The sequence below is a fragment of the Salinivibrio sp. KP-1 genome (assembly GCF_000968645.1).
Taxonomy (GTDB): domain Bacteria; phylum Pseudomonadota; class Gammaproteobacteria; order Enterobacterales; family Vibrionaceae; genus Salinivibrio; species Salinivibrio siamensis.
This window is the reverse complement of record NZ_LAQR01000041.1, coordinates 1-187947: the sequence shown is the minus strand read 5'-3', so window position 1 is coordinate 187947 and position 187947 is coordinate 1. Positions and strand designations below refer to the sequence as shown.

The following is a 187947-nucleotide window of genomic DNA, read 5'->3' as shown; positions in this document are numbered from 1 at the left end:
ATCTCTACGCATTTCACCGCTACACCTGAAATTCTACCCCCCTCTACAAGACTCTAGCCTGCCAGTTTCAAATGCGGTTCCGAGGTTGAGCCCCGGGCTTTCACATCTGACTTAACAAACCGCCTGCATGCGCTTTACGCCCAGTAATTCCGATTAACGCTCGCACCCTCCGTATTACCGCGGCTGCTGGCACGGAGTTAGCCGGTGCTTCTTCTGCAGCTAACGTCAAGCCATGCACCTATTAAGTACACCACCTTCCTCACTGCTGAAAGTGCTTTACAACCCGAAGGCCTTCTTCACACACGCGGCATGGCTGCATCAGGGTCTCCCCCATTGTGCAATATTCCCCACTGCTGCCTCCCGTAGGAGTCTGGGCCGTGTCTCAGTCCCAGTGTGGCTGATCATCCTCTCAAACCAGCTAAGGATCGTCGCCTTGGTAAGCCATTACCTTACCAACTAGCTAATCCTAACTGGGCCCATCCCAACGCGATAGCTTACATGTAGAGGCCACCTTTGGTCCGTAGACATTATGCGGTATTAGCCGTCGTTTCCAACGGTTATCCCCCTCATCAGGGCAGGTTCCCAGCCGTTACTCACCCGTCCGCCGCTCGACGTCCAGTAAATCCACCGAAGCTTCAATACTGCCGTTTCCGCTCGACTTGCATGTGTTAGGCCTGCCGCCAGCGTTCAATCTGAGCCATGATCAAACTCTTCAATTTAAGTTTTTTCGAAACCGAAGTTTCAGCTCAATGAATACTGATTACTGTTTCTCTCCGAAGAGAAAAACGAATTGACTGTGCCGAACAACTGTAAAAGTTGTCGTTTGGTCACTCAGTTCATCGAATAAATCTTTTTGTCTATTCTCAACGAGTGCCCACACAGATTGCATAGGTCAAATTGTTAAAGAGCGCCGCTCAATCTTGAGCGGGAGTGGCATCTTACGCCACTTAGGCAACAAGTCAAGCATTTTGTTTTGCTTGTTTATTTTGCCGTTGTTAGCGCGGCTTGCCGTGCCAACGAGAGCGCATTATAGAGAGGTATTTTTGTGACGCAAGGGGTTTTTCTTAAAAACGTTTCAAGCGAGCAAAAAGCCACCACTTCACGTTTGCCGTTCGTGGAGGGGGACTTTAATTGAAATCGTTTTGTCGCCGCGCCCCTGTGAAATAGAAAACCAGAGATTGTTGCTGTTGACGGCGGTTTTGCCACCGCACTGCCAGCGTTAGTGTTTTGGCAGATACCTTATCATCGACTATCAGTGTGTTTTGCACATTAGTCACCACCAGCTCATAGATCGAGTCTTCGGTCGTAATCAAACACTCCGAAAGGTTATCTAACCTGATGGGATCACGGTTACTTGTTGAACATGGCGCATCAGTATTGATCAATCGCCAGTGAGAGAGTTGGTTGTTAGCCAAATACATAGCCTCTTTAGCTAAACGCGCATCACGCTGCTGAGTCTGAATATCCGTTGTCAGGCGATACACGCCAGCGCTAGTCATAGAAACCAACACAAGAGCCAGTAAGATCTCGATAAATGAGAAACCTCGCGCTCGTAACATGCTACCCCTCTCCATGAGGCGGTTTGATGTCATGATAACTGTTACCGACAGGCCGCCACTGCCTAAGCCCAGCAAAACTCTTCTGCAATATCTCACCACTATAGGTCGGTTTGAATGAACCATACACCACGGAGTGGCCATCCGGCACGTCGGTAATAAATGCGCCCTTGGTGATGAAACTACCGTGAAACCAAAAAGGGACATGCCGTGCTTGATCAGGATCGGTGACGGTCGATGTGATCATTGGGCAAAGTTCTTGGATATTGCTATTAGAGCTCGAGCAAGACATCTGTCCAGACTCGGAAATACTCATCCCCCATTGATCGGCAAAATCATTATCGCTAGGCGTCGAGGTAAACTGATAAATCACACCGTTAAATGCATCCATACCACCTCGTAAAGCCAGAATACCGTTTTGAACAACGAGGAGAATAGGTACATCGCTTGCTAACACCGCATGTTCTCCCCGACTCAAATCGCAAGGCCCATCAACCCACACTTTAATATTCGCGTTCTCTGATGATGTACTGTTTGAAACCGCACTCAGTAATGGATCATAACACTCAGAGGGATCACCATGGGTACTAAAAACGGTGCCGCCTTGTCGCTCAAATTGCTCTCTGACTGTTTTCCACTGCGCGCGAGGAACACCAAAGTAATCTTTGAACAAGTCCATATTCTCAACATTGGTTTGCACATCTTTTTTTAGTCGCGCGCCGGTTTCATCGCGACTATCTGCGACTGTGTAGTCGCTAACCTCCGTTCTATATTCGGGAGCGCATTCATCGCTACCATCTAAGCTAACGGTAAATCCGTTTGAGCTATTCTTCCCTTCACTCTCTGACTGACTCTCATCCGGCATTCGGGGACGAATCATGACATCGCCCCCGGCTACAATTGAATGGCATTCATATAAACCATCTTCTCGCTTTCTTCCCTTTGCTGGTCGCCATGTATTGCCACCGTAAAACGCTGCTGATCCTGAAGTGACAAATGAACTTCTTCGTGCACCGGTGGCTTTTGCTAGGGTCACTCCGACTTGTTGCTGTGCATGAGTCGCGTAAAGATGCCAAATTCCGCGATCACTATTTTGCCAAGGATCCAACCATAATTGGCTCCCTGCGATATGTTGACAAGGTGAGAGTTGCGCTATCCCAGCTGCCACATCGTCTTTCGATAGGTGAATACCATCATGTTTAATCTTGGCTATCGCGCAGTCTAGAGCCGCCCAAGCTCTGGAAAGGGATTGTTCAGTCGTGATTTTTGCCTGTGTTTGTTGGATATCATTGACTGCGCGTCGACTGACGCCTAATACAATCAGAAGCGTAATCAGAGCGATACTGGCGACCACCGCGAGAGTGGCCATACCTTCTTGGTCACGCTTACATTCCGCGATGTACTTCATGGTAAGAACACTGTGTTAGCTAAAACCAACGTTCGCGACACATCTTTCCGCTGGCTAGGTTGGCGTATTAACGAAGCGGAAACCTTGATAGTCAGTGAGGTAATACGTCGCCCATCTTCCGTGCGCACCGCATTACGGGAAAAAGATAAATGCGAGATCTTCAATGCGCGAGAAGAAATATCTCGCCAATAGCCTGATTCACACGACCAGTTTGCTGTGTCTCGGTGGTTTTCATAGACCTCTATGGCATGGGCTTCAGTGTCTAGTCGAAAGCCTTTGGCGTCATCTTTACCCACGGTATTCGTAGGATGGGTGCTGTCTTGTTGATAAGCAAAGCGAAGGCATTGCCCTTGATGCTGCGAGGGGGTTTCATCAATCAATAAAAGCTGAGGTTCATGACCATTGTCAAAGAAGTAGGGCGATGCGCCACCACACTGGTAGCACAGCCCGGCTCGGCGTATCTCAGTTTCCATCATCGTTAATAAGCGACTGATTTCGAGCGATAAGCGCGTCTTGGTATCGACTCTGGCTTGCATTGTGGTCGCCGAAGTCAAGACAGAAAGTGCGGTGATTGAAACTAAAATACTCACTGACAAACCGACTAAAAGCTCAACTAATGAGTACCCTTTGGACTTAGCTGCATGCACTGTCGATACCACCCCACTGACAGGATTCAAAACCGAGGTATTGACGGACAGTGACCACATAGTCAGGCGCTTGCCCGTCGCCCAAACCGACAGTCAGATTCAAGGTTGGTCGCTGGGTGCGAAAATCAATCGAGAATATTTCACCTTCCGGTAACGGCGCCCAGCTTTTTTTCGCTTTAAGCAACAGCGAGATATCAGTCGGGATCGTCACCATAGGCAATCTTGTCTGTTGGCAAGACATGGCGGAGAGCTGATCAGGTGCACTGCTAAGTAGACCGCTTCCACGACTCGGTTGCGCAACGATACACTGGGTGTTTTTTGCTTTAAGCAGGCGAAGATGATAGACCCGGCTTTCTTCCATCGCACGAGCTTGAGCAAGATGAAACAAACTTGTGAGCGATTCACTGCGGTTCGCGATCATCGTTGCTTGCTGGGCAGACGAAAAGCGAGGAATCGCGATGGTGCAAACAGCCGCCAACACGCTCAGTACCAGCAGGGACTCAATAAGGGTGATGCCACTCATTTTTTTAAGACAGCGCCGAGAGCACTGACTTAAGCGCAGAGTTTGAAAACGCATACTGTCTCCCAAGGTTTGGGGGTCGCCATTGCCTGCAGGCTAACACCCGCATAGGCTCAGTAGGGTTTTCATTATCAACTCTTCGAGAGGTTAAAAAGAATGCGTCAGCGTCAAAGCCGCCGTTTTCAACATGGAGTGACGTTGATCGAGATCCTGATAGTGCTCGCCATTATTGCCACCTTAGCGGCCGTGGTCGTGCCTCACTTTCACCAGTATCAGCAAACACAAGCACGCAAAGCGGCGATTGGGCGGTTAGTGCAGCTACAGGCCTGGGTAGAAACACAAGTCATCACCAAGGCATATTACCCAAGCGTTTCTCACTCTGAACTTCTAGAACAGGGGCTTGTTTGCGCAGATTGCCAAGTATCATCCGACTATCAGTTCTCGATAAAAGGCAGCAAAACAAGCTATAGGATTATCGCTCACCCTCTAGCAGATAGTCGTCAGCATGACGACCCATGCAATAGGCTGGTATTGCACCCTAATGGGGTAATTACCAGCATGTCAGCAGAGACATCCTGCTCGCTTCCCTCCGAGTAGGACACGGCAGACTTCCCTTTGAAATAGGTTCTTGTGGCAAAAAAATAGCCAGCACAAGGCTGGCTATTCACTATTCGCAATTGTTATTCACAGATGACGCTTTACTGTCTGTCAGGCTAAGCGTTTATCCGGTCAAATCGTCAAAAAACTTCTTCACACCGTCAAAAAAGCCTTCTGATTTTGGCTTGTGCTTTTTCGCTTCAGTGCCACTAAACGACTCTTCCAGTTCTTGAAGCAGCTCTTTTTGTCGGCTACTCAAGTTAACGGGGGTCTCGACTACCATTTTGCAGATGAGATCGCCAACACCGCCACCACGAACAGACTGCACCCCTTTACCGCGCATACGGAACATGCGGCCCGTTTGTGTCTCTGCTGGGACTTTTAGGCTAACACGGCCATCTAACGTAGGGACTTCAACCTCGCCACCGAGCGCAGCCATGGTGAAGCTCACCGGTACTTCGCAGTAGAGGTTGTTACCATCACGGGTGAAAATATGGTGTTCGCGGACGTGCACTTGAACATACAAGTCACCCGCCGGAGCACCGTTTTCACCGGCCTCTCCCTCACCAGATAAGCGAATGCGATCGCCCGTATCGACACCTGCAGGAATTTTCACATTTAGGTGCTTGGTTTCTTTTACGCGACCTTGGCCGTGGCAGCTATTACAAGGGTCTTTAATAATGGTCCCGCTACCATGACACGTTGGACACGCTTGTTGGACCGCGAAGAAACCTTGGCGCATTTGCACTTGGCCAATCCCGTTACAAGTCCCACAAGTTTGTTTTTTCGAGCCCGGTTTCGCCCCACTGCCATCACAGGTTTTACACCCGACATAAGTAGGCACTTCGATCTCTTTGCTGACGCCACGGACCGCCTCTTCCAAGGTCAACTCCATGTTGTAGCGTAAATCGGCACCACGTTGCGCGCGTTGCTGACCACCACGACGACCTCCGCCGAATATATCGCCGAATACGTCACCAAAAATATCGCTAAAGTCAGCACCTCCGCCGAAGCCTCCGCCGCCGAAGCCGCCGCCTCCCATACCACCTTGCTCAAAGGCGGCATGACCATATTGGTCATAGGCTGCACGTTTTTGCGGGTCGGTCAGCACTTCGTAGGCCAACTTGATTTCTTTAAATTGGTCGGCGGCATCATCGCCTTTGTTGCGGTCTGGGTGATATTTCATCGCCAGCCGCTTATAGGCTTTTTTAATATCGCGCTCGCTTGCATCGCGGCTTAAGCCGAGCACTTCATACAAATCTCTTTTAGACATGGTCTGACTGCACCTGTTTACGTCAACAAAACAAAGACGTTCAATTCACTGTTTGATAAAACGACGGGCGAAGGAGATTGCTCCCCTACGCCCGTGCTTATTAACGACAGTGCTTTCGCTTATTTCTTGTCGTCGTCTTTAACTTCTTCGAACTCAGCATCGACAACATCGTCGTCTTGTTTTGCTGAATCAGCACCGGCGTCTTGCTGCGCCTGCTCATCTTGAGCTTGCTGCTGCGCGATTTCCATCAATTTTGATGAAGCGGCAACCAGTGCTTGAACCTTCGCGTCGATGTCTTCTTTATCTTCACCGTTACGCGCGGTTTCTAGCTCAGAAATGGCGGTTTCGATCTTCTCTTTGTCTTCCGCAGGCAGTTTGTCACCCGCTTCGTCCATTTGCTTACGTGTACCGTGAACCAGCTGGTCAGCTTGGTTACGCGCAGTCACTAGCTCTTCGAACTTCTTGTCCGCTTCTTTATTCGCTTCTGCTTCTTGAACCATCTTTTCAACGTCTTCGTCGCTCAGACCGCCAGACGCTTGAATAGTGATCTTCTGCTCTTGACCCGTTTGCTTATCAGCAGCAGACACGTTCAAGATACCGTCGGCGTTCAAATCGAAGGTTACTTCAATTTGTGGCACACCACGAGGCGCAGGCTGGATGCCCTCAAGGTTGAACTGACCCAGTGATTTGTTATGCATGGCTTGCTTACGCTCACCCTGAATCACGTGGATCGTTACCGCACTTTGGTTGTCTTCTGCCGTCGAGAACACCTGATTCGCCTTGGTTGGGATCGTGGTGTTTTTCTCAATCAGCTTGGTCATCACTCCGCCCATGGTTTCGATACCCAGTGAAAGCGGGGTCACGTCAAGCAGCAGTACGTCTTTTACATCGCCAGACAGTACGCCACCTTGTGCCGCGGCACCCATGGCAACGGCTTCATCAGGGTTCACGTCTTTACGTGCATCCTTACCGAAGTACTCTGCCACTTTGGCCTGTACCATTGGCATACGAGTTTGACCGCCGACCAAGATAACGTCAGTGATTTCGTCAACTGATAGCTCCGCATCAGCCAGTGCCACTTTCATTGGCTCAAGTGAACGCTGAACCAGCTCTTCAACCAGTGATTCTAGCTTGGCACGCGTAACTTTGATGTTCATGTGCTTAGGACCGGTTGCGTCCGCCGTCACATAAGGCAAGTTCACGTCTGTTTGCTGTGCTGAAGACAGTTCAATCTTCGCTTTCTCAGCCGCTTCTTTGACACGCTGCATCGCTAGCGGGTCTTGACGTAGGTCGATACCTTGCTCTTTTTTGAACTCGTCAACCAAGTAGGTGATCAAACGATTATCGAAGTCTTCACCACCAAGGTGCGTGTCACCATTTGTTGCCAATACTTCGAACGTTTGCTCGCCATCTACCTCATCGATTTCGATGATAGAGATATCGAAGGTACCACCACCTAGGTCATACACAGCGATTGTGCGATCGCCGCCTTTTTTGTCTAGACCATAAGCCAGTGCCGCAGCTGTTGGCTCGTTGATGATACGTTTAACTTCTAGACCTGCGATACGACCAGCATCTTTGGTTGCTTGACGCTGTGAGTCATTAAAGTAAGCAGGGACAGTAATTACCGCGCCAGTCACTTCCTCACCGAGGAAATCTTCAGCGGTTTTCTTCATTTTCTTCAGGACTTCAGCAGACACCTGTGGCGCAGCCATTTTTTGGCCTTTCGCCTCAACCCAAGCGTCACCGTTATCTGCCTTCACAATTTTGTAAGGCATGATGCTGATATCACGCTGCACTTCTTCATCTTCGAAGCGGCGGCCGATCAGACGCTTGATAGCAAACAGGGTGTTTTCTGGGTTTGTCACTGCCTGGCGCTTCGCAGGCTGACCGACAAGTGTTTCACCATCTTGTGTGTAAGCGATAACCGATGGTGTTGTACGATCACCCTCTGCGTTCTCAATGACGCGCGTTTTTTCACCGTCAAGTACGGCGACACATGAGTTGGTTGTACCCAAGTCAATACCAATGATTTTACCCATCTGGTGCTCTCCGAAATTCGTTCTGTGGCTTTAATGCGTTACCCCTTATGTGGGGGTAACTGTGAGAGGTTCAACCCCCTCACCGCAATTTTTATTTAGTGCTGCCGTTTAAATAAGGGCAGCCAAATGCTTTTCAAGGGGAGAAGGCAAAAAAACACCGAATCGAGTTCGGCAAGATGCCTTCTTCAGCGCCCTCGTTAGGCTTTTTCGTCTACGTTACCTTGCGGCGCTTTAGACACCATCACCATGGCTGGGCGCACAACACGGCCGTTTAACTCATAACCTTTTTGCATCACCATCATCACGGTGTTTGGCTCATGCTCCGCGCTTTCTTGGATGGTCATGGCCTGATGCAATTCAGGGTCAAACGGCTGACCTTGCGGGTCGATCGCTTTCAACCCAAACTTATCGATGGTATCCATCATGGTTTTCAGCGTCAGCTCAACCCCTTCCACCATTGGCTTGATTGATTCGTCTTCTTTGTCGGCCATCTCCACGGCACGCTCAAGGTTATCAATCACAGGTAAAAGCTCACCGGCGAATTTTTCTAAGGCAAACTTGCGCGCCTTATCCACTTCTTGCTCGGTACGACGACGCATGTTGTCCACGTCTGCACGGGCACGCAGCACACTGTCTTGCTGCTCTTGCACCTTGGCTTCGCTCGCCTCGAGCGCCGCTTCAAGTTCGGTGATACGTGCAATCATGGATGCGGTTTCCTCATGCTCAATGTCTGCACCACTACTTGCTTGTTGCTCAGCGGCCTGCTCTGTACCTTTGGCTTCAGCAGCTTGCGCGTTTTTCATCGCTTCCTGCTCTTGCTTCACTTTCTGTTCTTCGCTCATGATCACTCCGACACAAATGGCATTGCCCAGCACGCCACTGGGACTATTCAACTTGATTGACGAAAGTATTATGGGGATGAATCTTTGTGATTCAACCGCCCACATAACGCAAATCACGACAATCGCTTTTTTCCCGCGTTATACTGAGCTCAAATAACGATGAGATCCTAATTATGTCGACACCATTCCAGCGCATTGCCTTAATTGGCAAACCTCGTAACCCGGAAGCGGTTAACACACACATAGGCCTCTACCATTGGCTTATCGAGCGCGGTTATGACGTGTGTATCGATACACGTTTAAGCACTAACCTGGGTTTGCCGGATGCACATTATTTGGATCTGGTCAGCATTGGCCAACACGCTGACTTGGCCATTGTGATCGGCGGGGACGGTAACATGTTAGGTGCTGCCCGCGTATTGTCTCGCTGCGATATCAAGGTGATCGGGGTAAACCGCGGTAACCTCGGCTTTCTCACCGACTTAGATCCCGAAGCCTTCGAACATGCGCTAGAAGCGGTATTAAACGGCGATTACGTGGACGAAGACCGTTTTTTGCTTGAAACCGAAATCCATCGCCATGATCAGGTAAAAAGTCATAACGCCTCATTGAATGAAGCAGTGCTTCACCCCGGGCAAGTCGCGCACATGATTGAATTTGAGGTGTACATTAACGAGCAGTTTGCCTTCTCTCAGCGCTCAGACGGGATTATTATCTCGACCCCCACAGGCTCAACAGCCTATAGCTTGTCCGGCGGTGGCCCCATTTTATCTCCCAGCCTCAACGCGATTTCGCTCGTGCCTATGTTTCCGCATACACTGTCAAGCCGCCCGCTGGTCGTCGATGGCAACCGCCGTATAAAATTACTGGTTTCCCCAGATAACCGAGGCACGTTGGAAGTGAGCTGTGATGGTCAGGTCTCTTTGCCAGTCAACCCAGGTGATGAGGTACATATTTACAAAAGCCCGGCCACTCTCAAGCTCATTCATCCTCAAGACTATAATTATTACAATACCTTACGTAAAAAACTGGGTTGGTCTTCTAAGCTATTTTAAGCGAGCCACTTCCTTATTCTTATTCTCCGCATCCGATAAAGAGCAGGTCTTCCTGCTTTTTTCATGCACAATTTTTGTGCTGTTCATCGCATTCACAACAATTCTTGCTAAACAGTATTCACTGGATGAAAAAACAGTATATACTGTATCTATACACAGTTGTTGATAGATACAGGTGTTTCCTATGTTAGCCGATATAACCATTCAAAACTTTGCCATCGTTAAATCCTTGGAGCTGGAGTTTAGTAAAGGCATGACGGCGATCACCGGTGAGACCGGGGCGGGTAAATCCATTTCTATCGATGCGCTGGGTTTATGCCTTGGCGATCGTGCCGATGCCAATATGGTTCGCCCGGGTGAAAAGCGCGCAGAGATTTCTGCCAGTTTCACCTTAGAGCAAAACAGTGCCGCGCGTCGCTGGCTACAAGATAACGAACTCGAAGACGGCGACGATTGCATTCTAAGGCGTGTGATCACCAAAGAAGGTCGTTCACGCGCATACATTAACGGAAACCCGGTTCCCGCCTCACAACAAAAAGCGCTTGGGCAGTTATTGATTAATATCCACGGTCAGCATGCGCATCAACAGCTGTTACGTCCCGAACACCAGATTACCTTGTTGGATCAATACGCCGGTCACCAGTCTTTGCTGGATAAAATGGCGACACGCTATCAGCGTTGGCGCCGCACTAAAAATGAGCTAAAAGCATTGATCAAGAAAAAAGATGACATTGATGCTCAGCAACAGCTATTGGAATATCAAGTGGGTGAACTCAATGAACTCGCATTGGGTGAAGAGGAATACCAACACATTGAAGAAGAACACAAGCGCTTATCGAACAGTGGTGATATCGCCATGACCAGTCAGGCGGTAGTGGATCTACTCAGTGAAGGCGAAGAAACTAACACCCTAAGTTTATTGACCGCCGCTCAACAGCGTTTAAGTGAATTAGCCGCGATGGACAATCACTTTTCACCGCTCGCTGAGATGCTTGAAGAGGCGCGGATCCAAACGCAAGAGACGAGTCAAGAAGTGAGCAGTTATCTTGATCAACTCGACATGGATCCTCAACGCCTTCAGTATCTAGATCAGCGCATGAGCACTATCATGAGTTTGGCGCGTAAACATCAGGTTCAACCCGATGCATTATATGAAACGCATCAACAATTGATTCAAGAGTTGGAGAAACTGGGACATAACGATGAGGCGATTGAGCAATTGCAAGCCGATGTGGACAAGCAGTTTGCTGACTGTCTCGACACCGCTGAGAAGTTGAGCAAAAGCCGCCGCCGCTATGCCAAAGAATTGAACAAACTGATCACGCAAAGCATGCACCAGCTGAGCATGGAACATGGTAGCTTCGAGATCCAAGTCGAGAATAAAGCGGAAACCCACCTCAGCCCACTGGGTGGCGATGCTGTGGCGTTTCTTGTGTCGACGAATCCAGGTCAGCCTTTACAACCACTGGCTAAAGTAGCATCCGGCGGCGAGCTCTCTCGGATCTCACTGGCCATTCAAGTCATCACCGCGCAAAAGGTTGAAACACCAAGCCTTATCTTTGATGAGGTTGATGTGGGGATCAGTGGACCTACAGCAGCGATTGTGGGCAAACTCTTGCGTCAACTTGGCGACTCCACCCAAGTGATGTGCGTCACCCACTTGCCGCAAGTCGCAGGCTGTGGCCATCAGCAAATGTTTGTTGCCAAAGACACAGAGAAAGGCAGCACCACGACCCGTATGTACCCGCTCGACTATCAGGCACGAATTAGTGAACTTGCACGGTTACTGGGCGGCAGTGAAATCACTGACCGCACCCTCGCAAACGCGGAAGATCTTCTAGTGGCCGCTTGATTCTGCCAAGTCAAAACAGCGTTGAATGTGGCATTCAAACCGAGAAAAGTGCACTAGCTCTGCTTTTCTCGGTTATTTCCTTACACACGTCGAACTTTTTCACATTATCACCGTCCAAACGCTGGTCGTTAGCAGGTTTTTTACATATATTCTCTGCTTGATTATACTCGGGGCGCGAAAGCCAGCAGGCACGAACTGCTAAGCGTCTTCGAAAGACGTGATTTGCCATCAAAAGACAGTGAAGATATTAACTATGGGTTGGACTAAAGCCGCCGTTGCCTCTCTGATGGCGATTGCCATGATGGGCTGCTCTTATGCCGAAAAACTGGTTTATCGAGTGGATATAAACCAAGGAAATTACATTGAAGAAAAGGCCGTGGACGCCTTGAAATTTGGCATGACCAAAGAGCAGGTTAAGTTCCTTCTCGGCCCTCCTATGCTCGTTGAGTCAGGCTACCCCAACACTTGGTACTTTGTGCAGTGGCAACAACCTGGCCATGAAGCGCCGACACAAAAAGATCTGGTCCTCTCCTTTGACGATAATAACCAATTAGTCAACATGGACGGTGATTTCGAGCCGGGCGAGCAATTTTTCGAAGCCGTTCAGTAACGGTGATGCATCCGGCACTCTGATGCCGCTATATATTCATCCTTTAGTAAAGGCGCCGCTCGGCGCCTTTCTTTTTGCCCCGTTACGAGCGTTTGCGCTGGGAATCAACACGGCCCCCGGTGACAGGATCGGCTTTCCCCTCTTGTTTCGCGCGCTCAGCGCGGCGACGGCGGATCTCTTTCGGGTCGGCTTGCAGCGGCCGATAAATCTCAATGCGATCCCCGTCGCGCACTTGCGCGTCTAGTTTCACCGGTCGGCTAAATACCCCAACCTTGTTGGTCGCAAGATCAATCTCCGGATAGGCGCTTAAGACACCTGATTGACGAATAATATCTTCCACCGTCGAGTCGGGCTTCACCACGCAGTTGAAGATGCGCTGCTCATTAGGCAACGGGTAAACCACTTCAACATGCAGCAATGTCTCTTCACTCATAAATCTCTTTCGCTCGCTCTGTAAACGCCTTCACCATACTGCTGGTTAACTCGCTGAAGATACGGCCAAAGGCAGCTTCAACCAAGCGGTTAGTAAACTCAAACTCGAGATCTAATTCGATTTTACACGCATCGCTTGATAGTGGCGTGAATTTCCAGCCACCACTCAAGCGTTTAAATGGTCCATCCACCAGCGTCATATCGATTCGGCTGTTATCCACCAGATAATTCTTAGTGGTAAATGTTTTCTTTATGCCCGCTTTCGCCACATCTAACGACGCAACCATGGTGGTGTCTGTGTGCTCAATAAGACGGGTACTCACACACCCGGGCAAGAAAGCAGGATAGGACTCAACATCGTTCACCAAGGCAAACATTTGCTCAGCACTGTACGGCACTAAAGCCGAGCGGATGATTTGCGGCATAGGGACTCCTTGCAAGTTAACCGCGAGATAATACCATCGAGACCCACTTTGACCAATGTTAGCAAACAACATCGCGAATAAAGTCTTACTCTTTCTGCCCCTGAGTACGATAATCCTTTCATTCTTCGATATATCGCCTTTATAATGCGCACACTATGGCTAAGAAAAACGCAAAGAACAAAGCAAACAGCAACACCATTGCACTGAATAAAAAAGCGCGCTTTGAATACTTCATTGAAGATGACTTCGAGGCAGGGCTTGAGCTACAAGGTTGGGAGGTGAAAGCACTCCGAGCAGGTAAAGCCAATATCAGTGAAAGCTATGTGTTGTTAAAAGACGGGGAAGCCTTCTTGTTCGGGGCTACCATTACCCCGCTTAATGTGGCTTCCACGCATGTGGTGGCCGATCCACAGCGCACCCGTAAGTTATTGCTTAAGCGGCGTGAGCTTGATACCTTGCTAGGCAAAGTCAATCGAGACGGTTTCACGGTGGTGGCACTGTCTTTATACTGGAAACAATCTTTTGCTAAACTGAAGATAGGGTTGGCAAAAGGTAAGAAGTTACACGATAAGCGCGATACAGCGAAAGACAGAGACTGGCAACGTCAAAAGTCCAGGATCATGAAAAACGCAGCGCGTTAATCGTTGACGCGGCAGATCAATCTGTTAGACTCTGCCGCTCACACTCTGGGGCTGATTCAGGATTCGACAGGATTGAGAAGGCCCGTGGAGCATGCCGAGGGGCGGTTGGCCTCGTAAAAAGCCGCAAAAAAATAGTCGCAAACGACGAAAACTACGCACTAGCAGCTTAATAACCTGTTGAGTGCCTATCCTCCCTAGCCTCCGCCTGTAGGACGGGGATTCAGGATAGTCAAAACCAAACAGGATCGCGTGGATGCTTTGACCCAAGAGCTGAAGCGTTAAAACTAAGTTGGGTATGTCTTTGTGTGGCGTGTTTGTCCGCAGCACACTGACGAGATTAAAGACAAACTAAGCATGTAGCGCCATTGACTAGACTGATTCTGGACGCGGGTTCAACTCCCGCCAGCTCCACCAATTTTACATTCAAAGACGTCCACGGACGTCTTTTTTATTGCCTTAAATAACGTAAAATCAACAACTTAGTATTCATTAAGGTCCATAGAGGTCCACCAACCACTTTGATTTTTAGGTACACCGAGGTGTACACTGATGAAAATGGAGGCTGAGAGGTGTACCCATTATGGCTAAAATCATAGCTAAGCTTACGGATAAGAAGATAAAAGCAGCAACGCCAGAAGATAAAGAGTACCTGCTCTATGATGGCGACGGACTCAGACTAAGAGTTAAACCAACCGGCTCTAAGCTTTGGCTTTTTAATTACCTGCGTCCATTCACCAAAAAGCGCACCAACCTCAGCCTCGGTGCCTATCCCACTGTTACCCTCTCTCAAGCGCGTAAAGCGACCATGGATGCAAGAGCCCTCCTCGCTCAAAACATCGATCCTAAGGAACACCGTGAAGAGCAACAAAGACAAGAGATTGCGCTCACCGAACATACGGTAGAGAAAGTCGCCTACCAGTGGTTCGAGCTGAAAAAAGAGCAAGTGACTGAGGGATACGCGACCGACATATGGCGCTCTCTGGAGCGTCACATTTTTCCAAAGCTTGGCGCTACTCCCCTTTCAAAGATCACTGCCCCTATGGTGATAGATGCCTTAAAGCCCATTGAAGCATCGGGCAGCCTAGAGACATTAAAGCGCTTGGTCCAACGACTAAACGAAATGATGAACTACGCGGTTAACTGTGGCCTTATCCACGCTAATCCGCTATCGGGCATTGGCGCTGCATTTAAAAAGCCCAAAAAGAATCATATGGCCGCGTTAACGCCCGATGAACTACCAGAGTTAATGCAAAAGCTTGCTTACGCGAATATCAAGAGGGTTACCCGGTGCCTCATCGAATGGCAGCTACACACCATGACGCGGCCAGCAGAAGCGGCAGCTGCACGATGGGATGAAATAGACTGGGATAACGAATTATGGATTATCCCGGCGGAGAGGACAAAAAAAAGAAGAGAACACCGGATCCCACTCACAGAGCAGATGCTGGCGATATTAGAAGTGATCAAGCCGATAAGTGGCCATCGTGATTTTATATTTCCTTCAGATCGTGACCCGCAAAAACCTTGTAATAGCCAAACGGCCAATATGGCACTAAAACGAATGGGGTTTGCCGACCGGCTAGTGAGTCATGGGTTACGCTCCCTGGCAAGTACAACACTCAACGAGCAGGGTTTTGATGCAGACCTCATCGAGTCCGCACTTGCCCACGTTGATGACAACCAGGTACGGAGTGCGTATAACCGGACAGATTACATTGAACGCCGACGCCCAATGATGTGCTGGTGGAGTGGACATATCGAGCAAGCGGCTAAAGGCAGCCTCTCTGTGACTGGGACTAAGCAGCTTAAAGTGATCTAACCGTAGACCCCGATAAAAACACGCTACCTGAATACTCTGACCTCTGCGTGGGGGCCCAAGCAATCTACCCACTATAACCAAGCGGGAATGTGGTTAGAGCACATCAAATAAAGGTTTCACGGTAATTTAAATAAACTAAAAATCGCCCGGGTATGGCGTGGGGTACGGGGACCATTAAAACTCTTAATCTCATTGCCACCCTGGCTCTTTGCTTAGTCTGTATTAACGTACAAGTATTGGGTTCATTGCTGGCTTTTAGCTGATCAATAACAGGAAAGGTGACAATATCGATGGGTCAGCTTTACGTCGGCGATAACGTCGATAAGTGGGTCAATTTTAAACTGGCATTGACAGTGGGGAGAAATGGCCGCTTGCGTTGATAGAGGAGATAATATGTAGCTAAGCCAAACAGAGTGTTGGTCTATTTTCTTTAAAAAAGAAAATACTAGTGTTCCTACTCATGGCACTATGTTAGCAGCAAAAACGAGGATAACTATCTGTACTTTTCAAACTGACAGCGTCTCAGTTTGAGTTTGAGTCTAAGCCAAATAACTTTTTGATAGGGGGAAACCACGTATCAGCATTTGAGTGCCACGCAAAAGTCCCTATAAACAGAGCAACTAACCAGCCCACTATCGTCTCTGAGCTATAACAAAAAAAAGAGACCGCAGCGATTAGAGCGAATCTACCAAGCAAGCCAAAGAAAGCTAACGCCAGAGCTGCCGCCGGCAACATTGCCTCAACAAAACTGAAAAGTGTCATACTTTAACCATAAAGCCGTTTATTATCATCAATATACATAGAGACCGAGTGATCGTCTTCAGCCTCACCCACTCTATCCACCTGGCGCCAATACATAAGCATAGACACTAAATCTCACCATCGTCGACACTCTGACTCATGCCCTTAGCAACCAGTTCACCATTCATTGGGTTTAACCGATAATTCATCAACGTGTCATTTATAATCGCTTCTGCAACTCTTTTAATTGTTAAAAATGGTACATTAAACCACTCTCTTGGGTGATAGGTTCGCCCATTTACATCAACCAAAGTAAAATCTGAGCGCCGAGGTGCTAAGAATGCGTGTAAAAGCCTCTCAACGCGTTGCAAATTAGCGCCATAAATTTCCCACTCTGCAACGACCTCAACAGGCCCTTCAAGGTAGGTTTTTTGACCTTCTGCTCCTTGTAAACGATCTTCAAGAGAGCGCGCCGTCAACCCCACTTTATAGAGATCACGTTGTTCTCGTATTAACTTATCTGTACGTTTCGATCGTAGAACATAGATAATGCCCTGTGACTGGTCTCTATGTGTCAGCCCATTAAAACGATCTGCAACAATGTCAGGATCGACAATACGCTGGCCTGGTTCATATCCTCTCGATTTATAACCGGTCAGAGCTCGACCTAAAGAGTGCTTGTAGGGCGTCATTTCGGTGCCATTGTCAAATATAACTCTAACCCGATAGGCAGTAGGGCCAGATTCTCGCTCTTCTTCCGCTGTGATGGAGTCGACCAAACACATCTGACCACGAAGGAAAAAATAATCTCCAACCTCAATCTGACCTCTTTGTTGAAACGGCTCAATACTGGCAATGCCTTCTGCGATACGGCCTCTCATCCGGTGAAATAAAGGAGCAAAAAAATCAAAGTCATGACAAAGCTCGCGATCTGCTATCTCGTCGGGGTTCTTACGCGATTGCTGATATCCACCGATATGTTTCATCTCAAACACATCATCAGCCTCAGAGGGCATATTCAGAAAACCCAATAGATCATCATCAGCGAGTACCTCATCCAAAGAAGAAAACTCGTCTATTTGTCCACCTTTGTCATCAATACCGTCTATTTCGCACTTTAACTCAGCACCGATTGAAAGACTTGATTCGAGTACATCAGGCCGATGAGATGTATTATTGTCAGGTTTTGTATTACCTGTCTCATCAACTGGTAGAAGGTTGTGACGATCTGCATCATGCAGTTGAGAGACTAAATCCGGGTCACGCCGCACTCCCTTTAGATTAAGGCCTAATATCCGCTCTTCCGTTCCTGGAGCAGCACTAGGCTCAGGTTCACGTCCATGTGTGTCGACAAACTCATTAATTCGGTCAAAAAATTCGTTTCCACTAGCTCGTTTGGACCTAGGGCTCTTTTGAATGTTTTCCTCCTCAAAGAGCCCTTCGGGTAGGTCTTGAAGTAACTCATCCAAAGTAAGTCGTTCGCTACTCATCCTTTTCTTCTCCTTATGAAACCGCTTGCTTCTTCTTCAGATAGTTCTCGACAAATTGCGCTACCTGAGCAAGCCGTTGTTCATATGGATCATTTGCGTCGTGTCGTGGTCGGCGTTTCTTATCTTTGAAGAATTCTTTGAGTCGAGGAAGCAAAATAACAGCCTCATCCTCGGTCACATCATTACGCGGCAGTGTTAACGCGTCCTTTACACGCGCTAAGCGATCTGGAGTGAGGTGTTTAGACAGGATTTCCTCTCCACGAGCGAAAGGATTAATATGAGATATCATGTCGAGGTTCACGTTGTTGATGTTAATGAACCGGCTTCCCACCTTCAGGAACTTTTCGCCTGCTCGCCCGGAAGGGTATGTTTCACTTCCTGTCTCTCCACTATCAAGTTCGTATCTAGAAATGAGTTTGGGCTCAGGCACAGAATTCGCATCGGTATAACTTTCGGTCTCCTCTTGCCCATCAACCGTATAGTCACATGGCGGTTTTTCTCCAACAACATCCGCATCTGGCGGCAATTCATCACCGTCTATCAAACCACCTGTAGCCTGCGCAGCAAGACTTAAGTGTATCTCTTGAGCTAGAAGGTCAATCTCATCATCTGACAAGTCTGCTTCCCGCATACGCAGAACGGACTTGATGTCTTCTTCACGAAGCAACCTACCCTGATTCTCGTCTCCTGCCATCAATTTCATTGCGCCTGGCGTAGCCGTAATGTCAGCAATGTACTCTGCAACGCCACCTTCGAGGATATCAGCACACCGATTAGAAACAGGCTTATTTTCGTCCTCGATAATACGCGTTCCTTTGGGCACCTTTTCTCCGAGTTTAATTCTTGAACGAGGCTTGAACTTAATCGAGGGTGCTAAGACTTGCTCCATCAGCAGTGAAGCAGTAATCGCCTTGAGTAATGTGTTCACTGCCTTTTTGCGGTCTTCATCAGCGCCATCAGGCATAGCAATTAGATTTGTGAACTGCGCATGTCTTTTACCTTCAACATCACGAGTTGCGCGGCCGACTATCTGTACCACCTCTGTCAAAGATGAACGATAACCAATGGTTAAAACATGCTCACACCACGGCCAATCGAAGCCTTCTTTAGCCATTCCCAAGGCGATGATGATATCCATCTCATCCCTCGATGTGATATTTTGAAGGTAATCTACCGTCGCATCCCGCGATTCCTTGTTATCGTCTACGAGATTAGCGACAAGAAGATCTCTGCCATCATTGGTCGTGACCCGATTAATATTGGCATTCCCAATTCGCTCTCCTACCACCCCAATCTTATCAAGGATACGATCGACTTCCTCATGCTTACCAATTGATTCAGACGAGTTCACATTGGGAATATGAATGATCGTCTTCTTCGTGGTATCCAGTGCGTTATCAAGCGCATCAAAATAAACGCCCTCATAAAAGTGGTAGCCTATGCCTATAGACTTGAGATGGCGGTATCCGTTTAGCTGGTCGTAATAGGTATAAGTGACAGTCTCAAACTGAGCTTCATCTTCCGATTCAAGAATGTTTATCCCATCGCCTCGGAAGTAAGAGCCAGTCATTGCTACTATGTGGGCATTGGAGCCTTGCATGATCTCGTCAATCACTCGCCCTAAAACATTGGCTTCATCAGCTGAGACATGATGAAATTCATCAATACCAACAACTGTATTGTTGAACCGTGAAGGGTCTGCTATCTCATCGACAGCAAATCTTAATGTCGCGTGGGTGCAGACCAGCGTTTCATCATCAGAATCTAGAAAGCGCTTAAAAGCCTGGATCTTACCTTTTCCCAAATCATCACCTGCCCCACAAAGGTTATTACGACCCTCAAGATGCCAGTCCCATGCAAAGCCCCCCTCACTCAAATTTGTGGGCTTAAATGACGAACCAATTGACCTTTCAGGCACAGCAATGATGGCTTTCTTGAGACCTTGTTTGCGGAGCTTATCTAACGCTAAGTACATTAACGCCCGACTTTTTCCCGAGGCAGGAGGCGACTTCAATAGGAGGTATGGCGCGGAGCGGTGCTCGTATGCCATGGCCTGCATCTCTCGCATCCCCATATGGTTAGCCTGAGTACTCGCACCGGTTTGCTTATATTGGATAGTTATGTCGGATGATGGCTTACTCATGCCTTATTCTCCTTGGCAATCAGGGTTTCGTAGCGCTTAAATAAGTATTCTAGCCGCTCATTATCATTGCGAAATAAAGTCGCCCTATAGGTATTCTCTACAGCCTCATCCAGAGATCGATGTGCTTCTCGAAGGTCGTCAGGCATCTTTTCGGGATCATACAAATCTGCCATTGTCTTCGTCGGGTACAAGGCTCGGGTATCTAAGACTTCCTGAGCCTTACTCTCAATATCTTTGCGCTGGCTCACGGTTGGTGCTGGCCAGGGGAAGGTGTTGTAGACAAGCGTATTGGAATAGCGATATCGAGTCTCTAATCGACCTGCAACTGTCTTCAACCAAAGCATATGCATACGGGTCTGAAGTATTGCAAAGTCATATAGCCCAGCATTAGGAATAATCTGAACCGAATCTGTTGCCACAACATCAGCGCCAAAGAAGCCTATCGGCGCATAACTTCTGCGTTCCGAAGTGACACGAGGAACCAATATATAATCATTGTTCGGGTGTTTAATCTCATCGAATAGTGCTGGGGTACTTCCTAGCTCCCTAGTCGATTTTTTCTTACTAGCGAGTCTCATCTCACGAACACGATCGACACGGGCTTTCAACAAAGGCATTTGTTCTATTTCGTCATCAGACACATCGACAAGCCAAAGACACCAACGTTTTTTATCATTTAAGAATTCATCAGCACCCAGCAAACGCTTGATCCAGCGTTCAACTTGGGGCTCCTGCTCAATCAAAGCCTCTCGATCGGCTGTGGACAAAATCAAGTTACCGCCATCGGTGGGCTTGCTCCCACTGATCATGGGTAACGCTTGAGCAAGCGGCTTTCTGCGATCGGTGACCACAACATCATTACCAGACAACAGGTAAGGGCTGATATTTATTGGCTGCGTCTTCTCCCATCCTCCATCACTTCGCCTTGTAAATAAAAACCGAACTGGCTCGGGCTTCATAGTAAGCCCAATAACAGAAACATGGACACCAGCCTGATCGCGTGCATTATTACGCCACTTAAACCCTTGGTAAGCAAAACGAATCTTGATTCCTAGCTCTAAGATTGGTGGCCAAAGCGTAGCAACTTGTACCCCTTGATTGATTGAATTTGTTGAGACAAAAGCGAGTTCCGCGATCGCCTCTCGGCCCTTAGCTAAAGAGAGATAATTTGCACCGAGCCAATACCAACATGACACAAAATCGAGATACTTATGCTTTTTAAAGCCTCGGAATACTCGTTCCATATCTTCAGCCTGCTCATCTGAGCGCTTACCTTGACCGTGGAAAGGAGGATTGCCAATAAGATAAACTTCATCTCCCCTATCAACAGGGCAAATACTCGACCAGGGCTCACTCAAGGCATTACCACAAGTGATATTACCACCTTCTTTTAATGGTAATGGGGGGGATACGTCGCCAAACTTTTCGCGAAACGCCTGATTGGCTTGGTGCTCTGCAATCCACAGCGATAACATGGCAACTTCATGAGCAAAATCATGAATTTCAATGCCATAAAACTGAGACAAGCGAATGCCGGATGTGCCAACCATAATCGAGTCTATACTCCCGGCGGCGCTCTCACCCCTCGCTTCCTGAAGCGCCATAAGAACATCCATTTCGATACGACGAAGCTCTTTGTAGGCGATAATAAGAAAGTTACCGGATCCGCAAGCTGGATCAAATACTTTGATTTTATGCAAGCGCTTCAGCAAGGCCTCGAGTTTCTTTTCATTCCCTCTGGCGACATCCAAATCATCACGCAAAGGATCCAGAAAAAGAGGAGCTATCGTCTTCATAATGGTGGGCACACTGGTGTAATGCTGGCCCAAGTTAGAGCGCTTTTCTTCTTCCACCACCGACTGAAACATTGATCCAAAAATATCCGGATTTATCTCATTCCACTTCATCGAGCCGCAATCGAGCAACACTCGTCTCGCTTTAGCGGTGAAAACTTTTGGAGCAGGCTCGTTGCTTTTAAAAAGTCCACCATTGACGTACGGCAGTGTAGCTAGGCTATTTGGCAAACGCTCTCGTTCCTGAGCATCATCAGGCACATTCATTACATTGAACGCCGCCTGAATTACGTCGCTTACATTTGACCCATCTTTTTCTGTGTGCTCAGCAACAAGTTTAGTGAACTGGTTCTGCTTTAAGATGCCAGTATCTTCGGCAAAGAAACAAAACAGAAGGCGTGTGAGGAAAACATTCAATCCATGAATTTCTTCAGATGTCTCAAACTCATTTGCCTCTCGAATCTCATCGAACAGATGGCCAAGCATGCGCGCTGCTTTAACATCTGCTTCCAACTCACGGAAATCTTCAACCTGTTCATACCCTCGACCGTAAATAGGCAAAAAAAACGCATAATGGCGATCCAACTCAATGAACGGCGCTTCCATGCGCTCCTTCTTAAGCACGTTCCAAGCGGTGATGGTGTTAAAATCGGTGATAATTACGACGCGAGGGTCATCCTTTTTGCCAGCGATAACACCAGGATCGTTAATTCGTTGAGTTAAAACTTCGTGAACGTCGCGACCATCCTCAACGGGCTCAAAGAAAAAGCTTTGACGTACTGCGATGGCACCCGGAACTTTAGCAACGTTGGTAGTCGGGTCTCCATTTCGTAGTTTAGTTATAGTCGTTTTGGGTCGCTCTAATGCGTGCAGAAAATCATATATGAACTCGTCACGCTCAGAATGAATGGCAGCCTTCTCTGCTGCACGCTGAAATTGCTCCATCAACTGGCCATGATTCAAAGCCATGATGCCTCCAAAAAATAGTGTCTAGGTCTCTACCAATGCTTGGGTAGCAACTTTTGAGTCGATAATAGTTTTAACTTCGCTATACAAATCCACATCAATCTCTGGAACGGAGAGTGACACTACTAACGCGTAGCGAGCTTTTGAATGGTACTTTTCATGAGCCTGTCGGGTCTTCCACCAGCCATTCACTGGATAAACGGCAATCTTTCCTCGTGCAGCGAGATCCGCAGCACTACCTCGCCAAATGTCTTTGTGAATTGATCCTTTATGACGTTGCTGTTTACCTAACAGCCAATTTCCATCTGTTAAGGACTCCGGTTTTTCACCCTCGGCCTTAGCATTAATCCTTAGCATGAACTGATGGTCAGATTCACCCTGGTGCTTAACGTCGAATTTTAACTGATGGCTGGCATAGCTGTATTTGTCCAATGCATTGCGACTAGATGGGTTTGGCTCAATAAAGTATGACAAAGTAATCGTGAGCTCTACATCAGCTTCACCAATTTTTTGTAGTTCATCAACGGGCCAAGGCAGGTCATGTAGATGCATATCTTTAGTCTTGGCTTTTCCCGATTTTGGTCTTATGTATGGCTGCAGTTCATCCTGAACCACCATATATAACGAATTGCTTGCACTGCTTAATGCTTTGTCTAAATTGGGTACACCAAAGCCGACTTTGCGTACCAATTTGGCCATATCAGTTTTTCTAATGTTGCCATTACCTCGCTCCGCAGAAATCAGTGAGTACATTTCATCCGTCCAATCGGCGGAGTGTACCGTTAGCGCCCTTACTGTTTCAGGCCAAAGCTTTGGATACTTCGATAGGATCTGAGCAGCAAATCTTGCAGCTAATGCAGTAGCGGCACTGGTTGCATTTGCACATCGAAAATGTCTTCTAGAGAAGTCATGATTGGTTGAGAGTAGTTCTAAATCTGGCATACCAGCACAACCGATATCGTCTCGACCAATATTACCTCCCTCAAACACAACCTCTGGCTTAATCGGCGAATTTTTCCTTTCCCATTCAAGAGATGTAGTTGAATAGGGAGAAAGCCCCCCTCTAGGTGCCAATGGTTGATAGTCGCCTGGTTCTGTTATGACGTCTTTCTCGGTATATGCGCCAACAGTTAACACATTCCAAGCTTGAGCAGGGTCATGTACATCGCTGAGATAATTACGCTGGGGATACTCAAAGCTTCCGACAGGGGCAGTATTCCCTGCACACACAGTGAACAGCCTAGGACGTGTCCCTTCGCCCAGAAAATCGACCGCAAGCATATCCATTGCACTCGACCACGATGACGCCCGCCCTCTATCCGTTCCTTTTCCTGATGACAGTGACATGGAATAAATGCGTGAACGTTCGGGTTCATAGATCTCTATTTCTGATACCGCATCTTCGGTTACTCTCCCCAGAGACTTCCCAGCATTATCACCATTAAACCTAATGGTTTTCACTGACTCTAGCCGATGGGTAACCGTTTCAGTATTTGTCGAACTTAACCTATCAGTGAGATCTCCCCACATCGCTAGACCAGCCATACTGGTGCCATGACCTATCGCATCAGTAGGATCACCGTCATCGGTTATTGTTCTCTGATCTGGCAAATCGGCAAAGCAAGACAGCAATGGGTGCTCTACGTTCACGCCGGAGTCGATTATGCAAATATAAGGAGAGTCGGCTGTATAGGTATGGTTTAGACGGTGGAGAAGCTCATCAGACCACACTCGCTGCTCTGTAGGCTCCATCGAATCAAAAAATTCCGCCGTGACCTTCGGGTAACGTATCTCTGATACCCTAAAGAGCAATGTCGCATTTTCTTCAAGCTTTCTTTGACTAGCTTTGACTTGAACAACAGTGTGTTCAGGAAAACGAAGCTGAACCTCAGAGACCTCAATCTCAGCGAGTCTCGCTAATCGAGAAAAATCAGAGACTATTTCAAGGTAGTGGTTATGAGTTTGGCGACTCTTCCTCGGTGTTGCTAACCATACTTCCCACCAAACATCCGCTTCTTTGTCTTCAGGCAGAAGGCTGATATCGTCCGCCCAGATAGCAGAGAACGCAGCACGCTTGATAGACTGTATTGAATCAATCAGTTTTTGATGGTCAGCCGCGACACCATTCGAATTTTTTTTGTATTTTTCGTAATCATTCAGCTTTTTTTGATAGAAGCTTAACTTACCCTCTGGCACATACGCCGTCGCAAGAGTCGTATTCTGTCCATCTTTCTCCACTGTTTTGACATTGTGTAGCACGATACCTTGGGTATCATTAGCAAGACTCTGAACGGCCATGCCAACGTCTGGAAAGCTTTCAAACTCAACCTGAATACCAACGCCCATTGAGAGCTCCGATGCAGGAATGCTCCGTTTAAGGTCCGTTAAGTCAGTAGCAACATTTTGGATATCTTGGCGTAGCTTTTCGCTGTGAGAAGCCCTGTCCTGAGCAGGAATCACTACCTTGTTTGAGCCTCCTGGGGAGCGAGAGGTAAACTCATGAGGACTGCCGGAGGAGCTGAAAAAGAAGTGGGGTTTATCAAATTCGTTTTTTTTGGCCATTCAAAATCCTTTTACTCCATAAAGTGCTGGCTAATACTTTTCCTATCCTCAATGGCCTGCATCAGCATTTTAGTGCTAATTGAGCTGTAACCATGAATCAACATTTCTTTGATTGCATCATTTGCAGCTAAAGTTATCTCTGCATTGCTCAACCCTTGCGCAATCGTGGGAAGCCGCTTCCAAGAAAAATTCTTCGCTACGTATGGCTCTAAACGAGAACGAAACAGCTTTGTTATTTCGTCTTCCGACGGCAATTCATATCGAACCACATCATCAAAACGACGAAATAACGCATGATCTAGCGCTTCAATATGGTTTGTTGCGCAGACTATGACGCTATTGGAGTCATCTTGCTCAATCATCTGCAAAAAGCTATTCAGAATACGTCTGGCTTCACCAACATCATTGTTCGAACCACGATGCGATCCTAGGGCATCAAACTCATCAAAAAAGTAAACACCACGAACTTCTTTTATCGTATCAAATATTTGCCGAAGCTTAGCAGAGGACTCACCGAGATATTTTGTAATCACGGCATCTAAACGAACCTCAAAAAGAGGGAAGTCTAGTTCCCCAGCTAAAACTGACGCAGTAAACGTTTTCCCTGTACCAGGCTTCCCTGCCAGCAGGAGCTTTCTCCTGGGAGAGAGGCCGTGGTTCTTGAGCGTTGTTAGATGCTTTTGTTCCTTAACCAACCGCTCTAAACGCCCTTTAACGGCGCTAGATACAATTAAGTCTGAGAAGCGCAATTGAGGATGAGTTGTAACCAGTAAGCCAGAAGCATCTTTAACACCAGATGCAATGGAAACCGGTAAATTGCTCGCGCTTCTCTTCTTCGCTTTTTCAACTAGTCCTTTCAGCTCTTGCGCAAGCTTGCCATGACCATTCCTAGCTTCATGAGCAGCTACCTGGAGCGCAACAGAAACGAACCGGTCGTCATCTCTGTCAATATGTGATTGCAGCAAAGCTTTGATATGGTTGGAGCTAGCCATAGGTTATTCGCAATAGTGAAAAGTGATTACAGTATAATGATACATTGAAACCCCTTTTTCTTCTATAGACTAGGTGTCACAAGGGGCGTCAAAGCTGGTAATATTTAGCGTACGGTGAGGTACCCAGTTTACTCTTTGACTGTAAAATGCCCTAGTCAGAAGTCCACCGCGCTATCCCTCTCCGCTATCCTTGCCATCACCCACTCTTCGACTTCACTTTCTACCCACGCAACGGCTCTGCCTCCCAGGGGAACGCTTTTCGGGAAGGAGCCGTCTTTCATTAGGTTGTAGATAGTTGAACGACCAAGGCCTGTCATGTGTTTTACTTCGCTCAGTTTAATTAATCTCATGATGTTACTCCGTTATTGGACTCATGAGATTTCCGCGCACGTAAAGATTTACCGGTTTCATCCTCCCTTCTTACACCCACTCCACTAACCAACCTGATTTCAGATATATGTCATCGATACGCATAGCCACATCAATTACTTAAAGGAGACTCCCTATGCGTACGTCACACGCTCCCCTGTTCACCCCTGCAGACAACTACCCTGTCCATCAGCCATCTGAGCTGAACCAGCTCTTAGAGCACGCGGCCGAAGCGCTGGCCCAAAAGTACAAACGCGAAGGCACCTTCACGAGCCCCAACAACGTGATGGAGTATTTAAAGCTCAAACTCGGCGCGTACGATCGTGAAGTATTTGCGTTGATGCTGCTGGATAACCAGCACCGTCTTATCCAGTTCGATATCTTGTTCTTTGGCACCATTGATGCCGCGTCTATCTATCCACGCGAAGTGGCAAAAGCGGCTCTGAGTCACAATGCAGCCGCCGTTATCTTTGCGCACAACCACCCATCCGGGATTGCCGAGCCGTCACAAGCAGACCGTCATATCACTGACAAATTGATCAAAGCGTTGGGCCTTATCGATGTTCGCGTTTTAGATCATGTGGTTGTCGGTGAAGACTGTGTGTCTTTCGCCGAGCGAGGCTGGATCCCAGTCGTTTAGCGGCTTCACAGGCCATTTTTACACGCCACACATGCACACAGGCAGCGATACCTTTCCCTGCTTCTCATTATGTTAAAACGGGAAGCAGCCAACCCAGGCGCAACAAGGGTCCGGCTGTCGCTGCCGTGCTGTGCTTCTCAAAACCTCCATCTGTGAAGAAAAAAGGAAGTAAGCCATGTCAGAAGTTCAAGCCATCAAAGATGCTGAGACTGTTCAGCTTATCGGCCACCTATTGAGTATTCGTTATCATCGCCAAATGGCCGACGTCTGGTATATCGGGTTAAACCTGGCGTTACGTATCTCCGATCTGCTTGCTGTTAGGTTCGACGATATCCACGGTGACCGATTGCGAATCAAAGAGCGTAAAACAGGTAAGATTGCTGATATCCAGCTCAACCCCAAAACACTGGCGCGCATTGAAAAGATACGGGCAGACCATCCTGATCACGTCTACCTGTTTCAATCTCACCGCTGTCAGCAGATTAAGCAGTTGCCGCCTAAACCGCTCTCTCGGCGCGCTGTTACTCTCGCTTTCCAACAGGTCGGGCAAGAGCTCAACCTCTCGTTAGGAACGCACTCAATGCGAAAAACACGCGGTTATATGCTGTATCAAGCCACAAAAGATATTGGTCGGGTGATGAAAATGCTGCGTCATACCTCAGAAGGCATCACGCTTCGTTATATTGGTATTACACAGGAGGATGTCGACAATGATTTTATTGCCTTAGAGATATGAGGTAAGGCCGCACCATGACAGTACGGCCGACGGGATTTTAAATATATATCATCAATAAAAAACGATTGTGCACGATTTACTTGGTGCTAGAACCAAAGCAACGAAACCCCTCGTTGCGACGCTTGGTTCTTTTTTTGGCTAAATAGCTTAGTCGATAGAATATATCTTTATATTCCTGCTCAGCGCGCTCAGAGCTCTCAGGACGACCGTGAAGGTAATAAATGCTATTGTCAGGGATATGCACTAGCCCCATCGCTTGATTGTTACACAGGCCGATTGACTTCGCCCAGGCACGGACAATGATATTATATAAACCATCACCGCATTCGACGTTCTCAAACTTCCCCCAGCAATAAAACCTATCCTTGTTTAATACCAACGCGAAATGATAATGATCGTTGTGTGAATGATTACGCTCCCTTGCCCAGGCATATCGCACTTTACAACGATGCACCCGCTTACCCTTCGCTCGCTTTTCACACTCTTGCTTTGCCATTTCTAATTCAATAGCTCGAACAAATCGTTTAATCGTGCCTTTTTTCCATCGCTCGAAGGAGGGGGCCTCATCACGCTTCAGAAAGTCATCGGACTCATCAGTAACTGGAAACCTTAAGTCAAGACGAGCAACAGTGAGGTTATTATAGTCCTGATAACCATCAGCTAACATATTGCGTATTTTCTCTAAGTAACGAGCCTTACATTCATTGATAGGTAGAAGGATAGGAAAGTCTTTGTAGGTATGTGTATCCATCTCATGCTCCTCTGTGAGTACTACAAAGGAACACTAGTTAGATTATTTTTTACCTTATCTTCTTTACTGGTAATGGGTATATGAAGAGAAGAGCTAATACGTATATTACTATACCGACAACTCCCCTTACTCCTGTGACCATGTCACCCACCAGCCAACCTAGCCTCTCCCTCTTTCACCGACGATCTGAGCATGTGGAAGTTATGAGCCTATAACCACCTAAATCTATGTATCCCAGAGGATACTCTAGTCATTTTAGTCACCTTATAATCACTCCAGTCACCTTATAATCATTTCAGTCACCTTATAATCACTAAAATCAGATCCCCACTGAATTAACGTGACACCAATCACACTTATTAATCCACTTTTAAAAAGCCACTTTAGGTAGAAAAAAGTAGGTGTTATAAGAAAAAATATAAAAAAGGAGAAGCACTGAAATGCTAAATAGAAAATTATCTGCACATCTCGCAAGGTCGATAAGAACGGAAAGGGATCTCCTTTTCTTTTTGCGGAAGTTCAGAAACAAAGGCCTCTTAGAATCAAGTGACGAGGAAGAAGAAATAATAGCCGAAGAATTTGAGATAAGCCCCAAAAAAACAATAAATGAAAGACTCCTCCTCCAGCTAGTAAAAACAGACGAAAACAAGATCAAAAAAACAATAGAAAAAACAAAAATAGAACTACATAAAAGTAAAGTGAGAAACTATGACTTCAAGAGTATATTAAGCGAAGAAAGAAAGATTAATTGGCTATGGTGCTACATAATAAAAAACATAAACAAAGAGATAGGATACATTTTATATAAAGAGACAGACACAGGGGTTGTCACGGATATAGAAATAACAAAACCTCTAAAAATAGAAGGCTTTTATTTGCAGGAAAAACGCCAAAGCACAACAGAAGAAAAAAGAAAACAAATAGAGAACTGTCTCATTCATTCAAATTTTTTAGAGCATGAAGAAAAACTTCTGTCAAATCATTTAAAAAATGAATGGAGAAAAAACGCCAGAAGGACTGAAATGATAAAGTGGTTAGATGGCTGTCACAGCAATCAGCTCATGTGGGCTTATGATTACATAAAAAAAAGATACGAAATAAGATACACTTGGACACCTTCAAGCAATGAAGACATGAAGTCAGTCATTGTTGCTGTCTATGACCTCATCCCTGAAAATAAAAAAAAGAAATTTTTCGAAAATTTCAGACATGCTTGGAATGTAAAGAAAAGTAAAGAAAGAAAGAAAAAAAACGTAGTCCTATTGGAAAACGCTGTGCTTCATAAAGTTGAAAAACTGGCAGAGCAAACTGAAAAAACTCCCGAAGACGTCATAAAAAAGCTCATTAACACTATGGATTGGGACGAGATTTTGGATATATTGGAGAGTGAGTAAATGATGGGGCGCTAGTTCAACGATGAGGAAGGTGTTCATAGTTCTGTGTCCCCCTCATAAGACTTCGTTGAGAAGCTACTTTGCGTTTTTTAGTTCGCCATTCCGCACCATCTCTATAGCTAGGTTATAAATAATATTACCTTTGGTTATAAAAGAATTCTTGGTATTCCCTACAGGAATAACGAGTCCTATACTATCGTCATAACATCGATGCGCGACTGTTTTTGAAGATTCTGGACGGAGCGTTTATAGGGTTTTCGCTGAAGGTAGCGTATAAGCATTGAACATTATTTATGGCTATCACTAGTCGTTAATAAAATGTAGATCTGCTATCTGCTTACCTCCTGCACATCAACTTGACAAGAGACAGCCGTGTCTTTGAGTACACAAAGCTGGTATCACTACCTGGCACTATGTCTTACAAGCATTACCTTAAATGTTGTGAGTATATGACTCTTCCACTGTAAATTTATCATTAAATTCAATGTCTTATTTTTGAGCGCTTTTAGTCTAAGTCAATTTTGTACAATACAGGCTCGAGGGGAACGTATAGGATTAGCTTATAATGCTCTACACATGGAGGCCTAGGCGGCGAAATGAAAAAGCTTGGTGCTTGTAAAGAATCAGCAAACTATCTTTACCATCAGGAACTTGGCGGTATAGGTATTCTTGACGCGAGTTACCATAGGCAATGTTTTTCTCGACACAGCCATGAGGGTTACACCTTTGGCGTTATCGAACGAGGTACCCAAAAGTTCCTTAGAAGCGGCAGTAATAATCTTGCACCTGCTGGGAGTATCATTTTAATCAACGCGGATGATATTCATAACGGCCAAGCCAACACCGACAATGGTTGGGCCTACAAGGCACTATATCCTTTACCAGAGCACTTTGAACGGTTAAGCCATGAGCTCGTCGGAACCGACACCTATACGCCCTACTTTCCTGATGCAGTAGTGCATGATGAAGCACTGGCTAAACAGTTCCGGTACGTCTTCTCCGTCTTAGAGAGATCGGAAAACAAGTTGTTAAGAGAGTCGCTCCTCTACGCGCTACTCACTCGCTTGATGAGAAGTCATGGTAAAAGGAGAGTCGAACTCCCTGTTGAGAAAAAGGCAACTAAGAAAGTAAGCATGGTAAAGCACTTTCTAGACGACTCTCCTAGTACCAACATCTCTCTGAGTGACCTTGCCCAAATGGCTTCCCTTAATCCTTATTATCTAGTGCGTGCGTTCAATAAGGAATTTGGTCTTCCACCACATGCATATCAACTACAAGCACGTATCCGGTATGCCGAGAAGTTGATACGACAAGGATACCAACTGGCGGACGTCTCAAACCTCTGCGGGTTTCACGACCAAAGCCATTTTACTAAGCACTTTAAACGAGCCATTGGTGTAACCCCGAGTCAATACGCAAGGCACTTTCTCAGATAGTCAAAAACGTACTATCTCTTACCACCTGGCGCTTGTAGTTTTGATCATCATAGATACAACGTGAGGACCTCAAATGAAAACGATAGGATTGCTTGGCGGGATGAGCTGGGAGTCGACTGTAAGCTACTATACAGCGATAAATCATGGCATCAAAGAACGCTTGGGTGGCTTAAACTCGGCCAAGATTTGTATGTATAGCGTTAATTTCGCTGAAATAGAGGAGCTCCAACACAAGGGGCTGTGGGATAAAACCGCTCAGATACTATCAGATGCGGCAGTATCGATTGAAGCCGGCGGTGCTGACTTTCTCCTGATATGCACCAACACCATGCATAAAGTGGCACCTCAGATTGAGTCGCACATCAGTATTCCCATTCTGCACATTGCTGATGCAACAGCTGAAACGCTCATCCTGCATGGCATCAGAAAAGTTGGTCTCCTCGGGACACGATTCACGATGGACCAAGATTTTTATAAAAAACGAATTACAGATAAGTATGGGATAAGCGTTGTCGTTCCAAGTAGCGAAGATAAAAACACGATCCACAACATTATCTACGAAGAACTGTGTCAGGGTATCATTACTGAGCAATCTCGTGATGCTTACCTGAAGGTAATTGATAAGCTGAAGCATGAAGGGGCGGAGGCTGTGATCCTAGGTTGCACGGAAATTGCTCTACTTGTTCAGCAAAAGCATACTAATGTGCCACTGTTTGATACCACAGCGATCCATGCGAACGCTGCAATACTAAGATCCCTTGGAGAGGGTTAACGACAAGAAGTTGTACCCACTAAACAGCGCAGACAAGTAGAGGTCACTCCTCGACAGTAACCTGTTATCAGACTAGACATAGTGTCTCATTGTGGACTCTTGATACAATCAGTACTTTAGATACACCCAATGGTACACCGCACCAAAGTCAAACCAGAAAAAACTAATAAATACATGATGTTATTGACCTAATTCAAGTTACGCCAGCCCACCAAATTCGTATACGAAGACGTTCTAGAACGTTTGAAAGCCCCGCTAAGCTCCTAGCCCAGCGGGGCTTTTTGTATCTATATTGTTTGAGATTGTTTTAGTGTGAACGGAAAACTCTAATTGTTATGTGTATCACCGAGAGCGGCTGTTGCTCACTTTTTACACTGCTTCCCATGCTGATAACTAGGCATTATTCCTCATATGCTCAGCAAAACACTTTGCATGAGCTAAGACAGCTTCAACACCTTCCCTTGTATAGAGCATGGTTGATGGGTCTTCGGCCAGCTCTGGTAAACCGTCAATAACCGGCTTGGGAGAGCACAGCCAGCGCCACGCTTTGGGTACTGAACCACATACATCGCAAGCACTTAGAATGCTCAAGAGTTCTGCGACTTGCTCTCTGTGCTCAAACCAGGATACCGGCTGAAAAGCTGGCTTTTTACCACCTGTGACCCTACATGGTAATTGAGACAACTTCAGCTCTTTATCAGTTATGAAATTTATCGTCCAATCTGCCAACTGACTCAACGCCTTGTTGGTGCGCCGCGGCCCATGTCTCTCTTTTGCCGGAGTAACAAGCCCAATCTTAATTGGTGGCCTAATCCCAAGCGCGTTCAGCTCCTGTAACTTTTTCAACGCGGGAAAAATATCAGTATCGTTGGTTGCAAATACTACCTGCTCAATACTGTGATCAGTAAAAGCATCAAAAACGGCATCTATGGCAACATTGACGTCACTTTGCTTCTCTTCCAGCTTCCACACTTTGACCGTCGAACAATATTTCGGCTCTTTTTCTTTACCGTCCTCGCAGCACTCAACTTTCCTTGCATCAATCTTATCGATTGCATAGCTGCCTTTAACAATCTTCATCTTGACCGCATTGGGGTGATGTCCGGTAAGTGCTGCATGATAACTCCGCTGATCCTGCACTGAATGCTCATCCAGTGCAGCCCTTGGGCTTATCTCGGCAGTATAAAACTTAATCCCATGTGCTGGGTGTAACTCAGATGAGGTAGCGCCTGAACGCGGCAAAAGGTGATTTTCGAAGAGGTGAACCAGATCCAACCATTTATATGGCGTATGTTTGATACAGCCGTAGTAGAAGTTGTAACCGTCGATGTATACTCGTGTTCTCACATTACTTTCTTTTCTAGGCTCCAGATATGAAAAAACCGACCTAGCAGGTCGGCAATTTCGCCCAACCCCAGTGGTCGTAATGCCAACGTGGGAGGAGGGAAAGTAGTGGGCTAAATATAAGCCTTACATCTCGATTTGACAAGTGACGAATGTCAGAAAAGCATCCAGTTTTTCTCTGTTTCTCTTAAAAGTATAATGCATCCCCAATTGACTGGCTAAGTATAAAGACGTTTCAATACAGGGCTTACTGAATGACGACACCACAGTCATCATTCGATAGTTGATAGATAGCCACTATTTAACGCCACTCAACATATCAAAAATCACCCGCGCAAATTGTTTGGTTTTGTTCGGATCAGACAACAACTGCATCATCTGCTCTTGGTGGGCTTCATTACTATTCAAGATCGCATCATCAATCGCACGTGGGAAGTCACCCAGCATGGCTTGCTCACGCGTGTTGTTGGCGATTTGGCTCATCACCGTTTCGTTTTCTGTGAGCTTGTCACGCACCGTGAAGGCATAGTTGATCATGTCTTTGTCGGTCAGGTTGTCAGTGAGAAATACTTCGTTCAATCGCTCAATGATGTGAGACAAAAACTCTTCTTTCTTGTCTTTTGGCTTAGCTGTACCTACATCGTTACTTGGGTGCAACTTATACTCAGGCGTATTCTCTTGAAGCTGAATGTCCTGCTGACGGATTTTTGATAAGCGATAGTGGCTCATTACCACGTCACCAAGATCTAGTTCATCCTCTTCAATCACCTTCTCGCGCAGCATTGGACGCAAGTGACGTGCATACAGGCTCAGCTTCTCTAGCTCTTTATCGTCGTAATCGACAATCTGGGACATAAACTCATAGAAGCGGACGAAGCTGCCTAAGTCTTTCTTAAAGATCTCAAGACGGTCTTTCTCCTGCTTGCTCTCTTTGAAGGCATTTTCCGCATTAGCGATTAATACCGCATCGCCGGTTTTCTTGGTGCGTTCAAACACATTTTTGGCGTGAATGTATTCATCTACTGCAGAAGTGTAGCGCTTGCGCCAACGGTCTATCGCAGGCTTACAGATATTACTGATCGCCGCATTAGACTTGTTTTTGGTAAAGAAGGCATCAATGAACTGCTCGACCTCCGACCAAAGGAAGATACCGCTAGCGCGTAGCTTCTCTGATAGGTCGAATATTTTGTCAGGATCAGTGACATCCTCAAGCTCTGCCACTTGATAATAAGGCTGGAAAGCATCCAAAATATCTTGCGGTTCGTTGTAGAAATCAAGCACAAACGTACCGCACTCTGCTTTGCCCGGATAGATTCGGTTGAGGCGAGAAAGCGTCTGCACACACTCAACGCCAGCCAGCTTTTTATCGACATACATGGCGCAGAGCTTCGGTTGGTCAAAGCCCGTTTGAAATTTATTGGCAACCAGCATCACTTGATAATCATCAGTGTTAAAGGCTTTGCGCATCTCACGCCCTTTAAGGTCAGGGTTCATGCTATGCTCAGTAAATTTCTGGTCCATAAATGCGGTGCTGTCTGGATCGGAAGCGTTAAACTCGACTTCGCCAGAAAAGGCGACCATGGCACGAATGCCCGCGTAACCATGCTCATACACATACTTATCAAACGCCAGTTTGTAGCGCACCGCTTCTTTACGTGAACTGGTGACCACCATGGCCTTAGCTTGACCACCTAACAAGCCCATCACGTTCTTTTTGAAGTGCTCTATGATCACTTTCACTTTCTGTGAAATATTGTGGTCATGCAGGCGTACCCAGTTGTTGAGCTTCACCTTGGCTTTGCCGGCATCCACTTCTTTGTCTTCCGCTTCCAGCTTTTGCTTGAGCTGATAGATCACCTTGTAGTTGGTGTAGTTCTTCAGCACATCAAGGATAAAGCCTTCTTCAATCGCCTGACGCATCGAATAGATGTGGTAAGCCACCGGCAAGTTGCGTTTAGATGCTGGCTGCTCTGGATCAGGCCTGCGACCAAACAACGCCAGCGTCTTTTGCTTTGGTGTGGCGGTAAAGGCGTAATAACTCAGGTTAGCACTGCCCCGACGCGCCGCAACAGTGGCATCGAGAATATCTTCAGATGATAATTCGGTGTCATCATCGACTTCATCCGTCATCAACACTTCTTTAAGTTGACGAGCAGTTGCGCCTGTTTGTGACGAATGCGCTTCATCGGCAATGACGGCATAACGACGCGCTTTGAGTGACGTTGAATTTTCAATCGCCTTTAACACATGCGGGAAGGTTTGAATGGTCACGATGATGATTGGTTGAGAAGTTTCCAATGCCGAAGCCAACTTCTCTGATTTCGAGCCATCGCCCTCTTTACGATTGATGCGCCCGACCACGCCATCAGCATGTTCAAACTGATAGATGGTATCTTGTAGCTGATCATCCAATACGGTTCGATCAGTCACCACAATCACCGAATCAAACTGCTTGTTACCCTTGGTATCATGCAAGGTCGAGAGTTGGTGCGCTGTCCATGCAATCGAGTTGGACTTGCCCGACCCTGCACTGTGCTGGATCAGGTATTTGTTACCTGTGCCTTCTTCAATCGCAGCATTGACCAGCTTGGTGACCACATCCCACTGGTGGTAACGCGGGAAGATCAGGGTTTCTTTCTTGGTTTTACGCCCCTCCCAATCTTCCTTTTCTTCAATTTGAAGGTGGATAAAGCGTCCGATGATATTGAGCAGGTTATCTGGGGTTAATACGTCATTCCACAGGTAGTCGGTGGCATAGCGGTTTTCATCTTCAGGAATATCATTGCCCTTACCGCCGTCATGCGTCCCTTTGTTAAACGGCAAGAAGAAGGTATCGGTACCCGCGAGTTTGGTTGCCATGTAGACTTCATACTGGCTTACCGCAAAATGCACTAACGCACCGCGTTTAAAGCTTAAAAGCGGCTCTGGCTTTTTGGTGGCTGGGTCTTTCGGTAACCGGGTCAGTTTGTACTGCGCAATAGCGTTTTCGACCGCTTGTTTGAACTCAGATTTCAGCTCAAGGGTAGAAACGGGCAAACCATTAACGAACAACACCAAGTCAATCCGCCACTTCTTGGCTTGCTTACCTGTCGCTTCAAATTCCGCCTGCGTAGCATACGGGCTGTAAACCAGCTCTGGCACAATACGGCAGATGTTTTGCTGATAACGTGCCAAAGTTTCAGGGTTGAGGTTATGCTCGGGCTTAAACTGACACAATTCAAAACGGGCATTGCGGATTTTCAAACCATGACGTAACACGCCCAAAGTGCCAAAGGTACGTGACGCACGATCAGTCGCGTTCTCATCGGCTTTTTTAAGCTGAGTGACCAAGGCATCAAGGAAGTGGCGCTCTGAGTCGGTCGGGAAGACTTTGCAGAACTTCTCCCACTCTTTCGGCTGTGTCTTTTTGATAAAGCTCAGCACATCCGCTTCATAGAGTGCTGATTCGCGGTTGTAGCCCTCGCCCGTGCCCTGCACCCAGCCATTTGCCACCATCTGGCGAATGATGTCGTCCTGAAATATCCGTTCTTGTGTGGTGTCTTTCATAACCATTCTCTTATTCTACTTAGGCGGTTTGTTCCAACGCTTGCTGTTGAGATGTTGGCGCTTGCCAGTTGCGCACATCAATCTTACCAGTGACAGCGGCGGAGATTAGTGCAGTACGGCGTTCATTCATTAAAGCTATGCCTTGGTTTGCCTTTTGAATAAGCAGATCAAGTTTGCCAAGCTCCACACTTAGGAAGCTAACGATCTCTTTTTGCTCCGACATTGGAGGCACGAACGTCTTGATGCCTCTTACTCTGCCAACACTAACTTGTTTCAATGCAGCCCCCCTTGTTTCTGCACCCAACTGAGAATCAAATAGACTTGACCGACATTGTTGATACAAAAACTCATAAGCAATTCTGCTGCCAGCATTAATTACGCAAACAGAATCAAGTAAGGCAAATCGAACATCCTTTGGCAAAATTCGAACTTCACCTATTGTCCCTTTCCTAGAAAAGGCAATAGAGCCTTCACGAAAACGGCAACGTTGCTCCTGCTCTATTACAGTCTCTTCTGCAACTCTTCTTGGCGTATTTGTCTCTACATCATCAATTCCTATAAACTCAACAGTAGATATAAATGGATAGCCATCTTCCGTGTATTTAGGATTTCGATGACTTGGGTTCGGATCAATAACATCTGCAACGCCAGCTAAATTCAATACATCCCAATGCTCTGGCACTTTCCCTAACCACTTCACACCAGAATCTTTCATGGGTGCTTCAGGGTTCAAGCCTTTAGTCACCGCATGGCTGATCACCGCTTGACGCTTTTCTTTCAGCAACTTAATCAGTTGCTGCTGTTTTTCGATCAAGGTGTCAATCTTAGCGGTTTCGTGATCGAGGAAGTTTACTATGTTAATTAGCTCAGCCCGCTTTGGAAGAGCGTACACTGTCTTAAGTATGTCGTTATTTGAAAGATGCTTTACCGTAGTGAAATACGTTAAGTCATTGACAACTTTCATATTGAACGGCAATACATAAAATAAAAACTTCTGTAAGCTTTTGTCATCCGTTCTTAAACATGCAACCCTTTGATTTAGAGCAGCTAAACCTGATTTCCACATTGCAACGTTAAAGTCGCCATCCATTCCGACAAGAACATCTCCGCTATCAACTAAAGCCTCTTTGGGAACCTCACCATTGAAGAAAACTTCTGTTTTTTGGGCTTTGATATCTCGAATTCGTATGAGGGGTGTTCCAACTAGTGGATCAAACTTCTTTGACTCAAAAGGATAACCACTAATTACCAACGCAGTTTCTTGAATTCTCTTAACACTCCAATCGGCAGGAATACTTCCTAACCATTCAACTCCAGAGTCTTTGTACTCCGGATATGCCTGATATTTGCTCATTACGAATGCACCTCTTGCAGTAGCTTCATAATATCGGCACTCACCGCATCCAAATCGGCATCAATCGCTTCTAGCGCACGCGGTGGTTGGTAGACATAGAAATGGCGGTTGAATGGGATTTCATAACCCACCACACCAATCTCGTTATCTTTGTCGTCTCGCTTGTCAGCATTAATCCACGCATCGGCAACGTGTGGTAGCACCTCGCGTTCAAAGTATCTCTCAATCAAGCGAATGGTGGTGACATTTGGGTCAAGCGGTACATTCTCGTTATCACGCAGTTCGCCATCTTGTTGGAACTCAACCACTTTGCCTTTGTAATCAAATGCACCGTATAGCGGCTGTGCCTCTTCTTTCAGCACTTTTTTGATCACAGGTTCGGCATTTTGGTTTTTCCACGTTACCGCATCAATAAATTGCTTCTTCTGCTTGGCATCGAACTTGATGCCTGTCGCCTTGAATGCGCCTTTCAGCGTCAGTTCAAACTGATTGAAATCGTCGGATTGCTGCGATTTTCCACCAAGACTATCTCCAACAGCAATTTGCAGTGCTTTTGCCGCATCCATCAGGGCTTTTTGATTGAGCCACAACTTGCCATCCAGCACGTCTTTGATTTGCTTTTCTTTCAGCTCTGGGAAGTCGGCTTTGATCAAGACGCGAACTTCCTTTTCCACGTCAGTGAGTGAGCCGTAGGTGTCTTCCGTCCACTCTGTGCCAAATTGCTCAAAGACCGCCTGCATGACGGCATTAAACGGCTTAGGTGCAAAGCGCAATGATTCTACTGCTTCATCGGTGATTTGTGCGGAGAGACGCAATGGACGCTCGATGGTGAGGCGACGATAGCCAAACTCATGCGTATTAAAGATTTTGCTGGCGAAGTGTTTTTGATTGTCCGTCACACCATCTTGGGTCAAGGTATCGATTTCTTCAAAGTCACCAAAGTTTTTGGTGATGGTGCGAATTTCGTCATCCGTTAAATAGTGACGCTTAGAGCCTAATGATTTGCGCATTTTCGTGCTGAGGTTAGCCGCGTTGATAAGCTGCACCTTGCCTTTACGCTCTGGAGCTTTCTTGTTCGTCAGTACCCAAACATAGGTCGCAATGCCTGTGTTGTAGAACATGTCGGTTGGCAGCGCGACAATCGCTTCAAGTAGATCCGCTTCAAGGATATAGCGGCGTATTTCACTCTCACCGCTACCCGCGCCACCGGTAAAGAGTGGTGAACCATTGAGGATAATGCCGATACGACCACCATCGGTAACTTGGTTGTCCGTAGTCTTCTTGTCACGCATTTTGCTGATAAGGTGCATCAAGAACAGCAGCGAACCATCAGACACACGCGGCGAGCCTGCGCCAAAGCGCCCATCAAAGCCTTTTTGCTGGTGCTCATCTTTGATGTCACTTTCAATTTTTTTCCAATCCACACCAAACGGCGGGTTGGATAACATATAATCAAATTTGTCGGCAGGCAGTTGATCATTGGATAAGGTATTACCTAGCTTGATACGATCAACGTCTTGTCCTTTGAGCAGCATATCGGCTTTACAAATCGCGTAGGATTCTGGGTTTAGCTCTTGACCAAACGCGCGCATCACCGCGTTAGGGTTCATCTCCGCCACATACTCCATGCCTGAAGACAAGAAACCGCCCGTACCGGCGGTTGGATCGTAAATGGTACGAATAATCCCATCTTGGCTGAGCGCCTGATCATCGGCCATAAAGACCAACGAGGTGGTCAGGCGCACGATATCACGCGGCGTAAAGTGCTCACCCGCCGTTTCATTCGAGCTCTCCGCAAAACGGCGGATCAACTCTTCAAACACCAAGCCCATCTCATAGTTTGAGATTTTCCTTGGGCTAAGGTCGGTGGTGGCGAATGTCTTCACCACTTTGTAAAGCAGGTTGGCATCTTCCAGCAGCCCGACAAATTCATCAAACTTGAAGTGCTCGAAGATCTCCCGCGCATCTTTTGAGAATGACTGCACGTATTTATCAAGGTTCGCCTTGATGTTGCTTTGTCCCATCTTGCCAAGGTTCATTGGCGAGGTGTTAAAGAATGACAAACCATCAGGCTGAGCTGGCGATTTTGTTGCACGCAGCAACATTTTTTCACGCTGGTTTTCATCCAACGGATCTTTACCTGCGTCAACCATAGTTTCGCTTAGTGTATCTACTTTTGAGATTTCAGCGAGTACCGCATCTTTGCTTGGCTCAAGCACACACTCAAGGCGACGAAGCAGGATAAACGGTAGGATCACACGGCCGTATTGAGATTGTTTGAAGTCACCGCGAAGCAAGTCAGCAACTGACCAGATAAAGGCAGCGGTTTGGGAGAAGTTGTTGTTGGTCATAAGTTCTTATAGTCACACTGACGAAAATTGGGGAGATTGTACCTTACGGCTCTTATGGTGACAGCGACATCTAACAAAAAGCGCCCTTTCGGACGCTTTAATCAAATAACCAAATATGCATCGATACTGAATCCAACCAGCTTTTATACGGAGGGGTTGCATCTAATATCTGTTTAACCCCCACAATAACAGCACACAATGAAGCAAAGAGCAGGTCAAAAAGCGTTCGCAATCTCGCCCTGGGTCGCCACATTGTATGCCAGTGAGCTACATACCTGTGATACAAGCTGGGAAAGTAGCACATCGTTACTCTCAAGCGAGCAAGCCATGACTAAAACGCATACAGGCAATGCTTAAGTTTCATTTAGTTCATAGATGTGTCAGCGTTAGACTGAGAGCCATTCCACCATTGCTATCGTCTAGGAGACTGATATGTTTAATGCGCTCGTTCTTAAGCAAGAAAACAAGCAAACCCTTCCATCTCTCGAGCAACTTGATGAGTCTCAACTCCCTGATGGTGACGTACTCGTTGCTGTCGATTATTCATCCCTTAACTATAAAGATGGCTTGGCTATCACTGGCAAAGGGAAAATTGTTCGCGAATTTCCTATGATACCAGGCATTGATCTTGCTGGTCAGGTAATCCACTCTGAAGACAGCCGCTACCAAGAAGGCGACCATGTCGTTCTGACAGGATGGGGGGTCGGTGAAACCCATTGGGGCGGAATGGCTCAAAAAGCGCGTTTAAAAGCCGATTGGCTTGTTCCTTTGCCCGATGCACTGACACCTAAGCAAGCCATGATGGTAGGTACCGCTGGCTTAACCGCCATGCTCTGTGTTCAGGCCTTACTCGATGCCAATATCAAACCAGAAGATGGACCGATATTGGTTACAGGAGCCAGTGGTGGTGTGGGATCGGTCGCGATCACCTTATTAGCTCAACTCGGCTACCAAGTCGGCGCAGTCACAGGCCGAGCTGACGAGAACCAACCGTTCCTCACAGCATTAGGCGCCTCAGAGATTATTGAACGCAGTACGATGGAAACACCGGCAAAACCATTAGAAAAGCAATGCTGGGCAGGCGCTATTGATACCGTAGGCAGCAAAGTCTTGGCTAAAACACTCAGCCAAGTCAAATATGGCGGTACTGTGGCTGCCTGTGGCTTAGCCGGTGGGTTTGACCTTCCTACCAGCGTCATGCCGTTCATTCTTCGTAATGTACGCCTACAAGGCATTGACTCCGTCAGCTGCCCAAGAAAAAAGCGCATCGCCGCGTGGCAAGCATTGGCAAACCACTTGCCTGGGAGCTACTTTGAGCAAGCGTGCCATGAGATCAATTTAAGAGAGGCTCCTGAATTTGCAGAAAAAATTATCAGAGGACAAATCTCTGGTCGCACTGTGATAAAGCTTTAATAGTCTGAGTACTCGCAAGTAAGGCTCATTAGAGCCTTACTTGGTCTAACTGTATGTCTTCGACTCGCTTCGCTATCAACTTCCCGCACTCCTCTTTCACCACACTTCGTAGCCACTCATGTTCAGGTGAATACTCACAGCGTGGATGCCAAATCATCGAGTAGTCAAAGGGGGTAAAATGAAATGGTAGCGACTTTACCACCAGTTGATGACGCTCCGCGACGAGATAAGCCAGATCAGCTGGCACAGTAATAATTAAAGGCATCGTGTCGATAATCGCGAGTGCTGCCTCTAAGTGGTAAGCTCGGAGCACCATTCTTCGTTTCGGTTTATCAGCTAGCGCGCTTTCAATCAGTGCTTTCACCCCATCACTGATGGCAATCATCGCATGGGGGAATCGCAAATAGTCATCCAGCGTCATGGACTTTCCTGCCAGTGGATGCTGCTGTGAGACCAAGCATTGTACCCCAACCCGCCCAAGCGTCTCATGATGAAGGGTATCAAGCGGGTTACTCGGCCGACAAATAGCCAAATCCGCTCGGCCGTATGTCAATTGCTCTTTTAACTGTTCGTTCTGCAACGGTTGAAAATCAAATGCCACTTGAGGGGCTTCCTGATAGATACGCGGCAGCGCAAATGGCAAGATTGTTTGCATCGCATAGTCAGTTGTCGCGATGGTAAAGGTATGATCACACGTGCCGGGGTTAAAATCACTCGGTGCTAACATTTGCTGTAACGATGCGAGCGGTTCATCCAGAGCACGATTGACTGACAACGCTTTTTCTGTCGGGATAAGCGACTGCCCCTGACGACTAAACAATGGGTCAGCTAACAAATCACGCAACCGTCCTAACACGCGACTCATTGCCGATTGGCTCAAGTTTAAGCGCATTGCCGCACGACTCACACTACGCTCCTCGACTAAAATGCGCAGTGCAACCAGCAGGTTTAAGTCTCGCCGATAGATCTCTTCTACTTCCATAGCCACACTTACATGACAATCCAATATGAATAGTCGCTCCAATACACCACAAAACACACCCTCTTGGTATGCGTTGGGTTAACAAACGCTCGGAGAGTACACAAAATTATCATCTTACTCTTCAGCCTGCTTCCACTATGGCCTGATTAATCCCTGGATAATTATGCTTTCCATTTTTATATAACTCCTAACCATAAAGAGACCCGTCTACTCTCTTTACTGCTATAAATGAATAAAAATTCACAAACGATGCTTATCACTACTAAAAAGAGCACTTATCGAGTAATCGATTACTAAAAATTCAATCACATAGAGGGTAGTACTTTTTTTATCCCTTATATTGGTCATTTATTCGAGCTGAACAAAACCTGAATGGTGATTGGTGCGACTTCCAGCAGAAAAAATAGAGTAAAAATACTAATTGACACTTAACTCATTATTAACACCGTTGTCATGTTACTGACGCATTGCTAGCATAAATCCACATTCACTCGACACAAGTGGATGACGCTTACATCGCTAATACATAAGCGAACGTCAAGGAATAGACTGTCGCTAAGTGTTATTTATCGGATAAAAAGCCGATACGTGTATCGTTGCGTTCAATGGCGTAATGCGTGCACGAGGAATAATTAAAACGCGACAGTACTCAGATGTTTTTTTAAAGAAGGGATACTTTAAAGTGAGTAATACTATCCAAAAAACAGCGGTTGCCGCTGCAATCACGCTTACCAGTGCCACCAGTTTTGCTGGAGAGCTCGGTTCACTGACTAGTGAAGTCAAGATTAATGATTATGAAAAAGGCCTCACTAAAACCGAAGTCACTATTGGTAAAGGGTCTTATAAACTCAGCGACGATTACAGCTTTCTTTTTGATGTCGACAAAGACTTCATTAAAAATGAAGGTGAAGCAAGAAAAGAAGGTTGGGATACCCAATTTGGCTTAGCACAAGGTGCAGGAAGTGTCGGCAGTTTTGATGCAACCATGTATTATTTATTCCGCTACGACGCATCATGGAAAGCCAGTGATGAGTCCGACTCTTCAGATACTAAACAATATATTATTGCACCTTACTTTAGTAAAGATGTCACTCTGGGTGGAAAAGATTTTTCATTCGGTATCGAATTATGGGCACAGCTTGGTAACGCTAATGATGATAGCTTGAAAAACAAAAGTGGCGTCGAAACTAACTTTTACCTATCCGGCGCTCTGTCTGAACACTGGAACCTCGAACTCGCTTGGTATAACTTCGATTACTACGACACAGAGGAGGAAGAGTACGACTATCAGATTGGTACCGAAAACTATCTAACTTACTCGCTACCACTTCCTGCTGGCTTCATGTTTAATATCGAGAACTATGTTGAGGCCTATCATACGCCAGACTCAGATACAACATTGGCCTATGCGCATATCCAGCCTGAATTAGAATTTAAAAAAGCGGTAAATGAACATTTCTCTTGGCATGCAGGTGTTTCCTATGAAGCATTTAACTGGGAATTCAAAGATGCCCAAGGAAATGAAAAAGACAAAGATATCTTCGATAATAATGAGTTCCAAGCTTATTTAGGCTTCACCATCAAGTAAACGCTATACACTGCAGGCAAATTCACTGCCTTTTGCCTGCAGTGCTTCTTTTCTCCTCTACCAACACCACATTTGATAAGTCAGTCAAACTATCGATTTTTTCTCCCCTACCGAATGTGATTTTTCTTCTAGACTCAGTTTTTATCTCGCGCCTAAAAACAAAATAGTCAATACATTATAAGCACATCCAATAACTAAGGTGCTTATAATGAAAATAATACACTATGCGTTAATTCCTCTTTTTTTCTTTGTATCCTTAAACACCAACGCGAAAGCCATTTTACATGCTTTTAATTGGCCGTATCAGCTTGTAGAAGCAAGAGCGGAACACATTGCTGAGGCTGGCTACAAAAAGGTGTTAGTTGCACCAGCTATGAAGTCGTCCGGCACAGCGTGGTGGGCACGCTATCAACCTCAAGATCTGCGTGTTATCGACTCTCCTCTCGGAAATAAACAAGACTTTCAAGCCATGATCACTGCCCTCGACCAGCATGGTGTGGCTGTTTATGCTGATGTGGTTCTCAACCACATGGCGAATGAAAGCGGATTACGTGACGATCTTAATTACCCCAGCGCACAGGTCCTAGAACACTATGCGCAGAACCAAGAAGCGTTCGAGCAGCAAACACTTTTTGGGCAGCTCTCGCAGCATTTGTTTTCCAGCACGGACTTTCATCCAGAAGGCTGTATCACTCAGTGGCATGACCCAGGCCATGTGCAATATTGGCGTTTGTGTGGTGGAGAGGGAGATGCAGGCTTACCCGATTTAGACCCGAATCAGTGGGTGGTTGAACAACAGCGTACGTATCTATCGGCACTAAAAGCCATGGGCGTGAAAGGTTTTCGGGTCGATGCAGTCAAACATATGAGCATGTATCACATCAATCAGGTCTTTACTGATGCGATTCGTGAAGGCATGCATATTTTTGGCGAGGTGATCACCAGCGGTGGGGCCGGCGATCAAAGCTATGAGGCGTTTCTTTTACCTTATTTACAACAAACCACCCATAGCGCTTATGACTTTCCTTTATTCTCGCAAATCCGTCGCGCGTTTTCGTTCCAAGGTAGCCTCACTCAGTTGCATCATCCTGAAAATGTTGGTCAAGCGCTGGATAAACACCGCGCGATCACCTTTACCATTACCCACGACATACCGACTAACGATGGCTTTCGCTACCAAATCATGGACCCCACTGATGAAGCGCTCGCCTATGCCTATATTCTTGGCAAAGACGGAGGGAGTCCTCTGATCTATAGTGATGAGCTTTCTGCAGGCGAAGACAAAGATAACGGCCGGTGGCAAGGCGTGTGGAAGCAGCCTGCCATGAAGGCCATGCTCCGCTTTCATAATGCAATGCACGGTGAGCCAATGACGGTAATTGGCAGCACCCAATGTCTGCTGTTATTTAAGCGCGACCAAGCCGGTATTGTGGCGATCAATAAGTGTGGAGAGCCTCAATCTTACACCATCAATACACGCGAATACCCACTTAACTGGTATCGCCCTTATTATGATGTGTTAAGTGATGCGACCACCACCGTCTCATCGGATTATCACACCATCACCATTCCTGCTCGCTCGGCGCAGATGTATATGCATTAATCTATGTCGCCGCCGTCTTGCTATGCCAAGCGGCGGATTGACAGTCAGTGAAATCCGCCGCACTCTATCTTAAAAAGTGGACAAGCTGAGTGTCATGATGACTGTGAATTTTGAGCAAAAAATCCGTCCAGATCGGCCTTTTAGAACGCAAACAAACGGCGATTTGATGAAGCAGTTTGAAAGCGATCGTGGACGGATCATTAACTCTGCTGCCGTGCGCCGTTTGCAACAAAAAACCCAAGTTTTCCCTCTTGAACGCAATGCCGCCGTGCGCAGCCGTCTCACCCACTCTTTAGAGGTCCAGCAAGTCGGGCGCTATATCAGTCAACTGATTGCCGACAAACTGTCTGCCTCGCAACTCGCTCCCCCGCTCGACCGCTGCTTGGAGACCTTGGTCGAGATGGCTTGCCTCATGCACGACATAGGTAACCCACCGTTTGGACACTTTGGCGAACAAGCGCTCAGTGATTGGCTCAGTGAGCAGGTCCCGTCTATCTACCGTCAACATTTTAATGACGAACTGCCTGAAGAGGTACAGCGCGATCTCTGTCATTTTGAAGGCAACGCACAAGGCATACGGCTGATCCATACCTTACAACAGCTGAACCTCACCTATTCGCAAGTCTCCGGCATTCTTAAATACACTCGGTGTGGTAGCGAGCCGAAACCTGCGAATGACGACGCGCGCGCTTACCTGAAAAAGAAGGTCGGCTATTTTCTCAGTGAACAAGCGTACATCGGCGATTTACAAGAAACGCTCGCCATCTCGCCCGGCTGTCGAGCTCCAGTCAGTTACATCATGGAAGCGGCCGACGATATTTCTTATGGTATTGCCGATTTAGAAGACGCCGTTGAAAAAGGTGTACTGACTCTCGCGGATTTGAAAGCGGCCCTAAAGGCAACCTTTGTTAAGCTTACCCAAGCCAGTGAAGGGCATGACGCCAACACCATGGCAACCATGTTAGAGAATGCGGAAAAGCGCAGCCACGGTAGTGACAGTCAGTTTTTTGTCTTCTTGCGTGTGGAGGTCAATAAACGCTTGCCTCGCCATGCCGCCCAACGCTTTATCGACCATTTACCCGCTGTTATTGATGGCACCTTTAATCACGCTCTAATTGAAGATAACAGCGTCAATCATTTACTTGTACAGACGTTTAAAAACGTCGCCAAAGCGCATGCCTTTTGTCACCCTGAAGTGGAACGCCGCGAGCTACAAGGCTACCGCGTCATCCATGGCTTGATGAGCATCTATCGTCCACTCCTCACCTTGCCCAGTGAGATGTTTACAGCCTTAGTCAATGGCGAGCCGGTCAAGCCACAGGCGTCGATATACACCCAGCGGCTATTTAAAAAACTGCCTGAAAAACATAAAAAAGCCTATCGCGACGCAGTACAAAAACAGGCACTGGCGGAGCAGATCCCTTCTTCTACCGCACGCGAGTTCTATTTTCGTACTCGCCTGTTGATTGACTATATCAGCGGTATGACGGACCAATACGCGTTCGACGAATACCGCGCCTTTCATGTGATTGAAGAGGGATAAAAAAACCGCTCCGTGGTTGGGAGCGGTTTTTTGCGATGAGGCTATTAGCCAAAGCGCTTTTGCCACTTATCAATCACCGTGGCACCAATCAAATCGCCTTGCACATTAACCGCAGTACGGAAGGTGTCGAGTGGGCGCTCAATGATCAGCAAAATAGCAATGGCTTCCAGTGGAATACCCGCTGCCAGCAACACCAACTGCATACCCGACATCGAGCCTGACGGCATGCCCGGCGCGCCTACCGACGAAACCATCGCCATAATGAAGATCATCACAATGCCGGTCGTTGACAGATCAATCCCGAACAGTTGTGCCAAGAACACTGCAGCAATGCCTTCAAACAACGCAGTGCCATCCATGTTCATCACCGCGCCCAACGGCAAGACCATGCTCGCGGTCGACGGGGTAACCTTAAGCTCTTCTTTGGCAGCCTGCATCGAAACGGGCAGTGTCGCAGCACTGGATGAAGTGGCAAACGCCATCGCCAGCGGTGCAGAAATGGCGCGAAACAGACTCACAAAGCCAATACCACCGGCAAAACGTGCAATAGTCGGCAACACGATCACCGCATGGATCATCGTGAGTCCAAACACCAGGGCGGCGAAACTGAATAACTGGCCAAATAGATCGTTATCCCCTTGATGGGAGAATTGGAAAACAATTGCAAACACCGCAAACGGCGCCAGCTTGATAATCCCTGCCACCATAGTGTTAATGCCTTTATTCAGCCCACGAATGGTCTCGAATAATGGGTGCGACTCTGGCAGTGCGACAATCAGCGAAATGCCGAACAAAATGGTGAACACTACAATTGCCAAAAGGTTACCCTGAGTCACCGCGGCAAACGGGTTCACCAACGCCATATTGATAAGTTTGGTGGCAATGGCTCCGGCACCCGCGGCCTCTTGGTTGATAAAGCTAATGCTCTCATCCACAGGCGGTGCATTGGTGAGCGGTTGCCATTCGGGCATCATCAGCGCTGCGCCAAGACCAATGGTGATCGCAATGGTGGTGGTAAAACCGTAAAACAAAAGTGTTGCACCACCTAAGCGCTTAAGGCGAACCACATTGCCAATATTACTGATCCCTTCCAGTAACGAGAGCAATACCATCACGCCGACCACGGCTTTGAGTAGACCGATATAACTGACCTTGGCAAGCATAAGCAACGGATACCAAGTGGTCTGTTCCGCGTTCTCAATGGGGCCGAATACCGTGCCCACCAGCCAAGCTAGTGCGGCCGCCACCGCAATTTGCAATGGCAAAGAATGTCTAAGGGTTTTCCACATTGTCTTTTCCCTACTGGCAGCATTGCAGCTGCATAATGATGATTTGTCTATTTTTTTGGCGCCAAGAAGCGATAAAGCATACCAAGCTGTCAGACTGGGCTCATGTAAAAATTATGAACAATCTGGAATATCTAGTAACAAAATGGTTGGTTGGAAAGTTTGGCCACACTTTTCGCTACAAAATGGGGACAGACAATGATAAAAAGCCCGCCTAAAAAGACGGGCTTGTTGATAAGCACTATTTTTGCTTATTGGGGACGCTGATTTTGCGGATTGAGCTCAAGGTTAACAGGGGTCTCTAACTCTTGGTTCAACGCTTTTTCTAACTCAGCAACATTGGTGCCTGGGGTCGCTTCCAGCAACGCCACGCCATCAAGGTAACTGACAAAGTCGAGGCCGTATTTTTGTGCGAGCTGGCTGGCGCTTGCCTCACTGACTTTGACCAAAATCGAGCCAGTGACCGTTAATGGTGTGCTTTGTGCCGATACAGCGACTTTATCGCCGACCATGACACCCATTTGCTCGCCACTCATATTACGCGCGTTGCTGTCGGTTTCGACGACCACATAATCTTTGCCATTTAGCTGTACCGTGCCTGCGCTTACACCAAGGCTGATACCCATGACGGCGAGGGCTATCATTAATTTTTTCATACTTCGTCTCCTATTAACCACGGTGACCAATGACACGCAGTGACCATTGCGTCAATTTACCATTCACGCTGTTATTCGCCATCGACTTCACCTCACCCCCTAGGCTGTATTGACGCGTCTTGCCGTCTGTATCTGTGACGTAGAGTGTCCATTGCCCTTGCGATACTTCACCATTGAACTTATGGCTGAGCATCAAGTGGTCAGTAAAGCCTTCTGGGTAGGTGCTATCTAGCGTATTCGATAGCATGCTATTGCGTGGAGACATCAATACACTCCGAGTCCCTGCGGGTGACTCTAACTCGATGAGCAGATCAGACATACGGCTGTGTTCGATCGAAGTCCGCACTTGTACCGCCTCGATAGTGAGGTTATCAGCGACTTGCACACTGTCTGCTGTCGCCACCGACCCGGCATCCGCAATCGCTAACCCGGTATCACCCTCTTGGTTGTGATATGACCACGCCCAATCGGTGAACACTTGTGCAGGAAGTGGCTGATATGTCTTCGCGGCTTCGAGTGCCGCATTAACATCAATCAAACCAAATCCATAGGTTGGGCTATACCAGCGCCCCGCGGCATTTTGCTTCCAACCTTCTAGGCCAGTCACCGTGCGCTCGCCACCAAGTGCCGTTTGATAGGTTAAAAGAACATCGGCATCGTCTGCATCCACGCGTGTCGCGGTTGTCGCCAATAAGTGGCGAATATCGCGCTGCGACAGATTTGGATAGGCTGACATCATCAACGCAAATGCCCCTGAGGTATTTGGCGCTGCAGAAGACGTACCATTCATCACACTGTTGAAATCACAGGTGTTGTCTATCTCTGTCCCACCGTGTAGATCGTGTGACTCATAAGGAATACGATCGTCGCGGTTATAGCCCATGGTACAACCGGTCAAATCTGTGGTGATATGCGCCGGTTTATCGGTCCCATACTCGCCACCCGGCGCGGTCAAGAAGACGCTGCTGCCTACTGAGGAATAGGATGAACGCTCACCATCGGCATTCAACGCACTCACCGTCACGTTCCAGTAATTCGCATTGCTGGATGATTGGTTGCTGTTTTGCCACGGTAACCCATGGTTATCGTCCGCTGGACGGAAGCGCTCACGATTAAATGAGGTACGCTTATAACCATTTCCCGCTGATTTGATGAAAACTGCGCCAAGTCCGCCAAAGGCTTCCGTGCTCATTTTTTTGTACTGGGCGTTTTGACGGCCATCATAGCTCATCGGATCATCACTGTAAGGATAACTGCGGATACCAGAGCCGCCATAGCTTTGGTTGAATACGCGGACATCATCCGAATAGCCTTCGCGACCATGGCTGATTTCCCACGCATTCTGGCTTTGGTATTCGAGATAGTTATAGCCTTGCAGGTTGGCAAGCGGTGCAACCCCCATCCCACCAATACCATTATCACGAACCGCCGCGATAATCCCCGCGACCGACGTACCATGGGCAGTATTGCGACTGCTCCACCCCTCCGGTGTAGGATCATCATCACGCTCTACAAAGTCATAGGACTTTCCAGCGCGGACGTTAGCGGCCAGATCGGGATGCGCAATTTCTAACCCATCATCGACGACGGCGACGTTAACGTTTTGTCCAAGCACTTCTTGACGATGGGCTAACCATACGTTGAGGTCATTGCCAGGTTGGCCTCCTTCGCGAGCAAAGGCATTTTGACCACGGTTAAGCAAATGCCATTGTTCGGCCGTAAAGGGATCGTCACCGGGCAAGCAACGCTCTTCACTGGTGCGGCTGCCATCGATGCTATTATTGCCAACCAGTGAGACACAAGCTTGTGGGTCTGGATCGGTAGGAGGATCGACAGGATCTGGCACTTGGGCCATCGCCCATACCCCTGAGGTATGAAATAGTGCGCCGATAATCAGCGCAAGAGAGCTGTGTTTGTGCATTTATCATTCCTTTTTACACTAACTAGACGTGTCTCAATTCTGAGAGACCCATCATTAGTAAAAAGAAACAACCTCAATAGAAACAGGCTATTACAAGAAACGTGATCTTATGCCTAATTATTAGAGCATAAGATCTAATTAGTTGAACAAAACCTGCAAAAATTAACCTCTTTGTTACATAGGCATGCAAGGAATGTGAAGTGGAAAACACTTATTATGTAATAAGTTATACCTTTTTGTTTTATAAGACAGCATCAATCACTGGGTCCCCCCTCTGTCTTACACAATTCACTGACCACATAATTTGCAATCGCGGTATCCTGTACCCCTGTCCCTGTTAAATCACACACGGTGATCGCCGCATCACTGCGCGCAATGGGACGCGCCGATGCCACTGTGTTTCCTAATTCTTCCACACATCGTGACAGTGCCAGCCCTTTAAGCTCACCCAGCACCTCCGACTGAGCACGTCTATCCACCAGCACCCAATCCGCATTGTGTAAAATATGAGGATCAAGCTCGCGCTTCTCTGCGCTATCCGAGCCCATTGCCGTGACATGGGCACCCTGAGGAATATCTTGCCAATGCAAAATCGGCTGTTTAGCCGGCGTCGTGGTAACAATAATATCGGCCTGTTGACAAGCCTGCGCCACATCTTGGTGGGGGATCACTCGCACCCCCAGCAGAGTTTCAACCTCCGCTTGATACCGCTTTGCTTGTGCACTGTCTCGCGCCCAAACATGAACCGTGTCTATTTCTCTAACCAGTTTCAGCGCGGCCACTTGCAACCTTGCTTGCGTGCCCGCGCCCAATACAGTGACCGTTTTGGCATTATCACGCGCGCAATACTTGGCACTTAACGCCCCCGCGAGTGCCGTGCGTACATCCGTGAGATACCCTTCATCAAACAGCACGGCGTCCACTACACCGGTGGACGCCGAGAAAACCACCATTAAACCATTGAGGCTCGGCAAACCTATCGACGGATTGTCGAAAAAGCCGGGACTGACTTTAATCGCAAACCGCTCAGCACCTTGAATGTGAGCGGTTTTCACATCAACTTCGCCGTTGTGCTCGTGAATGGCCATGCTTAACACTGGTGGCATAGTTACCTCGCCACGCCCTAAAGCACTGAACGCATTTTCAATCACGCTGAGACTGTGCCGATTAAACGTGGCGACAGATTCGATTTGCTGACGGTGATATAACTGCATACGGGCTCCTTTGACACCCATCAAGATTCAACGACGAGCTAAGGACAAACCTGCTCACTTAATGCTGTGACCGCTGCTAGGGTGTCGGTTGACACATTGTTTCCACTGACCACGATCACCACTTTCTTGTCCTGCCAATCTAACTGGTGTTGACGCGCAGCGGCCAATCCCACTACCGCGGCACCTTCTACCCACCTATTTTCGCACTGCCACATATCGATCATCGCACGGGCGATATACGCTTCATCCACTTGATAATGTTGCGTCATCACTTGGGGCACCAGGGCAAAGGTATATTGGTTATTAAGGCCAATGCCTCCCCCGAGGCTATCTGCCAACGATTCAGATTCAGGCACAGCTACTGGCTTCCCCGCTATGATGCTTTCATGCATTGCGGCCCCGTCTCGAATGGAAATGCCAATCAGGTCGATATGTGGGGCGATGGTACGCGCCGCTAAGCCAATTCCTCCCACCATGCCGCCCCCCGACAAGCCCGCAGCAATCACATCAACATCTGGCGCATCTTCGAGGATCTCAAGCCCAATGGTCCCTTGGCCGGCAATAATATCGGGATGGTCAAAGGGAGGGATATAGCACAAACCATCACGCGAAACGGCCTCAAGCGCGGCTTGTTCGGCTTCATCCTGCGAGCGACCCACTACCCACACTCGCGCGCCCATTGCTTTAACAGCGTCCACTTTATTGTCAGGCACCAACGAAGAGAGACATACGGTCGCCGGGATCCCAAGCTGCTTGGCCGCATAGGCAAGTGCACGGCCATGGTTGCCTGTCGAGCAGGTGATCACACCACGCTCACGCAGCGCCTTGGGCAACCGACTCAATGCATAGGTCGCGCCTCGTAACTTAAACGCGCCCGTCGGCTGGCTTGTTTCGAGCTTAAGCCAGATTTGGGCATGATAACGCTGAGACAGCATCGGGGAATAAACAAGCGGTGTGCGCGCCGCCACGGCTTGTATCGCTTGGCGGGCAAGGTATATATCATGCAAGCTCGGTGACACACTCCCTCCTCGTTCGCGTTGCTTGGTCAGTTAGCGCGGAGAAATACAGCACGGTTAGTAAACAGATTAGTTGCCCAATCGCTGAGGATCCAACCCACTATTTTCGCCGTTAAATGAAACGTTACACGTACTTATCGCGTAAACTACAAGCGGATAAGGAGTATTTATGAATTGGATTGAAGCGCACGAAGCCGGTTTTAGACTCAGCCTTTTCGTTGCCGTCCTTGCGGTGATGCTTGTCGCCGAGTGGCGCTGGCCAAAACGCAAACTGACTCGGACGCGGCGAGAACGCTGGTCCGGTAATATCTTACTGACTGTATTTAATACTCTCACGCTACGTGTACTCGCCCCGGTTTCTGCGGTGGGCGCGGCCAGTCTTGCCGCCGCCTCTGGTTTTGGTATTTTTAATCAGTTTTCGCTCCCTGAATGGGTCGCGGTTTTCGTCACATTAGTCGTGATGGATATGGCGATTTGGTACCAACACAAACTCTTCCACCAGATACCATGGTTGTGGCGGCTGCACCTAGTCCATCATGCCGATATGGACATTGATGTCACGACAGGCGCGCGATTCCACACGGTGGAAATTTGGCTGTCGATGGCCATTAAGTGTGTGTTAGTCGCGCTACTGGGTGCACCTGTTGTCGCCGTGATCGTGTTTGAAACGCTACTCAGCGGGATGGCAATGTTCAATCACAGTAATGTGCGCCTCCCCAAGCGTCTAGACGCTTGGCTGCGTCGCGTTATCGTCACGCCAGATATGCACCGCGTGCATCACTCCACCCGGTTTCATGAGTGTAACGCTAACTACGGCTTTAATTTATCGTGCTGGGATCGCTGGTTTAATAGCTATGTGCCACAGCCACGTAAAGGGCATCAAGGCATGCGAATTGGTCTAAACGAAGTCGGCCAAGCGACGGACGCTAGTCGTGTTTGGGGAATGCTGCGTTTACCTCTCCGTTGGCGTATACTGCAGCGCGCCTATCAGAATAAAAAGGAGCACTGGGCGCATGAACCAGGTGATCGTCACATCCAAAAATCCCGCGAAACTATCCGCCGTTGAAGCCGCCTTTCGTGACGCTTTTCCCGATACCCTTTTCACCTTCACGGGCGTTTCCGTTGCCAGTGGTGTCGCAGAGCAACCAATGACCGCGCAAGAGACCTATGCCGGTGCCTGTAACCGCGTTCGTCACGCCAAAGCGGAGTATGACGGAGACTTTTACGTCGGAGTAGAAGCCGGCTTAGACGGCCAACATACCTTTGCTTGGATGGTGATAGATGATGGGACAACGCAAGGCGAGGCGTGCTCAGCCTCACTGCCTCTGCCGCAAGAGGCGTTAGACGCTCTCCATCAAGGCGAAGAGCTTGGCGATGTGATGGACAGAATGTTTGCCACTGAAAATGTAAAACAAAAAGGGGGCGCCATTGGCATGCTCACCGGGCATCGGCTTACACGTTCAAGCGTTTACCATCAAGCGCTAATCATGGCGCTGATTCCGTTTATGCACCCACACTTGTATCGCTAACACCAATAACAACGGCGCCCTGTGGCGCCGTTTCAGAACATTAGTCTAGCTCGTCGACCCAAGGCGTATCTGCCATTTTAGGATAACCTTCCAAATAGGTTATCTTTGCACCTGTCTCTTCTTTAATTTGCTTAGCAATATCGAGAATTGTTTTTTCTGTCCACTCTTCGGGCGTACCGACCATGGCACTTGCCATATCACGGCTAATTTGCATCAAACCACCTTCTTTCTTATTGAACGTGGCGTATGTGTCCAAATGATATCCATCCTGATATTGCCACAAACAAGCTGTAAGATTCAGATTCGACTGTCCTGAAATATCTCTAACAGCTTTAGCGGTCCAAACGGCACCATCGCAAGTGGCAACTTTCATACCCACAGAGCCTGTAGCTCCCGCCAAAGCAGCAAGTTGAGACCCCTGAAAAGGATTGGTTAGAGTGAAACGCCCAGGCTTCTCTGGCGGCTCTGAAAAATTAGGAATAGGGGTTGCTTCTGTTGCGCTATTAACATTTTTACCCAGCCCATCGCTTGCGGCTTCAGCGACAGTATAACGATCAGAATCTGTTTTGATATCGAAGATTCGGTAATACTCAACTGACTTGTTTTTCTCAAGTAAAGCGTTATTTACGCCACCACAACCAGCAAGTGCTGCGCACATACCAGCAACAACGAGTGTTTTTTTCATCTGACTCTCCATGTGTTAGTTGGATGCCCAATTATTCAAACTCACTCATGAATTACAAGTACATGCGTCTCACTATCAAACAACGGCGCCCTGTGGCGCCGTTGTTTGTCTATTTAAGGCTTTGTTGATTAGGTCGATGAGGTGGACTGTTCAGCTTCACGTTTCAATAAATCAGCCAGCCAGTTTTTGGTTTCGTCATCCATCCGCTTTAACTCATTAGAGCCGCGTGTCACGGTCGCGATCCCCACGCCTAGCAATTGACTCAATTGGCGCTGACTCATTCTCCCTTCTAACAACTCATGCAAGATATTAATCCGGGCCACCAAGGTATCTCGCTCATCGGGGGTCAGTAACGCTGTCAACAAGGCATCATCATTATCATCTTGTCCAGCACGGCGCACTAGCGCGATAACATCTTGCCAACCAGAAAATGCAGGCGATTGCGACATGGGTTCCTCTCGCTCTTTACGTGATGGTCGCGATTGTAACATTAATAACGCTGTGCCAACTCGTGGGCTCGCAAAAATTGCACGGGCTCACCTAAAAGTTGGCGATAGTAAATATCGAACATCAACACGTTCTGCACATAATGGCGCGTTTCATAAAACGGGATCGACTCGATAAAGGCAATGGCATCCATGTGCCCTTTCGAACGTGCCAGCCAACGACTCACTCGATGTGGTCCGGCATTGTATGCCGCAAAAGCGAGAACGCGATTGCTATCGAAGCGATCAAGCATCATTTTCAAGTAGCCACTGCCCAAGCGAATATTCACGCCAGGATCGCTAAGACTGGCCGGCCCTTGATAATCAAACCCTAATCGACGAGAGGTTTCACGTGCCGTACGCGGCATCAATTGCATTAATCCTCTTGCACCCACGTGAGAGACCGCACGAGTGAAAAAAGCGCTTTCTTGGCGTGATAGCGCCATCAATGTGGTTTTATCCACCCCGCGCTCGCGACTGAAAAATTCAAACCACCACTGATGGGCAAGCGGAAAACGCAACGACAAGTGATCCCACATTTTTCCAGCGATGGTGGCTTGTACCGCGAGATGATACCAATGCTGTTTATTGGCATAGGCGGCCAGTAGCGCAATTTGCTCATCACTGGCGCGCTGCAACACATAATACCACTCGCGCTTAGCCGCGTAGATTTTATCAAGCGCAATCAGCTCATCGACTCGCGCCAGCACATCATTGACAGGCATCAGTCCCGCCTCTTTCAACACGGCGGTACGCGAAGGGATATGAATCGGCTTTTCCAGGTGCTGAGCGGCAGCCACACTGTAAAAATTACGCTCACCCAACATGGTTTCAAACGCCTGGTTCGCCGCGTGACTGTCGCCAAGCTCTAATTGAATTCGCGCCTGCCAATATCGCCATTTTAATGACTGTTTCGCCTCATCACTGAGCAGTGAAAGCCATTGATTCAATACGTGCCAATCACCCTCCACCAGCGCCAAGCGAAACCGTCGCTCGAGCAGACCATCATCGTCGCTTTGTCTCAGCATACGATCGCGCCACGCAGCTAATGCAGGCTCATCGTCATTCATCAATTGGCCAATAAGATAATCGGCAATGGCTTGTCGTTCATCCTTATCGTAATGTTGCCCTTCTACGGTACGGCGGAAATGACGAATGGCTTGTGCTTCGTCTTTGCGTGCCAATCGCTCAAACGCGAGACGAGTAAGCGTTTGGTTAAAGGGGGTCACTTTGCTTCGCTTGGAAAAGTCAGCAACTTGATCAGGCTTGTCGTAAAGATCAATGATTTGCTTTCCCGTCGCTTGATGGGTGTCGGGAAGTTGTCCTTGTAGGTAACGCATTAAACTGCGATTGCGCCCTTCAAAGGTCAGCAACATCCGCTGCAAGATTAAGTCACCAGTGAGTTGCTTTTGCTCGGAGAGGTAATCAAACAAGGGGTCACATGCACTGTCGACCGATTGGCCGGATAAGTACAGAGACTTGGCACCACTGCGCGCCAACGCTCGGTTACCAGCTTGGCTGTGAGCATAGTAATACTGACATTGATAACGCTCTCCCCTTGGCACATCGGGTTGGAAAGCGACCAAGGTTGCCCAATCTTTTCGATCTGCTAATAGTGAGAGGTAATCGGCGCGCAAACTATTAGCAAACGGCATGGTGGTGTAACGCTGAATAAAGTTGGTCACCGAGTCATGCGACTTTTCTGCAAGGTTGCGAGTAAAATCACGATAATCTAAATATGGATAAAGTGGATAATCGCGCAACTTGGCTTTGAGGCGGCGAAATTGACGTAATTCACCACGCTCAATCGCATCAATGGCCGCCTCATATTGACGTTGTGCAGGCGTCATTTGCCCACTGTCTGGACTGGCCGACGCCAGCGTGAGAGAAGGAGAAAAAGCGGCCCCTAGAATAAGTCCTGGTAGCAGTGAACGGGAGAAGGCACGGACACCACGACGCGCTGCGTAAGATGCATTGCGCAAAGGCCCGGACAAAGCGATGAATCGTTCCATGTTAAAGGTCGCTCCTAATCAATTAACACCGTGACGAATGTGTCACATCCAAACTGTGTGACAACGAATAGACAACAATCCCATCAGCAAATTCCCTCGCGCTGTGGCAAATGGTTTGCCGCCCATGGGCTATATTACCCAGCGAATATGACAATCACTGTTAAACTTGGCAAAGTTAACGTTAGAATAGCGTCTTTTACACCACAACAATTAGCGTGAGCAGAAATGGCTGAGTACGTATATACCATGTCGCGGGTGAGCAAGATCGTGCCACCTAAGCGCCAAATTCTTAAAGATATTTCTTTGTGTTTCTTCCCAGGCGCCAAAATTGGGGTGCTAGGCCTCAACGGGGCCGGTAAATCGAGTCTATTGCGCATCATGGCCGGTATCGATACCGAGATTGAGGGTGAAGCCCGTGTGCAACCAGGCATTAAAATTGGCTACCTCCCGCAAGAGCCTGCGCTAGACGAAGACAAAACCGTGCGTGAAACCGTTGAAGAAGCGGTCTCGGATGTGAAGGATGCATTGACGCGTCTCGACGCAGTCTATGCGTCCTATGCCGATCCTGACGCCGACTTCGACGCCTTGGCGCAAGAGCAAGGTGAGCTTGAAGCACTGATACAAGCCAAAGATGGCCATAACCTTGATAATGCGTTAGAGCGTGCGGCCGATGCCCTGCGTCTGCCCGAGTGGGATGCACAAATCAAAAACCTGTCTGGGGGCGAGCGCCGCCGTGTGGCGATTTGTCGTTTGCTACTCGAGAAGCCCGATATGCTGCTACTCGACGAGCCAACCAACCACTTGGATGCCGAATCAGTGGCATGGCTAGAGCGTTTCTTGGTCGACTATACCGGCACGGTTGTGGCGATTACGCACGATCGCTACTTCCTCGATAACGCTGCTGGTTGGATCCTTGAGCTAGACCGTGGTGAAGGCATCCCTTGGGAAGGCAACTACTCATCGTGGCTTGAGCAAAAAGATGTCCGCTTGAAGCAAGAAGCCTCACAAGAAAAAGCCCGCCAGAAAACCATTGAGAAAGAGCTTGAGTGGGTACGTCAAAACCCGAAAGGCCGTCAAGCCAAATCAAAAGCGCGTATGGCACGCTTTGAAGAGCTTAACACCTCCGATTACCAACGCCGTAACGAGACCAATGAACTATTTATCCCACCCGGCCCACGCCTTGGTGATAAAGTCATTGAAGTTAACAACCTAACCAAGTCGTTTGGTGATCGCGTCTTGATTGACGATCTGTCTTTTAGCGTTCCGAAAGGCGCTATCGTCGGTATCGTTGGCCCCAATGGTGCGGGTAAATCAACACTGTTCAAAATGCTCAGTGGTACCGAAACACCGGATGCGGGTACAGTAGAGGTCGGTGACACCGTGCAATTGGCCTCGGTGGATCAGTTCCGTGACAGTATGGACGACAACAAAACCGTTTACGATGAGATCTCGGAAGGTGCCGATATTATTCGCATCAATAACTTTGAGTTGCCTGCGCGTGCTTATGTCTCTCGCTTTAACTTCAAAGGAAGCGATCAACAAAAACGTATCGGCGATTTGTCCGGCGGTGAACGCAACCGCGTCCACCTGGCCAAGCTATTGAAAGCAGGCGGAAACGTACTGCTGCTCGATGAGCCAACCAACGATCTGGACGTTGAAACCCTACGCGCCTTGGAAGAAGCTCTGCTCGAGTTCCCAGGCTGCGCGATGGTTATCTCGCACGACCGCTGGTTCCTTGACCGTATCGCCACCCACATTCTGGACTATCGTGATGAAGGCCAAGTGAATTTCTTCGAAGGTAACTTTGCCGAATACACCGATTGGTTGAAGAAAACGCTGGGCGCACAAGCGGCTGAGCCACACCGCATCAAATACAAGCGCGTTGCCAAGTAACGCCGCACTCATGAGGGCAGCCAACGCTGCCCTTTTTCTTTCGGGGCGATGTAATAGGCGCCTCACGCCCTCGCAGTCATATGGCCAACTTTCCCACCCACAAACCGCATTCCATCCGTTTAATAACGCCAAGACATCAAAAAATGTTTCAGAATCGATACGCCCACACAGATTATTAGGTCGCCCGCCATGCATCGCCTACACTTTAAGCAAAGGAATGAGGAGATGCGATCATGCCAGAGCGTAGAAAATTTTCCCGCGTGATGTATCGTGCCCCCGCGATACTCAAGCAAAATGAACAGTCGTGGCACGCACATGTACTCGACCTTTCTTTGAAAGGGGTGCTTTTGTCTCGCCCAGATAATTGGCAAGCCAACCCACAACAGACAACGTTTTCGCTGATCTTTTATCTGCATGACTCTGACGTAGAATTAGACATGGACTGCATTCTCGTCAATAACTGCGAGAATTACCTCCATCTTTATATTGATCACATTGACATTGATAGTGCCAGTCATTTAAAAAGGCTTGTTGAACTTAACGTTGGCAACGATGAGCTCCTTCATCGCGAGCTAGCGCAGTTGACCGACCCTATGACGGAGCCCGAGTCTTAGTTCCGTGTCGTCATGGGCGGTACCAAACGCAGGCCAGCAGTAACCAGTCATGACAGATCACATCCACATCGCCATCTCACACCCAAACGGTGTGAAGCATTATACGCTTTGCCCTACCCGCAAAAAGGTAGTGCAGACGTTGGCGTTGGTATTGTTGGCCGTTCTCACCGTGACCTTCGCCAGCCTCTATTTACTCTCCGAGCGTTCTACTGAAGCTGAAGCCGCCGTTAACCGTTTACGTGAAGAGCGTGCTGCATTGAATAACGAAGTGGCCATGCTGCAACAAAAACGCGATGAGCTGTCACAAACCATCGAAAACAAAGATGTCGAGCTAACCGCTCTCACCCAACGCGTCGTGACGGTAGAAGATATGTTAGGGCTACAATCGGTCGCCAAAGATGCCTCGCTGACCCATCGGCTTGATGTGGCGGCGATCAATTCTGCCGTGCGCTATACCATGCTACAGCTCATCCCCAACGGTAAACCCATCCAGAGTTATCGGCGCTCCTCCGGTTATGGCTCACGGACGCATCCGGTCACTGGCAAAGAAAAATTCCATATGGGATTAGACTTAACCGCAGACATCGGCACCCCGGTGTATGCCCCGGCCGATGGCGTGGTGGAATACGTCAGACCCAGCCGTCGCAAAGGCTATGGCAACTTTGTAAAAATAGACCATGCCTTTGGCTTTATGACCCTCTACGCCCACCTTGATAAGTTCAACGTACGCAGTGGGCAATTCGTGAAAAAAGGGGACTTGATTGCTTGGTCAGGCAACACAGGTTTATCCACTGGCCCTCATTTGCATTACGAAGTGCGTTTTTTAGGACGGGCGCTTAACCCGCGCCGGTTTATTAAGTGGAGTGCTGAACAGTTTGATACCTTGCTCGAAAACGAGAAGCGCGTCAGTTGGGGACATTTAGTCGCGGTGGTGGAAAACTTGGTCGAAACACAGGTACAAGTCGCCAATATGCCAGACGCTGAGCCGCCACTGAGCACCGCGCAGCAGCGTGAGGCCGATGTACAAACCACTCCGACGAAAGCCTCCATGTAATGGAGGCCGTAGCGCGATGATAAAACCGAGCGTCTTTGTTCGGTTAACTGGCCGTATCATCGCCCACCACTTCGCTATTGGTACTTGCGCTCGACTACAAGTCTTCTAACACATCCAGGGCGTCGGAGAGTTTGCTAACGCCATAAACCGTCATCCCTTCAATACGCTGTTTCGGCAAGTTTGCTTTGGGCACGACTGCTTTTTTAAAGCCATGTTTTGCCGCTTCCATCAGACGTTCTTGCCCACTTGGAACAGGGCGGATCTCCCCGGCTAAACCGACTTCACCAAAGACCACCAGCTCTCTCGGCAGCGGGCGATCCCTAAAGCTCGATATCAGCGCTAACAGCAGGGCAAGATCGGCACTGGTTTCGGTGACTTTAACCCCACCAACCACATTCACAAACACATCTTGGTCAGACATTTGCAGCCCGCCGTGTTTGTGTAAGACGGCCAGAAGTAAGGCAAGACGGTTTTGCTCTAGCCCCACCGCCACCCGGCGTGGATTGGCCAATTGTGAATAGTCGACCAAGGCTTGTAACTCTACCAATAGAGGGCGAGTGCCTTCCCACACCACCATTACCGAGCTACCGGAGGTTTGCTCCTCACCACGTGAAAGGAAAATAGCGGAGGGGTTACTGACCTCTTTTAAACCCTGCCCAGTCATCGCGAACACGCCAAGTTCGTTGACCGCACCAAAGCGGTTTTTATGGCTGCGCAGCGTACGAAAACGGCTATCACTGGAGCCATCGAGCAAAATCGAACAATCAATACAGTGCTCCAGCACCTTGGGGCCAGCCAGTGTGCCATCTTTCGTCACATGCCCCACCATGAAAATCGCCACATTGTGTTGCTTGGCATAACGGGTCAAGGCTGCGGCAGACTCCCGCACCTGCGACACGCTACCGGGCGCGGATTGCACATCCGCGACATGCATCACCTGTATCGAGTCAATCACCATGATTTTCGGTTGTTCTTTTTTGGCCACCTGGCAGATGGTTTCTACGCCCGTTTCTGACAACAGCTTCAAGCGGTCTTTGGCAAGCCCCAACCGATCAGCGCGCATCGCCACTTGCTGTAATGACTCTTCCCCTGTGATGTACAAGGTCGGCAAATGGTGTGCGAGCCCGACCATAGTTTGCAACAGCAAGGTACTTTTCCCCGCGCCTGGGTTACCACCAATCAAAATAGCGGCACCAGGGACGATCCCCCCGCCGAGCACACGATCCAGCTCTTTAAAACCACTGCTCAGGCGTGGCACTTCTTGTAAATCGATATCCTGCAGGGTTTGTACTTGTCCTTCTGCGCTACCTGCATACCCGGCATACTTTTCATTGCGCGCGACCTGGGGCGATGCTGCCAGTCTTACTTCTGTAATGGTATTCCACGCGCCACAGGCTGAGCACTGCCCTTGCCAACGGGGAAAATCCGCGCCACAGTCGTTACATACGTAGGCTCGTTTTGTTTTTGCCATTCGCTCTCCAAGACGTATGATGTCAGCTAATTCACAAAATGATTGCTATCTTATTAATTATTCCGACACTTTTTCCGACGCGTGCCGTTAATATACAAGGACAATACTTTACCAGACTTTGCCATGAAGCAGGATGATTACCAGGGACTGATTGAGCAACTGCTTCCGATGTCCCAAACCCCAAAATTTGAGGTGCTGCTCGATAAGCTAACCGCCAACGAGCCAAGCTCTGCCAAACTTCTGATCAAAATGGAGATCAGACGTTTGATGACGCCATGCAACCGTACCATCGACCTGCGTGGCAAAGTGGATGGTGAGTGTCATCAATACGAGCTCAACGGCAAAAAGCATTGGCTGGATGATGTCGCGATTAACCGCTATTACGAGCGTTTGCCTTTATACAACGGGCAAATGACTCAAGGGTTGTGGGAAGATTTGCACAATACCCCTAATAACTTTCGCGTCAAACATGAACAAGAAAAGCAGACGCAGCAACAAGGAAAAGGCCCAGTCAGTGATAGCGCCCAGGCGGCATTATTACCCGAGAAACTCACCTTTGGACGTTATTTAGCGCGTAGTGAAAGCCGCATCCATTTTGCTACCCAAGTATTAATAACACTGAATACCGGCTATGAGGTACATGGGGTCACCAGCGACTTGTCTAACTCAGGCTGCCGAGTACGTGTCCCCGCGGCATTCGATTACCCGCCTAGCGCTGAAGTCATCGTTCGGTTCACAGCACTGGCGCAAAAGTATCAAGACCCCGATCTGGAACAAGGGCTGAGTTATCGCATTATTGGCGTCGATCAAAACAAAGAGTCCACCAGCAGTGCTTGGCTACGCTTACGGCTTGACACCAGCAGTGACGCGATTAAGCAGGCCCTCGATGCAGAAATGGCCTCGCCCGACTTTCGTGGCAAACAAGATGGGGAGGACAAGCTACTCACTCTCAAGCTGCAAAGCTATGAACAATCCTTCTTGCATCACACCAGCGTGCTACCGCTTTACTTTGCGCAAGACAAGTTAGAGTACGTATTACAAACGCGGCAAAATCGAGAGCTATGGGATTACTGGCACGACAGCCGCAATCAACCTGTCATTAATCATATTTTCGATGCACAGCGCTTGTCACTGCTGCAAGTGGAAGGGGCGTCAACCAGCCAGCTATTGTTATATTGCTTTTATGTAGAGAAAAACAAACAGCGTTTTTTCTATTCCGCTTCGCCCAGCGAAATGAGCGAAGATGAGCGCCACCTGTTCTGGCAACTGGGTGCCAAGCGCCATTCATGGCGGGTGTTTAAGGTGACCATGTCAGCCATAAACGCGGGTGACATTGAACGGCTACAAGATGTGTCGCCTGATTGGCTGAATACGCTCAAAACCCTGACTCATGTCGCGTTGGTGCAAGATGTGACTCATACCGAAAGCAAGGAGAGTTATTTAACCCACCCCAAACCGTCGTTATCCAGTCAAGCCTTGCGACGCTTTTTGCACCAACGTAATCCAGTTTGTCTTGCCCAGCTCATCTCTTCGGACCGTCAACCACAACGTCGTGAACCACGTTATGCCTATCGCTCTGAGGTATCACTGGTGCATTCAGAACAGGGAGCGCTGAAGGGAAAGCTGGTCGATTTTTCCTCGGGTGGGTTGAACCTGAAACTGGCGCAGCCTTTTCAAGGTGCGAAAGATGACTTGGTGTCTGTATCACTCGATGCGTTTGTCAATATTGACCCTCGTGCGCCTCTCGTCGATATGCCGTATCAAGTCATTCGAGTGAGTCCCAAACGAGACAATATCCAACTCAAGCTTACCACTGAAGCGCCCAACACCCGTCGTCGCCAGTACCTTCGCCGCTTGATTGAACACAACCTCGACAAACTGACCGTGCTGGATGAGCGTTTACCCGACCCTCCCTTGGTTTGGGCCATGCACCAATTATTGCTTACGCGCTTAACCGTACAACCCTACTTTATTCGACGCGACAACGGTGTACTCTCGGTGCCCGCAGTGGGTATCAACCTGCCACCCAGCCGTTTGCACCGCTTTCTCGAGCGCGCAGGCGGCGGTCGCCAACTGTCTTTTTATCCGGTGTTCGGGGATAAGATTCTCACCCGCACTCATGAAGTCACTCGCCCCTCGCAGCCTCTTAAAGAGCTGGTGCGCGAATACTTTGTCTGGATAGACATGCAAGATGATAAGGTGCGCGCCGTCCATACCTTTGCCGATAGTGAATTTGAATCAGACGACGCAAGGCGTAAGTTCATCCAGTTGGCGCAAAAAGGCGGCGCATTCGCGGTGCTACGCAATCGGATGACACCGCTAGCCCATGCTGAACAAGATATTGATGCCACGCAGTTATCCACGTTACTCAAACGCGATACCCACAAAGCACGCCAGCTAGAAGACGAATTTGTTGCCTTGTGTGCCTACGGTGAGTTGGTCGATGTGACCGATGAAGTGCTAATGCGCCTGGGACGATAACCGCAGGCGACATACGAATGAATCGGCACGATATCGACCGGGGCAACAGCAAAGAGAGGATGGCACCCAGTGGGTACCACTCCGAGTGAGTGCCACACCAAGTGGGTGCCACACCCTTTACCCTATTAGCGTGGCTGCCAACTAATGCGATTTCGAATACTGGCAGAGAGCACGCACAACACACCCCCCAACCACGCATGTTTGACCGCAGCTTGCGCTTTCGCATTCACTTTGGGTTTCGCATGATACGCAATGCCGAGACCCGCAGCGTCCATCATCGCCAAGTCATTGGCGCCATCGCCTACAGCTAACGTGTTCTCTGGGGCGATATCGTACTTTTGTGCCAACATGGTTAACACATCCGCTTTGCGTTGCGCATCCACCACTGCCCCGTCTACCTCGCCGGTGAGTTGACCATCACGGCATCCAAGCTGGTTCGACACGGCATAATCCAAGCCTAATCGCTGTTGAAGATGATCAGAAAAATGGGTGAAACCGCCAGAAGCAATCGCCACATACCAGCCGTGGGCTTTTAAACTGGCCACTAAGCTCGCCATTTCTGGCATCAACGGCAACTGCGCTTTCACTGTCTCAAGTATCGCCGCGTCAGCGCCTTTCAACGCCGCCACGCGTTGACGTAAGCTTGCCTCAAAATCAAGTTCGCCCAACATGGCGCGCTCGGTGACCGCAGACACCGCGTCTCCAACCCCAGCGAGTGCCGCAATCTCATCAATACATTCTATTTCTATCGCGGTGGAGTCCATGTCAAACACCGCCAAACCAGGTTTGCTTAAATCCGGTAGGGCCTGTAAGTCCGCGCAGTCGAGCTCGAGCGCCTCAATCACGGTGCGATGTTCAGCCGTCAATTCACCGCGGATCAATAACACCTCATACGGCCCAACACGCCATCCATCGACGACCTCTAGCGCCTCCCCAGTAAAAAAACGGATATCGTCAAGCTGACGGGGGTCGATGGCTTTAGCAAACACAATCCACCCGCCATGCCGGTGGCGAGAGAAAAACGGCGTGGTGATGGAAGGAAAGCGACGGTAGAGTTGCGGTGAACGGTGAATTGCCAACGGTTTGGCCTTATCCATGGTCAATATTTTCCTTTCGGTTTCCAAGCAAGCTTGGTGAATGAATCAATCACAATGAGGCTGTGATACCATAAAAACCGTAGTAAGCTCCAGTGCTAATTGACTCTGTTTATCTGGCTTTGAGGAAGGTATGTTTTCAATTTCGCGCAAAACACTACGGCGGGTGACTTGGTGGAGTCTTTTGCTCATAACCATCGGGACTATTGCCGCTTTGATGCTTTACAGCACCACACTCAGCCAGCGTCAGTACCAAGCGCTATACCAGCAAACGGACCAATTAGCCCAGCTAATGACCCGCCAAGTGGGTGTGCAAGCCTATGATGCCTTAGTGGATAAGAATTACCAGCCTTTACAAGCCATGGCTGATGAGCTGGCAACCGAGCCGTTAATTCGCGATGCCAGTTTCTATCAGCTCAACGGCAGCCCTGTCGTGCGCTCAACCAACGCCTTACCGTTGGAAACAGCCGTTGGGTTGACCACTCCGCTGGGGTTGGAAAGCCAAGGACGACAGCAACTGATGACACCAATCAGCCGTGATGGCGACATTGTCGGTTTTCTCCGCCTCACCGTTGAGCATCACTCCGTTATCAATGAAGCCAAAAAGCAGCTGCAATCGAACATGACCGAATTTCGCTTCCTCATCGGCCTCGCACTCCTATCGGGGGCGCTATTGATGGCAATACTCACTCGTCGTTCTGCGCGTTTATCTTGGTAAAACGGCAAAGACATGGCGATCAGGGCAATAAACCGAGATAAAAAAAGAGATGGCCGTTCGCCATCTCTTTTTATCTAGGGAAGTGGTCAACGCGTTACAGGAACGACTTCCCGTAATCCATTGGTGATACATCAAAGTATTCCGCCAAGGACTGACCTATATCCGCGAACGTTTCGCGGCGACCGAGTGAGCCCGCTGGCACTTTTTTGCCGTAGACCAGTGCAGGGATATGCTCACGGGTGTGATCAGTACCAGGCCAAGTTGGATCGCAACCATGGTCAGCCGTTAGCAACAGCACATCGTCTTCTTCAAGCATTTCCATGATTTCGGGTAAGCGACGGTCAAAGTACTCCAGTGCCGCGGCATAACCGGCAACGTTGCGGCGGTGGCCGTACGCCGAATCAAAGTCAACAAAGTTGGTGAAAACCAAGCTATTGTTGCCTGCTTCTTTGATCGCGTCTTTGGTTGCATCAAACAACGCTTCTAGGCCTGTGGCTTTGATTTTCTTGGTGATACCGCAATGCGCGTAAATGTCTGCAATCTTACCAATCGAGATCACATCACCGCCTTTTTCTTCCACCAGCTTTTGTAGCACGGTAGGAGAAGGTGGCTCGACAGACAAGTCACGGCGGTTGCCGGTACGCTCAAACTGACCTTTCGCTGGCCCGATGAAAGGACGGGCGATCACGCGACCGATGTTATAGTCTTCCAATTCTTCGCGCACGATCTGGCACAACTCATACAGGTTATCTAGCCCGTAGGTTTCCTCATGGCACGCGATTTGGAACACCGAGTCCGCCGAGGTATAGAAAATCGGCTTACCCGTTTTCATGTGCTCTTCGCCCAGATCGTCCAGCACTTGCGTGCCCGATGCATGGCAGTTACCGAGATAGCCAGGTACGCCCGCTCGTTCAACAATGCGATCAAGCAGCGCTTGCGGGAAGCTGTTCGTCAAGTCTGAGAAGTAGCCCCACTCAAACAAGACAGGCACACCGGCAATTTCCCAGTGACCAGACGGTGTGTCTTTACCCGAAGACAGCTCTTTAGCATGTGCGTAAGCACCGATAATCTCTGCATGTGAATCCAAGCCTTCTGGGAAGTAACCTGACGACTCTTCACACGCTTTACCCAAGCCCAATTTGGTCATGTTAGGCAAAGATAATGGACCTTGACGATCCGCATTATCCGCTTCGCCTTTCGCACACGCTTGTGCAATGTGGCCCAAGGTGTTTGCACCTTGGTCACCGAATTTGACGGCGTCTTCAGTGGCGCCAATACCAAATGAGTCTAAAACTAATACAATTGCGCGTTTCATGATCGCCTCCATTAGACGTCTTGTAAGCTGATGCGACGATAAACGTCTGGCGTTGCACTCGGCGCCTCATCAGCGACTTTCACTGCGGCTCGCACCGCATTCGCCGCTTGTTGCCATTGCTCTTCAGTCTGAGCATGGAGCATGGCGAGCGGGGTGTGCTCATCCACTTGTTGCCCCAGACGAATCATTTCGTTCAACCCAACGGCATAATCAATTTTATCGCTGGCAACCCGACGGCCGCCACCTATTTCTATAATAGCCATGCCCAATGCCCGTGTATCCATGGCACTGGCAATGCCTGATTGCTCAGCATAGACAGGCTTAATCACGGATGCAGTCGCGAGGTATTGATCTGGCGACTCAACAAAATCTGCCGGGCCACCTAGTCCTGCGATCATCTTGGCAAAACACTCGGCAGCACGACCGCTATCCAGTGCCTGATCCAGTTTTTGTTTTGCTTGATTCACATCGGTTGCCAATCCACTGACCACCAACATGTCGGCGCATAGCGCCATAGTCACATTGTACAAACGTGGGTTACGGTAACGACCGGTCAAAAAGTCGACGGCTTCTTTGACTTCTAATGCGTTGCCGGCCGACGATGCTAATACTTGGTTCATGTCCGTCAACAACGCACTGGTTTTAGTGCCGGCACCGTTTGCCACACCTACAATCGATTTGGCCAATGCCTCTGAGTCTTCATACGTCGGCATGAACGCACCCGATCCAACCTTGACGTCCATCACCAAAGCATCCAGGCCTGCGGCCAGCTTTTTCGACAGAATCGACGCGGTGATCAGAGATATGTTGTCGACCGTGGCCGTTACATCGCGGGTGGCATACACACGTTTATCCGCAGGCGCTAATGAGCCGGTTTGCCCAATGATCGCCACACCGGCATCGCGGGTCACATCACCAAACACTTGGTTGCTTGGCATGATGTTATAACCGGGAATGGATTCCAGTTTGTCCAGCGTGCCGCCAGTGTGGCCCAAACCGCGACCTGAGATCATCGGCACATATCCCCCACAGGCAGCAACCATGGGCCCCAGCATCAGTGAGGTGACATCGCCCACCCCACCGGTTGAATGCTTATCAACCACAGGGCCATCAAATTGCATGTGAGACCAATCTAAGGTCATGCCAGAGTCACGCATCGCACAGGTTAATGCCACTCGCTCATCCATGGTCATGTCATTAAAGTAAATCGCCATCGCAAACGCGGCAATTTGCCCTTCTGAGACCGACTCATCGGCGACACCTTGAATAAACGCGTAGATTTCTTGTTTGCTCAACGCCAGGTTGTCACGTTTTTTACGAATAATCTCTTGAGGTAAGATCATGCTTCCTCCTTACCGGCAAATGGGCAAGGCCTACCTTGCCCTGGGTATCGATTGACAATCGACAGTTAATAACCGCCTTCAGCTGCTTTTTCACCTTCGCCCAAGGTGTGCAGCAGGTTTGCCAGTAAGCTAGAAGCACCAAAACGGTAGTGACGGCTATCAGCCCATTGTTCACCAAGAATACGGTCAGCCATTGCCAAGTATTGCTGTGCGTCTTCAGCGGTACGTACACCGCCCGCAGGTTTAAAGCCAACAGTCTCAGCCACGCCTTTATCGTTAATCACGTTGAGCATGATCTCCGCCGCTTCTGGGGTGGCATTCACCGCCACTTTCCCCGTGGAGGTTTTGATAAAGTCAGCGCCTGCATCAATGGCAATCTCAGAGGCGCGTTTGATCAGTGCTTCACTTTTCAGTTCACCGGTTTCAATGATCACTTTAAGCAATACATCACTGCCACACGCGGCTTTACATTGTTTGACCAGCTCAGCACCTACTTGTTCATCACCTGCAATCAGCGCGCGATACGGGAACACCACATCAACCTCATCGGCGCCGTAAGCGACGGCTGCCTTCGTTTCTGCCACCGCAATATCAATATCATCATTACCGTGAGGGAAGTTCGTCACGGTGGCGATACGCACCTCTGGCGTGCCTTGTTCGCGCAGTGTTTTCTTGGCGATAGGGATAAAGCGCGGATAGATGCAAATCGCTGCAGTATTACCAACGGCAGTTTTCGCGTTCTGACACAGGCTGATCACCTTTTCATCGGTATCATCATCGTTCAGTGTCGTCAGATCCATCAGTTTTAGTGCGCGTAGGGCCGCGGTTTGTAATTCGTTCATGGGTTATCTCCAGTCCTCATTCTTTTGCCAAACAGGTATAGGGTTGGCCACTGTATTAACAACCGGTTCTGTTTTCCGGTCATTGCTCAGCGGACTTGGCTCCATGAAGTTTGAGGCTGGACATCGCGCCGCCTTCAACCAACCATCCTTGTTGCCGCGTGCAAACACCTATGTGCTTGCGGTTCCGCCGTTGGACGTTTCCGATTGGGGCTAGCCACACCTTGTTGCTAACCATGAGAGGAAAATAAGGATTGTGGCGCCAGCAAACTTTGACGGCGTTCACTTATTTTACCAACGCCGTTTCAGCAAAACTAGATTTTACCGTTTATGTTGAAAAATACACTGTTGCGCGGTGGAACCAATCTTTCTAACTGAAAAAACGCGCCACAATCCACTGATAGCCGACGCCGCCCAAATACACCCCGACGATGCCCATCACACCGGATAAAACAGGCGGTGCGGGTATGGGGAGTTTTATCGCGCTAAACAGTACGCCAACCAAAAAACCAGCCACCAAGGCGAGAAGGACTTCCTGCATATCGTTACCTTTTTTGTTCGCTCGTATCTACCTCTGAGTATACACCCCTAGAGGATGTGGGCTGAGCGTATCACGCCAATGGCTGCAATAAAAAAACGCCACACAGGCAGCCTGTGTGGCGTTTTGCTTAACATGATGTGCTATCGCGATAAGACGATTAGCCCGCCAAGGTTAAGGTAACAAATAGACCCGCAATGGTCGCTGCCATCAAGTTAGACAAGGTACCGGCGATCACCGCTTTCACACCGAAGCGTGCAATTTCTGGACGACGGTTTGGCGCGAGACCACCCAAGCCACCTAGCAAGATAGCCACAGACGACAAGTTAGCGAAACCACACAGAGCAAAGGAGATAATCGCTTTGGTTTTCTCTGTCATTTCCATACCTGTTGCTGCAACAACTTGCGCACCTTCACCAAGGTATTGCGTGAAGTTCAGGTAAGCCACGAATTCGTTAACCACGATCTTCTGACCGATGAAAGAGCCTGCGACCACCGCTTCTTCCCATGGCACACCGATAAGGAATGCAAACGGGGCGAACAGGTAACCCAAGATCAGCTCCAGCGTGATGTCTGGATAACCGAACCAGCCACCGATACCGCCTAGCATGCCGTTAATCAGGGCAATCAAACCAATGAAGGCAAGTAGCATAGCACCAACGTTAAGCGCCAGTTGCATACCTGATGAAGCGCCGCCTGCGGCTGCATCAATCACGTTCGCTGGCTTCTCTGCGCCTTCAGCGGTCGCGTCAGCCATCTGCTCGACCGGCTCGTCGGTTTCAGGTTTGATGATTTTCGCAAACAGTAGACCACCAGGTGCGGCCATGAATGATGCCGCAATCAAGTACTCAAGCGGAACACCCATAGAGGCATAACCGGCCAGTACGCCACCAGCAACCGAGGCCAGACCACCACACATGACTGCGAACAGCTCTGACTGTGTCATGCGAGGTACGAATGGACGAATCACCAATGGCGCTTCGGTTTGTCCGACAAAGATGTTAGCGGTTGCTGACATAGACTCGGCACGTGAGGTACCCAGTGCTTTTTGTAGACCACCACCGAGCACGTTGATCACAACCTGCATAATACCCAGGTAGTAAAGCACGCTGATCAGTGATGAGAAGAAGACAATAACTGGCAGAACTTTCAGTGCGAAGACGAAACCGCCACCGCCGAACAATTCAAACATTTTGTCAGAAACCAGCCCACCAAAGATGAAGCTGATCCCTTCGTCACCGTATGCGATGACGTTAGCAACGTATTGTGATGCGCCGTACAGAATGTCGCGTCCGACATCGACATACAGTACGAAAGCACCGAAAAAGAGTTGGATAGCAAATGCGCCACCCACGGTACGGAGGTTAATGGCTTTGCGGTTATCGGAAAGAAGAACAGCTATCCCTAGCAGTACAACCATCCCGATCACGCTCATCAGCAGGCTCATAGTATTGGCATCCTCAAAGTAAAAAGTTGGCGTCTCGACAAAGTGGAATTTGGTTTCCGGGAGAGATTATACGCATCGCAGTCACATTAAAGTAATATTCCAATCACAGTTCGCTGTAAAACTATTTTGTAATGCATCAATAAGTATGACTTTGATCTAGTTTTGTGAGCTTATGCAACCGCAAACGTTTGTCTTTTGCCCGTTCCCGCTCAATCAAAGCCAAACAATCTTTCAGCGTTGTCTGATGTTTCAGCCACCAGATGATCTCTGTCACAGCTTTTTAACGCTGCCACCACATCAGCAACCCGTGATACCTGAGAGGGTGTGTTCGGTTTTCCTTGAAATCCTGCCAAAGGCATGTCGGGGGCATCGGTTTCAAGGACGAGGTGCTCCAAAGGTAGCTGTGCAATGGCGCGGCGAGTTTTTTGCGCGCGAGAATAGGTGACGGTCCCGCCAACCCCGAGCATCAAACCCGCATCAATAAACTGTTTACCCTGCTGTTCACTGCCACTGAACGCATGTAACACCCCGCGTACGCCTGGGTAGGCTTTAACGGTGCGTAATAATTGGTTATGCGCTTTGCGGCTATGCAGAATAATGGGGAGATCATAGTGGCGTGCGAGCCAAAGCTGCCCCTCCAATAGCGCTTGCTGGCGCTGCTGAGCGGCATCCTGGTTCGCGACAAAAAAGTCGAGCCCGGCTTCTCCGACAGCGACACAGCGCGCAGGACGCGCGGCCAGTGCCTGATCAAGTTTATCTAGGCTGGTGTCAGTGTGAACATCGAGAAAACATGGGTGCAGCCCTAGCCCCGCGTAAACGCCTTGTAAGCGTTCAGTCAACGACAGCACTGCTGACCAGTTACTCTCGCTAACACCGGGGACCACCATCCGCATCACACCGCTTTCGCGTGCCGCCTGCCAGTATCGCTCCGGGGCGTCTCGAAACGGAGAAAAGTCAAAATGGCAATGGGTATCAATCATGCTGAGACGTTTGTGTGGGGGGTGTATTTTCTGAACGCTTGATAGGCACACAGCTTCGGCGGTTATCCTCGCCAAGCCCCATTCGCTGACACCAGGCATCGTAACGTGCCACCCAACGTTTAATACGCGCAATCATCATTATTGGCATCCTTGCTTTGTAAACCTTATGCCATTAAAAAGCCGTCTGGTTACAGACGGCAGTATAGCATGGGGGCGAACTTGGAGAGCGTTATCTTTCCCTGGTGCGTGTTTTTCGCCACACGGGGGGACTCAGTCTTCGCCCTCTACCGATTAGTGTTCGCGGGTCGCTCTGAGATCAATATCCGGGAAGCGCTCTTGCGTAAGGTTCAGGTTAACCATGGTCGGCGCAATGTACGTCAAGTTGTCGCCACCATCCAAAGCCAAGTTCGCTTGGTTTTTACGCTGGAATTCGTCCAGCTTCTTCTCATCCTTGCACTCCACCCAACGCGCGGTGGCCACATTAATCGGCTCATACAAGGCATCCACGTTGTATTCAGCTTTCAAGCGAGCTACCACCATATCGAACTGGAGGACACCAACCGCTCCGACAATTAAGTCGTTCGATTGCAACGGACGGAACACCTGTACCGCACCTTCCTCAGACAGCTGAATCAAACCTTTAAGCAGCTGCTTTTGACGCAATGGATCTTTGAGGCGGATCCGACGGAAAAGCTCTGGGGCAAAATTCGGGATCCCCGCAAATTTCAGATCTTCTCCTTGCGTAAAGGTATCACCAATTTGAATGGTGCCATGGTTGTGCAAGCCAATAATGTCGCCAGCAAACGCATCTTCAGCCCGTGACCGATCCCCTGCCATAAAGGTCACCGCATCGGAAATATTCACTTGCTTACCTAAACGTACATGGCGCAGTTTCATTCCTTGCTGATACTTGCCGGAAACAATGCGCATAAACGCGATCCGGTCACGGTGACGTGGGTCCATATTGGCTTGAATTTTAAACACAAATCCCGAGAACTTCTCCTCGTCAGCCTTGACCTCACGGTCATGGGTCGGGCGCGCCATGGGCTTGGGTGCCCACTCAGTCAAGCCATCCAGCATATGATCCACACCGAAGTTACCCAGTGCGGTACCGAAGAAAACAGGCGTGAGTTCACCGCTTAAAAACAGCTCATGGTCGAACGCATGAGACGCGCCCATCACCAGTTCCAGCTCATCACGCAAATCTTGCGCAATGTCTGCACCGATCGCATCATCCAATTCAGGATTATCCAAGCCTTTGATGATACGTGCTTCCTGGATGGTATGGCCTTGGCCAGATTGATATAGAATGCTTTCGTCACGATGAATGTGATACACACCTTGGAAACCTTTCCCGCAACCAATCGGCCAAGATACCGGCGCACACGCAATATTGAGCTCACTTTCTACTTCATCAAGCAGCTCCATTGGGTCGCGGATATCACGGTCAAGTTTGTTCATGAAGGTGATGATCGGAGTATCACGTAAACGGGTGACTTCCATCAGCTTACGGGTACGATCCTCGACACCTTTCGCCGCATCAATCACCATTAAACACGAATCGACAGCAGTCAGTGTCCGGTACGTATCTTCCGAAAAGTCTTCGTGCCCTGGGGTATCAAGCAGGTTCACTAAGCAGTCGTTGTAAGGAAACTGCATCACCGAGGTGGTGACAGAGATACCACGCTCTTTTTCCATGTCCATCCAATCAGACTTCGCATGTTGGTTAGAGCCACGCCCTTTCACGGTGCCTGCCGTTTGAATGGCACGTCCGAATAACAGCACCTTCTCGGTGATGGTGGTTTTACCCGCATCTGGGTGCGAGATAATCGCAAACGTGCGGCGTTTATCAACTTCCTGTTGCAGCAGTGTATTTGACATAGCAGGTTATCTTCTTGTTGGCTTCAGGCGGCAATCAGGCGCCAGCTGAGGAGGTCATTCACAAAGGTGGCGTATTTTCGCTGATCTTGTAGTCAGCTTCAATTCACAAATCTGACTTCGCCGTGTTATCTGCATCCTTTAGGGTCAATATTGCTTGCCAAACACATCACAAATGTTGCCATTTGACCGCCTCGTGGTGTCGTTATCGGCCAAGCACGTGTATAATTAGCGCCACTTTCAGCTGTAACACAGTCAACAACGTCGACCATAAGGTCGCGACTATTGACAGCATACCGCCCACGAAGGCCAAACACCCGCGCAGCGTGCTGTCATTAGTCGCGATGGTGAGCAGCTGAAAGCCAACACTTAGTGAGATAAACCAACGGGTTTATCCCTTAGCAACAAGGAAATAATCTGTGAATCCAATCGTAAAAACATTCCAATACGGCAATCATACAGTGACATTGGAAACAGGCGTGATGGCACGTCAGGCCAATGGTGCTGTCATGGTCAGCATGGACGATACCTCGGTATTCGTTTCTGTCGTCGGTAAAAAAGAAGCGGCTGAAGGCCAAAGCTTCTTCCCATTGACGGTCAACTACCAAGAGCGTACCTACGCCGCGGGTAAAATCCCAGGTGGTTTTTTCAAGCGCGAAGGCCGCCCTTCTGAGTCAGAAACACTGACCGCACGCCTGATTGACCGCCCTATCCGTCCGCTATTCCCGGACTCGTTCAAAAACGAAGTACAGGTCATCGCAACCGTCGTATCTGTTAACCCAGCGGTTAGCCCTGATATCGTTGCCATGCTGGGTACCTCGGCAGCATTGGCCATCTCAGGCATCCCATTCAACGGCCCTATCGGCTCTGCACGCGTCGGCTACATCAATGATGAACTCGTGCTTAACCCAAGCCCAGCAGAGCTAGACGAGAGTAAACTTGACCTCGTTGTGGCCGGGACTGAAGGTGCGGTGCTGATGGTAGAGTCTGAAGCTGACCGCCTAAGCGAAGAGCAAATGCTGCAAGCGGTGATGTTTGGTCATGAGCAACAGCAAACCGCGATCAACGCAATCAAAGAATTTGCCGCCGAAGTGGGAACACCTACTTGGGATTGGCAAGCGCCGGAAGTTAACGCTGCGCTACAAACCCGTGTGGCTGAAATGGCACAAGGTCCACTGGCTCAGGCATACCAAATCACTGAAAAAATGGCCCGTTACGAGCAAATTGGTCAGGTTAAGCAGGAAGTGGTGGCTGCACTAGTCGGCGAAGACGAGACCTTGGATGAGCGTGAAATCCTAGGCATGCTTGGCGACCTGGAAAAGAAAGTCGTGCGTAGCCGTATCATTGCGGGTGAACCCCGTATTGATGGCCGTGAAAAAGACATGGTTCGTGCCCTCGACGTACGTACGGGCGTATTACCACGTACTCACGGCAGCGCCTTGTTTACCCGTGGTGAAACACAAGCATTGGTCACCGCCACACTCGGTACTCAGCGTGACGCGCAAACCATCGACTCGATCATGGGTGAGCGCCAAGAAGGCTTCATGCTGCACTACAACTTCCCTCCTTACTGTGTCGGTGAAACCGGTTTTGTTGGCTCACCAAAGCGCCGCGAAATCGGCCATGGTCGCCTAGCGAAGCGCGGTATTGCAGCGGTTCTACCAAGCCAAGATGAATTCCCATACACACTGCGTGTGGTATCTGAGATCACAGAATCCAACGGCTCTTCCTCAATGGCTTCTGTCTGCGGCACCTCCTTGGCGCTGATGGATGCCGGTGTACCGGTGAAAAAATCAGTGGCCGGTATCGCCATGGGTCTGGTGAAAGAAGACAACGATTTCGTTGTGCTTTCTGACATCTTGGGTGATGAAGATCACTTAGGTGACATGGACTTTAAAGTGGCCGGGACGGATGACGGTGTCACTGCGTTGCAGATGGACATCAAAATCGAAGGGATCACTAAAGAGATCATGCAAATCGCATTGAACCAAGCTAAAGGCGCACGTTTACACATCCTGGATGTGATGGACCAAGCCATCGGCTCGGCACGCGACGATATCTCTGAGTTCGCGCCTCGTATCCACACCATGAGCATCAACCCAGATAAGATCCGCGATGTCATTGGTAAAGGTGGCGCCGTGATCCGTCAGCTTACCGAAGAAACTGGCACCACCATTGAAATCGACGACAACGGCACAGTGAAAATTGCGGCCACTGACGGTGAAGCCGCCAAAGATGCCATTTCACGCATCGAAGCACTCACTGCAGAAGTCGAAGTGGGCCGTATCTATACCGGTAAGGTTCAGCGTATCGTTGACTTCGGTGCCTTCGTCTCAGTGATTGGCGGCAAAGATGGTCTGGTTCACATTTCTCAAATCGCTGATCAACGCGTTGAGAAGGTGTCTGATTATCTCGAAATCGGCCAAGAAGTGGACGTGAAAGTGCTGGAAGTTGACCGTCAAGGTCGTATCCGCTTGAGCATGAAAGAAGCGGCGGCAGAAAAAGCTCCCGCTGCTGACGCTGCGCCAGCAGAAGAAGCACCAAGCACTGACGCTTAGAGTCATATCGTCATTCATGGTATAAAGGGGGCTGAGGCTCCCTTTTTTTTACACGGAGATGCGCCTTCATGACCTTTTTTATTCAGCCACGGGCGGTGTTTTACAAGCCTCTGGCGATACTGGCGCTGTTACTATTAACAGGCTGCACCAGCCAGTGGACATTTCCTCCTATGGCCGTCCCTTTACAGCCTACCCTGCAGCAGGAAGTGCACCTAGCACGGATTGATCAGCTGCTTGCGCGCAATGATTTGAGTGACGACGCACGCGCCCAATTGCATTATGAGCGTGGACTGATGCACGACAGCTTGGGGATGCGCGATTTGGCACGATTGGACTTTAACCAGTCTCTCTCACTAAAGCCGGATCAACCTGATGTGTTCAATATTCTTGGGGTCTATTTTACTCAGAACGGCCACTATGATGCTGCCTACGAGGCCTTTGACTCGACGTTAGAGCTGGATAATAGCCACAGCTATGCCGCGCGTAATCGTGGGATCGCCTTGTACTACGGCGGTCGCTATCGCCTGGCCCATCAAGACTTACTCCATCACTACCAAGAAGATCGCGACGATCCTTATCGCCTCATTTGGCTTTATTTAGTGGAACGCGATTGGAAGGGGGAAACCAAGGCGCAACAAGCGCTGGCAACGCGAAAAGCGAATGCAGAAGCTTCGGGTTGGGGTTGGCAGCTTGTCGATATGTACCTCGGTAAGCTCAGTGAGCGTGAGCTGCTGGAGCAACTTGCCTCGCAAGGTGAAGACAATGAACTGCTAGCAGAACGTTTATGTGAAGCTTACTTTTACCTTGCTAAACGCTATCAATTCCAGGGCGACAACGATCGCGCCGTGGCGTTGTATAAGCTTGCCATGTCGGGCAACGTGTATGAGTTTGTCGAACACCGCTATGCGTTACTTGAGCTCAACCGACTCGCCTACCGCCGACCATAGCGCGTCACTCGATAGTGCCTCAAGCATAAAAATAGAGCAGGCTCACTGCTCTATTTTTGATCATGAGTAATACCAACAGGTATCCGGTTAGCTTGTCTGCGCACTGGGCGCCAAGGCCTGTGGTGGTTGCTTGTGGGGCTTACTTTTCAGCAATAGCTTTTCAAACTCATGCTTAGGCATGGGCGAGTGAAAATAATACCCTTGAATCGTGTCACAGTGCAGGTTAGTGAGCACTGACGCCTGCTGACGGGTTTCGACCCCCTCTGCCACCACGGTCATTTCCATGGCTCGGCCGAGATGAATAATGCTTTCCACCAGCGTCACCTGTTTACTCAAGGCATCCATATCGTGAATAAACGCACGATCAATCTTAAGCTCATCAAGCGGAAAACGGGCAAGGTAAGACAAGGATGAGTAGCCGGTGCCAAAGTCGTCAATCGAGAGGGCAAAGCCCAGTGATTTTATCGCATTGAGCATATTCAGCGCATGCTCATCGTTTTTCATCACCGCGCTTTCCGTTAACTCAAAAGTAATATCTTCTGGTTTCGCCCCCGTGGCTTTAATCAGCTTTTCCATGTGCTCGGTCAGCTTGGGGCTGCTAAATTGCTCTGGCGATAAGTTAATCGCTACCCGTCCCGGCAATATGCCTTGTTGACGCCAGCGACGCACGTTTTGGAAGACCTCGCGCATCACATGACGGCCGAGCGCTTCAATCAGTCCGCAGCGCTCTGCGACCGGAATAAAACGCCCAGGACTGATATAGCCCTCAACTGGGTGTTTCCAACGCACTAAGGCTTCAGCACCGTTGATACGATAATCACTGGCACTGACTTTAGGTTGATACCACACTTCCAGGCCGTTATTTTGTAAGGCCTTTTGTAGCTCGATTTCCAACCACAGGCGCATCCGTGCCTCTTTACTCATGCTGTCATGATAGGCGACCACACGGTTTCGACCTTGCTCTTTAGCCTCATACATCGCGGTATCCGCATTTTGCAGCAGCTGGCGGGCGTCTTTACCATCGTCGGGATAACGCACCATCCCCACTGAACACGCCAAGTACTTACTAAAATAATGCAATTCAAAAGGCTCACTAATGGCCCCGACCACTTTGTCAGCCAACTGATCAGGCGCATCTTCCGTTGCAGGCTTAGGAAGCAACACCGCAAACTCGTCACCGCCTAAGTGGCCAATGATAGTATCTGCCGAGAGCAAGGCGCGTAAGCGCTGAGCAATATCCTGAAGCACACGATCGCCGACATGGTGTCCGAGAGAATCATTGATATTTTTAAAATTATCGACATCAAGGTACAACATGGCCAATGGCGTTTGTGCCTTTATCAGCCTATCCAGCTCTCGACTGAACCCGTAGCGGTTATAAAGACCTGTTAATGCATCCGTATAAGCGGATTGTTGCTCACCGACTTTGCTGACATCCTCTTTTTCAGTGGGTTTTAGGCGCTTAACCGACGAGTCAGTGATTGTCGGCTGTAGGCGCAGCATATGCGCTTTTTTGCCCAAAAGGTGGATCGGTGATTGGCACACGGTCAGCGGCACGCTGTTTTTTGCACTCACCACCGACACACCTTGCCCATGGGGCGCACGCAATAGGCTGTCAATAGTGGTGGTCGTTGCCTCTGCCACCACAAGATAGTCTGATAAAGGTTCACCCATCAGCGCGTCGATACTACCGACGCCCAGTAGCCCAGCCGCCGCAGGGTTCGCTGATAATATACAGCCATCTTCAACCACGCAGCAGCCGTCATCGATAAGTTGACTAAGATGGTGGTATTTTTCCTCCGCCTCTTCGAGCGCACTGGCTAATACTTGGCGTTCGGATGTATCTGCGGCATGAAAGATCACGCAGGGCTTACCACTTTCATCAGCGACATTTGGTAATGGTGCAACACTGAAGTGAAAGCTAGCACTATGATAGTTGTCAGTAAGAAGCACCTCTCCCTCGGCGCATTCACCCCGTCTGGCTTTGTCATAATGCGGTTTGACCGACTGATAAAACGCCTCGCCTAGGGTATCGATATCGGATAACCCCTTTAACGACGGCAAGGCCAAGCCAGACAGCTCGCTGTAGCGTTGGTTGGCGTAAAGATAGCAATCATTGCTGTCGAGAATGGCAAAAAGAAACGGACTGTTATCGGTTAAGCAGTAGAACCAATCATTTAACGACGATATTGGCATGAAAAGCTCACATCTGGGAATCACTCTCGACCATCTCATTGGCGAGACAAGCGTCTCATATATTAGACACTTTTAACTTTGTTGTCAGTAGCACTTTATGAGGCACGCGTCATGGGTTCAAGCTTTTATCACTATATACCGCATATTTTACTGTAAAAATAGATAAAGGACTCAAAATCAGCAAACAGGGGAGACTGTGTCGCCATATTGCACAATTTGCTGAATATTTATGCATTTAGCTGCGTAAGCATCAAACACAAACGACAGTCACCTCTTGCACGGGATCGGGAATCCGTTATTCTGGCTACACCATTTAATAACCACTACCTCTGTGATGATGATTCGTACAGAAGCGCCCGCCGACCTGGTTCGACTAGACGGTTGGTGGCGAGAGACGCTAATGCGCCCCATGCAAGCCGATCAGCTCCAACAGCTGCGCGAAACGGGGCAGATCTCGCTTTCTCTCCTTGCAACTGATGATATGGGAGAGATATTAGGGCACATTGCCATCACCGACGCTCAAACCGCCAATAACACCCAAGAAATTACGTTATGGCATAGCCCAGATGCAGACTTGGTGATGCCACTGTTAGACGAGGCTGAGTCTACTTTGTTTGAACTGGGCTATAGCCTGTTAAAAATTGCGCCCAGTGACGTTGCCGAAAAGGCAGAATTTGCCCCCTTAGACCCGGATGATACTTGGTGGTATAAACAACTCGCCGCCGCGACTTCAACGTAAGAGTCACCAAACCATGTTAACGGATATCCAACGTTTACAAGCCATGGATCTCGATGTGTGGCAATTGCGACACCCAGAAATCTACGGCCGAGAGCAAGAAGTGATTCAATTGCCTGACCACTGCCAATTATTGTTGGTCTGCGATCACGTACTCACTGATCAAGACGCATGGCTATTTGGCAATATTCTCAAAAGTATCAAACTAAGCGCTGATCAAGCTCGTCAACTCCCCCATGCCGCCTTGGCTGCGTTGGGTGATCATCATCTTAGCTGGTGTTGGTATATTGACTCGCCCGAGATCATTGTCGATGGCGTCAAGAGCTTGTATTCACTTCCTTTAGCGCAGATGCACGATAACCCGATGGCTAAGCGCGATCTTTGGCGTCAGATTTGTCAGTATGAGTGATTACCAGATTACCCCACTCGATCATGACGATATTGAGAGGATCAGCGCTATCGAGCAGCGCGCCCACCTCTTTCCATGGTCTGCGTCACAATTGGCGGTTTCGCCTCGCCAGTTTGACTATCACTACGTGCTGCGCTTGGCCACTACGCCCTCAACCATCATCGGTTATTTTTATGCACGCTGTATCGCGGGTGAGGGCGAAGTGTTGAATATCGCTATCGATCCTGATTATCAGGGGCAAGGATGGGGATGGGTACTTTTAAACGGGATGATAACGACACTACGTCATGTTGGGGCGGACAGTATTTGGCTAGAAGTACGAGAGAGTAACATACCTGCCAAAGCACTTTATCAAAAGCATGGTTTCCGAGTGGTTCACCGCCGGCAACAGTATTACCGCTGTGCCGACGGTCACCGTGAAGATGCTTGGATAATGAAAAAGCGACTGACTTAGTCGCGACGCTCGTGACCACCGTGCGCGTGGTCACTATCAAGCCGAATGGGAGGGAGGATATATCCCTGGTACCCTTGGCAGCCCAACTGATGAAAATACTGATGCTGCTCTGACTGCTCGATTCCCGTGGCAATCACCTTTATTTCCCGAGACGCGGCAATATTCACCAACATACGAATAAACACATCGTCAACATCACTCGACGGCTGGCCAAAACCAATATCGAGCTTCACGTAGTCAGGCTCGATATTTTTAATGTATTCGACGTTATCCATATCACGCCCAAAGTGGTCCACGCCGACCTCAAAGCCTTGATCACGAATAAGTTGAAACAACGCCTGGCAAGCTTCTAGGTCTTGATGCACTGCCCTTTCTGCCACCTCAAATGTCAATTTATTGGCCAAGTAGGTTTTCAACAAAAAGTTTTGCAGCCAATCATGGAAGGCTTGGCTTTTAACACTTTCTAACGTCAGGTTGACCGCTAACTTATCCGTAACAGGGTTGGCTTTTACGTATTCATCGACCCGAGCCAACACATGCCTATCAAACTCTTCACCCAGTGCGTACATCGAGATACGGTTCAACAATTGCCCCGCGGCCAGCCAACTCTCATCAACCCAAAGATGCGCATACACCTCTTGGTGCCAGTTATGTTGATTATCGCGATGGCGAACCGGCTGGGCATAAAGCGCGAGTGGATTTTTATTCAGCGCATCAAGTAATATCTGCCGCCATTGCTCTCGAGTACGACTGTCAGCTTGTTCATCAGAGGGCCAGAAATAGACGTCACCTTGGCGCTTAGCCTGTTGTAAGGCATTATCCGCTTTGGCCATCAGGCTGGCCGTATCATCCGTACGGGTTTGCGCCAAACCAAGATGAAACCCTTGGTTAACAGGCAAAGCAATATGCTCCAGCTCTTGGTTTATGGCGCGCAATAGTTGCCTCAAGTAGCGACGCACTATGCTCTCTTCATCAATCGTCAGCAGTATCGCGATCTCGTTATGACTTAGACGCGCCACTAATTGATGGCTTTGTGCCAGCTCCCCTTGTGTTAACGCTTCTCCCAGCAAGCGCCAACACTGATCACGATATTGGTAACCATAACGTGCGCGCAGTCGCGATAACCAAGAAACTTCGATGAGCACAAGCGTACAACCCACGCCGTCTTTTATGTAACTTTGTAACTGATGCTGGAAGTAGCCTCGGTTAGGTAATCTTGAGACAGGGTCAACCATCAATTTATCGCGCAAGCGTGCCAATTCTTCTTGCTGCGATTGCTGGACTTTGGCAACTTGCTGACCGGCAAGGTTAAACGCACTTTGTAAGGCCACCAAATCATTAACACGCGTCCTAGCCCGCGCGGGATGAAAATCACCATGACCTAATGCTTTCAACCGTTTTCGTAGCTCACCCAGCGGTGCAGTCACGCTAAGGAACATGACCGACGCCCCTAAGCTTATCAGTACACTCACTGCCATTAACCCTAGGACCAGCTGTAAAAGCCGACTCCACAGGGTCTCAATGTTTCGCTGTGGCCCTATCGCTATGGTCAATTGCGCTAACTGAGTCCAACCATTAGTCACTGAGACTGAGCGAGTACGGGTTGTGAGCCCCGTCAGTTGGGTAAACCATCCCGGTGCGTCTAGGCTCGGTGAGTCAGACTCCCACACTTGACGGTCTCCCGAGAGCATAGGTTTGACAATAATCTTCTCCACCTGAGGCATCGTGATAAAGTGAGAAACCAGTTTATTGAGCCTTTGCGTATCACCCTGTTCAAGCACCACAGGTAACGCCTCTGCGAGTGACTGGCTTAACAAACGTGAGTGTTGCTGCTGCTCTCGCTCTATCTGTTCAACACCAAAATGAAAGACCACTGCCGTGGTCACCAAAAGGATGACCACGGCAGCGGTGATGACAAACGAGAGCACACGTTGATGGAGCGTCATTCCACGCCTCTTTTCATGTTTAGGTTATCTCGCTGAACTATTGCTCTTCTGACGAATATATAGTCCATCGTTTCTCTGTTACCCCATGTTCGCCTGACACAGACGCTATCACACGGCGATTTTGTTCATTCGCTCGGTCACTCTCGTCATCAATCAGCGGTTGGGTTTCCCCAAATCCCTGCGCATCTACGCGGTTTTTATCAATATAGAACTGTGTCACTAACACATTGGCAATGGCTTCCGCTCGGCGTTGAGACAGCTGCATATTGTAAGACGCATTGCCCACCTTGCTCGCATGACCCTCTATCGTCACGGTTGCTTGGGGATAGCGACGCATAAAGTCAGCAAGACGGCGAATATCTGCATACTGATCTTCGCGAACTTGGGCAGACGCAGTCGCAAACTGAACGTTGAGTTCAAACGACTCTTGCTCGATTCGCTGACTTGGGCAACCCTCATTGTTCACCTTGGCTTGTTCAACACTGTCACCACATTGATCGCGAGCGGCAATCACGCCGTCTTTATCGCTATCCGTTAGATCACGAGTTTGCGTCACAGTGTCTTCCATAGGTTCAACAGTTTGCGGGGCACAGCCACCAAGCAATAGTCCAGTGATTAAAACGATGCTTAGCTGTTTCATTGTTCACGCTCCTGGCCCGTCAAAGACTCTGTATCCCAACTTGCAGGCACATCGACCCGTAAGGAGGCTAAAAGCTGCCCTGTTGCGTTCAAAATACGATACTGCGCATAACGTTCGTCCGCTTCTTTGCTCAGGTACTCTCGGCGTGTTTCAAACAGCTCATTTTGCGAATCTAGCACATCCAACAATGTGCGCGCATTCAGACGAAACTCCTCTCGGTAAGCATTACGGGTGTCCGTTGCCGCTTCGACATGTTGACGCATAAAATCGCGTTGCTGTACAAGATAGGTACGAGCATTCCAAGCCAATTTTGCGCCCTCAATGACATCACGATGCGCCATTTCATTGATTTCACGCGCCTCAATGGTTTGATAGGCCGTTTGTCGTTCACGCGCTCGGTCAGCGCCACCGTTGAACAAGTTGTAACGCATACGCACCATTGCCTGGACATTGTTGTTCTCTCCGCCAACATCTGGCGGGCCGGCACCGTCTTCTCCCCCCACATTATCGTTCCAGTTAGCGTCTACTTCTAAATTGAACTCAGGCAAGTAAGCCGCACGCGAGCCGTCACGAGCCGCATTCGCCGCCGCAATATCCGCTTGTGCCGAGCGTAGCCTTGGGTGTGTCTCCAGTGCACGCGCCAGCAACGCATCTAATGACGAAGGCAACATGGATTCATCAGGCCTCGGCAGGTGAAGATCTTCAGGGGCTACACCCACCATTTTAGTGAACGCACTGCGCGCGTCCGCTAAATTATTACGTGCAGACATTAAATTAGCGTTAGCTCGCGCTAAACGCCCTGTTACCTGCGATAAATCACTGGCTTTAGCAAATCCACCTTCGTTGCTCTCTTTGATGGCATCGTAAATCTCTTGGTGATTCTCCAAGTTTTTCTCCGCCAACGTCACCACTTCATCAGCCACAAGTACATCTAAATATACGCGTGCCACTTCCAACGCCTTGTCTTCAGCGGTCGCTATCAGTGCCCACTGTTCAGCAGTGGCTTCATTCTCGGTGCGAGAGACCTCGTTTTGTGTGCGAAAGCCATCAAAAAGTACCTGACGCAACGACACGCCCAGTTCACGGCGCGTCAAATCAACCTCATCGTCGGTGGTGGTATCTCGGCGAGTGGCTGGTGAGTCTGTGCGCTCCCAGCCCATACCCGCGGTTGCATCCAAGGTAGGGTAATACCCCGCTTGTGCTTGCTCGATAGCTTGCTCACTGGCTTTATATCGTGCAAACGCTTGGCGAATTTGCGGATGAGATTCCAAAGAGCGCGCCACCGCTTGCTCTAGGGTTTGCGACATCACAGCCGGCGAGCTTAAGCTCATTGCCAGGGTAAGCGTCGCGATACGCTTTTTATTGACCACATGCGAGAAATTCAGCACGTTGTTACTCCTACTAGTCTATTTCTCAGCGCTCACGTAGTGCGTTTTCTTTTGCTCGTAAGATAGGATTGAGTATGTACTCAAGCACGGTACGCTTCCCGGTTATAATATCCACCGACGTCAACATGCCGGGGATAATCGGCATAGGCGTACCATCTTCCCTGGTTAAGTGTGATGATTCCGTTCTTATCCGTACTAAATAAAAGCTATTGCCTTCTTCATCCTGCGTCGTATCCGCACTGATGTGCTCGACGGTGCCGTCCAGGCCGCCGTAACGAGTAAAGTCATAGGCGGTTACTTTCACCACCGCTGGCAGGCCAGGATGAAGAAAGGCGATATCTTTTGGCAAAATTTTCACTTCGACGAGCAGCTGATCTTCTGTTGGCACAATTTCAATCACATCTTCGCCCGGCTCAACGACCCCACCGAGGGTATTGATATGTATTGTTTTCACCGTGCCATCAACCGGAGAGGTGATAACCGCTTTATTCACCTTGTCTTGAGCGCCTACTTTCGCTTCTGTTAATCGTGATAAACGTGCCTCTGTTTCACTCAGTTTAGCCCGTGTTTCACTGATAAATTGCAAAGCCGCTTCTCGGCGTTTTAATATCGCTTCATCCAATGAGGCTTTTATCTTTGGCCGCGAAAGCTTTAAGTTGGTCAGCTCACCGTCCATATCATTGATCTGTCTTTCTAGTTTGAGAAGTTCCACTTCTGAGACAATCTTCTTTTCCACTAAAGGACGTGTGATATTGATCTCACGCTGCATAATTGACATCGAGTTGGTCAAGGTTTTTATTTTAGAGGCGACCTCTTCCAGCTCTTGTTTTTTTTGTACAATTTGACGAGCTTGGATTTCTAATTGGTTACTGAGACTCTCAAGACGACTGCGGTATTCCGATTTTTGTCGTGCAACCAAATTCGGTTTTCTGCTGGTTAATTCATTAGGAAACGTCATCGGCCGCATGGTGACATCGATTTGTTGTTGCCACGGCTTACTGGCCGGTTGTAGCGTGACACTATCAAGCTCATGATACATCCGCGTCACCGACGCGCGCAGGCTATCGACCTCTTGCTCTTGTTGAGCAAGGTCAGAGCGAAAGCGTGTGTCATCAATACGCGCTAAAGGCATCCCTTTTTCAACCAGTTGACCTTCATCCACATACATGGCTTGTAAGATGCCACCATCTAGGCTCTGAATAAGCTGAACATGAGACGGCGGAATAACCTTGCCATTGCCGCGCGTCACACGATCAAGCTCAGCAAAAGCGGCCCAAACAATAAAACTGACGATAAGGAGCAAAGCCACCCAAACGACGGCTCTGTACTTGAGCGGCGTGTCTGTCATCATGGCGCCATAAACGTCATCAACCATGTCGAGATCGGTGGGTTGACTCGTTTTTTTAACCATTTTGCCCATTACACACTTCCTTTATTGAGCTTGCTCAATACCTTATCGCGCGGGCCATCCATTACAATTCGACCTTTATCCATCACAATCACACGCTGCGCCATGTTAAGGAGGGCCATATTGTGTGTCACCATGACCAAGGTGCGCGACTTCGCAGCGACTTCCATCGCTTTAATAAACTGGTTTTCGGCATGTGCATCTAGGCTGGCCGTCGGCTCATCCATGACGAGCATGGGGGGCTCGTTAAGTAATGCTCGCGCCAAGGAAACCGCTTGCCGTTGGCCGCGAGACAGTCTTTCACCGCGCTCCCCGACTTGTTTGTCCAAGCCTTCATGATCTTGCGCAGTAAACAAACTCACGCCTGACAGCTGAACCGCACGCATCAGTTGGTGTTCGGTCACTTGGCGTGTTCCAAACATGATGTTTTCGCGAATGGTGCCGTGGAACAGCGTCACATCTTGCGCCAAATAGCCCACGTTGCGACGCAGGTCTGATGGATGTATCTGGCGACTATCCACGCCATCAAACCGTAAGCTACCTTGGTTAGGTTGAAAAAGCCCCGCTAACAGCTTCAGTAAGGTCGTTTTTCCTGAGCCATTCTTCCCCAAGATGGCAATCACCTCACCCGGTTGAATCCGAAAGTTAAGCGGATATAGGGCAGGCTTTTCTGTCTCTGGATAGTTAAAAGCCAGATTATCCGCACTGAGCTCGCCTTTTAAGCGCTTGCGACTGACCAAGTGTCCTTTGTCAGCAAATTCGTCCTCTTGCTCCATCATCGCATTTAGCTGCCGCAGTGACGTACTGGTTTGATTCCAACGATTGAGCAAGCTGGCCATTTGCGCCATCGGTGACACCGCCCGGCTGGAAAGCATCACTGCAGCGATGATCCCGCCCATGGAGATATCCCCGTCCGCCACCCGGTATACCCCCAGGATCACCACCGCGATTGCCATCATTTGGGTGATAAAGGTAGCAATGTAAGAGACATTATTGGTGATTTGTTTGACTTTAAAGTTCCAATTGGCTGTATGCGCGGTCATTTGTTGCCAACTACGCTGCACAATCCCTTCCGCACCACTGGCTTTAACGCCCTCTAGTGCCGAGAGGCTTTCGATCAAATGGCCATGGCGCTCGGACGCGTACTTGTTACTCTCTTCAATGGCCGCACGTAGTTTAGGCTGCACCGAGACGGTATACCCTAAGATCAATAAACCCGCCACGACAGGGACGATCGCAAGATCCCCAGCCACCAAATAGATAATGGCAACAAAAAAGACGGCAAACGGGAGGTCCACCAAGGTCGTGATGGTCGCTGACGTCAGCATATCGCGCACTGAGTCAAATTCACCCAATTGCTTTGCGGTTGCACCGACACTGCTTCCTCGATTGACAAGCGGTGTGCCCATCAGCCGCGCGAACAGGCGAGAGGAGACGATAATATCGACCTTCTTACCCGCCATATCAATCATATATGAACGAAGCTTGCGCATTAAAAAGTCAAAACAATATGCAAGCGTCGCGCCACTGGCTAACACCCACAAGGACTCAAACGCCAAATTGGGGACGATTTTGTCGTAGACGTTCATCACGAACAACGGCGAGACCAGCGCGAATAGGTTCACTAGCACAGAGGCTAATAACGCATCGCGATAGATAGGTGCTGCGTCTTTGACCGTTTGCCAAAACCAGTGGATTTTATTGTCATGAAGGTGCAAGTCGACCGATTGATCGCCGCGATATTGCCGCTTAATCAAAAAGCAGTAACCCACATACATCGACTCGAGCGCCTCGAGCTGCATGGTTTGTTCACCACCATTTTCTGGTAACTGAATCAACGCGGTACCCGCTTCATTATCGATCTCTCGTAATACACAGGCTTTTTGATCGGCGAGCAAGAGCACACAGGGCAAGAGCAGTGGCCCTAAATTATCCAAATTACGGCGTGACAAACGCGCAGCAAGACCCGCTCGGCCCGCCGCTTGCGGAAACATATCCGGAGTGAGTAACGCATTGGTCATCGGCAAGCCCGCGACTAACGCATCGCCCGAGCAGGGTGTGCCATAGTGTTCGGTAAGCAATACCAAGCAATCCAGCAAGGGATCGTCGGTAGGCTGCTCACCCGCGGCTATCTTCCATTGCACGGATTGATTATTACTTGATTGGTCAGTCACTTACGTCTCTCTTTTGACCGAAAAATAACAGGCAGCGACATGATAGCCGCTGCCTGATGGCGATTACCAGTCCGCCGTATCCACTTTGATTTCGAGGTCTTGGCTGTCTCCTACTGAAAGTTCAGCATGATCATCACCTTGCGTCAATCGTAGCTCTCCTTCTTGACCACCAATCAAGGTGTTGATCACGACTTCTTGTTGACCACCGTTGGTGACGACGCTCAGGCTTTCAATATCTATATGTTGATCCATTTGGCTATCGCCGTCGGCATCAATACCGATAGTTAACGTGCCCTCAGCCTCACCACTGTCTGTGGTTTGCCATGAAATAGATACCTGGCCATCTTTAATGAGCTGGGTTAAATCATCGACAAACGCGAGGGTATCTTGTGAATCACCTTGGTTGTCAAAATCAATGATCACATCGGTTTCTGACTCATCTCCGTCGGCAGAAGATGGCATATCCTCTAGAGACCACTGGAATTTATCGCTACCGGTACCACCGATTAATGTGTCTTCACCTCGCCCACCAATGAGTGTGTCATCACCGCCTTGACCGTAGAGAATATCATTACCCTCTCCGCCTTCGAGAGTATCGTCGCCACCTCGGGTATCGCCGTCGACATTAAATAACGCGTGGTTATCTTTAATGTACTGATACAGCTCGATATCAGAAGGCGCTGCGCCATTTTTCATTTCAAGGAATGTGGTTAACGCGTCCACGCCCGATCCATCTGGTAGCGATTCTGGCCGTGTCAGACCATTTTCACCCCAAGGTAGGTTGTCAGTGTTAATGACATCGCCAAAGAGTATATCGTCACCGGCATTACCGATTACCTCATCATCACCGACGGGAAGCATATTGATCTCTTTAGCGCCTTCATCGAGTGCTGCACTCAGATCATTGGCAGTATAAACAACCTCAACCTCACCCACATTAACTGTATGAGAGTGATAGTATTCATCATAAACAGTGTCTGTACCTGATATATCGGTATTATCAAAATACTTTAGCACATCAGCGTTTATACCATCACCGATGCCGATGGCTCTCACCGTCGACTGTTGCGCTAATTGCTGATAGGCCTGAATGGAGTCCACGAGCTCAGCGCGATCCATTTCCCATCCAGTCTGCATGCCACTACTGGTTGAGAAAGTAGGCTTGCCATCGGTTAAGAAGAAAGACAGATTTTCACTGTTAGCATTCGAATGACTGTTAAACCAATCAGATGCTTTGTTAAAGGCAGCTTCGTAGTTGGTCCCTCCGCCAGCATGCAATTGGTCGATCACATTATCGATACGCTGCTCAAACTGGTGCTCACTCAATCCCGTGAAATCATCAACATCAATTTTTATATCTGCGTATCTATTGAAGTCCACCAACGACAAGTTAATCTCACCAGGATGATCGGCGATATTCGCCAGCATTGATTTCAGCGACGCTTTGAGTACATCGAGCTTAGACTGATGACTCCAATCCTCAAGGCGGTCTCCCATGCTGCCTGATGTATCAACAATTAATGCGATATTGTAGTTTGTTGGCGCGGTCGAGTTATCTTCCACCCCTCCAATATCACTAAGAATAACATCATCACCTGAGCCTCCTTCAATTGTGTTATCACCATTAGGATCACTCGGTGGCAGCACGGCTGTGCCTGGTTGCGCCGTTGCATATTCAGGCAAGTCGACAGGGTTACCGTTTTCATCAACTTCTGTCGCACCAACAGTCACGGATAAATCAGGCGCACTTCCTTCAGGCAACTCAAGCGTGACGGAGAAACCAGCATCCGAGCCTGGGTTTGGCTGCAGTGCATCAATCGGCACTTGCCAATCACCTGAATCAAGCTGCTCGCCATCTGGTACGCTGCCTCCTTCCGGCAGCCCCGATATAATCACTGATGTGATTTGTTCAGAGCCGTCGGTATCGTTCAACGTCACATCAACATCCAGCTGCACAATATCCGCAACTTTGGTCAGTTCACCATCGTCAACGACATACTTACCATCCGCAAAATAGACAGTGTCGATACTGTATAGATCATGATTAGCATTTTGCGTGTGGTCATCTTGGTAAACTAAGCGAACCGCATCGCTAAAACCGTTAAAAGTCTCTACTTGATAATCTTCACGGTTTCCTTGGAGGTAGACAGTGTCATCACCACTTCCTCCATAATAAGCCGTTGAGGCAGCACTCGCATTTCGTGATACAAAGACATCATCACCATCATTTCCACGCAACGCATATGAACCATCGCCATTACCACCAACAATAAGATCATTCCCATTGCCCGTATTTACATCAACAGCACCTGAGCTACTATCACCAACGCTAACTATTTGATCATATTGGTCAGATGACCCACCATCATGCTGTTCTGCGTAATCGATAAGCTCATTTGCCGAGTGGTTATCGCCTGAATACGACAACGAAGCAGAGACCGACAAACCGTTCGAGATCGGCAGTACAGAAATTGGAATCTCTTCCGTAACGCTCGCCGTATCGCCATTACCATTCTCCGTGCTGGTTGCCGTCACTTCCAGGTTGATCTCGCCTTCATGCGGTTCAGGCACAGAGATGGAAAGATTAGACAAATCCCAATCTTTGATAGAGACAGAGCCATTTTCGACAATCACTTCCTGATTACCGTCGGACAATGTCGATCCTTCAGGAATATTACCTAACGTGAGGCTCAGCGTCTCAGAGCTATCCTGATCTACCAAGCTAGCATTGATTGGTGGTAACTTAATCGGCTGGCCAGCATGCCCTTCACCCGGTTCATTAATAATGTAATAGCCGCCGGTGCCATCGCCTTCGTAATCTTTGACACTTAAGCCACCGTCTTCTAGCGCATCGGTATTTGGCGCAAGATCAAAGTTGCTGGTATTTAAATCAACGGCAGCGCCATCGTCTACGGCGACTTCAATGTCGAACCCACCCGGACCATTTTGGTTATGGGTGTAAACGTCTAACGAATAATAGCCACTTTCTGATGGCATAAATTCGCCGCTGAATTGCCCCCTTCCACTTGCACCGCCTGGAGAGGTACCGTGACTGCCAAATCGACCCTCCGCAACCACTTCGCCACCAATGACGATTGCAGCACTGTCATCCGCATACCCGCCAAAGCTGTAGCTTTTACCTGCCTCTAGATAGATTAATCCTGAAGTCACCATGGCCTGGCTCGCATCGAGCCCCGAACTGGAGTCGACAGAAGCGCCGTTGGTCGTTGACTCAGAGTCTGGATCTCCAGCGCCATTCACGGCATTGATCAGCGTCTCGGCATCAACACCTTGACCTGCACCATTTGGACTACCCACATCAACCGAATTCCAAATTGATGCGTTAAGAGATGTGGAAACAAAGTCCAACTCAAGCGTACCCAGTGAGAGCTCAGGGGCATCAGCCACAGGCGTCACACTGATATCAAGCGTTGCCTCCGTGGTGTCGCCGTATTCATCTTGAACGACGTAGGTGATATCCGGTACGTCACCACTCCAATGCTCTGCTGGTGTAAAGGTATAATCTCCATTCTCGCCAATGGTAATTTCACCGACATCAGCGATCGCGACTGACTCACCCGCGGCGTGGGTTTCAGTTTGACCAGTAATAGTGAAGGAAGTGACGGTGAGCGAATCCCCATCGCTATCTGTTGCATTACCGTCTTGTAAAAGGTTACCCGTTAACACGCTATCTTCATCAGTCGACACAGGTATGTCGTCTGAATCAGGTGTCGCGTTTATTCTTGCACTATCACTGCCTGGTTCTGATGTATTGCCGTACTGATCTTCCAGCTCTGCGGTCACGGTGAAGGTTTCACCTTCCGCTGGCGCATCGAACGAGGTCGCTACGCTGCCGTTGTCGATGTCGCTCTGCTCCAACACGATCTCGTTGGTGGTGGTGCCATCGCTGACGCGGATGGTGTCACCGTCCACGGCTCCGGCTGGCAAGCCGACTTCAACGTCGACCTGGCCATCGAGCTCGTCACTGCTGATCACGCCATCATTGTTGGCATCTTCGGTGATGGTGACCGTCGGCGCGGTGTTGTCGTCACCCGCCTGGGTGTCAATCACGGCGCTATCACTGCCTGGTTCTGATGTATTGCCGAACTGGTCTTCCAGCTCTGCGGTCACGGTGAGGGTTTCACCTTCCGCTGGCGCATCGAACGAGGTCGCTACGCTGCCGTTGTCGATGTCGCCCTCGACCAACACTATCTCGTTGGTGGTGGTGCCATCGCTGACACGGATGGTGTCACCGGCCACGGCACCGGCTGGCAACTCGACGTTAACGTCGACCTGGCCATCGAGCTCGGCACTGCTAATCACGCCATCATCATCGGCATCTTCGACAATATCGACAGTCGGCGTGAAGAGTTCATCGATATTCTTGTCATCGCCATCTATATTGATCGATTCAAAATCACGCAGCTCAACACGATCTCCGGTGTCACTGTTTTCAACAATGACGTAACCATTACTATCTTTGCTGAACGATAGGTTGTCGACACTCGCATTAAATACCGCCTTGTCATTCCCTGCGCCACCGTCAATGACGAGTTGATCGTTAGCATCATCAGTAATGATATTAACCGTATCATTGTCTCCGCCGGTCAGTACGTAATCATCACCTGTTTCGGTATTGGCATTGGCCCAGTTGCCGTGCCAGTAATGAACCGCCTCCGACGGTTCGCTTTGATTTCCTGCATCATCACTTTGTACCGCCTCTAAACGAACATTTTCGTTAATGCCAATACTGGCAATACTTTCTAGATCAACAGTCCACGAACCGTCTGCCTGCACTGTTGCCTGAGCGAGTGGTGTCCCAGTCTCACCTTCGAAATAAATCGAAATCGTCTCACCAGGCTCACCCGTTCCGTGCATAGTGACGTCACTGTAATCACTACCAGCTGAGTCATCGGTGATATTGGTGATGACTGGGGGATTGGGAATGATGGTATCCAACGTCGCGGTTTCTGTGTCGCTCGCTGGGTTGCCCGCGCTGTCCGTCACGGATGCAACCACGGTGATGTCGCCATCGGCAAAATCGCTTAGATCTACACCTTCCAAGCTCCACTCACCGTCGGTAACTGTCGCAGTCCCCACTTCAGTACCATCTACAGTGATAGTCACGGTTTGGTTGTCCTCAATACCATTCGTACTACCACTGATGGTCACATTATCAGCTTCATTAGCATTAATCTGGTTGTCCCCAGTGATATCGGCAATGCTGATGCTACCAGCTTGGGTATCCACCGTATGCTCTGATGAGCCAGTGCTTTCTACCGTATTGCCCGCGTCATCTGTCGAGCTCACGATCACCTCGAACTCGGTGTCCGCTGCCAGGTCGCTGCCGGCCACGTCCACGCTCCATTCGCCGTTTTCATCCACGGTGGTGGTGTACTCGGTGCCGTTGATGGTCATGGTGACCGGATCGTTTGCGGCGATGTCGCCGCCGCTCGCGCTGCCGGTGACCGTGATGGTCTCGCCCGCTTCTTGCGCGTTGATCACGTCATCGCTGGTGATGTTGTTCACGCTGACCGTGCCCGCGTCCGCGCTGGTATCAATGTCTGCTTGATCACTCCCCGGCGCTGAGGTGTTGCCGGAGGTATCGGTAATGGTGGCTTCTACGGTAAGCGTTTCACCGTCTGCGGGCGTATCCGGGAGGGTGACGATGACAGATCCATCAGTAATATTATCTTCCGTCACAGTGAACGTCTGTCCATTCACCGTTAACACATCGCCTGGATTGGCGTTGGTGCCGGTCAGATCGATAGACACTCGAATACCGTCGCCAATTTCTTGGCTGCTAATCACACCATCATTGTTTGCATCGTTGAGGATAGTGACCCCAGGAGCGTTGAGGGCAGTAACGTCCACCAAGCGACCAAAACCGTCTTCTTCGTCCGTGCCAATTGCGCCTGCATTGTTGGCAATCGAGTCAGAGTCAAACCCAGAGCTCGCAATGGTCTCGCTTCCATCTCGCTCCAAGTTGACATAGCTCCATGAGCCACTACCCGTTGCTTCACCACCTGCAGCGGTCGCTTGGTCTTCTTGAATGGTGATCTCGCCTTCACCTTCCAAGATTTGTTGTTGAATGTCGGCTATTTCGTCTTGCACGTCTTGCGGCAAATTATCAATCAAGGAGCCGGGCTCACCGCCTTGCGATTCCAAAGTGAGCAATACGCCGTTGCTCAATGCAATCACAGCATCGCTGTTGTCGGGCAATACAAGCTCCGTTCCTGCGGGAAATGACATTCCCTCAGAAACCGTCATAGGCGCCCCATTGACAAGAACAACACCGTTTCCTTGAATATTTTCGACAATTACGTTGCGAGATAGCGAGATTGATTTCATAGCCGGACTCTTTAGCTAAACAAAGTGTGATCTGCTTTCAGAAAAAGCGAACCTTGGTACATTATCGGTCTAATTAGACTTATCCGAAAGTGATTTTACTAGGAAATGTGCGCTTTATACGGCTCAAAAATGAGACAACAACGAGACTGAAACTACGGCAGTGCGATGACACGAAAGTTATTTGCAAAGAAGAGGTTATTCCACTTTCTTGTGCCATGTGCATCACAGCTTGTGATGAATACTGATCACACTCGCCTGCCGAATAAAATCCTCGATATAATCCTCTTTCTCTCCAGCACGTATTCCTAGATGGATGGCTTTATTGATGCCGCTTTTTCCCATACGTAGAACATGTAAGTTAAGTTGTTGTTGGTACTCTTTTGCCAGCCACTTCGGTAAGGCCGCAATGCCTCGGCCTGCGGCAACCATTTGTAGCATAATATCTGTTGTTTCAATGGTTTTGTGTTTGCGTGGCGCACAATGTGCCGGGGCGAGAAACTGCGTGAACACATCTAAACGCGCTTGGTCAACAGGATAGGTAATGAGCACTTCTTGTGTCACCTGATGGGGTTCGACATGAGACTGCGATGCCAGCGGGCTCTGTGGATGAGTCACAAGCACTAATTCGTAATCAAACACGGAAACGTATTCAATACCTGGTTTAAACAAGGGATCCGGAGTGACGAGCACATCAATATCATGACCAAATAATGCCCCTAGACCACCGAATTGAAACTTTTGTTTCACGTCAACATCCACATCCGGCCATTGGTGCAAGAAAGGCTCAACCACCTTAAGCAGCCACTGATAGCAGGGGTGACATTCCATGCCAATGCGCAGGGTGCCGCGCTGACCTTGTGCAAATTGTTTAAGTTGCTGCTCGGCATGCTCAAATTGAGGGAGCATACGCTCAGAGAGGGTCAGCAAGTACTCACCAGCCTGAGTGAAATGTAATTGTCTGCCTGATTTTTTCCACAGGCTAACGCCTATCTGACTTTCTAATTTTTTCATCGCATGGCTAATGGCAGATTGGGTGAGATAAAGCGTCTCTGCCGCGGCGGTAAGCGATCCTTGCTCTTTGATGGCACGCAGAATATGAAGATGATGACGTTCTAACATGTCTTTTCCATGACCAAATTTCATTAATTGATGAAATAATGCCATTTTAGTTCATAACGAGAAAGCCCTATGCTGAACTCAACCCAAAGGAGGACGTATAGATGGCTAAAACTCATAACCTCGGTTTTCCCCGCATAGGGGCACAGCGCGAACTAAAATTTGCACTCGAACGTTACTGGCGTGGCGAATCATCCCAGCAAGATTTAACCAATACTGCGGCGGCTCTACGCCGTACCCATTGGCAACAACAAGGTAAGCTCGATGCCGTTCCAGCGGGTGACTTTTCCTTTTATGACCATGTACTCGACACCAGCTTTTTAGTCGGCAATGTCCCTGATCGTGTGGCTGATCATCAAGATAACACCCTCGATAACTATTTCCGCGTCGCCCGTGGCCGCTCGGCGAACGATACTGGCTGCCAGTGTGTCCACGCTGGTGAAATGACCAAATGGTTTGACACCAACTATCACTACATCGTGCCAGAATTCACAGCACAAACCACCTTTAGCTTGCATGCTGAAAATCTATTGGCGCAAATAGAAGAAGCCAAACAAACCGGTGTTCAGGCCAAACCTGTTTTAGTCGGCCCCGTCACGTATCTGTGGTTAGGTAAAGAAAAAGATGCCTCTAACAAGCTGGATCTGCTTGATGAACTCTTGCCAGTTTATCAATCGCTCCTGAGCACGCTGGCAGAACAAGGTGTTGAATGGGTTCAAATCGATGAGCCTATTTTGGTCACTGAGCTTGCCCCTGCGTGGCAAACAGCAATAAAAACCGCGTATCAGACGCTAAGCCAAACCAACGTGAAGTTATTGCTGGCAAGCTACTTCGGCGAGCAAGCTGAAAATCGTCAATTGGCGCAATCCTTGCCCGTTGACGGTTGGCACCTGGATGCGATTCGTGGCCGAGGGGATGTTGCGTCGTACCAAGAAGCACTTGGCGATCACCAAGTTCTGTCTCTTGGTGTGATTAACGGCCGTAACGTTTGGAAAACCAATCTTAATGCCACGCTAGCTTGGCTTGAACCCATTCACCAAGCACTGGGCGATCGTCTCTGGCTCGCCCCCTCTTGTTCATTGCTCCATGTGCCCGTCGATTTGACCAGCGAACACAAGCTCGATCCTGAAGTAAAAAACTGGCTCGCCTTTGCCCATCAAAAGCTTGATGAATTGGATGTGCTTGCCAACGCGCTCAACCATGGCAAGCAAAGCGTTCAACAAGCACTGGCCGACAACCGCCAGGCTATTGAGAGTCGTCAGCAGTCACCACGCGTGCACAACCCTAATGTGCAAGCTGCATTGGCGGCGATTACACCGCATCTGGGTAAGCGACAACGCCCGTTTGCAGAACGCATTCGCTTGCAACACGAGCAGCTCAACCTGCCACGCTTCCCGACCACTACCATTGGCTCATTCCCACAGACGAGCACCATTCGCCAAACGCGCTTGCAATACAAAAAAGGCGAGATTGATGCGGTGACCTATCAGGACATTATGCGCAAAGAGATCGCCCATGCGGTCGACAAACAAGAAGCTCTCGGGCTCGATGTTTTGGTCCACGGTGAAGCCGAGCGTAATGACATGGTGGAATACTTCGGCGAACAATTGGATGGTTATGTGTTTAGCCAGTTCGGTTGGGTGCAATCGTATGGCTCTCGCTGTGTGAAGCCGCCGATTTTATTTGGTGATATCGAACGCCCGAAAGCAATGACCGTAGAATGGACGCAGTACGCACAATCTCTCACCGATAAGCCGCTCAAGGGCATGCTTACCGGACCGGTGACGATTCTCAACTGGTCGTTTGTCCGCGATGATCAGCCACGATCGCAAACCTGTAACCAGCTGGCGCTGGCGATCCGTCAAGAGGTGCAAGATCTCGAGAAAGCTGGCACCAAGATCATTCAGATTGATGAAGCAGCCCTGCGTGAAGGCCTACCTCTGCGTCGCAGTGAATGGCAACACTATCTCGACTGGGCCATCAATGCGTTTAAAATTGCGGCTAATGGCGTGAGTGACGAGACGCAAATCCACACCCATATGTGCTACTCCGAGTTTAACGATATCATTGCATCGATTGCGGATATGGACGCTGACGTCATCACCATTGAAACCTCACGCTCGGATATGGAACTGCTGGACGCGTTTGATCACTTTGATTATCCCAATGACATCGGCCCAGGCGTTTACGATATTCATTCCCCCAATACGCCCACTCAAGCACAAATTGTGGGCTTGATGAACAAAGCCGCTGCGCGGATCCCCGAAGAAAGGTTGTGGGTGAACCCGGACTGTGGATTAAAGACCCGGCAATGGGATGAAGTGATCCCAGCATTAGAAAACATGGTCGCTGCGGCGAAAACACTTCGCCAATAACCAGCGTCAATGGCGCTGCGTCAGCAAGGCGAAGAATCAAGATAGCGTCAAATAAAAAAACGCGCCACGGATAACTCCGGTGGCGCGTTTTTTATCGCAAAAGAAAAGGGAGCCTGAGCTCCCTTTTCTCCAGAATCTTAGCGACGGATGCCTAGACGCTTGATAACGTCCAAGTAACGGTCAACGTTGTTCTTTTTCAGGTAGTCCAGCAGCTTACGACGACGTGAAACCATGCGTAGCAGGCCACGACGGCTGTGGTGGTCACCTTTGTGCTCAGCGAAGTGCGATTGCAGATCGTTGATTGATGCGGTCAAAAGGGCGATTTGAACTTCTGGTGAACCAGTGTCGTTCTCAGTTTTACCAAAATCAGCAACGATTTGTGCTTTTGCTTCTGCAGTCAGAGACATAATGCTCTCCTAATAAGAGTGTGTGATTATCATGCACCAGCCAATCTCTGATTCAGCCGGTGCCCGAAGGCGCGTATTCTACTGACTTTCGTCTAAGGTAGCAATCTATCCACGCCTCTTTTTACCGTCACCACGCGCAAAGGCATCATGTTTCTAGCGTGCGTCAGGCTGGCGACTGGCCACCAAACGACGCGGTGCTACCAAGCCATCGGCGTCAATTTCTCCCACTCCAATAAAGTGACGCTCATCGCCCGCCGTTAAGCGAACAAAACCACTCGTGGGAGCATTGGGCACTTGAACCGCTTGCCCTTGCAATGCATAGCTGGCCATCACCGGCAGCAAGTTAATTTCACGTAAGTCTTGTACCGCGGTATCGAGTGGCAGCAACAAAGGATCGAGCAACTGCTTAGGCTGGATCTCTTGCTCTCTGGCTTGATTGAGCAAGCTTTCCAGTTGCTCAAGCGTCACCATCTGGCGCGTTGGGTAGGCTGATACGCCAGTACGACGTAAGGCCGTCACATGCGCCCCACAGCCCAACATTTCACCCAGATCGTCGACGATAGTGCGAATATAAGTGCCCTTGGAACAATGCACTTCCATTTCTATCTCGTCACCTTCAAAGCGCAGCAATTCGATCTGATACACCTTGATGGTACGCGCTTCACGCGGCACCTCGATACCTTGGCGCGCGTATTCATACAAAGGTTTCCCTTGGTACTTCAGCGCCGAGAACATAGAAGGAATTTGCTGGGTTTCACCCCGGAACTTAGCAATACAACGCTCGAGTAAGCCTAGGTTAACTTTCACATCTCGGGTTTCCACCACGTCACCATCGGCGTCAGAGGTGTTCGTCCGCTCACCCAGCTTTGCGACCACGCGATAACGCTTATCAGAGTCGAGCAGAAACTGGGAGAATTTGGTGGCTTCGCCCAGGCAAATGGGCAACATACCGGTTGCGAGTGGATCAAGTGCGCCCGTATGGCCTGCTTTTTCGGCAAAAAAGATGCGTTTTACTTTTTGTAAGGCATCATTAGAGGTCATGCCCGTGGGCTTATCGAGCAGGATAATGCCATCGACTGGACGACCTCGACGACGTTGACGACGCGCCATCTGTTACTCCTCACCTTTGTCATCTTCACCACGGCGCTCATCATCGCTGCGCACCGCTTTGCTTACCAAGTTGGAAATACGAATTCCCTCAGTGAGTGACTCATCAAACACAAACGTCAGCTCTGGGGTCACACGCAAACGAATGGCCTTTCCAACCAAAGAGCGGATATAACCACTCGCTTCATTGAGGGCTTTGAGGCTTTCTGTCGGTGCTTGCTCGTCAACGGTTAAAAACGTGACGAAAACCTTCGCGTACGCCAAATCACGTGAAATCTGAACATCAGAGACAGTGACCATGCCAATACGCGGATCTTTAATCTCGCGCTGCAGTATCAGTGCAATTTCTTTTTGCAGCTGATGGGCGACGCGGTCTGTGCGGCTAAAATCTTTACCCATTTTCTTTTCTCTCAATAAAATGGGGGTAAGCGCATGCGCCTCCCCCCACGGTGTATCCAAACAACCTGGTTGATTTATACGCTTAATCAGTCGATTGAGCGCTGAATTTCAACCGTTTCATAGACTTCAATCTGGTCACCAACGCGAACGTCATTGTAGTTCTTCACGCCGATACCACACTCGTAGCCTTTTTTCACTTCGTTCACATCATCTTTGAAGCGACGCAGTGATTCTAGCTCACCCTCGTAGATAACCACGTTTTCACGTAGTACACGGATTGGGTTGTTACGCTTAATCACACCTTCAGAAACCTGACACCCGGCAATGGCGCCCAGTTTCGGTGATTTGAAGACATCGCGTACTTCTGCCAGACCGATGATTTCTTGTTTGAACTCAGGCGCAAGCATACCGCTCATCGCTTGTTTCACTTCATCAATCATGGTGTAGATGACAGAGTAATAGCGCAGATCTAAGCTTTCATTTTCAATGGTCTTACGCGCCGCCGCATCCGCACGGACGTTAAAGCCACAAATGATCGCATTAGACGCAGCGGCCAAGACAGCGTCAGTTTCAGTGATACCACCGACACCTGAGCCGACGATCTTCACTTTCACTTCATCCGTTGACAGTTTCACCAGTGAATCAGCAATTGCTTCGACAGAGCCTTGAACGTCCGCTTTCAGCACGATATTCAGCTCAGCCACTTCACCTTCAGCCATGTTCGAGAACATGTTCTCCAGTTTGGCTTTTTGCTGACGCGCCAGTTTCACGTCACGGAACTTGCCTTGACGATACAGCGCCACTTCACGGGCTTTCTTCTCGTCACGCACAACCGTGGCTTCGTCACCCGCTGCTGGCACACCAGACAGACCGAGGATCTCAACCGGAATTGACGGCCCCGCATGCTCTACGTCTTGGCCATTCTCATCACGCATCGCACGGACACGGCCATATTCCAAGCCACACAGAACGATATCACCTTTGTTCAAGGTACCTTCTTGAACCAGCACTGTCGCGACAGGACCACGGCCTTTATCAAGACGTGATTCAACCACTACACCGCGCGCCATGCCTTGCTCGACCGCTTTCAGTTCAAGCACTTCTGATTGCAGCAAGATAGACTCAAGCAAGCCATCAATGTTCTGGCCTTGTTTTGCCGAAACATGCACAAAGATGTTTTCACCACCCCATTCTTCTGGGATAACGTCATACTGTGCTAGCTCGTTTTTCACGCTGTCAGGGTTAGCGCCTTCTTTATCCATCTTGTTGACGGCAACAATCAAAGGCACACCTGCCGCTTTCGCGTGCTGGATAGCTTCTTTGGTTTGTGGCATCACGCCATCATCAGCTGCAACCACCAAGACAACGATATCCGTTGCACCCGCACCACGTGCACGCATCGCGGTAAACGCGGCGTGTCCAGGGGTATCTAAGAAGGTGATCATGCCATTGTCGGTTTGTACGTGATACGCACCGATGTGCTGGGTAATACCGCCCGCTTCGCCCGTCGCAACGTGCGCTTTACGGATGTAGTCAAGCAGCGAGGTTTTACCGTGGTCAACGTGACCCATGATAGTTACCACCGGCGCACGTGGTGCGACAGGTGCATCGCTATCACGATCCGAGAGTACAGCCTCTTCCAGCTCGTTCTCTTTACGTAGGATAACCTTGTGGCCCATTTCTTCCGCCACTAGTTGCGCGGTTTCTTGGTCGATCACTTGGTTAATAGTCGCCATCGCACCCATTTTCATCATGGTTTTGATGACTTCGGCGCCTTTAACAGCCATTTTGTTGGCCAGCTCCGCTACGGTGATGGTTTCGCCGATTTCAACTTCACGGTTTACTTTCTGCGCTGGCTTTTTAAAACCATGCTGCATCGATGATGGCTTAGCCATGCGGCCTTTGCCTTTTCCACCTTTGCCACGACGGCCGCGAGTGGTTTTATCCTCAGCGGCATTCGCTTTTTTCTTCTTCTTACGACGCGGGGCGGCACTTTCTTCGCGACGATCCGCCTCGTCTTCTGCCTCACGGGCATACTCGGAAGTGACTGTATGGTGATCAGCCGCCTCCATGGTATTGAGTGCTTTGTCTTGATCTGACCAGCGTTCTTGATTTGCTTCTGCCATTTTGCGTGCCTCTTCTAACTGCCGCTGACTTTCTTCTTCAGCTTTACGCTTGGCTTCCTCTTCCTGGCGACGCTTAAGTTCATCAGCTTCTTTCTTCGCTTGCGCATCAGCAGCTTGAGCTGCAGCAGTATCCGCTGCGTTTTCTTTAGACTGCTCAGTGTTCGGTTGCGCTTGCGGCTTGGCTTCACGCTTAGCTTTTTCTTCGGCTTCGCGTTTGGCTTTCTCTTCTGCTTCACGTTTGGCTTTTTCTTCCGCCTCACGCTTGGCTTTCTCTTCTGCTTCGCGTTTCGCTTGCTCTTCGGCTTCTAGACGCGCTTTTTCTTCGGCTTCGCGTTTCGCTTGCTCTTCCGCTTCTTGCGCTGACTTTTGCTCTTCAAGGTCGCTACGCTTCACATAGGTACGCTTCTTACGCACCTCAACTTGGACATCTTTGTTCTTTCCGCCAGCCCCTGACACGCTCAGTGTGCTACGTTTCTTGCGCTGAAGCGTCAGACGCGTCGGAGCATTGCCGTTATCACCGTGCTCACGCTTTAAATGCGCGAGCAAAGCTTGTTTCTCATCTTGGCTTACCTGATCGTCAGCCGACTTTTGCATACCAGCTTCTTTAAACTGCTTCAGCAGACGATCGACTGGCGTATCAATTTCCTTCGCCAGTGTATGTACTGTAACCTCTGACATTCTGCTCCTCCTTTGCCGTCTTTACGCTTCGTCGCTGAACCAGCAGATATTACGCGCGGCCATAATCAGCCCACCTGCACTGGTCTCATCTAATCCGTCGATATCTAACAGATCGTCAGTACCTTGATCAGCCAGATCTTCCAAGGTCTTCACGCCTTTAGCGGCGAGTTTAAAGGCCATTTCACGAGAAAGACCATCCAGTGCCAGCAAATCTTCGGCAGGTTCAACATCTCCCAGCGACTCTTCTTGTGCCAGCGCGATGGTGGTCAACGCTTCTTTGGCACGTGCGCGCAAAATCTCGACGGTGTCTTCATCTAGTCCATCGATTTCGAGCATTTCGCTGGTTGGCACATAGGCCACTTCTTCAAGGGTGGTAAACCCTTCTTCCACCAAGGTTTCGGCAAAGTCTTCGTCAATATCGAGGTACTTCACGAACAATTCGACAGAGGCTTGCGCTTCTTCCTGGTGTTTTTTCTGTAGATCTTCAACCGTCATCACGTTCAGTTCCCAACCGGTTAGTTGAGATGCCAAACGGACGTTTTGACCATTACGGCCAATCGCCTGCGCCAAGTTATCCGCCGCAACGGCAATATCCATGGAGTGCGTGTCTTCATCGACGATGATAGAGGCTACGTCGGCCGGTGCCATGGCATTGATCACAAACTGCGCCGGGTTATCATCCCACAACACGATATCAATACGCTCACCACCCAACTCGGTCGATACGGCTTGCACACGCGCACCACGCATACCCACACAGGCGCCCACAGGGTCAATGCGTTTATCGTTGGTTTTCACGGCAATTTTTGCCCGTGAAGCAGGGTCACGCGCCGCGCCCATCAGCTCAATCATTTCTTCGCCAATTTCTGGCACTTCAATGCGGAACAGCTCACTCAGCATTTCCGGCTTTGAGCGAGTCATGAACAGTTGGAAGCCACGTGCTTCAGGACGGACGGCGTAGAGTAAACCACGTACCCGATCACCCGGGCGGAAGTTTTCACGCGGCAGTTGATCTTCACGCTGGATAACCGCTTCCGCGTTGTTGCCTAGGTCAACGATGATCACATCACGGTTAACCTTCTTGACCACACCGGTAACCAGTTCACCTTCGTTGTCCATGAACTGCTCAACCACTTGCGCACGTTCAGCTTCACGCACTTTTTGTACGATCACTTGCTTAGCCGTTTGAGTGGTAATACGGTCAAAGGCAACAGATTCAATCTGATCTTCAACGTAGCCACCCAACTCTAAGGTTTCGTCTTCGTACTGTGCGGCTTCTAGCGTGATTTCACGCGTAGGCTGTGTCACTTCGTCAACCACGAGCCAACGACGGAAAGTATCGAATTCACCGGATTTGCGATCAATGGCGATACGTACATCAATGTCGGCTTCGTACTTCTTTTTGGTTGCCGTTGCCAGTGCGGTTTCCAGTGCCTCAAAAATACGCTCACGCGGAACGGCTTTTTCGTTTGAGACCGCTTCGACAACAGCCAAGATTTCTTTATTCATCTACTAATGCCTCATTTACTCTTAAAATGAAGGAACCAGGTTTGCTTTGGCGATATTACTCAAGGCAAACGCCTCATCTTGGCCGTCAACGCGAACCGTGATGGTATCGCCATCGACAGAAAGGATTTCTCCTTTCCACTTACGGCGGTTTTGCATAGCCATTTTCAGCACGATGTTCACTTCATGCCCGATGAATTGCTGATAATGATCAGCGGTGAACAGTGGACGATCAACACCTGGAGATGACACCTCTAGGTTGTAAGCCACTGTGATTGGGTCTTCTACATCCAACACTGCGCTCACTTGACGGCTCACGTCGGCACAATCGTCGACGGTAATGCCATTTTCATGGTCAATAAAGATACGCAGTGTCGAATGTTGGCCAGCTCGAACAAATTCAAGCCCAACCAACTCGTAGTCCAACGCCTTAACTGGCGCGGCCAAAAGTTCAGTCAGTTGTTTCTCTAATCCTGTCATTCCAAACCCCAGAAATAAAAAAAGGGCTTAAAAGCCCAGTTACTATCCGAATGGTCTTCTTCAGATAACAAAAAACCCCGAAAATCGGGGTTTAATGTAACTGGACCCTGATGCTACGCCAGTAGCGTAGCCGTTATCGCTGGTGTCGGAATCATCTCAGCAATAACGAGAGAGTAACTCTCTGCACAAAGGCTTATTGGTCCGCTTCGTGCTGCCCCGAGGGCAAAAAGGCTAGCACGTGGCTAGCCCGGTTAGCGTGGCTTTAGTAAGAAACGCTAACGCGTTATTCAGTTTAGCCGTTATGTTAACAACAAACTTGAAATTGGTTGTGGGAAGCGGATTTTATCGCGCCGTGCAACGACGCCGACCGAAGGTCGTGTTGATTGCGTTCAACCTGATATTTCACTTCACCAACCTAAAATTGGTTGCGGGAGACGGATTTGAACCGCCGACCTTCGGGTTATGAGCCCGACGAGCTACCAAACTGCTCCATCCCGCGTCCGATGGCGACTATTATATCGCTTTTTGCAACAAAGGTGCAAGCAAATGCCCTTTGTGAACTTGGTGCCGAGAGCGGGACTTGAACCCGCACGCCTATAAAGGCACTACCCCCTCAAGATAGCGTGTCTACCAATTCCACCACCTCGGCTCAATTTTTACTGAGGGATCTCACTGTTATCAACAGGGATTTCGTCCTCTTTAGGCGCCGCTTGCTGTTGTGTAGCAGGCTCGCTTAAATCTTCAAAACCGCCTTTTGCTTCAGGCTTATGTGCAGTGAGGTTACCAAGCACCAAACTCAGAGCAAAAAATGCAATTGCAAAACCGGTTGTCATTCGGGTCAAAAAGTTTCCAGAGCCGCCAGAGCCAAATACTGTATTTGATGCTCCAGCCCCGAACGAGGCTCCCATATCTGCGCCTTTACCTTGCTGAACCAGAACCAGGCCAATTACACCGATTGCGGCCAACAGATAAATCACAAGTAGAATTTCGTACATGGTTCCACCTATGCTCCAGGTTGTTGAGCCGGCAGTGTTACTTCTCAGCCAGCGCAGCCCCCTTCGTTGGGAGCGGGTGAATACTAGCGAAAGCGCGGTGACGAAACAAGAGGAAATTGCAAAAAACCTTGATTTCGACGCTGTTTGCGCAATCTATGACCACCCGCTCGACCGTTATCAACAATTCGCCTTCACCGCCTCTGCGATTTCAAGCGCATAAGCGTGGACGTTGTCGGCCTCAGGCCCTTCCACCATCACTCGGATTAAAGGTTCAGTGCCCGATTTACGCAACAGTACACGTCCTTGTTCGCCCAGCTTTTCCTCGACACTGGCTTTAGCTGCCAGCACAGGCGCGCTTTGTAACGGGTCAACCGTGCCGCTAAAACGGACGTTCTCTAACACCTGGGGCAGTAGCGTCATGCCATCGCTTAAGGCTTTGAGATCCATCCCTGTCGCGGCGATGCTCGCCAGCACTTGCAACGCGGCGACAATACCATCACCGGTCGTGACCTTATCCAGCACAATGACGTGGCCCGAGTTTTCTGCACCGATCCGCCAGCCTTTCTCTTGCAGCTTTTCCATCACATAACGGTCGCCCACTTTGGCGCGCGCAAACGGAATGCCGAGAGACTGAAGCGCAAGCTCCATCCCCATGTTAGTCATCAGGGTACCAACGACACCGCCTTTCAATTCACCACGGCGCAGGCTCTCGCGGGCGATAATATACGCAATTTGGTCGCCGTCGACTTTGTTGCCAAGGTGATCCACCATGATCACGCGGTCGCCATCACCGTCAAAAGCGATGCCTAAGTCCGCTTTTTGTTCGAGGACTTGTTTTTGTAACGCACGAACGTCCGTGGCCCCCACCTCATCGTTTATATTGGTACCGTTGGGCGCACAGCCAATGGTGGTCACCTCCGCACCGAGTTCACGAAACACAGAAGGCGCAATGTGATAGGTGGCACCGTGAGCACAATCGAGCACAATTTTTAAGCCACTCAGGCTTAAAGCGCTCGGGAAGGTACCTTTACAAAACTCGATGTAACGCCCGGCCGCGTCATTAATGCGGCTGGCTTTACCTAACTCAGCCGACTCGACACAAGTCAGTGTTTTTTCCAGCTCAGCTTCAATCGCTAACTCAACCTCATCAGCCAGTTTAGTGCCTTCTGAGGAGAAGAATTTAATCCCGTTATCATAATGCGGGTTATGTGACGCCGAGATCACAATCCCAGCTTCCGCGCGGAACGTTTGGGTTAAGTAGGCAATCGCAGGTGTCGGCATGGGGCCGGTAAAGGCGGCTTCTAGACCCGCCGCAGAGAGCCCCGACTCCAGCGCCGACTCTAACATATACCCAGAAATGCGCGTGTCTTTACCAATCAGAACCTTACGTGTGCCTTGTTGTGATAACACACGACCTGCCGCCCAACCAAGCTTTAGCATAAACTCTGGTGTAATGGGAAACTCTCCCACCTTGCCACGCACACCATCGGTGCCAAAATACTTACGCTCTGTCATTATTTTTCTTCTCCTAATCCATTTTTTACATGCGCTGTCATGGCGACTACCTTGAGTGCATCAGCGGTTTCTTTCACATCGTGAACGCGAATGATTTGTGCGCCTTTCGCCGCAGCTAAGGTGGCACAAGCAAGGCTACCGCCCAGAATATCCTGCGGCGTTTTTTCTAACATCTTGTAAATCATTGACTTGCGTGACATCCCTGCTAATACAGGCAACCCGAAGTCATGAAAAGCGTCGAGATCCGCGAGAAGCTGATAGTTGTGCGCCAACGTCTTACCAAAACCAAACCCGGGATCTAGAATAATATTCTGTCGACGGATCCCCGCCTCAGTGCAGGCCTCGATACGTGCTGCTAAAAACGCTTTCACGTCCCCCACGACATCTTGGTAGTCAGGGGCCGCTTGCATTGTCCGTGGTTGTCCTTGCATGTGCATGATGCACACAGGCACTTGCAGATCCGCTGCCGCTTCCAACGCACCAGGCGCTTGCAGCGCTCGCACATCATTAATGAGATTGGCGCCTGCTTTTACTGCGGCACGCATCACACCAGCCTTACTGGTATCAATCGAAATCCAACAATCAGATTGCTCACGAATCGCTTCAATGACTGGGACAACACGATTGATCTCGTCTTGCTCTTCTACATCAGCAGCACCTGGGCGTGTCGACTCGCCACCAATATCTAAAATGGTGGCGCCGTCGGCTAGCATCTGCATCGCTCGCTCAACCGCTATATCGCGGTGCTGAAACAGGCCGCCATCTGAGAAAGAGTCCGGCGTCACATTCAAGATACCCATGATGACAGGGCGAGTAAGGGGGAGTGCGTTATTCTTGTGGGTTATTTGCATGTGTTTGTTTCCAAGCACGATCAAAAAAACCCCGACGTATCGGGGTTTGCATTCATGGGGATTTACGCTTCAGATTGGTTTTCTGAATCAAGCGGTTTTTGTTTTTTGTCGTCAGATTGCTCGTCAGACTCGCTCGCTTTCGAGGCATCCGGTTTGCTCGGCGTATCATCTGAAGATGAACCGCCATTACCGCCTTCCCAGCCTGCGGGCTCTCGCACGTCACGGCGAGCCATCAGATCATCAATCTGCGCTGCATCAATGGTTTCGTACTTCATCAAGGCATCTTTCATCGCGTGCATGATATCGAGGTTTTCTTCCAAGATTTGCTTGGCGCGATCGTAGTTGCGGTCGATGATGCCACGAATTTCAGCGTCAATGAGTCGGGCTGTCTCATCGGAGATATGCTTGGTTTGCGCGACCGAGCGTCCTAAGAAGACTTCGCCTTCTTCTTCTGCATACAGAAGCGGACCCAATTTTTCCGAGAAGCCCCACTGCGTGACCATTTTGCGAGCAATATCCGTCGCTCGCTCGATGTCATTCGACGCCCCCGTCGAGACTTTTTCTTTGCCGTATATCAGCTCTTCGGCCAAGCGTCCGCCATAAAGGCTTGAAATCATCGAGTCGAGGTGCTGACGCGACATGCTGATCCTGTCTTGCTCAGGCAAGTACATGGTCACACCCAATGCACGTCCACGTGGGATAATGGATACCTTATACACAGGGTCATGTTCAGGCACCAAGCGACCAACAATTGCGTGACCTGCTTCGTGATAGGCGGTTGACTCTTTGGTTTCTTCCGACATCACCATTGAACGGCGCTCTGCACCCATCATGATTTTGTCTTTCGCCAGTTCAAACTCGACCATCGATACGACACGTTTGTTACCACGCGCAGAGAACAATGCTGCTTCGTTAACAAGGTTAGCCAAGTCAGCCCCTGAGAAGCCCGGCGTACCGCGCGCAATCAGTGACGCATCGACATCATTGCCTAGCGGTACTTTGCGCATGTGTACTTTGAGGATATGCTCACGGCCACGCACATCTGGCAAACTCACCACCACTTGACGGTCAAAACGACCAGGACGCAATAGCGCAGGGTCCAACACGTCTGGACGGTTCGTCGCTGCAATGACGATAACGCCTTCGTTGCCCTCAAAGCCATCCATTTCGACCAACATCTGGTTCAAGGTCTGCTCACGCTCGTCATGACCTCCGCCAAGCCCAGCGCCACGCTGACGACCGACAGCGTCGATTTCATCGATAAAGATGATGCAAGGTGAGGCTTTCTTCGCTTGCTCGAACATATCGCGGACGCGTGATGCACCCACACCTACGAACATTTCCACGAAATCGGAGCCGGAAATGGTAAAGAACGGTACTTTGGCTTCACCCGCAATCGCTTTGGCTAGCAAGGTTTTACCGGTACCCGGAGGGCCGACCATCAATACGCCGGTTGGGATTTTACCCCCTAACTTTTGGAAACGGCTTGGGTCGCGCAAGTAATCTACCAACTCCTTTACGTCTTCTTTGGCTTCATCACAGCCTGCAACGTCAGTAAAGGTCGTTTTAACCTGCTCCTCACTCATCATTTTGGCTTTTGATTTACCAAAAGACATGGCGCCTTTGCCGCCACCACCTTGCATCTGGCGCATGAAGAAAATCCATACCCCGATAAGCAGTAGCATTGGGAACCAAGAAATGAAGATCGATGCCAACATACTTGGCTCTTCAGGTGGCGTCCCTTTCACGCGCACGTTTTTGTTAAGCAAATCATCCAAAAGCTTTGGATCATTCATCACAGGCATAAAGGTGACATAGCGTGAGCCGTCACGCCGGGTGACACTCAGCTCACGATCGTCAAATTTTACTTCCTGTATTTGATCGTTGCCGATTTCGCGTACGAAAGAGGTATAGTCGACTTGACGACCGGCGCTGTCCCCTGGTCCAAAGCTTTGGAACACAGACATTAAGACAACGGCGATAACCAGCCACAGAATCAAGTTTTTTGCCATGTCACTCAAGGTGTTAGCCTCGCATAACTGAGATAGATAAATGTAAGGGTACTACAGTTTATAACCTGTAGCCACAATGTAGACTTCTCGCGACCTTGCACGGGATGAGTCGGGTTTTCGAATTTTGACCGCTGTAAACATTTTACGCACCTCGGCCAAATACTGATCAAAGCCTTCGCCTTGAAAAACTTTTACCACGAAGCTGCCTTTCGGCCCCAGCACTTCACGGCACATATCTAATGCCAGTTCGACCAAATACATCGCTTTGGGTTGATCGGCTGCCTGATTGCCGCTCATGTTTGGCGCCATGTCAGACATCACCACATCAACTTGGTTGGGTTGAATGCGCTCGAGCAAGGTGTCGAGCACCGCTTGTTCGCGAAAATCCCCTTGAAGAAAGCTAACACCTGGCATGGGATCCATGGGTAGGATATCGCAAGCAATCACTTGCCCGTCGTCACCGACTTGTGTCGCGGCATATTGCGACCAACCTCCAGGCGCAGCGCCCAGATCGACCACTGTCATTCCCGGTTTCAAGATGCGATCTTTTTGCTGAATCTCTTCTAGCTTAAAAATAGCCCGAGACCGATATCCTTTTTTCTGCGCTTCATGAACGTACTTATCGTCGAAGTGTTCTTTCAGCCAGCGTCCTGAGCTGGCAGAGTGTTTTTTATTCGCCATGTTGTTCCTACTACGCCCGCCAATGCACCACATTCATATAAAATTCAGGCAATTGTGTGCGTTAGTTTATTCTCAAAGACAGACTCACTCTCACCCAGCAGACGACGTGCATGGCATCTGCCCACTTTCTACTGTTTCAGTTTGTGGTGAGATGGCGTTAGAATGGCATGTTTTCAACCCCTAGCAAATAGAAATCGAGCCAACATGAAACTCAGCACCAAACAAAAACAGTATCTCAAAGGACTGGCTCACCCGCTTAAGCCTGTAGTCTTAATGGGCGCCAATGGTTTAACTGAAGCCGTGGTCGCTGAAATTGAGCTTGCGCTTGACCACCACGAGCTGATTAAAGTGAAAGTGGCCTCTGAAGACCGTGAGACCAAAAACCTGATTATCGACGCGATCCTACGGGAAACAGGCGCCGAAAAAGTGCAGGTAATCGGTAAAACTTTGGTCATTTATCGCCAAAGCGACGCACGCAAAATTGAATTACCACGCAAATAATCACCTGTGTGATCAAATACGTGCTGTAGCATAACAAAAAGGCCGCATTGCGGCCTTTTTACTGTGTCAGCATCGGAGAAAAGTTACATTCCGTAACACTTTCCTACACGTAATCGACGCTATCAATTTCGAACTCTTTGACGCCACCTGGGGTGGTGATGCTCACTTCTTCACCTTCTTCTTTACCAATCAGGCCGCGAGCAATGGGAGAATTCACCGAAATCAAATTCGCTTTGATGTCGGCTTCATCATCACCCACGATCCGATAGGTCACTTCTTCGTCAGTGCTCACGTCAATCAAGGTGACCGTCGCGCCAAAAATCACTTTGCCATTATTCGGCATCTTAGTGACATCAATCACCTGTGCCACCGACAGCTTGTATTCGATGTCACGGATTTGCGCCTCACAAATGCCCTGCTCTTCACGAGCCGCATGATATTCTGCGTTTTCTTTTAAGTCGCCGAGCTCACGCGCCTCTGCAATGGCGTTGGAGATCTCAGGGCGACGCTTGATCAACTTGTCTAGCTCTTCTCGTAGCAGCTGCTCACCGCGTACGGTCATTGGCACTTTATCCATAAATGACATTACCTCTTTCAATCCACAGCAAAGGGATTTTGGCAAAACAAAGCCACGCCCAAACAGAGTATCTGGACGCGGCGGAATTCAACGCTTTTTTTAGATTGTAAACAAGAATTCGCGCAAAATCATCTCTGATCCGGTGATAGCGTGAGCCATCCATCGGCTATCCGCTTCGCCCCCAGCCCAGCTGACGGCCTGGCCACCCCGAACGGCTTGTCTTCAAGGCTAGACAGGGTAGGATGGCATGCATGCGCAAACAAAAAGGCTTTTACCATGCTGTCCGCTCTTTTCCGCCGCCTCGCCCCCATGGCGATTTTCCTCGTGCCGTTAGCATCGGCCTCGGCGCCGTCGTTAACACTGGAACAACTGACACCATTACTCCCCAAAGGCAGCCAAGTCGCGCTATGGGTGAGTGATGCGCAGCAAAATCAGCCCCAGATCAGTGAGCAAGCCGATGCGCTGCTGCCTCCGGCCAGTACACAAAAACTCCTCACCGGACTCGCCGCTCGGCTTTATTTACCGAGCACTTTCCGTTTTTCCACCCGATTGGTGCAAACCGGTGATGACATCGCCCTTATTTTTAACGGTGACCCCTCACTGACTCGAAAGGATATTCGTCAACTGCTGAGTCAATTACCGCGTCGTGGTCTCGATACCATTAACAATCTCTATCTGGATGGGCATGCGTTTGCTGGTCGCACCCGTGCGCCTGGCTGGCCATGGGACATTTTAGCGGTCTGCTACAGTGCACCTTCCACGGCAATCACCCTCAATCACAACTGTGTGCAAGGTGCGATTTATAGCCAGCCTGATAGTACGTTGACACGCGTGCATGTCCCTGACCACCAGCCCGTTTCGGTAGAGAACCAAGCGCGAGCGGTAAGCGAGGACGAACAAGCTACCCGCCATTGCGGGCTCGATCTCACCGCGACACCGCAAAATACGTATTATTTTTCCGGTTGCCTCCCGCATCGGGAGCGTCCGCTGCCCCTCAACTTTGCCGTACAGACCCCTTCGACTTACGTCAAAGCCATTGTGGCCGATGAGCTCGCGCGCCTGAATGTGCGTGTGAAAGGCGATATCCGAGTGGCGCGGGCGCCCAGCCAGTCACGCGAGTTGGCTCGTCACCAGTCAGCGCCCCTTACCTCCCTACTCACCACGATGTTGCGCGACTCTGACAACCTCATTGCCGACAATCTTCTCAAAGCCTTGGGGCGCCGCTACTTTCAGCAGCCTGGCTCTTATCGCAATGGCGTCGCGGCGGTGAAAGCGATATTGCAGGAGGCTGGGATTGACCTATCACAGGCTGTGCTGGTCGATGGCTCAGGGCTGTCTCGTAATAACCGTCTCAGCGCCCGCCAACTGGCGCAGGTGATGCATTACATCACCACTCACCCGGCACTTGGCATGGTTCAAATGCTCCCCACTGCCGGTGTGGATGGTACCCTCAAGTATCGCCAGAGCATTCGCCACGCCCCCATAAAAGGGCGTTTAAAGGCCAAAAGTGGTTCGCTGTATGGCAGCTTTAATCTAGCTGGGGTTTTAGAAGATGATTCAGGAAACCAGCATATCGTGGTGCAACTTGTCAGTCATTATCATCCCGAGGAAGACGCACAGCCGGAGAATGTGCCCTCGCCGATTACTCAGTTTGAGCGTGAATTTTATATGGCGCTGATCCGCGGTCAGCTACTGCCTACACGAGCGCCATCTCACTGAACAAAAAAGCCCGCCAAGATGGCGGGCTCATACGCGTTGACAATCATACTGTTATGATTTGGTCAGTACCCGTGCATGCAACGATTGCACCGGATTGACTTTACTCATGTCGGCGGCCGTTAACGCCATACAGGTCGCGAAAGCAGCATTCAGGGTCGTGGTATAATTCACTTTAGCCGCCAGTGCGCCACGGCGCAGCACTTTTGAGTCCTCAATCGCTTGACGCCCTTCCGTGGTATTGACGATATAGCTGTACTCACCGTTTTTGATGCGATCAAGAATGTGTGGTCGCCCTTCATGTACCTTATTGACCAGACGCGGATTGATGCCCGCCTCGCCAAGGATCACCGCGGTGCCATGGGTCGCGTCGAGCTCAAAACCAAGCTTGAGCAACTTCGCCGCTAAATCCACCACGCGCTGCTTGTCATTATTGCGCACCGATAACAAGGCGCGTCCACCCTCGCTGTAGGCTTTACCACAGGCTAAATCCGCTTTGGCAAACGCTTCGGCAAAGGTATCACCGACACCCATCACCTCACCGGTCGAGCGCATTTCAGGGCCCAGCAGTGGATCAACCCCTGGGAATTTATTGAACGGCAGCACTACCTCTTTGACCGAGTAATAAGGTGGAATCACCTCTTTAACAAACCCTTGCTCGGCCAGTGAGCGTCCGGCCATGACCCGTGCTGCAATTTTCGCGAGCGGGACACCGGTCGCCTTGGACACAAATGGGACCGTACGCGCCGCACGCGGATTGACTTCAATGAGATAGATTTCATCATCTTTCACCGCAAATTGGGTGTTGACCAAGCCTTTAACGCCTAGCTCCAACGCCAGCTTACGCACCTGTTCACGCATGCGATCTTGGATGTCGTCACTGAGAGTATAAGCAGGTAGCGAGCAAGCAGAATCACCAGAGTGCACGCCAGCTTGCTCGATGTGCTCCATAATGCCGCCAATCACGGCGGTTTCACCATCGCACACGGCATCGATGTCCACTTCAGTCGCATCATCCAAGAAATGATCCAGCAGGACTGGCGACTCATGCGACACACTCACGGCCTCGTTAAAGTAGCGGCGTAGGTCGGTTTCATCATAGACAATTTCCATCGCTCGCCCGCCGAGGACGTAGGACGGACGCACCACCAGCGGATAACCAATCTCTTTGGCTTTCTCCACTGCTTGTTCCAGTGCGGTGACGGTGGCGTTAGCAGGCTGCTTAAGGCCAAGGCGCTGCACCGCATCTTGGAAACGCTCGCGATCTTCAGCACGGTCAATCGCATCTGGGCTGGTACCGATAATCGGCACACCCGCCGCTTCTAAGTCACGGGCAAGTTTAAGTGGCGTTTGCCCACCGTACTGAACAATGACCCCTTCAGGCTTTTCAACGTTCACGATGGCGAGTACGTCTTCCAAGGTGATCGGCTCAAAATAGAGGCGGTCAGAGGTGTCATAATCGGTAGAAACGGTTTCAGGGTTACAGTTGACCATAATGGTTTCAAAACCATCTTCACGCAGGGCCAGGGATGCGTGGACACAGCAGTAGTCGAACTCGATCCCTTGCCCGATTCGGTTCGGGCCACCGCCAATCACCATGATCTTCTTCTTATTTGTCGGCTGTGACTCACACTCTTCATCGTAGGTGGAGTACATATACGCGGTGTCAGAAGAGAACTCAGCGGCACAGGTATCCACACGTTTGTAGACAGGATGAATCTGGAACTTGTCACGCAGTTTGCGTACTTCAATTTCCGACACGCCTAACAAGGTTGCCAAACGGACATCAGAAAAACCTTTACGTTTTAACTGACGCAGCGCGGCTTTGTTGAGCCCCGCGAAGCCTTGCTCACGCACTTGCTGCTCATGTTTGACAATGTCTTCAATTTGTACCAAAAACCAGCGGTCGATATTGGTGAGATTAAACACGCCATCGACCGACATACCGGCACGAAACGCATCGGCAATGTACCAAATCCGTTCGGCGCCGGGCTCTTTGAGTTCATGACGAATTTTTGTTAGCGCCGTATCGTCATCCAGGTTTACCATCTCATCAAAACCCGCCGCGCCCACTTCCAGACCGCGTAATGCTTTTTGCAGTGACTCTTGCTGGTTACGGCCAATCGCCATCACCTCACCCACTGACTTCATCTGGGTGGTTAAACGGTCGTTCGCGCCGGCAAATTTTTCAAAGTTAAAGCGTGGGATTTTAGTCACGACATAATCGATGGTCGGCTCGAACGAGGCGGGCGTTGCGCCACCGGTGATATCGTTCATCAACTCGTCAAGGGTAAAGCCCACCGCCAACTTGGCTGCCACTTTCGCAATTGGGAAGCCGGTTGCTTTTGAGGCCAATGCCGAAGAGCGTGATACCCGCGGGTTCATCTCAATGATCACCATGCGGCCATTTTTGGGGTTAATCCCAAACTGTACATTTGAGCCGCCGGTTTCAACGCCAATTTCGCGCAAAACAGCCAGCGACGCATTGCGCATCAATTGGTATTCTTTGTCGGTCAGGGTTTGCGCTGGCGCCACCGTGATAGAGTCCCCCGTGTGGACCCCCATGGCATCGAAGTTTTCAATCGAGCAGACAATGATGCAGTTGTCGTTTTTATCCCGCACCACTTCCATTTCGTATTCTTTCCAACCAATGAGTGACTCATCAATCAACAACTCATTGGTGGGGGATAAATCGAGGCCGCGCTCGCAAATCTCTTTGAACTCTTCCTGGTTGTAGGCGATGCCCCCACCAGTGCCTCCCATGGTAAAGGAGGGACGGATAATACAAGGGAAGCCCACTTCGTCGAGCACCTTGTGCGCCTCATCCATGCTGTGGGCGATGCCCGCACGCGGACAATCCAAACCAATGCTTTGCATCGCCTCATCGAAGCGATGGCGGTCTTCGGCTTTATCTATTGCGTCAGCGGTGGCACCGATCATTTCCACGCCAAATTCGGCTAACACGCCATGGCGCTCGAGATCCAGTGCACAGTTCAAACCTGTCTGGCCACCCATGGTTGGCAGTACGGCGTCAGGGCGTTCTTTTTCGATGATGTGTTTCACCACTTGCCACTGGATAGGCTCGATGTAAGTGGCATCGGCCATCTCTGGGTCTGTCATGATGGTGGCAGGGTTGGAATTGACCAAGATGACACGATAACCCTCTTCGCGCAGGGCTTTACACGCTTGTGCCCCTGAGTAGTCAAATTCGCAGGCTTGGCCAATGATAATCGGGCCTGCGCCCAAGATAAGGATGCTTTTTATGTCTGTGCGTTTTGGCATGCTCAACGACTCCAATTAGGCGCGATGTTGTTTGATGAGGTCGATAAAATGATCAAAAAGTGGCGCGGCATCATGCGGCCCTGGGCTTGCCTCTGGGTGCCCTTGGAAACTAAATGCGGGTTTATCCGTGCGATGAATACCTTGTAAGCTACCATCAAACAAAGACACATGGGTCGCGCGCAGCGTCTCTGGCAGGCTGTCTTTATCGGCCGCAAAGCCATGGTTTTGGCTGGTGATCATCACCACACCACGCTCCAAATCTTTGACCGGATGGTTAGCCCCGTGATGACCAAACTTCATCTTAATTGTGTTCGCCCCACTGGCGAGGGCTAAGATTTGATGGCCAAGACAAATGCCAAACAAAGGCAAGCCTTCTGACAAAAACGTGCGCGTCGCTTCAATCGCGTAATCACACGGCGCCGGATCGCCAGGGCCATTGGATAAGAAAACCCCATCCGGGCTCATCGCTAACACCTCTTCCGCTGGCGTGGTCGCGGGCACGACCGTCAAGCGACAGCCACGGTCAACTAACATGCGCAAAATATTGCGTTTAGCACCAAAGTCATAGGCCACCACGTGATACGGCAACTCACCTTCTACGGCAGCCTCGGGCAAGCCTTGATGAAGCTGCCAAGAGCCTTGTGTCCAGCGGTAGCTTTCTTTGGTGGTCACTTCTTTGGCGAGATCCATTCCCTTCAAGCCAGGAAAGTCCTGCGCTTTCGCGAGCGCCAAGGCCTCATCCACACTGTCACCGGCCACAATACAGCCGTTCTGCGCGCCCTTCTCTCGCAACAAGCGCGTGAGTTTCCGCGTATCGATATCGGCAATACCGAGAATGTTGTGCTGTTTGAGGTAGTCAGAAAGGGATTGTTGATTGCGGAAGTTGCTGGCTAACAGGGGAAGATCACGAATAACGAGGCCTTGGGCATGAACTTGGCTAGATTCTTCGTCTTCGGAGTTGGTGCCGGTGTTGCCAATATGAGGATAGGTGAGTGTCACAATCTGACGGGAATAAGAGGGGTCGGTTAATATTTCTTGGTACCCCGTCATCGAGGTATTGAAAACCACTTCTCCCACCGCGGTGCCATCAGCGCCGATTGGGGTACCGTGGAACACTGTCCCATCTTCTAGGACTAAGAGCGCAGACTTGCTCAAGACAACCTCCAGTTATATAGAAATGCACTTTTTACGACTAACGTTGCATTCACGTATTCCATCTAAGATCAAAACTCACGTCAAGCTGAATTTTGACAAATTGCGCGCATTCTAGGGATGCACAGGGGGACTGTCAATCAAAGCGCGTGATTTTTCTTTATTTTATTCGTCACTCATAAAGAAACGACCGCCAAAGCGCTATAACAACAAGCCTAATCCATGAATTACGGATAAAAAACGTGCAAAAGGCGCGATTAATGTGTTTTTCATCAACACCTTTTTACCCTTATCAGAAAATGTAGATTAGCAAACGTTTACTCATGCAACAAAAGCATGCATAAGGGCTATCTGTCACCATAATGACAACAAACACAAGATTAGTGGTAATAATGTCTGAACCAGGAAGGCAACCGAAAAAGGAAGAGGGAAAAGCAGAAAAAAACATCGCGCCGAGGCGCGATGAATAATTATTTAAGATTGAGGACGTCTTGCATCGTGTATAAACCACGTTGATGCTGATTGAGCCAAACCGCAGCTCGTACGGCGCCTTTGGCAAAGGTGTTTCGATTAGACGCCTTGTGAGTAATTTCTACACGCTCGCCAATATCGGCAAACATCGCCGTATGCTCGCCAACAATGTCACCTGCTCGAAGCGTGGCAAAGCCAATTTCATCTTTGCTTCGCTCTCCGGTGATCCCTTCACGCGCATAAACCGCCACATCGCTAAGTTTATTTCCCATTGCGCCGGCAATGGCTTCACCCATACCGAGTGCGGTACCAGATGGTGCATCAACTTTATGACGGTGGTGCGCTTCAACAATTTCAATGTCGCACTCTTCTCCCATCACTTGGGCTGCCTGCTCTAACAACTTGAAGACAAGATTGACACCAACACTGTAATTCGGGGCCATCACCATGGCTGTCGAAGCCGCCGCTTCTTCAATGGTTTGCTTTTGCGAGTCATCAAACCCTGTCGTACCTATGACCAACTGCTTGCCTTGTGCTTGGCATAACGTCAGGTTGGCCAGGGTCGCAGCAGGGGCGGTGAAATCAATGACCACATCGAAGTCGTCACTCACTTTCGCCAAATCGTCCACCACATTAACGCCTAACCGGCCAATGCCCGCGAGCTCTCCCGCATCGGTACCGACTAAGCTGGATTCCGGTCTTTCGCTCGCGGCCCCTAAAGTGGCACCTGGATACTGTGAAACCGCTTGGATAAGGTTGCGACCCATGCGCCCAGCCGCGCCTGCTATGGCAATACGTACCATGATTTTCCCCTTTGTCACTATGCCAGTTCACTGGCTCCTTCTTGGTAGCCAATCACTCTAGCGCGTTCCTTGGCACTTGTATATTGGCGAAAAAAAGGGAAGCACATGCTCCCCTCGCCGTCTTGAACATCACCCTAGGTGACTTCTCGAATTTGCAACTCTTTAGGCACTTCAAAAAACATGTTTTCTTCACGCCCTGCGAGATTATCAACATGGGTGGCACCCAGCTGCTTGATTCGCTCGATAATTTGATCCACTAACTCTTCTGGTGCCGACGCACCGGCCGTGATCCCGACCGTCTGCTTGCCTTCAAACCAGGCCGGATCGATATCTTCCGCCGTATCGGTTAGATAACCTGGCGTGCCGAGTTTTTCGGATAACTCGCGCAGACGGTTTGAGTTGGAGCTGTTTTTTGACCCAACCACCACCATCACATCACAGCTTTGCGCTAAATCGCGCACTGCGTCTTGGCGGTTCTGGGTGGCATAACAAATGTCGTCTTTACGTGGTCCTTGGATGTTAGGAAACACCTTACGCAAGGTATCAATCACATCCGCGGTTTCATCGACCGACAGGGTGGTTTGGCTCACATAGTGCAAGTTATCAGGATCGCTCACTTTCAAGGTATACACATCCTCTGGGGTTTCGACCAAATACATGCCGCCGGTTTCACTGGCGTATTGCCCCATGGTGCCTTCCACTTCAGGGTGGCCGGCATGGCCGATCAATACCACTTCCATATTCTTACGACTGGCACGCGCAACCTCCATATGCACTTTCGTCACCAGCGGGCACGTGGCATCAAATACGGTTAACTGACGCGACTTGGCCTCATTACGCACCGCTTGCGACACGCCGTGGGCGGAGAAAATCACAATATTGTCGTCGGGCACTTCGCTGATCTGCTCAACAAAAATCGCCCCACGCTGCTTTAAGCCTTCCACCACAAAGCGGTTATGCACCACTTCATGACGGACATAAATGGGGGGCTGATAGATTTCTAGCGCGCGCTCAACAATACTGATGGCACGGTCAACCCCTGCGCAAAAGCCACGGGGATTGGCAAGTAAGATCTTCATGTGTCCGCCTTTATTGCACACTTATAATTTCAACATCAAAAATGACGGTCTTCCCAGCCAGCGGGTGGTTAAAATCAACCGTGACGGAATCCCCAGTCACTGCCGTCACAATGCCCGGGATCTCCTGCCCTTGCGGCCCACTAAAGGCAATGATCGCCCCTTCTTCTGCGGGCGTTTCTCCACCAAAGTGACGGCGATCCATGTGATGGATATTATCCGGATTAGGCTGGCCGAATGCATCCTCTGGTGCCAAGGTGAAGCTGCTCGACTCCCCTTCTTTTAAACCAAGAAGGCAAGTTTCAAAGTTTTCCGTCAAGCTACCGTCGCCCATCACCAGCTTCGCCGGTTTACCCGCATTATGGGTGGTATCGGCAACCGAACCATCTTCCAGTTTGATGGTAAAGTGCATAATGACTTCGCTAGACGCTGTGATTGCTTTCATGATTCATCCTTTTAGACAGTCGCGGTTTTGCTGATAGATACGCATCATCCTTGTTTGGTCGATGACTGGCCTTGACGAAAACTATCTAGGATTATCAATGCAGCGCCCAAACATATCGCCGAATCGGCGAGATTAAACGCTGGCCAGTGCGAACTTCCGAGATAAAAATCAAGGAAATCAATCACGTAGCCATGCACAAGACGATCAAACAAATTACCCAGTGCGCCACCAATGATCATCGCATAGGCAATATTGATCATGCGTTTGCTGGCCGGTGTTCCCCGCATCCAATACGCCAATAATCCGCTCACCCCCAGTGCAATCGCACTGAACAGCCAACGCTGCCAACCGCCGGCATCACTTAAAAAACTAAACGCCGCGCCGTGGTTGTGCACGTATGTAAGATTGAAAAAAGGCAGCACTTCAATCCGATTCGCAAACCCGTATTCCATGGTTTGCATCACCAGCCACTTGCTGCCGATATCGAGAGCAAAGACCAGCGGCGCTAGCCAAAGCCAGCGCCATCCTGATTGTGAGAGGGAAAGAGTCTGCATCACGCAAATTGGCGAGTTTCGCCTTCTCCTGCAATATTGGTCACGCAACGGCCACAGATCTCTTCATGACCCGCAATGGTGCCAACATCAGCGACATGGTGCCAACAGCGCTCACACTTAGCCGCGCTTGATGCCGCCACGTCCACAGCCAAGCCGTCGAGTTCAGTCTGTGTTGCGGAATCAGGGGCATCTCCCGCGATCACGGTTGCTTTCGAGGTCAACAGCACAAAGCGAAGTTCGTCGCCCATCAAGCGCAGCTTCTCGGCAAAGTCTGTCGGTGCATAAAGCGTGACTTCCGCTTCTAATGAACCGCCGATGACTTTTTCATTCCGGGCTTGCTCTAGGGTTTTGTTCACTGCACCGCGAACATCGAGCAATTTCGCCCAGAACGCCTGATTCAGCACAGCCTGCTGTTCTAAGTCAAACAAGCCGTCATACCAGACTTCGGTGAAGACAAACTTGGTTCGCTCGCCGGGCATTTCATTCCAGATCTCATCCGCGGTAAATGACATAATCGGTGCCATCCAGCGTACCAGTGCTTCCACGATGTGGAACAGCGCCGTTTGACAGCTGCGGTGCGCATGGCTGCCTGCTTTGGCTGTGTACTGACGATCCTTGATGATATCGAGGTAGAACGAGCCCATTTCAATCGAGCAGAACTGCATCAAACGCTGAGTCACTTGGTGGAAGTTACAAGCATCATACGCGGCAGTGATCTCTTGCTGCGCTTCGAGGGCGCGGCTGACGGCCCAGCGATCGACCGCCACCAAATCGTCTGGAGCAACCAAGTCAGTTTTAGGGTCAAAACCGTGTAGGTTAGCCAGCAAGAAGCGCGAGGTATTACGGATACGACGATAGGCATCGGCACTGCGTTTTAGAATTTCATCCGACACACTGATCTCACCCGTATAATCGGTTGATGCCACCCACAAACGGAGAATATCGGCACCCAGCTTGTTCATCACATCTTGCGGCATGATGGTATTTCCCAGCGACTTCGACATCTTGCGGCCATTACCGTCGACGGTGAAGCCATGGGTGAGTACACGGCAGTATGGGGCTTTGTCTTTAATTGCCACCGACGTCATCAGTGATGACTGGAACCAGCCACGGTGTTGATCCGAGCCTTCCAAATACATATCGGCTTCTTGACCGTTAAACTCGTCACGCTGATTAACCACAGCATAGTGCGTTGCGCCAGAGTCAAACCACACATCCAGGGTATCCAAGACTTTCTCGTACTGATCAGCGTCATCGCCCAACAGTTCATTCAGATCTAAGTCCCACCACGCTTGAATACCGGCTTTCTCTACGCGCTGAGCCACCTGCTCAATCAGGTTGAGCGTATCCGGGTGTAGCTCTGAGGTTTCTTTATGAACGAACAGGGCAATAGGCACGCCCCAAGTGCGCTGGCGCGAAATACACCAGTCTGGACGCCCTTCCACCATTGACTCAATGCGGCTTTGTCCCCAGTCAGGGATCCATTCAACGTTCTTGATCTCTTGCAGCGCTTTATCTCGCAGACCCGCTTTGTCCATGGCAATGAACCATTGCGGCGTGGCACGGAAGATAATCGGTGTTTTGTGGCGCCAGCAATGCGGGTAGCTGTGCTCATACGCGTGATGATGCAATAAGGCACCGTGCGTTTTCAGCGCTTCAATCACGCTGTCGTTGGCTTTAAACACGTGTTGACCGGCAAACAGCGGCGTGTCGGGCAGATACACACCATTGCTGCCAACCGGGTTAGCTACTTCGAGATCGTATTTTTGACCGACCACAAAGTCTTCTTGACCATGACCTGGCGCCGTGTGAACCACACCGGTACCCGATTCAGTGGTAACGTGATCGCCTAGGATAACTGGCACATCAAAGTCATAAAAAGGGTGTTGAACACGTTGAAGCTCCAGCGCTTCGCCCTTACAGAAGCCAAGGTTGTGATAGTGCTCAATACCCGCACGATCCATCACATCTTTTGCCAGCTCTGCGGCAAGGATCAAGCGCTGTGGCTGGTCACCTTCCACTTGCACCAAGACGTATTCCAAGTCCGCCGCAACGGCGACCGCACGGTTCGCTGGCAAAGTCCAAGGCGTCGTGGTCCAGATCACCGCGGATACTGGGCCTTCGCCTTGGTGATCGCCCGCTAGGGTAAATACGTTCAATAACGCCTGCTCATCAACCGCGCGGAAAGTCACGTCAATCGACGGTGATGTTTTATCTTGGTACTCAACTTCGGCTTCCGCGAGCGCCGAACCACAGTCTGTACACCAATGCACGGGCTTGAAGCCTTTGTGCAAATGACCATTGCCCGCAATTTTACCCAGCGCTCGAATAATATTGGCTTCGGTATTAAAGTCCATGGTCAGGTAAGGCTTATCCCACTCACCTAACACGCCAAGCCGTTTGAAGTCGGCTTTTTGACCTTCCACTTGCTTGGCCGCGTATTCACGACATTTTTCCCGGAACTCGGCGGTGGAGATTTTCTGACCTGGCTTGCCAACTTTTTTCTCTACCATCAATTCGATAGGTAGACCATGGCAGTCCCAGCCAGGGACGTACGGTGCGTCATAGTCCGCCAGCGTTTTCGATTTAATAATAATGTCTTTGAGAATTTTATTAACAGAGTGACCAATGTGAATATTGCCGTTCGCGTACGGAGGACCGTCATGCAAAATAAATGTTTTTTTGCCTTTCTTCGCTTGACGGATTGCACCGTAAAGATCTTCATCGTACCAACGCTTGAGCATATCAGGCTCGCGCTTAGCAAGATTACCTCGCATCGGAAACGCGGTTTCCGGCAGGTTTAAGGTATCTTTGTAGTCACTCATTGATTATTGATTCCGTATGGAGGTTACACTCTAGACATTATTGGCATCAGCCAGCCACGCACGCGCGGCTGATGCATCTCGTTGAATTTGCATTTTTAACGCGTCTACTGACGCAAATTTGGTCTCGTCACGCAACTTATGTAACAAGCTTACTTCAAGCTGTTTGCCGTATAAGTCGAGCGTGTGATCAAAAAGGTGTACTTCGAGTTGCTGGTGCGTGCCGTTTACCGTAGGACGGTGCCCTACATTCGCCACCCCAGGCAACGATTGCCCATCGATGGCCACCGTTACCGCATAGACACCAGAAACAGGTGAAACGCGACGTTTAAGCAACACATTTGCAGTAGGGAAACCAATCGTCCGCCCTAGCTTGCGACCGTGGGCAACCCGGCCACAAATACTGTAAGGACGCCCTAGCATATCGGCCGCCACTTGCATCTTTCCGGCGGAAAGTGCATCACGAATGGCCGTGCTACTCACACGCCGGTCGCTCACACAAAAGCTCTCGGTACTGACAACCGCAAAGTCATGCTCTTGTCCGGCTTGTTTTAAGCGCGAAAAGTCGCCAGTTCGCTTAAGGCCAAAGCGAAAGTCGTCACCCACAACCAGAAACTTAACACCCAATTGATTGACCAACAAGCGGTCCACAAAGGCATCAGGGCTCATGGCGGCGAATGCCGGGGTAAAACTCACGCACAACAGCCTGTCGACGCCCAGTTTGGCAAGCTGGGTGTATTTGTCCCGCAATCGCGATAAACGGGCAGGCGCTTGCTCTCCGAGAAATAACTCGAGCGGTTGCGGCTCGAACAGCATGACGGTCGCAGGCAAGTCAAGGGCTCTGGCCTTCTCAACGACTTGACGCAAAACAGCCTGGTGGCCGAGGTGGACACCATCGAAATTCCCGATGGTCAGTACACAGCCTCGGTGTTGCGCCCGGATGTTGTGGATGCCTCGAATTAATTCCATCGCCTGCTGACTATTTGAACTATTAAAACTGGCGGATTATATACTAGTCAGCGCTGGCAATCAGCCCTGGATTGATAATCCGCGCGCTCTATCATCCACGATGACGAATATCACTCACCCGTACACCGAGCAACAGGGCGGTGACAAGATAAAGCGCGCCGCCTCCCACAATAAGGCTGGCTAACGTTAAGCTTCGAGATAACAAGGACATCGACACCCACTGAGACAACGCAGGCATCACCAGGTACAAACCGGCAATCATCACCCCCACAGCCAACACGAGTTTGCTAATAAATCCGACGGTTGCCCGCGATAATTGATAAATGCCTTGGCGGTGTAATCCTTGATAGAGCAGGCCGGCGTTAATCAACGCAGACAGTGCGGTGGCTATGGCCAGACCGACATAACTAAACAAGTAAGCAAAGATGGCGTTGAAAACCATGTTGCTCACCATCGCTATCACACCATACTTTACGGGCGTTTTGGTGTCTTGGCGGGCGTAGTAACCAGGCGCAAGGACCTTAATCACCATAAAATTGACCAAGCCACAGGCATAAGCCATCAACGATAAACTCGCCGCTTCTACGTCAGGGACGCCAAATTCACCACGCATAAAGAGCACCATCAACATCGGTTGGGCAAGCACGATCAAACCCGCCATCGCTGGGATCCCAAGGAGCAACACCATACGCACGCCCCAATCCATGGTGGCAGAAAATTGCTGAGGCGATTGGTCAACATGCTTTTTCGATAGCGCCGGCAAGATCACGGTGGCAATGGCAATACCAAACAGGCCGAGCGGAAATTCAAGCAAGCGATCAGAGTAATACAGCCAACTGATCGACCCTGTCATCAAGAAACTGGCAATAAAGGTGTCGAATAATAGGTTAATTTGGCTCACCGAGACCCCGAAAAGCGCGGGAATCATTAGCTGACGTATTTTCACTACCCCAGGATGCTGCCAGCCCCACTTAGGTTTTACCAGCATGCCTTCTTGAGAGAGGAAAGGCAGTTGAAATAAAAGCTGAACCGCGCCCCCAATAAAGACACCAATCGCCAAACCTATTTCAGGTTGGGCAAGATGCGGGGAGATCCCTATAGCCGCCGCGATAATGGCGATATTCAAAAAAACAGGGGTAAAGCTCGACACCGCAAATTTATTGAGGGTGTTAAGTATCGCCCCAGATAAAGCCACAAAGGTAATAAACCATAAGTAAGGGAAGGTAATTTTGAGCATCAAGCTGGCCAACTCAAACTTGGCACCGTCAGGCCGGCCCTCGAGCCAATCCACGAACCAACCTGTACCAAACAGCGCCGCTAGGACGGGCGAACCGACCACCCCGAGCAAGGTGACAAGAGTGACCAAGCCACCTAAGGTGCCCACCACATTGGCGACCAGTTCACGCGAGTGCGCGCGTGTGTCATCATCTTTATCTCGCGCTTGATATTCAGTTAATACGGGCACAAACGCTTGCGAGAAGGCGCCTTCTGCGAACAAACGACGCAAAAAGTTCGGAATTTTGTTGGCGAAAAAGAACACATCGGCGGCGGCGCCTGCCCCCATCAAGTTCGCGATCACCACATCACGGACCAGCCCTAAAACACGGGACACCAAAGTCATGGTGCTCACGATGAGCCCAGAGCGTAAAAGTCGCTTACTCACGGTTACCTCTTGAAAACACGTGCCCAATGCGCGTCACTGTCGCACCTTCATTGTTTCTTTCCGCTGTCACGTTATCGCTGACATCGATAAGAAATGGAAATATAGGTGACGTCGGGGCTGAAATGCTGATAGAATCAGCCGCCATATTAACTGTGATAACCCCGCAGCGCCAACACATCGTTGGAGCGGCGGATCTTTGCACAAATGAATTGACAATAGAGGTAAAAAGAGGCATAGTCCTCCGCCTTGAAATGTCACCGAACAAAAAGATTTGGGAGTTAGACCCTTGGCGAATATCAAATCTGCTAAGAAGCGTGCGATCCAGTCTGAGAAGCGTCGCCAGCACAACGCAAGCCGTCGCTCTATGATGCGCACTTATATGAAGAAAACTGCTTCAGCTATCGCTGCAGGCGACAAAGAAGCAGCAACTGCTGCTTTTGCACAAGTTCAGCCTATTCTTGATCGTTCAGCCACCAAAGGCCTGATCCACAAGAACAAAGCAGCTCGTTACAAAGCAGCATTCGCAGCACAAATTAAAGCGCTGTAATTTTGCTCTTTGCAAAGAGATAAAAAAAACCGGCTTCGGCCGGTTTTTTTATTGCTTAAGGGTTGGGTGAATCCACGGTTTCCTTACAATACAGATCATGTAATAACTGGATAACCGCCTCAACTTCATCACTTTTTAGCGAGTAATACACGGTTTGCGCTTCTTTACGCGTGGCCACTAGGCCATCTTTTCGAAGCCAAGCAAGGTGTTGAGACAGCGCCGACTGGCTTAAAGGCACTCGCTCCACCAGCTGCCCAACCGACAACTCTCCTTGCAGTAGATAACACAGAATGAACAGGCGTTTCTCGTTGGCCATGGCCTTGAGCAGGTTTACCGCCTTCGGCCCATTCTGCTGCATGCGGGCTAAATCCATTCAACTTCCATCACTCATTAATACTCATTGCCACGAGTCTAGCACGATCTTTATGCCAATCTGTAACTAAACAAATAAGCGGCTGTAATCTGCCTCACAAATCCGCTTGACCGCCGGATGCTGGATCATTCGCTCGGCGAATATCACATAGTACTCTTCTTTGACCGCACTCAACTCGACAATTTGTACGGCTTGCCCGAGGCGCGTCACTTCCTCGGCATAGGTGGTGGGCGCAATGAATAACGCCTGATGACTAATGCCAAATGCTTTCATCAGTGCAGAGTCATCAAACTCACCCAGTATGTTGGGCACGATGCCTTGTTGATCAAACCACTGTGTGAGTTTTCGTCCCATAGCGGTCGCTTTGCTCGGCATCAATATTTTTTGCGTGGCAAGACGGATAGGTAGCGGCACATCGGGGGGCTCTGCGGGATTAGAGGAATACAAACTCATGCTACTCTCACCAAGCTTGACGCTAAATAACCCCGCCTGTTGCGTGGAATCGACTGGGCAGTCGGACAAGATCATATCCAATTTATGCTGAGAGAGCTGTTCGAGTAGCATCTCGTGCGTCGATTCAAAGCAACGTAGGTGGATGGCATTATCGTTCGGGATAGCATGAAGCAAGATTTGACTGATCAAACGCTTAGATAAGGCATCAGCCACCCCTACATCAAATAAGATGTTTTCTTGTTGGCTATAGTTAACAATATCCAGCATCTCATAACTCAAGCCAAACATACGGTCCGCATATTGAAAAACGAGCTGACCCAGTTCGGTGGGCTCAACATAACGGCCATTGCGTTTAGTAAGCTTGCCATTTAAGCGCTGTTCCAGCGCTCGGATTTGCCCTGTCACAGTTTGTGGTGTTAAACAAAGTTTGTCCGCCCCTTGGGTGATCGAACCTTGCTTGCAGACCATCCAAAAATAGTAGAGGTGGTTGTAGTTTAGGTGAGCCATGCTGATTGATAAAAAAACGCCAGACGAGCAGCTTACGCTGCCCCTCTGGCGCCTTCAAGTTTCATGCTCGTTTTAGTCTTTCACATCATCTTTATCGAGCGGCTTTCTCACCCGCTCTCCAGCACGATGCTCTAACGCACGCTCTGAAAAGCTCGACCCATTTTCGGCTTTATCTTTGTCGTTTAATGAGGCCGTCATCGCTTTTCCATCTGCCACGCCCGCTAAGTAGGCTTGGCACACGTCGCTGTTATCCTTTTCTCCGTGGCAGTACATCTCCTGGTTCGCCGCCATGGCAGAGCCAGAGACGGCAACCAGGCTAGTAATCAATGCTAGTGTCGCCTTCTTCATACTCGTCTCCTCGTTCATCAGCAAGCGCGCTGGCTGGGGGCAATGCAAAGTGCAAGACCGCATAACCAATCACCGCGGCCAAGGTTGATCCTATCAAGATCCCCAGACGAGAGAGTGTGACGAACTCGCCATTCACACCGACAAAGGCCAGTGACGAGATAAAAATAGACATGGTAAAACCAATACCACAAAGCACTGACACCGCGAAGATGTGGGTGAAATTCACACGTGCTGGTAATTTGGCAATGCCGAGTTTCACCGCTGCCCAGCTAAAGCTAAAGATACCCAAAGGCTTACCAATCAGCAGACCCAATGCAATACCTAACGGCAACATTTCGGTTAAGTTTGCCAAAGAGACGCCATCCAAAGACACCCCGGCATTCGCAAAGGCGAAGATAGGCAGGATCAAATACGACACATAAGGATGGAGGGCGTGCTCCATTTTTTTCAACGGTGATGGGTCATCCTCCGTTTTACCTTTCAGTGGGATGGCAAAGCCAAGCACGACACCGGCGAGGGTCGCGTGAACACCTGACTGTAAAACACTGAACCACAGCACCAAACCGACCACCACATACGCGGTGATACTGGTGACCTTGCGCATGTTCATCGCCACCAAGACTAAGGTAGCAGCAAACGCACTGGCTAACGCAACCACTGACAGATCACTGCTGTAAAATAGCGCGATGATCACTATTACCCCAAGATCGTCAATAATCGCCAGTGCGAGCAAGAAGACCTTTAGCGCCAACGGTACACGATTACCCAGCAATGCCAAGACACCGAGGGCAAAGGCAATATCGGTCGCGGCCGGGATCGCCCACCCCGATACCGCGAGAGGGTCACCCCAGTTAAAGGCTAAATAGACCAATGCGGGGGCGAGCATCCCACCAATGGCGGCGACCGCCGGGAAGGTCGCTTTGTCTTTCGAGTTTAAGGCACCTTGCACCAACTCACGCTTCACTTCCAAACCAATCAGCAGGAAAAAAATCACCATCAAGCCATCGTTGATCCAATGACCAACCGATAAACCGGCTATATAGGTATGAAGGGTGCTGTCATATAAAGGCTGTAGATCCGAGTTCGCTACGAACATCGCCAATACCGCCGCAATAATCAGCACAATACCTCCTGCGGATTCCATTTTCAGAAACTGACGAATGACATCAGTCATTTAAGCACTCCATACAAAAAAAGTGGATTTCCGTAGTCTAGTCAGCCAGACCACTTTTAGAAAAATCGTTTGTTCTGATAGTAAACATCGGAAAAACCGATATCAAAACTAACTTACCATTGATTTATTCGCAGTCTAATCTTTTTTATCCTTGCTAACCGCCCTGTGTCTAGCATAGTGTCAACGCGCGCCTCCCTGTTACATTTTTTCCACGGATTTTTTTACGGCACCGAACGGGCACAAATAATACTTAAAATCAGCAAGCTAACTGGCGCGAATTCCACTGATAACCTCGTCCAGATCGGATTTTCAAACCACTGCAGTATTTGTGTCATATTTCTGAAATATTACCTTCTTACTATCGCCGCAGATTTTTGCTTTGACACTAAACTGACATCGAACTGTCACGGAGATATCTTATGACTCCCCATGCTACAGCGGTAGAGGCAACCCAGAGCTCCTCAAATTGGTTCCGTTGGACCAAGCTTGCCGTCATGCTTTACCTCCTACTGGTGGCCGTTGCCATGGTAGGAAGCGGCTTTAAATGGGCCGTCGGCGACGAAGCAAAGACGCTCTTCGCGTTCGCTTCTCATCCCGTAGCTGGCTTAATGATTGGTATTGTTGCTACCGCATTGATCCAATCGTCAAGCACAGTCACCTCTATTATAGTTGGCTTAGTCGCAGGTGGCCTCCCCGTTGAAGCCGCGATTCCAATGGTCATGGGGGCAAACGTAGGCACCTCGGTCACTAACACGATCGTGAGCCTTGGGCATGCCCGCTGTAAAGTGGAGTTTAGTCGCGCATTTAGTTGCGCCACCGTCCATGATTTCTTCAACCTTTTTGCCGTTGCTATCTTCCTGCCATTAGAGATGGCGTTCGGTTTGCTGAACAAGATTTCCGAGTGGTTGGTTTCACCGCTGACGCAAGCCAGTGACATGAGCATTAAAGGTTTGAACTTTGTTAAACCGCTGACAAAACCCGTGGTTAACGCGGTGCAATCACCGCTTGAAGCCGCCCTGCCTGGTAACATTGGTGGCGCTATCATGATTGTCATGGGGATTGCTGCCATCGTGATTGCGATTACCATCATGGGCAAAGTGATGAAAAAGCTGATGGTCGGTCGTGCCAAAGACATGCTGAAGAACGCGATTGGTCGTGGTCCACTGCACGGTATTTTCTCAGGCTCTGTGGTCACTGTTTTGGTGCAGTCTTCATCGACAACCACCAGCTTAATGGTGCCGCTAGTCGGCTCAGGGGTGCTAAAAGTCCGTGACATCTACCCCTTCACCTTAGGCGCCAACATTGGGACTTGTATTACCGCCCTGCTCGCCGCCACGGCGGTTACCGGTGAATTCGCGGTCTTTGCCCTACAAATCGCGTTGGTGCACTTAAGCTTCAACATCTTGGCGACGACGCTGATTTTCGGTATTCCGTTCTTGCGTGAATTGCCGCTCAAAGGGGCCGACTGGTTAGGCCAATTGGCAGCCAAATCAAAAGCGGCGGTACTGGCTTACATCGGCCTCGTCTTTGTGATTGTTCCAGGAAGCATTGTGCTGTTGTCACAGTGATGGGTTGACCTCCCGCCCAAGCGCAAAAAACCACCGCCCGTGCGGTGGTTTTTTATTGGAGACACCAAAGTAAGTCAGATAAAGATGTCGCGATATCGATAAGACGTCACTAAATGGCTATCGGTGCTTTAATCGTTGGGTGCGGCTCGTACCCTTCAATCTCAAAGTCATCAATTTGATAATCGAAAATAGACGCCGGTTTACGTTTGATCACCAAGCGAGGTAGCGCACGCGGTTCACGTTTTAGTTGCTCGTAAACAATCTCGTCGGTTAAATGATTATGATAAAGGTGCACGTCTCCAAAGGTATGGACAAAATCGCCCACCGCTAAATCGCATTGTTGCGCAATCATATGAGTGAAAAGCGCATAGCTGGCAATGTTAAACGGCACACCCAAGAAGTAATCGGCGCTGCGCTGATAAAGCTGGCATGAAAGCTTGCCATCAGCCACGTAGAACTGGAACAAGCAATGGCAGGGGGCTAAAGCCATCTTGCCTTGTTCGGCGTTCTCGGTTGGGCTTATCGACTCATCAGGCAAATCAGCAGGGTTCCAAGCGGTAATGATATGACGACGTGAATTAGGTTTCGTTTTAATTTGCGCGATCAGTTGTTCGATTTGATCCACCGTCGAGCCATCAGGACACGCCCACGAGCGCCACTGCGCGCCATAAACGGGGCCAAGGTCACCGCTTTCAGTCGCCCACTCATCCCAGATACGCACCTTATTTTCTTGTAAATAATGAACGTTCGTATCGCCGTTGAGGAACCACAAAAGCTCATGGATAATGGCACGCGTGTAGAGTTTTTTGGTGGTGAGTAGCGGAAAGCCAGCGGCAAGGTCAAACCGCAGTTGCCGACCAAACACTGACCGTGTTCCCACGCCCGTGCGATCGCCTCTATCCGTCCCATTATCGAGAATATCCTGCATCAAAGCCTGATACTGCTTCATAGTGTTTCCTATCATTGGCCAAACGAACAAAAGGCACCGCATAGGGTGCCTTGGTGTGATAAACAGTATATCTGATTACGCGCCATTAATCATGGTGCAGGCGTGCGCTTGTAAGCCCATCCGATCATCACTGCCCCCGCAATAATCATGGGTAATGACAACAGTTGTCCCATACTGAAAATGCCGGCAAACAAGCCTAGGTGCGCATCTGGCTCACGGAAATACTCCACAATAAAGCGGAACGTCCCGTAGCCAGCCAAGAAAAGCCCTGATACTGCACCCATCGGTCGCGGCTTTTTGATGTAGAGGTTGAGGATCACAAACAGGGCGACACCTTCTAGCGCAAACTCATAGAGCTGTGAGGGGTGCCGCGGCCAAGGGCCACCACTTGGGAATACCATCGCCCACGGGACATCGGTCACCCGTCCCCAAAGTTCACCATTGATAAAATTCCCTAGACGACCAGCGCCCAGTCCAAACGGTACCAGCGGCGCGATAAAGTCAGCAACGGTAAAAAAGTGACGCTGAGTTTTACGCGCGTACCACGCCATGGCGGTGATCACACCCAGCAAGCCCCCGTGGAAGGACATGCCACCGGTCCACACTTTGAATAAAAACAGCGGATCGGCAATAAAGGCATCAAATTGATAAAATAGGACATAGCCAATACGTCCCCCGAGCACGACGCCCAAAAAGCCAGCAAAAAGGAGATCGCTGACTTCTTCTTTGCTCCAACCGCTATTCGGTTTGGCCGCACGATGATTCGCAAGCCACAAGGCGAACACAAAGCCAAGTAAATACATTAAACCGTACCAACGCACGGCTACCGGACCAAGTTCAAATAAGATGGGGTCGATTGACGGAAAGGTAATGTAGCCTTCGGCCATGAATGGGATCCTTTATTTCAACAACATGCTGGCGCCGACAATAACAAGAAAGACGGCAAAAATACGTTTTATTTGCGCAGTGGGTAGTCTCACCGCCAGTTGAGCACCGACCCGTGTCATCAATACCGACGTTGACACGACGCCGAGCAACGCAGGCAAATACAAATATCCGACACTGAGCGCGGGCAAGGGTTCCGTTTGACGCCAGCCCAACCACATAAAACTCATCATGCCACCCAGCGCCAACACCGCGCCCCCCGCCGAGGCACTGCCAATGGCTTGGTGCATACTCACTCCGCGCCAATGCAGGTATGGGACGGTAAACGAGCCGCCCCCGATCCCCGCCAAGCTAGAAAGTGTTCCGATCAGCGTGCCCGCAAAGGACAGTCGCAGCCAATGCGGTAAAGGACGCGCGCGATAGGGACGCCGATTGAGCAACATTTGTAGCGCCATAGCGAGCACTATCACGCCAAACAGGCGGGGCAACCAATCGTGTGGCAGCCGATCCGCAAGCCCTGCCCCCAAGACGCCGCCCAGCATCATGCCAGGGACGAGCGCTTTAACCGCCTCAAGATGAACATTCCCCAGACGAAAATGGCGCCAAGCAGAGGCACTCGACGTCAGTACAATGGTCGCGAGCGAGGTAGCGAGCGCAATGGGCATCACCACAGTGGGCGCAATACCGAACACAGGGAGGAGAAAGGTCAGCGCAGGCACGACGACCAACCCGCCACCAATTCCCAGAAGGCCAGACAACGTCCCCACGCAGGCACCCAGCAGCATACACACTACAAAAAGTAGGGCCGTTAAGCTGGTGATCATCGCAGCTGTCCGACTTTGACCAACGCCTCTAACCCTTGCGCGGCCAGAAAGGCTTCAGTGGCAGCGCGGATCTCGTCTGGATGATCCAGAGTTAGCATCTGCTTGGCCTGCGTGACTAAATGCGCGTGCGGTAAACGGCTTAGCAAATACTTAATCTTGGCCACGTTGCGGGTATTCATACTGAGCTGGTGATACCCCAACCCCACCAGCAAAGACGCCCCCACCGGATCGCCGGCTAGCTCTCCACACACACTAACCGGAAGCTGATGACGGCTCCCCACAGCGGCAATCGACGCTAATGCGTGTAATACCGAGGGGTGCAGCGCATCAAAAATATCAGCCACGCGCGCATTGTTGCGATCGACCGCTAAAAGATATTGAGTGAGATCATTGGTGCCGACCGAAAGAAAATCGACATCGCGCGCAATGTTATCGAGCTGATAAAGAATAGAGGGAACTTCAACCATGATCCCCAATAAAGGGATATTGATACTTTGCCCAGCTTGGTGTGCCTCTTGGCTGACCTCTTGATAAGCACGGCTAATCAACGCCTTGGCTTCCAATAACTCGTTACGCCCGGAGATCATCGGCAGCAATAGCTTAAGGTTGTTAAAACCAATACTGGCACGCAACATGGCGCGAACTTGAATCAAGAAGATATCCGGGTGGTCGAGGGTAAAACGGATCCCGCGCCAGCCTAAAAACGGGTTGTCCTCTTCAACACTTAAATACGGTAATGGTTTATCGCCGCCAATATCTAAGGTGCGCATCACCACAGGTTTATCAGGGTAACTGGCAAGAATCGCACGGTATTGTTTGACCTGCTCGTCTTCAGACGGAAAACGGCGCTGCATCAGAAACGGCACTTCCGTACGAAAGAGCCCAACACCGTCAACGCCCTGATTGATTGCAATCTGGCTATCGGCGCTCAAGCCGGCGTTTAAGTGAACTTCAATACGCGTGCCATCCTGAGTATGTCCTGGTGCCGCGAGTGCCGTCTCAAACGTAGACTGTAGGCTCGCTTCCTCTTGCACGAGGTGCTGGTATTCATTGATCAATGCCTCAGCAGGCTCGATCATCAGCACCCCTTTGTGGCCATCGAGGATCACGGTTTTTTGATGAAGCTTAGCGGGCGAAAAGCTGACGCCCATCACCGCCGGGATCCCCAACGCACGCGCCAAGATCGCCGCGTGTGAGTTCGCCGCCCCTTCTTCCGCCACCACACCAGTGAGCAACGCGCGAGGAATGGACGCTAACATGCCCGCCGTTAGCTCTCGCGCCAACAGCACAATGGGTGTCGAAACCGGTGGTGGACTCCCCGCAGGCGCAATTAAAAAGTAAAGCAGCCGCTGTCCTAACTCTTTCACATCGCCCGCTCGGGCTTTTAGGTAAGGATCATCCATCGCGGCAAAACGGGCAGAAAAGGCTTCAACCGTTTGTCTCACCGCCCAAGTGGCGGCATCCCCTTGTTGGACCCGTACTGTCATGTCTTCACGCAGCATAGGATCGTTAAGCAGATGAACAAACAAATCAAAAATCGCCAGCGCGTCTTTTTGCAGCTCTTTATCAAAGCGTTTACGCAGACGGCGAAACTCGGTACTGGCATCGTCAATCGCCGCGTCCAGTCTGTCGAGTTCACCTTGTGTATCTAGGTGGCAAGCAGGCGCCACCTCTTCAAGCCGCGGTTGAGAGTCATCACACCATGCTTGTGCGATCCCAATGCCCGGCGACGCAGGCATTCCCTCTAGCAACACGGGAGACGGCGCTCCCTGCCAGCCACCTTGGGCATCGGCATGCGCAAACACCACGGCCAACTGCGCGGCTAAGGTCACGAGAAAGGACTCTTCGCTCTCATCAAACTGGCGGGGTTGATGTTGTTGCACCACCAGCACACCCAACACCTTTTTGCGATAAATGATGGGCGTGCCAAGAAAGGATTGAAAGGCATCTTCGCCGGTGGAGGGGAAGGGTTTGAACGCGGGATGCTTGCGCGCGTACGCCAAATTTAAAGGCTCAGCACGCTGACCCACCACACCGACCAAGCCCTCGCCAAATGCCATCGACACTTGTGCACAAGGGTCGAGGCCTTGTGTTGCCATAAGCTCAAACTGTTGGTGTTCGGCATTGGCAAGATAAACGGAGCAGCACTCGGTACGCATCGCCACGCAAGTTTGTTGCACCAAGGTGTGTAACGCCTGCTCAAGATCTGAAGACGCCGCCACACTTTGCACAATATTCCTTAACTGCGTGAGCACCCAATCTCTCCTTACATTTATCCTCGCTTGTGTCGACGCCGAGGTTTGCGTTCTTTAAACGGCATCGCAAGTGGCGCGAATTCTTTCATCGCACGCCGATACACTTCACGCTTAAATGCCACTACTTGCCGCACTGGATACCAATAGCTCACCCAGCGCCAGCCATCAAACTCTGGTGTCCCCCCGCGCGAGACATTAACGCGTGACTCGTCACATTCAAGTTTGAGCAAAAACCACTTTTGCTTTTGCCCGATACACACGGGCTTGGAATCCCAGCGCACAAGGCGTTTGGGTAACTTGTAGCGTAGCCAATGTCGACTAGTCCCCAAGATGCGTACATCTTTTTTAGTCAGCCCCACTTCTTCATACAATTCCCGGTACATCGCTTGTTCAGGGCTTTCCCCTTCATCGATGCCACCTTGTGGAAACTGCCATGAATGCTGACCATATCGACGAGCCCAGAGAACTTGACCGTGGCCGTTACAAATTACTATCCCCACGTTGGGACGATAGCCATCGCCATCAATCACTGGACGACCTCAATGATAAATCTCTACTGAACCTGATTTTTTCACAAAAAGCGGTGAAGGGTAAACAAACATTGTGGATTGAGCGTTGTTTTTGCGCACTCGTCGTCATCTGAGGATAACTTAGCCCCTAACAGGAAGTTATAAACATAGCAATGAGAGTTTGCGCACATTTATTCACGCTTTCTGTGGATAGATTTGTGAAGAAGCCTAGAAAAAGTTCACTTCTCGAACGATTAAGGATCGCGTCATAGAATCAAAAGCGACCCCAAAAACAATAAATGTATTAATAATCAGTTAATTAAACCCATCCCACAACAAAAGGATCCTTTTTAAGATCGAGCGATCGTCAAATACACACAGATCGCTTAAAGATCCACCAATCAGAAAATTATCCACACCAATAGCGCAAAAAAACGGCAAGTTCGCGATTTTTCACATTTTCACCCTCCTTTACGTACTGTATATTTGATCATGACAGTCAGGAATCCTATCAATCATCCTTCATCTGTGGATAACTACAAGCGTACGGATAGGATCATCAAGGGTAGGATCGACTTGCAGCCAATACAGCAGTTCTTGATAATGCACGCTCTCAACGTAACGAGCAGGATCCCAGCACAGTGATACAGCCCCCCGCATCCGAGCAGGTATTGATGGAGCGTGCGCTCGCCCTCGCCGGTCTGACCCTTGGCGAAGTCAGCGAGACACTGTCTATCCCTTGTCCAGCGTCACTCACGCGAGAGAAAGGTTGGATTGGCATGTTACTCGAGGCCTGTTTGGGCGCCAACGCCGGCAGCAAACCCGAACAAGACTTTGCGCATTTAGGCATTGAGCTAAAAACAATTCCGGTCAACGACGATGGTAAGCCGCTGGAAACCACCTTTGTGTGCGTTGCGCCGCTCACTGGGATCGCGGGGGTGCGCTGGGAAAATAGCCATGTGCGGCAAAAACTGTCACGCGTCTTGTGGATCCCCGTTGAAGGCGAACGCGATATACCGGTATCACAGCGCCGCATTGGCACGCCATTATTATGGTCCCCTAGCCAAGAGGAGGAAGCGCGACTGCGCGCCGATTGGGAGGAGTTAATGGATTGGGTAGCACTAGGTCGCGTGACGGAAATCACAGCCCGCCAAGGTGAGTCTCTCCAACTACGACCCAAAGCAGCCAACGGCAAGGCCTTGACCGACGCTTTCGGCCCCGATGGTGAGCCGATCCGTACCTTGCCGCGCGGCTTTTATTTACGCACGCAATTCACCCACCAAATCTTGCGTCGTTACTTTGTGGATCCGAAGTAAGTGTCAATCCGCATGCATGACATCCCGCGCGTTTAGGTAAAACATCAAAAACGAATTGGCATATCTTCTCGACAGCTTGGCTCGCCCCCGGTGGCAAACTCATCGTAAGGGTCCATCAAGCGTAATACGCCCTCTTCAATTCCTAGGGCTTTAAGTTTCTCCCCGACTTGCCCGACATGATCAAACTGCATCACTTCACCGGTTTGGTCTGAGCGTAAAGGCTCTAATTCATGCTTCACTTCTACTTCGACCGAATATTTTGCGCCGCCTGCGTGTGCCATCACATAACATTGTGGACATGAGCGAGGATCCGCGCGCATCCAGGCTTTAAGCTGTGAATAGTTCATCTGACTTTCCTCTAGATTACACTTTTTCGTGTCCATCATGCCTAGCAATAACACCGCGCTCAGACCGATACCATCGGACAGTCCATTTAGTAATGGTCAATATTTAACCAGCTGTCAAGCCGCAGCTAAACCGCTTTCGATCATTTTTAAAATTCTCTACTATGGACTGCCATAGGTCGATTGCAGACAAGGAGAAAGGATGCAATACCACCGTTTGCCCCATTCCTCGCTAGAGGTGAGTAAAGTGTGCTTAGGCACCATGACATTTGGTGAGCAAAATAGTGAAGCTGACGCCCATGCGCAGCTCGATCTTGCCTTTGAGCGGGGCGTGAATTTCATTGATACCGCTGAAATGTATCCCGTTCCCCCCAGCCAATCCACACAAGGTTTAACCGAACAGTACATCGGCAGCTGGTTAGAAAAGTCCGGGAAGCGCGATCGCGTTATCCTCGCCACCAAGGTAGCCGGACCACGCAATGTACCCTATATCCGTGACAATATGTCGCTTAACCGACGCCATATTCATCAAGCCGTTGAGGATAGCCTGACACGACTAAAAACCGACTATATCGATTTGTATCAAGTGCACTGGCCACAGCGGCATAATAATTGTTTTGGTAAGCTCAATTATCCGTATCAAGATGAACACTCTGGGGTCACCATCCTCGACACGCTGGATGCGCTGCATGAGCTTGTCCAGGCAGGAAAAATTCGTTATATCGGTGTCTCAAACGAAACGCCTTGGGGCGTGATGCGCTATTTGCATCTGGCAGAGAAGCACGGCCTAACGCGTATCGTCTCTATTCAGAACCCTTATAATTTGCTTAACCGCACCTTTGAAGTCGGCCTGTCGGAAATCAGTCATCATGAAGGGGTCGAGTTGCTTGCGTACTCGCCGCTCGCGTTTGGCGCGTTGAGCGGAAAATATTTGCAAGGCGCACGCCCGAAAGGGGCCCGTTGTACACTGCACCAACGCTTCGCGCGCTACTTTACCGAGTCAGGGCAAAAGGCCACGCAAGAATACGTCGATCTTGCCCAACGCCATGGCCTCGATCCTGCACAAATGGCACTCGCGTTTGTGAATAGTCGTCCTTTTGTCGCGTCTAACATCATCGGTGCCACGACGCTAAAACAGCTCGAGAGTAATCTCGATAGCTTGGATCTGACGCTGAGTGACGATGTGCTTGCCGGTATTGATGAGATTGCTAACCGCTATCCCAACCCCTGCCCTTAGATCGCAAACGGCAGCCAAGTTGGCTGCCGCGCAGTGTTTTATTCGAGGATGGGGCGGCGTATCAACCGATACGCCGCTTCCTGGGGCCCATTATAACCACCGCCATCGTCGTCGCCATGTCACAAGATAACGTTTGGCCGCAAATTGTGTGCTAACGGGCAAAGCATCTTGTTTGTCAGGCGCAATACCAATATCACGTTGTAGGTGACGGTTTAACGCCACATCTGTGTAGCGGTAACGGTGTGTGCTCACGCGACGCTGACGAATCATATCCAAACGCACCAGCGCTTGGGCTAAGGGTAATAAAGATAGTTGAGTCATGATGGCTCTCCTTTTTGGTTAGAGGAGGCCACAGGCATAAAGCGAAGTGGGACTGCAAACTGGCCGCGTTATACCTGCGGCCAATTACAGTTGGACGCAGAGTCAGATGCGTGAGCGGGTATCCTGAGCCAAGTGGTTGGCACAGTGACGCGCAGAGGCAACGATGACATCGAGTTTTTTCATCGGAAAATAAGTCATGGCATTAACCTCCTTGAGCATGTGAATCTGCGTGAATGGAGCTAATAGTATTCAATAACTTATAATTAATATCAATAAGTTATATAAATATTGTTCAAATAAAGCGCAACACTCTGTCTAGCAATAAAGACATGGGGGATTGTGCTAACCAGTCCGCTAATCATCGATAAAACTCAATCAGTTGTGCTATCGACGTGATATTAGATGCCTTTATGACCGGTACTGATGCGCTATTATCGAGGCGTCACAAGAGGAAGGGGAATGGCGCGAGCGACCCTACGTTTAGCCGCCCGCTAATCATGCTATGTGTCTAATCATGCTATGTGTGTTGATGATTGCTTATCAATGACGCCTCGAGTGCTGAACAATCAACAAAGTCTTTAAGCCCGTGTCAGTTGCGTCATTTCTTCGCGGACTTGTGGTACGGTTAAGCCGACAATAATTTGAAAACTATCACCATTACGTACCACGTTTACTGCACCATGCTCTTGAAAATATTGCGTTTCCGCTACTTTTTCAGGCTCATGTACCTTGATACGTAACCGCGTGGCACAATTGGTGAGCAGGGCTATGTTGTCTTTACCACCTAACCCTTCAATAAACGCGCTCGCTTGTCCGCCGTCAATCACACCGCTCGATGAATCACTCTGTTGCGCGCCCTTATAGTCGGCTTTGGTATAAAGCTTCGCCTCTGCGCTGCCTCGACCAGGGGTGGGAATATCAAACTTCAAAATCAACGCGCGGAATACCACAAAGTAGATGGCGGTAAAACTCAGACCGATAAGCACTTGTGCAATATATGTGGTGCCATGCAAGCTGCCTAGTGGTAGCCAATTTTGAAAAATAAAGTCGATAAGTCCGGTTTGAAAGTTGCCTGAGACACCAAACCAATAGGCAATGGTTGCCATGGTAGCCGCCAGTACCGCGTGGAGTGCAAACAATGCCGGCGCGATGAACAGGAAGGTAAACTCAATCGGCTCAGTGATCCCCGTAAGAATGGCCGTCAATGCCGCACCAAGTACTAAACCGAGCACCATCTTCTTGTTTTCTGGTTTCGCGGTTGCGTAAAGGGCCATGGCAATCCCCGTACAGCCAAAGACTTTACCCATCCCAGTCAACATCAAGCCACCTTGTGGGAACTGCTCGGTTAAAGGCGCAGGGTTGCTGGCAAAGTTTTGGATATTTTGAATCCAATGCGCCACCGTGCCGCCATCCACCGCGACGGGTCCATAGAATACGGGACCGTAGACAAAGTGATGCAGCCCCGTTGGGATCATAATTCGCTCAAGGAAAGTGAACATCCATACCCCGAACGATCCAGCACCGACTAAAAAGGTTTGTAGATTATTAATGCCGTGCTGAATACTTGGCCAGGTAAAACAGGTGATGATCGCCATGAGTACCATAATCGGAAAACTCACAATAACCACCAAAGGTGTGCCACCAAATACCGCCGCCCAGTTTGGCAGTTTTTTGTCGAAGAAACGGTTGTGGACCCAAACGGAGAGGCTAGCAATTACGATGGCGCCCAATAGGTTAGTATCCAAAGTAAGTATACCGCCCACATCAGTAAGCCCACGCTCACCCTCCACATAGTTCACCCCAAGCTCAGGTCCCCAAAACTGTAAAATGCCACCAATCACATAATTAAAGGTGATGTATGACACCAGTGTGGCAAGCACTGCGCGCCCGGATGCAGATTTTGCTAGTGCTATCGGTAACCCGACCGCAAACACTAACGCCATATTTTTAAACACCGCCAACGAGGCTTGGAGTAGGATCGTTGACACTTTTACCCATGCACTGCCTTCCACTGCCCAAGGAAAGAGATCTTGGTTAAGCAGCATCACCGATAAGCCTAATAACATACCGGCCGCAGGAAAGAGGAGCACAGGGACAAACATTGCTGCGCCAAAGCGCTGGATCATATCTTTCATGATGATCGCTCCCATATGTTGGCCCCAGATAGTGTCTGGGGCATAGTATTATTGTTGAAATTGAGGTAGATAGTCCGCATTAACGCGTAAAAGCTCATCGACGATTTGTTGCGCTTTTGGCACATCCACGACGGTGCGATTAAGCGTGAGCGCGTTGACCAGTGTTTGTCGATCCCCGCTAAACCACGCATCCACGACCAGCTTTTCGTAGCCGAGTTGGCCTTCTATCAGTGCTTTTTGGAACGTAGGGATGGTGCCAACGGCAAAACGTTTCGGGCCGTCATTGGTTAACGCTGCCGGAACTTCAACCATGGCATCATTCTGAATATTTGGAATCGCGCCATCGTTTGGCACGATAACCAGATACGTCTCGCCACGGTTATATGCCAAAGAGGCCGCCACACGAACCATATAGCGCCCATGAATGTCTGCGTGTAGGTGCTCATTAGCGGTAGTGCCCGCGGCAATGATGCGCTCATTCAGGCTAAACACCCGCTTTTCTCGCCCATTGATCACTTGGCGCGCACGCGTATTAGCAATATCTTCTTTTTCCACCATTTTTTCTGGATATAAGTAGTATTGCAGGTAAGTATTGGGTAAATACTGCGGATTGTCTTTTAGCATGGTTTGCATATTCTTGAACGTTGCTTGCCATGAAGGGTCATCAGCAATTTCTGGATCAACGGCACTGATCCCCTCTTCCAAAATGATGCGTTTAATCTCATCGGTCAGGTCGACACCTTCTCGGTTTCGTACCTTGGTAAACCATCCAAAGTGATTCAGCCCAAAGTATTCCGGCACCAAGTCCCAGATTTCGCAGCCGAGTAATTGCGCATAACTCACCATAATGGCAGCGGGCATGTCGCAGATGTTTAGAATGCGGTTGTCATGAGGAAACTCTCGCTGTAAGGCTTCAGCGACAATGGCTGCGGGATTGGTATAGTTTAAAATCCAAGCATCCGGAGCAAAGTGACGGATGTCATTCACGAGAGTGATCATGTCTCCTATCGAGCGTAGTCCATACGCCATGCCCCCCGCGCCACAGGTTTCTTGACCGACACAGCCATAAGAGAGTGGAATCTGCTCATCACGCTCACGCATCGGTAACCCACCCGTGCGGATCTGAATAAAGAAGAAATCGGCATCTGAAAATGCGGTTTCTTTATCAGTGGTATAAACGAACTCCTCGACCTCGGGATAAGCTTCGCGCAGTAAGATTTCTGTTGCTTTGGCGTTTGAAGCTTGTCTTTGTTCATCAATGTCATAGAAGGTGATTTTGCTTAGCGGAAATGCTTCTTTTTCAGCAATCAAGCTATTGATCATCCCCAATGTATAGGTGCTTCCACCCCCGACGATAGTGAGCTTTTGTGGTTTCATCATCGTGTCTCCTCTTAATATGTATCTTTAATGTATTACATAAATAATACTTTAAGAATACACAAAAGGGCGTTTATTGATCTAAGGCACAATGAAAATCTATTTATGTACTTCAAATGTATTATCGATCACAGTTTGTTATGATGGGGAATGCAGCTAAAAGGAGCCGACATGTTGAAACCTCGCTACATGCAAATAGCCGATTTACTCACTGAGCAGATTAAAGATGGCACCCTGACACCAGGCGCGATGATGCCGACTGAGGCCACGCTACAGGCTACCTATGACGTCAGCCGCGTCACGATACGTAAGGCGATGAAGGTGTTGGTTGATAATGATCTCCTCTACCGTGTCCGAGGTAGCGGCAGTTATGTAAAAGCACCTAAAGCACAGCACAACGCCTTTCAACTGATGGGCTTTATCGAAGAAGTCTCAGCGCAAGGCAAAACACCCAGCTCAAAAGTGATCGCATTTGAAACGTCACCTTGCAGCCACACCATTGCCAGCAAGTTAAACGTGGAGGAAGGGACGTTGATTTATGAAATACAACGTCTTCGTTTGATTGATGGCGAGCCAGAAATCCTTGAGTGCACGTACCTGCCAGTGGCCATGTTTACCGATCTCAGTATCGAAGTGATGCAAACATCAAAGTACGACTATATCGAGCGACATAAGGGGATGCAGATCGCGAAAAGTCGCCAATGTGTCTGGCCAGATAGCACGTCAACCTCACTCGCCGCCCTCCTCAACACCCGTGAAAATTCACCCATATTGCGGGTCGAATCAGTCAGCGAGCTTGTCGACGGGACACCGTTTGAATATACAGTGAACTACTTTCGCTTATACCAGTACAGCTTTGAATTCATCGCTCACCGCCAAACACCACCATGATCCATTTCCTAGAGACGTCTCGGTTGCGTTGTTGAGTATGAGGTGTAGTCTGACCGGGTTACCTTACTTCGACGGAATATCTGATGAGAACAAAAGCAGATAGATGGCGCCATGCTATCGGTTTTGAATTAACGGGCTTGATCTTAGTGGTGTTAGGGCTCAATTGGATCCTTGGCGCAGGCATCGGTCATCTTGGGATCATGGGGGCGATTTTTTCTGTGCTTGCCACCCTTTGGAATTATGTCTACAACATTGGCTTTGATAAAGCGATGCTGGCTTGGCGGGGCTCAGTGCTCAAAACCTTACCGCTGCGTCTGCTGCATGCGGTGATCTTTGAAGCCGGTCTGCTGGTCGCAACCATCCCCTTTATCATGTGGTGGCTGTCGATGAGCTTTTGGCAAGCACTCAGTATGGATATTGGGCTCGTGGTATTTTATCTGGTATATGCGTTTGTTTATAACTGGCTGTACGACTATCTGTTTCCGATCCCAAATACGCAATCCCTGCAGGGCTGAGTCTGCCAGCCCTGAGCGTCACTCGTACAAAGATTTACTGACGGAAGGTACGCGGCGAGGGGATCAAGTTGTGTTTGTTCAATAGCCGATACATGGTCGCACGTGACACACCGAGCTCTTTGGCCGCGGCCGATACTTGTCCCTTATTTTCTTCAAGGACGGCGATCAGCGCGTCTCGTTCAGACTCTTCACGGATTTTACGTAAGCTTTGTTTATAATCCCCCTGACGGGGCAGATCTAAGTGCTCCGCTTCAATCACCAGATGATCGGCCAACAATACTGCCCGTTTCACCTGATTAATGAGCTCGCGCACATTACCCGGCCACGAGTAACTGCTTAACACACGCTTGGCCTCATCGGAAAAGGTCCTCGCCTGTGTGTTGTATTGACGTGCAAACTTAAGCAAAAAATATTCTGCCAAATCAGGCACATCTGGCTGACGGTCTTTTAATGAAGGCATATTAATGCGCAGTACGTTTAACCGGTAATACAGATCCTCACGAAAAAGCCCCTCAGCCACGCGTTTTTCCAAATCCATGTGGGTCGAGGCAATCACACGCACATCCAAGTCATGCTCATATTTATCATGACTGATATCCAAGGTGCCCTCTTGCAATAAGTGCAATAAGTGCCCTTGTAGATGCAGCGGCAGATCACCAATCTCATCAAAAAAGAGGGTACCTTTATGGCATTGACGAATTTTGCCATGCGAGTGCTCGTCTCCCAATAACGCCTGCTGCATTTGTTCATCCGCAAGCGCTGAGCATTTAATCGACTCAAATCGCGCCTTCGCACGGGTTGATGCATGATGAACCGCTTGCGCCACCAACTCCTTACCTGTGCCGCTCTCACCGGCTATCAATACAGACACGTCGGTTGGCGCAACACGCCTGACCTGGTCACGCAACTTTTTCATCGCGGGGCTGGCGCCTTCCAAACCCATATCGCTATGATCGCCAAGTTGCGGCCATACTTGTCGCTCAAGGCGCAACATACCCAATTGGTGACCAATGGTACTCATCAATTGCGAGTTAGGGACAGGCGAGGTGAAGTAATCAATACAAAAGCTGACAATAAACTGGCAGATCGCTTCGTTATTAAGTTGGTTTTCTCTTACTAAGGCTAACCAGCGCACCTGTTTGTTGCGATTAACCAGTGACGCCACCCCATTGAGGCTGAAGTCATCATGACTTAAATCGACAATACCTATACAGGGGCCGATATCTTGTAGCAATGACTGTGCAGCTCGCAAATCATAACAGCGATGACAATGCCAACCGGCTTGCTCAAGGGTCGCTAACCAAGGCTCATATGTCCCGCCAACAACGACGAGTGAGCTCAAGGTTTTGTCATTCCCCGAATCGAATCCCATAACACCTGCCTTACATCCAGTCTGTCTTTTTTGCCAGCGAATCAAGCCCCTATTATAAAGAAGGGCAAGTTCTAATCTGTCTCAATAAAGAGACATACGATGGGTTGTAATACGGATAATTGTAGCCAAATATCTGAAAAAGCCAGATAAAATATCGCAGGTTTATGAAAAGACAATGACGCAAGGCGCAAAAAAAGCGGCTCAATGAGCCGCTTGTTCTGTGGTCTGTCCAGTGTTAACTGCCTTGCTGTGGGCGCATGGCTGGGAACAAAATCACATCGCGAATCGTATGCGTGTTGGTGAATAACATCACCAATCGGTCAATACCAATTCCTTGTCCCGCCGTCGGTGGCAAACCATGCTCGAGTGCGTTGATATAATCCGCATCGTAGTACATAGCCTCATCATCACCGGCATCTTTAGCATCGACCTGAGCTTTGAAACGTTCATCTTGGTCTTCTGCGTCGTTAAGCTCCGAGAAGCCATTTGCCACTTCACGCCCACCGACGAAGAATTCAAAACGGTCGGTCACAAACGGGTTATCATCATTGCGACGCGCCAGCGGTGAAATATCGGCCGGATATTCGGTGATAAAGGTTGGCTGAATCAACTGTGGTTCAGCCGTCTCACCAAAGATCTCTTCCAGCAACTGCCCAGTCGTCCAGAATGACTCAACACTGATCTTGAGTGATTTCGCTATCGAGGCAAGGTGGTCACGATCTTGTACCGTCTCATACGTCAGCGCCTGAATATCAGCATGATCAGGGTTATATTGCTTGATAGCATCGAGCATGGTCATTCGCGGATAAGGCCCCGCGAAATTAATTTCATGCTCACCATAAGGCAACACAGACTGCCCCATCACGTCCAGCGCGACGCGAGAGAGCATGTCTTCCGTAAGATCCATCAGATCATTGTAATCGGCATATGCCATATAGAATTCCATCATCGTGAATTCTGGATTATGACGCGGTGAGAGCCCTTCATTACGGAAGTTACGGTTCACTTCAAACACACGCTCAAAGCCGCCGACAACCAAACGCTTTAAGTAAAGCTCTGGCGCTACACGTAAGTACATGTCGATATCAAGCGCATTATGGTGGGTGGTAAACGGACGCGCGGTCGCACCGCCTGGGATGACGTGCATCATCGGCGTTTCCACTTCCATAAAGTGTTTTTCCACCATGTAATTACGAATGGCGGTGACCACATTAGAGCGTACCTGGAAGGCGTGACGCGACTCTTCGTTGACAATCAGATCGACATAACGCTGACGATAGCGCAGCTCTTGGTCGGCCAGCCCATGAAATTTTTCCGGTAGCGGACGTAGGGCTTTCGTCAGCAGCTGGTAGCGCTCCATGTTGACATACAGATCGCCTTTTCCAGATTTATGTAGCGCACCGTGCACACCAATGATGTCACCGATATCTAAACCTTGGTACTCGGCTTTCAACGCCTTTTGCACGTCTTTTGACGCATAGGCTTGAATACGGCCCGAAACATCTTGCACCACCATAAATGGGCCACGTTTAGCCATGATGCGGCCCGCGATGGTCACTTTATGGTCCAGTGTTTCAAGTTCCGCTTTTTCTTTCTCGCCAAATTCAGCTTGCAAGTCAGCCGCTAGATGCTCACGACGGAAATCATTAGGATGGCCGTTTGCCTTGCAGTTTTCACGAATGTGAGTGAGCTTGGCGCGACGCTCGGCAATCAGCTTATTTTCATCTGGTAACTGGTCAGTCATAGAAAACCCTTTACATTAATTCGTCATTACAGGCCAGATTTGAGGCTGGCTTCAATAAATTTGTCCAAGTCGCCGTCGAGAACGGCCTGCGTGTTGCGGTTTTCAATACCGGTACGCAAGTCTTTGATGCGCGAATCATCTAATACGTAGGAGCGGATCTGACTGCCCCAACCGATATCTGATTTGGCGTCTTCGTTGGCTTGTTTTTCCGCGTTTTGCTTTTGTAGCTCAAGCTCAAACAACTTCGCACGTAGCTGTTTCATCGCTTGATCTTTGTTTTTATGCTGTGAGCGATCGTTTTGGCACTGCACCACAGTGTTGGTCGGCACGTGGGTGATCCGAACCGCTGACTCGGTGGTGTTAACGTGCTGCCCACCCGCGCCAGAGGCACGGTACACATCAATCCGCAAATCTGATGGATTAATATCGATCTCAATGTTGTCATCGATTTCCGGATACACAAACGCCGAGGCAAACGAGGTATGGCGACGGCCCCCCGAGTCGAAAGGCGATTTACGCACAAGACGATGAACGCCCGTTTCAGTACGTAACCAGCCGTAGGCGTATTCACCGGTGATGCGTACTGTGGCAGACTTTAATCCAGCCACATCCCCTTCAGAGACTTCAATCACATCGGCTTTAAAACCTTTCGCATCCGCCCAGCGCAAGTACATGCGGAGCATCATGTTGGTCCAATCTTGCGCTTCGGTACCGCCTGACCCAGCTTGCAGGTCAATATAGCAATCAGACGCATCGTGCTCACCAGAAAACATGCGGCGGAATTCTAGCTTGGTTAGCTTGGCTTCAAGCTCCACCAGCTCCGGTTCCACTTCGTCGAAGGTTTCTTGATCGTCTTCTTCGACCGCAAGCATCAACAGTTCGTTGACGTCTTCGCCGCCTTGAGTCAGTTGATCAATGGTTTCCACCACCGCTTCTAGTGAGGCGCGCTCTTTCCCTAGCGCTTGCGCACGTTGTGGCTCATTCCACACGTCCGGTTGTTCTAACTCGGCATTAACTTCTTCTAGACGCTCTTTCTTGGCATCATAGTCAAAGATACCCCCGAAGGACATCGGTACGTTCGGCGATATCGGCGAGGCGATTTTTGATTGGATTAATCTCAAACATGGTCAAGCATCTTCATTGTTAGCGGAAATTTAACCGCCGAATTTTAGCGAATTGTCGCGCCAATAAACAGGGCGTGATGGAAAAAGCCGCACATTTAAGCGGCTTCAAGGTGAGAGATGATCAACTGAGCGCTACGGTTTCCGCGAAACTCATTTATATCGAGGCGGTAAACGAGCCGTAGCGTCTTGGTGCTGGGATCGGGCCAGCGACGCAAATCAACATTAAAGGCAATGGCGTCAATCATGGTGCCACCGCCCTCGGGCTCGACCATCAATTTTAAGTGTTTTCCGCCCACCAGTTTTTGCTGCAGCACCTTAAAAATGCCATCGAACTGCGGCTCTGGGAAGCCTTGCCCCCAAGGGCCGCCTGCTTGAATGATTTCTGCTGTCTCTAACCCCAGTTCGTGACTTTGTAAGGGACCATCACTTAACAAGACACCTTTTAAGTCGTCCTCACTGATCTGCTCACGTACTTGGCTATCAAACTGCTTGGCGAACGTATCAAACTGTGCTTCGTCGATGGTCAATCCGGCCGCCATGGCATGGCCGCCAAACTTTTTAATTAATCCAGGGTTTAAGGTATCAATCCGATCCAATGTATCGCGCATATGCAAACCAGGAATCGAACGCGCTGAGCCTTTTATCAGTCCATCACCACCATCGGCAAACGCAATCACAGGGCGGTGAAATTGATCTTTTAAGCGCGAGGCGAGGATCCCTATCACTCCCTGGTGCCAATCTCGCTGAAAAAGTGCCAGTCCCACCGGCAACTCACGCTCAGACTGCTCGGCAATCAAGCGCTCACACCAAGCCACGGCTTCTTGCTTCATTCCTTGCTCAATGTCTTTGCGGGTTTGATTGAGCGCATCCAACTCAGACGCCATGCGTCTGGCAGCATGAATGTTGTCGCATAGCAACAACTCAACCCCAAATGCCATGTCATCCAAACGCCCCGCGGCATTGATCCTCGGCCCCAATGCAAACCCGAAATCACTAGCGACAAGCGTGGCCATGTTGCGATTGGCAACCTCGATCAACGCTTGGATCCCTGGGCGGCAACGTCCGGCGCGGATCCGCTGTAAGCCCTGGTGAACCAGGATACGGTTGTTACTGTCCAAGGCCACCACATCGGCGACCGTGCCCAGCGCCACCAAATCCAGCAAGTCGGCTAAGTTAGGGACGGTCAGTCCCTGCTGCTCAAACCACCCTTGGTCACGTAAATGCGCGCGCAGCGCCAGCATCAAATAAAAAGCAACCCCGACACCGGCAAGTGCCTTCGACGGAAAACCACAGTCATCAAGGTTAGGATTCACCATGGCATCGGCATTGGGCAATGTTTCTCCTGGGAGGTGGTGGTCAGTCACTACCACTTGCATGCCTAACGCTTTGGCGCGCGCCACACCCGTCAGCGATGACACCCCGTTGTCCACGGTCATGATAAGCTCTGCTCCCCGCTCAGCGGCTTGATCGACCACCTCTGGGCTTAAGCCGTACCCATCGTCAAAGCGGTTTGGGACCAGGTAATCGACGCGGGTGGCGCCCATCATGCGTAAGGCTTTGACGGAGAGTGCTGACGATGTCGCGCCATCGGCGTCGAAGTCACCCACAATCAAGATGGATTGATGAGCCTTTAGCGCCTCAGCCAGCAAGCTCACCGCGGTGTCGATCCCCGTTAAAGCTTGATATTGATGCAATCCAGCCACACTTCGATTGAGCTCGCTGTCTGCTTGTAAGCCGCGGTTGGCGTATAAACGCTGCAGTAACGGCGGAATCGCATCGCTGAATGCCGGCGTAACCGACGGCGTACGTCTTTTTATTTCTATCATGAAGTTGTCACCAGTTCTCGATTAGCCGCGTGGGTGATGAGTTTGATGCAGCTGTTTTAAACGTTCAGTCGCCACATGGGTATAGATTTGGGTCGTCGATAGGTCACTGTGTCCGAGTAACATCTGCACCACGCGTAAATCGGCCCCATGATTGAGCAAGTGGGTCGCAAACGCATGACGTAAAACATGGGGCGAGAGATCCTCTGTCTCAATCCCCGCCAGTTGCGCATAGTACTTGATGCGATGCCAAAAGGTTTGCCGTGTCATTTGACGGGCGCGTTTGCTTGGGAAAAACACATCGGTACTGGTTTCACCCAGCAATACCGGGCGACTATACGCCAAATAGTGCTCGAGCCAATCCACGGCCGACTCTCCCATCGGGACCAAACGTTCTTTGTCACCTTTACCGGACACCCGCACCACACCTTGGCGCAAGCTCACATTCTCCATCGTCAGCCCGATAAGCTCTGTCACACGCAAACCCGTCGCATATAACAACTCCAACATGGCTTTATCTCTAAGCTCAAGGGGGTCGTCGGTATTCGGTGCCATTAGTAGTGCATCGATTTGCTCTTCCGTCAGATCTTTCGGCAGCCGCTTGGGCTGCTTCGGACTGATTAGGGTGGCACTGGGATCGTCGGGACGCAACTTCTGTCGATACAAGTATTGGAATAGGCGACGTAACGCCGACACCATACGGCTGCGAGTGCTAGACTGGTAGCCCTGCTCATGTAGCCAGTATTGGTAATCTTGTAAGTCTTGCTTGCTCACCGCCACCAACGCGCGGGTGTCGAGCCAATGGCACAGCTTCAATAAATCTGTGCGATACGAATTCAACGTGTTTTCGGAAAGCCCACGCTCCATCCACATTGCATCCAAAAACTGCTCGATGCGTTCAATGTTATTCGTCACCTTCAACCCACTTGGTTATTAATCGAAAAAACCGCCCATCATCTGGGTAACGGACAGCGGCTATTATACAAAATGTCACCGTCAGTTGCTGGATCATATTGCCGGTGAGCAGGTAAACTGCGCCCATTACACACAAACGAGTCGCGCTATGAAAATCGGTCTTTTTTATGGTTCTACCACCTGCTATACCGAAATGGCCGCGGAGAAAATCCGTGACTTTATCGGTGATGATTTGGTCGAGCTACATAATGTCAAAGAAACACCGCTAGCCAAAATGGCAGATTACGACTTGCTGCTACTTGGGATCTCAACGTGGGATTTTGGTGAGCTACAAGAAGATTGGGAAGCGGTTTGGCAAGACATTGATAGTCTCCAACTAAACGGCAAAGTCATAGCCCTGTTTGGCTTGGGCGACCAAGAAGGATACGCCGAATGGTATTTGGATGCCATGGGCATGCTCCACCAACAACTACAAGGCTGTGGCGCACAGTTTATTGGTTACTGGTCCACCGAAGGTTATCGTTTTGATGCCTCAAAAGCGGTGACCGAGGATGGCAAGCAATTTGTCGGTCTCGCCCTTGATGAAGACTCCGAGTACGAACTCAGTGACGAGCGGATTCAAAACTGGTGCGAGCAAGTGCTACTCGAGTATCAAGCCTTACTTTGAGCCTACCCCGGCTCGCGCTGGCCAATTAATGAGACAAAAAAACCGCGCCTCTCGGCGCGGTTTTTGTTCGCTATCATGCAGCGGTCGATATCACGATGCGTCTACTAACGCATTCGCCCGTGATCCAACAAACTTTGCCACGCCCATTGCCACCAATGTAGGTAGCAGCCAGGCCATACCGACATCGAATAGCGGTAGGAAGCTAAAGCCGCTCATGTCAGCGCCCATGACTTTTGCCGCATCGAGCAAGCTAAAGAGCAATGCCACGCCCAACACAAGGCGATAACCCACAGCCGGATTTGGCAACCAGCGACGAATAAACGTCAAACCAATCAGCGCAATCGCGACAGGATAAAGGGCAAACAGCACAGGGACAGAAATCGCAATCAGCTGCTTGAGACCCACATTGGCCACCACCGCACAGACAGTAGCCACGACGACCACCCAACGACGGTACGTCCATGATGTGAGCGAACTAAAGTAATCAGCACACGCACTCACCAACCCAATCACGGTCGTCAAACACGCTAAACCGATAATCGCCGCCAGGATCATTTGCCCAACCGGGCCAAACAGTGCATCCACGTAGGCAGCCATGATTTCGCCACCATTTTGCGTTCCCTGCGCCACCGTGCTAGCGGTTGAGCCCAAGTAGAACAGCGACACGTACACAAACGCCAGTCCAGCGGCGGCAATAATACCGGCATAAATCAGGTACATACAGGTCGCTTTGTTGTCTTCGATACCTTTTTTACGGATCACATCGACAATCAACATGCCGAACATTAACGCCGCAAAGGTATCCATGGTGTTGTAACCTTCCAAAAAGCCAGTCGTCAGTGCGTTTTCAACATAGTTACCTTGCGCGGCCACCACTTCGCCTTGTGGGTTAACAATCACCGCGATAGCCAAAATCGCGAGCGCCGCGAAAAGCAAAGGTGTCAAGAATTTACCGATGGTATCAATCAGCTTGCCTTGAGAAAGAGAGAAAAACATCGCGACGGCAAAAAAGACCACAGAGAAAGCGCCCAATTCTAGCTGCCCAGGAGCTGATAAAAAGGGTTTAAAACCAATCTCATAGGCGACAAGCCCGGCACGAGGCGCAGCAAAGGCGGGGCCAATAATGATAAAAATCAGCACGGCCATTAGTGTGGCAACACCTGTGGGTAAGTCACGCGTTAGGCCCTTCCAGCCTCCGCCTGCCACCGCAACCGCAATGATACCGATTAAAGGAAGACCGACGGCAGTGATCAAAAATCCGATCATTGCAGCCGTAAAGTGATCACCGGCCAACATGCCAGCTTGTGGGGGAAAGATTATATTTCCTGCGCCTAAGAAAAAGGCAAAGGTCATAAAACCTAACGCTAAAATATCTACTAATTTTAAACGCTTAGTCACGATGTATACCTACAGCTTAAGAGGGTGTTTGCAATCAATAATGTTTCACCCATCTGAAACGCTCAATTATAATATTTTGTTTCAGACGATGGGCAGAACGCAGAATAATGAAGAAGTTCATAGCCACAGTAAAGGCATTGACAAAAAACCTTGTGATCTTCTGCGTTAGCAATAACAATCAGCTCAATAAACTAGCTATTATGTTATCTGTGGTATTTTTTAACAAACAAACTCGATAACATCATGGTTACACAAAAGCAAAAAATGCTACCCCTTGATGCCGCTAAGTTGCCAGAGTGCAGGACAAATGAGCCAGTTTCGCTTTAAACAATTTGTTATCGACCACGGTGACTGTGGCATGAAAGTCAGTACGGATGGTGTACTACTGGGCGCGTGGTCTCAGCCTGGGACGGCGAGTAATAGCTTGGATATCGGAACGGGAACCGGTTTATTGGCATTGATGTTGGCACAACGTTTTACATCCTTGTCGCTGACCGCGGTTGAGTATGATACGGTCGCGTTTCGCTGCGCCGAGCTAAATGTGAAACACTCATGCTTTGCTCGGCAAATCCAAGTACACCACGCTGATATCAACGCTTTTGAGCGCACGGAACAATGGCAACACATTGTTTGTAATCCGCCATACTTTACCAGTGGCGCCCCGTCCAGCAATCAACAGCGCGCGGTCGCTAGGCATGCAAATACCCTGAGCCATCCCGCACTTATCGCGTGCTTGCAAGGGTTACTTACCCCGACGGGCTGTGCCGATCTTATCTTGCCCAGTAAAGAGGCAGACGCGTTTATTCATTCTGCTCAGGGACAAGGCCTGTTCTTACGCCGGCAGCTATCCGTGCGCCCGACGCCGGATAAATCGCCTTCGCGCTTATTATTCACACTCTCGCCAACGACGGGCGCAGTCAGATCTGATACGATCGTGGTGCGCGAGAGAGATGGCGCTTATACGCAGGCATTCGCGGATCTGACACGCGCATTTTACCTCAAACTCTCGTAATCCAAACCGAGCAGCGTCTCGCTATCATTGGCCTTGGGCGCGCTGCCCATTTACACTATTTGCGTCTATAATACCGCGCTTAACTATCCTTGGAGAATTACCTGTGCGAAGCTTTGCCGAACTCGAGCTGGATCCAGAACTGCTCAGTGCACTTGACGATATGGGCTATCAGCGCCCTACGCTGATCCAATCTGAGGTTATCCCCCACGGTATGGATGGACGTGACATCCTTGCCTCCGCCCCAACGGGAACCGGCAAAACGGCGGCTTTTTTGCTGCCCATGTTGCAGCACTTACTCGACTTCCCGCGGCAAAAACCCGGGCCAGGACGCGTACTGGTTCTCACCCCCACGCGTGAATTAGCCATTCAGGTGGCTGATGAAGCGCGCGCATTAGCGAAAAATACCAGTCTTAAGATCTTCACCATCACCGGGGGCATTTCATACCAAGAGCACGCCGAGCAGTTGGGTAAAACACAGGATATTGTGGTGGCAACGCCTGGCCGTTTGATGGAGTACATTGAAGCCGAACGGTTCGATTGCCGCGCCGTTGAATGCCTGATCTTAGATGAGGCAGACCGGATGCTGGATATGGGGTTTGCGAATGCCGTCAATCGACTCTCTGATGAGTGCCAGCGCCGCCGTCAGACCATGCTCTTCTCCGCCACATTAGAAGGCCGCGGGGTAGCAGGCTTTACCGATAATTTGTTGGACAACCCTGAGTTGGTTGATGTCACACCACCACGCCGCGAGCGTAAAAAAATCACCCAGTGGTACCATCGCTGCGATGATCTTGACCATAAACGCGCCTTATTAAAGGCGATTGTTAGCGAACAGGCTGAACGAGCGATTGTGTTTATTAAAACACGTGAGCGCTTGGCGGAGCTTCGTGATTATATGCAGTCACAACAACTGGATTGCGCCTGGATCCAAGGTGAAATGCAACAAGCGAAGCGTAACAATGCGATCAACCGGTTTAGTGAAGGAAAAGTCAGTGTACTGCTGGCCACTGATGTTGCGGCACGCGGCATTGATGTCCCAGATATCACCCATGTGATCAACTATGATCTCCCACGCACGGCTGACGTCTATTTACACCGTATTGGTCGCACGGCTCGTGCGGGCAAAAAAGGCTCTGCCATTTCACTGGTCGAAGCCCATGATCAACCAATGATGGATAGGATCATGCGCTATATGGATGAAGAGATTAAAGAGCGAACCATTGCTAGCTTGAAGCCAAAACATAAAAAAGCAGAGCATAAGAAGAAAAAAAAGAAGCAAAGCGTTAAAAACTCGAGCAAAGTCAAAAAGCCCAAAAAACGCAAATAGAACTAGACATCTATCAGCCTCACTGACTGGCTGATATATAAGGAATTACTCAAGGAGGCCCGAAAAGGCCTCCTTTTTTTCGCTATCGACGTCCATTTTGTTGAGCACAAAACGATCAGATTCACACATCGCGCAATGTAATGACACAAAATATTAACAATTGCGCTGCAAATCAGTTTAAGATGCTAATCGCGATAACAACAAAACATGATGCAAACACAGTAGAAGGAACTCACTATGCAATCGTTTGTCGATTTCTTAAATAGCATCATATGGAGCCCGGTTCTGATTTACACCTGTTTGGGTGCGGGACTGTTCTATTCCATACTGACGCGCTTTGTTCAAATCCGTCACTTCACCGAAATGTGGCGACTCCTCTTTTCAGGGAAAAGCTCAACCAAAGGGATTTCTTCTTTCCAAGCCTTAGCAGTCTCACTCTCCGGCCGTGTCGGTACGGGTAATATTGCCGGCGTCGCCGCCGCTATCGGGTTTGGTGGCCCAGGCGCGGTCTTCTGGATGTGGGTCGTTGCTTTTCTCGGGGCGGCAACCGCCTATACCGAGTCAACATTGGCACAGATTTATAAAGAAGAAGACAATGGTGAGTTCCGTGGTGGCCCAGCTTACTACATCGAAAAAGCGATGGGACAAAAATGGTATGCCATCCTCTTCGCTCTCGCGACCTTACTCGCCTGTGGTGTCATGCTACCTGGCGTGCAATCTAACGCCATCGGTAATGCCGTTGAAACCGCATTTGGCTCTGGCGCCATGGTTGATACCGCCATGTTTGGTGCGCTTGAAGTCTCGAAAGTGATTACCGGTGCCTTTATCTCTATCGTGCTCGGATTCATCATTTTCGGTGGTGTTAAACGTATTGCCCACTTTACGCAGATCGTCGTGCCTTTCATGGCGCTGGCGTACATCATTATTGCGTTTGTCATCATCCTATTGAACATCAGTGAAATTCCCGCCGTGGTTTCTATGATCATCGGCGATGCCTTCACACCGATGGCAGGTGCGGGTGCAGCCATTGGTTGGGGGGTAAAACGTGGTGTTTACTCCAACGAAGCGGGTCAAGGTACAGGTCCACACGCGGCGGCGGCTGCCAACGTGGATCACCCGGCTCAGCAAGGCCTGGTTCAATCCTTCTCGGTTTACATCGATACCTTGCTAGTTTGCTCGGCAACCGCGTTTATGATCATCATCACCGGTGCTTACAACGTCCATGGTCCAGGTGAAGCCTATATCGTGCAAAACTTGGCCTCTTCTGTCGCGGCAAACAGCCCTGAGTTTACTCAGCTGGCGATTGAAGCGGCGATGCCTGGCTTAGGTAAACCCTTTATCGCCTTTGCACTCTTCTTCTTCGCCTTTACCACCATTTTGGCCTACTACTACATTGCCGAAACCAACATTGCTTACCTGCGTCGCACTATCAAGGTGCCAGGTATGATGTTTGCGCTGAAAGTGGTGCTGATGTCCGCCGTGTTCTACGGCTGTGTGCGGAGTGCGAACTTGGCATGGGCGTTTGGTGATGCCGGTGTGGGTTTGATGGCATGGTTAAACATTGTTGGCATCATCATCATCTTCTTTATGTCTAAGCCAGCCCTTAAGGCGCTGAAAGATTATGAAGAGCAACAGGCCAGAGGGGTAGAAACCTACACCTTTGATCCGGTTAAGCTTGGCATCAAAAATGCCGATTACTGGGAACAACGTCTGGCGCGCCGTAATGGCAAGCAAGCAAGTGAAACCACCGATGCCGATGGCAAACCTATCAATCCAACGGCATAAGATTCAAACAGCGAATCAATGGTAAAAAAGGGCGCATCAGCGCCCTTTTTTGATCGTGTTGGCCAACGACGCTACTAGTCATCAAGGCGGAAAATAATATCGACTTGATCACGCACCTGCATGGTTGCATCTTGGTAGCTCGCAGCGACATCCGCGCTGCCGCTGCGCAGTTCGGTATTCATCATCACAGGACGTGGGTTGCTGGATCGATAACGAATTTGCCAGACGCCATCAACACGCATATCCAGGCTTTTCGCGAGCGCCTCGGCTTTCTCTTTGGCGTCTTGTACCGCCGCCTCACGGGCCTTATCTTTCAAGGTGGCCTGCTCACTGCTGGTGAGCTGTACATGGCGAATACGGTTGATCCCCTCACCTAAGGCACCATCTAGCACCGCATTCAATTTATCGAGCTGATTGAGTGTCACAGTAACGTGGCGTTCCGCACGGTAGCCAATCAGCTCAGGCGCTTTGTCTTTGGCGTGTTGATAACGCGGTGACAGCTGAATATGCGCACTCTCGATTTGTTCGCGCTTTACCCCTTGTGCCGACAGCCGATTGATAAACGCCGTGACCGCTTTGTCGGATGCGGCTTTCGCAGCTTTCGCCGTTTTACGCTCAGTGACCACGCCCACTTCAATGCTCGCCATGTCTGGCGCAGCGGTCACTTCCCCGACACCGGTAATGTCCAAGTGAGGAAAATCAATATTGGCCATCGCGGCGGGTGCCATCACTAAGGCCCCCGTCAGCCATACCATTGCTTTCAATTTTTGCATAATCTCTCCTTTGAGAAGGCAAGCGATAGATAGTAAGTAACGCTAGGTCAGACGCGAAAAAACACCAAAAGCTCCCCTATCAACGTCAATTTTGTGTCAATATTGAACCAGTGCTTGTTTCGCCGCTTGCTGACAAGCATGGGTAATCGCCGCTAACACACCACTTTCCATCGCCCAAAAATGCCAGTACAAATGCCGTGACTCCACTTTCCCCGGCATCACATCCACCAAGCGCCCGTCCGCTAACTGCGCTGACACCATAATCCGTGGGATCAAACAATACGCCATACTTTGCGATGCCATGGCCACAAATGCCTCCGAAGAGCGGACAATATGTCGGCGCCACCCCGCTGCGGGCATGGCATAATGAGCCGCTAGAAAATCCGCATGCATATCGTCATGTGCATCAAAAATCACTGCCGGCGCGGCCATTAACGCCTCTCTATCAATCCCATCAGAAAAGTATCGCTGAGCAAACGCTGGGGTAGCCACACAACTGTAGTCCATGGTACCCAAGTAACGACAATCACAGCCATGCATCGGCGTGGAGTCAGTGCTGATCGCCGCAATCGCTTCACCGCTGCGCATTTTATTGAGCGTACGGCTTTCATCTTCAACCAATAAATTAAAGTCAATCGCTTGATGGGCGGTCAGTGGCGCGAGGGCCGAAAGTAGCCAAGTCGCTAAACTATCCGCGTTGGTGGCAATGGAGACCGACAAGACTGACCCATCAATACCTAGTGCCAGCTCAGGCAAGGTTTCTTGCTCCAACAGTTGCACGCGTCGATAAAGACCCAGTAGACGCTGACCGATCGGCGTTGGCCGCGGAGGTTGCTCACGCACCATTACAGGCTGGGCGATTTGCCGCTCTAACTGCTTTATACGTTGAGAGACCGCAGATTGAGTAATGAACAGGGCCGCCGCCGCACGTTCAAAACTTCCCCAAGAGATCACCGCATCTAACGCTTCTACTCCTCGATAATCCATCCTTGCGCCTCATTAGTTAAATTAATTAACCATAAATATAATTAAGTTCCTTTAATAGGCAATCCTGCTTAAAGTGAGGGTTATACCAGTAAAAAGAAGGAAGAACAGGGTGAGCAGCTTTCTCGTCGCACTTCAGGGCTTAGGGTTAAGCCTAACCATGATTATTCCCATTGGTGCTCAGAATGCCTATGTGATTAACCAAGGTATCAGCCGTGAACACCATATGACCACAGCATCGATCTGCTTTATTTGCGATATTATTTTGATTTCAAGTGGTATTTTTGGCGGAGGGGCATTGTTAGCAAGCTACCCACTTCTGCTCAACACCATTACGCTCGCGGGGATCGCTTTTCTGAGTGTGTATGCATGGCAGTTTATCCAAAGCGCACGTCAGCACAGCCAAGACGTGTCAATGGCGACACCCACCATGAGTCGAGGCCGCCGCGCGGTGATCATTGGTGCCTTGGCGGTGACCTTACTCAATCCGCATGTGTATCTCGATACCGTGGTAGTGTTAGGGGCAATTGGTGGCCAATTTGCGTTCGATGAACGCGTTGCCTTTACTGTCGGCGCCCTAATGGGATCGTGCCTTTGGTTTTACGGTTTATCAGCAGGGGCCGCGCGCTTGTCGCCGTGGCTCTCCACGCCCTCTATCCGGCGACTGCTCGACCTACTCATGGCGAGTATGATGTTATTCGTGGCCGGTAAACTCGCACTTGGCCTGTACGCACGTTTACTGGCGGGTTAAAAAAGAGGGATGCGGCCACGCTGCCGCATCCATAATGACGGTCGCCCGCCGTGAGGTTACGCTTGGCTCTCGCCGCGCTCGAAATGAACACTCATTTGCGGGAACGGAATTTCAATACCATTTTCGTCCAGTGCTTCTTTGATGGTTGGCAACAGCTCAAAGTAAACACTCCAGTAGTCTTCTGTTTTCACCCAAGGGCGCACCACAAAATTGACCGATGAGTCGGCTAACGTCATCACCGCCACATTGGGCTCAGGGTCTTTCAGAATCAAGGGGTGTTGAGTGACGATATTGGTTAGCACCGCTTTGGTTTTCTTCAAATCCGCGCTGTACGCTACGCCAATCGTCAAGTCAATGCGACGTGTCGCGTGCTTGGAATAGTTAGTGATTGGACTACTGATCACGGACCCATTAGGAACCACCACCATTTTGTTGTCAGGGGTCGTGAGCACCGTAGAGAACACTTGAATGGACTCAACAGAGCCAGCGACTCCGGCCAATTCGACGTAATCGCCCGATTTGAACGGACGGAACATCACAATCAATACCCCGGCAGCAAAGTTGGCCAACGAGCCTTGTAAGGCAAGACCCACGGCTAAACCTGCGGCACCTAAGATGGCAATCACAGACGCCGTTTGCACACCCACGCGGCTTAATGCTGCAATTAAAACAATGACAAACAGTAAGTAACGCACCAAACCATGGATAAACTCCACCACCGCGTTATCCATGTTGCGCTTGCGCATGACACCCGCCATGGAGTTAGCTAAACCTTTAACCACAAGGTTACCAATCACCAAGATCAGTAGCGCGGAAATAATGTTCACCCCGTACTGCGTCAACAGATCTTGATTATCCATCAGCCAAGTCTGGGCCCATTTAGCGCCCTCTACCACTGTGTTTTCCTCACTCATTCACTTTCCCTCTTCAAGTTGGGATAAACGGTAACCCTATGTTAACAGCCTTTTACTGGTCGCTGTCTATCTCAATTACGCAAAATGTCTACCCAATGAGACGTGTCGCTATCACGCAGATATAAAAAAACCCGCCAAGCGGCGGGCTTTAATTCAACACTGTTGTGACGTTTACAGTACGTCAATCGCGTTGAGGTCTTTGAAAGCTTGCTCCAAGCGCGCAACCATCGACTCTTGACCTTTACGTAGCCAAACGCGTGGGTCATAGAATTTTTTGTTAGGCTGATCATCACCTTTCGGGTTACCGATTTGGCTTTGCAGGTAGCCTTCGTTGTCTTGGTAATACTGACGAATACCATCCCATGTAGCCCATTGGGTATCGGTATCGATGTTCATTTTGATCACACCGTAACCAATGGATTCTTGAATTTGCTCTTCTGAAGAACCCGAACCACCATGGAACACGAAATTCAGACCATTGGTCGGCAGACCAAATTTCTCTGAACAGTAAGCCTGTGATTCACGAAGAATTTCTGGCTTAAGTACCACGTTACCTGGCTTATAAACACCGTGAACGTTACCGAATGAAGCGGCAATGGTAAAACGAGGGCTTACAGCAGACAGTTTTTCGTACGCGTAAGCCACTTCTTCTGGTTTGGTGTAAAGGTCAGCCGTATCAACATCGCTGTTGTCCACGCCGTCTTCTTCACCACCCGTGATACCCAGTTCGATTTCTAGCGTCATGCCCATTTTGTCCATGCGCGCTAGGTATTCGGCACAGATTTCCATGTTCTCTTCTAGAGACTCTTCAGACAGGTCAATCATGTGAGAAGAGAAAAGTGGTTTACCGTGCTCTTTGAAGAAGGCTTCGCCAGCGTCAAGTAGACCATCAATCCAAGGCAGTAGTTTTTTCGCAGCGTGGTCAGTGTGCATGATCACCGGCACACCGTAGACTTCAGCCATGGCGTGAACGTACTTCGCACCGGCAACAGCGCCTTTAATTTGCGCTTCTTGGCCTTCTAGTTTCAGACCTTTGCCCGGGAAGAAACCCGCACCACCGTTAGAGAACTGAATAACCACTGGCGCTTTTACTTTCGCCGCGGCTTCCATCACTGCGTTGATTGAGTCAGTGTTAACCACGTTGACTGCAGGCAATGCAAACTTGTTCTCTTTGGCAACTTCAAATACTTTCTGAACGTCATCGCCAAAGATAACGCCAGGTTTTACAAAATCAAAAACTTTAGACATGGCTCTTGTCCTATTAACTCGGGTTGTCTTTGCTGAACTGAGTAAAGATGCCTGAAGCATCCTTATCAATCTGGTGCAATCGTTTACGACTCGGCCTATTGTAGTCAAACGAAAGCAAAAACGGGAGATGTCCCTCCCGTTTTATTATCTGGTTTATGCGTCTTTGGCGCGTGCTTCCAGCATTTCTACCGCTGGAAGAGGCTTGCCTTCAACAAACTCTAGGAACGCGCCGCCACCGGTTGAGATGTAAGACACGTCAGCTTGGATGCCGAACTTGTCAATCGCCGCGAGGGTATCGCCGCCACCTGCAACAGAGAAGCCTTCAGACTCCGCGATCGCTTTTGAAATGCCTGCTGTGCCCGCTTCAAAGTTCTTAAACTCAAAGACGCCAACAGGGCCATTCCACAGAATGGTTTTGGCATTTTTCAAAATGTCTGCCAATGCCTGGGTTGATTCAGGACCAAGGTCGAAAATCATGTCGTCGTCTTGCACATCTTCAACGCGCTTGATCTCTGCTTCCGCGTTTTCATCAAACGCTTTCGCACACGCAACGTCGGTCGCGACAGGAATATGGCACTCTTCCATTAAAGATTTCGCCGTATCCACTAAGTCCGCCTCATACAGCGACTTACCGACATTGTGACCGTCTGCTGCGATAAAGGTGTTCGCAATACCACCGCCCACAACCAGCTGGTCAGCAACGGTTGACAGTGATTTCAGCACCGTCAGTTTGGTAGACACTTTTGACCCACCCACAATGGCAACCATTGGGCGAGCAGGGTTGTCCATCGCTTTGCCTAACGCATCCAGCTCGTTGGCCAGCAGTGGACCGGCGCAAGCTACAGGCGCATGCGTGCCCACACCATGGGTTGACGCTTGCGCACGGTGCGCGGTGCCGAATGCATCCATCACGAAGATATCACACAGCGCTGCATACTTTTTAGAGAGCGCTTCGTCGTTCTTCTTTTCGCCTTTATTAAAGCGCACGTTCTCAAGCACCACCAGCTCACCGGCATTAAGCTCAAGACCGTCTAGATAGTCTTTAGCGAGGCTGACCTTACAATCCAGCGCATCATCAAGGTAGTTCACTACCGGTTGCAGTGAATACTGATCTTCAGGCTGACCTTCTTCAGGACGACCTAGGTGAGAGGTCACCATGACTTTTGCACCGGCTTCTAAGCAGTGCTTAATCGTAGGCAGTGATGCCAAAATACGTGCGTCAGAGGTCACTTTACCGTCTTTTACAGGCACGTTCAGATCAGCACGGATAAACACACGCTTTCCGGCAAGATCTAAGTCGGTCATCTTAATTACAGACATATGGTCCTCGCTATAAGGTTGCAAATTGAAACTGATTTAATCAGGGCAACACCCCACCCACGCTTGCGTCTATTACGCCATGGCAAGTGTGGTATCTAACATTCGGTTGGCAAAACCCCACTCGTTATCGCACCAAACCAGCGTTTTAATCAGCTGGTGATCACTGACTCGTGTTTGCGATCCATCAACAATGGCGCTGTGTGAGTCGTGGTTAAAGTCGATCGATACCAAGGGCGCTTCGGTATAATCCAGTATACCGTCTAATGTACATCGAGATGCCGTCTGCAGAGCTTGATTTACGTCATTAACTTTCACTTTAGTACGTACAGTGACACTTAAATCCATCGCTGTCACGTTTATCGTCGGTACGCGCACCGAGATCGCTTCAAATTTGTCAGAAAATTTCGGAAAAATCCTACCAATTCCAACATGGAGTTTGGTATCCACCGGGATGATCGATTGGCTTGCGGTGCGCGTTCGGCGCAGATCTGAGTGATACGCATCAATCACCTGCTGGTCATTCATTGAAGAGTGAATGGTAGTGATAGTGCCGGACTCAATCCCAAAGTTTTCGTCCAAGGCTTTGATCACTGGGACGATACAATTGGTGGTGCATGAGCCATTAGAGACAATACGATCATCCGCGGTTAACGCATCATGGTTGACCCCGTAAATAACGGTACGGTCAACATCTTGGCTGGCGGGATGTGAAAACAAGACTTTTTTAGCACCTGCAGCAATATGAGCCTCACCGTCTTCGCGTGTGCCAAACTTGCCCGTGCAGTCCAAGACAATATCGACATCAAGGTCACGCCAAGGTAAAAGCTGAAGTTCCGGTAAGTGAAGCAGGCGAATACTGTCGGTGGCGACAAACAAATGTTCTTGGTTATAGGAAACCGGCCAGCCGAACCGACCATGGCTTGAGTCATATTGCAGCAGATGCGCCATCGCCTCGGGCTCTGCGAGCTCATTAATCGCGACCACTTGAATGCGATCGTGCTTGCCACTTTCATACAGGGCCCGCAATACACTGCGCCCTATACGACCAAATCCATTAATTGCGACTCTTAATGCCATGTCCATCGGTGCTCGTTTAACGATGCCCCATAGTGTATCTCAAGCACGTAAAAGACGCACGTGTTGTGTGACTCTTCTCACGCTACCTGGGAGTAAAATGCGGAAAAAAACGCCCGCCTGGTGATAGTCCGAGACGGGCGTGGCAGTGTTAGGAGTGTGGCAGTCTATGAAGTAACAACACGCCTTTTATCAATGACTAGAAGCTAACATTTAGTCCTAACCAATATCGACGTTCATCACTGATATAACCGTAGTCTTCATACTCCCGGGTTTTATCCAATAAGTTATAAACCGCGCCTTGCAGTTCAATGGCATCGCTGAGCTGATAGTTCATCCCAGCATCCACCAAGGTGTAACTTGGCTCTATATTGCTGCGAGAAGATGGACCTGTCACAGGATCCATTTCTTCGCCACGATAGGTCACACTCACCCAAGGATTCAGCCTTTCCGTGGCTTGCCAATTGACTTCACCATACGCGAGCTGCTGGGGAATTTGCGTTAAAGGCTGCCCCTTATAATCACCGGTTTTTTGCTCTGAATCGGTATAGGTATAGCTGGCACTCACATCGAGCGTCTCCGTGACTGGCACGAATAGGCTCGCTTCAACCCCTTGAGTGACCGCTTCGTCGACATTAATCCGATAGGTTGGATCTGAGCCAAATTGATTAGGGCCATCCGTACACACCGAGGTTGGGCAAGCCACTCGGGTGATCTTATCTTCAAAGTCATTATGGAATGCGGTTAACGAGCCACTGATCCCCGAATCGCCTTGATAGTTGATACTGACTTCTGAGTTAACAGAGGTTTCGGGCTCCAGATCGGGGTTGCCATAGATATTTCCCCCACGACTCACTTGCGCCCAATTCGGGGCAATTTCGCGCAGTTGCGGTGAACGGAACCCGGTCGCCACGCCTCCTTTCACCACCCAGTCGCTGTTGAGTTGATACACGCCGTACACACGTGGGCTGGCGTGGTAGTCGTAGTTTTCATCATGATCGACACGTAACCCGAGGGTCAGACTAAATGGCTCAATCACACGCCACTCATCTTCGACAAATAAAGCCGCTTGTGTATTATCAATCTCAGTTTGGCTCGACGCTTTATTGGAGGTAAAGTCCTCCAACTTCGCTTTGTTCACTGAGCCACCGACCGTCAAAGTGTGTGTTTCAAAATCACGAATGAGACGGGTTTTAAACTCGGTGTTCTTAATCGTCATTTCACGACTTTTATTGCGGCTTTGCTCGTACTGTAAGTGTGAATCTGACCAGCCCCACGTCCAATGCCCTTCATGCCCAAGGGCGATTGATTGCCGTCGATATTCATTGTTGCTGTTTTCACATTGGTTGCGTCGACACTGGCTATCATCCGTGGGAACGGTTTTGCCTATGTGGCCATTTCGCTCTTGCGAACTCGCGCCCAAGTCCAAGGTCCACTGTTGAAAATCGCTGGCATCATAAGTCAACGAGGTAGAAAGACTACGTAAAGATTTGTCCTCGTAACCAGAGAGAATATCGTCTTCTTGGCGTTGAACGTTTTGACCCGATACCGTCATCCCTAGCTTATCGCTTAAGGCGCCAGAAAGGTAAAAATTGGCGCTTTGTTCATCGCCTGATGCGCGTTTTTCTTGAAGTAAGGTGCTTAATTGCACGTTGCCATGCCATTCATGTTGTTCACGACGAGTAATAATATTAATCACCCCACCGATGGCATCTGAGCCATACAAGGTCGACATCGGCCCCCGAATCACCTCGATACGCTCAATCGCTTGAAGGGGGGGCAACCAGCCTTGTTCAATACCCGGGCCATCGCTATTCGGACGTGTTTCTCGGCTCGTCATACGCTTTCCGTCCACCAGCATCAAGGTATACTTGGAGCCCATTCCACGAATGCTGATATCCTTGGTGTCACCGCCCCCTGTAACCACGACACCAGGAATACGCTTTAATGCGTCCGTGACATCACGATAATAACGATCTTCAAGTTGGTCACGGCTAATCACACTGATACTCGCTGGCGCCTTTGCCGTGGCTTGTTCAAACCCTGAGGCAGTGATCACCATGGTTTCCGTGTTTTGATCGCCTGCTTCTGCCGCATGAATGGCACTCACAGGCATACCGGCTAATACCATCCCGAGCACAACGGGACGAAGACAACTGGACATAATCAACTCCATTTTGTGATAATAGTTATCATTTGTTCATTGAGAATTATTCACATAGATGCACAGACGCCTAGCCCCATAAAGGGAACATCTCGTTCCATTTATAGAACGAGATGATTTCTCTCCTTCTGGACAGCCGACGTGACGTCTTACTGGCGTTAAAAGGACAGTTATGCAGGATTTTTCTTCGATCCGTTCGTTTGCGGCTTTGTGTCATCATCAAAGCCTTACCGCTGCCGCCAAGGCATTGGGCCAACCCAAGTCAACGGTGAGTCGTCGCTTGGCTCAACTGGAGGCCGACCTAGGCCAGCCTCTAACGCAAAGACAAGGCAATAGACTGGTCTTAACAAAAGCGGGGGCGATATTTGCGCGATACTGCCATCAAATTCTTGAGTTAGCAGAAAAAAGCGAAGAGGCAATACAAGATTTAAATAATCATCTTCAAGGGGCGATAGAAGTGATTTGCCACCCCGGAATGATGCGCGGCTGGGCGGGTCCATTGATCAGTACTTTTCTCGCTGAGCACCCTCGAGTATCCATCACATTGACGAGTGAAGTCAGCGCACAACGTATTCAGTCGGCCGATCTTATCATCTGGGCAGGAGACATCATGCTGCCGGTCAATTGTCGCTCATATCAGCTCGGCCATTGGCAATATGGTATTTACGCTGCGCCAGATTATGTCAGCCAATATGGCCCGTTTACACACCCTAGCATGCTCGATGAACACCCTTGGCTCGATGTATTTGCCCTTCGCCGACAAGGATTGACGCTCTATGACCAAGACAACACCTATCACTTAAGCGCCATGCCTAGCCGCTTTAATTGCGACATGATAGCGATTCAGTTAGATGCCATCGCAGATGGGCAGGGCGTTGGATTGCTGCCGATTTGGAGCGCCACTGGCTATCAACACCATCATCCTGATAGAATCACGCGGTGTTTGCCCCAATGGGCCTCAGCGCCGGTTCCGTTGCGTCTTTACTGCAGCGCTGGCCGTCTTCCTCTGCGTGTCGAATCACTGGTGCACTGGCTGCAAGAAGCGGTTCCCTCACCTTGGTGTTCACTGAATCCGCAGCAAGCATGCCATGAGGTGTAAGCGTGCCTCAGCCAATTTTGCTATACCTTAAAGACACACCCATATGCATCAACTGACTTGCGTTTATCACAATTACGAATAAAATAGACGTCTAGAAGTTAAAACATCTGAGATGATCGGCGATGCCCTTTGTTACGTATCGCCAATCTCCTTGATAACCAATGAGAGTGTCACATGGCGAAGCACCTGTTTACCTCAGAGTCCGTCTCTGAAGGCCATCCTGATAAAATCGCAGATCAGATTTCTGATGCTGTTTTGGATGCCATCCTTGAGCAAGACCCCAAAGCACGCGTTGCCTGCGAAACCTATGTTAAAACTGGCATGGTAATGGTAGGCGGGGAAGTGACGACCTCGGCATGGGTCGATATCGAAGAGCTCACCCGTCAAACCGTTCAAGATATTGGTTATGTCCACTCTGATATGGGCTTTGATGCCAACTCTTGTGCAGTATTGAACACCATTGGTAAACAGTCGCCCGACATTAATCAAGGGGTTGACCGCGCCGATCCGAAAGATCAAGGGGCCGGGGACCAAGGGATCATGTTTGGCTTTGCCACCAACGAAACCAATGTGCTGATGCCTGCCCCCATCACCTATTCACACCGTTTGGTCGAGCGTCAGGCGCAAGTACGTAAAAACGGCACGTTAGACTGGTTACGCCCAGATGCGAAAAGCCAAGTCACCTTTGCGTATGACAACGGTAAAATTGCGGGTATTGATGCCGTCGTGCTCTCAACACAGCATTGCGACAGTATTTCAACCGACGATCTGCGCGAAGCGGTGATGGAAGAAATCATCAAGCCAGTATTGCCGGCACAATGGCTGACCAAAGACACCAAGTATTTCATTAACCCAACGGGCCGCTTTGTGATTGGCGGACCGATGGGCGATTGTGGTTTAACAGGCCGTAAAATCATTGTCGACACCTATGGCGGTGCAGCCCGTCACGGTGGCGGAGCTTTCTCGGGTAAAGACCCCTCAAAAGTGGATCGCTCTGCCGCGTATGCCGCGCGTTACGTGGCCAAAAACATTGTCGCCGCAGGGCTTGCTGACCGTTGTGAAATCCAGTTGTCTTACGCGATTGGCGTTGCGGAACCCACTTCTATCATGGTGGAGACCTTCGGTACCGAAAAAGTGGCCCCAGAAGTGATCACTAAAGCGGTTCGTGAACACTTCGACTTACGCCCGTATGGTTTGCAAGAAATGCTGGATTTATTACAACCCATCTATAAGCAAACGGCTGCATATGGCCACTTTGGTCGCGACATCTTCCCCTGGGAGAAAACCGACAAAGCAGCGCTATTGCGCGACTTTGCCAAGCTCGGGTGATCTCCACGTACTCATTGCTTGTAAGGGAAGCTTCGGCTTCCCTTTTTGATCGCCACTAGGATCGCCACACTATGTCTTCTGCTTCTGACGCATTCGCCTTTGACAAGACCGCTTGGTCACCTGATGCATTACAGCAAGCGGCTAACACGCGTGTTTACCAGTGTATTGATGCGGCTAATCGTCAATTAGGCACCCAGCTACACTATCCTGCGATTGGCTTCACACTACGGGGTCAATCCGCTGGCACCGCGCACCCCACGCAATGGCGTGTTAGGTTTAACCCGATCCTTTTACAGCAGGCACCAGAGACCTTTTTCGACGAAGTGATCCCTCATGAGGTCTGTCATTTGGTTACCTTTGCGCTATACGGTCGGGTAAAACCACATGGTCCTGAGTGGCGTTCGCTAATGACCCAGGTATTTAACGCCCCTGCCAATACCACCCACCAGCTTGATATCAGTGCCGTGCAAGGCAAAACCTTCGCGTACCAGTGTGAGTGTGGCCCTGTTGCCTTATCCATTCGCCGCCACAATAAAATACAGCGCGGACAAGCCACCTATCGCTGCAACCGCTGTAAACAGCCACTAGTGAGAAACCTTGACGCCTTAGAATAATTTGTTTTTTCACCACTCGACCCCATATTAGTGACAAAGCCTATCGCCCCCGTAGCCATGTTACACTGAGGGCGAGATGACCATGGAAAACGAGCACAATGCGAATTCCTCGAATTTATCACCCAACGCCCTTGCCATCGCAAGGCGATGTGACACTGAGTGGCGAAGCTGCCAACCACCTCGGTCGCGTCCTACGTATGCAACCTGAACAACCGATTTTGCTCTTTGATGGCAGTGGTGCGCAGTTTCCCGCTATGCTGACGGAAGTCAGTAAAAAGCAGGTTGTCGCGACCATTACCGCTTGCGAATCACACAGTGTCGAGTCACCGCTTGACTTTGAACTCGGCCAAGTGATTTCACGTGGTGAGAAAATGGAGTTTACCATTCAAAAATCGGTCGAATTAGGCGTGAATACCATCACTCCCCTTTTATCGGCTCGATGCGGAGTGAAACTCAATGCTGAGCGACTCGAGAAAAAACGCCAACAATGGCAAAAAATCGCGATTGGCGCCTGTGAGCAAAGCGGCCGTAATGTGGTGCCCACCATTAACCCGGTGATCAATCTAGACACATGGTGCCAGCAGGCGTTTGATGGCTTAAAACTGAACCTTCATCCGCGTGCCCCCTACTCTATCAATACGCTGCCCGACGCCCCCGACAAGCTACGCTTGCTCATTGGCCCAGAGGGCGGATTGTCTGATGACGAGATTGCAATGACACGCGAACACGGCTTTGAAGAGATCCTACTCGGCCCACGCGTGTTGCGAACAGAAACCGCGGCGCTCACCGCCATCACGGCCCTTCAAGTCCGTTTTGGCGATTTGGGTTAACCGGCAAACAGGAGAAACATGATGAAAATAGGTGTTGTGATGGACCCCATCGAGGCCATCAGTGTGAAAAAAGACTCCACGTTTGCCATGATGCTGGCAGCACAAAAACGCGGCTGGGAAGTGCATTATATCTTGATGGAAGATATGTCAATGCAGCAGGGTGAACCATACGCTCGCACCCACAGTGTGACTGTGATGGATAACCCTGACCATTGGTACCAAATCGACCAAACCCAAACCCTCGCATTGCGAGAATTTGATGCCATATTGATGCGCAAAGATCCGCCGTTTGATACGGAATACATCTACGCAACCTACATGTTAGAGCGGGCTGAGGAAGCGGGTGTATTGATTGTTAACAAGCCGCAAAGTTTGCGTGACTGCAATGAAAAGCTTTATACCGCGTGGTTCCCAGAGCATACGCCGACCACTTTGGTGACCCGTCGTGCCGACGAAATTAAAGCATTCCAAGCCGAACACGGCGATGTGATTTTAAAACCACTCGATGGCATGGGCGGCGCGTCTATCTTTCGAGTCAAACAAGGCGATCCAAACCTGTCGGTGATTATTGAAACCCTGACCGAGCATGGCCAACGTTTTTGCATGGCACAAACTTTCGTCCCTGACATCAGCAACGGTGACAAGCGCATCTTAATTGTTGATGGCGAACCGGTTCCCTACTGTTTAGCCCGTATCCCGGCCGACGGTGAAACGCGCGGTAACTTGGCTGCTGGCGGCCGTGGCGAAGCGCGTCCTTTATCAGAGACTGATTGGACAATCGCACGCGCGATCGCTCCGACATTGAAAGAGAAAGGGCTGATATTCGTAGGGCTCGACGTGATTGGCGACAAGCTAACAGAAATCAACGTCACCAGTCCGACCTGTATTCGCGAGATTGACGCCGCGTATGACATTTCAATTGGTGACATCTTGATGGAGGCGATCGCCAGACGCTGCGCCTAATTTGAGGAGGCGCAGCGCCTCCTTCATTATCTAAAACATCAATCTTCGCGCATACTCAAGGTACGCGCACCAACAGGAGACGGCGATATGGATCTGAAAAATCATTTTTTAATCGCGATGCCCAGTATGGCTGATAGCCGTTTTCAGCATGGTGTCATTTATGTCTGTGAGCATAGCCATGATGGGGCAATGGGACTGATGATTAACCACCCCATTAATTTGTCTGTCGGCAAAATGCTGGATCAAATTGACGTCGAGCGCCAGCTCCCCCTTTCAAGCACCACAGAGAGCTTGTCTCAACCTGTGTTGTTTGGTGGTCCTGTCTCCGAAGACAGAGGCTTTGTGCTGCATCCTGCAACCTGTGAGTATGGCACCAGTATTCCCCTGTCTGATCAGCTATCGGTCACGACCTCAAAAGATATTCTCTCGATTCTCGGCACCGAGCAACAGCCAGAGCAATTTCTGGTCGCGCTGGGCTATGCAGGCTGGGAGCCGGGACAGCTCGAGCAGGAACTGGCCGACAATAGCTGGCTAACACTGGAAGCCGATCCCAAGGTCATTTTTGATACCCCCGTTCACCAACGTTGGCAAAAAGCGCTCGATCAGCTCGGCATTGACGCCGCAAACCTCTCATCACAAGTAGGACATGCATGAACGCACAAACCATTATTGGATTTGATTACGGCGTCAAAAGCATTGGCGTTGCCATCGGCCAGTCGCTAACTGGCACCGCTCGCCCTTTGTGTGCCTTAAAAGCCCGAGACGGGATCCCAAATTGGGATGACATTGAAGCCATACTCAAAGACTGGCAACCCGATTATCTGGTGGTAGGCTTGCCGCTTGATTTACACGGTCAACCTTTAGAGACCATCACGCCAAGGGCAAAGAAGTTTGCCAACCGCCTGCATGGACGTTTCGGCTACCCAGTTGAGCTGCACGATGAACGCCTATCTACCCGTGAAGCGCGTGCGGATCTGTTTTCCCGCGGCGGGTATAAGGCGCTAGGAAAAGGCGCCGTCGACGCCCAATCTGCGGTGGTGATTATCGAAAGCTGGTTTGAGCGTCAATACACAGATTGAGTGGACGTTATCGCCTCCTGCGGCGCAATCACGCCTTGGTTCTCTAGCTGTGCCATCGCTTGCGCCATGGTCTGCATGCCATGCGCGGTGCCGGTTTGCATCATGGAGGTGATTTGCGCCACTCTATCCTCTCGGATCAAGTTACAAATCGCTGACGTCACCGTCATGATTTCATAAGCGGCAACACGCTGGCCTTGGACACTTTTGACAAGCTGCTGAGAGATCACCGCCCGCAGTGAAGCAGACAGCATTGAACGTACCAAGGGTTTATCACTGCCCGGAAAAACGTCAATGATACGATCCACACTTTTAGCAGCGCTGACGGTATGCAAGGTCGCAAACACCAAATGCCCGGTTTCTGCCGCGGTTAATGCCAAGCTGATGGTTTCTAAATCACGTAGCTCACCCACCAATATCACATCTGGGTCTTCACGCAGCGCGGAGCGCAATGCCTGCTGAAAAGACTGCGTGTCACGCTTGACCTCTCGCTGGTTCACCAAACTTTGCTCGGACGGGTGGATAAACTCAATCGGATCTTCGATTGTCAGAATATGCTTTTGCTGGTGGTGATTTATCTGCGCGATCATGGCCGCCAATGTGGTCGATTTCCCCGAGCCTGTCGGCCCAGTCACCAACACCAATCCTTGGTGTAACAAAGCCAGCTCACTGAAAAGTGGCGGCGCGGATAAATCCTCTAACCTTGGGACAGCCGTTGGCACCACACGAAAAACCGCCGCACAGCCATGTTGCTGATGGAACGCATTAACACGAAAACGCGCCACCGAGGCCAGCTCAAAGGAAAAGTCGATTTCCCATTCATTGTCAAAACTATGCTGCTGCTCAGGGCTCATCACCGCCAGTACCAATTGCCGTACAGCTTGGTGGCTAAGCGGTGGCAGACTAAGCTTGCGCATATCGCCATCTACCCGCACCATAGGCGACACCCCCGCAGAAAGATGTAGATCTGACGCGCGATGCTTTACACTTAACGCAAGTAGCTCATTAATATCCATTCATTTTCCTTGCAGAATCAGGTATGTGTCATATTAAGAACAATATTCAACAGGTCAGGGAACAGATAGACCACGCAAGCCAAAAATGCGGTCGACTCGCGGACTCAGTGCAATTAATTGCAGTCAGCAAAACCAAGCCTATCGAGGCGATCGCAGATGCCATCGCCGCGGGACAACAGGCGTTTGGGGAAAACTACGTGCAAGAAGGGGTAGAAAAAATTGACTACTTTGCCCAGCATCATCCCGAAGCACGCATTGAATGGCACTTTATTGGCCCCATTCAGTCCAACAAAACACGGTTGATTGCAGAGCACTTTGACTGGGTGCATTCTGTCGATCGGTTGAAGATTGCTAAACGCCTGAGCGAGCAACGTCCGGCACATTTACCGCCGCTCAATGTCTTGGTACAAGTAAACACCAGTGGCGAGGCATCAAAGTCGGGGTTAACCGTGGATAACGCCATCGCCCTCATTGAAGATATCCGAGCCCTACCCGGCTTGAATGTCAGAGGATTAATGTCTATTCCACAGCCTGAGACGAACTATCAGCGACAATGCGCCGCATTTGAACCTTTATCAAATGCGTTTCATGCCCTCCGTGAGCAGACAGAGAGTATCGATACCTTGTCGATGGGCATGAGTGGTGACATGGAAGCGGCGATTGCGTGTGGTAGCACCATGGTACGTGTCGGCACCGCGATTTTTGGCGCGCGAGACAGCCGCTAACGAAGCGGTCGTAATAAACCAATACAATGACGAGAACAACAGGAACGCTTTTCATGGAACATCGCTCCCTTACCTTTATTGGCGCCGGTAATATGGCGCGATCCATCATTGCTGGCCTTGTGAGTGCAGGCTACCCGACCTCTGCGATAACGGCCTCATCACCCAGCGCCCACCCTGGCGATGTGCTGAGTACGGATTATGGCATCCAAACCACCCGTGATAACTTGCATGCCTGCCAAGCGGCAGACGTCATTGTCTTGGCGGTCAAGCCACAATTAATGGCGCAGGTTTTAAGCGATTTATCGGCTGTCGATTGGTCTTCGAAACTGGTGATCTCGATAGCAGCCGGCATCAGTACTCATCGTCTGTGTGAGATGGCAGGTACCACACTCAACCTCATCCGTGTCATGCCGAATACACCGTCTCTTGTCGGCCAAGGAATGAGCGGACTCTATGCGTCTAGCCAGGTAACGGAGGCGGATAAACACTACGCCACCGCATTGATGAAAGCCGTCGGCGAGGTCTGCTGTGTCGATGAGGAAGCAAAAATTAATGGTGTGATTGCGGCTGCAGGCAGCGCACCGGCATACTTCTTTCGCTTTATGGAAGCGATGCATCAAGAAGCTATCCGCCAAGGCTTTAGCGACGAGCAAGCCAGGCAGCTGGTTCAGCAAGCCGCAAAAGGGGCGGCAGAAATGGTGGTAAGCAATACGGACACAACCATTGGCCAATTGCGTGAGCAGGTAACCTCGAAAGGCGGCACAACCGCTGAAGCGTTACGTGTTTTCGACCAGCACCACATTGGCGATATAGTGGCACAGGCCATGCAGGCGGCAGTCAGCCGCGCCAAACAAATGGAACAAGAATTTTAATCACTAAGGCAACGATATGAATGCAATGACCTTTCTGATCAACACCGCGTTTGATCTTTACATCATGGTGGTGCTGCTACGCGTTTGGCTACAATGGGCGCGCGCAGACTTTTACAACCCCTTCTCTCAATTTATCGTCAAAGCGACCCAGCCTGTGGTGGGCCCGTTGCGTCGTATGATCCCGGCACTCGGTGGTTTGGATCTGGCAACGGTGCTGTTTGCTTACCTGCTCATGGTGGCGAAATTTGTGGTACTGGATTTAGTCGCCGGCAACCCCTTTGCAATGAGTTCAGGCATGTTCCTCTTCTCTGCCATCGCCTTACTAAAAGCCGCGGGTAAGTTGCTGTTCTGGGTGCTGATCCTGCGTGCCATTTTGAGTTGGGTCAGCCAAGGCAACAATCCAGTAGAGTATGTTTTTCATCAACTTACTGAGCCGGTATGTGCGCCAGTACGCCGTATTATTCCACCCATCGGTGGGCTCGATCTCAGTATTCTGGTGATCTTTATCGCGCTCCAATTTATCAATATGCTTATCGGCGATTTTATCGGCCCGATTTGGTATGCACTGTAAGCGAACCGCCACGCGCTAAGTCCCCCTCGACTTATCGCCACGGGTTGCACCGCTTACGGAATCTCACGGGTGCCAACGATGTACGGCGGATCGTACTTAGGCACCCGTACGTATTGATAGCGAACCTCACTTCGCTTTATCACAAGGAATGATTATGCGTCAGATCATAGCAGCGCTCAGCATGATATTGAGTTTGCTTATCACACCGGCTTGGGCGGGGCAGTTTAAAGAAGTCGGTGAGTTGGAAGTGCATTATAACACGCTCTCAACCACTTTCTTGACACCCGAAATCGCCCAGCAGTACGACATTACTCGTAGTGGCTATCGAGGCTTGGTCAACATTGCCGTTCTCGATACCATGCAACTGGGAAAACCGGCGGTAGCCGCCGAGATCACCGGGCAAGTAAAAAACTTGGTCGGAAACAGTCGTGAACTGGACTTTACCGAGGTAAGAGAAGGGGACGCGATCTATTACATCGCCACCTTCGCAGCCGATGATGAAGAGACGTATCGCTTCCATATCGACCTTAACGCCGAAGGAAACCGCAATGCGTCTTTTGACTATAATTATACGTTTTACGTCGATGCCCCATAGTCGGGCCATAACCCAATAGGTAACTGTGATGAATAAAGTTGTGTTGGCAACGGGGAACGCAGGCAAAGTAAAAGAAATGGCGGGACTACTCGGCGAATTTGGTTTCGACGTCCTGCCGCAAAGTGACTTTGCCGTTGAAGAAGTTGATGAAACAGGCACCACCTTTATCGAAAATGCCATCATTAAGGCACGTCATGCGGCGAAAGTGACCGGCCTCCCCGCCATCGCCGACGATTCAGGCCTTGAAGTCGATGCCTTAAACGGCGCACCAGGCGTCTACTCTGCGCGCTATGCGGGGGAAACGGCCAGTGATACGGATAATGTCGCTAAACTGTTAGAAGCATTGCATGATACAGACAATGATGGACGCCAGGCTCGCTTCCATTGCGTATTGGTTTATATGCGTCATGCTAATGACCCAACACCGCTAGTCTGCCACGGGGTGTGGGAAGGGCAAATCGCTCACGCACCGCAAGGGGAAAACGGCTTTGGTTACGATCCGGTCTTTTTACCTGCCGATCAGCAGTGTACCGCAGCAGAAATGCCCGCTTCCGAGAAAAAACAACGCTCTCACCGCGGACAAGCACTCAACGCCCTGTTCCAAGCCTTAAAAGCGTCGCAATAAGCCATGATCCCATTGAGTTTATATGTGCACATCCCTTGGTGTGTACAAAAATGCCCCTATTGCGATTTTAATTCGCATACCCAAAAGGGCGCGATCCCAGAAGAGGATTATATCGATGCGCTGCTTGACGATCTTGATGCCGATCTTGCCGCCTACCCTTCAGTCATCACGCGCACACTGCACTCGATCTTTATTGGAGGCGGTACACCAAGCTTGATGTCGCCTTCACAGATAGCACGCCTATTGGATGGCATCAAAGCACGCCTTCCCGTCAGTAAGAGCATGGAAGTGACCATGGAAGCCAACCCTGGCACCGTGGAAGCCGATAAATTTATCGGTTATCGACAAGCAGGCGTTAACCGGATTTCTATCGGGGTGCAGAGCTTTTCTGCTGATAAGCTCGAACGCCTAGGGCGTATTCATGGCCCTGGCGAGGCAGAGCGTGCGGCCCACCTTGCTCATCAAGCTGGATTAAACAGTTTTAACCTCGATTTAATGCATGGTTTACCTGAGCAATCAGAGCAAGAAGCACTGGGTGACTTGGAAAAAGCCATCGCACTTAAGCCGCCACATCTGTCTTGGTATCAGTTGACCATCGAGCCCAACACCCAGTTTTACTCCAAACCACCGACCCTGCCAGAAGAAGATACCTTGTGGGACATTTTTGATCGCGGCCATCAGCTGCTTACCGACGCTGGCTACGTGCAATACGAGACATCTGCATACAGCTTACCCGATCATCAATGCGCTCATAACCTCAACTACTGGCGCTTTGGCGACTACTTGGGGATTGGTTGCGGCGCCCATGGCAAACTCACCTTACCGAATGGCGATCAGTCTCGCCTGCTTCGGACAGTTAAAGTGAAGCATCCGCGCGGCTATCTTGATCCACAAAAGGCCTATCTCACCGATAGCCAGTGGGTGAAACAGACTGATCTCGCGTTTGAGTTCTTCATGAACCGGTTTCGCCTACTCGAGCCTTGTCCGAAAGCCGAGTTTGTTGCCCGCACGGGGTTGCCTCTCGACCACCTTAACCAGCCATTAGCTCAAGCGTATGACCAAGGTCTGCTCGTTGAGTCCGAGACACATTGGCAAGTGACCGCCAAAGGTAAACTCTTCCTCAACGATCTTTTGGCCATTTTTTTAGCTGACTAGTGCAACAAACTGTATGTTAAGGTGCCTATTGTTTAGGCGCCTTTACCTGCCCAGCGGCGGATTGGTCTTTTGACGGCAAGTAAAGCAAGCGCGATTCATTCAACCAGCCTAAGAGGGATACCCTGTGACTTCGTCATTTCGTGTCGAGCCGAAACATTGGACTTTAATCGCCGCGCTGATCATCGCAGCCTATGCGTGCTATTTACTTATCGAGCCCTATATTGGTGCAATTGTACTCGCGTTTATTGTCTCTTTGCTCTTTTTCCCTGTTCATAAACGTATTGAAGATCGCATTGGACAACGCCCAAACACGGCGTCGGTCATATCCTGTGTCTTAATCACCTTTATCATCATCATTCCGCTCACCGTGGTAGCAGGGGCCATTATCGAGCAAGGCGTGAGCTTTTTTACACGCAGTTACGAATGGCTCAACAACGGCGGCGCAAAACAGTTACTCAACAACCCGCAAATACAATCGTCGCTGCATTTTCTCAACCAGTGGCTGCCATTTGATTTAATTGACCCACAAGAAACCGTGAAAAAGCTGGCGGCTTGGATGTCTTCATTCAGTGGCCAAATGCTCGAATTTAGCTCCAAGGTATTAGGTGATGTGACCGACTTTTTTATCACCTTCATGCTGATGTTGTTTGTCCTGTTTTTCTTGCTCCGTGATCACGACAGCATTATCCATACGCTCCGCCACGTGATCCCCTTATCACGAAGCCAAGAAGATCAGTTACTGGATGAAGTAGAGAAGGTCGCCAAGTCTGCCGTGCTTGGGTCTTTTCTTACCGCCTTGGCGCAAGGGGCCGCCGGCGGGCTAGCGATGTGGGCCGTCGGGCTGCCAGCACTATTTTGGGGGACCATGATGGCGTTCGCCTCCTTTATCCCTGTGGTAGGCACTGCGCTTATCTGGCTGCCAACCGTGCTGTATTTGGTGGCCACGGGCGATTGGCAATGGGCTATCGCCTTACTGATATGGAGTGTTGTGGTGGTCGGCTCCATCGATAATCTACTCCGTCCCTTCCTCATGCAAGGTAACTCGGGGATGAATACCTTGCTTATCTTCTTCTCACTATTAGGAGGGCTTCATCTGTTCGGCTTGATGGGGCTTATCTATGGTCCGATTATCTTTTCGATTACCTTGGTACTCTTTCGGATGTACGAGATCGAATTTGAACGCTTTCTTGACCGACAAGATAACGCGTAGGGGGTTTGATATTGGCCTAGTGCGCGCTTTGTGGGAAAATCCTTGTCTTGGCGCGCCACCCTACCTTCAAACGCGGCCGATAAGTACTTATAACCGGAAAGAGAACCCTCATGACCCTCACGGCACCCAGCGAGATTGCTCAGCGTCACCTCACCTTGTTCGCCAATAAACATGTTCTATTGGCCGGGGAGCTCGAAGATGACTTTGCCCAGCAGCTACTGTCTCATGCCGCACGCGTGTCGGTATTTACGACCCATCATGGCTATGCCACACGAATGGCAAATACTGACATCCATGTACACGCAGGCGCAGAATATACGGATGATAGCGCCGTCGACGTGGTACTTTTCTACTGGCCTAAGTCAAAAGCGGAAGCCGATTTTCTTCTCGCGATGCTCACGCATCGTCTCGGCGCGAATGTCGACTGGATCGTAGTGGGTGAAAACCGCAGTGGCGTCAAAAGCATCGAAAAACGTTTTGCACCGTATGGCCAAGTCATTAAACAAGATTCAGCTCGCCGATGCAGCCTATACCATGGCCAGTGCACATCACCGGCGGCGTCATTTAGCCTGGCAGATTGGTTTCACGACTACCCTCTCCAAGTAGGCAGCCTATCACTCACTGTTCGTGCTTTACCCGGTGTGTTTAGTCACAAAAGCCTTGATGATGGCACGGCCTTATTACTCCAGCACCTGCCCGACATACAAGGCGATGTGATTGATGTCGGCTGTGGCGCGGGCGTTATCGGCACGGTACTACTGGCTACCCACCCAAGCTGTACGGTCACCTGTGTTGATGTGAGTCATTTAGCGGTCGCATCAACCCAAGCGACGCTCGCGGCCAATGGGCTCAGCGGCTCTGTTTTTGTCTCTGACATGTTAGGGGCCGTCAGTGGACAGCAGTTTGATGCCATTATAAGCAACCCACCTTTCCATGAAGGATTGGAGACATTTTACCATGCCACCGAATCCTTGCTGGAAAACGCACCTCGCTACCTGCGCCGTCACGGCCAATTAGCGATCGTCGCCAACAGCTTCTTACGTTATCCGCCGATTATTGAAAAAGGATTCGGTCAGTGCGATACCCTCGCGAAAACCCGTCGATTTGCCGTTTATCATGCGCGAAAAGCACGCTAGTTGCTGACAACACCATCAATCAGTCGAGTAACACACTTGTAAGGTTTGATACCTGACAGCAGGTCACAGTTTTGACTGATCGGACGTGTTAGCGTCTACTCTCTCGCGGCTGCCTTTTGGCAGCCGTTTGCGATTCAAGCCCGCGTGATCAGGGAGAGGTATTCACAGCGTGCAAATGGATATAGGTTACTCTACACGTCTTCAACGCCGCTTTATGTGGTGGCTTTTTAGTCTTAGTATTATCCCTGTGGTGATTTTGACGGGATACTTTACTTGGAGTCAGTCGCAACTGCTGATCGATCAAGCCCATCAACAGCTCGAGAGCGAGCGCGATCGTTACTATGTCACCATCACATCATATTTTAATGACCAAGTGCGCGCGGTAACCAATCTTGCAGCCTCTGATCTAGCAACCAGCAGCGGTGGACGCTTTTATGGCTTTCCTCATGCATTCCAACAACTCGGTGATGATACGCGCCAATCGCAGCGTCGACTCATACCGATCCTTCAACAGTCTCCGAACCAATATGCTGGCGTAACAGCCCAAAAGTATCACCGCTTATATCGTCGCTTTCATCACCAATTTCAATCTTGGTTAGCAAGATACGCGTTCAACAATCTCGCGATGTTTGATTTAAACCAAAACCTCGTATACACCGTCAAAGCCCACCCCATGACACAGGACAACCCATCACTGAAAAATGCGATCAAGCAATTGATGAATATGCCTGCCCAGCAGCGCCCTAAATGGATGCGCACTGCCTTTGAGCCACATGGCTCACGCACCATGCAAGCTTGGTATCTGGTCCCCATACTTAAAAGCGGCCATATGCAAAGCGTCCTTGCTATTAGCACCACAACCGATAACTTGTCTGCGACACTTCGCCAACGGCAGCAACCAGAGTCTGGGCTGTGGCTGATTAATCAAAATCATCAATCTTTACTCAACAGTTGGGTGCCTCACACTGATCAAGCTAGGCCCTCGATCTTGCCATCAAAGCACGCCATCGATGCCGCTTTCCATGGCCAACAAGGGGTCATGTCTCCAAGCCAATATACACTCATGCCTCAACTCACGGCGTATCGACCCGTCAATGTGGCGGGGGCGTCTTGGGCGTTGATCACTTGTACACCTCAAAAACGTGCCTATCAGCCTCTGCGCCACTTGTATGCGATCAGTGCGACACTCGTGATCGTCGTTATTGTTTTATTAGTCTGTGTTGGGCATTGGCTATCTCACCGCCTGACACTGCCTATCTTACAACTGACTTGGTGCGCCGAGCAGTTTGCCGCAGGTGAACTGGACTATCCGGTCACCCATCGCCAGCGAAAAGATGAAATTGGTCGCCTTGCAAGCGCACTCTCCCACTTAAAACACAGCTTGAGAGCGACGTATTTTTCTCCATCAATCACGATTAACGATAAAGAGACACAAGCGCATCAGCCGGAGAGTATTCATCGTCGCTTAGTGGATGCGATGAACTTAGCTCTGGCCGCTTGGGGTGGGGATAAAATCGGGCTAGCAGAAAAAAAGTGGCTTATGGCGTGTTTACCAGGATAAAGGTAGCTTTCAAACAAGAACCTTGGATAAGTACCTGCACGTAGAAACCGTCCCAAAAACACCACGTTGGCGAAATGTAGTGCGCACGCTCGACTTTGTTCTCAAGCATACGAGTGAGCAATCACCACACTATCAGGCATTAAAACAGGCACAATTAGATATCCAGCACTGGGTCAGCCAAGACAAAGGCCAGCGTTAAGATTGTCATCGCACAGGCACCGCCTTATAGTGTTTGAAACTCTTTATCATTAGGTTTCGATGACGCTTTCTCTTCCTCAACTGCGGGTGTTTTTAACCATCGTGCAAGAGGGCACCATCACCGCCGCCGCCAAGAAACTGTTTCTCAGTAAACCAGCAGTCAGTATGGCACTCGCCGAGTTAGAAAGTCAGCTCGGTTACCCCTTGTTTGATCGACGCGGCAATCGGCTTCACCTCAATGACCAAGGGATAGCGCTTATCCCTAAAGCAGATGAACTACTCACCCGTAGCGACGAAATCAGTGCCACACTAAAAGACGATAGCCAACTGATTGGTTGGTTGCGACTAGGTGGAAGCGATACGGTGGGTAACCAGCTTTTACCTACACTGATTAGTGATTTTCGCCATGCGACGTGTCATCAACAACAAACATTGGTGATTGCCAACAGCCAAGAAATCATCACTCGCCTTCAACACTTCGAGCTGGATATTGGGTTGATAGAGGGTGAAATACTGCATCCCGATTTACTGCAAACGCCATGGTTAAGCGATCAGATGGCGGTGGTTTGTCACCCTAATCACCCGCTTGTGAGTCACGCACCGTTAAGTGTGGGCGATCTCGACAATCAAACTTGGCTGATCCGCGAATCTGGCTCGGGCACCCGTGAGCACTTTCTCTCAAGCCTTGCTCCTCGCTTCGAGCGCTGGCACCTTTCTTTCGAGCTCAATACCACAGAAGCGATTTTAAATGCTGCAAGTGCCGGGTTAGGCTTGGCGTACCTGTCTAAGCTCTCCGCTCAACACGCCATTGCCGATGGTCGAGTGGTTGCCCTCGAACTCCCTTTGCTATTATCCCGGCGCTATTGGCTTGTGCGCCACAAAGATAAATACCAGTCAGGCCTACTCACCCGCTTCTGGGATTTCTGCTTACACTGGCAACCTCAACCCCATTCTTCTACTTAACCAGCAATCACCACGCGACAGATACAAAAAAGCCCCGACCGTGAGGTCAGGGCTTGGTGTTTCTGCTAATTAAAGTCTTACATGTAGCTGCTTTAATTAGGTTATCTTGTTTGATGCGATGAGGATTTTGAAGCGAGACGCACAGTGTATGCCAATACATGAGCATCAAAGATATCAAAAGCATCGAGTAATTAGCAAGATAAGCGTTTTTGCCTTCAGATTTTTCCAAAAATCTGAAAACAAGAAAGCAAGCCTGGCGATGTCCTACTCTCACATGGGGAGACCCCACACTACCATCGGCGC

155 protein-coding genes, 2 tRNA genes, 1 rRNA gene and 1 other RNA gene are annotated in these 187947 nt (G+C 49.8%); 60 read left to right on the top strand and 99 right to left on the bottom strand.

The features are described 5' to 3' along the window. The 5 genes from WN56_RS11815 to WN56_RS11795 form a co-directional block, all read right to left on the bottom strand. Positions 1-719: ribosomal RNA gene (locus tag WN56_RS11815) — 16S ribosomal RNA — on the bottom strand; the annotation flags it as partial. A 408-nt stretch (positions 720-1127) separates the two neighbouring features. Next, entirely contained in the window at positions 1128-1559 is a 432-nt protein-coding gene (locus tag WN56_RS11810; RefSeq protein ID WP_046075192.1) for a prepilin-type N-terminal cleavage/methylation domain-containing protein, read from the bottom strand. 1 nt (position 1560) lies between these two features. Next, complete coding sequence (locus tag WN56_RS16980) at positions 1561-2964, bottom strand: hypothetical protein (RefSeq protein WP_046075191.1); 1404 nt, start codon at positions 2962-2964, stop codon at positions 1561-1563. After that, entirely contained in the window at positions 2961-3500 is a 540-nt protein-coding gene (locus WN56_RS11800) for a hypothetical protein (RefSeq protein ID WP_046075190.1), read from the bottom strand. Before WN56_RS11800 ends, WN56_RS16980 begins: the two co-directional genes overlap by 4 nt. 97 nt (positions 3501-3597) lie before the next feature. Next, positions 3598-4188 (bottom strand): Tfp pilus assembly protein FimT/FimU, encoded by a 591-nt coding sequence (locus WN56_RS11795; protein ID WP_046075189.1) that lies wholly within the window; start codon positions 4186-4188, stop codon positions 3598-3600. Between the two features lie 99 nt (positions 4189-4287). Here WN56_RS11795 and WN56_RS11790 point away from each other — a divergent pair, with 99 nt between their 5' ends. Beyond that, entirely contained in the window at positions 4288-4728 is a 441-nt protein-coding gene (locus WN56_RS11790; protein ID WP_046075188.1) for a type IV pilin protein, read from the top strand. A gap of 124 nt (positions 4729-4852) precedes the next feature. Here the strand turns inward: WN56_RS11790 and dnaJ are convergent, their stop codons facing one another. The 3 genes from dnaJ to grpE all read right to left on the bottom strand — a co-directional run bounded on the left by dnaJ (position 4853) and on the right by grpE (position 8885). Beyond that, complete coding sequence (gene dnaJ / locus WN56_RS11785; protein ID WP_046075187.1) at positions 4853-6001, bottom strand: molecular chaperone DnaJ; 1149 nt, start codon at positions 5999-6001, stop codon at positions 4853-4855. 119 nt (positions 6002-6120) lie between these two features. Further along, the gene (gene dnaK, locus WN56_RS11780) at positions 6121-8043 is read right to left on the bottom strand and encodes a molecular chaperone DnaK (protein WP_046075186.1); all 1923 of its coding nucleotides are present in this window, start codon (positions 8041-8043) and stop codon (positions 6121-6123) included. 197 nt (positions 8044-8240) lie between these two features. Continuing rightward, positions 8241-8885, bottom strand: a complete 645-nt coding sequence (grpE, locus tag WN56_RS11775) for a nucleotide exchange factor GrpE (protein WP_046075185.1) — start codon at positions 8883-8885, stop codon at positions 8241-8243. Positions 8886-9058: 173 nt separating this feature from the next. On the opposite strand from grpE, the gene nadK reads away from it, so the two are divergent. The 3 genes from nadK to bamE all read left to right on the top strand — a co-directional run bounded on the left by nadK (position 9059) and on the right by bamE (position 12402). Then, entirely contained in the window at positions 9059-9940 is an 882-nt protein-coding gene (gene nadK / locus WN56_RS11770; protein ID WP_046075184.1) for an NAD(+) kinase, read from the top strand. 184 nt (positions 9941-10124) lie between these two features. Continuing rightward, positions 10125-11792 carry a DNA repair protein RecN gene (recN, locus tag WN56_RS11765; RefSeq protein WP_046075183.1) on the top strand — a complete coding sequence of 556 codons (1668 nt, stop codon included), beginning with the start codon at positions 10125-10127 and terminating at the stop codon, positions 11790-11792. Positions 11793-12045: 253 nt separating this feature from the next. Beyond that, the gene (bamE, locus tag WN56_RS11760; RefSeq protein ID WP_046075182.1) at positions 12046-12402 is read left to right on the top strand and encodes an outer membrane protein assembly factor BamE; all 357 of its coding nucleotides are present in this window, start codon (positions 12046-12048) and stop codon (positions 12400-12402) included. An 82-nt stretch (positions 12403-12484) separates the two neighbouring features. Here bamE and WN56_RS11755 read toward each other — a convergent pair whose 3' ends face one another. Further along, positions 12485-12835, bottom strand: coding sequence for an RnfH family protein (locus WN56_RS11755; RefSeq protein WP_046075181.1), 351 nt, complete (start codon positions 12833-12835; stop codon positions 12485-12487). After that, positions 12828-13259 (bottom strand): SRPBCC family protein, encoded by a 432-nt coding sequence (locus WN56_RS11750; protein ID WP_046075180.1) that lies wholly within the window; start codon positions 13257-13259, stop codon positions 12828-12830. The genes WN56_RS11755 and WN56_RS11750 overlap by 8 nt, the downstream gene beginning before the upstream one ends. A gap of 155 nt (positions 13260-13414) precedes the next feature. Here WN56_RS11750 and smpB point away from each other — a divergent pair, with 155 nt between their 5' ends. The 3 genes from smpB (at position 13415) to WN56_RS11740 (ending at position 15719) form a co-directional block, all read left to right on the top strand. Continuing rightward, positions 13415-13900: an SsrA-binding protein SmpB gene (gene smpB / locus WN56_RS11745; RefSeq protein ID WP_046075179.1), complete on the top strand. Its 486-nt coding sequence runs from the start codon at positions 13415-13417 to the stop codon at positions 13898-13900. 47 nt (positions 13901-13947) lie between these two features. Continuing rightward, positions 13948-14314, top strand: a transfer-messenger RNA (tmRNA) gene (gene ssrA, locus WN56_RS16770). Between the two features lie 166 nt (positions 14315-14480). Beyond that, positions 14481-15719, top strand: a complete 1239-nt coding sequence (locus WN56_RS11740; RefSeq protein WP_046075178.1) for an integrase domain-containing protein — start codon at positions 14481-14483, stop codon at positions 15717-15719. An 869-nt stretch (positions 15720-16588) separates the two neighbouring features. On the opposite strand, the gene WN56_RS11730 is transcribed toward WN56_RS11740, so the two are convergent. The 6 genes from WN56_RS11730 to WN56_RS11705 all read right to left on the bottom strand — a co-directional run bounded on the left by WN56_RS11730 (position 16589) and on the right by WN56_RS11705 (position 26756). Beyond that, positions 16589-17950, bottom strand: a complete 1362-nt coding sequence (locus tag WN56_RS11730) for a GIY-YIG nuclease family protein (protein WP_046075176.1) — start codon at positions 17948-17950, stop codon at positions 16589-16591. Positions 17951-17963: 13 nt separating this feature from the next. Then, entirely contained in the window at positions 17964-20093 is a 2130-nt protein-coding gene (locus WN56_RS11725) for a DEAD/DEAH box helicase (protein ID WP_197075753.1), read from the bottom strand. Continuing rightward, complete coding sequence (locus WN56_RS11720; RefSeq protein ID WP_046075175.1) at positions 20090-22855, bottom strand: DNA methyltransferase; 2766 nt, start codon at positions 22853-22855, stop codon at positions 20090-20092. The genes WN56_RS11725 and WN56_RS11720 overlap by 4 nt, the downstream gene beginning before the upstream one ends. A gap of 21 nt (positions 22856-22876) precedes the next feature. Next, entirely contained in the window at positions 22877-25414 is a 2538-nt protein-coding gene (locus WN56_RS11715) for a S8 family peptidase (protein WP_046075174.1), read from the bottom strand. Between the two features lie 11 nt (positions 25415-25425). Beyond that, entirely contained in the window at positions 25426-26406 is a 981-nt protein-coding gene (locus WN56_RS11710) for an AAA family ATPase (protein ID WP_046075173.1), read from the bottom strand. Positions 26407-26561: 155 nt separating this feature from the next. Next, positions 26562-26756 carry an AlpA family transcriptional regulator gene (locus WN56_RS11705; RefSeq protein ID WP_046075172.1) on the bottom strand — a complete coding sequence of 65 codons (195 nt, stop codon included), beginning with the start codon at positions 26754-26756 and terminating at the stop codon, positions 26562-26564. Between the two features lie 155 nt (positions 26757-26911). Between WN56_RS11705 and radC the strand changes: the two genes are divergently transcribed. Next, positions 26912-27415 carry a DNA repair protein RadC gene (gene radC, locus WN56_RS11700; protein ID WP_082084454.1) on the top strand — a complete coding sequence of 168 codons (504 nt, stop codon included), beginning with the start codon at positions 26912-26914 and terminating at the stop codon, positions 27413-27415. A gap of 175 nt (positions 27416-27590) precedes the next feature. After that, a complete protein-coding gene (locus WN56_RS11695) occupies positions 27591-28151 on the top strand; it encodes a tyrosine-type recombinase/integrase (protein WP_046075171.1) in 561 nt (186 codons plus the stop codon). A gap of 76 nt (positions 28152-28227) precedes the next feature. Here WN56_RS11695 and WN56_RS11690 read toward each other — a convergent pair whose 3' ends face one another. Continuing rightward, positions 28228-28902: an inovirus Gp2 family protein gene (locus WN56_RS11690; protein WP_046075170.1), complete on the bottom strand. Its 675-nt coding sequence runs from the start codon at positions 28900-28902 to the stop codon at positions 28228-28230. Between the two features lie 440 nt (positions 28903-29342). Here WN56_RS11690 and WN56_RS11685 point away from each other — a divergent pair, with 440 nt between their 5' ends. The 3 genes from WN56_RS11685 to WN56_RS11675 all read left to right on the top strand — a co-directional run bounded on the left by WN56_RS11685 (position 29343) and on the right by WN56_RS11675 (position 32504). After that, a complete protein-coding gene (locus tag WN56_RS11685) occupies positions 29343-30296 on the top strand; it encodes a hypothetical protein (RefSeq protein ID WP_046075169.1) in 954 nt (317 codons plus the stop codon). A 596-nt stretch (positions 30297-30892) separates the two neighbouring features. After that, a complete protein-coding gene (locus WN56_RS11680; RefSeq protein WP_046075168.1) occupies positions 30893-31732 on the top strand; it encodes an AraC family transcriptional regulator in 840 nt (279 codons plus the stop codon). Between the two features lie 73 nt (positions 31733-31805). After that, a complete protein-coding gene (locus WN56_RS11675; RefSeq protein WP_046075167.1) occupies positions 31806-32504 on the top strand; it encodes an aspartate/glutamate racemase family protein in 699 nt (232 codons plus the stop codon). A gap of 393 nt (positions 32505-32897) precedes the next feature. Here WN56_RS11675 and WN56_RS11670 read toward each other — a convergent pair whose 3' ends face one another. From WN56_RS11670 to WN56_RS11655, 4 genes are all read right to left on the bottom strand, one after another. After that, positions 32898-33851 carry an NYN domain-containing protein gene (locus tag WN56_RS11670; RefSeq protein ID WP_046075166.1) on the bottom strand — a complete coding sequence of 318 codons (954 nt, stop codon included), beginning with the start codon at positions 33849-33851 and terminating at the stop codon, positions 32898-32900. 294 nt (positions 33852-34145) lie between these two features. Then, complete coding sequence (locus tag WN56_RS11665; RefSeq protein WP_046075165.1) at positions 34146-37394, bottom strand: type I restriction endonuclease subunit R; 3249 nt, start codon at positions 37392-37394, stop codon at positions 34146-34148. 19 nt (positions 37395-37413) lie between these two features. Beyond that, on the bottom strand, positions 37414-38748 hold the full coding sequence (locus WN56_RS11660) for a restriction endonuclease subunit S (protein WP_046075164.1): 1335 nt from the start codon (positions 38746-38748) through the stop codon (positions 37414-37416). Beyond that, entirely contained in the window at positions 38748-41099 is a 2352-nt protein-coding gene (locus tag WN56_RS11655) for a class I SAM-dependent DNA methyltransferase (protein WP_046075163.1), read from the bottom strand. Before WN56_RS11655 ends, WN56_RS11660 begins: the two co-directional genes overlap by 1 nt. 432 nt (positions 41100-41531) lie before the next feature. Here WN56_RS11655 and WN56_RS11650 point away from each other — a divergent pair, with 432 nt between their 5' ends. Continuing rightward, a complete protein-coding gene (locus WN56_RS11650) occupies positions 41532-42512 on the top strand; it encodes an MDR family oxidoreductase (RefSeq protein WP_046075162.1) in 981 nt (326 codons plus the stop codon). Positions 42513-42540: 28 nt separating this feature from the next. Here the strand turns inward: WN56_RS11650 and WN56_RS11645 are convergent, their stop codons facing one another. Then, on the bottom strand, positions 42541-43494 hold the full coding sequence (locus tag WN56_RS11645) for a LysR family transcriptional regulator (RefSeq protein WP_046075161.1): 954 nt from the start codon (positions 43492-43494) through the stop codon (positions 42541-42543). Positions 43495-44176: 682 nt separating this feature from the next. On the opposite strand from WN56_RS11645, the gene WN56_RS11640 reads away from it, so the two are divergent. The 3 genes from WN56_RS11640 (at position 44177) to dgt (ending at position 48228) form a co-directional block, all read left to right on the top strand. After that, positions 44177-45082 carry a hypothetical protein gene (locus WN56_RS11640; RefSeq protein ID WP_046075160.1) on the top strand — a complete coding sequence of 302 codons (906 nt, stop codon included), beginning with the start codon at positions 44177-44179 and terminating at the stop codon, positions 45080-45082. A 208-nt stretch (positions 45083-45290) separates the two neighbouring features. Next, positions 45291-46685 (top strand): alpha-amylase family protein, encoded by a 1395-nt coding sequence (locus tag WN56_RS11635; protein ID WP_046075159.1) that lies wholly within the window; start codon positions 45291-45293, stop codon positions 46683-46685. 94 nt (positions 46686-46779) lie between these two features. Then, positions 46780-48228 carry a dGTPase gene (dgt, locus tag WN56_RS11630; protein WP_197075752.1) on the top strand — a complete coding sequence of 483 codons (1449 nt, stop codon included), beginning with the start codon at positions 46780-46782 and terminating at the stop codon, positions 48226-48228. A 44-nt stretch (positions 48229-48272) separates the two neighbouring features. Here the strand turns inward: dgt and WN56_RS11625 are convergent, their stop codons facing one another. From WN56_RS11625 to eutB, 5 genes are all read right to left on the bottom strand, one after another. Next, complete coding sequence (locus WN56_RS11625) at positions 48273-49517, bottom strand: dicarboxylate/amino acid:cation symporter (protein ID WP_046075158.1); 1245 nt, start codon at positions 49515-49517, stop codon at positions 48273-48275. A gap of 248 nt (positions 49518-49765) precedes the next feature. Beyond that, on the bottom strand, positions 49766-50170 hold the full coding sequence (locus tag WN56_RS11615) for a hypothetical protein (RefSeq protein ID WP_046075156.1): 405 nt from the start codon (positions 50168-50170) through the stop codon (positions 49766-49768). A 13-nt stretch (positions 50171-50183) separates the two neighbouring features. Then, positions 50184-52091, bottom strand: a complete 1908-nt coding sequence (locus WN56_RS11610; protein ID WP_197075751.1) for a S8 family serine peptidase — start codon at positions 52089-52091, stop codon at positions 50184-50186. A gap of 254 nt (positions 52092-52345) precedes the next feature. Next, entirely contained in the window at positions 52346-53305 is a 960-nt protein-coding gene (locus tag WN56_RS11605; protein WP_046075155.1) for a cyclodeaminase, read from the bottom strand. A gap of 38 nt (positions 53306-53343) precedes the next feature. Beyond that, positions 53344-54324 (bottom strand): hydroxyectoine utilization dehydratase EutB, encoded by a 981-nt coding sequence (gene eutB, locus WN56_RS11600; RefSeq protein WP_046075154.1) that lies wholly within the window; start codon positions 54322-54324, stop codon positions 53344-53346. 166 nt (positions 54325-54490) lie between these two features. Between eutB and WN56_RS11595 the strand changes: the two genes are divergently transcribed. Both WN56_RS11595 and yjjX read left to right on the top strand, forming a co-directional pair. After that, positions 54491-55387: a sterol desaturase family protein gene (locus WN56_RS11595; RefSeq protein ID WP_046075153.1), complete on the top strand. Its 897-nt coding sequence runs from the start codon at positions 54491-54493 to the stop codon at positions 55385-55387. Next, complete coding sequence (yjjX, locus tag WN56_RS11590; protein WP_046075152.1) at positions 55335-55850, top strand: inosine/xanthosine triphosphatase; 516 nt, start codon at positions 55335-55337, stop codon at positions 55848-55850. The genes WN56_RS11595 and yjjX overlap by 53 nt, the downstream gene beginning before the upstream one ends. Before the next feature lie 40 nt (positions 55851-55890). Here the strand turns inward: yjjX and WN56_RS11585 are convergent, their stop codons facing one another. The 3 genes from WN56_RS11585 to sltY form a co-directional block, all read right to left on the bottom strand. Continuing rightward, complete coding sequence (locus tag WN56_RS11585) at positions 55891-56535, bottom strand: hypothetical protein (RefSeq protein ID WP_046075151.1); 645 nt, start codon at positions 56533-56535, stop codon at positions 55891-55893. A 128-nt stretch (positions 56536-56663) separates the two neighbouring features. After that, positions 56664-56984: a trp operon repressor gene (trpR, locus tag WN56_RS11580; protein WP_046075150.1), complete on the bottom strand. Its 321-nt coding sequence runs from the start codon at positions 56982-56984 to the stop codon at positions 56664-56666. 41 nt (positions 56985-57025) lie between these two features. Continuing rightward, a complete protein-coding gene (sltY, locus tag WN56_RS11575) occupies positions 57026-59032 on the bottom strand; it encodes a murein transglycosylase (RefSeq protein ID WP_046075149.1) in 2007 nt (668 codons plus the stop codon). A 225-nt stretch (positions 59033-59257) separates the two neighbouring features. On the opposite strand from sltY, the gene ettA reads away from it, so the two are divergent. The 3 genes from ettA to WN56_RS11560 all read left to right on the top strand — a co-directional run bounded on the left by ettA (position 59258) and on the right by WN56_RS11560 (position 62593). Then, positions 59258-60925 carry an energy-dependent translational throttle protein EttA gene (gene ettA, locus WN56_RS11570; protein WP_046075148.1) on the top strand — a complete coding sequence of 556 codons (1668 nt, stop codon included), beginning with the start codon at positions 59258-59260 and terminating at the stop codon, positions 60923-60925. A gap of 233 nt (positions 60926-61158) precedes the next feature. Continuing rightward, a complete protein-coding gene (locus WN56_RS11565; RefSeq protein WP_046075147.1) occupies positions 61159-61539 on the top strand; it encodes a PilZ domain-containing protein in 381 nt (126 codons plus the stop codon). Positions 61540-61588: 49 nt separating this feature from the next. Beyond that, entirely contained in the window at positions 61589-62593 is a 1005-nt protein-coding gene (locus WN56_RS11560; RefSeq protein ID WP_046075146.1) for a M23 family metallopeptidase, read from the top strand. A gap of 94 nt (positions 62594-62687) precedes the next feature. Here the strand turns inward: WN56_RS11560 and radA are convergent, their stop codons facing one another. Beyond that, positions 62688-64064, bottom strand: coding sequence for a DNA repair protein RadA (radA, locus tag WN56_RS11555; RefSeq protein ID WP_046075145.1), 1377 nt, complete (start codon positions 64062-64064; stop codon positions 62688-62690). A gap of 123 nt (positions 64065-64187) precedes the next feature. Between radA and WN56_RS11550 the strand changes: the two genes are divergently transcribed. Then, the gene (locus tag WN56_RS11550; RefSeq protein WP_046075144.1) at positions 64188-66545 is read left to right on the top strand and encodes a PilZ domain-containing protein; all 2358 of its coding nucleotides are present in this window, start codon (positions 64188-64190) and stop codon (positions 66543-66545) included. A gap of 125 nt (positions 66546-66670) precedes the next feature. On the opposite strand, the gene serB is transcribed toward WN56_RS11550, so the two are convergent. Beyond that, complete coding sequence (gene serB, locus WN56_RS11545) at positions 66671-67642, bottom strand: phosphoserine phosphatase (protein ID WP_046075143.1); 972 nt, start codon at positions 67640-67642, stop codon at positions 66671-66673. Positions 67643-67772: 130 nt separating this feature from the next. On the opposite strand from serB, the gene WN56_RS11540 reads away from it, so the two are divergent. Further along, positions 67773-68357, top strand: coding sequence for an AhpA/YtjB family protein (locus tag WN56_RS11540; RefSeq protein WP_046075142.1), 585 nt, complete (start codon positions 67773-67775; stop codon positions 68355-68357). 94 nt (positions 68358-68451) lie between these two features. Here WN56_RS11540 and WN56_RS11535 read toward each other — a convergent pair whose 3' ends face one another. The 8 genes from WN56_RS11535 to prfC all read right to left on the bottom strand — a co-directional run bounded on the left by WN56_RS11535 (position 68452) and on the right by prfC (position 76700). Next, a complete protein-coding gene (locus WN56_RS11535) occupies positions 68452-69672 on the bottom strand; it encodes a phosphopentomutase (RefSeq protein ID WP_046075141.1) in 1221 nt (406 codons plus the stop codon). A gap of 11 nt (positions 69673-69683) precedes the next feature. Next, complete coding sequence (deoA, locus tag WN56_RS11530) at positions 69684-71015, bottom strand: thymidine phosphorylase (RefSeq protein WP_046075140.1); 1332 nt, start codon at positions 71013-71015, stop codon at positions 69684-69686. Positions 71016-71080: 65 nt separating this feature from the next. Next, positions 71081-71857 (bottom strand): deoxyribose-phosphate aldolase, encoded by a 777-nt coding sequence (gene deoC / locus WN56_RS11525; protein WP_046075139.1) that lies wholly within the window; start codon positions 71855-71857, stop codon positions 71081-71083. A gap of 367 nt (positions 71858-72224) precedes the next feature. Continuing rightward, the gene (locus WN56_RS11520; RefSeq protein WP_046075138.1) at positions 72225-72395 is read right to left on the bottom strand and encodes a XapX domain-containing protein; all 171 of its coding nucleotides are present in this window, start codon (positions 72393-72395) and stop codon (positions 72225-72227) included. A gap of 157 nt (positions 72396-72552) precedes the next feature. Beyond that, entirely contained in the window at positions 72553-73839 is a 1287-nt protein-coding gene (locus WN56_RS11515) for a NupC/NupG family nucleoside CNT transporter (RefSeq protein ID WP_046075137.1), read from the bottom strand. Between the two features lie 209 nt (positions 73840-74048). Further along, positions 74049-74819 carry a TatD family hydrolase gene (locus WN56_RS11510; RefSeq protein ID WP_046075136.1) on the bottom strand — a complete coding sequence of 257 codons (771 nt, stop codon included), beginning with the start codon at positions 74817-74819 and terminating at the stop codon, positions 74049-74051. Next, complete coding sequence (locus WN56_RS16975; protein WP_158010268.1) at positions 74812-74958, bottom strand: hypothetical protein; 147 nt, start codon at positions 74956-74958, stop codon at positions 74812-74814. The genes WN56_RS11510 and WN56_RS16975 overlap by 8 nt, the downstream gene beginning before the upstream one ends. 152 nt (positions 74959-75110) lie before the next feature. After that, complete coding sequence (gene prfC, locus WN56_RS11505; RefSeq protein WP_046075135.1) at positions 75111-76700, bottom strand: peptide chain release factor 3; 1590 nt, start codon at positions 76698-76700, stop codon at positions 75111-75113. A 416-nt stretch (positions 76701-77116) separates the two neighbouring features. On the opposite strand from prfC, the gene pnp reads away from it, so the two are divergent. Continuing rightward, positions 77117-79255 (top strand): polyribonucleotide nucleotidyltransferase, encoded by a 2139-nt coding sequence (gene pnp / locus WN56_RS11500; protein ID WP_046075134.1) that lies wholly within the window; start codon positions 77117-77119, stop codon positions 79253-79255. A gap of 68 nt (positions 79256-79323) precedes the next feature. Then, on the top strand, positions 79324-80202 hold the full coding sequence (gene nlpI / locus WN56_RS11495; RefSeq protein WP_046075133.1) for a lipoprotein NlpI: 879 nt from the start codon (positions 79324-79326) through the stop codon (positions 80200-80202). An 87-nt stretch (positions 80203-80289) separates the two neighbouring features. On the opposite strand, the gene WN56_RS11490 is transcribed toward nlpI, so the two are convergent. After that, positions 80290-82398, bottom strand: a complete 2109-nt coding sequence (locus WN56_RS11490) for a bifunctional diguanylate cyclase/phosphodiesterase (protein WP_046075132.1) — start codon at positions 82396-82398, stop codon at positions 80290-80292. A 334-nt stretch (positions 82399-82732) separates the two neighbouring features. On the opposite strand from WN56_RS11490, the gene WN56_RS11485 reads away from it, so the two are divergent. Genes WN56_RS11485 through rimI form a run of 3 tightly spaced genes read left to right on the top strand, consistent with a single transcriptional unit; the run spans position 82733 to position 83997 of the window. After that, positions 82733-83137 carry a GNAT family N-acetyltransferase gene (locus WN56_RS11485; RefSeq protein WP_131825923.1) on the top strand — a complete coding sequence of 135 codons (405 nt, stop codon included), beginning with the start codon at positions 82733-82735 and terminating at the stop codon, positions 83135-83137. A gap of 13 nt (positions 83138-83150) precedes the next feature. Next, positions 83151-83543, top strand: a complete 393-nt coding sequence (locus WN56_RS11480; protein ID WP_046075130.1) for a DNA polymerase III subunit psi — start codon at positions 83151-83153, stop codon at positions 83541-83543. Beyond that, entirely contained in the window at positions 83536-83997 is a 462-nt protein-coding gene (gene rimI / locus WN56_RS11475; RefSeq protein WP_046075129.1) for a ribosomal protein S18-alanine N-acetyltransferase, read from the top strand. The genes WN56_RS11480 and rimI overlap by 8 nt, the downstream gene beginning before the upstream one ends. On the opposite strand, the gene WN56_RS11470 is transcribed toward rimI, so the two are convergent. The 7 genes from WN56_RS11470 to WN56_RS11440 all read right to left on the bottom strand — a co-directional run bounded on the left by WN56_RS11470 (position 83994) and on the right by WN56_RS11440 (position 99068). Next, entirely contained in the window at positions 83994-85943 is a 1950-nt protein-coding gene (locus tag WN56_RS11470; protein ID WP_046075128.1) for an EAL domain-containing protein, read from the bottom strand. The two genes, rimI and WN56_RS11470, sit on opposite strands and share 4 nt — an antisense overlap. A gap of 37 nt (positions 85944-85980) precedes the next feature. After that, positions 85981-86583 (bottom strand): OmpA family protein, encoded by a 603-nt coding sequence (locus WN56_RS11465; protein WP_046075127.1) that lies wholly within the window; start codon positions 86581-86583, stop codon positions 85981-85983. Then, complete coding sequence (locus WN56_RS11460) at positions 86580-87971, bottom strand: TolC family outer membrane protein (RefSeq protein WP_046075126.1); 1392 nt, start codon at positions 87969-87971, stop codon at positions 86580-86582. Before WN56_RS11460 ends, WN56_RS11465 begins: the two co-directional genes overlap by 4 nt. Positions 87972-87996: 25 nt before the next feature. Continuing rightward, positions 87997-89391 carry an HlyD family type I secretion periplasmic adaptor subunit gene (locus tag WN56_RS11455; protein ID WP_231637435.1) on the bottom strand — a complete coding sequence of 465 codons (1395 nt, stop codon included), beginning with the start codon at positions 89389-89391 and terminating at the stop codon, positions 87997-87999. After that, positions 89391-91553, bottom strand: coding sequence for a type I secretion system permease/ATPase (locus WN56_RS11450; RefSeq protein ID WP_046075125.1), 2163 nt, complete (start codon positions 91551-91553; stop codon positions 89391-89393). The genes WN56_RS11455 and WN56_RS11450 overlap by 1 nt, the downstream gene beginning before the upstream one ends. Positions 91554-91616: 63 nt before the next feature. After that, positions 91617-97904 carry an Ig-like domain-containing protein gene (locus WN56_RS11445; RefSeq protein ID WP_046075124.1) on the bottom strand — a complete coding sequence of 2096 codons (6288 nt, stop codon included), beginning with the start codon at positions 97902-97904 and terminating at the stop codon, positions 91617-91619. A gap of 222 nt (positions 97905-98126) precedes the next feature. Further along, a complete protein-coding gene (locus WN56_RS11440) occupies positions 98127-99068 on the bottom strand; it encodes a LysR family transcriptional regulator (protein WP_231637433.1) in 942 nt (313 codons plus the stop codon). A gap of 56 nt (positions 99069-99124) precedes the next feature. Between WN56_RS11440 and metE the strand changes: the two genes are divergently transcribed. Next, positions 99125-101395 (top strand): 5-methyltetrahydropteroyltriglutamate--homocysteine S-methyltransferase, encoded by a 2271-nt coding sequence (gene metE / locus WN56_RS11435; protein WP_046075123.1) that lies wholly within the window; start codon positions 99125-99127, stop codon positions 101393-101395. 137 nt (positions 101396-101532) lie between these two features. On the opposite strand, the gene rpsO is transcribed toward metE, so the two are convergent. The 13 genes from rpsO to rlmE all read right to left on the bottom strand — a co-directional run bounded on the left by rpsO (position 101533) and on the right by rlmE (position 114152). Then, positions 101533-101802 (bottom strand): 30S ribosomal protein S15, encoded by a 270-nt coding sequence (rpsO, locus tag WN56_RS11430; RefSeq protein ID WP_046075122.1) that lies wholly within the window; start codon positions 101800-101802, stop codon positions 101533-101535. Between the two features lie 153 nt (positions 101803-101955). Beyond that, complete coding sequence (gene truB, locus WN56_RS11425; RefSeq protein WP_046075121.1) at positions 101956-102912, bottom strand: tRNA pseudouridine(55) synthase TruB; 957 nt, start codon at positions 102910-102912, stop codon at positions 101956-101958. Between the two features lie 3 nt (positions 102913-102915). Continuing rightward, entirely contained in the window at positions 102916-103308 is a 393-nt protein-coding gene (rbfA, locus tag WN56_RS11420) for a 30S ribosome-binding factor RbfA (protein WP_046075120.1), read from the bottom strand. Positions 103309-103394: 86 nt separating this feature from the next. Further along, positions 103395-106112, bottom strand: a complete 2718-nt coding sequence (infB, locus tag WN56_RS11415) for a translation initiation factor IF-2 (protein ID WP_046075119.1) — start codon at positions 106110-106112, stop codon at positions 103395-103397. Positions 106113-106133: 21 nt separating this feature from the next. Further along, positions 106134-107621, bottom strand: a complete 1488-nt coding sequence (gene nusA, locus WN56_RS11410) for a transcription termination factor NusA (RefSeq protein WP_046075118.1) — start codon at positions 107619-107621, stop codon at positions 106134-106136. Between the two features lie 21 nt (positions 107622-107642). Continuing rightward, entirely contained in the window at positions 107643-108098 is a 456-nt protein-coding gene (gene rimP / locus WN56_RS11405; protein ID WP_046075117.1) for a ribosome maturation factor RimP, read from the bottom strand. Positions 108099-108520: 422 nt separating this feature from the next. Beyond that, positions 108521-108597 (bottom strand) — tRNA-Met (locus WN56_RS11400). Between the two features lie 63 nt (positions 108598-108660). After that, positions 108661-108747 (bottom strand) — tRNA-Leu (locus WN56_RS11395). Between the two features lie 7 nt (positions 108748-108754). Continuing rightward, positions 108755-109093: a preprotein translocase subunit SecG gene (gene secG, locus WN56_RS11390; protein WP_046075116.1), complete on the bottom strand. Its 339-nt coding sequence runs from the start codon at positions 109091-109093 to the stop codon at positions 108755-108757. A gap of 177 nt (positions 109094-109270) precedes the next feature. After that, positions 109271-110608, bottom strand: coding sequence for a phosphoglucosamine mutase (gene glmM, locus WN56_RS11385; RefSeq protein ID WP_046075115.1), 1338 nt, complete (start codon positions 110606-110608; stop codon positions 109271-109273). After that, entirely contained in the window at positions 110608-111459 is an 852-nt protein-coding gene (gene folP, locus WN56_RS11380; RefSeq protein ID WP_046075114.1) for a dihydropteroate synthase, read from the bottom strand. The genes glmM and folP overlap by 1 nt, the downstream gene beginning before the upstream one ends. 62 nt (positions 111460-111521) lie before the next feature. Next, entirely contained in the window at positions 111522-113471 is a 1950-nt protein-coding gene (gene ftsH, locus WN56_RS11375) for an ATP-dependent zinc metalloprotease FtsH (protein WP_046075113.1), read from the bottom strand. Positions 113472-113522: 51 nt separating this feature from the next. After that, positions 113523-114152, bottom strand: a complete 630-nt coding sequence (rlmE, locus tag WN56_RS11370; RefSeq protein ID WP_046075112.1) for a 23S rRNA (uridine(2552)-2'-O)-methyltransferase RlmE — start codon at positions 114150-114152, stop codon at positions 113523-113525. Positions 114153-114356: 204 nt separating this feature from the next. Here rlmE and yhbY point away from each other — a divergent pair, with 204 nt between their 5' ends. Then, a complete protein-coding gene (yhbY, locus tag WN56_RS11365; RefSeq protein WP_046075111.1) occupies positions 114357-114653 on the top strand; it encodes a ribosome assembly RNA-binding protein YhbY in 297 nt (98 codons plus the stop codon). Positions 114654-114756: 103 nt separating this feature from the next. Here yhbY and greA read toward each other — a convergent pair whose 3' ends face one another. Further along, on the bottom strand, positions 114757-115230 hold the full coding sequence (gene greA / locus WN56_RS11360) for a transcription elongation factor GreA (protein WP_046075110.1): 474 nt from the start codon (positions 115228-115230) through the stop codon (positions 114757-114759). A 276-nt stretch (positions 115231-115506) separates the two neighbouring features. On the opposite strand from greA, the gene dacB reads away from it, so the two are divergent. Then, positions 115507-116949, top strand: a complete 1443-nt coding sequence (dacB, locus tag WN56_RS11355) for a D-alanyl-D-alanine carboxypeptidase/D-alanyl-D-alanine-endopeptidase (protein ID WP_052708068.1) — start codon at positions 115507-115509, stop codon at positions 116947-116949. A 51-nt stretch (positions 116950-117000) separates the two neighbouring features. Here dacB and carB read toward each other — a convergent pair whose 3' ends face one another. The 9 genes from carB to murJ form a co-directional block, all read right to left on the bottom strand. Then, a complete protein-coding gene (gene carB, locus WN56_RS11350) occupies positions 117001-120228 on the bottom strand; it encodes a carbamoyl-phosphate synthase large subunit (RefSeq protein WP_046075109.1) in 3228 nt (1075 codons plus the stop codon). Between the two features lie 15 nt (positions 120229-120243). Further along, positions 120244-121383 carry a glutamine-hydrolyzing carbamoyl-phosphate synthase small subunit gene (gene carA / locus WN56_RS11345; protein WP_046075108.1) on the bottom strand — a complete coding sequence of 380 codons (1140 nt, stop codon included), beginning with the start codon at positions 121381-121383 and terminating at the stop codon, positions 120244-120246. A gap of 467 nt (positions 121384-121850) precedes the next feature. Continuing rightward, positions 121851-122654, bottom strand: coding sequence for a 4-hydroxy-tetrahydrodipicolinate reductase (gene dapB / locus WN56_RS11340; protein ID WP_046075107.1), 804 nt, complete (start codon positions 122652-122654; stop codon positions 121851-121853). A gap of 134 nt (positions 122655-122788) precedes the next feature. Further along, complete coding sequence (gene ispH, locus WN56_RS11335; protein ID WP_046075106.1) at positions 122789-123733, bottom strand: 4-hydroxy-3-methylbut-2-enyl diphosphate reductase; 945 nt, start codon at positions 123731-123733, stop codon at positions 122789-122791. A 10-nt stretch (positions 123734-123743) separates the two neighbouring features. After that, a complete protein-coding gene (gene fkpB / locus WN56_RS11330; protein ID WP_046075105.1) occupies positions 123744-124175 on the bottom strand; it encodes an FKBP-type peptidyl-prolyl cis-trans isomerase in 432 nt (143 codons plus the stop codon). 44 nt (positions 124176-124219) lie between these two features. Beyond that, on the bottom strand, positions 124220-124729 hold the full coding sequence (gene lspA / locus WN56_RS11325; protein ID WP_046075104.1) for a signal peptidase II: 510 nt from the start codon (positions 124727-124729) through the stop codon (positions 124220-124222). Continuing rightward, positions 124729-127554, bottom strand: coding sequence for an isoleucine--tRNA ligase (gene ileS / locus WN56_RS11320; protein ID WP_046075103.1), 2826 nt, complete (start codon positions 127552-127554; stop codon positions 124729-124731). Before ileS ends, lspA begins: the two co-directional genes overlap by 1 nt. Before the next feature lie 30 nt (positions 127555-127584). After that, positions 127585-128520 carry a bifunctional riboflavin kinase/FAD synthetase gene (ribF, locus tag WN56_RS11315; protein ID WP_046075102.1) on the bottom strand — a complete coding sequence of 312 codons (936 nt, stop codon included), beginning with the start codon at positions 128518-128520 and terminating at the stop codon, positions 127585-127587. A 91-nt stretch (positions 128521-128611) separates the two neighbouring features. Next, complete coding sequence (gene murJ, locus WN56_RS11310; RefSeq protein ID WP_046075101.1) at positions 128612-130183, bottom strand: murein biosynthesis integral membrane protein MurJ; 1572 nt, start codon at positions 130181-130183, stop codon at positions 128612-128614. 286 nt (positions 130184-130469) lie between these two features. Between murJ and rpsT the strand changes: the two genes are divergently transcribed. Continuing rightward, entirely contained in the window at positions 130470-130730 is a 261-nt protein-coding gene (gene rpsT / locus WN56_RS11305; protein ID WP_046075100.1) for a 30S ribosomal protein S20, read from the top strand. A gap of 55 nt (positions 130731-130785) precedes the next feature. Here the strand turns inward: rpsT and WN56_RS11300 are convergent, their stop codons facing one another. From WN56_RS11300 to nhaA, 4 genes are all read right to left on the bottom strand, one after another. After that, complete coding sequence (locus tag WN56_RS11300; protein ID WP_046075099.1) at positions 130786-131103, bottom strand: metalloregulator ArsR/SmtB family transcription factor; 318 nt, start codon at positions 131101-131103, stop codon at positions 130786-130788. A 66-nt stretch (positions 131104-131169) separates the two neighbouring features. After that, positions 131170-132063, bottom strand: coding sequence for a transcriptional activator NhaR (nhaR, locus tag WN56_RS11295; protein WP_046075098.1), 894 nt, complete (start codon positions 132061-132063; stop codon positions 131170-131172). A 72-nt stretch (positions 132064-132135) separates the two neighbouring features. Next, entirely contained in the window at positions 132136-132411 is a 276-nt protein-coding gene (locus tag WN56_RS11290; RefSeq protein ID WP_046075097.1) for a hypothetical protein, read from the bottom strand. Beyond that, the gene (nhaA, locus tag WN56_RS11285) at positions 132380-133585 is read right to left on the bottom strand and encodes a Na+/H+ antiporter NhaA (RefSeq protein WP_046075096.1); all 1206 of its coding nucleotides are present in this window, start codon (positions 133583-133585) and stop codon (positions 132380-132382) included. The genes WN56_RS11290 and nhaA overlap by 32 nt, the downstream gene beginning before the upstream one ends. 419 nt (positions 133586-134004) lie before the next feature. Here nhaA and WN56_RS11280 point away from each other — a divergent pair, with 419 nt between their 5' ends. After that, positions 134005-135153 carry a Na/Pi symporter gene (locus WN56_RS11280; protein WP_046075095.1) on the top strand — a complete coding sequence of 383 codons (1149 nt, stop codon included), beginning with the start codon at positions 134005-134007 and terminating at the stop codon, positions 135151-135153. A 109-nt stretch (positions 135154-135262) separates the two neighbouring features. Here the strand turns inward: WN56_RS11280 and WN56_RS11275 are convergent, their stop codons facing one another. The 5 genes from WN56_RS11275 to rppH all read right to left on the bottom strand — a co-directional run bounded on the left by WN56_RS11275 (position 135263) and on the right by rppH (position 140596). Next, positions 135263-136102 carry a thymidylate synthase gene (locus WN56_RS11275; RefSeq protein WP_046075094.1) on the bottom strand — a complete coding sequence of 280 codons (840 nt, stop codon included), beginning with the start codon at positions 136100-136102 and terminating at the stop codon, positions 135263-135265. A gap of 89 nt (positions 136103-136191) precedes the next feature. Beyond that, complete coding sequence (gene lgt, locus WN56_RS11270) at positions 136192-136989, bottom strand: prolipoprotein diacylglyceryl transferase (protein WP_046075093.1); 798 nt, start codon at positions 136987-136989, stop codon at positions 136192-136194. Between the two features lie 12 nt (positions 136990-137001). Further along, complete coding sequence (locus WN56_RS11265) at positions 137002-137808, bottom strand: sulfite exporter TauE/SafE family protein (RefSeq protein WP_369795707.1); 807 nt, start codon at positions 137806-137808, stop codon at positions 137002-137004. Next, a complete protein-coding gene (gene ptsP / locus WN56_RS11260; protein ID WP_046075091.1) occupies positions 137808-140066 on the bottom strand; it encodes a phosphoenolpyruvate--protein phosphotransferase in 2259 nt (752 codons plus the stop codon). Before ptsP ends, WN56_RS11265 begins: the two co-directional genes overlap by 1 nt. A 17-nt stretch (positions 140067-140083) precedes the next feature. Then, on the bottom strand, positions 140084-140596 hold the full coding sequence (gene rppH / locus WN56_RS11255) for an RNA pyrophosphohydrolase (RefSeq protein ID WP_046075090.1): 513 nt from the start codon (positions 140594-140596) through the stop codon (positions 140084-140086). Positions 140597-141219: 623 nt separating this feature from the next. On the opposite strand from rppH, the gene mutH reads away from it, so the two are divergent. Next, a complete protein-coding gene (gene mutH, locus WN56_RS11250) occupies positions 141220-141891 on the top strand; it encodes a DNA mismatch repair endonuclease MutH (protein ID WP_197075754.1) in 672 nt (223 codons plus the stop codon). A 44-nt stretch (positions 141892-141935) separates the two neighbouring features. On the opposite strand, the gene WN56_RS11245 is transcribed toward mutH, so the two are convergent. Then, a complete protein-coding gene (locus tag WN56_RS11245) occupies positions 141936-142238 on the bottom strand; it encodes a DUF6482 family protein (protein WP_046075088.1) in 303 nt (100 codons plus the stop codon). A 199-nt stretch (positions 142239-142437) separates the two neighbouring features. Here WN56_RS11245 and WN56_RS11240 point away from each other — a divergent pair, with 199 nt between their 5' ends. Continuing rightward, positions 142438-143472 carry an NADP(H)-dependent aldo-keto reductase gene (locus WN56_RS11240; RefSeq protein ID WP_046075087.1) on the top strand — a complete coding sequence of 345 codons (1035 nt, stop codon included), beginning with the start codon at positions 142438-142440 and terminating at the stop codon, positions 143470-143472. 90 nt (positions 143473-143562) lie between these two features. Here the strand turns inward: WN56_RS11240 and WN56_RS11235 are convergent, their stop codons facing one another. From WN56_RS11235 to WN56_RS11225, 3 genes are all read right to left on the bottom strand, one after another. Then, positions 143563-143793: a hypothetical protein gene (locus WN56_RS11235; RefSeq protein ID WP_046075086.1), complete on the bottom strand. Its 231-nt coding sequence runs from the start codon at positions 143791-143793 to the stop codon at positions 143563-143565. A gap of 578 nt (positions 143794-144371) precedes the next feature. Beyond that, entirely contained in the window at positions 144372-145928 is a 1557-nt protein-coding gene (locus WN56_RS11230; protein WP_046075085.1) for an alpha-glucoside-specific PTS transporter subunit IIBC, read from the bottom strand. Between the two features lie 48 nt (positions 145929-145976). Then, a complete protein-coding gene (locus WN56_RS11225; protein WP_231637432.1) occupies positions 145977-147308 on the bottom strand; it encodes a 6-phospho-alpha-glucosidase in 1332 nt (443 codons plus the stop codon). Between the two features lie 168 nt (positions 147309-147476). Here WN56_RS11225 and WN56_RS11220 point away from each other — a divergent pair, with 168 nt between their 5' ends. Together WN56_RS11220 and WN56_RS11215 are read left to right on the top strand one after the other, a co-directional pair. Continuing rightward, positions 147477-148196: a GntR family transcriptional regulator gene (locus tag WN56_RS11220; protein ID WP_046075084.1), complete on the top strand. Its 720-nt coding sequence runs from the start codon at positions 147477-147479 to the stop codon at positions 148194-148196. A gap of 83 nt (positions 148197-148279) precedes the next feature. Then, positions 148280-148711: a PACE efflux transporter gene (locus tag WN56_RS11215; protein ID WP_046075083.1), complete on the top strand. Its 432-nt coding sequence runs from the start codon at positions 148280-148282 to the stop codon at positions 148709-148711. 34 nt (positions 148712-148745) lie between these two features. Here the strand turns inward: WN56_RS11215 and WN56_RS11210 are convergent, their stop codons facing one another. The 5 genes from WN56_RS11210 to xerD form a co-directional block, all read right to left on the bottom strand. Continuing rightward, complete coding sequence (locus tag WN56_RS11210; protein WP_046075082.1) at positions 148746-150083, bottom strand: sigma-54 dependent transcriptional regulator; 1338 nt, start codon at positions 150081-150083, stop codon at positions 148746-148748. 235 nt (positions 150084-150318) lie between these two features. Beyond that, complete coding sequence (gene lysS / locus WN56_RS11205) at positions 150319-151827, bottom strand: lysine--tRNA ligase (RefSeq protein ID WP_046075081.1); 1509 nt, start codon at positions 151825-151827, stop codon at positions 150319-150321. 26 nt (positions 151828-151853) lie between these two features. After that, a protein-coding gene (gene prfB / locus WN56_RS11200; RefSeq protein WP_108743078.1) for a peptide chain release factor 2 occupies positions 151854-152952 on the bottom strand; the annotation gives its coding sequence in 2 pieces (ribosomal slippage) (positions 151854-152876 and positions 152878-152952; 1098 coding nt in all). Positions 152953-153046: 94 nt separating this feature from the next. After that, positions 153047-154777 (bottom strand): single-stranded-DNA-specific exonuclease RecJ, encoded by a 1731-nt coding sequence (recJ, locus tag WN56_RS11195; protein ID WP_046075080.1) that lies wholly within the window; start codon positions 154775-154777, stop codon positions 153047-153049. Between the two features lie 21 nt (positions 154778-154798). Further along, positions 154799-155689 (bottom strand): site-specific tyrosine recombinase XerD, encoded by an 891-nt coding sequence (gene xerD, locus WN56_RS11190; RefSeq protein WP_077459008.1) that lies wholly within the window; start codon positions 155687-155689, stop codon positions 154799-154801. 148 nt (positions 155690-155837) lie between these two features. On the opposite strand from xerD, the gene fldB reads away from it, so the two are divergent. Next, on the top strand, positions 155838-156356 hold the full coding sequence (gene fldB, locus WN56_RS11185) for a flavodoxin FldB (RefSeq protein WP_046075079.1): 519 nt from the start codon (positions 155838-155840) through the stop codon (positions 156354-156356). A 90-nt stretch (positions 156357-156446) separates the two neighbouring features. Here the strand turns inward: fldB and brnQ are convergent, their stop codons facing one another. Next, complete coding sequence (gene brnQ, locus WN56_RS11180) at positions 156447-157754, bottom strand: branched-chain amino acid transport system II carrier protein (protein ID WP_082084453.1); 1308 nt, start codon at positions 157752-157754, stop codon at positions 156447-156449. Between the two features lie 307 nt (positions 157755-158061). Between brnQ and WN56_RS11175 the strand changes: the two genes are divergently transcribed. The 3 genes from WN56_RS11175 (at position 158062) to WN56_RS11165 (ending at position 161878) form a co-directional block, all read left to right on the top strand. Continuing rightward, positions 158062-158766 (top strand): tRNA1(Val) (adenine(37)-N6)-methyltransferase, encoded by a 705-nt coding sequence (locus tag WN56_RS11175; protein WP_046075078.1) that lies wholly within the window; start codon positions 158062-158064, stop codon positions 158764-158766. 103 nt (positions 158767-158869) lie between these two features. Beyond that, a complete protein-coding gene (gene srmB / locus WN56_RS11170; protein WP_046075077.1) occupies positions 158870-160093 on the top strand; it encodes an ATP-dependent RNA helicase SrmB in 1224 nt (407 codons plus the stop codon). A 237-nt stretch (positions 160094-160330) separates the two neighbouring features. Then, positions 160331-161878: a sodium:alanine symporter family protein gene (locus WN56_RS11165; protein ID WP_046075076.1), complete on the top strand. Its 1548-nt coding sequence runs from the start codon at positions 160331-160333 to the stop codon at positions 161876-161878. 74 nt (positions 161879-161952) lie between these two features. Here WN56_RS11165 and WN56_RS11160 read toward each other — a convergent pair whose 3' ends face one another. Together WN56_RS11160 and WN56_RS11155 are read right to left on the bottom strand one after the other, a co-directional pair. Next, positions 161953-162651, bottom strand: coding sequence for an oxidative stress defense protein (locus WN56_RS11160; protein WP_046075075.1), 699 nt, complete (start codon positions 162649-162651; stop codon positions 161953-161955). A 96-nt stretch (positions 162652-162747) separates the two neighbouring features. Next, a complete protein-coding gene (locus WN56_RS11155) occupies positions 162748-163638 on the bottom strand; it encodes a LysR family transcriptional regulator ArgP (protein ID WP_046075074.1) in 891 nt (296 codons plus the stop codon). A 157-nt stretch (positions 163639-163795) separates the two neighbouring features. Here WN56_RS11155 and WN56_RS11150 point away from each other — a divergent pair, with 157 nt between their 5' ends. Then, positions 163796-164386 carry a LysE/ArgO family amino acid transporter gene (locus tag WN56_RS11150; RefSeq protein ID WP_046075195.1) on the top strand — a complete coding sequence of 197 codons (591 nt, stop codon included), beginning with the start codon at positions 163796-163798 and terminating at the stop codon, positions 164384-164386. Positions 164387-164442: 56 nt separating this feature from the next. Here the strand turns inward: WN56_RS11150 and mscS are convergent, their stop codons facing one another. From mscS to WN56_RS11125, 5 genes are all read right to left on the bottom strand, one after another. Continuing rightward, the gene (gene mscS, locus WN56_RS11145; RefSeq protein ID WP_046075073.1) at positions 164443-165300 is read right to left on the bottom strand and encodes a small-conductance mechanosensitive channel MscS; all 858 of its coding nucleotides are present in this window, start codon (positions 165298-165300) and stop codon (positions 164443-164445) included. Positions 165301-165471: 171 nt separating this feature from the next. Then, positions 165472-166548: a class II fructose-bisphosphate aldolase gene (gene fbaA / locus WN56_RS11140; protein ID WP_046075072.1), complete on the bottom strand. Its 1077-nt coding sequence runs from the start codon at positions 166546-166548 to the stop codon at positions 165472-165474. Positions 166549-166701: 153 nt separating this feature from the next. Further along, complete coding sequence (locus WN56_RS11135) at positions 166702-167868, bottom strand: phosphoglycerate kinase (protein ID WP_046075071.1); 1167 nt, start codon at positions 167866-167868, stop codon at positions 166702-166704. Positions 167869-167940: 72 nt separating this feature from the next. Next, positions 167941-168945, bottom strand: coding sequence for an erythrose-4-phosphate dehydrogenase (gene epd / locus WN56_RS11130; protein ID WP_046075194.1), 1005 nt, complete (start codon positions 168943-168945; stop codon positions 167941-167943). A 196-nt stretch (positions 168946-169141) separates the two neighbouring features. Then, complete coding sequence (locus tag WN56_RS11125; protein ID WP_156146673.1) at positions 169142-171106, bottom strand: ligand-gated channel protein; 1965 nt, start codon at positions 171104-171106, stop codon at positions 169142-169144. 172 nt (positions 171107-171278) lie between these two features. Here WN56_RS11125 and WN56_RS11120 point away from each other — a divergent pair, with 172 nt between their 5' ends. The 7 genes from WN56_RS11120 (at position 171279) to ruvX (ending at position 177020) form a co-directional block, all read left to right on the top strand. After that, complete coding sequence (locus tag WN56_RS11120) at positions 171279-172205, top strand: LysR family transcriptional regulator (RefSeq protein WP_046075070.1); 927 nt, start codon at positions 171279-171281, stop codon at positions 172203-172205. A gap of 174 nt (positions 172206-172379) precedes the next feature. After that, positions 172380-173534: a methionine adenosyltransferase gene (gene metK / locus WN56_RS11115; protein ID WP_046075069.1), complete on the top strand. Its 1155-nt coding sequence runs from the start codon at positions 172380-172382 to the stop codon at positions 173532-173534. A 71-nt stretch (positions 173535-173605) separates the two neighbouring features. Then, the gene (locus tag WN56_RS11110; RefSeq protein WP_046075068.1) at positions 173606-174148 is read left to right on the top strand and encodes a SprT family zinc-dependent metalloprotease; all 543 of its coding nucleotides are present in this window, start codon (positions 173606-173608) and stop codon (positions 174146-174148) included. Between the two features lie 98 nt (positions 174149-174246). Continuing rightward, on the top strand, positions 174247-174978 hold the full coding sequence (rsmE, locus tag WN56_RS16970; RefSeq protein WP_046075067.1) for a 16S rRNA (uracil(1498)-N(3))-methyltransferase: 732 nt from the start codon (positions 174247-174249) through the stop codon (positions 174976-174978). Between the two features lie 18 nt (positions 174979-174996). After that, positions 174997-175941 (top strand): glutathione synthase, encoded by a 945-nt coding sequence (gshB, locus tag WN56_RS16965; protein WP_046075066.1) that lies wholly within the window; start codon positions 174997-174999, stop codon positions 175939-175941. 87 nt (positions 175942-176028) lie between these two features. After that, positions 176029-176595 (top strand): YqgE/AlgH family protein, encoded by a 567-nt coding sequence (locus WN56_RS11095; protein WP_046075065.1) that lies wholly within the window; start codon positions 176029-176031, stop codon positions 176593-176595. Beyond that, on the top strand, positions 176592-177020 hold the full coding sequence (gene ruvX / locus WN56_RS11090; RefSeq protein ID WP_046075064.1) for a Holliday junction resolvase RuvX: 429 nt from the start codon (positions 176592-176594) through the stop codon (positions 177018-177020). The genes WN56_RS11095 and ruvX overlap by 4 nt, the downstream gene beginning before the upstream one ends. On the opposite strand, the gene WN56_RS11085 is transcribed toward ruvX, so the two are convergent. Further along, positions 177005-178033, bottom strand: coding sequence for a type IV pilus twitching motility protein PilT (locus WN56_RS11085; RefSeq protein ID WP_046075063.1), 1029 nt, complete (start codon positions 178031-178033; stop codon positions 177005-177007). The genes ruvX and WN56_RS11085 overlap by 16 nt on opposite strands. 23 nt (positions 178034-178056) lie before the next feature. On the opposite strand from WN56_RS11085, the gene WN56_RS11080 reads away from it, so the two are divergent. From WN56_RS11080 to WN56_RS11035, 11 genes are all read left to right on the top strand, one after another. Then, complete coding sequence (locus WN56_RS11080; RefSeq protein WP_046075062.1) at positions 178057-178758, top strand: YggS family pyridoxal phosphate-dependent enzyme; 702 nt, start codon at positions 178057-178059, stop codon at positions 178756-178758. A 53-nt stretch (positions 178759-178811) separates the two neighbouring features. Further along, on the top strand, positions 178812-179630 hold the full coding sequence (gene proC / locus WN56_RS11075) for a pyrroline-5-carboxylate reductase (RefSeq protein ID WP_046075061.1): 819 nt from the start codon (positions 178812-178814) through the stop codon (positions 179628-179630). A 16-nt stretch (positions 179631-179646) separates the two neighbouring features. Continuing rightward, positions 179647-180201: a YggT family protein gene (locus WN56_RS11070; protein ID WP_046075060.1), complete on the top strand. Its 555-nt coding sequence runs from the start codon at positions 179647-179649 to the stop codon at positions 180199-180201. 154 nt (positions 180202-180355) lie between these two features. Further along, positions 180356-180796 carry a DUF4426 domain-containing protein gene (locus tag WN56_RS11065; RefSeq protein ID WP_046075059.1) on the top strand — a complete coding sequence of 147 codons (441 nt, stop codon included), beginning with the start codon at positions 180356-180358 and terminating at the stop codon, positions 180794-180796. Between the two features lie 28 nt (positions 180797-180824). Continuing rightward, entirely contained in the window at positions 180825-181421 is a 597-nt protein-coding gene (locus WN56_RS11060) for an XTP/dITP diphosphatase (protein ID WP_046075058.1), read from the top strand. Positions 181422-181424: 3 nt separating this feature from the next. After that, positions 181425-182576 (top strand): radical SAM family heme chaperone HemW, encoded by a 1152-nt coding sequence (gene hemW, locus WN56_RS11055; protein WP_046075057.1) that lies wholly within the window; start codon positions 181425-181427, stop codon positions 182574-182576. Positions 182577-182700: 124 nt separating this feature from the next. Further along, the gene (locus WN56_RS11050) at positions 182701-183786 is read left to right on the top strand and encodes an AI-2E family transporter (RefSeq protein ID WP_046075056.1); all 1086 of its coding nucleotides are present in this window, start codon (positions 182701-182703) and stop codon (positions 183784-183786) included. A 110-nt stretch (positions 183787-183896) separates the two neighbouring features. Then, positions 183897-184922 (top strand): 16S rRNA (guanine(1207)-N(2))-methyltransferase RsmC, encoded by a 1026-nt coding sequence (gene rsmC / locus WN56_RS11045; protein WP_046075055.1) that lies wholly within the window; start codon positions 183897-183899, stop codon positions 184920-184922. Between the two features lie 175 nt (positions 184923-185097). After that, positions 185098-186483 carry a HAMP domain-containing protein gene (locus WN56_RS17210; RefSeq protein ID WP_046075054.1) on the top strand — a complete coding sequence of 462 codons (1386 nt, stop codon included), beginning with the start codon at positions 185098-185100 and terminating at the stop codon, positions 186481-186483. A 22-nt stretch (positions 186484-186505) separates the two neighbouring features. Further along, positions 186506-186682 (top strand): hypothetical protein, encoded by a 177-nt coding sequence (locus WN56_RS16885; protein WP_156146668.1) that lies wholly within the window; start codon positions 186506-186508, stop codon positions 186680-186682. A gap of 59 nt (positions 186683-186741) precedes the next feature. Continuing rightward, complete coding sequence (locus tag WN56_RS11035; RefSeq protein ID WP_046074620.1) at positions 186742-187644, top strand: LysR substrate-binding domain-containing protein; 903 nt, start codon at positions 186742-186744, stop codon at positions 187642-187644. A gap of 46 nt (positions 187645-187690) precedes the next feature. Here WN56_RS11035 and WN56_RS17080 read toward each other — a convergent pair. Further along, positions 187691-187947 (bottom strand): hypothetical protein (locus WN56_RS17080; protein ID WP_046075053.1); only part of this gene is annotated, 257 nt, incomplete at its 5' end.

Excerpts from the sequence above, each read along its gene's own strand:
- WN56_RS11810 (WP_046075192.1), bottom strand. The coding sequence starts at position 1,559 with ATGTTACGAGCGCGAGGTTTCTCATTTATCGAGATCTTACTGGCTCTT.
- WN56_RS16980 (WP_046075191.1), bottom strand. The coding sequence starts at position 2,964 with ATGAAGTACATCGCGGAATGTAAGCGTGACCAAGAAGGTATGGCCACT.
- WN56_RS11800 (WP_046075190.1), bottom strand. The coding sequence starts at position 3,500 with ATGCAAGCCAGAGTCGATACCAAGACGCGCTTATCGCTCGAAATCAGT.
- WN56_RS11795 (WP_046075189.1), bottom strand. The coding sequence starts at position 4,188 with ATGCGTTTTCAAACTCTGCGCTTAAGTCAGTGCTCTCGGCGCTGTCTT.
- WN56_RS11790 (WP_046075188.1), top strand. The coding sequence starts at position 4,288 with ATGCGTCAGCGTCAAAGCCGCCGTTTTCAACATGGAGTGACGTTGATC.
- dnaJ (WP_046075187.1), bottom strand. The coding sequence starts at position 6,001 with ATGTCTAAAAGAGATTTGTATGAAGTGCTCGGCTTAAGCCGCGATGCA.
- dnaK (WP_046075186.1), bottom strand. The coding sequence starts at position 8,043 with ATGGGTAAAATCATTGGTATTGACTTGGGTACAACCAACTCATGTGTC.
- grpE (WP_046075185.1), bottom strand. The coding sequence starts at position 8,885 with ATGAGCGAAGAACAGAAAGTGAAGCAAGAGCAGGAAGCGATGAAAAAC.
- nadK (WP_046075184.1), top strand. The coding sequence starts at position 9,059 with ATGTCGACACCATTCCAGCGCATTGCCTTAATTGGCAAACCTCGTAAC.
- recN (WP_046075183.1), top strand. The coding sequence starts at position 10,125 with ATGTTAGCCGATATAACCATTCAAAACTTTGCCATCGTTAAATCCTTG.
- bamE (WP_046075182.1), top strand. The coding sequence starts at position 12,046 with ATGGGTTGGACTAAAGCCGCCGTTGCCTCTCTGATGGCGATTGCCATG.
- WN56_RS11755 (WP_046075181.1), bottom strand. The coding sequence starts at position 12,835 with ATGAGTGAAGAGACATTGCTGCATGTTGAAGTGGTTTACCCGTTGCCT.
- WN56_RS11750 (WP_046075180.1), bottom strand. The coding sequence starts at position 13,259 with ATGCCGCAAATCATCCGCTCGGCTTTAGTGCCGTACAGTGCTGAGCAA.
- smpB (WP_046075179.1), top strand. The coding sequence starts at position 13,415 with ATGGCTAAGAAAAACGCAAAGAACAAAGCAAACAGCAACACCATTGCA.
- WN56_RS11740 (WP_046075178.1), top strand. The coding sequence starts at position 14,481 with ATGGCTAAAATCATAGCTAAGCTTACGGATAAGAAGATAAAAGCAGCA.
- WN56_RS11730 (WP_046075176.1), bottom strand. The coding sequence starts at position 17,950 with ATGAGTAGCGAACGACTTACTTTGGATGAGTTACTTCAAGACCTACCC.
- WN56_RS11725 (WP_197075753.1), bottom strand. The coding sequence starts at position 20,093 with ATGAGTAAGCCATCATCCGACATAACTATCCAATATAAGCAAACCGGT.
- WN56_RS11720 (WP_046075175.1), bottom strand. The coding sequence starts at position 22,855 with ATGGCTTTGAATCATGGCCAGTTGATGGAGCAATTTCAGCGTGCAGCA.
- WN56_RS11715 (WP_046075174.1), bottom strand. The coding sequence starts at position 25,414 with ATGGCCAAAAAAAACGAATTTGATAAACCCCACTTCTTTTTCAGCTCC.
- WN56_RS11710 (WP_046075173.1), bottom strand. The coding sequence starts at position 26,406 with ATGGCTAGCTCCAACCATATCAAAGCTTTGCTGCAATCACATATTGAC.
- WN56_RS11705 (WP_046075172.1), bottom strand. The coding sequence starts at position 26,756 with ATGAGATTAATTAAACTGAGCGAAGTAAAACACATGACAGGCCTTGGT.
- radC (WP_082084454.1), top strand. The coding sequence starts at position 26,912 with ATGCGTACGTCACACGCTCCCCTGTTCACCCCTGCAGACAACTACCCT.
- WN56_RS11695 (WP_046075171.1), top strand. The coding sequence starts at position 27,591 with ATGTCAGAAGTTCAAGCCATCAAAGATGCTGAGACTGTTCAGCTTATC.
- WN56_RS11690 (WP_046075170.1), bottom strand. The coding sequence starts at position 28,902 with ATGGATACACATACCTACAAAGACTTTCCTATCCTTCTACCTATCAAT.
- WN56_RS11685 (WP_046075169.1), top strand. The coding sequence starts at position 29,343 with ATGCTAAATAGAAAATTATCTGCACATCTCGCAAGGTCGATAAGAACG.
- WN56_RS11680 (WP_046075168.1), top strand. The coding sequence starts at position 30,893 with ATGAAAAAGCTTGGTGCTTGTAAAGAATCAGCAAACTATCTTTACCAT.
- WN56_RS11675 (WP_046075167.1), top strand. The coding sequence starts at position 31,806 with ATGAAAACGATAGGATTGCTTGGCGGGATGAGCTGGGAGTCGACTGTA.
- WN56_RS11665 (WP_046075165.1), bottom strand. The coding sequence starts at position 37,394 with ATGAAAGACACCACACAAGAACGGATATTTCAGGACGACATCATTCGC.
- WN56_RS11660 (WP_046075164.1), bottom strand. The coding sequence starts at position 38,748 with ATGAGCAAATATCAGGCATATCCGGAGTACAAAGACTCTGGAGTTGAA.
- WN56_RS11655 (WP_046075163.1), bottom strand. The coding sequence starts at position 41,099 with ATGACCAACAACAACTTCTCCCAAACCGCTGCCTTTATCTGGTCAGTT.
- WN56_RS11650 (WP_046075162.1), top strand. The coding sequence starts at position 41,532 with ATGTTTAATGCGCTCGTTCTTAAGCAAGAAAACAAGCAAACCCTTCCA.
- WN56_RS11645 (WP_046075161.1), bottom strand. The coding sequence starts at position 43,494 with ATGGAAGTAGAAGAGATCTATCGGCGAGACTTAAACCTGCTGGTTGCA.
- WN56_RS11635 (WP_046075159.1), top strand. The coding sequence starts at position 45,291 with ATGAAAATAATACACTATGCGTTAATTCCTCTTTTTTTCTTTGTATCC.
- dgt (WP_197075752.1), top strand. The coding sequence starts at position 46,780 with ATGATGACTGTGAATTTTGAGCAAAAAATCCGTCCAGATCGGCCTTTT.
- WN56_RS11625 (WP_046075158.1), bottom strand. The coding sequence starts at position 49,517 with ATGTGGAAAACCCTTAGACATTCTTTGCCATTGCAAATTGCGGTGGCG.
- WN56_RS11615 (WP_046075156.1), bottom strand. The coding sequence starts at position 50,170 with ATGAAAAAATTAATGATAGCCCTCGCCGTCATGGGTATCAGCCTTGGT.
- WN56_RS11610 (WP_197075751.1), bottom strand. The coding sequence starts at position 52,091 with ATGCACAAACACAGCTCTCTTGCGCTGATTATCGGCGCACTATTTCAT.
- WN56_RS11605 (WP_046075155.1), bottom strand. The coding sequence starts at position 53,305 with ATGCAGTTATATCACCGTCAGCAAATCGAATCTGTCGCCACGTTTAAT.
- WN56_RS11595 (WP_046075153.1), top strand. The coding sequence starts at position 54,491 with ATGAATTGGATTGAAGCGCACGAAGCCGGTTTTAGACTCAGCCTTTTC.
- yjjX (WP_046075152.1), top strand. The coding sequence starts at position 55,335 with ATGAACCAGGTGATCGTCACATCCAAAAATCCCGCGAAACTATCCGCC.
- WN56_RS11585 (WP_046075151.1), bottom strand. The coding sequence starts at position 56,535 with ATGAAAAAAACACTCGTTGTTGCTGGTATGTGCGCAGCACTTGCTGGT.
- trpR (WP_046075150.1), bottom strand. The coding sequence starts at position 56,984 with ATGTCGCAATCGCCTGCATTTTCTGGTTGGCAAGATGTTATCGCGCTA.
- sltY (WP_046075149.1), bottom strand. The coding sequence starts at position 59,032 with ATGGAACGATTCATCGCTTTGTCCGGGCCTTTGCGCAATGCATCTTAC.
- ettA (WP_046075148.1), top strand. The coding sequence starts at position 59,258 with ATGGCTGAGTACGTATATACCATGTCGCGGGTGAGCAAGATCGTGCCA.
- WN56_RS11565 (WP_046075147.1), top strand. The coding sequence starts at position 61,159 with ATGCCAGAGCGTAGAAAATTTTCCCGCGTGATGTATCGTGCCCCCGCG.
- WN56_RS11560 (WP_046075146.1), top strand. The coding sequence starts at position 61,589 with ATGACAGATCACATCCACATCGCCATCTCACACCCAAACGGTGTGAAG.
- radA (WP_046075145.1), bottom strand. The coding sequence starts at position 64,064 with ATGGCAAAAACAAAACGAGCCTACGTATGTAACGACTGTGGCGCGGAT.
- WN56_RS11550 (WP_046075144.1), top strand. The coding sequence starts at position 64,188 with ATGAAGCAGGATGATTACCAGGGACTGATTGAGCAACTGCTTCCGATG.
- serB (WP_046075143.1), bottom strand. The coding sequence starts at position 67,642 with ATGGATAAGGCCAAACCGTTGGCAATTCACCGTTCACCGCAACTCTAC.
- WN56_RS11540 (WP_046075142.1), top strand. The coding sequence starts at position 67,773 with ATGTTTTCAATTTCGCGCAAAACACTACGGCGGGTGACTTGGTGGAGT.
- WN56_RS11535 (WP_046075141.1), bottom strand. The coding sequence starts at position 69,672 with ATGAAACGCGCAATTGTATTAGTTTTAGACTCATTTGGTATTGGCGCC.
- deoA (WP_046075140.1), bottom strand. The coding sequence starts at position 71,015 with ATGATCTTACCTCAAGAGATTATTCGTAAAAAACGTGACAACCTGGCG.
- deoC (WP_046075139.1), bottom strand. The coding sequence starts at position 71,857 with ATGAACGAATTACAAACCGCGGCCCTACGCGCACTAAAACTGATGGAT.
- WN56_RS11520 (WP_046075138.1), bottom strand. The coding sequence starts at position 72,395 with ATGCAGGAAGTCCTTCTCGCCTTGGTGGCTGGTTTTTTGGTTGGCGTA.
- WN56_RS11515 (WP_046075137.1), bottom strand. The coding sequence starts at position 73,839 with ATGAGCCTGCTGATGAGCGTGATCGGGATGGTTGTACTGCTAGGGATA.
- WN56_RS11510 (WP_046075136.1), bottom strand. The coding sequence starts at position 74,819 with ATGATTGATACCCATTGCCATTTTGACTTTTCTCCGTTTCGAGACGCC.
- WN56_RS16975 (WP_158010268.1), bottom strand. The coding sequence starts at position 74,958 with ATGATGATTGCGCGTATTAAACGTTGGGTGGCACGTTACGATGCCTGG.
- prfC (WP_046075135.1), bottom strand. The coding sequence starts at position 76,700 with ATGTCAAATACACTGCTGCAACAGGAAGTTGATAAACGCCGCACGTTT.
- nlpI (WP_046075133.1), top strand. The coding sequence starts at position 79,324 with ATGACCTTTTTTATTCAGCCACGGGCGGTGTTTTACAAGCCTCTGGCG.
- WN56_RS11490 (WP_046075132.1), bottom strand. The coding sequence starts at position 82,398 with ATGCCAATATCGTCGTTAAATGATTGGTTCTACTGCTTAACCGATAAC.
- WN56_RS11485 (WP_131825923.1), top strand. The coding sequence starts at position 82,733 with ATGATGATTCGTACAGAAGCGCCCGCCGACCTGGTTCGACTAGACGGT.
- WN56_RS11480 (WP_046075130.1), top strand. The coding sequence starts at position 83,151 with ATGTTAACGGATATCCAACGTTTACAAGCCATGGATCTCGATGTGTGG.
- rimI (WP_046075129.1), top strand. The coding sequence starts at position 83,536 with ATGAGTGATTACCAGATTACCCCACTCGATCATGACGATATTGAGAGG.
- WN56_RS11470 (WP_046075128.1), bottom strand. The coding sequence starts at position 85,943 with ATGACGCTCCATCAACGTGTGCTCTCGTTTGTCATCACCGCTGCCGTG.
- WN56_RS11465 (WP_046075127.1), bottom strand. The coding sequence starts at position 86,583 with ATGAAACAGCTAAGCATCGTTTTAATCACTGGACTATTGCTTGGTGGC.
- WN56_RS11455 (WP_231637435.1), bottom strand. The coding sequence starts at position 89,391 with ATGGGCAAAATGGTTAAAAAAACGAGTCAACCCACCGATCTCGACATG.
- WN56_RS11445 (WP_046075124.1), bottom strand. The coding sequence starts at position 97,904 with ATGAAATCAATCTCGCTATCTCGCAACGTAATTGTCGAAAATATTCAA.
- WN56_RS11440 (WP_231637433.1), bottom strand. The coding sequence starts at position 99,068 with ATGGCATTATTTCATCAATTAATGAAATTTGGTCATGGAAAAGACATG.
- metE (WP_046075123.1), top strand. The coding sequence starts at position 99,125 with ATGGCTAAAACTCATAACCTCGGTTTTCCCCGCATAGGGGCACAGCGC.
- rpsO (WP_046075122.1), bottom strand. The coding sequence starts at position 101,802 with ATGTCTCTGACTGCAGAAGCAAAAGCACAAATCGTTGCTGATTTTGGT.
- truB (WP_046075121.1), bottom strand. The coding sequence starts at position 102,912 with ATGGCGCGTCGTCAACGTCGTCGAGGTCGTCCAGTCGATGGCATTATC.
- rbfA (WP_046075120.1), bottom strand. The coding sequence starts at position 103,308 with ATGGGTAAAGATTTTAGCCGCACAGACCGCGTCGCCCATCAGCTGCAA.
- infB (WP_046075119.1), bottom strand. The coding sequence starts at position 106,112 with ATGTCAGAGGTTACAGTACATACACTGGCGAAGGAAATTGATACGCCA.
- nusA (WP_046075118.1), bottom strand. The coding sequence starts at position 107,621 with ATGAATAAAGAAATCTTGGCTGTTGTCGAAGCGGTCTCAAACGAAAAA.
- rimP (WP_046075117.1), bottom strand. The coding sequence starts at position 108,098 with ATGACAGGATTAGAGAAACAACTGACTGAACTTTTGGCCGCGCCAGTT.
- secG (WP_046075116.1), bottom strand. The coding sequence starts at position 109,093 with ATGTACGAAATTCTACTTGTGATTTATCTGTTGGCCGCAATCGGTGTA.
- glmM (WP_046075115.1), bottom strand. The coding sequence starts at position 110,608 with ATGACAGAGCGTAAGTATTTTGGCACCGATGGTGTGCGTGGCAAGGTG.
- folP (WP_046075114.1), bottom strand. The coding sequence starts at position 111,459 with ATGCAAATAACCCACAAGAATAACGCACTCCCCCTTACTCGCCCTGTC.
- ftsH (WP_046075113.1), bottom strand. The coding sequence starts at position 113,471 with ATGGCAAAAAACTTGATTCTGTGGCTGGTTATCGCCGTTGTCTTAATG.
- rlmE (WP_046075112.1), bottom strand. The coding sequence starts at position 114,152 with ATGGCGAATAAAAAACACTCTGCCAGCTCAGGACGCTGGCTGAAAGAA.
- yhbY (WP_046075111.1), top strand. The coding sequence starts at position 114,357 with ATGAAACTCAGCACCAAACAAAAACAGTATCTCAAAGGACTGGCTCAC.
- greA (WP_046075110.1), bottom strand. The coding sequence starts at position 115,230 with ATGGATAAAGTGCCAATGACCGTACGCGGTGAGCAGCTGCTACGAGAA.
- dacB (WP_052708068.1), top strand. The coding sequence starts at position 115,507 with ATGCTGTCCGCTCTTTTCCGCCGCCTCGCCCCCATGGCGATTTTCCTC.
- carB (WP_046075109.1), bottom strand. The coding sequence starts at position 120,228 with ATGCCAAAACGCACAGACATAAAAAGCATCCTTATCTTGGGCGCAGGC.
- dapB (WP_046075107.1), bottom strand. The coding sequence starts at position 122,654 with ATGGTACGTATTGCCATAGCAGGCGCGGCTGGGCGCATGGGTCGCAAC.
- ispH (WP_046075106.1), bottom strand. The coding sequence starts at position 123,733 with ATGAAGATCTTACTTGCCAATCCCCGTGGCTTTTGCGCAGGGGTTGAC.
- fkpB (WP_046075105.1), bottom strand. The coding sequence starts at position 124,175 with ATGAAAGCAATCACAGCGTCTAGCGAAGTCATTATGCACTTTACCATC.
- lspA (WP_046075104.1), bottom strand. The coding sequence starts at position 124,729 with ATGCAGACTCTTTCCCTCTCACAATCAGGATGGCGCTGGCTTTGGCTA.
- ileS (WP_046075103.1), bottom strand. The coding sequence starts at position 127,554 with ATGAGTGACTACAAAGATACCTTAAACCTGCCGGAAACCGCGTTTCCG.
- ribF (WP_046075102.1), bottom strand. The coding sequence starts at position 128,520 with ATGGAATTAATTCGAGGCATCCACAACATCCGGGCGCAACACCGAGGC.
- WN56_RS11300 (WP_046075099.1), bottom strand. The coding sequence starts at position 131,103 with ATGGATTTAGCCCGCATGCAGCAGAATGGGCCGAAGGCGGTAAACCTG.
- nhaR (WP_046075098.1), bottom strand. The coding sequence starts at position 132,063 with ATGGCTCACCTAAACTACAACCACCTCTACTATTTTTGGATGGTCTGC.
- WN56_RS11290 (WP_046075097.1), bottom strand. The coding sequence starts at position 132,411 with ATGAAGAAGGCGACACTAGCATTGATTACTAGCCTGGTTGCCGTCTCT.
- nhaA (WP_046075096.1), bottom strand. The coding sequence starts at position 133,585 with ATGACTGATGTCATTCGTCAGTTTCTGAAAATGGAATCCGCAGGAGGT.
- WN56_RS11280 (WP_046075095.1), top strand. The coding sequence starts at position 134,005 with ATGACTCCCCATGCTACAGCGGTAGAGGCAACCCAGAGCTCCTCAAAT.
- WN56_RS11275 (WP_046075094.1), bottom strand. The coding sequence starts at position 136,102 with ATGAAGCAGTATCAGGCTTTGATGCAGGATATTCTCGATAATGGGACG.
- lgt (WP_046075093.1), bottom strand. The coding sequence starts at position 136,989 with ATGGCCGAAGGCTACATTACCTTTCCGTCAATCGACCCCATCTTATTT.
- WN56_RS11245 (WP_046075088.1), bottom strand. The coding sequence starts at position 142,238 with ATGAACTATTCACAGCTTAAAGCCTGGATGCGCGCGGATCCTCGCTCA.
- WN56_RS11240 (WP_046075087.1), top strand. The coding sequence starts at position 142,438 with ATGCAATACCACCGTTTGCCCCATTCCTCGCTAGAGGTGAGTAAAGTG.
- WN56_RS11235 (WP_046075086.1), bottom strand. The coding sequence starts at position 143,793 with ATGACTCAACTATCTTTATTACCCTTAGCCCAAGCGCTGGTGCGTTTG.
- WN56_RS11230 (WP_046075085.1), bottom strand. The coding sequence starts at position 145,928 with ATGAAAGATATGATCCAGCGCTTTGGCGCAGCAATGTTTGTCCCTGTG.
- WN56_RS11225 (WP_231637432.1), bottom strand. The coding sequence starts at position 147,308 with ATGATGAAACCACAAAAGCTCACTATCGTCGGGGGTGGAAGCACCTAT.
- WN56_RS11220 (WP_046075084.1), top strand. The coding sequence starts at position 147,477 with ATGTTGAAACCTCGCTACATGCAAATAGCCGATTTACTCACTGAGCAG.
- WN56_RS11215 (WP_046075083.1), top strand. The coding sequence starts at position 148,280 with ATGAGAACAAAAGCAGATAGATGGCGCCATGCTATCGGTTTTGAATTA.
- WN56_RS11210 (WP_046075082.1), bottom strand. The coding sequence starts at position 150,083 with ATGGGATTCGATTCGGGGAATGACAAAACCTTGAGCTCACTCGTCGTT.
- lysS (WP_046075081.1), bottom strand. The coding sequence starts at position 151,827 with ATGACTGACCAGTTACCAGATGAAAATAAGCTGATTGCCGAGCGTCGC.
- recJ (WP_046075080.1), bottom strand. The coding sequence starts at position 154,777 with ATGATAGAAATAAAAAGACGTACGCCGTCGGTTACGCCGGCATTCAGC.
- fldB (WP_046075079.1), top strand. The coding sequence starts at position 155,838 with ATGAAAATCGGTCTTTTTTATGGTTCTACCACCTGCTATACCGAAATG.
- WN56_RS11175 (WP_046075078.1), top strand. The coding sequence starts at position 158,062 with ATGAGCCAGTTTCGCTTTAAACAATTTGTTATCGACCACGGTGACTGT.
- WN56_RS11165 (WP_046075076.1), top strand. The coding sequence starts at position 160,331 with ATGCAATCGTTTGTCGATTTCTTAAATAGCATCATATGGAGCCCGGTT.
- WN56_RS11160 (WP_046075075.1), bottom strand. The coding sequence starts at position 162,651 with ATGCAAAAATTGAAAGCAATGGTATGGCTGACGGGGGCCTTAGTGATG.
- WN56_RS11155 (WP_046075074.1), bottom strand. The coding sequence starts at position 163,638 with ATGGATTATCGAGGAGTAGAAGCGTTAGATGCGGTGATCTCTTGGGGA.
- WN56_RS11150 (WP_046075195.1), top strand. The coding sequence starts at position 163,796 with ATGATTATTCCCATTGGTGCTCAGAATGCCTATGTGATTAACCAAGGT.
- mscS (WP_046075073.1), bottom strand. The coding sequence starts at position 165,300 with ATGAGTGAGGAAAACACAGTGGTAGAGGGCGCTAAATGGGCCCAGACT.
- fbaA (WP_046075072.1), bottom strand. The coding sequence starts at position 166,548 with ATGTCTAAAGTTTTTGATTTTGTAAAACCTGGCGTTATCTTTGGCGAT.
- WN56_RS11135 (WP_046075071.1), bottom strand. The coding sequence starts at position 167,868 with ATGTCTGTAATTAAGATGACCGACTTAGATCTTGCCGGAAAGCGTGTG.
- epd (WP_046075194.1), bottom strand. The coding sequence starts at position 168,945 with ATGGCATTAAGAGTCGCAATTAATGGATTTGGTCGTATAGGGCGCAGT.
- WN56_RS11125 (WP_156146673.1), bottom strand. The coding sequence starts at position 171,106 with ATGTCCAGTTGTCTTCGTCCCGTTGTGCTCGGGATGGTATTAGCCGGT.
- WN56_RS11120 (WP_046075070.1), top strand. The coding sequence starts at position 171,279 with ATGCAGGATTTTTCTTCGATCCGTTCGTTTGCGGCTTTGTGTCATCAT.
- metK (WP_046075069.1), top strand. The coding sequence starts at position 172,380 with ATGGCGAAGCACCTGTTTACCTCAGAGTCCGTCTCTGAAGGCCATCCT.
- WN56_RS11110 (WP_046075068.1), top strand. The coding sequence starts at position 173,606 with ATGTCTTCTGCTTCTGACGCATTCGCCTTTGACAAGACCGCTTGGTCA.
- rsmE (WP_046075067.1), top strand. The coding sequence starts at position 174,247 with ATGCGAATTCCTCGAATTTATCACCCAACGCCCTTGCCATCGCAAGGC.
- gshB (WP_046075066.1), top strand. The coding sequence starts at position 174,997 with ATGATGAAAATAGGTGTTGTGATGGACCCCATCGAGGCCATCAGTGTG.
- WN56_RS11095 (WP_046075065.1), top strand. The coding sequence starts at position 176,029 with ATGGATCTGAAAAATCATTTTTTAATCGCGATGCCCAGTATGGCTGAT.
- ruvX (WP_046075064.1), top strand. The coding sequence starts at position 176,592 with ATGAACGCACAAACCATTATTGGATTTGATTACGGCGTCAAAAGCATT.
- WN56_RS11085 (WP_046075063.1), bottom strand. The coding sequence starts at position 178,033 with ATGGATATTAATGAGCTACTTGCGTTAAGTGTAAAGCATCGCGCGTCA.
- WN56_RS11080 (WP_046075062.1), top strand. The coding sequence starts at position 178,057 with ATGTGTCATATTAAGAACAATATTCAACAGGTCAGGGAACAGATAGAC.
- proC (WP_046075061.1), top strand. The coding sequence starts at position 178,812 with ATGGAACATCGCTCCCTTACCTTTATTGGCGCCGGTAATATGGCGCGA.
- WN56_RS11070 (WP_046075060.1), top strand. The coding sequence starts at position 179,647 with ATGAATGCAATGACCTTTCTGATCAACACCGCGTTTGATCTTTACATC.
- WN56_RS11065 (WP_046075059.1), top strand. The coding sequence starts at position 180,356 with ATGCGTCAGATCATAGCAGCGCTCAGCATGATATTGAGTTTGCTTATC.
- WN56_RS11060 (WP_046075058.1), top strand. The coding sequence starts at position 180,825 with ATGAATAAAGTTGTGTTGGCAACGGGGAACGCAGGCAAAGTAAAAGAA.
- hemW (WP_046075057.1), top strand. The coding sequence starts at position 181,425 with ATGATCCCATTGAGTTTATATGTGCACATCCCTTGGTGTGTACAAAAA.
- rsmC (WP_046075055.1), top strand. The coding sequence starts at position 183,897 with ATGACCCTCACGGCACCCAGCGAGATTGCTCAGCGTCACCTCACCTTG.
- WN56_RS17210 (WP_046075054.1), top strand. The coding sequence starts at position 185,098 with ATGGATATAGGTTACTCTACACGTCTTCAACGCCGCTTTATGTGGTGG.
- WN56_RS11035 (WP_046074620.1), top strand. The coding sequence starts at position 186,742 with ATGACGCTTTCTCTTCCTCAACTGCGGGTGTTTTTAACCATCGTGCAA.